General features: G+C 70.4%; 213 protein-coding genes, 15 tRNA genes, 1 other RNA gene, 7 pseudogenes and 2 riboswitches (2 of these 238 running past the window's edge). Of the genes and pseudogenes, 112 read left to right on the top strand and 124 right to left on the bottom strand.

The annotated features are described in order from the left end of the window. Nucleotides 1–1,641, bottom strand: partial view of an asparagine synthase-related protein gene (locus OG524_RS19715; protein WP_405389543.1) — the 5' portion only. 471 nt of this gene lie to the left of the window's left edge; only the first 1,641 of its 2,112 coding nucleotides appear in the window; its start codon is at nt 1,639–1,641; the stop codon falls past the left edge of the window. Nucleotides 1,642–2,722: 1,081 nt separating this feature from the next. Between OG524_RS19715 and OG524_RS19710 the strand changes: the two genes are divergently transcribed. The 4 genes from OG524_RS19710 (at nt 2,723) to OG524_RS19695 (ending at nt 8,070) form a co-directional block, all read left to right on the top strand. Beyond that, nucleotides 2,723–4,237, top strand: a complete 1,515-nt coding sequence (locus tag OG524_RS19710) for a sporulation protein (RefSeq protein WP_405389544.1) — start codon at nt 2,723–2,725, stop codon at nt 4,235–4,237. 161 nt (nt 4,238–4,398) lie between these two features. Further along, nucleotides 4,399–5,655 (top strand): L-2-hydroxyglutarate oxidase, encoded by a 1,257-nt coding sequence (lhgO, locus tag OG524_RS19705; RefSeq protein ID WP_405811336.1) that lies wholly within the window; start codon nt 4,399–4,401, stop codon nt 5,653–5,655. Next, nucleotides 5,648–6,484 carry a tRNA (guanosine(46)-N7)-methyltransferase TrmB gene (trmB, locus tag OG524_RS19700; protein ID WP_405811334.1) on the top strand — a complete coding sequence of 279 codons (837 nt, stop codon included), beginning with the start codon at nt 5,648–5,650 and terminating at the stop codon, nt 6,482–6,484. Before lhgO ends, trmB begins: the two co-directional genes overlap by 8 nt. 113 nt (nt 6,485–6,597) lie before the next feature. Further along, nucleotides 6,598–8,070 carry a PrsW family intramembrane metalloprotease gene (locus OG524_RS19695; protein ID WP_405389547.1) on the top strand — a complete coding sequence of 491 codons (1,473 nt, stop codon included), beginning with the start codon at nt 6,598–6,600 and terminating at the stop codon, nt 8,068–8,070. 274 nt (nt 8,071–8,344) lie between these two features. On the opposite strand, the gene OG524_RS19690 is transcribed toward OG524_RS19695, so the two are convergent. The 4 genes from OG524_RS19690 to OG524_RS19675 form a co-directional block, all read right to left on the bottom strand. After that, nucleotides 8,345–9,385, bottom strand: a complete 1,041-nt coding sequence (locus OG524_RS19690; RefSeq protein WP_405389548.1) for a M23 family metallopeptidase — start codon at nt 9,383–9,385, stop codon at nt 8,345–8,347. 11 nt (nt 9,386–9,396) lie between these two features. After that, nucleotides 9,397–9,549: riboswitch (cyclic di-AMP (ydaO/yuaA leader) on the bottom strand. A gap of 234 nt (nt 9,550–9,783) precedes the next feature. Beyond that, nucleotides 9,784–10,941: a PP2C family protein-serine/threonine phosphatase gene (locus tag OG524_RS19685; protein WP_405389549.1), complete on the bottom strand. Its 1,158-nt coding sequence runs from the start codon at nt 10,939–10,941 to the stop codon at nt 9,784–9,786. Between the two features lie 132 nt (nt 10,942–11,073). Then, nucleotides 11,074–11,820 carry a MerR family transcriptional regulator gene (locus OG524_RS19680; protein WP_405811331.1) on the bottom strand — a complete coding sequence of 249 codons (747 nt, stop codon included), beginning with the start codon at nt 11,818–11,820 and terminating at the stop codon, nt 11,074–11,076. A gap of 107 nt (nt 11,821–11,927) precedes the next feature. Further along, nucleotides 11,928–12,001 (bottom strand) — tRNA-Met (locus tag OG524_RS19675). A gap of 225 nt (nt 12,002–12,226) precedes the next feature. On the opposite strand from OG524_RS19675, the gene OG524_RS19670 reads away from it, so the two are divergent. The 4 genes from OG524_RS19670 (at nt 12,227) to OG524_RS19655 (ending at nt 14,884) form a co-directional block, all read left to right on the top strand. Beyond that, a complete protein-coding gene (locus OG524_RS19670) occupies nt 12,227–12,562 on the top strand; it encodes a hypothetical protein (RefSeq protein ID WP_405811329.1) in 336 nt (111 codons plus the stop codon). 266 nt (nt 12,563–12,828) lie between these two features. Further along, on the top strand, nt 12,829–14,214 hold the full coding sequence (locus tag OG524_RS19665) for an FAD-binding oxidoreductase (RefSeq protein ID WP_405389552.1): 1,386 nt from the start codon (nt 12,829–12,831) through the stop codon (nt 14,212–14,214). Nucleotides 14,215–14,419: 205 nt separating this feature from the next. Continuing rightward, complete coding sequence (locus tag OG524_RS19660) at nt 14,420–14,578, top strand: hypothetical protein (RefSeq protein ID WP_384495918.1); 159 nt, start codon at nt 14,420–14,422, stop codon at nt 14,576–14,578. 84 nt (nt 14,579–14,662) lie between these two features. Next, nucleotides 14,663–14,884: a hypothetical protein gene (locus OG524_RS19655; RefSeq protein ID WP_405389553.1), complete on the top strand. Its 222-nt coding sequence runs from the start codon at nt 14,663–14,665 to the stop codon at nt 14,882–14,884. A gap of 106 nt (nt 14,885–14,990) precedes the next feature. On the opposite strand, the pseudogene OG524_RS19650 reads toward OG524_RS19655, so the two are convergent. Continuing rightward, nucleotides 14,991–15,370, bottom strand: a pseudogene (locus tag OG524_RS19650) (hypothetical protein); the annotation flags it as partial. Nucleotides 15,371–15,376: 6 nt separating this feature from the next. Between OG524_RS19650 and OG524_RS19645 the strand changes: the two are divergent. The 3 genes and pseudogenes from OG524_RS19645 (at nt 15,377) to OG524_RS19635 (ending at nt 18,012) form a co-directional block, all read left to right on the top strand. Further along, nucleotides 15,377–16,028: pseudogene (locus tag OG524_RS19645) on the top strand (response regulator). Nucleotides 16,029–16,092: 64 nt separating this feature from the next. Beyond that, on the top strand, nt 16,093–16,920 hold the full coding sequence (locus OG524_RS19640) for a PP2C family protein-serine/threonine phosphatase (protein ID WP_405389554.1): 828 nt from the start codon (nt 16,093–16,095) through the stop codon (nt 16,918–16,920). Nucleotides 16,921–17,085: 165 nt separating this feature from the next. Beyond that, entirely contained in the window at nt 17,086–18,012 is a 927-nt protein-coding gene (locus tag OG524_RS19635; protein ID WP_405389555.1) for an MASE1 domain-containing protein, read from the top strand. A gap of 324 nt (nt 18,013–18,336) precedes the next feature. Here OG524_RS19635 and OG524_RS19630 read toward each other — a convergent pair. Then, nucleotides 18,337–18,920: pseudogene (locus OG524_RS19630) on the bottom strand (HD family hydrolase). A gap of 250 nt (nt 18,921–19,170) precedes the next feature. On the opposite strand from OG524_RS19630, the gene OG524_RS19625 reads away from it, so the two are divergent. Then, nucleotides 19,171–19,833: a class I SAM-dependent methyltransferase gene (locus OG524_RS19625; protein WP_405811328.1), complete on the top strand. Its 663-nt coding sequence runs from the start codon at nt 19,171–19,173 to the stop codon at nt 19,831–19,833. 376 nt (nt 19,834–20,209) lie between these two features. Here OG524_RS19625 and OG524_RS19620 read toward each other — a convergent pair whose 3' ends face one another. Beyond that, complete coding sequence (locus tag OG524_RS19620) at nt 20,210–22,036, bottom strand: hypothetical protein (protein ID WP_405811327.1); 1,827 nt, start codon at nt 22,034–22,036, stop codon at nt 20,210–20,212. Nucleotides 22,037–22,353: 317 nt separating this feature from the next. On the opposite strand from OG524_RS19620, the gene OG524_RS19615 reads away from it, so the two are divergent. From OG524_RS19615 to OG524_RS19605, 3 genes are all read left to right on the top strand, one after another. Then, complete coding sequence (locus OG524_RS19615) at nt 22,354–22,947, top strand: hypothetical protein (RefSeq protein WP_405811325.1); 594 nt, start codon at nt 22,354–22,356, stop codon at nt 22,945–22,947. 355 nt (nt 22,948–23,302) lie between these two features. Further along, on the top strand, nt 23,303–23,983 hold the full coding sequence (locus OG524_RS19610; RefSeq protein ID WP_405811323.1) for a hypothetical protein: 681 nt from the start codon (nt 23,303–23,305) through the stop codon (nt 23,981–23,983). Between the two features lie 402 nt (nt 23,984–24,385). Then, on the top strand, nt 24,386–25,912 hold the full coding sequence (locus OG524_RS19605) for a hypothetical protein (RefSeq protein ID WP_405811321.1): 1,527 nt from the start codon (nt 24,386–24,388) through the stop codon (nt 25,910–25,912). Nucleotides 25,913–26,087: 175 nt separating this feature from the next. Here the strand turns inward: OG524_RS19605 and OG524_RS19600 are convergent, their stop codons facing one another. The 18 genes from OG524_RS19600 to OG524_RS19515 form a co-directional block, all read right to left on the bottom strand. Continuing rightward, nucleotides 26,088–26,873 (bottom strand): hypothetical protein, encoded by a 786-nt coding sequence (locus tag OG524_RS19600; protein ID WP_386859699.1) that lies wholly within the window; start codon nt 26,871–26,873, stop codon nt 26,088–26,090. 122 nt (nt 26,874–26,995) lie between these two features. Next, entirely contained in the window at nt 26,996–27,679 is a 684-nt protein-coding gene (locus OG524_RS19595) for a DUF488 family protein (protein ID WP_405811319.1), read from the bottom strand. 234 nt (nt 27,680–27,913) lie between these two features. After that, the gene (locus tag OG524_RS19590; protein WP_405812478.1) at nt 27,914–28,708 is read right to left on the bottom strand and encodes an aminoglycoside phosphotransferase; all 795 of its coding nucleotides are present in this window, start codon (nt 28,706–28,708) and stop codon (nt 27,914–27,916) included. Between the two features lie 124 nt (nt 28,709–28,832). Further along, the gene (locus OG524_RS19585) at nt 28,833–29,045 is read right to left on the bottom strand and encodes a hypothetical protein (protein ID WP_386859697.1); all 213 of its coding nucleotides are present in this window, start codon (nt 29,043–29,045) and stop codon (nt 28,833–28,835) included. Beyond that, nucleotides 29,042–30,202 (bottom strand): radical SAM protein, encoded by a 1,161-nt coding sequence (locus tag OG524_RS19580; protein ID WP_405811317.1) that lies wholly within the window; start codon nt 30,200–30,202, stop codon nt 29,042–29,044. Before OG524_RS19580 ends, OG524_RS19585 begins: the two co-directional genes overlap by 4 nt. An 89-nt stretch (nt 30,203–30,291) precedes the next feature. Then, the gene (locus OG524_RS19575) at nt 30,292–30,423 is read right to left on the bottom strand and encodes a hypothetical protein (protein WP_386859695.1); all 132 of its coding nucleotides are present in this window, start codon (nt 30,421–30,423) and stop codon (nt 30,292–30,294) included. A 5-nt stretch (nt 30,424–30,428) separates the two neighbouring features. Beyond that, nucleotides 30,429–30,656 (bottom strand): hypothetical protein, encoded by a 228-nt coding sequence (locus OG524_RS19570; protein WP_405811315.1) that lies wholly within the window; start codon nt 30,654–30,656, stop codon nt 30,429–30,431. Further along, nucleotides 30,653–30,868 carry a hypothetical protein gene (locus tag OG524_RS19565; protein ID WP_405811313.1) on the bottom strand — a complete coding sequence of 72 codons (216 nt, stop codon included), beginning with the start codon at nt 30,866–30,868 and terminating at the stop codon, nt 30,653–30,655. Before OG524_RS19565 ends, OG524_RS19570 begins: the two co-directional genes overlap by 4 nt. A gap of 73 nt (nt 30,869–30,941) precedes the next feature. After that, nucleotides 30,942–31,151 (bottom strand): hypothetical protein, encoded by a 210-nt coding sequence (locus OG524_RS19560; protein ID WP_405811311.1) that lies wholly within the window; start codon nt 31,149–31,151, stop codon nt 30,942–30,944. Continuing rightward, nucleotides 31,151–31,396, bottom strand: coding sequence for a hypothetical protein (locus tag OG524_RS19555; RefSeq protein ID WP_405811309.1), 246 nt, complete (start codon nt 31,394–31,396; stop codon nt 31,151–31,153). Before OG524_RS19555 ends, OG524_RS19560 begins: the two co-directional genes overlap by 1 nt. Nucleotides 31,397–31,772: 376 nt before the next feature. Then, entirely contained in the window at nt 31,773–32,975 is a 1,203-nt protein-coding gene (locus OG524_RS19550) for a helix-turn-helix domain-containing protein (protein ID WP_405812477.1), read from the bottom strand. 103 nt (nt 32,976–33,078) lie between these two features. Continuing rightward, nucleotides 33,079–33,747 carry an HAD-IA family hydrolase gene (locus tag OG524_RS19545; RefSeq protein ID WP_330320461.1) on the bottom strand — a complete coding sequence of 223 codons (669 nt, stop codon included), beginning with the start codon at nt 33,745–33,747 and terminating at the stop codon, nt 33,079–33,081. A gap of 189 nt (nt 33,748–33,936) precedes the next feature. Beyond that, nucleotides 33,937–34,419 (bottom strand): DUF4265 domain-containing protein, encoded by a 483-nt coding sequence (locus OG524_RS19540; protein WP_405811307.1) that lies wholly within the window; start codon nt 34,417–34,419, stop codon nt 33,937–33,939. Between the two features lie 43 nt (nt 34,420–34,462). After that, the gene (locus tag OG524_RS19535; RefSeq protein WP_405811306.1) at nt 34,463–36,187 is read right to left on the bottom strand and encodes a relaxase/mobilization nuclease domain-containing protein; all 1,725 of its coding nucleotides are present in this window, start codon (nt 36,185–36,187) and stop codon (nt 34,463–34,465) included. Nucleotides 36,188–36,192: 5 nt separating this feature from the next. Further along, the gene (locus tag OG524_RS19530; protein ID WP_405811304.1) at nt 36,193–36,534 is read right to left on the bottom strand and encodes a MobC family plasmid mobilization relaxosome protein; all 342 of its coding nucleotides are present in this window, start codon (nt 36,532–36,534) and stop codon (nt 36,193–36,195) included. Between the two features lie 543 nt (nt 36,535–37,077). After that, a complete protein-coding gene (locus OG524_RS19525; RefSeq protein ID WP_405811302.1) occupies nt 37,078–37,950 on the bottom strand; it encodes a DUF2637 domain-containing protein in 873 nt (290 codons plus the stop codon). A gap of 422 nt (nt 37,951–38,372) precedes the next feature. After that, nucleotides 38,373–39,686, bottom strand: a complete 1,314-nt coding sequence (locus tag OG524_RS19520) for a DUF3631 domain-containing protein (protein WP_405811300.1) — start codon at nt 39,684–39,686, stop codon at nt 38,373–38,375. Between the two features lie 233 nt (nt 39,687–39,919). Further along, entirely contained in the window at nt 39,920–40,150 is a 231-nt protein-coding gene (locus tag OG524_RS19515; RefSeq protein WP_014155037.1) for a hypothetical protein, read from the bottom strand. Between the two features lie 94 nt (nt 40,151–40,244). Between OG524_RS19515 and OG524_RS19510 the strand changes: the two genes are divergently transcribed. Further along, nucleotides 40,245–40,922: a helix-turn-helix domain-containing protein gene (locus OG524_RS19510; protein WP_405811297.1), complete on the top strand. Its 678-nt coding sequence runs from the start codon at nt 40,245–40,247 to the stop codon at nt 40,920–40,922. Then, on the top strand, nt 40,919–42,445 hold the full coding sequence (gene xerC, locus OG524_RS19505) for a tyrosine recombinase XerC (protein WP_405811296.1): 1,527 nt from the start codon (nt 40,919–40,921) through the stop codon (nt 42,443–42,445). The genes OG524_RS19510 and xerC overlap by 4 nt, the downstream gene beginning before the upstream one ends. A gap of 32 nt (nt 42,446–42,477) precedes the next feature. Here xerC and OG524_RS19500 read toward each other — a convergent pair whose 3' ends face one another. The 3 genes from OG524_RS19500 to OG524_RS19490 are packed head-to-tail and all read right to left on the bottom strand — an operon-like array spanning nt 42,478 to nt 44,713. Continuing rightward, complete coding sequence (locus OG524_RS19500; protein ID WP_239579823.1) at nt 42,478–42,711, bottom strand: hypothetical protein; 234 nt, start codon at nt 42,709–42,711, stop codon at nt 42,478–42,480. Between the two features lie 56 nt (nt 42,712–42,767). Then, nucleotides 42,768–43,334 (bottom strand): hypothetical protein, encoded by a 567-nt coding sequence (locus tag OG524_RS19495; RefSeq protein ID WP_239579821.1) that lies wholly within the window; start codon nt 43,332–43,334, stop codon nt 42,768–42,770. Then, nucleotides 43,331–44,713 carry a hypothetical protein gene (locus OG524_RS19490; protein ID WP_405811294.1) on the bottom strand — a complete coding sequence of 461 codons (1,383 nt, stop codon included), beginning with the start codon at nt 44,711–44,713 and terminating at the stop codon, nt 43,331–43,333. Before OG524_RS19490 ends, OG524_RS19495 begins: the two co-directional genes overlap by 4 nt. Before the next feature lie 315 nt (nt 44,714–45,028). Here OG524_RS19490 and OG524_RS19485 point away from each other — a divergent pair, with 315 nt between their 5' ends. From OG524_RS19485 to OG524_RS19475, 3 genes are all read left to right on the top strand, one after another. Continuing rightward, nucleotides 45,029–46,333 carry an ATP-binding protein gene (locus OG524_RS19485; protein WP_405811292.1) on the top strand — a complete coding sequence of 435 codons (1,305 nt, stop codon included), beginning with the start codon at nt 45,029–45,031 and terminating at the stop codon, nt 46,331–46,333. 94 nt (nt 46,334–46,427) lie between these two features. Then, nucleotides 46,428–47,264, top strand: coding sequence for a hypothetical protein (locus OG524_RS19480; protein WP_405811290.1), 837 nt, complete (start codon nt 46,428–46,430; stop codon nt 47,262–47,264). Nucleotides 47,265–47,982: 718 nt separating this feature from the next. Further along, complete coding sequence (locus tag OG524_RS19475; RefSeq protein WP_405811289.1) at nt 47,983–48,231, top strand: hypothetical protein; 249 nt, start codon at nt 47,983–47,985, stop codon at nt 48,229–48,231. Between the two features lie 175 nt (nt 48,232–48,406). Here OG524_RS19475 and OG524_RS19470 read toward each other — a convergent pair. The 8 genes from OG524_RS19470 to OG524_RS19435 form a co-directional block, all read right to left on the bottom strand. After that, nucleotides 48,407–48,480 (bottom strand) — tRNA-Lys (locus OG524_RS19470). 92 nt (nt 48,481–48,572) lie between these two features. Beyond that, nucleotides 48,573–50,102, bottom strand: a complete 1,530-nt coding sequence (locus OG524_RS19465; protein ID WP_405389572.1) for an amino acid permease — start codon at nt 50,100–50,102, stop codon at nt 48,573–48,575. Between the two features lie 115 nt (nt 50,103–50,217). Further along, a complete protein-coding gene (locus OG524_RS19460; protein WP_405811288.1) occupies nt 50,218–51,813 on the bottom strand; it encodes an FG-GAP-like repeat-containing protein in 1,596 nt (531 codons plus the stop codon). A 260-nt stretch (nt 51,814–52,073) separates the two neighbouring features. Then, entirely contained in the window at nt 52,074–54,368 is a 2,295-nt protein-coding gene (locus OG524_RS19455; RefSeq protein WP_405811286.1) for a DEAD/DEAH box helicase, read from the bottom strand. 240 nt (nt 54,369–54,608) lie between these two features. Further along, nucleotides 54,609–55,163, bottom strand: coding sequence for a hypothetical protein (locus OG524_RS19450; RefSeq protein WP_405389575.1), 555 nt, complete (start codon nt 55,161–55,163; stop codon nt 54,609–54,611). 128 nt (nt 55,164–55,291) lie between these two features. Further along, nucleotides 55,292–55,666, bottom strand: coding sequence for a fluoride efflux transporter FluC (locus OG524_RS19445; protein WP_405389576.1), 375 nt, complete (start codon nt 55,664–55,666; stop codon nt 55,292–55,294). Beyond that, a complete protein-coding gene (locus tag OG524_RS19440) occupies nt 55,663–56,118 on the bottom strand; it encodes a fluoride efflux transporter FluC (RefSeq protein ID WP_405393145.1) in 456 nt (151 codons plus the stop codon). Before OG524_RS19440 ends, OG524_RS19445 begins: the two co-directional genes overlap by 4 nt. A gap of 44 nt (nt 56,119–56,162) precedes the next feature. Next, nucleotides 56,163–56,516, bottom strand: coding sequence for a metallopeptidase family protein (locus OG524_RS19435; protein ID WP_384495941.1), 354 nt, complete (start codon nt 56,514–56,516; stop codon nt 56,163–56,165). A gap of 124 nt (nt 56,517–56,640) precedes the next feature. Here OG524_RS19435 and OG524_RS19430 point away from each other — a divergent pair, with 124 nt between their 5' ends. The 4 genes from OG524_RS19430 to OG524_RS19415 all read left to right on the top strand — a co-directional run bounded on the left by OG524_RS19430 (nt 56,641) and on the right by OG524_RS19415 (nt 58,538). Continuing rightward, nucleotides 56,641–58,173 carry a metallophosphoesterase gene (locus OG524_RS19430; protein ID WP_405389579.1) on the top strand — a complete coding sequence of 511 codons (1,533 nt, stop codon included), beginning with the start codon at nt 56,641–56,643 and terminating at the stop codon, nt 58,171–58,173. An 80-nt stretch (nt 58,174–58,253) separates the two neighbouring features. Continuing rightward, nucleotides 58,254–58,326 (top strand) — tRNA-Glu (locus OG524_RS19425). A gap of 38 nt (nt 58,327–58,364) precedes the next feature. Further along, nucleotides 58,365–58,439, top strand: a tRNA-Asp gene (locus tag OG524_RS19420). A 22-nt stretch (nt 58,440–58,461) separates the two neighbouring features. Then, nucleotides 58,462–58,538 (top strand) — tRNA-Phe (locus OG524_RS19415). Nucleotides 58,539–58,577: 39 nt separating this feature from the next. Here the strand turns inward: OG524_RS19415 and OG524_RS19410 are convergent. Genes OG524_RS19410 through OG524_RS19400 form a run of 3 tightly spaced genes read right to left on the bottom strand, consistent with a single transcriptional unit; the run spans nt 58,578 to nt 60,576 of the window. Next, the gene (locus tag OG524_RS19410) at nt 58,578–59,423 is read right to left on the bottom strand and encodes a cytochrome c biogenesis CcdA family protein (RefSeq protein ID WP_405389580.1); all 846 of its coding nucleotides are present in this window, start codon (nt 59,421–59,423) and stop codon (nt 58,578–58,580) included. Then, the gene (locus OG524_RS19405) at nt 59,420–60,175 is read right to left on the bottom strand and encodes a DsbA family protein (RefSeq protein ID WP_405389581.1); all 756 of its coding nucleotides are present in this window, start codon (nt 60,173–60,175) and stop codon (nt 59,420–59,422) included. The genes OG524_RS19410 and OG524_RS19405 overlap by 4 nt, the downstream gene beginning before the upstream one ends. Before the next feature lie 59 nt (nt 60,176–60,234). Then, the gene (locus OG524_RS19400; RefSeq protein ID WP_405389582.1) at nt 60,235–60,576 is read right to left on the bottom strand and encodes a hypothetical protein; all 342 of its coding nucleotides are present in this window, start codon (nt 60,574–60,576) and stop codon (nt 60,235–60,237) included. A 232-nt stretch (nt 60,577–60,808) separates the two neighbouring features. On the opposite strand from OG524_RS19400, the gene hrpA reads away from it, so the two are divergent. From hrpA to OG524_RS19385, 3 genes are all read left to right on the top strand, one after another. After that, nucleotides 60,809–64,741 carry an ATP-dependent RNA helicase HrpA gene (hrpA, locus tag OG524_RS19395; protein ID WP_405811283.1) on the top strand — a complete coding sequence of 1,311 codons (3,933 nt, stop codon included), beginning with the start codon at nt 60,809–60,811 and terminating at the stop codon, nt 64,739–64,741. Nucleotides 64,742–64,856: 115 nt separating this feature from the next. Then, a tRNA-Asp gene (locus OG524_RS19390) sits at nt 64,857–64,931 on the top strand. A gap of 139 nt (nt 64,932–65,070) precedes the next feature. Beyond that, nucleotides 65,071–65,382 (top strand): DUF6274 family protein, encoded by a 312-nt coding sequence (locus OG524_RS19385; protein ID WP_405811281.1) that lies wholly within the window; start codon nt 65,071–65,073, stop codon nt 65,380–65,382. A gap of 490 nt (nt 65,383–65,872) precedes the next feature. Here the strand turns inward: OG524_RS19385 and bldC are convergent, their stop codons facing one another. Together bldC and OG524_RS19375 are read right to left on the bottom strand one after the other, a co-directional pair. Next, nucleotides 65,873–66,079 (bottom strand): developmental transcriptional regulator BldC, encoded by a 207-nt coding sequence (bldC, locus tag OG524_RS19380; protein ID WP_003949541.1) that lies wholly within the window; start codon nt 66,077–66,079, stop codon nt 65,873–65,875. A gap of 683 nt (nt 66,080–66,762) precedes the next feature. Continuing rightward, nucleotides 66,763–67,608 carry a hypothetical protein gene (locus OG524_RS19375; RefSeq protein ID WP_405389585.1) on the bottom strand — a complete coding sequence of 282 codons (846 nt, stop codon included), beginning with the start codon at nt 67,606–67,608 and terminating at the stop codon, nt 66,763–66,765. A gap of 177 nt (nt 67,609–67,785) precedes the next feature. Between OG524_RS19375 and OG524_RS19370 the strand changes: the two genes are divergently transcribed. Continuing rightward, a complete protein-coding gene (locus OG524_RS19370; RefSeq protein WP_405389586.1) occupies nt 67,786–68,886 on the top strand; it encodes a Leu/Phe/Val dehydrogenase in 1,101 nt (366 codons plus the stop codon). Between the two features lie 332 nt (nt 68,887–69,218). Next, complete coding sequence (locus tag OG524_RS19365) at nt 69,219–69,476, top strand: DUF3073 domain-containing protein (protein WP_033296941.1); 258 nt, start codon at nt 69,219–69,221, stop codon at nt 69,474–69,476. A gap of 128 nt (nt 69,477–69,604) precedes the next feature. On the opposite strand, the gene purM is transcribed toward OG524_RS19365, so the two are convergent. Together purM and purF are read right to left on the bottom strand one after the other, a co-directional pair. Then, nucleotides 69,605–70,672 (bottom strand): phosphoribosylformylglycinamidine cyclo-ligase, encoded by a 1,068-nt coding sequence (gene purM / locus OG524_RS19360; protein WP_405811278.1) that lies wholly within the window; start codon nt 70,670–70,672, stop codon nt 69,605–69,607. A 57-nt stretch (nt 70,673–70,729) separates the two neighbouring features. After that, nucleotides 70,730–72,256 (bottom strand): amidophosphoribosyltransferase, encoded by a 1,527-nt coding sequence (purF, locus tag OG524_RS19355; RefSeq protein ID WP_405389588.1) that lies wholly within the window; start codon nt 72,254–72,256, stop codon nt 70,730–70,732. Between the two features lie 440 nt (nt 72,257–72,696). On the opposite strand from purF, the gene OG524_RS19350 reads away from it, so the two are divergent. After that, nucleotides 72,697–72,789, top strand: coding sequence for a putative leader peptide (locus OG524_RS19350; protein ID WP_354006217.1), 93 nt, complete (start codon nt 72,697–72,699; stop codon nt 72,787–72,789). A 286-nt stretch (nt 72,790–73,075) separates the two neighbouring features. Further along, the gene (locus OG524_RS19345) at nt 73,076–74,545 is read left to right on the top strand and encodes a sulfatase (protein ID WP_405389589.1); all 1,470 of its coding nucleotides are present in this window, start codon (nt 73,076–73,078) and stop codon (nt 74,543–74,545) included. A gap of 22 nt (nt 74,546–74,567) precedes the next feature. Here OG524_RS19345 and OG524_RS19340 read toward each other — a convergent pair whose 3' ends face one another. The 7 genes from OG524_RS19340 to purS form a co-directional block, all read right to left on the bottom strand. Further along, nucleotides 74,568–75,401: an META domain-containing protein gene (locus OG524_RS19340; RefSeq protein ID WP_405811275.1), complete on the bottom strand. Its 834-nt coding sequence runs from the start codon at nt 75,399–75,401 to the stop codon at nt 74,568–74,570. Nucleotides 75,402–75,432: 31 nt separating this feature from the next. After that, nucleotides 75,433–76,233 carry a sterol carrier family protein gene (locus tag OG524_RS19335; RefSeq protein ID WP_405811273.1) on the bottom strand — a complete coding sequence of 267 codons (801 nt, stop codon included), beginning with the start codon at nt 76,231–76,233 and terminating at the stop codon, nt 75,433–75,435. Nucleotides 76,234–76,339: 106 nt separating this feature from the next. Beyond that, the gene (locus OG524_RS19330) at nt 76,340–77,182 is read right to left on the bottom strand and encodes a M23 family metallopeptidase (RefSeq protein ID WP_405811271.1); all 843 of its coding nucleotides are present in this window, start codon (nt 77,180–77,182) and stop codon (nt 76,340–76,342) included. Between the two features lie 29 nt (nt 77,183–77,211). Then, nucleotides 77,212–77,736: an ArsR/SmtB family transcription factor gene (locus tag OG524_RS19325; protein WP_384495970.1), complete on the bottom strand. Its 525-nt coding sequence runs from the start codon at nt 77,734–77,736 to the stop codon at nt 77,212–77,214. 107 nt (nt 77,737–77,843) lie between these two features. Continuing rightward, nucleotides 77,844–80,093 (bottom strand): phosphoribosylformylglycinamidine synthase subunit PurL, encoded by a 2,250-nt coding sequence (purL, locus tag OG524_RS19320; RefSeq protein ID WP_384495972.1) that lies wholly within the window; start codon nt 80,091–80,093, stop codon nt 77,844–77,846. Then, nucleotides 80,090–80,770, bottom strand: coding sequence for a phosphoribosylformylglycinamidine synthase subunit PurQ (gene purQ, locus OG524_RS19315; protein WP_056793024.1), 681 nt, complete (start codon nt 80,768–80,770; stop codon nt 80,090–80,092). The genes purL and purQ overlap by 4 nt, the downstream gene beginning before the upstream one ends. Next, the gene (gene purS / locus OG524_RS19310) at nt 80,767–81,036 is read right to left on the bottom strand and encodes a phosphoribosylformylglycinamidine synthase subunit PurS (RefSeq protein ID WP_384495975.1); all 270 of its coding nucleotides are present in this window, start codon (nt 81,034–81,036) and stop codon (nt 80,767–80,769) included. Before purS ends, purQ begins: the two co-directional genes overlap by 4 nt. Before the next feature lie 371 nt (nt 81,037–81,407). Between purS and OG524_RS19305 the strand changes: the two genes are divergently transcribed. The 6 genes from OG524_RS19305 to OG524_RS19280 all read left to right on the top strand — a co-directional run bounded on the left by OG524_RS19305 (nt 81,408) and on the right by OG524_RS19280 (nt 84,330). Beyond that, nucleotides 81,408–81,743, top strand: a complete 336-nt coding sequence (locus tag OG524_RS19305) for an Lsr2 family protein (RefSeq protein WP_405389592.1) — start codon at nt 81,408–81,410, stop codon at nt 81,741–81,743. A gap of 163 nt (nt 81,744–81,906) precedes the next feature. Next, a tRNA-Gly gene (locus tag OG524_RS19300) sits at nt 81,907–81,978 on the top strand. A 79-nt stretch (nt 81,979–82,057) separates the two neighbouring features. Then, nucleotides 82,058–82,130, top strand: a tRNA-Gly gene (locus OG524_RS19295). 228 nt (nt 82,131–82,358) lie between these two features. Then, the gene (locus OG524_RS19290; protein ID WP_405389593.1) at nt 82,359–83,612 is read left to right on the top strand and encodes a sensor histidine kinase; all 1,254 of its coding nucleotides are present in this window, start codon (nt 82,359–82,361) and stop codon (nt 83,610–83,612) included. Then, a complete protein-coding gene (locus tag OG524_RS19285) occupies nt 83,609–84,232 on the top strand; it encodes a DNA-binding response regulator (protein ID WP_405389594.1) in 624 nt (207 codons plus the stop codon). Before OG524_RS19290 ends, OG524_RS19285 begins: the two co-directional genes overlap by 4 nt. A 22-nt stretch (nt 84,233–84,254) precedes the next feature. After that, nucleotides 84,255–84,330, top strand: a tRNA-Gly gene (locus OG524_RS19280). Nucleotides 84,331–84,371: 41 nt separating this feature from the next. On the opposite strand, the gene OG524_RS19275 is transcribed toward OG524_RS19280, so the two are convergent. From OG524_RS19275 to ffs, 6 genes are all read right to left on the bottom strand, one after another. Further along, a complete protein-coding gene (locus tag OG524_RS19275) occupies nt 84,372–85,301 on the bottom strand; it encodes a phosphoribosylaminoimidazolesuccinocarboxamide synthase (RefSeq protein WP_405389595.1) in 930 nt (309 codons plus the stop codon). A gap of 95 nt (nt 85,302–85,396) precedes the next feature. Next, the gene (locus tag OG524_RS19270; protein WP_405811266.1) at nt 85,397–86,860 is read right to left on the bottom strand and encodes a N,N-dimethylformamidase beta subunit family domain-containing protein; all 1,464 of its coding nucleotides are present in this window, start codon (nt 86,858–86,860) and stop codon (nt 85,397–85,399) included. Between the two features lie 200 nt (nt 86,861–87,060). Then, on the bottom strand, nt 87,061–88,794 hold the full coding sequence (locus OG524_RS19265) for a hypothetical protein (RefSeq protein ID WP_405811265.1): 1,734 nt from the start codon (nt 88,792–88,794) through the stop codon (nt 87,061–87,063). A gap of 370 nt (nt 88,795–89,164) precedes the next feature. Next, complete coding sequence (gene purD / locus OG524_RS19260) at nt 89,165–90,418, bottom strand: phosphoribosylamine--glycine ligase (RefSeq protein WP_405811263.1); 1,254 nt, start codon at nt 90,416–90,418, stop codon at nt 89,165–89,167. A gap of 97 nt (nt 90,419–90,515) precedes the next feature. Further along, nucleotides 90,516–92,771, bottom strand: coding sequence for a DNA polymerase III subunit gamma and tau (locus OG524_RS19255; protein ID WP_405389599.1), 2,256 nt, complete (start codon nt 92,769–92,771; stop codon nt 90,516–90,518). Between the two features lie 80 nt (nt 92,772–92,851). Continuing rightward, nucleotides 92,852–92,948, bottom strand: an RNA gene (ffs, locus tag OG524_RS19250) — signal recognition particle sRNA small type. Between the two features lie 121 nt (nt 92,949–93,069). Here ffs and OG524_RS19245 point away from each other — a divergent pair. From OG524_RS19245 to OG524_RS19230, 4 genes and pseudogenes are all read left to right on the top strand, one after another. Then, nucleotides 93,070–93,157: transfer RNA gene (locus OG524_RS19245), tRNA-Ser, on the top strand. Nucleotides 93,158–93,396: 239 nt separating this feature from the next. After that, nucleotides 93,397–93,678, top strand: a pseudogene (locus OG524_RS19240) (HNH endonuclease); the annotation flags it as partial. 76 nt (nt 93,679–93,754) lie between these two features. Beyond that, the gene (locus OG524_RS19235) at nt 93,755–94,033 is read left to right on the top strand and encodes a CopG family transcriptional regulator (protein WP_405389601.1); all 279 of its coding nucleotides are present in this window, start codon (nt 93,755–93,757) and stop codon (nt 94,031–94,033) included. Further along, nucleotides 94,030–94,455, top strand: a complete 426-nt coding sequence (locus OG524_RS19230; protein ID WP_405389602.1) for a PIN domain-containing protein — start codon at nt 94,030–94,032, stop codon at nt 94,453–94,455. Before OG524_RS19235 ends, OG524_RS19230 begins: the two co-directional genes overlap by 4 nt. A gap of 235 nt (nt 94,456–94,690) precedes the next feature. Here the strand turns inward: OG524_RS19230 and OG524_RS19225 are convergent, their stop codons facing one another. From OG524_RS19225 to OG524_RS19190, 8 genes are all read right to left on the bottom strand, one after another. Further along, nucleotides 94,691–95,059, bottom strand: coding sequence for an ArsR/SmtB family transcription factor (locus OG524_RS19225; protein WP_405389603.1), 369 nt, complete (start codon nt 95,057–95,059; stop codon nt 94,691–94,693). Between the two features lie 250 nt (nt 95,060–95,309). Next, nucleotides 95,310–95,672 carry a zinc ribbon domain-containing protein YjdM gene (locus tag OG524_RS19220; RefSeq protein WP_405393146.1) on the bottom strand — a complete coding sequence of 121 codons (363 nt, stop codon included), beginning with the start codon at nt 95,670–95,672 and terminating at the stop codon, nt 95,310–95,312. Between the two features lie 62 nt (nt 95,673–95,734). Further along, nucleotides 95,735–96,106, bottom strand: a complete 372-nt coding sequence (locus tag OG524_RS19215; RefSeq protein ID WP_405389604.1) for an ATP-binding protein — start codon at nt 96,104–96,106, stop codon at nt 95,735–95,737. Nucleotides 96,107–96,156: 50 nt separating this feature from the next. After that, on the bottom strand, nt 96,157–96,573 hold the full coding sequence (locus OG524_RS19210) for a pyridoxamine 5'-phosphate oxidase family protein (protein ID WP_405811259.1): 417 nt from the start codon (nt 96,571–96,573) through the stop codon (nt 96,157–96,159). Next, nucleotides 96,570–98,321 (bottom strand): SulP family inorganic anion transporter, encoded by a 1,752-nt coding sequence (locus OG524_RS19205; RefSeq protein WP_405811257.1) that lies wholly within the window; start codon nt 98,319–98,321, stop codon nt 96,570–96,572. The genes OG524_RS19210 and OG524_RS19205 overlap by 4 nt, the downstream gene beginning before the upstream one ends. After that, on the bottom strand, nt 98,318–98,653 hold the full coding sequence (locus OG524_RS19200) for an ArsR/SmtB family transcription factor (RefSeq protein ID WP_405393147.1): 336 nt from the start codon (nt 98,651–98,653) through the stop codon (nt 98,318–98,320). Before OG524_RS19200 ends, OG524_RS19205 begins: the two co-directional genes overlap by 4 nt. A 647-nt stretch (nt 98,654–99,300) precedes the next feature. Further along, nucleotides 99,301–99,870 (bottom strand): hypothetical protein, encoded by a 570-nt coding sequence (locus OG524_RS19195; RefSeq protein WP_405393148.1) that lies wholly within the window; start codon nt 99,868–99,870, stop codon nt 99,301–99,303. A gap of 44 nt (nt 99,871–99,914) precedes the next feature. Next, nucleotides 99,915–100,091 (bottom strand): hypothetical protein, encoded by a 177-nt coding sequence (locus tag OG524_RS19190; RefSeq protein ID WP_405389607.1) that lies wholly within the window; start codon nt 100,089–100,091, stop codon nt 99,915–99,917. Nucleotides 100,092–100,202: 111 nt separating this feature from the next. Between OG524_RS19190 and OG524_RS19185 the strand changes: the two genes are divergently transcribed. Then, nucleotides 100,203–100,787: a TetR/AcrR family transcriptional regulator gene (locus OG524_RS19185; RefSeq protein ID WP_405389608.1), complete on the top strand. Its 585-nt coding sequence runs from the start codon at nt 100,203–100,205 to the stop codon at nt 100,785–100,787. Between the two features lie 94 nt (nt 100,788–100,881). Here OG524_RS19185 and OG524_RS19180 read toward each other — a convergent pair. Then, nucleotides 100,882–101,193, bottom strand: a pseudogene (locus OG524_RS19180) (EF-hand domain-containing protein); the annotation flags it as partial. A gap of 139 nt (nt 101,194–101,332) precedes the next feature. Between OG524_RS19180 and OG524_RS19175 the strand changes: the two are divergent. Next, nucleotides 101,333–102,361 (top strand): LLM class flavin-dependent oxidoreductase, encoded by a 1,029-nt coding sequence (locus tag OG524_RS19175; protein ID WP_405811255.1) that lies wholly within the window; start codon nt 101,333–101,335, stop codon nt 102,359–102,361. A 69-nt stretch (nt 102,362–102,430) separates the two neighbouring features. Here the strand turns inward: OG524_RS19175 and OG524_RS19170 are convergent, their stop codons facing one another. Both OG524_RS19170 and cobN read right to left on the bottom strand, forming a co-directional pair. Then, on the bottom strand, nt 102,431–103,186 hold the full coding sequence (locus OG524_RS19170; RefSeq protein WP_405389610.1) for an IclR family transcriptional regulator: 756 nt from the start codon (nt 103,184–103,186) through the stop codon (nt 102,431–102,433). A gap of 77 nt (nt 103,187–103,263) precedes the next feature. After that, entirely contained in the window at nt 103,264–106,866 is a 3,603-nt protein-coding gene (cobN, locus tag OG524_RS19165) for a cobaltochelatase subunit CobN (RefSeq protein WP_405811252.1), read from the bottom strand. A gap of 92 nt (nt 106,867–106,958) precedes the next feature. After that, a riboswitch (cobalamin riboswitch) is annotated at nt 106,959–107,032 on the bottom strand. 173 nt (nt 107,033–107,205) lie between these two features. Between cobN and OG524_RS19160 the strand changes: the two genes are divergently transcribed. Genes OG524_RS19160 through cobJ form a run of 3 tightly spaced genes read left to right on the top strand, consistent with a single transcriptional unit; the run spans nt 107,206 to nt 110,707 of the window. Next, the gene (locus OG524_RS19160; protein WP_405393149.1) at nt 107,206–108,510 is read left to right on the top strand and encodes a cobalamin biosynthesis protein CobG; all 1,305 of its coding nucleotides are present in this window, start codon (nt 107,206–107,208) and stop codon (nt 108,508–108,510) included. A gap of 47 nt (nt 108,511–108,557) precedes the next feature. Beyond that, nucleotides 108,558–109,184 carry a precorrin-8X methylmutase gene (locus tag OG524_RS19155; RefSeq protein WP_405389612.1) on the top strand — a complete coding sequence of 209 codons (627 nt, stop codon included), beginning with the start codon at nt 108,558–108,560 and terminating at the stop codon, nt 109,182–109,184. Then, complete coding sequence (cobJ, locus tag OG524_RS19150) at nt 109,181–110,707, top strand: precorrin-3B C(17)-methyltransferase (RefSeq protein WP_405389613.1); 1,527 nt, start codon at nt 109,181–109,183, stop codon at nt 110,705–110,707. Before OG524_RS19155 ends, cobJ begins: the two co-directional genes overlap by 4 nt. A 142-nt stretch (nt 110,708–110,849) precedes the next feature. Here cobJ and OG524_RS19145 read toward each other — a convergent pair whose 3' ends face one another. Further along, nucleotides 110,850–112,385 carry an alpha-1,2-mannosidase gene (locus tag OG524_RS19145; protein WP_405811250.1) on the bottom strand — a complete coding sequence of 512 codons (1,536 nt, stop codon included), beginning with the start codon at nt 112,383–112,385 and terminating at the stop codon, nt 110,850–110,852. A gap of 155 nt (nt 112,386–112,540) precedes the next feature. Between OG524_RS19145 and OG524_RS19140 the strand changes: the two genes are divergently transcribed. Further along, nucleotides 112,541–113,047 (top strand): DinB family protein, encoded by a 507-nt coding sequence (locus OG524_RS19140; RefSeq protein WP_405811248.1) that lies wholly within the window; start codon nt 112,541–112,543, stop codon nt 113,045–113,047. On the opposite strand, the gene OG524_RS19135 is transcribed toward OG524_RS19140, so the two are convergent. Then, nucleotides 113,044–113,853, bottom strand: a complete 810-nt coding sequence (locus OG524_RS19135; protein WP_405393150.1) for a cobalt-precorrin-6A reductase — start codon at nt 113,851–113,853, stop codon at nt 113,044–113,046. The genes OG524_RS19140 and OG524_RS19135 overlap by 4 nt on opposite strands. A gap of 29 nt (nt 113,854–113,882) precedes the next feature. On the opposite strand from OG524_RS19135, the gene OG524_RS19130 reads away from it, so the two are divergent. Further along, the gene (locus tag OG524_RS19130) at nt 113,883–115,001 is read left to right on the top strand and encodes a cobalt-precorrin-5B (C(1))-methyltransferase (RefSeq protein ID WP_405389616.1); all 1,119 of its coding nucleotides are present in this window, start codon (nt 113,883–113,885) and stop codon (nt 114,999–115,001) included. 48 nt (nt 115,002–115,049) lie between these two features. Here OG524_RS19130 and cobM read toward each other — a convergent pair whose 3' ends face one another. Both cobM and cbiE read right to left on the bottom strand, forming a co-directional pair. Continuing rightward, nucleotides 115,050–115,799: a precorrin-4 C(11)-methyltransferase gene (gene cobM, locus OG524_RS19125; protein ID WP_405811246.1), complete on the bottom strand. Its 750-nt coding sequence runs from the start codon at nt 115,797–115,799 to the stop codon at nt 115,050–115,052. Further along, nucleotides 115,799–117,070 (bottom strand): precorrin-6y C5,15-methyltransferase (decarboxylating) subunit CbiE, encoded by a 1,272-nt coding sequence (gene cbiE / locus OG524_RS19120; RefSeq protein ID WP_405811244.1) that lies wholly within the window; start codon nt 117,068–117,070, stop codon nt 115,799–115,801. Before cbiE ends, cobM begins: the two co-directional genes overlap by 1 nt. Nucleotides 117,071–117,253: 183 nt before the next feature. Between cbiE and OG524_RS19115 the strand changes: the two genes are divergently transcribed. The 6 genes from OG524_RS19115 (at nt 117,254) to OG524_RS19090 (ending at nt 122,503) form a co-directional block, all read left to right on the top strand. Beyond that, entirely contained in the window at nt 117,254–117,664 is a 411-nt protein-coding gene (locus tag OG524_RS19115) for a YciI family protein (protein ID WP_405389619.1), read from the top strand. Nucleotides 117,665–117,689: 25 nt separating this feature from the next. Beyond that, nucleotides 117,690–118,925: an RNA polymerase sigma factor gene (locus OG524_RS19110; RefSeq protein ID WP_405811242.1), complete on the top strand. Its 1,236-nt coding sequence runs from the start codon at nt 117,690–117,692 to the stop codon at nt 118,923–118,925. 75 nt (nt 118,926–119,000) lie between these two features. Then, complete coding sequence (locus OG524_RS19105; RefSeq protein WP_405389621.1) at nt 119,001–119,612, top strand: HhH-GPD-type base excision DNA repair protein; 612 nt, start codon at nt 119,001–119,003, stop codon at nt 119,610–119,612. A 128-nt stretch (nt 119,613–119,740) separates the two neighbouring features. Further along, nucleotides 119,741–121,264, top strand: coding sequence for a M28 family metallopeptidase (locus OG524_RS19100; protein ID WP_405389622.1), 1,524 nt, complete (start codon nt 119,741–119,743; stop codon nt 121,262–121,264). A gap of 200 nt (nt 121,265–121,464) precedes the next feature. Then, nucleotides 121,465–121,761 carry a type II toxin-antitoxin system VapB family antitoxin gene (locus OG524_RS19095; RefSeq protein ID WP_003955420.1) on the top strand — a complete coding sequence of 99 codons (297 nt, stop codon included), beginning with the start codon at nt 121,465–121,467 and terminating at the stop codon, nt 121,759–121,761. Nucleotides 121,762–121,903: 142 nt separating this feature from the next. Continuing rightward, nucleotides 121,904–122,503 (top strand): LytR C-terminal domain-containing protein, encoded by a 600-nt coding sequence (locus tag OG524_RS19090; RefSeq protein WP_405393151.1) that lies wholly within the window; start codon nt 121,904–121,906, stop codon nt 122,501–122,503. Nucleotides 122,504–122,527: 24 nt separating this feature from the next. Here the strand turns inward: OG524_RS19090 and upp are convergent, their stop codons facing one another. Then, nucleotides 122,528–123,163, bottom strand: a complete 636-nt coding sequence (upp, locus tag OG524_RS19085) for a uracil phosphoribosyltransferase (RefSeq protein ID WP_403213893.1) — start codon at nt 123,161–123,163, stop codon at nt 122,528–122,530. A 115-nt stretch (nt 123,164–123,278) separates the two neighbouring features. Here upp and OG524_RS19080 point away from each other — a divergent pair, with 115 nt between their 5' ends. The 4 genes from OG524_RS19080 to OG524_RS19065 all read left to right on the top strand — a co-directional run bounded on the left by OG524_RS19080 (nt 123,279) and on the right by OG524_RS19065 (nt 124,970). Beyond that, a complete protein-coding gene (locus OG524_RS19080) occupies nt 123,279–123,515 on the top strand; it encodes a hypothetical protein (RefSeq protein WP_056793564.1) in 237 nt (78 codons plus the stop codon). A gap of 218 nt (nt 123,516–123,733) precedes the next feature. After that, on the top strand, nt 123,734–124,297 hold the full coding sequence (locus OG524_RS19075; protein WP_405393152.1) for a hypothetical protein: 564 nt from the start codon (nt 123,734–123,736) through the stop codon (nt 124,295–124,297). Between the two features lie 81 nt (nt 124,298–124,378). Beyond that, complete coding sequence (gene tadA / locus OG524_RS19070; RefSeq protein WP_405811239.1) at nt 124,379–124,807, top strand: tRNA adenosine(34) deaminase TadA; 429 nt, start codon at nt 124,379–124,381, stop codon at nt 124,805–124,807. Nucleotides 124,808–124,885: 78 nt separating this feature from the next. Next, a tRNA-Ser gene (locus OG524_RS19065) sits at nt 124,886–124,970 on the top strand. A gap of 66 nt (nt 124,971–125,036) precedes the next feature. On the opposite strand, the gene OG524_RS19060 is transcribed toward OG524_RS19065, so the two are convergent. From OG524_RS19060 to OG524_RS18990, 15 genes are all read right to left on the bottom strand, one after another. After that, on the bottom strand, nt 125,037–126,317 hold the full coding sequence (locus tag OG524_RS19060) for a tyrosine-type recombinase/integrase (protein WP_405811237.1): 1,281 nt from the start codon (nt 126,315–126,317) through the stop codon (nt 125,037–125,039). Between the two features lie 11 nt (nt 126,318–126,328). Beyond that, nucleotides 126,329–126,559 (bottom strand): excisionase family DNA-binding protein, encoded by a 231-nt coding sequence (locus OG524_RS19055; protein ID WP_405811235.1) that lies wholly within the window; start codon nt 126,557–126,559, stop codon nt 126,329–126,331. 177 nt (nt 126,560–126,736) lie between these two features. Further along, complete coding sequence (locus OG524_RS19050; RefSeq protein WP_405811233.1) at nt 126,737–127,942, bottom strand: DUF3631 domain-containing protein; 1,206 nt, start codon at nt 127,940–127,942, stop codon at nt 126,737–126,739. After that, on the bottom strand, nt 127,939–128,289 hold the full coding sequence (locus tag OG524_RS19045; protein WP_405811231.1) for a hypothetical protein: 351 nt from the start codon (nt 128,287–128,289) through the stop codon (nt 127,939–127,941). Before OG524_RS19045 ends, OG524_RS19050 begins: the two co-directional genes overlap by 4 nt. After that, nucleotides 128,286–129,182, bottom strand: coding sequence for a bifunctional DNA primase/polymerase (locus tag OG524_RS19040; RefSeq protein ID WP_405811229.1), 897 nt, complete (start codon nt 129,180–129,182; stop codon nt 128,286–128,288). The genes OG524_RS19045 and OG524_RS19040 overlap by 4 nt, the downstream gene beginning before the upstream one ends. Then, nucleotides 129,179–129,376 carry a hypothetical protein gene (locus OG524_RS19035; protein WP_405811227.1) on the bottom strand — a complete coding sequence of 66 codons (198 nt, stop codon included), beginning with the start codon at nt 129,374–129,376 and terminating at the stop codon, nt 129,179–129,181. The genes OG524_RS19040 and OG524_RS19035 overlap by 4 nt, the downstream gene beginning before the upstream one ends. A gap of 272 nt (nt 129,377–129,648) precedes the next feature. Beyond that, the gene (locus tag OG524_RS19030) at nt 129,649–131,790 is read right to left on the bottom strand and encodes a cell division protein FtsK (protein ID WP_405811226.1); all 2,142 of its coding nucleotides are present in this window, start codon (nt 131,788–131,790) and stop codon (nt 129,649–129,651) included. An 87-nt stretch (nt 131,791–131,877) separates the two neighbouring features. Beyond that, nucleotides 131,878–132,204, bottom strand: coding sequence for a hypothetical protein (locus tag OG524_RS19025; RefSeq protein ID WP_405811224.1), 327 nt, complete (start codon nt 132,202–132,204; stop codon nt 131,878–131,880). A gap of 80 nt (nt 132,205–132,284) precedes the next feature. Continuing rightward, nucleotides 132,285–132,476: a hypothetical protein gene (locus OG524_RS19020; protein WP_405811222.1), complete on the bottom strand. Its 192-nt coding sequence runs from the start codon at nt 132,474–132,476 to the stop codon at nt 132,285–132,287. Nucleotides 132,477–132,494: 18 nt separating this feature from the next. Further along, the gene (locus OG524_RS19015) at nt 132,495–132,875 is read right to left on the bottom strand and encodes a DUF6251 family protein (protein ID WP_405811220.1); all 381 of its coding nucleotides are present in this window, start codon (nt 132,873–132,875) and stop codon (nt 132,495–132,497) included. 96 nt (nt 132,876–132,971) lie between these two features. Further along, a complete protein-coding gene (locus OG524_RS19010; protein ID WP_405811218.1) occupies nt 132,972–133,139 on the bottom strand; it encodes a hypothetical protein in 168 nt (55 codons plus the stop codon). A 16-nt stretch (nt 133,140–133,155) separates the two neighbouring features. Further along, entirely contained in the window at nt 133,156–133,485 is a 330-nt protein-coding gene (locus OG524_RS19005; RefSeq protein WP_405811217.1) for an RRQRL motif-containing zinc-binding protein, read from the bottom strand. Further along, on the bottom strand, nt 133,485–134,336 hold the full coding sequence (locus tag OG524_RS19000) for a DUF2637 domain-containing protein (protein WP_405811215.1): 852 nt from the start codon (nt 134,334–134,336) through the stop codon (nt 133,485–133,487). The genes OG524_RS19005 and OG524_RS19000 overlap by 1 nt, the downstream gene beginning before the upstream one ends. After that, on the bottom strand, nt 134,333–134,599 hold the full coding sequence (locus OG524_RS18995) for a DUF6284 family protein (RefSeq protein ID WP_405811214.1): 267 nt from the start codon (nt 134,597–134,599) through the stop codon (nt 134,333–134,335). Before OG524_RS18995 ends, OG524_RS19000 begins: the two co-directional genes overlap by 4 nt. Before the next feature lie 608 nt (nt 134,600–135,207). Next, nucleotides 135,208–135,924 carry a GntR family transcriptional regulator gene (locus OG524_RS18990; RefSeq protein ID WP_405811212.1) on the bottom strand — a complete coding sequence of 239 codons (717 nt, stop codon included), beginning with the start codon at nt 135,922–135,924 and terminating at the stop codon, nt 135,208–135,210. Nucleotides 135,925–135,984: 60 nt separating this feature from the next. Between OG524_RS18990 and OG524_RS18985 the strand changes: the two genes are divergently transcribed. The 5 genes from OG524_RS18985 (at nt 135,985) to OG524_RS18965 (ending at nt 140,057) form a co-directional block, all read left to right on the top strand. Next, nucleotides 135,985–136,794 carry a class I SAM-dependent methyltransferase gene (locus tag OG524_RS18985; RefSeq protein ID WP_405811210.1) on the top strand — a complete coding sequence of 270 codons (810 nt, stop codon included), beginning with the start codon at nt 135,985–135,987 and terminating at the stop codon, nt 136,792–136,794. A gap of 649 nt (nt 136,795–137,443) precedes the next feature. Beyond that, nucleotides 137,444–137,608: a hypothetical protein gene (locus OG524_RS18980; RefSeq protein ID WP_164494166.1), complete on the top strand. Its 165-nt coding sequence runs from the start codon at nt 137,444–137,446 to the stop codon at nt 137,606–137,608. Between the two features lie 10 nt (nt 137,609–137,618). Continuing rightward, entirely contained in the window at nt 137,619–137,912 is a 294-nt protein-coding gene (locus tag OG524_RS18975) for a Dabb family protein (RefSeq protein ID WP_405389624.1), read from the top strand. A 186-nt stretch (nt 137,913–138,098) separates the two neighbouring features. After that, nucleotides 138,099–138,956 carry an RNA polymerase sigma factor SigF gene (locus tag OG524_RS18970; RefSeq protein WP_405389625.1) on the top strand — a complete coding sequence of 286 codons (858 nt, stop codon included), beginning with the start codon at nt 138,099–138,101 and terminating at the stop codon, nt 138,954–138,956. A 234-nt stretch (nt 138,957–139,190) separates the two neighbouring features. Continuing rightward, on the top strand, nt 139,191–140,057 hold the full coding sequence (locus OG524_RS18965; RefSeq protein ID WP_405389626.1) for an RNA polymerase sigma factor SigF: 867 nt from the start codon (nt 139,191–139,193) through the stop codon (nt 140,055–140,057). 330 nt (nt 140,058–140,387) lie between these two features. Here the strand turns inward: OG524_RS18965 and OG524_RS18960 are convergent, their stop codons facing one another. Beyond that, nucleotides 140,388–140,603: a hypothetical protein gene (locus OG524_RS18960; RefSeq protein WP_361897722.1), complete on the bottom strand. Its 216-nt coding sequence runs from the start codon at nt 140,601–140,603 to the stop codon at nt 140,388–140,390. 359 nt (nt 140,604–140,962) lie between these two features. Here OG524_RS18960 and OG524_RS18955 point away from each other — a divergent pair, with 359 nt between their 5' ends. The 5 genes from OG524_RS18955 (at nt 140,963) to OG524_RS18935 (ending at nt 146,458) form a co-directional block, all read left to right on the top strand. Next, nucleotides 140,963–141,475, top strand: coding sequence for a MarR family winged helix-turn-helix transcriptional regulator (locus tag OG524_RS18955; protein WP_405389627.1), 513 nt, complete (start codon nt 140,963–140,965; stop codon nt 141,473–141,475). A 23-nt stretch (nt 141,476–141,498) separates the two neighbouring features. Beyond that, entirely contained in the window at nt 141,499–143,997 is a 2,499-nt protein-coding gene (locus tag OG524_RS18950; RefSeq protein ID WP_405811206.1) for an MFS transporter, read from the top strand. A gap of 181 nt (nt 143,998–144,178) precedes the next feature. Then, entirely contained in the window at nt 144,179–144,997 is an 819-nt protein-coding gene (locus OG524_RS18945; RefSeq protein ID WP_405389629.1) for a YceI family protein, read from the top strand. Between the two features lie 43 nt (nt 144,998–145,040). After that, nucleotides 145,041–145,508, top strand: coding sequence for a PPOX class F420-dependent oxidoreductase (locus OG524_RS18940; protein ID WP_361897734.1), 468 nt, complete (start codon nt 145,041–145,043; stop codon nt 145,506–145,508). Between the two features lie 8 nt (nt 145,509–145,516). Further along, nucleotides 145,517–146,458, top strand: coding sequence for an NAD(P)-dependent oxidoreductase (locus OG524_RS18935; RefSeq protein ID WP_405389630.1), 942 nt, complete (start codon nt 145,517–145,519; stop codon nt 146,456–146,458). A gap of 12 nt (nt 146,459–146,470) precedes the next feature. On the opposite strand, the gene OG524_RS18930 is transcribed toward OG524_RS18935, so the two are convergent. Together OG524_RS18930 and OG524_RS18925 are read right to left on the bottom strand one after the other, a co-directional pair. Next, nucleotides 146,471–147,241 carry a TetR/AcrR family transcriptional regulator gene (locus OG524_RS18930; protein WP_405811203.1) on the bottom strand — a complete coding sequence of 257 codons (771 nt, stop codon included), beginning with the start codon at nt 147,239–147,241 and terminating at the stop codon, nt 146,471–146,473. Between the two features lie 120 nt (nt 147,242–147,361). Then, a pseudogene (locus OG524_RS18925) lies at nt 147,362–147,754 on the bottom strand (MFS transporter); the annotation flags it as partial. A 97-nt stretch (nt 147,755–147,851) separates the two neighbouring features. On the opposite strand from OG524_RS18925, the gene OG524_RS18920 reads away from it, so the two are divergent. Then, nucleotides 147,852–148,715, top strand: coding sequence for an endonuclease/exonuclease/phosphatase family protein (locus OG524_RS18920; RefSeq protein ID WP_405811201.1), 864 nt, complete (start codon nt 147,852–147,854; stop codon nt 148,713–148,715). Here OG524_RS18920 and OG524_RS18915 read toward each other — a convergent pair. The 7 genes and pseudogenes from OG524_RS18915 to OG524_RS18885 all read right to left on the bottom strand — a co-directional run. Further along, nucleotides 148,694–150,910 (bottom strand): glycosyltransferase family 39 protein, encoded by a 2,217-nt coding sequence (locus OG524_RS18915; RefSeq protein WP_405811199.1) that lies wholly within the window; start codon nt 150,908–150,910, stop codon nt 148,694–148,696. The two genes, OG524_RS18920 and OG524_RS18915, sit on opposite strands and share 22 nt — an antisense overlap. After that, the gene (locus OG524_RS18910; RefSeq protein WP_405389634.1) at nt 150,907–152,211 is read right to left on the bottom strand and encodes a glycosyltransferase; all 1,305 of its coding nucleotides are present in this window, start codon (nt 152,209–152,211) and stop codon (nt 150,907–150,909) included. The genes OG524_RS18915 and OG524_RS18910 overlap by 4 nt, the downstream gene beginning before the upstream one ends. Before the next feature lie 26 nt (nt 152,212–152,237). Then, nucleotides 152,238–154,043 carry an ATP-binding protein gene (locus OG524_RS18905; protein ID WP_405811197.1) on the bottom strand — a complete coding sequence of 602 codons (1,806 nt, stop codon included), beginning with the start codon at nt 154,041–154,043 and terminating at the stop codon, nt 152,238–152,240. Between the two features lie 21 nt (nt 154,044–154,064). Next, nucleotides 154,065–154,802: a response regulator transcription factor gene (locus OG524_RS18900; protein WP_405389636.1), complete on the bottom strand. Its 738-nt coding sequence runs from the start codon at nt 154,800–154,802 to the stop codon at nt 154,065–154,067. A 121-nt stretch (nt 154,803–154,923) separates the two neighbouring features. Then, a complete protein-coding gene (locus OG524_RS18895; protein WP_405811195.1) occupies nt 154,924–155,832 on the bottom strand; it encodes an amidohydrolase family protein in 909 nt (302 codons plus the stop codon). Between the two features lie 61 nt (nt 155,833–155,893). Then, nucleotides 155,894–156,823 carry a DUF2797 domain-containing protein gene (locus OG524_RS18890; protein WP_405811194.1) on the bottom strand — a complete coding sequence of 310 codons (930 nt, stop codon included), beginning with the start codon at nt 156,821–156,823 and terminating at the stop codon, nt 155,894–155,896. A 66-nt stretch (nt 156,824–156,889) separates the two neighbouring features. Then, nucleotides 156,890–157,240, bottom strand: a pseudogene (locus OG524_RS18885) (WYL domain-containing protein); the annotation flags it as partial. Between the two features lie 100 nt (nt 157,241–157,340). On the opposite strand from OG524_RS18885, the gene sigJ reads away from it, so the two are divergent. Together sigJ and OG524_RS18875 are read left to right on the top strand one after the other, a co-directional pair. Next, nucleotides 157,341–158,285 carry an RNA polymerase sigma factor SigJ gene (sigJ, locus tag OG524_RS18880; protein WP_405389640.1) on the top strand — a complete coding sequence of 315 codons (945 nt, stop codon included), beginning with the start codon at nt 157,341–157,343 and terminating at the stop codon, nt 158,283–158,285. Nucleotides 158,286–158,389: 104 nt separating this feature from the next. Next, a complete protein-coding gene (locus OG524_RS18875; protein WP_405811192.1) occupies nt 158,390–159,589 on the top strand; it encodes an NAD(P)/FAD-dependent oxidoreductase in 1,200 nt (399 codons plus the stop codon). Between the two features lie 315 nt (nt 159,590–159,904). On the opposite strand, the gene OG524_RS18870 is transcribed toward OG524_RS18875, so the two are convergent. Continuing rightward, the gene (locus tag OG524_RS18870; RefSeq protein WP_405811190.1) at nt 159,905–160,198 is read right to left on the bottom strand and encodes a hypothetical protein; all 294 of its coding nucleotides are present in this window, start codon (nt 160,196–160,198) and stop codon (nt 159,905–159,907) included. Nucleotides 160,199–160,956: 758 nt separating this feature from the next. Between OG524_RS18870 and OG524_RS18865 the strand changes: the two genes are divergently transcribed. Beyond that, a complete protein-coding gene (locus OG524_RS18865; RefSeq protein WP_405811188.1) occupies nt 160,957–161,691 on the top strand; it encodes a hypothetical protein in 735 nt (244 codons plus the stop codon). Between the two features lie 404 nt (nt 161,692–162,095). Here the strand turns inward: OG524_RS18865 and OG524_RS18860 are convergent, their stop codons facing one another. Together OG524_RS18860 and OG524_RS18855 are read right to left on the bottom strand one after the other, a co-directional pair. Continuing rightward, on the bottom strand, nt 162,096–162,662 hold the full coding sequence (locus OG524_RS18860; RefSeq protein WP_405811187.1) for a GNAT family N-acetyltransferase: 567 nt from the start codon (nt 162,660–162,662) through the stop codon (nt 162,096–162,098). Continuing rightward, nucleotides 162,659–163,432 carry a GntR family transcriptional regulator gene (locus tag OG524_RS18855; RefSeq protein ID WP_405811185.1) on the bottom strand — a complete coding sequence of 258 codons (774 nt, stop codon included), beginning with the start codon at nt 163,430–163,432 and terminating at the stop codon, nt 162,659–162,661. The genes OG524_RS18860 and OG524_RS18855 overlap by 4 nt, the downstream gene beginning before the upstream one ends. Before the next feature lie 483 nt (nt 163,433–163,915). Here OG524_RS18855 and OG524_RS18850 point away from each other — a divergent pair, with 483 nt between their 5' ends. The 14 genes from OG524_RS18850 to OG524_RS18785 all read left to right on the top strand — a co-directional run bounded on the left by OG524_RS18850 (nt 163,916) and on the right by OG524_RS18785 (nt 173,403). Then, the gene (locus OG524_RS18850; RefSeq protein ID WP_405811183.1) at nt 163,916–164,182 is read left to right on the top strand and encodes a DUF6284 family protein; all 267 of its coding nucleotides are present in this window, start codon (nt 163,916–163,918) and stop codon (nt 164,180–164,182) included. Beyond that, on the top strand, nt 164,179–165,042 hold the full coding sequence (locus OG524_RS18845) for a protein spdB (RefSeq protein WP_405811181.1): 864 nt from the start codon (nt 164,179–164,181) through the stop codon (nt 165,040–165,042). The genes OG524_RS18850 and OG524_RS18845 overlap by 4 nt, the downstream gene beginning before the upstream one ends. Further along, on the top strand, nt 165,018–165,371 hold the full coding sequence (locus OG524_RS18840) for an RRQRL motif-containing zinc-binding protein (protein WP_405811179.1): 354 nt from the start codon (nt 165,018–165,020) through the stop codon (nt 165,369–165,371). The genes OG524_RS18845 and OG524_RS18840 overlap by 25 nt, the downstream gene beginning before the upstream one ends. A 16-nt stretch (nt 165,372–165,387) precedes the next feature. Next, nucleotides 165,388–165,555 (top strand): hypothetical protein, encoded by a 168-nt coding sequence (locus OG524_RS18835; RefSeq protein ID WP_405811177.1) that lies wholly within the window; start codon nt 165,388–165,390, stop codon nt 165,553–165,555. A gap of 94 nt (nt 165,556–165,649) precedes the next feature. After that, nucleotides 165,650–166,027, top strand: a complete 378-nt coding sequence (locus OG524_RS18830) for a DUF6251 family protein (protein WP_405811175.1) — start codon at nt 165,650–165,652, stop codon at nt 166,025–166,027. A gap of 16 nt (nt 166,028–166,043) precedes the next feature. Next, the gene (locus OG524_RS18825) at nt 166,044–166,235 is read left to right on the top strand and encodes a hypothetical protein (protein ID WP_405811173.1); all 192 of its coding nucleotides are present in this window, start codon (nt 166,044–166,046) and stop codon (nt 166,233–166,235) included. Between the two features lie 80 nt (nt 166,236–166,315). After that, the gene (locus OG524_RS18820) at nt 166,316–166,642 is read left to right on the top strand and encodes a hypothetical protein (RefSeq protein ID WP_405811172.1); all 327 of its coding nucleotides are present in this window, start codon (nt 166,316–166,318) and stop codon (nt 166,640–166,642) included. Nucleotides 166,643–166,729: 87 nt separating this feature from the next. Then, a complete protein-coding gene (locus tag OG524_RS18815) occupies nt 166,730–168,871 on the top strand; it encodes a cell division protein FtsK (RefSeq protein WP_405811170.1) in 2,142 nt (713 codons plus the stop codon). Between the two features lie 272 nt (nt 168,872–169,143). Beyond that, nucleotides 169,144–169,341, top strand: coding sequence for a hypothetical protein (locus tag OG524_RS18810; RefSeq protein WP_405811168.1), 198 nt, complete (start codon nt 169,144–169,146; stop codon nt 169,339–169,341). Next, nucleotides 169,338–170,234, top strand: coding sequence for a bifunctional DNA primase/polymerase (locus OG524_RS18805; protein WP_405811166.1), 897 nt, complete (start codon nt 169,338–169,340; stop codon nt 170,232–170,234). Before OG524_RS18810 ends, OG524_RS18805 begins: the two co-directional genes overlap by 4 nt. Further along, nucleotides 170,231–170,581, top strand: coding sequence for a hypothetical protein (locus OG524_RS18800; RefSeq protein WP_405811164.1), 351 nt, complete (start codon nt 170,231–170,233; stop codon nt 170,579–170,581). Before OG524_RS18805 ends, OG524_RS18800 begins: the two co-directional genes overlap by 4 nt. Continuing rightward, entirely contained in the window at nt 170,578–171,750 is a 1,173-nt protein-coding gene (locus OG524_RS18795) for a DUF3631 domain-containing protein (RefSeq protein ID WP_405811163.1), read from the top strand. The genes OG524_RS18800 and OG524_RS18795 overlap by 4 nt, the downstream gene beginning before the upstream one ends. Before the next feature lie 181 nt (nt 171,751–171,931). Then, the gene (locus OG524_RS18790; protein WP_405811161.1) at nt 171,932–172,129 is read left to right on the top strand and encodes a helix-turn-helix domain-containing protein; all 198 of its coding nucleotides are present in this window, start codon (nt 171,932–171,934) and stop codon (nt 172,127–172,129) included. After that, nucleotides 172,129–173,403 (top strand): tyrosine-type recombinase/integrase, encoded by a 1,275-nt coding sequence (locus tag OG524_RS18785; protein ID WP_405811159.1) that lies wholly within the window; start codon nt 172,129–172,131, stop codon nt 173,401–173,403. The genes OG524_RS18790 and OG524_RS18785 overlap by 1 nt, the downstream gene beginning before the upstream one ends. An 80-nt stretch (nt 173,404–173,483) precedes the next feature. On the opposite strand, the gene OG524_RS18780 is transcribed toward OG524_RS18785, so the two are convergent. Together OG524_RS18780 and OG524_RS18775 are read right to left on the bottom strand one after the other, a co-directional pair. Continuing rightward, nucleotides 173,484–173,556 (bottom strand) — tRNA-Arg (locus OG524_RS18780). Nucleotides 173,557–173,784: 228 nt separating this feature from the next. After that, nucleotides 173,785–173,875: transfer RNA gene (locus OG524_RS18775), tRNA-Ser, on the bottom strand. 303 nt (nt 173,876–174,178) lie between these two features. Here OG524_RS18775 and OG524_RS18770 point away from each other — a divergent pair. Together OG524_RS18770 and OG524_RS18765 are read left to right on the top strand one after the other, a co-directional pair. Then, on the top strand, nt 174,179–174,649 hold the full coding sequence (locus tag OG524_RS18770; protein ID WP_405811157.1) for an SSI family serine proteinase inhibitor: 471 nt from the start codon (nt 174,179–174,181) through the stop codon (nt 174,647–174,649). A 335-nt stretch (nt 174,650–174,984) separates the two neighbouring features. After that, nucleotides 174,985–179,148, top strand: a complete 4,164-nt coding sequence (locus OG524_RS18765; protein WP_405811156.1) for a PAS domain-containing protein — start codon at nt 174,985–174,987, stop codon at nt 179,146–179,148. A gap of 106 nt (nt 179,149–179,254) precedes the next feature. Here the strand turns inward: OG524_RS18765 and OG524_RS18760 are convergent, their stop codons facing one another. From OG524_RS18760 to OG524_RS18750, 3 genes are all read right to left on the bottom strand, one after another. Beyond that, nucleotides 179,255–180,901, bottom strand: a complete 1,647-nt coding sequence (locus OG524_RS18760; RefSeq protein ID WP_405811154.1) for a long-chain fatty acid--CoA ligase — start codon at nt 180,899–180,901, stop codon at nt 179,255–179,257. Nucleotides 180,902–181,038: 137 nt separating this feature from the next. After that, nucleotides 181,039–181,593: a SigE family RNA polymerase sigma factor gene (locus OG524_RS18755; protein ID WP_405389645.1), complete on the bottom strand. Its 555-nt coding sequence runs from the start codon at nt 181,591–181,593 to the stop codon at nt 181,039–181,041. Between the two features lie 238 nt (nt 181,594–181,831). Next, entirely contained in the window at nt 181,832–182,143 is a 312-nt protein-coding gene (locus OG524_RS18750; RefSeq protein WP_405811153.1) for a hypothetical protein, read from the bottom strand. 279 nt (nt 182,144–182,422) lie between these two features. Here OG524_RS18750 and OG524_RS18745 point away from each other — a divergent pair, with 279 nt between their 5' ends. Then, nucleotides 182,423–183,301, top strand: a complete 879-nt coding sequence (locus OG524_RS18745; RefSeq protein WP_405389647.1) for a bifunctional DNA primase/polymerase — start codon at nt 182,423–182,425, stop codon at nt 183,299–183,301. 41 nt (nt 183,302–183,342) lie between these two features. Here OG524_RS18745 and OG524_RS18740 read toward each other — a convergent pair whose 3' ends face one another. Continuing rightward, nucleotides 183,343–183,633, bottom strand: coding sequence for a hypothetical protein (locus tag OG524_RS18740; RefSeq protein WP_405389648.1), 291 nt, complete (start codon nt 183,631–183,633; stop codon nt 183,343–183,345). Between the two features lie 140 nt (nt 183,634–183,773). Here OG524_RS18740 and OG524_RS18735 point away from each other — a divergent pair, with 140 nt between their 5' ends. Further along, complete coding sequence (locus OG524_RS18735; RefSeq protein WP_405811151.1) at nt 183,774–184,505, top strand: hypothetical protein; 732 nt, start codon at nt 183,774–183,776, stop codon at nt 184,503–184,505. Between the two features lie 100 nt (nt 184,506–184,605). Here the strand turns inward: OG524_RS18735 and OG524_RS18730 are convergent, their stop codons facing one another. From OG524_RS18730 to OG524_RS18720, 3 genes are all read right to left on the bottom strand, one after another. Beyond that, nucleotides 184,606–184,980 carry a hypothetical protein gene (locus OG524_RS18730; protein ID WP_405812476.1) on the bottom strand — a complete coding sequence of 125 codons (375 nt, stop codon included), beginning with the start codon at nt 184,978–184,980 and terminating at the stop codon, nt 184,606–184,608. A 263-nt stretch (nt 184,981–185,243) separates the two neighbouring features. Beyond that, nucleotides 185,244–185,330: transfer RNA gene (locus OG524_RS18725), tRNA-Ser, on the bottom strand. 60 nt (nt 185,331–185,390) lie between these two features. Beyond that, nucleotides 185,391–186,887, bottom strand: coding sequence for a S1C family serine protease (locus OG524_RS18720; protein WP_405811150.1), 1,497 nt, complete (start codon nt 186,885–186,887; stop codon nt 185,391–185,393). 197 nt (nt 186,888–187,084) lie between these two features. Between OG524_RS18720 and OG524_RS18715 the strand changes: the two genes are divergently transcribed. The 3 genes from OG524_RS18715 (at nt 187,085) to OG524_RS18705 (ending at nt 189,741) form a co-directional block, all read left to right on the top strand. Further along, entirely contained in the window at nt 187,085–187,912 is an 828-nt protein-coding gene (locus OG524_RS18715) for a glycerophosphodiester phosphodiesterase (protein WP_405811146.1), read from the top strand. A gap of 140 nt (nt 187,913–188,052) precedes the next feature. Beyond that, nucleotides 188,053–188,646, top strand: a complete 594-nt coding sequence (locus OG524_RS18710; protein WP_405389692.1) for an ATP-binding protein — start codon at nt 188,053–188,055, stop codon at nt 188,644–188,646. A gap of 129 nt (nt 188,647–188,775) precedes the next feature. Then, nucleotides 188,776–189,741 (top strand): DUF5926 family protein, encoded by a 966-nt coding sequence (locus tag OG524_RS18705; RefSeq protein ID WP_405389693.1) that lies wholly within the window; start codon nt 188,776–188,778, stop codon nt 189,739–189,741. 630 nt (nt 189,742–190,371) lie between these two features. On the opposite strand, the gene OG524_RS18700 is transcribed toward OG524_RS18705, so the two are convergent. Continuing rightward, nucleotides 190,372–191,055 (bottom strand): bifunctional DNA primase/polymerase, encoded by a 684-nt coding sequence (locus tag OG524_RS18700; protein WP_405389694.1) that lies wholly within the window; start codon nt 191,053–191,055, stop codon nt 190,372–190,374. 690 nt (nt 191,056–191,745) lie between these two features. On the opposite strand from OG524_RS18700, the gene OG524_RS18695 reads away from it, so the two are divergent. Then, entirely contained in the window at nt 191,746–193,071 is a 1,326-nt protein-coding gene (locus OG524_RS18695; protein ID WP_405811144.1) for a PP2C family protein-serine/threonine phosphatase, read from the top strand. A gap of 99 nt (nt 193,072–193,170) precedes the next feature. Continuing rightward, entirely contained in the window at nt 193,171–194,646 is a 1,476-nt protein-coding gene (locus tag OG524_RS18690; protein ID WP_405389696.1) for an aminopeptidase P family protein, read from the top strand. Between the two features lie 57 nt (nt 194,647–194,703). On the opposite strand, the gene OG524_RS18685 is transcribed toward OG524_RS18690, so the two are convergent. Continuing rightward, nucleotides 194,704–195,306 (bottom strand): ATP-binding protein, encoded by a 603-nt coding sequence (locus tag OG524_RS18685; RefSeq protein WP_405811142.1) that lies wholly within the window; start codon nt 195,304–195,306, stop codon nt 194,704–194,706. Between the two features lie 258 nt (nt 195,307–195,564). Here OG524_RS18685 and OG524_RS18680 point away from each other — a divergent pair, with 258 nt between their 5' ends. From OG524_RS18680 to OG524_RS18635, 10 genes are all read left to right on the top strand, one after another. Then, complete coding sequence (locus OG524_RS18680; protein WP_405811141.1) at nt 195,565–196,389, top strand: hypothetical protein; 825 nt, start codon at nt 195,565–195,567, stop codon at nt 196,387–196,389. Nucleotides 196,390–196,494: 105 nt separating this feature from the next. Then, entirely contained in the window at nt 196,495–197,229 is a 735-nt protein-coding gene (locus OG524_RS18675) for a YcnI family protein (RefSeq protein WP_405389699.1), read from the top strand. Nucleotides 197,230–197,275: 46 nt separating this feature from the next. After that, complete coding sequence (locus tag OG524_RS18670; RefSeq protein WP_405389700.1) at nt 197,276–197,929, top strand: SCO family protein; 654 nt, start codon at nt 197,276–197,278, stop codon at nt 197,927–197,929. Beyond that, nucleotides 197,926–198,369 (top strand): copper chaperone PCu(A)C, encoded by a 444-nt coding sequence (locus tag OG524_RS18665; protein WP_405811138.1) that lies wholly within the window; start codon nt 197,926–197,928, stop codon nt 198,367–198,369. Before OG524_RS18670 ends, OG524_RS18665 begins: the two co-directional genes overlap by 4 nt. 14 nt (nt 198,370–198,383) lie before the next feature. Next, complete coding sequence (locus tag OG524_RS18660) at nt 198,384–200,339, top strand: copper resistance CopC/CopD family protein (RefSeq protein ID WP_405811136.1); 1,956 nt, start codon at nt 198,384–198,386, stop codon at nt 200,337–200,339. Nucleotides 200,340–200,344: 5 nt separating this feature from the next. After that, entirely contained in the window at nt 200,345–201,670 is a 1,326-nt protein-coding gene (efeB, locus tag OG524_RS18655) for an iron uptake transporter deferrochelatase/peroxidase subunit (RefSeq protein ID WP_405811134.1), read from the top strand. 40 nt (nt 201,671–201,710) lie between these two features. Beyond that, nucleotides 201,711–202,646, top strand: a complete 936-nt coding sequence (gene pheA, locus OG524_RS18650) for a prephenate dehydratase (RefSeq protein WP_405389704.1) — start codon at nt 201,711–201,713, stop codon at nt 202,644–202,646. Between the two features lie 85 nt (nt 202,647–202,731). Next, nucleotides 202,732–202,962, top strand: a complete 231-nt coding sequence (locus OG524_RS18645; protein ID WP_405811132.1) for a hypothetical protein — start codon at nt 202,732–202,734, stop codon at nt 202,960–202,962. A 394-nt stretch (nt 202,963–203,356) separates the two neighbouring features. Beyond that, complete coding sequence (gene serS / locus OG524_RS18640; protein ID WP_384496124.1) at nt 203,357–204,634, top strand: serine--tRNA ligase; 1,278 nt, start codon at nt 203,357–203,359, stop codon at nt 204,632–204,634. Further along, nucleotides 204,631–205,458 (top strand): HAD family hydrolase, encoded by an 828-nt coding sequence (locus OG524_RS18635; protein WP_405389705.1) that lies wholly within the window; start codon nt 204,631–204,633, stop codon nt 205,456–205,458. Before serS ends, OG524_RS18635 begins: the two co-directional genes overlap by 4 nt. A gap of 70 nt (nt 205,459–205,528) precedes the next feature. Here the strand turns inward: OG524_RS18635 and OG524_RS18630 are convergent. The 6 genes from OG524_RS18630 to OG524_RS18605 all read right to left on the bottom strand — a co-directional run bounded on the left by OG524_RS18630 (nt 205,529) and on the right by OG524_RS18605 (nt 210,409). Next, nucleotides 205,529–205,614, bottom strand: a tRNA-Ser gene (locus tag OG524_RS18630). Between the two features lie 271 nt (nt 205,615–205,885). Next, entirely contained in the window at nt 205,886–206,578 is a 693-nt protein-coding gene (locus OG524_RS18625; protein WP_405389706.1) for a hypothetical protein, read from the bottom strand. A gap of 300 nt (nt 206,579–206,878) precedes the next feature. Further along, nucleotides 206,879–207,598, bottom strand: a complete 720-nt coding sequence (locus tag OG524_RS18620; RefSeq protein WP_384496127.1) for an ABC transporter permease subunit — start codon at nt 207,596–207,598, stop codon at nt 206,879–206,881. A 30-nt stretch (nt 207,599–207,628) separates the two neighbouring features. Next, nucleotides 207,629–208,540, bottom strand: coding sequence for an ABC transporter ATP-binding protein (locus tag OG524_RS18615; RefSeq protein WP_405389707.1), 912 nt, complete (start codon nt 208,538–208,540; stop codon nt 207,629–207,631). Further along, complete coding sequence (locus tag OG524_RS18610) at nt 208,537–209,445, bottom strand: ABC transporter permease (RefSeq protein WP_405811128.1); 909 nt, start codon at nt 209,443–209,445, stop codon at nt 208,537–208,539. The genes OG524_RS18615 and OG524_RS18610 overlap by 4 nt, the downstream gene beginning before the upstream one ends. Next, on the bottom strand, nt 209,435–210,409 hold the full coding sequence (locus OG524_RS18605) for an ABC transporter ATP-binding protein (RefSeq protein WP_405393153.1): 975 nt from the start codon (nt 210,407–210,409) through the stop codon (nt 209,435–209,437). Before OG524_RS18605 ends, OG524_RS18610 begins: the two co-directional genes overlap by 11 nt. 371 nt (nt 210,410–210,780) lie before the next feature. Between OG524_RS18605 and OG524_RS18600 the strand changes: the two genes are divergently transcribed. Together OG524_RS18600 and OG524_RS18595 are read left to right on the top strand one after the other, a co-directional pair. After that, entirely contained in the window at nt 210,781–212,556 is a 1,776-nt protein-coding gene (locus tag OG524_RS18600; RefSeq protein ID WP_405389709.1) for an SDR family oxidoreductase, read from the top strand. Between the two features lie 412 nt (nt 212,557–212,968). Continuing rightward, the gene (locus OG524_RS18595) at nt 212,969–213,511 is read left to right on the top strand and encodes an RNA 2'-phosphotransferase (RefSeq protein WP_405811126.1); all 543 of its coding nucleotides are present in this window, start codon (nt 212,969–212,971) and stop codon (nt 213,509–213,511) included. A gap of 12 nt (nt 213,512–213,523) precedes the next feature. Here the strand turns inward: OG524_RS18595 and OG524_RS18590 are convergent, their stop codons facing one another. After that, nucleotides 213,524–213,814: a hypothetical protein gene (locus OG524_RS18590; protein ID WP_405389711.1), complete on the bottom strand. Its 291-nt coding sequence runs from the start codon at nt 213,812–213,814 to the stop codon at nt 213,524–213,526. A 190-nt stretch (nt 213,815–214,004) separates the two neighbouring features. Between OG524_RS18590 and OG524_RS18585 the strand changes: the two genes are divergently transcribed. Both OG524_RS18585 and OG524_RS18580 read left to right on the top strand, forming a co-directional pair. Next, the gene (locus OG524_RS18585; RefSeq protein ID WP_405811124.1) at nt 214,005–214,916 is read left to right on the top strand and encodes an LLM class flavin-dependent oxidoreductase; all 912 of its coding nucleotides are present in this window, start codon (nt 214,005–214,007) and stop codon (nt 214,914–214,916) included. Between the two features lie 178 nt (nt 214,917–215,094). Next, nucleotides 215,095–215,940, top strand: a complete 846-nt coding sequence (locus OG524_RS18580) for a Cof-type HAD-IIB family hydrolase (RefSeq protein ID WP_405389713.1) — start codon at nt 215,095–215,097, stop codon at nt 215,938–215,940. A gap of 245 nt (nt 215,941–216,185) precedes the next feature. On the opposite strand, the gene OG524_RS18575 is transcribed toward OG524_RS18580, so the two are convergent. The 5 genes from OG524_RS18575 to hisC all read right to left on the bottom strand — a co-directional run bounded on the left by OG524_RS18575 (nt 216,186) and on the right by hisC (nt 225,659). Next, nucleotides 216,186–217,886, bottom strand: a complete 1,701-nt coding sequence (locus OG524_RS18575) for a GAF domain-containing protein (protein ID WP_405389714.1) — start codon at nt 217,884–217,886, stop codon at nt 216,186–216,188. 98 nt (nt 217,887–217,984) lie between these two features. Next, nucleotides 217,985–221,557: a thiol reductant ABC exporter subunit CydD gene (cydD, locus tag OG524_RS18570; protein ID WP_405811122.1), complete on the bottom strand. Its 3,573-nt coding sequence runs from the start codon at nt 221,555–221,557 to the stop codon at nt 217,985–217,987. A 193-nt stretch (nt 221,558–221,750) separates the two neighbouring features. Next, nucleotides 221,751–222,752 carry a cytochrome d ubiquinol oxidase subunit II gene (gene cydB / locus OG524_RS18565; RefSeq protein WP_405389716.1) on the bottom strand — a complete coding sequence of 334 codons (1,002 nt, stop codon included), beginning with the start codon at nt 222,750–222,752 and terminating at the stop codon, nt 221,751–221,753. Nucleotides 222,753–222,770: 18 nt separating this feature from the next. Then, a complete protein-coding gene (locus OG524_RS18560; RefSeq protein ID WP_405389717.1) occupies nt 222,771–224,282 on the bottom strand; it encodes a cytochrome ubiquinol oxidase subunit I in 1,512 nt (503 codons plus the stop codon). A gap of 297 nt (nt 224,283–224,579) precedes the next feature. After that, nucleotides 224,580–225,659: a histidinol-phosphate transaminase gene (gene hisC / locus OG524_RS18555; protein WP_405389718.1), complete on the bottom strand. Its 1,080-nt coding sequence runs from the start codon at nt 225,657–225,659 to the stop codon at nt 224,580–224,582. Between the two features lie 402 nt (nt 225,660–226,061). Here hisC and OG524_RS18550 point away from each other — a divergent pair, with 402 nt between their 5' ends. The 3 genes from OG524_RS18550 to OG524_RS18540 all read left to right on the top strand — a co-directional run. Beyond that, entirely contained in the window at nt 226,062–227,174 is a 1,113-nt protein-coding gene (locus tag OG524_RS18550; RefSeq protein WP_037758261.1) for a LacI family DNA-binding transcriptional regulator, read from the top strand. Nucleotides 227,175–227,348: 174 nt separating this feature from the next. Then, nucleotides 227,349–228,404 carry a metallophosphoesterase gene (locus OG524_RS18545; protein WP_405389719.1) on the top strand — a complete coding sequence of 352 codons (1,056 nt, stop codon included), beginning with the start codon at nt 227,349–227,351 and terminating at the stop codon, nt 228,402–228,404. Nucleotides 228,405–228,585: 181 nt separating this feature from the next. Then, a protein-coding gene (locus OG524_RS18540; protein WP_405389720.1) for a hypothetical protein crosses the window boundary here: on the top strand, nt 228,586–228,784 show its beginning. Its footprint extends 626 nt past the window's final position; the window shows 199 of its 825 coding nt (coding positions 1–199); the start codon lies at nt 228,586–228,588; its stop codon lies beyond the right edge, outside the window.

The raw sequence follows: 228,784 nt of genomic DNA, 5'->3' as shown, positions 1-228,784 counted from the left end.
GCTGCGGACCTCCGCGGCCTGTTCCAGGATCCGCTGGTCGGCCGCGTGCCGGGCGAGCGCCGCCCTGGCGCGGGCCTCCCCCGGGCGCTGGACCGACGCCGGCCGGATCGCCGCCTCCTGGAGCCGGACCGCCACTTCGGCGAGTGCCTCACCGGTGAGCCAGCGCGCGGCCGGACCGGGCCGGGACCAGGTGAGGGCGGCGAGCGAGGCGTCGGCCGGGGTGTCGAGGTCGGGGGCGTAGCGGTTGGCGTCGGGCAGCAGGCCGGCAGCCGATTCCAGTCCGGTGCGGTAGGACGTGCGGGCCAGCCGGCGGGCGGCGCGGTAGACGGCCACCGGGACGAACAGGGAGTGGGCGGATGGCCCTTCGGCCCTGGCGAGCGCGGCGACGGGGCGCAGGATGTGGCGTCTGCGCCGGTCCATGAGGAGGTCGGCAAGCCGTGCGGGGTGCGCGTCGAGGACCTGCCGGGCGCCGTGGCCGACGAAGTGGTCGGCGCTTCCCGCGGCCAGTCGGCGGCGGTGGCGTTCGGCGACGACGAGCGACGGGGCGGGTTCGTCGGTGAGCGGGCCGCTCTCCAGCGACGCGTAGGGCAGGGCCTCCTCGCCGGCCGCGACGACCACGTGGTGCAGGCGGGGGTTGGCCGCGATGACGCGGGCACGCTCCAACTCGTCCTCGCGGCCCTGTGTGGACAGGTCGTTGAAGGTGACGGCGAGCAGTCGCTCGCCCGCCCCGGTGCCGTGCCCGAGGACGGTGCCGGGGAGTCCGGGCAGCCCGGCGGCCAGCAGGGCAAGGGTGGCGGAGGCGCTGCCTCCGGAGAGGTCGGAGCCGATGCCGGGCACGGGCGCCCCGCGGGCCGCGCGGCGCTCGGCGGGCCCCATGCCCGGCACCGGACCCGGATCCGGCGGCATGGCCCCCGGGGCGTGGCGCGGGGCCGTGAGCCGGGCGCGTACGGCTTCGACCAGCGCGTCCCGTACACCCTCGACGGCGCTCACGGGGTCGGTCTGGGGGGCCGCGACGGCGAGCGAGGCAACCGCCTCGTACCCGGTGATCTCGCGCGAGCCCTCCCGGAGGATCAGCGCGTGCCCCGGGGGGATCCGCTTCACGCCCGCGTACGGTGTGCCGTCGCCCAGCGCTTCCGGGGTCTCGGGGCAGGCGAGCAGCGCGGCCAGGTGGCCGATGTCCAGCTGGGCCTCGATGAGATCGGCGAGCGGGAGGGCGGCGGTGGCGTACGCGGTGCCGTTGGCCCACGGGGTGTGGAAGACGGGGCGCGCTCCGGCGAGGTCCCCGGCGACGGTGATGCGGCGGCCGATCTGCGCGACGGCCGTGTAACTGCCCGGCCAGGCGGTGAGATGGCGCAGTGCCCCGCCGCGGGCGGCCAGCAGCCCGACCCGGAGCTGTTCGTCGGTGGCCCCGCAGCAGCCGAGGACCGCGAGGCGGGTGGTGGGCGCGCCCTCGGGGGTGGCGACCGTGATGACGCGGATCTCGTCGGGTCGCCAGTCACCCACGGCCCAGAGCGGATCCGGGTCCCCCCACAGGAGTTGGGAACCCACGGGGTGGACCGTGCGCCCCTCCCCGTGGTGGCCGACGGCGCCCACGGTGCCGAAGCTCGCGGCGATACTGCTCCACCCCACCAACCAACGCATCGCCGCCTCCACAGGCTGTGGACGAACCGGCGCGCCAGGACCCGGGAACGCCGCTGCGGACATGCTGCCACGACAAAGGCACCTGGGAGGGGGTACGGGCGGCGCACGGAGGACGCGCATGCGCCCCTGGCAAAGGCCTGGCGCCACCTCCCCGGATCCCACCACAACGGAACTGCCGCTTCCGGGAGTTGCCCCGCACGGGCCCGGAGCACGGACCCCGCCTCGGTCACGCCGAGGAACAGACGTAAACCGGCCATAGGCGGACCGTTCCCGGAGGCGTCACACGACCGTCCGGATCCAGCCATTCTCAGATCGCGATCCGCTCGCGCGTTTCACTCCGGAGGAGCTTCCGAAAGGCCGCCGGAAGAGCTTCCACAGGGCTTCGACGACACCCCGCCCGCACCCCGCGGAGCACCGGACCGGACTTCGGGGAGGTTTGCCCCGGCCCCGGTGACGCGTCGGCCGGCGCATCCCCCCGGGTGCGCCGGCCCACCCGCCTCGCCCCCTGGAACCGTGCCCTTCGACGCACAGTCCGGGAGGTGTTCGTCACCTCCCGGACCGGTTCGCCGCCCGCGGGGATTGGGGCGGCGGTCTCCCCCAGCCCGCTGAGTCCAGTGCAGCGGGCCGACCCACGCAGCACCCATCGAAGCGCTCCCGTGCAGGCCAGGGCAGAGCGCACGGCCGGGCGCACGGCCACACAACGGGAGCACGATGCTCTTGCTCCGTACCGCCCGATGACCGCCGTGTGACTCCGCGCGCGGCGCCGCACCCGTATCCGTGGACGCACCCGGTGCGCGGCCGGTGAACGGGGCGGCGCACCGGCGGCCGGCGCCTTGGACTCCGACGGCGCCGCGTCGGCGCGGACAACATTCCCGCCATCCGGACGACTGCCCCTTAACGGTAGGGATGCGGCGAACTACGCTGGGTTTACCGATGTTCTCAGCAGGGCGGCATATTCCACGGGGCTCAGCCAAATGCGTGTGCGGCCGGAGTGCCCGGGACCGTACCTGGGGAGAACACGGTACGAATGCCGCGCGCCTCACGGTGTCGCGGCGGCCGTCTGTGTGTCGAGGGGTGGCGCATGTCCAGGGAGCAACGCGGGCCGAACGAGAAGCTCGGCACGGTTCTCGCCCTCGCGGGAATCAGCAACGCCGGGCTCGCCCGGCGGGTCAACGACCTCGGAGCGCAGCGCGGTCTGACACTTCGCTACGACAAGACCTCGGTGGCCCGCTGGGTCGCCAAGGGCATGGTGCCGCAGGGTGCGGCGCCCCATCTCATCGCGGCGGCGATAGGGGCCAAACTCGGCCGTCCGGTGCCGCTGCACGAGATCGGGCTCGCCGACGCCGACCCCGCGCCGGAGGTCGGTCTGGCGTTCCCGCGTGACGTGGGCGAGGCGGTGCGCTCGGCGACGGATCTCTACCGGCTGGACCTGGCGGGCCGCCGCGGCGGCGGCGGAATCTGGCAGTCGCTCGCCGGTTCCTTCGCCGTGAGCGCGTATGCGACCCCCGCGTCCCGATGGCTCATAACACCCGCTGATCCGTCGGTCGCCCGGGACTCGACGGCCGCCCAGGCCGCGATCCTCGGCACCCGGGGCGCAGCCGGCGGCCAGGGCGCACCGGGGGCGCAGATCGGGGTGCCCGTCCAGCCGGGGCCCGACACCGTGTCCGACGCCTCCCCCCTGCGGGTCGGCCACAGCGATGTCGCCAAGCTCCGCGAGGCCGCCCAGGACGCGCGCCGCTGGGACTCCAAGTACGGCGGGGGCGACTGGCGTTCCTCCATGGTCCCTGAGTGCTTACGCGTCGACGCCGCACCCCTGCTCCTGGGTTCGTACAGCGACGAGGTGGGCCGGGCACTCTTCGGCGCCTCGGCAGAGCTGACCCGGCTCGCCGGGTGGATGGCGTTCGACACCGGCCAGCAGGAGGCCGCGCAGCGCTACTACATCCAGGCGCTGCGCCTGGCCCGGGCCGCCGCAGACGTGCCGCTCGGCGGATACGTACTGGCGTCGATGTCGCTCCAGGCGACCTACCGGGGCTTCGCCGACGAGGGCGTTGACCTCGCGCAGGCGGCGGTCGAGCGCAATCGCGGCCTCGCCACCGCACGGACCATGAGCTTCTTCCGGCTCGTGGAGGCGCGCGCCCACGCGAAGGCCGGCGACGCACCGGCCGCGGGGGCCGCTCTCAGGGCGGCCGAGAGCTGGCTGGAGCGCGCCCGGGCCGGTGACATGGACCCTTCCTGGCTCGGCTTCTACTCGTACGACAGGTTCGCCGCCGACGCAGCCGAGTGCTACCGCGACCTGAAGGCGCCCCGGCAGGTGCGGCGCTTCACGGAGCAGGCCCTGTCCAGGCCCACCGAGGAGTTCGTCCGCTCGCACGGGCTGCGGCTCGTCGTGTCGGCGGTCGCCGAGCTGGAGTCCGGCAATCTGGACGCGGCCTGCGCGGCGGGGACACGCGCGGTGGAGGTGGCGGGGCGCATCTCCTCGGCCCGCACCACGGAGTACGTCCGCGATCTGCTGCACCGCCTCGAACCGTACGGTGACGAGCCGCGTGTCGCCGAGTTGCGGGAGCGGGCCCGTCCGCTTCTGGTGGCCCCGGTGTAGTGGCCCGTGCAGTGGCCCGGCGCAGTGGCCCGGCATGGCGGAACACCGGATCGTCCCGTTATGCCCGGTCCGGATCTCGGATCGGACGCCACGCCCCTGCCGCCCCTGGTTTGAGCCCGTTGTCAGTGGGTCAGTGCACTATCGGGGTGGGAGGTGGCGTGATGATGACGCACGCGGCGTACGACTGCGATGTGCTGGTGATCGGCGGCGGGATCGTCGGTCTGTCGACCGCGTACGCGCTCACGCGCACCGCGCCCGGCACCCGGGTCACGGTGCTGGAGAAGGAGTGGGGCCCCGCCAGGCACCAGACCGGACGCAACAGCGGGGTGATCCACAGCGGTATCTACTACGCCCCGGGTTCGCTCAAGGCGCGCTACGCGGTGCGGGGCGCCGCCGAGCTCGTCGACTTCTGCGCCGAGCACGGCATCGCGCACGCGGTGACGGGCAAGCTGATCGTGGCGACCGCCAGCGACGAGCTGCCGAGGCTGCACGGACTGGTCCAGCAGGGCCGTGAGCACGGCCTGCCGGTCCGGGAGCTCGGCCCCGCCCAGATCGCGGAGTACGAGCCGGAGGTGCGCGGGCTCGCGGCGATCCGGGTCGGGACGACCGGGGTGTGCGACTTCGCCGCGGTGGCGGCCCGGTTCGCCGCCGAGGTCGGCGCGTCCGGCGGACAGGTCCGGTACGGCGCGGAGGTCGTCGCCGTCGACCGGCGCCCCTGGGGCGTCGCCGTGCGGACGGCCGACGGCCAGGTGGTCCGGGCCCGGGTGCTGGTCAACTGCGCGGGGCTGCACAGCGACCGGATGGCACGGCTCGCGGGCGACGACCCGGGCGTGCGGATCGTGCCGTTCCGCGGGGAGTACTACGAGCTGGCCAGGCCGGAGCTGGTGCGCGGGCTGGTCTATCCGGTGCCGGACCCGGCGTTCCCCTTCCTCGGGGTGCATCTGACCCGCGGTGTCGACGGCACGGTCCACGTCGGGCCGAACGCGGTGCCGGCCCTGGCCCGTGAGGGGTACGGCTGGCCGGTCGTGCACCCGGGTGAGCTGGCCGCGACCCTGAGCTGGCCGGGCTCCTGGCGGATCGCCCGGCGGCATTGGCGGTACGGGGCCGGCGAGGTGCACAGGTCCCTGTCGAAGCGGGCGTTCACCCGGGCCGTCCGGCGGCTCCTGCCCGAGGTGACGGAGGACGACCTGAGGCCGTCCCCGGCCGGGGTCAGGGCCCAGGCGGTACTGCGCGACGGCACGCTGGTGGACGACTTCCTGATCCGGGAGGCCCCGCACACCGTCCACGTGCTGAACGCCCCGTCGCCCGCGGCCACCGCTTCGCTGCCCATCGGGAGGGAGGTGGCGCGACGGGCTCTGCTGCGGGCTCGCGCGACGGGATGGAAGCCGCCCGCCGTAGAATCGGGTCATTGTGTCTGAGCCTGTGAACCCCACCCCAGAGACGCCCGGCGCCACCGCGGACGCGGACGCCGAGGCACTGCGCGCCGCCTCCTTCGAGCGGCAGCGCAGGTTGCGCCAGGAGCCCCGCTTCCCCGGCGGCCCCGCCGCCGACCCGGCGGGCTCGCACCACGAGCGCCGGATCCGCAGCTTCCAGCCGCGCCGCAGCCGTGTGACCGTCGGCCAGGAGGACGCCCTCAAGCGGCTGTGGCCGAAGTGGGGCCTGGACATCGACGGCCTCCGCGTCCTCGACCTGCCGACGCTGTTCGACGGTCTCCCGGTGGTCCTGGAGATCGGTTTCGGCATGGGCGAGGCCACCGCGCAGATGGCCGCCGACGACCCGGGCACCGGAATCCTGGCCGTCGACGTGCACACCCCGGGTCAGGGCAATCTCCTCGGTCTCGCGGACCGGGCGGGCGTGACCAACATCCGGGTCGCCAACGGTGACGCGATCATCCTGCTCCGCGAGATGCTGGAGCCGGCGGCGCTGGACGGGCTCCGGGTGTACTTCCCCGACCCCTGGCCGAAGAAGCGGCACCACAAGCGGCGGCTGATCCAGCCGGAGTTCCTCGATCTGGTGGCGCGGCGGCTGAAGCCCGGCGCTGTCGTGCACTGCGCGACGGACTGGGAGCCGTACGCGGAGCAGATGCTGGAGGTGCTCACGGCGCACCCCCTGTTCGAGAACACGGCCGCCGACGGCGGCTACGCGCCCCGTCCGGCGTTCCGGCCGCTGACCCGCTTCGAGGGGCAGGGCCTGGACAAGGGCCATGTCGTGCACGACATCCTGTTCACCCGGATCGCGGACCTCTAGCCGCGTCGCAGGGCACGTCCTCCAGGGCCACGACCGTCGCTGATCAGCCACCGCCGGGCGCCCGGCACCTCGCACCGTGGTCAGGTGTCGGTCCCCCTGGTTAGGGTCATGAGGTGTCCGAGGGGTCCGTGCAGCACCAGCAGCCGGCCGTCCCGGTTCTCGAGGAGCAGCGGCTCGACGAGTTCCTGGGCGCCGTTCCCGAGCGTGGCCAGTGGCGTTACCGGCCCCGCCGTGTCGGCATGGTCTGGCGCAGCAAGGCGTTCCGCGCGGGGGCGGTGATCGCCGTGCTCGCCCTCTGCGGTCTGGTGATCCTGTCCCTGGTGCGCGACCAGACGGGCACGGAGGGCTTTCTCGTCGGGCTGGGCCTGGCCGTGCTGCCCGTGCCGATGCTGATGGCGGCGTTCCGCTGGCTCGACCGGGTCGAGCCGGGCCCCTGGCGGAATCTGCTCTTCGCCTTCGCCTGGGGTGCGTGTGCCGCGGCCCTGGTGGCGATCATCGCCAACTCCTTCGCGACCCGCTGGATAGCCACGGCCACCGCCGACCCTGCGAGTGCCGACACCCTGGGGGCCACGGTCATCGCCCCCGTCGTCGAGGAGACCGCCAAGGCCGTCGCCGTCCTGCTCATCTTCCTGTTCCGCAGACGGGAGTTCGGCGGTGTCGTCGACGGCATCGTGGTCGCCGGATTCACCGCGACGGGCTTCGCCTTCACCGAGAACATCCTCTATCTCGGCAACGCCTTCGGTGAGGACCAGCAGTTGGGGACCACGGGCCTCGCCTCGGTGACGGCCGGGACGTTCTTCGTACGGGTGGTGATGTCCCCGTTCGCACACCCGTTGTTCACGGTGCTCACCGGCATCGGTTTCGGCATCGCCGCGCTCGGCGGACAGCGCCACCGGGTGCGCCGGATCGTCCTGCCACTGCTCGGGCTCGTCCTCGCCATGGGGATGCACGCCCTGTGGAACGGCTCGTCGGCCTTCGGACCGTACGGCTTCTACGCGGTGTACGGGGCGTTCATGGTGCCGTCCCTCGGCCTGGTGACCTGGCTGGCCATCTGGTCGCGCCAGCGGGAGCTGCGTACGCTCTCCGCCGAGCTCCCCGTCTACGCGTCGGCCGGCTGGCTGACTCCGGCCGAGCCGCTCGCGCTGGCCTCCATGCGGGCGCGGGGCGTGGCCCGCGACATGGCCAGGCACTGGAACAGCCACCCGGACCGGGCCCGGGGCAGGGCCGCGGCCCGCGCGGTCGCGGAGTACGAGTCGTTCGCGACCTCACTGGCCGTGCTGCGTCACCGGGCCCGCCGCGACGGGGCGGGACCGGACTTCGCCGTACGGGAGCAGGAGCTGCTGGCCCACCTGTGGCAGCGCCGGGATATCGCGGGCCCGGCCCTGACGTACGCGGCCCACGCGACGGGCCGCCTCCGCGCGCACCGTGTGCCGCCGCCCCCGTTCCCCCGTCAGGTCGCCTACGGCGTGCCGTATCCGCAGCAGCGGATCCCGGCGCCGCACCGGCACTACGGCGGCTACAACCCGTATCTCCAACCGGGTACGCGGCAGCCGGGCACCGGCGAAGGGCCCGTACCGCCCGGCTAGCGGCCAGGCGGTGGTCGACAGCGGGGCCGGAACCGCTGACGGCCTCGGCGGCCACGCGCGCCAGATGTCAGGCGGACGCCTCGGTGAGCTCCGCCAGCTGCTGCCCGGTCAGCCGGGGCAACTGTTCCGCAGGCCCACGGCGGGCCGGGCGGGCCCCACGACGCGGACCGGCAGCCCTGACGTCGGGGGGTGTGCGTCAGGGCTGCCGGGGTTCAGGTGCGCCGAACGGAGGCGCCACGTACGCGGATCGGACCCGCCGTACGGGTGCGGGGGCTCAGACCGTCAGGCCCTTGCCGCGCAGCCAGCTCATCGGGTCGACGGCCGAACCGCCCGCGGTGTGGACCTCCAGGTGGAGGTGGGGACCGGTCGAATTCCCGGTGGAGCCCACGCGGCCGATGGTGTCGCCCGTGCTGACCTTCTGGCCGGCGGTGACGTCCATCGAGGACTGGTGGGAGTACGAGACCTCGGTACCGTCGTCGAGCACGAGGACCGTGTGGTAGCCGTAGGAGCCCGACCAGCCGGCCGACTTCACCGTGCCGCTGTGCACGGCCTTGATCGGCGTACCCGTCGGAGCCGCGAAGTCCAGCCCCGTGTGGTAGCCGGAGGACCACATCGAACCGGCCTGGCCGTAGGTCGTCGTGATCGTGTACGAGGACGTCGGGAGGGCGTAGCTGGCGGCAAGCTTGGCGAGACGCTCGGCCTCCGCCTTCTTCCTCGCCGCCTCTTCCGCCGCCTTCTTCTCGGCTGCGGCGTCGGCCTCGGCCTTGCTCTGCTGCTTCGCGGCCTCGGCCGCTGCCTGCTCGGCGGCGGCTTTCTCCTCCGCGGCCTTGGCCTCGGCGGCGGCGCCGGCCTGCTGCTGCTCGGCCTGCTGGAGGATGCGGGCGCGCAGCGCCTCACCGGCGTCGGTGGCGCCCTGCTCGGCCTCGGCGGCCGTGATCCCGGCGGTGGTGAGCGGGGAGGCGTCGGCGGCCGACCCGGTGTCCGCGTCGGAGTCGTCCGACATGAAAGCGCTCACGCCGGGAAGGGACTTGGCGTCGGGGAGATTGTCCGCGATGGAATCGGGAAGGGAGATGGAGACCGGCGGCTTGCTCTGCGCCGTGGCCATGCCACCCGCACCGACGGCCGCGATGACGCCGACGCCGAGGACGGTGGAGCTACGGGCGAGACCACGCTGCTTGGCTACGCGGTGCCTGCCGCGCACGGGACGTATGGACTCCTCGGTGGGATTCCATTCCTCCCAAGTCCTCTCCTCGCCACCGACGGTGTCGGTCCTGAAGGGTGACGGGGCCTCGGGGGCAGGCTGATTGGACGCCACGTGGGCGCACTCCTTTCCTTCCTTATCGCCTACCGGGTTAGCTGACGGGTTCGGAGCAGGAAGGTCTCCTACGGGCTCCTTCGCCTCTCACGAGACACAGGCGCCCGATTCACCCCATGTAGGTGGTTCCCCGGTTCCCTTGCGGAATTCGGCGCTCGCGCACGGTGCCGCCTCTTGCGACGACTGGGACAACCGCGCTGCGTTATCGAACGTTAATAGACACCGGGGCCCGATTCCAAGCTGTTCCGACTGATCATTCGTCACTCCGGCCTGGACTTTAGGGCAGGAAACAGCACCAAACGGGCGAGTTGAGTATTCCCGGTCCGGTCATCAGTTTCTGACGGTGTGTCAAATGTTATGCGGAGCGGCACGCATCGACTACGGACGGTCGCGACGGGTCATCCTTCGCCCCTCCCCACGATCTTCACCGTCGTCCGCCGCTCCGGCTGTCCCCGCGCGGGCCGGCCGACGGCGAGCAGCGCCAGGTCGTCGGTCGAGTGGCCCCCGGTGTGCAGGCGTACGTCGTCGGTGAGCGCGGAGAGCAGTTCCTCGGGCCCGGGGAAGATCCGGCCGTGCAGCCGCGCGGCCGGATCGTAGAAGACCCCGCCCGCGTCCCGCGCCTCGGTGAGGCCGTCCGTGAACGCCAGGAGCGTCGACCCGGCCGGCAGCTCCCACTCGTCCGAGCGGTCCGGCCACACCCCCAGGTCCATCCCGATGGGCAGCGCGGGCACGGTCGGCGCCAGTACCTGGAGCGCCCCGTCCGCGTGCAGCAGGATCGGCTCGGGATGACCACGGTTGACGATCCGTACCGTGCCGGAACCTGCCGGGATCTCGGCGAGCACAACGGTGACGAACCCCTCCATGGAGTCGAGCCCGCCCCGGCGGCTCCCTTCCCGCGCCAGCGCCCGCTCCAGCCGCTGCGCGACACCCTCCAGCGACAGCTCCTGCTCGGCCGCCTCGCGGAAGGCCCCGATCACCACGGCCACCGCCTCCACGGCGTCCAGCCCCTTGCCCCGGACGTCACCGACGACCAGCCGCACCCCGTGCGGGGTGTCCGCGACGGCGAACAGGTCGCCGCCGACGAACTCGTCCGCCTGCGCCGCCTCGTACCGCGCCGCGACCAGCAGCCCGCCGATCCGGTCGTCCGGGGTGGGCAGCACCGCGCGCATCGCGGTCTCCGCGATGACCCGGGCCGAAGCGAGCTGCTCGTTGCTGCGCCGTACGACGCCGTTGATGGCCAGGGCGAGCACGGAGACCGTGATCACGGTGAGCAGATCGGTGAGCGGCACGACCTCGGTGACCGCACCGTCCGAGAGCCGGATCACGAGAACGGCCAGGACCGCGGCCACACCGGTACGGACCGTGCTGGCCAGCGAGAAGAACGGGGCGGCGATCAGCGGAGCCGCCGCGAAGAGCGGAACGGCGCTCACGGCGGCCGGAGTCACCAGGTCGAAGACGATCCCGCCCCCGATCATCAGGGCCGGCAGCGCACGCACGAACCTCCGGGCACCGATGCCTCCACCGGCTCCGCCCCGTCGGCTGTCCCGCTTCCCCACCTGTGCACTCCTGCCCGGTCCGCCCACGGCTGCGGACGGTACCGCGATCCGCCCGGACCGGACGGAGCCGCGCGTGCGGCGGCTCGTCATCGGCCGAAGGGAGGAGCGCGCCGGAGCCCCGTCCCCCGAAGGTCAGCCGGAGAGCCGGTGCTGCGCGTAGATCGTCAGTGCATCCCGTACGAAGACGGCGGTGCCGTCTCCGTACCGATCGTAGTTCTTCCCGAAGCGCGGATCGGCGACATACATCTCGGCGAGGCCGGTCACGTACGACCGGGTGACCGTCGTGGTGCCCGAGAGCCACGCGCAGTGGCGCCGCGCGATGTCCTGCGCCTCCTCGCCGCCCGCGTCCAGACCGGCCTCCCTGGCCGCCCCGTAGTCCCGCGCGATCGCGTCGTGCACACCCTGGAATTCGGCGCGCTCCTCGGCACTCAGCCCGCGCCACCACCGGTCGCCCTTCTTGCAGGCGTCCCGGCCCCAGCGTTCGGTGACCTCCTGCTCGTACACCGTGTGGTCGAAGCCGTCGAACACTTCCCCGGCCATGAGTTCCTCTCCCTGCCCGGTCCTGTGGAGAGTGGTCCGCACCGAGGCGATCTGCCGCCCGATGCGCTCCCGCTCCTGCTCCAGCAGGCGCAGATGGGTCCGCAGCGCCGCGGACGTGTCCCGCTGCCCCTCCAGTACGTCCTTGATGGCGGGCAGCGACAGCCCCAGCTCCCGCAGCAGCAGGATGCGCTGCAGCCGGACGAGGGCGTCCTGGTCGTAGTAGCGGTAGCCGTTGGCACCCGTACGGCTCGGCACGAGGAGACCGAGATCTCCGTAGTGCCGGAGCGTTCGGCTCGTCGTGCCGGCTTCCCTGGCGATTTCCTGGATGGACCACTCCATGCCGGAAACGCTAGATGTTTACGCTGCGTCAAGGTCAAGCGGTGACGGGACGCGGGCATACGGCAGAGGCCCGGATCCTTGGAAGGATCCGGGCCTCTGTCTTTCAGTAGCGGGGACAGGATTTGAACCTGCGACCTCTGGGTTATGAGCCCAGCGAGCTACCGAGCTGCTCCACCCCGCGTCGTTGTGATTGCAACTCTACGGCATCACGGAGGTCACCTCGACCAATTACCGCCGAGGGCGCTCCGGGGGCACTCCCGCACCGGCGCGGACCGGCATCCATCCCATGGATCGAAGCCCTCAACACCGCCCGTGGAACGGACAGTTCCCATGTGTGGTGCTTTACCCAAAGATGTTGCCGCATCCCCCCGATCTTGCATGAAGCCCGTCTGGAGGGCCTCCGAAGATGACCACACCGCTCAGACCCACCCCCGCCCCGCCCGCGCAGTCGCCGGTGCGCGCATCCCTCGTCAGTGGCCTCCTCGGCGGAGTGGCGGGGGCGGTGATCAGCGGCGTCATCAACTACCTGGCCGTCGGAATGCCGGACAGCACCGCGGCCAACGCGCTGAACCACGTCCTGTCCAGCCTGTTCAGCGGTTTCATGGCCGGGTTCGTCGGGCTGATGATCCACCTGCGCAGGACACGGTCGGACGCCTCACCGGCCACGGCGGAACCCGTGACCGCCTCGTCCGCCCCGGCCCTCGCGGAGAGCACCGGGCCCGAGGCCGCGCAGAAGGCCTGATTCCGGCCCGCCCCGGGCCCACCCCGGTCGCGGCTGGTCGCCGCACGGGCGGCCCCACCCCGGGGCACCCTCCCCGCCCCGCCCACCGCATCTCTTGCGAGGCTCCCGGAGCGGCGGGACGCTTGAAGCACCCAGCCTTTCGGTGTTCGGTCCCGTCTGCGGCACCACCGGTGCCGGCTATCGGCGCAAGCAACCGTCTCATCCGATGCCATGGGGGCAGAGGGGTCCGGGCGCGCTGCGGCACGCGCTTCGGCAAGGAGACCGTCATGGACGGCACCACACTCGAAACGATGCGGACCGAACTGCGGGGCCCGGTCATCGGCCCCCAGGACCCGGAGTACACGCAGGCCCGCACGATCTACAACGCCATGATCGACAAGAGGCCGGCCGCCGTGGTCCGCTGCCACGACACCGCGGACGTCATGGCTGCCGTGCGCTTCGTACGCGAGCACGGCCTGGAGGTCGCCGTCATGGGCGGCGGACACAGCGGCCCCGGCCTCTGCCTCGCCGACGACGCCGTGACGATCGACCTCTCGCCGATGCGCGGCGTACGCGTCGATCCGGCCACCCAGACCGCCCAGGTCGACGGGGGTGCGAAGCTGGGCGACCTCGACCACGCCTCCCACGCCTTCGGCCTCGCCACCCCGGCAGGCATCATGTCCACGACCGGCGTCGGCGGTCTCACCCTCGGCGGCGGGCACGGCTACCTCACCCGTAAGTACGGCCTCACCATGGACAATCTGGTGTCCGCGGACGTGGTGCTGGCCGACGGCGGCTTCGTCACGACGAACGCGAGCGAGAACGCCGACCTGTTCTGGGCACTGCGCGGCGGCGGCGGCAACTTCGGCATCGTCACCTCCTTCGACTTCGAGCTGCACCCCGTGGACACCGTCGGTGTCGGCGTCACCGTGTGGCCGCTGGACCTCTTCCAGGACGTACTGCGCTGGTACCGCGACTTCCTGCCGCAGGCTCCGGACGACCTGTACGGCTTCTTCGCCTCGATGACCGTGCCGCCCGCCCCGCCGTTCCCCGAGGAGCTCCACGGCCGCAAGGTGTGCGGCGTCGTCTGGTCCTCGACCGCCGACCCGGAGGCCCTGGGCGGGACCCTCGCCGCGGTGGCCGAACCGGGCCCGCCCGCCTTCCACTTCACGGCGCCGATGCCCTACCCGGCGCTGCAGGCCATGTTCGACGAGCTGATCCCCACCGGCCTGCAGTGGTACTGGCGCGGCGCGTTCTTCGACCGGGTCACCGACGAGGCCGTCGACGTGCACGCCTCGTACGCGGAGAGCCTCCCCACCGATCTGTCGACCATGCACCTGTACCCGGTCGACGGGGCCGCGGGCCGCGTCGGGCCGGACGACACCGCCTGGGCGTACCGCGACGCCGTCTGGTCCGGGGTCATCGCGGGCATCGATCCCGACCCGGCGAACGCGCAGGCGCTCCGGCAGTGGGCCGTGAACTACTGGGACGCGCTGCAGCCCTACTCGATGGGCGGCGCGTACGTGAACTTCATCGGCGCCGGAGAGTCCCAGGACCGGGTCAGGGCCACCTACCGGGGCCATTACGACCGGCTCACGGAGATCAAGGGGACCTACGACCCGCACAACCTCTTCCACGCAAACCAGAACATCGAGCCCGCCCCGCCGCACTGACCGTCGCGCCGGGCTCCGCATTACCGGGGGAAAGCTGTGCTCCGAGGGTTACAGTCTGCATGCACCGCAATGATCCGGACGCCCCCGGAGCGGTGCGGCACCGGTAGCGGCATCTCGTCGCCGTACCGGTCGGGACCCGGTCCGGCTCTTCGCGCCGACGACTCGGTCACGGGCTCTCACCGCACACCTACGTACAGGACACTCCATGACCGATATGCCCGCACGCACGACGCACCGGCACTCCGACAGCTCGGCCGCTGCCGCGTCCGCGGACACGGGTGCGGCGGCACCGCTCCCGACTCCGCAGTACGCCGGGCTGTTCATCGAGCCGGACCTGCCGCCGCTGACCGACGAACCCGAGTGACGGACGGGCCGGCCGCCCGTGGCGACCGGCCCGGTCGTGATCGGCCCGTCGTGACCCGCCCGGCCGCACGGTCGTTGGTAGACCATGCGCATCCGAATCGGCGTGGTCGTCCTCGCAGTGGTCCTGCTGATCGCCGCGTTCCTCTCGAGCGTCCCGTCCGAGGCCGAGACCGAAGCGGCCTGCCGGAGGGCCCTCGACAACACGTCGACCGCCACCGTCCGGCCCGACATCTGCATGGACGTGTCCGCGGAGACCTACCGCACCTTCCTCCTGATGTACGCGCTCCGGGCGGAAGGCCTCGACTAGGCCTCACGTTCCGGGACCCCGCTCCGGAACCGGGGAGCCCCGCCGCCGCAGGGACCGCTTCGGAGGACCGCGATCCCCCCAGGGGCCATACGCCGGCGGGCAGCCGTCAGGGCTCGCCGCTGTTCAGGTCGACGACGGTGACGCCGTCCCAGGAGCCTTCCCGGGTGAAGCCTCCGCCGACGTAGGCGGTGCCGCCGTCCTCGTGGGGGGCTCCGAGGGGCACGACGCGGTCGTGTCCCCCGGGAGCTCGGATCGTCAGCGACGGGCCCTCGTCGGAACCGTCGACCGGGCCCGTGCCGACGACGAGCAGGGTGCCGTCGGAGGTGAGCGGGACGCCGTGCTGGTGGGTGTCGGCGGTCATCGGCTCCACGTCGATCCTGCCGTCGCACGGATCGAGGACGGCCGGCTCCTCGCCTCGAAGGGCAGCAGGAGCTTCCCGTCGGCGCGCACGACCGCGTAGTACGGCTTGAGCCAGGAGCCGAGGCCGTTGACGTGGTCGACGTCCGTGCCGGTTCGCCCGTACGCATCCTGCTGTGCGACGGCCACACCGTCGTACGCGCCGGACTCCTCGCCCTGCTCGGCAGCGAGCCGGACATCGAGGTCGTCGGAGAGGCGGGCAGCGGCGAGGAAGCGGTGGCCCTCACCGCCCGGCTGCGACCGGACGTCGTCCTGAGGACCTTCAGCTCGGCCCCGGCATCGACGGGGTGGAGGCGACCCGCCGGATCGCCGGCCCGGACGTGCACGTCCTGGTCCTCACCACGTACGACACGGACGCGGACATCACCCGGGCCATCGAGGCGGGCGCCACCGGCTGCCTCCTCAAGGCGGAACGCCCCGAAGGGCTCTTCGCCGCGATCCACTCCGCGGCCCAGGGCCGCACGACGCTCTCCCCACCGGTCACCAGCCGCGTCATGGACCGCATGCGCGGAGCCGCCGGCCCCACCCTCGACGACCGCGAACGCGACATCCCGGGCCAGCTCGCACGCGGCCTCGGCAACCGGGCAACCGGGAGATCGCCCGCGCGCTCTTCATCAGCGAGGCGACCGTGAAGACCCACCTGGGCCGCATCTACGCCAGGCTCGGCGTGGACACCCGTTCCGGCGCCGTGGCCGTGGCCGAGGAACGGCGGCTGCTGTCCCCGTGAAAGGCCGGGTGACGGCGACCGGGCTAGGGTTTTACCAGGGGCGCATCGGCCTACCAGGAATGACATGTACCGACACCGCAAAACGCCGGACAGCACCCAGGAGCTCCTTCTGACCCTGGGGCGTCTCGTCGACCAGGCCCTGGAGAACTTCAGGCTCCAGCAGGCCCGGGCCGAGCTCGGCATGGCGTTGCAGCAGCACATGCTCCCCTCCGAACTGCCCGAATTCCCGGGCGTCCGGCTGGCGGCCCGGTACGCGCCCTCGCAGGACGGCCTGGCCGTCGGCGGTGACTTCTACGACGCCTTCCCGATGAGGGACGGGGTGGCGGGGATGGCCATCGGGGACGTGCAGGGCCACGGGGTGGAGGCCGCCGCCTTCATGGGCGAGGCCCGTGCCAGCCTTCGCGCCCTCGCCAGTGTCACGGATGACCCCGGAAAGGTGCTGGCCCGCGCCAACGACTTGCTGATCTCGCTCGGCTGCGACCTCTTCACCACCTGTTGCCTGCTGAGCTTCGTACCGCGGACCGGTGATCTCGGTATCGCCCGGGCCGGCCACGTGCCGATGGTGTGGGGCACCGACGCGGGTGATTCGGGTGTGTCCGTGGACGCCGGCGGGGTTCCCCTGGGGATTCTGCCCGGCCAGAGCTACCCGGTGGTCCATCGACGCCTGACGCAGCCCGGATACCTCGTCCTGCTGACCGACGGCGTGGTGGAGGGACCGGCCTACCCCATCGACGAGGGTCTGGCGGAGGTGGCCGGGCTGGTCGGTGCCGCGCGCGGTGTCGGCCCGGGTGTCCTGGCATCGAGGGTGATCCGGGTCGCGGACCGCACCGGGCACAACGACGACGCAGCCGTTCTCGTCATCCGCCACGACGCCCCGCCGGACGCCCGGTAGCGAAGCCGTACCCGGCCCCGGGGGGCCGTACACCCGCCTGCGGGGCCGTAGGCCCGCCCGCAGGGCCGTGGCGTCGGCGCGTCCGTCCGACCCGGACCGCTCGATGTGGTGTCTGATGCTGATGTGGTGGACAGCTCACAACTCAGGCGGCACAGAGCCACCGCCTTGACGATTCTGGCGGTCGCCGCCCTCTACTACGCGACGGCCCGCCTGGGACTGATCCAGCAGCTGGTGCGCGGACAGGTCACACCCCTGTGGCCTCCGACCGGCATCGCGGTCGCCGCCCTGCTCCTGTTCGGGGCGCGGGTCTGGCCCGGCATCGCCGTCGGCGCCCTCGCGGTCAACATCTCCATCGGACCCACGGTCCCGTCCGTACTGGCGATCGTCATCGGCAACACCGTCGCCCCGGTCTGCTCCTACCTGCTGCTGAACCGGGCCGGCTTCCACAACGACCTCGACCGCCTGCGCGACGCACTGGCCCTGGTCTTCCTCGGCGCCCTGGGTCCCATGCTGCTCAGCGCGACCATCGGCAGCGGCACCCTCTTCCTGTCAGGAGCACTGACGGCCAGCGGCTTCTGGCCGACCTGGTCGGTGTGGTGGACGGGCGACGCCATGGGCGTGCTGGTCGTCACACCGTTCCTGCTCACGGTCCGGTGGGCACGGTGGCCACCCGCCGTCGGACCCCTCGTCCGGGCCGAGGCGGCGGCACTGACGGCGTGCACCCTGACCGTGACCGTCCTGGTGACCAACGCCCGCAACACGTCCCTGCTCTTCCTCGTCTTCCCTTTCCTGATCTGGGCGTCGTTCCGCTTCGAACGCGCGGGCGCCGCACCGTGCGCCCTGGGCATCTCCACGCTCGCGATCCTCGCCGGCAGCCGGATGGCCGGCCCCTTCGCCCACCACGACCTGCTGACCAACATGGTCACCCTTCAGGCGTTCAACGGGACCGTCTCCCTCACCGCCCTGCTCGTCACAGCGGTCGTCACCGAACGGAACCGCACCCACGAAGAGATCGAGCGCCTGTGCGCACAGCTCTCCGACGCGGTCACGCACCAGGACATGGGCCCTCGTCGCGCTCCCCCCGATGCCTGAGCCGCCGAAGCCGTCGTCGGGAGGGTGCCGCCACCGCGGTCGGACGGGGACCCGTCCCCTGAGCCGCTCGCCCTCGGCCCGTTCCGCCACCCGTACCCGATGACCCACAACACGCCCTGTTCCGGGCCCTGGAGGCGCACGGGTGGAGCACCTGCCCGAAATGAGCCCGGACAAGCAGCGACCCCGGGCCGGAGACATGCTCGCTGGGGATGCAGCATCCGCCAATCGTCGTGCACCAGCTGTCGCCCACAGGCGCTCGAAAACGGTCACGCCCCCGTCCGGCGCCTTCGTGGGGTCGTGCGGGGGCGCTTCGTGCGTTCGGGGTCAGGCCTTCGTCTCGCCGAGGGCGGTGCGCAGCCAGTCGAGCGAGTCCTGACTGAGGAGTTCGTCGGCCAGGCGCTTGCCCGTGTCCGTGACGATGCGGCCCCGGCTGTTGTCGATCCAGCGCTGCGCGTTCTCGTAGCCCTGCGCCTTGTACTCGATGCCCTGCGGCATGCACTCCAGCTTGTCGGCGTCCCGGGCACAGAGCGCCTCCGGGGACTCCTTGGCCTCGTACTCCGCGACGACGTCCCGGATCGCGGAGGCAAGCACCTCGGGCATGCCAGCCGTCTGGTCCGCGGTCACTGCCTGCGGGTCACCGGCGGGCGCGTACTTCTTCCCCAGGTAGTTCACGTCCCCGGTGCGGGTCTCCTGGGTGTCGTGCCACACGGCGAGGAACGCGGCCTGCGCCGGGGGTCGGCACCCTCCAGCTTCGCGATGATCGTGGCGATCAGCGAGGTGCGCCACGAGTGTTCGGCGACGCTCTCCGGGTCGCGGACCCCGGCCATCCACCAGCCGGTGCGCTTCGTGTTCCTGAGCGTGCCGGCCTCGTACAGGAAGCGTCCTACCGCGGACAGGTCGTCAGCCACGCTCGTCTCCTCTCATGCCTCGGCGAGGCGGATCGCGTACCGGATGCCTTCGAGCTCTCGACGCGCACGCGCCGACAGTTCCCGGCTATCCAACATCACGGGGGGCCTGGCGTTGGGCGACTGCACCCAATGCCACGCGGGCTGCACCGACAGCCCGAACGGCGGCAGGAAGTATCCCGTCCACCCCTGTAGCCAGCCGCCCGGCGCACGGCCGGGCGGCCGGGCGGCTGGCCCCATGAACGGAGCGGCAGTGACCCAGACTCAGGCATGGGACACCTACTCGAAGCAGAAGCCGGAGCGGCGCCCCACCAACGCCGCCGGCCAGTCCACCTGGTTCAACTGGACCCAGTACCCCGACCACGGCCCCGGCACCGAGATCCTCGACATCAGCCCGGGCGCCGCCGTCCTGGACCTCGGCTGCGGCAAGGGCGGCAATCTGGCCCACCTCGCGACTCTCGGCGCCCAGGCCGTGGGGGTCGACGTCTCGCTGGCCCAGATCAAGGCGGCCGGCGCCCGCTGGTCCGACATGCCAATGACGCTGCACCGCACCGAAGCAACACGCTTCCTCAAGGAAACCGGCGACAGCTACGACGCCGTGTTCTCCGTGTTCGGCGCCGTCTGGTTCACAGACCCCGCGCTCCTGCTCCACGCGATCCGACGGCGGCTGCGCCCCGGTGGAGTCCTCGCCTTCTCGCAGCGACCGCCCATCGAGGGCTGCTACGGCTGCCAGGCCTCCTACATCAACCGGTCCGAGGACGAGGACCCGCTCGTCGTGAAGCGCTGGGACTACGAGCCCGACCGCTGGGTGGAGCTCCTCACCGGGCACGGCTTCGCCGCGCCAACCGCAAGAGTCCTGCCCGCTCCGCCCGGCCCCAGGAAGGTCGGCACGCTCCTCGTCCGGGCATCCGGCTGAGGCTGACTCTCGCTACGAAGCCCCGACCGCACGCGGCCGGGGCTTCTTTGCGTGATCGTTTGCACTTCGATGGGGCATGGGTGGAGCATCTGCCCGAAATGAACTCGGACAAGCAATAGGACCCCGGGTCAGAAAACGCCCTGACCTGGGATCCAGCGGTAGGCCGTGTGGGACTCGAACCCACAACCAACGGATTAAAAGTCCCGGCAAGATCATGCCTCTTACTGCCGGCCGATCACGCCTCGTCCCGTATCACCAGTTCAGAAGCCTGCGCCCGGAGCCGCACTGCTACCCGATCCATCCCATGCCCTCACGTCCGCTCACGCATCGCTCACGCATTTCCGGTCTCTCGTGCGGTCGCATGGCGCGCTCGCCACTAGGATCCGCAGGAAGAGATGTGCGGCCAGAGGCGTCCAGCGAGCACGTGCGCTGCCGCAGTCATCTCAGCGTGCGTGGGCTCGTCGGTCTCAGGATCGAGAACGGTGGGCGGATGCGGACTGTGACCCGCCCCGCGGATGATGACCTGATTGCGTGGGAACCGTCCCAAGACAGGCGTCCCATAACGGCCAAGGTGCTCTTCGACAGCCAGGTCGAAGTCGTCGGGCGGCACGTTCTGCTTGGCCTGTCGGGCCAGGAGCAGCATCCCCGTCAGCGGGCGCTTCGGGGTCCACCGTCCAAATTGCCGCTGTCGCCACTGCACAGCCGATTCTGCTGGCGTCAGTGCGACACTGCGGGTGCCCTCTTCTGGTGCTGAGGGAAGCGAGATCTCCCTCTCATAGGACCCGGCCCAATGCACGAGGACGCTTGCATCGGCGAGTGAGTCACGGGGCTGATCTTCGTAGGGCCAGTCGTCGTTCCTTCCGATCAGGATGACGCGGTCATACGCTCGTCGGGCATGCTCCAAGGCTGCAATCACTGCCTCATCGTTTGGGGAGACCTCCAACAACCACAGCTCTCCGGGAGTCGGAGAGATGCGCAGTCGCCTCCATCCCTCGACCGTCTTCGGGACCGAGGTTGTGGCCCATACCGGTTGACCGGCGTCTCGGAAACCGAGCGGATGGTCTCGGCCCCTCGTCAGGACGACTGCTGTAGCCAGGCCCTGACACGCCCAGACAGCCGCGATCTGCTCTGCCGCCCAGGAAAGGTCGTCCCGGCGCACACCCTCGGCACCAGGCACCCCCATGAGCTGGACAACGGCACCACCACGCTCTGGAGCACAGCACTCTGGGGCGCTGCCATCGGAGTGCGGCCGACTAACGCCGAGGCGGTCGCCGATCGCCGTCAACGGTCGTGGACCGGGCACCTGGATGTGCGGGCTGGCTGGCGCGAGGTGACTGCGCACGGTGAGCACACCCCGCCAGCCCCACATCCCTGGCCGTGGCGCCAGACGCACCGTGCACTCCGTGGTGCCGCAAGCATGGTCGAGGAGACGCAAGCCACAGCCCACTACGTGATCCGTGAGCACTTCGATGAGTCGGGCCTCATCGAATTGCGACCCGTTCACCTGACGATCGACTGTCCAGTCGAGTCCGTAGTCCGTCATCTGCGTGGCGACCTGCACTCCGGCGTAGCCGACCAGGCTGTCCCATAGACGTGGTCGTCGTAGTAGCGCACTACCCAGTGCAGAGGATGCGCTGAGCTGGCGTACCAGGCTGCGCGTAGCCGGCTCCTGCCGCTTAGGCCCGGGCTCGGGACACTGCGGATCCCACTGCGCACTGTGTCCAGCCACACGCACCTGTTCTTCATGGTCTGCCAGTAGGACAGCCACGTCTTCCGCGTGGGGCCCAGCCACCCACACCACCGGTACGGGCCGCCACGACCGCTCGAACGCCCAGGAGCGAAATCCGAATCGCAGCCTGGTGCCATCCTTCTGCACGGTCAGGCCCCGCACCCCGCGCCACGGCCCCTTCTTCGTGCGGTGCGGCAATAGCCTGAGCAACGCTTGCAGTTCCTCGGCCCGCTCCACACGCAGCATCAGGCCCGCGTCCAGCGACTTGGCCTCCCGCACCCCGAACGGTCGGGTTTGTCCATCCACCGCACCCAGCGCAGACGCAAGCACGGACTCCAGCAGCGCCTGGTCCGCCGGAGCGCCAGGAATCAGAAGGTCAAAGCGCTGAAGCGCGCCGAGGCGCAGCCTCGCGCCTTCCAGAGTCTCACCGGTGAGTTGAGCGACAGCGTTGCTGATCTGGTCAAGGTCGTACATGGCGCGCTCCTTTCCAGCAGCCCCCCGACCTGGGCAGCAAAGGCGCACGACAGCACAGCATCAGCACGAAAAAAGGAATGCCAGAGCAAGCAACGTAGGTTCTCTGCCGATGCCCGATGGTCGGGTGGGGCATCCAGAACTGGCCGCGTCCGAGGCCAGGCGAAAGCAATATAACCGGTGTTCCTGCCACGTCCAACTACATCGCGTGCTCATCACTCGATCGCGGTACGGGGCAGGTGAAACCCGGATAGGTTCCGTGAGGTTGGGATGGGAACCGACGGCATCTCTGCTGTCGCGCTGACTGAGGGGAGCCAGGCATGACCGTTCGAGAGGCATCGCCCGCGCAGGTGGGTACGTGGTCAGCTGGAGCACAGCTGGTGGCTGAGCATCTACGGGTACCTGTGCTTGCGGGGCGTCTCTACCTGCTACCTGACAAGGCCGTCGACGGGACGGCCGCCTACCAAGCGGACATTGCGGGGCTGGTCAAAACCCTCAAGCGGGACGGGGTCGACATCGAGTTCGCGCTTACGAAGGATGCTCGCGGTTACATAAGCGAGTACAGCGCAGATGGCGTCGCCGCCTCGATCGCGCTCGCGGTGGCCATCGGTGTCTCCAGCGACGGAGTGAAAGCTGCGGCGAAGGCCATCGCGGCGGCAGCTCGAGCACGAGTGCGGGCTGCCCTAGGACGCAGCGATACCGAGGCGGACGCCGATACCGCACTTGTCACCGTGAAGATCGCCGAGCTTGAACTCGGTCGGCCGGGCGTCATCATGCGCGGTGTTGAAATCACCGGCAGTGTGAACCAGATCGAGCGGCTCGCGGGCGAAACGCTGTCTCGCTCGGTGCCTGCGCCGCCACCCCTCGAGGTGGCGACTGCTCCGCCTGAGCTCCCGGGCGCGGATGGGGAGTGAAATGGAGCGCATTGGCGGGCGGGTGATTCGCACCGGCGTGCCGCTCCCGCCCGCATCCGGGCCAGCCCGCCAGCGGGTAATGCGGCGGGATGGACATATGGCGTTAAGGGAGTCCACGCGCGCTTATGCCGACTCCTGCCGCCTACTCGGCGAATACGCAGACGCCAACTTGTCGGACATCCCCACCTGGGAGCAGACCACCGCCGACCTGGCATGGCGGGGCATCAACAGCACACAGGCCCAGCAACGATACCTGCGCAGAATTTGGGAACCGGTAGCTCGCCAGTTGCGCCGCAGGGCTCGGCGGCGCTCTCTGGGGCCTGCTGCCGGGGTGCTCCGCGTCCACCAGACACGGATGCCGGCACTTGACCTGTACCGGTTCGCTCAGCACGGCCTCAGGTTGCCGACCGTCGAGGCTCTCACTCCCACAACCATTGCCTACTGGGAGGGCGCCGAACGCCTTGCACGTCATGCTCTTACGCGCGCGGTGGATGCCTTCAACTTCTTGGAGGAAACCTCAGAGCACGAGGCCGCACATCGTCATGCACACGAGGTCGCTGCGTTTGTGAGCGGGCTGTGGGGCTGCGAGATGACCTTCGAGGACGGCTTGTACTGGGATGTGTGCCCGGTCTCGCTGATGCATATGCGATGGGGACTGTCCGCGGGCTTCACCGCAGTACGCCTCTGCTCTCTCTGTGGAGAGGACCTCGACGAGTGCCCCCACATGATCGACACCTTGTACGAGGTAGTGGTCTCACGCACCCCTGATGGCTCCTGTACTGCCTGCGGAGGGTCGGCGTGCGGGCACGTGATCGGTGAGATGGTGCAAGCCCGTCCGCATCCAATTATCAGGGAGGCGTCACTCCACGAGGTGTCCGTGGTCCGCACCCCGCGCGACCCTCTCGCGCGGATCACCCGGGTAGACATTTCACCTGATCTGCTGCGAGGAGGACTGGGGACAGAGTCGGACGACCAACTACTCACCTGCTACCGGTGCCTGCACCCCTGCAATGGTTTTACTTACCCGGCTGGTTGATGAGTTGTCGAACAGGGCGCTGCCGAGCAGCCGGTGGTGATCTGCCGCGCCTCCGTCGCCGACTACGGGGCCTGTGCCGCCTGATCCGCCACCGACCCGCACGCAAGGCGGAGGCGAGGATCTTGGCGACTTGGGTTGAGGTGTAGCGGGTCTCGTGGATGCGGGTGATCGCAGCGTTCAGGAGCTGGGTCCTCTACGCAAGGATGCGGGCAAAGGACTCCCCTCGACAATAACGACCTGCACGATGAAGGGGCCTGCTCGGAAACGCACACGAGCCTGTTCCCGAGTCGACCAGACAGCCGCGGAAGCCTCAGCCCAACTGGCGCCTCCGCGCCCACTCTGCCAAGGCTTCGGAAACAAATTAGGTCACCCCCTGAGGAGAAACCGTGCAGAGTTGCTCTCGTGGCGAACGAGAGCAACCTGTCCATCACGCTGATCACCCTGGATCGCGCAGCGGCCTGCACCGTCTTCACCCGCTCTGACGGGAAGGAGGCGCGGTTTCCGCTAGACACCTCCATGTTCGAGGACACGAGCGTCGTGGCACGACTGGACTTCACCCCGGCATACGGTGCCCTGCTCGCCACCACCCTGACAGGCGACCAGGTTCTCTTCGAGTTGCCGCTGGAAGAACCTGGGGACCCGCTGCGAGGGCGACTCGTCGTGTACCTCGACCAGAACCAGTGGAGCCTACTGAGCAATGCCGGCCGGGGTACCGAGAGGAGCAGTGAGGCAGACCGGGCCGCTGCCCGGAAGCTCAGGAATTGGGTGGACCAAAGGCGCATCGTCCTCCCAGCTTCTGCTGGCCACTACTACGAGACCAGCAAGCGCTTCAGTACGGAGAAGCGATACGCCCTGGGGCTGACAATCTTGCAGTACAGCCGTGGCTGGCAGATGCGCGATCCGTTGCAGGTCCGGCGGAACGAGCTTCACGATGCCTTTTGCCACCGTATGAACCGATCCGGCAGCTCGCGCTCCGCCCCGGTAATCACTCTCGACCCAAATGCACTCTTCTCTCCCACTCGGCGGGCTACTCCAGCTCGATCGCCAAAGTTCCAGGGTGGCTCCACTTTCCAGTACGAGGCTCTTCTCGCCGCCTCCGTCTCCATCGACTCGATGCTCGACACCCAGAGGGTGGAGCAGGGGCCCGACACCGGGTGGGCAGCGCTGAGCCAGCAGTTCAGCGACTGGCTGGACGGACTGGAGCAGGATGCTCAGCAGAAGCGCAGAGCTATCGATATCCATCTTCTAAAGGATCTACAACATGAGCTTGCCGAGGAGGCTGCTGCAGCAGAGGTTCCGAAGGAACTGTTCCGAGAATGGGGCTTCAAAGGGCTGGTGCGAGCTGTCGGAGGGTCACCAGCCCTTGGACTCTTCCGGGAGATGCTGCACTGGCTTTGTCGACGTCACACGACAGCAGTTGTCGACGGCCTCGGGAGGCGCTCGCTGAGCCCGGATCTCGACGTCGCCGAGAACGGGAGGCACCCACCGGCACTCGGCAACGGCGAGACGACGGCCGCCACCTGCGCCCGTAGCCAGCGCTTTTGTCCCGGGCCTCGGAGGGGCGGCAGACGGCGGCTTGCCGGTCGACACCGAGCTGCTGTCCGAAGCCATCGATATTCGACGCGGGAAACGCCTCCCGAACTGCCAGAGAAACGCTGCTCCTCGTCATCGACCGAGCCACTGCACAGCCGCCACCTCAACAAGGGCACCACGTGGCGGACGAATGATCTGACGGACATGGTCTATCTGTCCTGTGCGGCCGGATACGCGGATTTCGTCATCTGCGAGAAGCACATGCGCGATCCGCTCCAGCACGGCCTCAGGCGGACAGGGCTCCCGACACGGGTCGATCGCCGCCTCGCGGATGCCGTAGCGGCCATCGAAGCGGCACTGGCGACATCGCCAGCGCCGGACATGCCCGTCACGTAGCCCTGGAAGACGCCCCATCCCGCGCCATACGCTCACTCGCGACCCATGCGCCGCAGGTTCGCTGTCTCGTGCCCCGCCACGAGGGCCTCGTCGGCGCCCTAGACGAGCTGGTCGAGGAGCGCCGCCCAGTCGGGGTCAGCCCCGTCGCGCCGCAAGTCCCAGCAGGAATGACGAGTCACAGGTCGAAGAGGCTCTCCTGGAAGCTGTCGGCGACCTCTCGGCGCGGGTAGAACAGACCTAGCAGGAGGAATGTCTTGGGGCGCGCCGCGACGTTTCCGACGAAGCAATGAACGGCCTTCGTTGGCGTGATCATGCGGTCGAACCAGCGCTCATGCAGCTTCTCCTCCAGCTCCTTCTCCCCGTACCGCTTCAGGAACTTACGGTACGACTCGCCCGCCTCCCAGTCCCTCAGCGCCATGTCGTGTCCGGTGCACACCTTGTCCTCACAGCGGAATCGGTATCGGAACTCAAGTGGGACCCAATCCAGTTGACGTAGGTCCTGAGCGAGGAGGTCCATCTGATCGGCCAGCGCCGCCTTGGAAGCCGGCCAGGGATCAGCAGGCACGAAGCGGAGGTCGCTGAAATCCGCCGGACGGAAGACACCAAGGGAAGTACCCCGCTCCTCCTGGTCCCTCCTGATGGCGCACAGGGAGGGCGCCACGAGGGGCCGAACGTGCGAGTAGCGCCTAAGCCAGCCGTCAGCCGTGTCGAGGCGCTCGATGACCTTCAGCGTTTCGAGGTTCGGCCGCCAACTCTCGGGCCGCCGGTCCCCGGAGTGCCGTCGCACGTCGACCTCGACGATCGAGTACTTGGCGAACTGGCTTTCCTCGCTCAGCAGCCGGAAGGGAACAGGGAAGAGCCGGACGTGTTGCGGAGTTCCCTGGTCGAGCCGTATGCCGGCTACGCAGCTCGTCTCGTTGTACTTCGTGGAGAGTTCCGGATAAGTCTTGACCGTGATCATAATTCGCGCGCGCTGCCATGTTCCGACCATCAAGGGCCCCCGCCCGACTCGTGACTTCCCTGGAATAATTGGAAGCGAGCCCCAGGGCGAACACAAGAGGGCGTGCGTATGGCAGAGCGTCGTCAGGCCAGAGGCGTAACCGCCAGCGAGGTGCGCTCTCGGACTGTCTCCAGCACGACCTGCCGGTGGCACCGCTGCTCGTCCTTCTCGAAACAGAGCACCGCGACCCGCGATTGCACGGCCCGCTCCGCCAATTCGTCGAGGTCACTCAGCGCACTGTCGGACCGCATAACACTTCGGAATCTGGCTCGGCCCTCGGTGATGCGGCCCTCCCAGAAGGGAGCCCGGTTGTCTTTCGGATTCCCCAGACCACGAAGGTGGGTGTACTCGATTCCGGCCTCACCAAGCGCCTGACCCAAACGGGTCTTACTGAAGCCGGGTTTGCGACTGATCGGGGTCAGACGGACGTCCGCGACCATCTCGATTTTAGCGGCGAGCAACGACTCGACGAACGAGTCGATGTCCCGTCCTTCGTACCCAGCCGACCAAAGGCCAGGGGCCACCCTCGACTGCTTGAACAGATCATCAAGAGAAACGTTGAGAGCATTTGCAATCGCACCGACCGTGAAGAAACCTGGCTGAATCGCTCCGCCGCCTTCGAGTCGAGCGAGGGTTCGGAGCTGGATGCCCGCTTCCTTCGCGAGACGTTCGCGCGTCCAGCTGCGCTCCTCGCGGAGCCCCCGAACACGTTGGGCGAGGGTACGTGAGGAACTGTGCTCGTTGGGCTTTTCGGGGCGACTGGCCATGTGCCGGGATCCTAGTGCCCAGGGAAACATGGGCTCCAGAGCACGTGACCCATATGGGCGGCTATCCGCGATTCCGATTGCGTCACGGCGAAAATCTCCAGATGCATCGCGCGGGCTGGCCGACCACTGTCGTCACGCTCGCTCAGTTGCAGCGCAACCTTGAAATGCTCGCTTCAGTCTTCCGATGGGCTTCCCGTGACTGCAGACACGTGTATCCAAGACGCCCTGCAACCCTCAGCCAAGGACGTGCGCGAGAGTCCCTGCGTGCAGCGCCATGTCCCGCTTCCACTGTGTCTCGGCCTCTTCGGCGATCTCCTTCCACAGTGCCGCCGTGGCCGCACCGAACGCTGCCAGCGCATCCCGACCGGCTTCCCGCCAAGACGGGAACTGTCCTGCGAAGGCGAGTGCCGCCTCAGCGGGGTGGCCGGCCTCCATGAGCCGTAACGTCAGCGCCCCCGGGTCGATCCAGGCCGCACCCCTCGTCGGCCAGGCCCAGTCGACGAGGCGGGCTCGCTCGCCCGCGATCAGAACGTTGTCCGGGGCGAAGTCGGTGTGCAGCAGCGCATTGCCGTCAAAGTGGTGCAACGTCCCCGGCGGGGCGTACTCCGCCCACCGGTCCAGAGCGTCCTTGATCTCGATGTCGGCCGGGACCGTGACCTGCTGCAGTTCGGTGAGCGCGGCTTCCACCAGCGGCAGATCGGGCGAGCTGGGGGCGTAGTTGGCGTGGCGGCCGTCGACGACCTCGTATCCCAGGAGGCTCCAGCCATCGAGTTCAAGGTGCCAGTACAGGCGCGGGCAGGATGCTGGCAGGTGCGGGGCGATGGCCGCCTCGCGGCGTTGCGCGCCAGCCTGTGGGTGGTCGGCCGGGATGCCCTTCACGAAGACACTGCCGCTCTCGGTCTCCAGGACGGAGGCGATGCCGGAGTTCATGCCGCCCCGCACGGTCCGCGCCGCGTGCACGCGGCCCGTCTTGTCAACGACGGCCTGTCGGACGTCGGCGGGGAGCTGTTCGAAGGGGATGCGGGACATGGACACGCGCGGTTCCTCAGGTGCTCGGGTAAAGAGAGTGCCGCCTCAGCCAGGGTACGGCCGAGGCGGCACTCAGAGGGCGCGACGGGCGGCACTGAGGTTCGCCCGCGGTGCCGTCTACCGTCTAGTAGGGCTGGTCGTCGCCGGCCGAGCAGCTGCACTCGGCACCTTCGGCGGCCTCGTCCAGGTCAGCGATGATCTGGATTTCGTCGTCCTTGATCGGTGCAGCAGTCAGCGGCACCGGCAGGACACCAGTGGGTCCGACGGCCGGTCGCTGGCCGATAGTGAGCAGCACCGGTTCGCGCGACGGGGCGAGGGTTGCGGTGGAAGGGGTCATGTTCCGTAGCCTCCATGCTGGCAGTAGAGCTCTCGGCGGTCCCCCGCCTCCTGGTAGAGCTTGGCCAGCGGTCGGCACGTGCGACACGTGCCGACCTTCGTGCAGCCGGAGCATCCACCAGTGCGGAGCTGTAGGGACTCGGCGATCGCGCCGAGTCGGGGGAGGGCTTCGACGCCCTCGGTGATGAGGTTCACGCTCGGGTCGCGGCCGACCTTGCAGATCGACGCGATGCCGTGTGGATTGACGTGGAAGAACGTGTGGCCCGCGTTGCAGCCAGTGAAGACACTGCGGGCTGTGAGGTGGCTCTCCGCCTGCGTGGCCAGCGGGTTCGCCTCGCCGTCGATCGTCGGCGACATGTTCGTGAAGACCTGATGCGGGAAGCCGTACGACTCCGCAAGGCGCACCATCGCGTCGGTCTCGTGCGCGTTGTCGTCCGAGACGATCACGTTCAGCCGGACCGGCAGTCGGTCCTCGCGGGCGGCGTCCAGGCCCTGGATGAACCGTCCGAACGCTCCGCGGTTCCGGGTGACCTTGTCGTACGTCTCGGCGGTCGCGCCGTAGACGCTCAGGGTCAGCCGGTAGGGCCGGTGGCGGGCGAAGAGGTCCCGGATCGGGGGCTTGCGCAGCGAGGAGCCGTTCGAGGAGACCTGCACCATCATTCCGAGCTGGTGGGCGTACTCGTAGGCCGCACCGAATTCCCTGTCGATCAGGGCCTCGCCGCCGGTGATCTGTAACCACAGGACCCCGGCGTCCCTCAGCGTCCGGAGCAGGGTCTGCTTGCCCGCCCAGTCCAGACCCTCGAACCGCTTCTCGCCGAGGTAGCAGAACTCGCAGTCGTAGTCACAGCCGAGGTTGATCTCCCACGACGCCTTGCCGTACCCGTACCGGGACCGCTCGCGCACCAGGACGACGTCACCGAGCGGCGCCTCGGGCAGCTCGGTGCCCCATGCCTTCTTCGCCGCGTCGGTCAGCCAGGCCGGGGCGCGCATGCCTTCCGTGCTGGCGGTCCGCAACTCCTCGTAACGGACTTCCGGAATGCGTACACCAGCCGCCCGGCCGGGTAGGACGAGCAGGTACTGGGCGAGGAACGGGCTGGCCACGAGCCGTGGAATCGATCCGCTCCTCGGTTCCTGGGTATGGGTGCTCACTGCGGTCATGGGATCTCCACGGGTTAGGAGTGCGGGGTGTGGCGCGGTGGACACGGCCAGCGCTCCCCCGGCTGGTCGGTCTCTTCGTCCAGAGCAGGTCAGGGCTTGATCCGTACGGTCGAAGCGATCACGCCGATCACGAAGCCGCAGGAGGCGGACACGAGCACGATGAGCAGCGGTCCGGTGTAGCGGGCGATTCTGGCGACCTGGGCGGTGACGCGGCCGGTCATGGCTTTCACCACGCCTTCCACGGGCGTGTGATGACCTCCCGGTACGTGTGGTGCGTCGGATTGCGCCCGCCGTGCGCGAACACCCAGTTCTGGGAGGCCGTGAATTCGGTGTCCGTGGGCGAGATCTCTCCGCACACCGCGCACTGCATTGCGTAACTGGTCGGCTCGGCGTCCGGTTCCCGGTCGGGCTGCAGCGTCCACTGCTGGTGCCGGACGACCGCGCGCGGGCTCATCGGCTTGCCTTCTCTGTCATGCGCGACGCGCGGAGCGGTGTACAGCGCGCGACGCCGATGGACCCGAAGCCGGTCGGCTTGGCGAAGTGGGCCGGCAGCAAGGTGTGGGCGGGGGAGAGATCAGTCGTGAGGCTGCGCAGCGCCAGGGCGGCGATCGTCACCAGGCCGGGCGGGAGGTGGTTCTGGTCAATGCACGGGCCAAACGCGTACACAGGGGTCCTCCTTCCGTTCAGAGGGTGGGCATGCCTACTGATCACTCGGTTCGACGAGCAGGGGCGCTCTCGGTCACCAGAGGCCGTGTTCTTCGCCGAGGCGGGATGCGCGGCTCTCCACGACGCGGAGGGAGTCAGGTTCAGCTGTGTCCCACTGGGCCGTCGCCGGTCCCTGCCTCGGGCGCAGGACCCAGGTCGCGTTCTGCCTGATGTCGGTCACGATCGCCTGCCGGCCTTCGGCGTCCTCGACGATGTCGCCGACCTCGGCCCGCCTCGTGCTCACTACGACCCCTCTGTCGCGAGGTGTCCGTACGAGAACCGTCGGGCGGCTCCCTCGAAGAGAGTGCGACGGTGTTCGAGCTGGCCCGGGGTGCGGGGCGGCGGCCCGGTCGTCGCTTCCACGAGAAAGCCGCCCCGATCCCTGACCAGCACGCCGAGGGCGGCGAACTGCGCAGCGTCGAGCGCCACGTGGGAGATGGCCGCCACGACAACGCCGCGCACGAGACCGGACGACAGAGCGCCCGCCATGGCCTGCCAGCCCAGGCGAGACCTCAGGGGCGCACTCGGGTCGTGGTCTGTCCACGCGCCGGCCACGTGCCAATGGCGGGCATCGGCGTAGTGGCGGGCACGGCGCTCGGCCTCGCGTACGGCATGAGTGGAGCTGGCGCAGGAGTAGACGGCTACCGGCACATGTCCAACGCCGCCAAGCGGAGTGTTCGGCATGCTCCAAGCGTGCTGCTGGGGCTCCGTACGGAACAGGCACGCCCCGTGGCTGTGGATCGGACCGTATGGACGGGTGCCGCCACGTCGCGTAACGGCCGTGACTCCCGGTGGGGCGGTCCAGTGCCACGAAACGTGGCGGTAGTTACGCCTCCTGTCGCCCCGCTGCTACGGGTCGTGGCAGTCAGCGGACGCCCAGGGGTACTCCCGCTGCATGGGCCAGTCCACGCAGGCGGCCGACGGACACGCCGGCCAGGCGGGAGATGATCACGCCGGGCAGCATCTGGTGCTGCACCCAGCCGGGCGCCATGCCGCACACGGCTTCGAGGGTGTCGGCGGCCTGTCCCCAGCGTCGGCATTCCACGTGGGTCAGGGCCACATCAAGGCCGTACCGGGCCCGGGTGGCGAGAGGGACGGTGTCGTCGAGCTTGACGGTGTCCATGAGGCGCAGCGCTCCAGGGATGTCGCCGAGAGCAACGGCGATGCTCATGGCCTGGGTGGCGGCGTAGAGGGGGCCGTAGGGCTGCGCGTGCCCTCCACGGGCGTGTTCGGAACCGAGCCGTGCACCGACGGCGTGAGCCTGAGAAAGGTACTCGCGGGCGGTCTCGGCGGAGGAACCGCCTCGGGAAGCCGCCACGGCTGCGTTGGTGACGAGCTGGCCGTAGACCGCCAGTCGATCCGGGTCGTGTTCCGACATCTTCGGCTCGATCCGGTCCGCCTGGGTGGCGGCGAGCGAGAACCCCTGCGCGGTCCGACCGTCGCGGAGGTTGACCCATGCGGTGGTGGCGGCGAGGTGCGCGTCACGAAGGTCGTCGCCCGCCTGTACGGCGATCTGTCGGCCGTAGGTGAGCGCCGCGTAGGCGAGGTCACGTGAGCCCCAGACGTTCGCGGCCATCGCGGCGGTCTGGAAGACGTCGGCCAGAACGCCGGCGGCTGCCGTCTTCTCTTCGGTGTTCGATGCGTCGTACCGTGCGCGGGCCTCGGGCAGCAGCGCGCCGAGCAGAACCCCCAGTTCGGTGTACCGACCCGCCCAGTAGGCGGCGTCGGCGTCCTGTACAACGGCCCGGAGCTCGTCGACCGTCCCCGGTTCGACCTCGGCCGGGATGCCGAGGGCGGCGTCGTGGGTGGCTCCGGACAGGGACCGCAGGGCCGCTCGCTCGTCGCGATCCATGGAGCGACGAGGCGCCTGCTGTCCGAAGAGCACAGCGATGTCGGTGCCGAGGGCGGAAGCGATGGAGAGCAGTGAAGGAAGAGAGGCGGTGCCGCCGCGTTCCAGCTTCCTTACGACGCCGACCGACACCTCGGCGGCCTCGGCCAACTGCTCCTGCGTCATGCCGTTGCGGAGCGCCTTGAGTCTCTCGGCGGTGGTGTACTCCGACCATTGCATGAGAGCCACTTCCCCTTGTGGTCCGCCAGGAGTTGACCGTACCCATGGCGAAGGGAGGGCCAACACCCCTTCGCCGAAAGGGGGCCCATTGGTGTGACTGGAATCAGCTCTGCACGGCGAGGGTCGCCGTCACACCGAGCAAGTGCTCCAGCTCGGCGACTGCGGAGTCCTCGTCAGTCGCAAGGACGGTGGTGATCCCGAGGGCTTCGGCGGGCGGAAGGTTCACCGGATGGTCGTCGACGAACACGCACGCCGTTCCGGGGAGACTGAGGCGGTCCAAGGTGAGTTGGTAGATCGCAGGGTCCGGCTTGGCCATGCCGACCACTTCGGAGATGACGTGTACGTCGAAGAGGTCCCAGATGCCGACGTGCTCGTACGGGTTGAAGGGGTCCAGGCCGAAGCTGTTGGACAGGAGGGCGAGCCGGTAGCCCGCTTCCTTGGCCGCGCGGGCAAGGGCTGCCATCCGAGGTGCCGCCGGCACTTTGGACCAGGCACGGCCCATCAGGTTCACCGGGTCGACGTTCGTACCGAGCAGAGCAGCAGTCTGCGCGTTCCACTCGACCTGGCCGAGCTGTCCGATCTCCAGCGCCGCATACAGGCGTCGTCCTTCGGCGGTGTCGTTGAGGGTGGCGCGCCACGCCTCCGCATGCAGGCCCTCCTCCTCGGCCCAGAGGCGGTGGGTCGGCCGGGGATCGGCGGTCAGCACTCCGGCGAAGTCCAGGATGAGCCCGCGCGGGGCTGTGGGCTCGGGGGTACCGGCGGGCATCGGCATGGTTGCGAGCGTCCTCTCCGTCGACCTCATGGAAACGCTACCCCGCGCTGAGGCCGGAAAGGATTCTCCCGACGATCGCAGATCATGAAGGACATCGGCGAACCGATCGACATGAGCCACGAGGGGCCGTCAGAACCTGCCAGAGGACACGATCGGCTTGCCCATACCGAGGGCCCAACTCTTGCTGATTCAGACGGCATTCTCCCAAGCGGAGGTGACACACCCTTCCTCCCAGTGCCACCACTCCTTTGCCGCACCGTGCTCCAGAAGCTTTCGGATCTTCGGCAGGTCCGCCTCCGGGGGAACATCCAGGGCCACCATGCGGAAGCGTTCGATGCCCTCGCCGGTCGTGCCAAGGCGATGGAAGGTCTCCAGCACCGTCTGCCGGGCAGCAGCTGAGCCCTCGTCCTTCAGCACGATCAACCGAATCGTGCAGTTCTGCGACGGCTGGATCGTCTCCCGGGCATAGAGGACACCATCGTCTTCAAGTTCCACTCTGATGATGTCCCCGCTGGCGACTCCTCGGACGAACCACGGTGTGTTGTCGAGCTGTACTGTGCCGTTCCCGAGCTTCACCGCCCAGAGACTCTCGATGCTCGCCGGAGGCCAGCCGTCCTCGTCCACCTCCATTCTGAAGTGGACCTTCACATGGTCGTCACTGATGTTCGTCACGGCACCATCCTCCACACCGTACGCAGCGACCCCGATCCAGGTGTCACCGTCGTGACCGGTTGGGCAAACGCGCGGGTGTGACCGGCGGTTGCGCGACGAAGGGCTGCTGGCCTCCTCCCCGTGCAGCGGTGCTACGAAGCCGGGCCGCTTCGGCGCGGCGGTTGGGTGCGGGGTTGCGGCTGGTGTGCTGAATGCGGGTGATCAGGACGAGGGCGGGCCTGTGGGCGGTGCCGAGCTCACGGCGGGCAGCGGCTTCCTTGAGGAGTTGGTGGGGTTTGTGGCCGCCGGCTTCGGCATCGGCGAGGACCGTGGCGAGCGCGGGCCAGCCGGGGTCGGAAAGGATCCGCTCGGCGTGTTCGGGGACAGCTGCCCGTACGTCGTTGGCCAGGATGCGACGGGTCTCCTCCTTGGAGGGCCGTGCTGCCAGTTCGGTGAGCGTCGGACTGAGCGCGTCGTCGGCGGCCGCCTGGAGGTGTTGGACGGCTTGTCGGGCGGCGTCGGCCTGGTGGGCGTGCCCCTTGGCCTCGTGCCAGCGTGCAGCGAGGATGGCGGCCCAGAGGAGTGCGGCGGTCAGGGTGGCGAGGGCGCTGCCGTCGGGCCCGGTGGCAGTGTTGACGATGTCGCGGGCCGCAGACCGCAGGGCGTGGGCGGCGCGGTCTTCGGCACGGATCTGAGAGCGCTGGGCACGGGCGAAGGTCCGGCTTGCCGCATGTAGTTGCGCACGGATATCTGCGGGGGCTTTCTGGGCGGTGGCTTCGATGAGTTCGCCCAGGGCAGTGATGTGCGCCTGCGCTCGTGCGTCCCCACCATCATCGGCGCTCGTGCCGGTCATCTCTGTGTGGAGGGTGTTGAGGGCTTCGGTGGCCTGGTGCCAGGCGGTGGCGGGTCGGTTGCGCCGGGCGGTGGGGTGTTCCTCGGGGGTGCTGGTCTCCAGGCGGGCCTTCAGCTTGGGCAGGGACAGGTCGGGGGCGATTTTCCCGCCGGGGTGGTAGATCTGCTCGCCGTCCTTGTTCAGGTCGCCGGGGCGGCCGACGGCGTAGCCGAGGAGGTCTCCGGAGGGGCCGCGGCGGGGCTTGACCAGGATGTCTCCGGCTTCGAGGTAGGCGAGGAGTTGTTCGGTGCTGGTGGCGTGCGGGATGGCGGCGCGGATGCGGTCCTGGAGCCACTCGCGGCTGGTCTGCTCCCAGCCGAGGCGGTCGGCTTTGTGTATCTCGGCCTGGGTGGGGCGTCGGGTACCGGTGCGGTCGCCCTTCTTGAGGCGGCGTAGCCCGTAGTCCTTCTCGATCTCCCGGCAGGCGTCGCCGACGCGGGTGCCGCTGTCGTGGAGCTTGGGGCGTCGGCCGTCTTCGCGGACGGTGGTCGCGAGGATGTGGATGTGGTCATCCGCGTGGCGTACGGCGATCCAGCGGCAGGCCAGATCGTCGCCTTCGGGGGCAATGCTCGCTGCCTGGACGATGCGCTGGGCAATCTCGCCCCACTCGGCGTCGGAGAGGTAGCGGTCTTCGGGCGCTGCGCGGACGGGGCAGTGCCAGACGTGGTCGGTGACGGGCTTGCCGAACTCGCTGTTGCGCAGGCGTACGGGCTCGTCGAGGTGGTGGCCGAGTTCGGTCAGGGTGGCGTGTTCGTCGCGGCCGGGGTCGGGCATGCCGAGCATGGCGAAGGCGGCGACGAGGTGCGGGTCGAGGTGTTCGTCGTGCCGGCCGGGACCGTAGAGGTAGGCGAGCAGACCACGGGTATTGGACCCAGCCGGTTTGATAGCGGCGATCACGCGGATCAGCCCTGCCGCGGGTCGGAGGATACGCGCAGGGCCTCGGCGATCAGGGTGAGCAGGTGGTGGAGTTCGTCGAGGCGCTGGCGAATGTCAGGCGGGGTGAGGTCGCTGTTGAGCGCGCGGGCGATCTGATTGACGTTGACTCCGATGCGGTTGAGGGCGCGCAGGACCTGAGCACGGAACATGTGGGTGCGGCGGCGGTCCTCGGACAGGGGGAGGTTCGCGGTGAAGCGGCCGTCGACGAATGCGAGAGCAACGTCGGCGGCGAAGCCGGATCCGCCCTTGTAGCCGTGCTCGACTGCGGCCTCCTGCAGGCGGGTGCGCTCGTCGTCGGTGAAGCGCAAGGGGCCGACTCGCGCAAGGCGCGCGTCGCCGGTGAACCGGCGAATCGTTGGCTGGACACCCTGCACAGAGGACTCGCCGACGGCGGGAACGTCAGTAGGCGTCGGGCGGAGGATCGCTTGCTGAGCGGCGTGAAGCGTGTCCGGGTCGGGGCCGCCCCCGGCCCCAGCTCCCTGGTCCGGCGCCCCCTGGCGCTGCGCCGTCTCCGCCACCCCCGGGGCGGAGACCCCCGAAGACCGGCCAGGAGTCGGACTCGGGGTACTACTGGCTCCGCCAGGAGCCGTCCGTCCGAACGCCTGCCGCAGACGTTCCGTCAACGTAGGCGGCTTCGTTGGCGGTATCGGCTCCTTAGCGTGGTGCGGGTCATGCGTCACGTGCAGGTCTCCAGGTAGAGGCGGGAGGACAGACGGGCTTTCGGGACGGACTGTGAGCTGTGGGCGGTCGCACGAATCTGTCCGCAGTTATGGATGAGTGAGCGGCGCGCGGGTCGGTGCACCGCTTGGCCGGGTGACCGGAACGAGTTCCGGTCACCCGGCATGTGCTGGTCAGCCGCTGGCCGGACCGCTTTCGGCGGAGGCTTTGAGTTCCTTCCGGAGGACGCCCATCACCTCAGTCAGCCGCTCACTGGAAATCGGAAGGCCCTTGTCCTCAACTGCTTTCCGAACGGTGGCCCGGGTGAGTTTTCCCTGCTCGGTACCGGCAGTCCTGCCGATCTCCACGAGTTCCCTAAGCGGGGCACCAGGCGGGCGGCCGCCTCTGGGCTTGCTCGCCGGAACCTCCGCAGGAAGTTCCGGAGATCCATCGGACGCGGCAACCGGTGGCTCCGTGACGGGGGCGGGTTGTGCTGGCTCCACTGGCTTTCCGGCGGACCGGAGAGGTGCAGTGACCGACGCCCTCACCACCTGCCCGGAACCAGCGGGCGAGGGCCGCTCTACGTGCTGGTGGACCTGTCGCATCAGTACGGCGAAGGCCACCATCGCGGCTGCCGGGGGAACCGCGGCCACCACGTAGTCAAGGAACGGGGTATCGCCGGTGCCACGCGTGCCACTGACCCCAGCAACGTTCAGCGCTATGGAGCCGACCGATCCGATTACGGTCACAGCGATAGCCCATCGGTCGGTGACCCGGCGCAGGCCCGCCCGGAGCATGAGCAGCTCGCCCGCGACGATGAACGCGTCCAGGGTGGCGGGCCACGCCCAGCGGCGGACCGGTGAACCTCCCAGCCCGTGCTGCCCGGCGACGTCGGCCAGGTGCGCGTAGGAAAGACAGAACGCTCCAGCGGTCAGGGCGACGATGACGATGCCGGCTGCGAGAAGCGCGTATCGCTCGGCATCGCCCCGGAGCGATTCCGGCCGTCCTTCGCCCGTCCGGCCGTCCGACGGCTGATGATGCGGGGGTGAAATGGGAGGGGTGGGCAAGCGGGTGCTCCTGGGGTGGTGGTGTGGTGCGTCTTTGGCGTCTTGGCCGTTGCAAGTGCAGGTCAGGGCGGTACGGCAGCAGCTCCGGCTATCCGTCTCGGCGGGTGCAGCCAGGGTCAGCTATGCCGCAACAGGGCTCAGGCCGTTCGCCGCGCCTGAGCCCGGCCGCCCGGAGTGGCCGTCTCCCGAGTAGGGGACGGCGGCCTTGCGTCTTCCGTCTCACCGACCATGGCCGTGACCTGCACTAATACGGCATGGACGCGAGAGACGGGGCAAGACGGATCCGGACAGCGTCTTGGGCGGCTACGCCGGTGGTCGTGATCGCGTTGCCGTCTTGGCCCCGGTCGCCGTCTCGGCCGCAGGCCGTTTGACCTGCGAGATCACGGCAAGGACGGCAGGGACGGCAACCAGGGCGGCGGGCCTCAGCCCTTGTCGGGGGCGGGGCGGGGGTCGACGGGGTGGACGGTGGGGCAGTACCGCCGCCAGCTATCGAGGAACTTGTTGCGCGTGTAGCCCTTGCGCTGTGTTCCGTCGGCCATCCGGACGTTGCCCGGCCTGACGTCGAAGTCCCGTAGCAGCCTGCCTAGATCACGGGCGTTCAACCCGCCGCGACCCCACTCCGCCCATGGGCCTTCGGGGTCCTGGCGCAAGTGGTGGAGGAGGTCTTCGGTGGACAGGCTGTCCACCTCGCGCTGGGCGGCGAAGATCCGACGGATGTCGGCGAGGATCCGTGCGCCGCCGGGATGGTCGTCCTCGGCTGCCACTTCGGCGGCGACCATCCGCGCGCATGCCACTCGGACCCGGCGCGGCCAGGGACCCCCGGCCAGCTCGGCGACGATCACCAGGGGCTCCCAGGTGTCGGCGGCGCGGTCCTCGACCGGCATATCCGGTTCCAGGATTGCTGCCGCCTCCAGAAGCGGCCTGACCCACGCGTTGATCCGGTCGCGCAGGTCGTGCAGGGCAGGGATGTCACGGCGGGAGCGAAAGGGCTTCACCTTCTCTCCCTCCGCCCGCCGACGCATCCGGATCACAACCGACCGGTCCATGACCGTGTCGGGCAGGTCGCCGATCCCTGCGATGGCCGCCATGGCGAAGGTGGCGAACTTGTGTGGGGTGTGGTCGTTACCGACGACCCGCGTCACGTAACGCCCCCGCTGATGACCGGCGTTGAGCAGGCCACGCGTCTCTTCATTCCGCTCCGCCTGCTTCGGCGTACCGAAGATGGTGTCCGCCTCGTCCACCAGAAGCGTCGGCGGCTCCTCCTCGGTGATCGAGCGGAAGATCGCCGCAGGCGTGGTGTTGATCGTCAGCATCGGCTCGTGGACCGTCTCGGTCAGCACGTCCAGGAGCCGCGACTTACCGCACCGTTTAGCCGGCCCCACCACCGCCAGGCGCGGCGCGTGCTGCCACGCGGGCTGGAGGTGCGTGGCTACCACCCACAGCGTGATTGCATCCAGCGCCTCCGCTGACGGCGGGATCACGAACTGGGCTATCTGGGCATGCAGTGCATCCAGCAGCGCGGCGCCCTGCGTCGATTCCGCATCAGGCATGTTCTCCAGCCCGCTCGACGCTTGCGCCCCAGCGGCGCCAGGCGCGGGCGCATCGCCGGTCAAGCTCGGAGCGGCGTCATCAGGCTGTGCGGCGGACAGATAGGTACCAGGCCGACCAGGAATTGCGGTGGGGGGCCAGCTCGCCTTGGCGGGCTCGGAATAGCCTTTGGGGTTCTCGGGTTCCACTGGGCAGCTCCTCGTCTGGCGGTGGCGGGCTCGCCCGCCCATTCCGCCGGGTCGGTTCTCATCGGATCGCTGGGGAGTTATGGGGCCTCCGGCGTTGCACCGCCGGGGGCTCTCCCCCTTCCCGCAGGCACTGGGGTACCGCGAGGGAACACGGACAGTACGGTCATGCCCGTCCACAGTCCAGCATTTCTGTGTCAGCTCAGCGCAGAACCCTTTGCTACGCTTCCGGCCTCTCATGCGGCCAGACCCAACAGGATCAGCAGATCCGCGGTCACGACCCGATAGGCATTGCCCAGCCTCAGGACCTTGCACGGGTACGCGCCGCGCTTCGCCAGCTCGTATCCCTTACTCCGCCCGAGCCCCAGGGCACGGTTGCTGGTTTCCAGGTCAACGGCCACGGGCAGGGCAAGCAGGTCCTCACGACTCATCCCCTTCGGCGACCCCTCTGTGCTGTTTTCGCGCATGCGCCATCCCTTTCGGTACAGCCGTCGGCGAACGTGGCCAACACGTCCGGCTCCAGGCGTCTACCAATCAGGATCCACAAGCTAATGTGTCCGTATGACACAACGCCGTGTGGATGATGATGCGGACGTCCCGGAGTGGGTGGACCGGGTCCAGGCGAACGTGGCCGGAGAAGTCCGACGCAGACGAAAGGAGATGGGGTGGAGCGCGCAGGAGCTGGCCGACCGGTGCGAGCAGCTCGGGCACCCGATCCCGCGCAACGTGATCGCCAACATGGAGTCCGGCCGTCGGGCCGGCCTGCCGCTGGTGGACGTGCTGGTGCTGGCCGCTGCCCTGGAGACGTACCCGGCCTGCCTCATCTTCCCGGTCGGCTACGTCGACCAGACCCAGGAACTCCCCTTCGAGCGGCTCGTGCCGACTTGGGACGCCCTGCGACGCTTCACCGGCGAGCAGGAGGTGCTGGGGCACGATGCCGGCCTAGTGCCCGACTTCGAGGCGCACGCCAGCCTCGTAGGGACGGCCCTGGCTGCACTCGACGAAGAAGAGCAGGCACGCTTCGCGGCCAGGACGGCAACGAGCCGCGCCCAGCAGGAAGAGGCCGAACGCAGGCGGACCGCGTACGCCGACCAAGCCGTCTCGGCCAAGTACAAGCTCCGGTACCTCCGTCGCGAGCTCCGCGAAGACGGAGCCATTCCACCCGATCTCCCACCCGCACTCCACGACGTCGACCCACCCGAATGGGTCCCCGATACCACCACGGAGGAACGCCCTTGAAGGGATCCACCCACCGCCGCTGCTACTGCCGAGACGCCGAGACCGGCAAGCCGCTCGGCAAGAAGTGCCCCAAGCTCGCCAGCCGCAAGCATGGCTCCTACTCCATACGCCAGGAGCTCCCGCCCCGAGCCGACGGAACCCGCCGCTCCTTCAACCGCGCCGGCTACGAGACGTTGAAGGCTGCGCAAAGCGATCTGGACCACGTGCGGGCCCTCATCGCCATCGCGGACTCGGACGATGATCACGACCTCGACCGGATCGCGGAGTTGCTCGAACAGGTCGCCGATGAGAAAGCTCCCCTGCCCGACATCGAGGACACCCGCAGGCGGTTCAGGGCGGGCTTGGACCTGATCGGACGGCGCACGGTGGGTGAGTGGCTCGATCAGTGGCTTGCTGTGAAGAAGTCACGGAAGACGACACTCAACGGGTACGCCTCTCATATCCGCGTCCACCTGAAGCCCCGCATCGGCCATGTCCGCCTCGACCGTCTCAACGTCGGCCACCTGGTGGAGATGTACGACGGCATAGCCGACGCCAACGAGGTGATCCAGGCGGAGAACCTCGAACGGCGCGAGCAGATCGCCAGGTGCAAGCCCAGCAGGCCGGGCCGTCCCGTCGCAGCCGAGCGGGCACTGCTCGCCGTCGACCGGGCGAAGCTTGCCGAGATGAAGCCGTTCCGGAAGATCACCGGCCCAGCCACGCAACAGAGCATCCGGCGCACACTGCGAGCTGCCCTGAACGCGGCAATAGCCCAGCAGTACATCACCTTCAACCCGGCTTCCCACGTCGAGCTGGAGTCCGGCAAGCGCCCGAAGCCGCTCCTCTGGACTGAGCAGCGGGTGGAGCGCTGGCGCGCCACCGGTGAGCTGCCTTCGCCGGTGATGGTCTGGACACCGTCGCAGTTCGGAACGTTCCTGGACGCAGCCGAATCCGACCGGCTCTATGTGCTCTTCCACCTCGTGGGTACCCGCGGTCTTCGTAGGGGCGAGGCTGTTGGCCAGAACTGGACCGATGTCGACCTGGACGCCGGCCTCATCACGCCGGCCAAGGAGATCGTGGTCGACGGCTGGGATCCGTACGAATCCGCCCCCAAGACGGACGGTAGCGCCGGGACGATCGCCCTGGACAGCGTCAACGTCGCTCTCCTGCGAGAGCACCACAAGGCCATGCTGGAAGCACGGGAGAAGTGGGACACCGCGTGGAAGGAGACCGGCAAGGTCTTCACTCGCGAGGACGGCTCCTGGCTGCACCCGGAGACGGTCTCCGAGACGTTCAGGCACATCCTCGCCACCACGGATCTGCCGCCCATCACCCTGCGCGATCTACGCCACGTCGCGGCCACCCTCACCCATGGCGGGGGCGGCGACCTGCACACGATCAAGGAGACGCTGCGCCACTCCACGATCACGCTGACCTCGGACACGTACACGAGCCTGCTGCCCGAAGTCGATCGCGCCGCCGCTGAAGCCGCTTCAGCGTTGATTCCTCGGGCACGTATGCCCGTTCGCGAAGAGACCCGATGATCGGGGGCATCAAGGCCGCTGAAGTGCCGGATTCACCTGCGGAAGCGGGCGGCGGGGTAGCGCTCGACGACATGCCGGGCGACCGCGTCGACACTGGGACAGGCGTACCGCTCCAGGGACCGTACGGACGCGTGGCGGGAGCGGGCCAGCAACATCGGCGTCGAGGTGCCGTCCTCGGTGTTGTGCGTGAGCGCACTGTGACGAAGTCGGTGAAGCGTCCACACCTGCAGGGATGCGAGCGGCCCGGGATCCTGCCCTGAGGGCACGACGCCAATGACGCGGGGCCGCAACGCTTCCACGGTGCGGCCCCTGGCCTTGGTGCTCAGCGGGAGATCAGAACGGTGAGCCCCATCCCGAGGTGGAGAGCAGCGAACACGACTGGAACCCACTGCTCGATCCGCGTGAGCGGCGTATAGCCGCGGCTCGGCAGCGCGGTGCCCCACTCGGCCGACGAGTAAGCCAAGGCAGGCAGCCGGAGTTCCAGTTCGGCGACGACCGCCCACTTGGCGGAACCGAGCCTGCGGTACGAGCGAGCCTGTGCCCACCACACGACACACTGGCAGAGTGCGGCCACCACGACACATACAACACCGACCGCCGGGGCCTCGCGCACCCCCGAGGCGGCAGCCGCACCGAACAGGGTGAGCAAGAGCCCGTTCACGGTGAGGAAGAACGTGTTCGCCACGTTCCTGCGGGCACTCGCCCGGTCCGCCGACTCCACGTATACCTTGTACTGCTCCAGCACGGCTGTGCGGTAGCGGGACGCCGAATCGTCGGCGAACTCTTCCGCGAGCACCGCGGAGTTCCACAGGGCGGTCCTGAGATCCGTCCGCCGGGAGCGGGGAGCGGGGAGGGCGCCCCCCGCCATGGTGCCGTGCACGGTGGTCATGCCGCCTGCCCCTCGGACATGCCGGTCTCGGACGCAGGCGTCCCTGGCTCCGGGGCCGCAGCGGCGGCTGTCCAGGCGTGTGTGGAAACCTCCCGCAGGCGGACCTCGACCCGCTCCGGGTCACGCGGGGACGGCCCGGCCGAGACCACCTCGACCCGCAGCCGGTCGCCCTTGGCGACCGCGCCTGCGTTGAACCGCTCGCGAAGTTCGGACGTCATCCGAGAGATGTGCAGAAAGGCCGGCTGCCCGATATCGCTCCAGCCGTCCAGGTCAACCAGCACGAAGCCCCGCTCGTTGACCGGTTTGGTCACCGTTCCCTCGCACTGGTCCCCCGGTCGCGGGAGCAGGAGTGGCAGGTGCCGTCCGGCGTTCGCGGGGGCAAGCGCCGTCCGGGGCAGTCCGCCGGCAGTCGGCACCCGGTCAGCGAGAGTCACCTCGATGCGCTGCCCTGCCGGGTCCACACGGTGTACCCGTACGCGTACCTCCGACCCGTGGTCGAGTCCGGCTGCCTCCGCAGCGGCTGTGGAGAGCCTGGACTTCCCGCCATCCTCCAGCTCCACGAAACAGCCACCCCGGTTGATCTGAGTGACCTTGGCCCGTACCAGCGCTCCGCGCTGGTACGCCATTTCGAACGACGGCCAGGGATTGGTCTTTCCGTGACGCTGCGAGAAACGCGTGCCGTTCTCGTCCGTGACGAAAATTCCACGGACCCTGCTGTGCTCCCGGAACCGCTTCGCCATGTCATCCGGAAGGGTTTCCAGGTAATCCATGTCAGTCCGCCGCATGACTCCTGTGCGCAGTTCGTTCTGCACATCCCGGACATAGATGTGGTCGGCCGCTGTCCACACCACCTCGGCGATGGCCTCCACGTTGCGGACGCCCGTACGGGGGCGCAGGTCCATTTCCGGCGTTCCCTGCTTGCGGGCCTCCTCGATCGCGAGCCGCAGCGCCTCCTGCATGTCCGGCAGCCCGTTCATGTCACAGCGGTATTTGATGGCCCGCACCTGACCGATGATGTTGGTCGGCACTACGGCGCCCTCGTGGTGGATCACCACTGCCTGCTTGTGCAGGCACATTGCCCAGCCCAGCTCCATGGCGACCGATGTGGACGGGAAGGAGAGGTCGATGACCACCACGCCGGCCCGGTCGACGCCGTTCCATGCTGCGGACAGCGGACTCTCCGTCGTTCCCGGGATACGGTCCGCGCGCTCGGGCGTCAGCCCCATCGACCGCACCGTTTCGGCGAAGTACCGTTCGTAGAGCACATCAAAGTCCGCCACCTCATCGTTCGGCAGGGTGCGCTCCCCGTACGGCATGGCGAAGAAGACCAACTCGTCGTCCACGGCCGGCCCGCGAGTCAACATTTCCGTCAGTTCCATTTCGTTCCTTCCTTGAAGTGATCTATTTGTGATGCCCGCACATCGGCCCCAGCATCGGGGAGTTGATCCGAAGTCGGCTGTACACCACCTTCCAGGAAGGCGAAGGGAATCAGCGAGGCACTGAATTGCCGTACGCGTTACAAAGTTTTGCAATCCGGTATACGAAGGTTTTCCTCCCTCCGGTGATGCCCGTCGGCGACAATCGTGCGCATGCCTTCAGAGGAAGCGACACTCTCGATACGCGACCGGGTGTTCGGCAAGGGCGCTCTCGTCCCCGGCCACCGACCCGAACTCCACACCACCCAGCACGCGGTCATGATCAGGCGCGCCCTTCACGGCTTCTACCGGCGGATGGCGCTCAGCAGGCTCATCGTCGTCCCACTGTGGGCAGGCGCCCTGATCACCGAAGTGCTCACCGGCCCCACCAGCCGGCCGCAGGACAGTACGCGTCTTCTCGGCACCCTGGTTCTCGTGACCGGGGTCCTGTCCACCCTGGGTGCGGTTGCAGCGTGGAGTCACCACCACGAAGGCGTACTGGACTGGATGGACGACCGGCGTGCCCTGCATCGCTTCTCCGGCTATCTGCGACGCACGGCCAGGGACAGGCAGGTGAGCGTGGACGTGCCCGGCTTGACCGAGGGCGCGGGAGTCCTCGCCATGTCCTCACTCACCGCCTGGACGGCGCCGCAGGCCCATCAGACAGTGCCGGTCCTGTGGTCCGTCGCATTCACGCTTCTGCTCCTGTACTTCCCGTTCTCCCAGTACGTCATCGACCCGTCCTGGTATCAGCCCGCGCTTGCCCGACGGGCCGACCACGCCTGGATCCGCTTCCTGCTCCCCCTCGCCCTGGCCGGAACGGGGTTCGTGCTGTACCGGGTGTGTGCACCGGTGTCGGCGCCGGGACCCGACAGTGCGATCGTGATCGCGGGGCTAATGCTCCGTCTCTACGTGGACGTGAGCCTGGTGAACGCGCTGCTGAGTGCGCTTCCAGATGCACTTCGCGATCAACGCAAAGACCTGTCCGACGCGGTGTCAAGCGTGGTGCACAGCAAGATTAAGAACGAGTTGCGCATCCTCGGTACATACCTGGAACTGGACTCCCAATCCCCGGCGGCACAGGCAAGCTGGCACAGCCTGGTACATCAGGTCGAGACCTTGCGCTGCCACCCGTTCCGCGAGGGCGACTCTCTCGACCTCGATGAGATCATCGAAGGCGTCCGGTCGACATCCCGTGCCCTTGCAGCCGACAGCTCGGCAATCGAGCTGTCGGCGCAGAGCGAGGGCACGGAGGGGGCGCCGCTACGCCCCACCGACCTGAATCTGCTAGAGATCATCCTCAGCGACCTGTGCGCCAACAGCGTCCGCGAGGCCAATCGACTCGGCCGATCCGCCTACGGCATCCGGATCTCCATCAGCACGACCCTGGAGGGCCGACGCCGCAGGGTGACCGCGACGGTGGAGGACGACGGAAGCGGCTTCGACGGCACCTCGTCGATGAGCCGGCAGGGGGCCAGCCTCGCCGTGCTGGACCGGAGGCTGAAGCGGCGTGGCGGTGGGATCGAGGTGAGCCGAGTACCCGACGGCGGGGCCCGGGTACGCGCGACCTGGCTCGCTCTATGAGCATCAACTCATCGATGGTTACAGCCTTGCTGACGTCTCATCGGACCTCTGAAACACTGGCGTCCCACACATCGCCAGTCGGAGGTAGCTCTCCTTGATCAATACACTTCATCAGCTCGAAGAGAGTAAGCCCGTTCGACACATCTTAATCGCCGATGACCTGGGCACGATCGAGTACAGCATTGAGGGGATGCTTAACAAGCATCCCGCCGTCACGTCAGGACGTCTGACGTTCGAGACCGCTCAGGTGACCAACCCTAACGACATTCCCGCCACCGTCGAGCTGGCGTGGGATATGGGGGTCACATACGACCTGGCGCTCGTCGACCTCGATTTCGGATCCCGCCGGGCCGGCGGTTCCCAGAGCCACGGGCTGACAGCACTGCGGCTACTGGCCGAGGCCACGCCTCACACAACGACGGCGCTCTACACGGCGGACGTCGAAGGAAACCGAGAGCTGATGCTTCGCGCCGCCTTCGAACTCTCCCCCCACAAACCAAGCACCTGGATCAGCAAGTCTTTGGAGCCCCCGAGGCAAGCGGAAGCTATCTGCGACCTCCTGGACGGACGCGATCCGCCTCTCGGTGCGCATCTGCGCCCGTACTACAACCGTCCAGAGCATCTGAAGCTGCATACGGTGTGCGGGACACGGACACAGCTGCGACTCTGGCAGGCCCTTGCCCTGGGACTGGAGAACCGTGTCCAGATTGCCGCACAGGCGGGTGCGAGCCCCAGCACGCTCGATAAGTTCGTGGCCCACGCACGGGCATTCATACTCGACTGCATGCCACCACACGCGTCTCCGGAGGGCGCGCGGGCGGCGGCCATTCCGGCTGCCCGTTCCGCGAATCTGGCACTGGCCGTGCGCTTCGCCTACACCAACCGCGCATTCTTCGACGATCCGGAGCTGGAGCAGTTCGTCGTTCGCTGACCATCTCTGTTCGTCACGGCGTCGCGTTCAAGCCCTCCAGCCCAGTCACGCCGAGACCGCAGGCCACCAGACAGGTGCACTTGGAAGGGGCTCTGGCTGACGCGCTAGTGGCGGCCGTCGGTCAAAGCGGCGACAGCGGTGGGCGATGCGGCGGCGGTCGCCTCGCTCAAGTCCCCCCAACCTCTGACCGCTCTCGCCTGTCAGCGGGGCGGGTTGCGCCGGGCTGCGGGATCGCGTTCGGCGACGTGCCGGGCGACCGTGTCCACACCGGGACGGGTGTACCGCTCCGGGAGCGGCCGGAAGCGTGGCGGGAGCGGGCCAGCAGCATCGGGGTGGGGGTACCATCCTCGGCGTCGTGGCTGAACGCGGAGTGCCGCAGCCGGTGCAGCGTCCAGCCGTCCAGGGGCGAGGCCGAATCAACGTGTCTGCTGATCTGCTCGGACGGGTCGCAGCAAAGTCTGCGGAGAGTGGGCGCCTCCAGACACCCATCACTGCTGTCGGACTGATTGCCCCAGAGAAGCGGCTCGGATTCCGGCTGCACCCCCTCCTCGCCGCACTGTGTCAGCGGGTGGGCGACGGGGGCTTCGGCCCTGCGGAGTCCCTGCTGTCGCTCACACCCGCACCTCAGTCCGACGACGAGTCGACGGTGGCGGACCGCTATCTCGATTGCATTCCGCCTGCCGACGCGGACACCTGGTGATCCTGGACCAAGGGCGTCGTGCCGATCCTGGACTGGGGCTACGCCATGGTCGCCGGGGTCGACTGCCCGAGCCAGGGCGGGACCGTCTTGCTCTTCGAACCGAACGCGATCCACGATCAGGAACTGTCTGGCACCTGGTTCGTAGACGCGGGCTGTCTCGCCGAGTGGCTGGAAGCCTGGCTGGCCGGCACCAGCTGGCACGAAGAGGAGGCCGTCGGCGAAGGCTTGTACATGCCTCTCTGGGCGGACGCCGCCTCGCGCTTGTAGCCGGGCGGGACCCTGCCTAGTGCTCCCAGATACGCCTTCGTCCGGCCCTGCTTCGGGCCGTCCGCTCACGCATCGCTCACGCAAGAGCCCCGGGACGACGAAGCGCCCCGACCGGAAGAAGCCGGTCGAGGCGCTAAGTAGCAGGTCGGACGGGGTTTCCCCTCCCTGCACCAGGTAGGCCGTGTGGGACTCGAACCCACAACCAACGGATTAAAAGTCCGCTGCTCTGACCAATTGAGCTAACGGCCCCTGCTGGATCACCCAACGAAGCATAGCCCTCCCCGACCCGGCAGCCGATCGGGTATCGGGTGCCGGGCCCTGTCGTGCCGGGGGTCGCCGGGTCAGTCCGGGGTTTCGGCCGGGCTCGTGCGCTTGTGATCCGGGGTGGCCGGCTTCAGGAACCAGTGGCGGGCGGATGCCAGCCACCAGGTGGCCGCGAAGCCGAGCACCACCAGGACGGCCAGGGGGGCGTAGTTGAAGGTTTCCCAGGTGACGGGCGACACCTGGGGCAGCATGAACAGCACCGTGATCACCATGACCCAGGCCACCGCCACGATGCCGATCGGGCGGGACCAGCGGCCCAGGTGCCAGGGGCCCGGGGTGAAGTCGTCGCCGCGCCGCAGGCGGAGCAGGGTGGGGATGACGTAGGCGATGTAGAGGCCGATGACCGCGATGGACGTCACGGCGGCGTACGCGGTGACGTTGACGAGGTAGGGGAGGCCGAGGGCCAGGGCGCCGAGCGCCGCCAGCCAGACCGCCGCGACGGGGGTCCGGGTGCGCGGGCTGACTGTGTGCCAGACGCGGGAGAAGGGCAGGGCCCCGTCGCGCGAGAAGGCGTAGATCATACGGCTGTTGGCGGTGACCGAGGCCATGCCGCAGAACAGCTGGGCCCCGATGACGACGAGCAGCAGGAGCTTGCCCGTGGTGGCTCCGAGCGCGTCCAGCAGGATCTGGGCGGGCGGCGCGCCGGTCGGGGAGCCCAGGGCGCCGTCGTAGGACTGGATGGCGAAGGTGAAGCCGAGCAGCAGCACGAAGCCGGCTATCCAGGAGGTCCAGATGGACTGCACGATGCCGCGCGGGCCCGCCACGGCCGCGTCGTGGGTCTCCTCCGTCATGTGGGCCGAGGCGTCGTACCCGGTGAAGGTGTACTGGGCCATCAGCAGGCCGATCATCACGACGTAGAAACTGCTGTCCCAGCCGGTGTTGTTGACGAACTCGGTGAAGACGAACGACGCCGACTGGTGCGAGTCCGGTACGAAGGTGAGCGCGCCGACGATGACGGCGACACCCACGACGTGCCACCAGACGCTCACGTTGTTGAGGACCGCGACGATGCCGACACCGAAGGTGTTCAGCAGCCCGTGCAGGATCAGGATCGCGGCGAAGAGCAGGATCGTACGGCCGGGGGTGACCTCGAAGCCGAACTGGAGGTTCAGGTACGCCCCGAGGAAGGACGCCGCCCCGAAGTCGATCCCGGCGGTGACGGCGACCTGCCCGAGCACGTTGAACCAGCCGGCGAACCACGCCCACGCAGCCGCCGAGCGCGGCGGGGCGAGGCGGTGGGCCCAGAAGTACAGGCCGGCGGACGTCGGGTACGCCGAACAGATCTCCGCCATCGCCAGGCCGACGAACAGCGTCATCAGTCCGACGCCGACCCAGCCCCAGGTGATCAGGACGGGGCCGCCGGTGTTCATGCCGAACAGGTACAGCGTCAGACAGCCGGAGAGCACCGAGATGATCGTGAACGAGACCGCGTAGTTGGAGAAGGCGGACATGCGGCGGGCGAGCACCTGGGTGTATCCGAGTTCGGCCAGTCGCTCCTCGTCGGAGGTGGGTGAACCCATGCGTGGCGCGGGCGATTCTTTTGTCATGCCCCCAGCGATTCCCTCACCGGGGGCATGACATGCGCCATCGTGCCGGCCGGTACGGCGGCTGCCGGTGACCGATGAACTCCCGCACGGGGGCAGGGCGTTCGTGATTCCCGGGTCAGCTGATCCGGACGTAGCTCTTCCAGCTCGTCGACGCGAGCTTCCTCGGCGCCTTGAATCCGCCGTCGTGGTCGGCGTTGTAGAGGTACACGGCCCCGGCGGGCGTGCGGGCCAGGATGTCCTGGCGCCCGTCGTGGTCCATGTCACCGCTCGCCACGATGGCGTTGAACCGGTTCCAGCCCTCGCTGATCCTCGTACGGACCGGGTACGCCCGCCTCGGGTCGCCGCGGTACATCCACAGCACGCCCGCCTTGTCCCGGGCGACCAGGTCCGTACGGCCGTCGCCGGTGAGGTCGCCTCGGCCCGTCAGCGCCGTGTACCGGTTCCAGCCGCTGCTGATCCGGGTGCGCGCGGCGAGCTTGCCGTCGCTCGTGCCCCGGAAGAGCCACAGCACGCCCGCCTTGTCCCGGCCGACGACGTCGTTGCGCCCGTCGCCGGAGAAGTCACGCACGGCGGCCAGCAGGTTGTAACCGTTCCAGCCGGTGCCCAGCTTCACCCGGCGCTTGAAGTCGGCGGGCTCCATCTCGGTGCTGGGGATCCGGTAGAGGGTGCCGCCCGACGTACGCGCCAGCAGATCGCCGAAGCCGTCGCCGTTCATGTCCCCGGCCTGGAGGAACGACTCGTACCCGTAGCCGTCGAACGAGCCGACGCTGTCGGGGGTGCAGTAAGCGAGCTTGCGGTTGATCAGCGTCGTACAGAAGTCGATCAGGCCGTTCTTCTGGCCGGCCAGCACGCTGCCGCCGGAGCGGTAGTCGCTGTCGGTGTCCCTGGTCCACTCGTCGATGAGCTGCCGGTAGAAGGCGATACGGGTGTAGAGCCGCACCCCGCCCCGGACGCAGCCGGTCGAACCGGTCGCCGATACCGCGATGAGCTTGCCGCCCGCCACCAGCGCACCACCCGCGTCACCGAAGCACTGGTCAGCCTCCGCCACCGCGGGGGCGCCGGGGGCGGGCACCGTGCACAGCGTCCCGGTCGGCAGGAAGCGGCCGAGCAGCGAGGCGCACTGCGCCGTGGGCCTCACCGTGACCTGCTCGCTGTGGCGTACGCGCGGCGCGTCGTCGAGGTCGAGCCCGGCCCAGGAGTGGAAGACGGCCGTCGCCCCGGGCGCCCAGAGCTTGGCGTCGGACGCCGAGGCCAGAGCGGGCTTCCCGCTCCCGGACGGGGTCCGGCGGGTGGTGACCGTGAGAGCCGCGCGGCGGGTCGACGCGTCGTACTGCGGATGGCTGCGGTACAGCGTGGAGTTGCCGCCGCCGCTGAGCCCGCCCGTCTTCAGGTCGTACTCCCAGGTGAAGTCCGGCTCGTCCATGCCCGTGACGCAGTCCGGGGTGGCGAGCGTCTTCGTCGGGGACAGCACGATGCCGGTGCAGGCGCGGTGGACTCCGCTCGCGGTGTCGTCGAAGTACAGCGGGATGACCCAGGACGGTACGGACGGCGTCGCCGCACCGACGGCCGGCGCCCCGCCCGTCGGTGCGGGGACGGGGGCGGCGGTCACCGCCGGTGTCGGCACCGCCTGCGCGCCGGGGATCACACCCACGGTGGCGGCGAGAACGGCCAAAGACGTCAGAGCGGTACGGCCGCGCGTGAAGCGAGCCATGAGAGTCCCTCCCCAGGATCCGAGAAGCCAGGGGAGACCGCGGCGCACCGCGCCGCCGACTCGAGAAAGAGTGAACCAGCCCCCCGGCCGTACCCCCTGTGCCCGCAGCGGATCCTACCGTCGGCCCCATCCGCCCCGGTAGGCACTTTCGAACCCGTTCAAGCCAGGTCCGGGAGCGGGAAGGCGGAAGGGCCCGCACGCCACCGATTCGGTGTCGTACGGGCCCTTCCGGTCGTTCGACGAAGCCTGTTCAGCCTCGGTCAGCCGTTGCGCTTCCAGCGCGGCTTGTCGTCACGGCGGCCGAAGGTGCCGGTGCCGGTACCCGTGCCGGTGCCACCGCGGTGGTCGTCGCGGCGGCCGGTCGGACGGTCGCCGCCACCGGAGCGGAAGCCGCCCGAGGGACGCTCGTCACGACGGCCGGTCGGACGGTCGCTGCCACCGGAGCGGAAGCCACCGGAGGGGCGCTCGTCACGACGGTCACGGTTGAACGCCGGGCGGTCGTTGTCACGACGCTCGAAGGGACGGCCGCCACGGTCGCCGCCGCGGTCGTCACGACGGTCGCCACCACCGGAGCGGAAGCCACCCGAGGGGCGCTCGTCACGACGGTCACGGTTGAACGCCGGGCGGTCGTTGTCACGACGCTCGAAGGGACGGCCGCCACGGTCGCCGCCGCGGTCGTCACGACGGTCGCCACCACCGGAGCGGAAGCCACCACCGACCGGACGGTCCTCACGACGGTCGTTGCTGCCGCGGAACGACGGACGGTCGCTGCTGCCGCGGTAGCCGTTCCCACCCGTGGGACGGCCACTGCGCTCGCCGACACGGTCGTTGCCACCGCGGTACCCACCGCGGTCGCCGCCACGGTCGTCACGGCGGCCGTAGTTGCCCCGCTCGTCACGACGGTCCTCGCGGGGTGCGGGCTGCTCCGGCACGGACGCCGCGAGGAGCGCGGCCTCGGCCTCGGCGGCCACCTCGGCCACCGCCGCCTCCGGATCGTCGCCCCGCTCGCGGGCGGCACGGGCGACCAGACGGTCGGCCTCCTCGCGCAGCTCGACGGCACGGCGCTGGATGCGCTCCAGCTGCTTGGTGAGGTCGGCGGCCTCGCGCTCGGCCTGCTTGGCCGCGTTGTTCGCGGAGTCGGCCTGGACCTCGGTCAGCGAACGGGCGCCGGTGATCTCGGCGACCTCCGGCTCGAAGACGCCCGCGCCCTGGACGATGTGACGCGAGGCGTCGACGCCCGCGTCCTCCATGAGGCGGAAGATCTGACGGCGCTGGTGCGGCAGCGCCAGCGACACGACGACACCGGACTTGCCGGCACGGGCGGTACGGCCCGAGCGGTGCAGGTAGTCCTTGTGGTCACCGGCCGGGTCCACGTTCAGGACCAGGTCGATGCCGTCGACGTGGATACCGCGGGCGGCGACGTCGGTGGCGACGAGCGCGTTGACGAAGCCCTTCTTGAAGTCCTCCAGCACGCGGGTACGGGCACCCTGCGTCATGCCGCCGTGCAGCGCGTCCGCCTTCACGCCGGACTCGATGAGCTGCTCGGCGATGCGGTCGGCGCCCAGCTGGGTGCGGACGAAGATGATCGTGCGGCCCTTGCGGGCGGCGATCGCGGCCGTGACCGGCGCCTTGTCCTTCGGCTTCACGACGAGGACGTGGTGCGACATGGTCGAGACGTTGCCCTGGGCGCTGTCGACCTCGTGGGTGACCGGGTTGCTCAGGTAACGCTTGACGAGCGTGCCGATCTCGTTCTCCATCGTGGCGGAGAAGAGCATGCGCTGGCCGCCACCGGGGATCTGGTCGAGCAGCTCGGTGACCTCGGGCAGGAAGCCCAGGTCCGACATCTGGTCGGCCTCGTCGAGAACGGCCACCTGGACGTTCGCCAGGGAGCAGGCGCCACGGTTGATGATGTCGCGCAGCCGGCCCGGGGTGGCGACGAGGACGTCGACACCGCGCTCCAGCGCGAAGATCTGGTTGCTCATCGACGTACCGCCGCAGACGACCTTCATCTTCAGGCCGAGTACGTCGCCGTACGGCTGAAGCGCGTCCGCGACCTGCATCGCGAGCTCACGCGTCGGCGTCAGGATGATCGCGCGGGGCTTCTTGCGCTCGGTGTGGCCACCGGCCAGCGAGGCCAGGGTCGGCAGACCGAAGGAGAGCGTCTTGCCGGAGCCGGTACGGCCACGGCCCAGGATGTCCTTGCCGGCCAGGGCGTCCGGGATGGTCGCGGCCTGGATCGGGAAGGGGGCGGTCACACCGTTCTGCGCGAGCTTGCGGACGATGCCGTCGGGCAGTCCGAGCGACGCGAACGTGATGGTCGGCTCGGCGTCGGCGGCGTCCTCGACGTCGTCGGCGGTCTCGCCGGAGACCTCGGCGGTCGCGTCGGAGACCTCGGCGGTCGCGTCGGAGACCTCGGCGGTCGCGTCGGAGACCTCAACGACCTCGTCAGGGGTGGAGACGGGGGGCTCGACGGTGTCGACGGGAGCCTCGGGAGCGGCGGCCACGACGGCCTCGGCGATCTCCACGATCTCGTTGTTCTCGACGTTCTCGGACATGACGGTGTTGTCAGAACTGGAAATTGACATGCGAAATGCGAAACCTTCCGGAGTCTCGGCACGCGCCCGTAACTCCGTGTTTTCGCAATTTCGACCGCCTCAATGCGGTCCAGCCACGGCAAGGGAGAGTACGCGCCACACGGCGCTCTTCTGTGTCGGCGCCGGGCAATGGGATCAAACGATCTACTACCATACGCACTCACCCCCACTTTCGGCAAACCGGCTCCTCCGTAACCCCCCTCACACCGGCGCGACCTGCGGTGATGCCTTCGGGGTGGGCCACACCTCCACCCGCTCCGGCGGCCCCATCGCATCGGTCCGGAACTGTGCCGCGGGCGAGGCCGAGGGCTGCTCCGGAGGCTCCGACGGCTCCGGATCGGGAGAGGGCGGGGGCGGCTCGGGAGTGACCGGCGGGGGCGGCGGCTCCCCCGGCCCCGGAGCGCTCGGCCCGGGAGTGGGCAGGTGGCCGCCCAGGCTCGGCTCGGGGGTGCCGGGACCGGGTACCGGTCCGGGGTCGCCCGGGACCGCCGACGGGGCCTTCCCGGACGTGCTCGGGTCCGGCTCGCGGGGGCGGTCCCGGTCGGACTGCGCCTCGGCACGGCCGCTCCCGAAACCGGCCCGTCCGGTGCCGGGCACCGTGCCGCCGTCCGGTTCCGCCTGGACCCCCTTCCGGCCGGCCGGGCGTGACGGGGCCGGCTCCCCGGCGTCGCCACCGACGCTCATGCAGCCGGTGGACGCGGCGATCGTCAGCGCGGTGACGGCTGCCCGGCGGACGCGGGCGGACAACTGGCGCACGGGGTGGCACCTCCGGGGGCGGGGGGTCGGCGGAGCAGAGGAAGTGTGGTGTTCAACTCCCCCGCCCCCGCCGGGGACACGCCCGGACACAACACCCGCACACGGCGACCGGTCCCGGGCCCCGGCCGTCAGCCCCCGAAGCCCCCGGCCAGCTCCACCCCCAGGAACACCGCCCCGAGCCCCACCAGCAGGGACGTCAGCACATTGGCCGCGGCGAGGAAGCCGCGGCCCGTCTCGGCGAGGCGCAACGTCTCGTAGGAGAACGTCGAGTACGTCGTCAGCGCCCCGCACAGCCCCGAACCCAGCAGGGCGTACGTGTGTGCGGACACCGCGGCCCCGGTCAGCACCCCGAGCAGCAGGCTGCCCGCCGCGTTGACGGTGACGGTCCCCCACGGGAACACGTACGGCAGCCCCGCCCCGTGCCGCGCCTGCACCGCACGGTCCGTCAGATAGCGCAGCGGCGCACCGGCCGCGCCCCCGAGGGCGACCAGCAGCCAGTTCACGACGCCCGCCCGCGCCGGTCCCCGCCCACGAGCGCCCGCGTGAACACGGCCGCCCCCCACACCGCCCCGAGCGCCGCCACGGCCGTCCCCGACGCGTACGCCATCGCCACCAGCAGCTCCTGACGGTCCAGCAGCTCCGACACATCGGCCGCGTACGTCGAGAACGTGGTGAACCCGCCGAGCACGCCGACCCCCAGGAAGGGCCGCGCCAGCGGATGCCTCACCACGCCACGCTCGGCGACCAGCACCATCAGCACCCCGATCAGCGCGCAGCCCGTCACGTTGACCACGAAGACCGCCCAGGGGAACGCCCCCTCGGCGGCCGGCCAGGCCAGGGTGGCCGCGTAGCGGGCCGAGGCCCCCAGGGCGCCGCCCGCCGCGATCACGGCCAGGACCCGCCACCGGCCGGACCCCTCGGTCTCGGCACGCTGCGCCGGTACGGAGAGGTCCACGTCCGGGTCCACGGCCGGACGGCCGGGCGGCAGCTCCCGGGAGCTCACCCGTACCCCAGCTCGTGCAGCCGCTCGTCGTCGATGCCGAAGTGGTGGGCGATCTCGTGGACCACGGTGATCTCGGTCTCGGCGACGACGTCCTCCCGCGTCTCGCACATCCGCAGCGTCGGCCCCCGGTAGATGGTGATCCGGTCCGGCAGCACCCCCGCGTACCACTCGCCGCGCTCCGTCAGCGGTGTGCCCTCGTAGAGCCCCAGCAGTTCCCGGTCCTCCGGGTCCTCGGGCTCGTCCTCGACGAACACCGCGACGTTGTCCATCAGCCGCATCAGCTCGGACGGGACCCGGTCCAGGGCCACGCTCACCAGCTCTTCGAACTCCTCGCGCGTCATCTCCAGCACCCGGCCATTGTCACGTACACCGGGCCGGAACGGGCGGGGCCGTACCGGCCCGACGGCCACCCGCCCGGCCCACACCTGCCGCGCCGTCCGCATGCCCGCCGCCCGATCGGGGCATACGCGCCCAATGGCCCGCGATCCGTTCCGCGCCGCAGTCCGCCGCATCCGCCGCCACTACCGCTCCCGCACCACCACACCCGTCAGCACGCTCGCCACGGCCCCGCACCCGTACACGCGGGTGCTCGGTCTGCTCGCGGTCGTCGTGCTGGGGGCCTGGCTGGGGCTGCTGATCGTCGGCAGTGTGCGTACGCCGGTGGGGCCCATGGACACGACCATGACCCTGCGGCCCTCGCTGAGCGGCGGCACGAAGATCAACGTGTCGCCGCTGGGCGCGCTGGAACTGGACTCGCACGTCGCCCCGGTCCGCCTCGACGTCGACGTCGACCAGCTGGATCCCGAACGTTCCCAGGCCCTGGTCAAGCACCCCGAGCGGCTGTCCGGCCTTCAGGACGAGGTCGCCACCGACGTCGCCGCCGGCACCCGGGAGCTGGCCGCCCGCTCCTGCGTGGCCGTGGTCTCCGGCGCCACCGCGCTCGGCCTCGCCGTCTACCGCCGCCCCCGCCGCGCGCTGGCCGCCGGAGGGCTCGCCCTGGCGCTGCTGGCCACGTCCGGCATCAGCGCGTACGCCACCTGGAACCCGAAGTCCGTCCTGGAGCCGAAATTCTCCGGGCTGCTCTCCAGCGCCCCCTCGGTCGTCGGTGACGCCCGCTCGATCGTCACCGATTTCGACGTCTACCAGCAGGAGCTGGCCCGGCTCGTCACCAACGTCACCAAGCTGTACGACGCCACGTCCACGCTCCCCGTGTACCGGCCCGACCCGGCGACCATCCGGGTGCTGCACGTCTCGGACATCCACCTCAACCCGGCCGCCTGGCACATCATCGGCTCGCTCGTCGAGCAGTACGAGATCGACGTGATCATCGACTCGGGCGACACCATGGACCACGGCACGGCCGCCGAGAACGGGTTCCTCGATCCGGCCCGCGAGCTCGGGGCGCCCTACGTGTGGGTGCGGGGCAACCACGACTCCAAGATCACCCAGGCCTACCTGAAGGACCTGAGGAACGTGCACGTCCTCGACGAGGGCAGCGCCGTGGACGTCGCCGGGCTGCGGATCGCGGGCACCGGCGACCCGCAGTTCACCCCGGACCGCTCGCGGCCCACCGGCGGCCGGGCGGCCGAGGAGCTGGCCGGCATGCGGCTCGCCTCCGCGCTCCGCGACCAGAAGCGGGCCGGCACCCCCGTGGACATCGCGGTGGCCCACGACCCGAACGCCGCACGGCAGACCGACGGAACGGTTCCTCTCGTGCTGGCCGGCCATGTGCACCACCGGGTGAACGAACTGCTGCCGCTGGGCACGCGGCTGAAGGTCGAGGGCTCCACCGGCGGCGGCGGACTGCGCGCCGTGCAGAACGAGAAGCCCGAGAAGGTGCGCACCTCGGTGCTCTACCTGGACCGCGCCACGCGGCATCTGCAGGCCTGGGACGAGATCACCCTGGGCGGTCTGGGCCTGACGACGGCCGAGGTCAGCCGCCATCTGCCGGAGGAGAACCTGGCCACCCCGTCGCCCTCCCCGGCCGTCTCCGCGACCTCCCCGTAAACCGTTTTGGCGATACCTCCCCGCATCCCATATGCTTCTCACGTCCCCGACGCGCTGGAAAGCGCGCAGGTGGGCCCTTAGCCCTCATCGTCTAGTGGCCCAGGACGCCGCCCTTTCAAGGCGGTAGCACGGGTTCGAATCCCGTTGGGGGCACGCTTTAACGTGTGCGAGACCCGTCTCGCACATTGCTTGGTCCTGTGGAGCAGTTTGGAGTGCTCGCCACCCTGTCAAGGTGGAGGCCGCGGGTTCAAATCCCGTCAGGACCGCTGCAGCCCGTATGAGCTGCGTGGCTGGGTAGCTCAGTTGGTACGAGCGATCGCCTGAAAAGCGATAGGTCGCCGGTTCGATCCCGGCCCCAGCCACCACCCGAAGGCCCCGTCCGGTGGACGGGGCCTTCGCCGTTGTCAGACCGCTTCCTCTTCCTTCCGTCCGGTGCGCCGCCGCCACGCCCGCACCCCGAGGATCGACAGCACCGCCGACACCACGGCCCCCAGCGCCACGGCGTCGGGCACACTCCGGCCGACGCCCTGCGCCCACTGCTCGACGGCGAACGCGGCGTCGGCGTCCAGCAGTCCGGGCAGTGCGGTCGTCCCGTCGTACCTGAGGAAGAGCACTCCGAGTCCGATGAAGAAGAGACCGGAGAGCAGGGACGTGGTGTGAAGCTCGAAGCGGCCGGCGCGCAGGGTCCGGCCGCGCAGCCAGGCCCGCCGTCCGAGGTCGAAGCGTTCCCAGAGCAGCGCGAGCACGAACAGCGGCACGGCCATGCCCAGCGCGTAGACGGCGAGCAGCAGCCCGCCGTAGACCGGACTTCCGCTGACGGCCGCCACCGTGAGGACGCTGCCCAGGATCGGTCCCGCGCAGAAGCCGGCCAGCCCGTAGACCGCGCCCAGGGCGTAGACGGAGAGGGCGGTCGTGGGCCGGATCCGGCCGCTGAGGGCGGCGATCCGGCGGGAGGCGAAGCCCAGGCCCACGATCTGGGCGATGCCGAGCCCGATGATCAGCCAGCCCGCGCCGAGGACGAGTGCGTCGCGGTGCCCGTAGAAGAGCCGTCCGGCGTACGAGCCCGCGGCGCCGAGCGGGACGAGGGTGGTGGCGAGTCCGGCGTAGAAGATGCCGGTACGGGCCAGGAGCCGTGAGACGGAGTCGATGGAGTACGCGAAGAAGGCCGGGAGCAGCAGAGCGCTGCAGGGGCTGACCAGGGCGAGCAGCCCGCCGAGCAGGGCCGCGAAGTAGCCGATGTCCTGGGTCACTTGGCGGGGTCCCCGGCGCTGCCCACGTTCGCGGCGTCCGCCGCCGCCGCTTCGACGGCCTGGGTGAAGACAGCCGTCGGCTGCGCTCCGGCGACGGGGCGGCCGTTGATGAGGAACGACGGGGTGGACGTGGCGCCGATGCCGTACGCCTGCTCCTGGTCCTTGCCGACCGCTTCCGTGGCGGCCTCGCTGCCGGTGTCGCGTACAAAGCGGTCGAGGTCCTTGACCCCGGCCTGCCGGGCGAGCTCCTTGAGCCGGTCCTCGCCGAAGCCCTTCTCCTTGGCCCCCTCGGCGTAGGCGGCCCGGTGGAAGGCCCAGAAGCGGTCCTGCTGCCCGGCCGCCCAGGAGGCGCGGGCGGCGGCCTCGGACTCCTTGCCGAAGATCGGGAAGTTGCGCCATTCGATGCGCAGGGTGCCGTCCTTCACGTACTTCTCGACCAGTTCGGGTTCGGTCTCCCGGGCGAACGTGCCGCAGTAGCCGCACTTGAAGTCGGCGTACTCGATGAGGACGACGGGGGCGTCGGCGCGGCCCTGGGCCAGCTTGTCGCCGGCGTCCCGCCGGGCGAGCTTCGCCAGCTCGGCGTACATGTCGGTGTCCGGTTCCGCGGTCGTGCCGACGACGGCGGAACCGGAGTCAGGGCTGTCCGGGGCGGTGGCCCGGTACGAGACGAAGCCGAGCAGGCCTGCGGCGAGGACGACGACGGCGCCGAAGACGAGCGGCTTCCTGGACGACGGGCGGGTGGGCGTGGGCATGCGGCACTCCGTGCTGGTGCGTGCGGTCTGTGGAAAGGAAGGAGGGGAGGCGGGTCCGCCTACACCCTCAGCACGGAGAGCTCGACGGGTGTGGGTGTGGCGGGCCGGGGACCGCGTACGGCAAGCCGTACGGCCGGCGGGCAGGCCCGTCCGGCGGCGGCGGGCAGGCCGGCCGCGACGGGGCCCGGCGCCAGGTCGTGCGCGGCGCGGGTCCGGGCCGGGAGGACGGGGTCGGAGCCGTCCTGGTCCCTGTTCCGGTCGCAGCCCGGTATGCCGGTGTCCGCGGCGGCGGCCACTACGGGGCCGGACGCCGGGACGGCCGCGGTCGCCGCGGGTGCGCAGAACAGCCCCAGTACGACGGCGAGCACTGCCGCCAGGCAGCACCACTGCGCACGGGACACGGGACCGCCTCGATGGGGTACGGATGATCAGCTGCCCGAAATGGTACGTGCTGTGATCCTCCACGCCCGCTCGGTCGCCGAGGCCGTACCCGGGGTGGCGGCGGAGGGGTGCGGGCCGGCCCGTGCGGGGCACGGCGAAGGGGGCGTGGACCGGACCCGTGCGGGGCACGTGACGGAGTCCGCGCGAAATGGTTCGCCACTCCTCCCGCCCGGGTGAGATCCTGGGATCCGTATGTCTACTTCCTTCGCCGATCTCCAGTCCCAGCTCGGGCAGCTCTCGCTCCGCGACGCGAACCGGCTCGGCCGTCGTCTCGAGGGCGCCCGACGCATCCGCAAGCCCGAGGCCCGGCAGTCCGTGCTGGACGAGATCGCCGCCGAGGCCGGCAAGGCAGCCGAACGGCTCGCAGGACGCGCCGCGCGGATGCCCGCCCTGTCGTACCCGGAACAGCTTCCGGTCAGCCAGAAGAAGGACGAGATCCTGGAGGCGATACGCGACCACCAGGTCGTGATCGTCGCGGGTGAGACGGGCTCCGGCAAGACCACGCAGATCCCCAAGATCTGCATGGAACTGGGGCGCGGCGTCCGGGGCATGATCGGGCACACCCAGCCCCGCCGGATCGCGGCCCGCACGGTCGCCGAGCGGGTCGCCGACGAGCTGAAGACCCCGCTCGGCGAGGCCGTCGGCTGGAAGGTGCGCTTCACCGACCAGGTGAACCCGGACGCGACGTTCGTGAAGCTGATGACGGACGGCATCCTGCTGGCCGAGATCCAGACGGACCGCGAGCTCCTCGCGTACGACACGATCATCATCGACGAGGCCCACGAGCGGTCGCTGAACATCGACTTCCTGCTGGGCTATCTGGCGCGGCTGCTGCCCAGGCGCCCCGATCTGAAGGTCGTCATCACCTCGGCGACCATCGACCCGGAGCGCTTCGCCAAGCACTTCGGCGAGGCGCCGATCGTGGAGGTCAGCGGGCGTACGTACCCGGTCGAGGTGCGTTACCGCCCGCTGCTGGAAGAGGTCGGCGAGGACTCCGACCGCGACCAGATCACCGCGATCTGCGACGCCGTCGACGAGCTCCAGTCGGAGGGCCCCGGCGACGTCCTCGTCTTCCTCTCGGGCGAGCGGGAGATCCGCGACACCGCGGACGCGCTGAACAAGCGGAGTCTCCGGCACACCGAGGTGCTCCCCCTCTACGCGCGCCTCTCGCACGCCGAGCAGCACCGGGTGTTCCAACGCCACACGGGCCGCAGGATCGTTCTGGCGACGAACGTCGCCGAGACGTCGCTGACCGTCCCCGGCATCAAGTACGTGATCGACCCGGGCAACGCCCGCATCTCCCGCTACAGCCACCGCACCAAGGTCCAGCGGCTGCCGATCGAGCGGATCTCGCAGGCCAGCGCCAACCAGCGCAAGGGCCGCTGCGGCCGTACGTCGGACGGCATCTGCATCCGGCTGTACTCCGAGGACGACTTCGTCACCCGTCCGGAGTTCACCGACCCCGAGATCCTGCGGACCAACCTCGCCTCCGTCATCCTCCAGATGACCGCGGCAGGCCTCGGCGAGATCGAGAAGTTCCCCTTCATCGACCCGCCGGACCACCGCAACATCCGCGACGGCGTCCAGCTGCTCCAGGAGCTGGGGGCGTTGGATCCCGAGGAGAAGGATCCGAGGAAGCGGCTCACCCCGCTGGGCCGCAAGCTCTCGCAGTTGCCCGTGGACCCACGCCTGGCCCGCATGGTCATCGAGGCCGACAGGAACGGCTGTGCCCGCGAGGTCATGGTCATCGCCGCGGCGCTCTCCATCCAGGACCCGCGCGAGCGGCCCTCGGAGAAGCAGACGCAGGCCGACCAGCAGCACGCCCGCTTCAAGGACGAGACGTCCGACTTCCTGGCGTACCTGAATCTGTGGCGCTACGTCCGGGAGCAGCAGAAGGAGCGGGGCTCCTCCAGCTTCCGCCGGATGTGCAAGCAGGAGTACCTGAACTTCCTGCGCATCCGCGAATGGCAGGACATCTACGCCCAGCTGCGCACGGTGGCCAAGCAGATGGGCATCGCCGTCGAGGAGCCCAAGGACGACGAGGGCGTGCCCGAGCAGGCGGTGCACACCTCGCTGCTGGCGGGGCTGCTGTCGCACATCGGGCTGAAGGACACCGAGAAGAACGAGTACCTGGGTGCCCGCAGCGCCAAGTTCGCGGTCTTCCCCGGGTCCGCGCTGTTCAAGAAGCAGCCGCGCTTCGTGATGTCGGCCGAGCTGGTCGAGACGTCCCGGCTCTGGGCACGGGTCAACGCCAAGGTGGAGCCGGAGTGGATCGAGCCGCTCGCCGGGCATCTGCTGAAGCGCACCTACAGCGAGCCGCACTGGGAGAAGGACCAGGCGGCGGTGATGGCCTACGAGCGGGTCACGCTGTACGGGGTGCCGATCGTCGCCCAGCGCAAGATCAATTTCGGCCGTATCGACCAGGAGGCGTCCCGCGATCTGTTCATCCGGAACGCCCTGGTCGAGGGCGACTGGCGTACGCACCACCAGTTCTTCCATGACAATCGCAAACTGCTCGGCGAGGTCGAGGAGTTGGAGCACCGCGCCCGGCGCCGCGACATCCTCGTGGACGACGAGACGCTCTTCGACTTCTACGACCGGCGGATCCCGGAGCACATCGTCTCCGGGGCGCACTTCGACTCCTGGTGGAAGCACAAGCGCCGTGACGAGCCGGACGCGCTCGACTTCGAGCGTTCGATGCTCATCAACGAGAAGGCGTCCGCGGTCACCAAGGACGACTATCCGGACTCCTGGCGCCAGGGGAAGCTCAAATTCCGGGTGACCTACCAGTTCGAGCCCGGCGCGGACGCGGACGGCGTGACGGTCCACGTCCCGCTCCAGGTGCTCAACCAGGTCACCTCCGAGGGCTTCGACTGGCAGATCCCGGGCCTGCGCGAGGAAGTGGTCACCGAGCTGATCCGCTCGCTGCCCAAGCCGATCCGCCGGCACTACGTCCCTGCGCCGGACTACGCGGCGAAGTTCCTGGACCGGGCCGTCCCGCTCCAGGAGCCCCTGCCGCTGACGCTCGCCCGTGAGCTGCAGCGGATGGTCGGCGTCCCGGTCACGGCCGAGGACTTCGGCCTCTCCCGCGTCCCGGACCACCTGAAGATCACCTTCCGGATCGTCGACGAACGGCGCCGGAAGGTCGCCGAGGACAAGGACCTGGAGGCGCTGAAGATCCAGCTGCGCCCGAAGGCCCGTCAGGCCCTCTCCCAGGCCGCGGCGGCCACCGCGGGCCCCTCGGGCGAGTCCGTCGAGCGTTCGGGCCTCACGGACTGGACGATCGGCACGCTGGACAGGATCTTCGAGACCCGGCGGGCCGGGCAGCCGGTCAAGGCGTACCCGGCACTCGTCGACCAGGGCGGGACCGTCGCCGTAAGGCTCTTCGACACGGAGGCCGAGCAGCAGCAGGCGATGTGGCGCGGCACCCGGAAGCTGATCCTGCTGAACATCCCGGTGAACCCCGCGAAGTTCGCCTCGGACACGCTCACCAACCAGCAGAAGCTCGCCCTGTCCCGGAATCCGCACGGCTCGATCCAGGCGCTCTTCGACGACTGCGCGACGGCTGCGGCCGACCGGCTGATCGCCGCGCACGGCGGCCCGGCCTGGGACGAGGCGTCCTTCCGGAAGCTGTACGACAAGGTGCGCGCGGACCTCGTGGACCTGACCGTACGCACGATCAAGCAGGTGCAGCAGATCCTGGCGGCCTGGCAGGCGTGCGAGCGCCGGCTGAAGACCACGAACAGCCTGGTCCTGATCAACAACGTCACGGACGTACGGGACCACCTCGCCCGCCTCGTACCGCCGGGGTTCGTCACCATGACCGGGCTGCGCAGGCTGCCCGACCTGATGCGCTACCTGGTCGCCGAGGACCGTCGGCTGCAGCAGATGCCGACCAACGTCCAGCGCGACACCACGCGCATGGAGAAGGTCCACGAGATGCAGGACGAGTACGCCTGGCTGCTGGAGCAGTTGCCGCAGGGGCGTCCCGTTCCACAGGAGGTCCTGGACATCCGCTGGATGATCGAGGAGCTGCGGGTGAGCTACTTCGCGCACGCGCTGGGCACCGCGCAGCCCGTTTCGGACAAGCGGATCGTGAAGGCGATCGACGCGGCGGCGCCGTGATCCGGACCGCCCCGGGGCTGTAACGGCTCCGCCACCATGGGTGAGTTCGACCTGGCCCGCGCACCTCCTGTACAGTCTGTCTTCGCAGCCGGACGAAAGAACGGCAGCGAATTCTGGTCCTGTGGAGCAGTTTGGAGTGCTCGCCACCCTGTCAAGGTGGAGGCCGCGGGTTCAAATCCCGTCAGGACCGCAGTAGACGAAAGCCCGGATCCTCTGGATCCGGGCTTTCGTGCGTCTTGACGGCGGCATCCGTCGCGGGTAACCCGTAGGACAGAGACCGCCCTTGTTCCTCGACACGGGGCGGCCGGGTCCACCTGGAGGTCGCACGTATGTCTGCGTCCACGGCAAGGCACGAGACCCGCGCGCTGCTGCGCGCCCATCTGGCGGCTGCGTCCGGCTACCGCCACCTCACCCGCCACTGCCCGATCTGCCACCGCCTGCTGCGGCTCGCGATGGAGCCCCTGACGGCCCCACAGCCGCCGTACGCCGGCCCGCGCCCCTGCGACACCCCCGAATCGCCGCACGCCCCGGAGGAATCCACCGGCGCCCGCGACGGGGCCACCGGGACGCGGTCCGGACCTCCCTGCGCCACGACGGCGGACGGGGGGCGGCACGAGGACGAAAGTCCCACCGCGACATGACATCTGCCGCAGCCATCCGCCTCCTTGCAGTGGCAGGCTCGTAGTTGGCAAGACCGTGCCGGTGTGACGGGAGTCACCGAATCAGTTTTGCGCAAGGGGGACTTTACGCACTTCCTACAACTGGCGAATTTAATATGTGCAATTGCACTCCCCCGGAAGCACATCCCGGACCGTTCCACCCGAGCTGTCCCACGACGTCCGGGACCCATACGAACAGTCCCTAACAACCCCGCCCACAGTCGCGCGCCCGCCTCCGGGAAACCGACCCGTCGGCCTGTTCGGGCACCCGGCGGACAGGCCGGCGGGGCACTTCGGGCACAAAAAGATCGCGCTGGACTCGGCGGAGCCCAGCGCGATCGAACGACGAGCCCTGCATTGCACAGGTATGACGCCCGTTGGGGCAGGCGTCCGTCGTGTGGAGCTATGAGTGGGCACCTGGGGTTGGGGGACCCATGGGTAGCCCTGTTATGGCTGCGGCGACAGGGGTGTGTCAGGCCTCGCTGCGCTGCTGCGGAATACCCGCAAGCAGTGCGCGGACCTCTGCCTCGCGGTACCGGCGATGTCCACCGAGCGTGCGGATGGACGTGAGCTTGCCAGCCTTCGCCCACCGGGTGACCGTCTTCGGGTCCACGCGGAACATCGTGGCAACCTCAGCCGGGGTCAGCAGCGGCTCGGCATCAGGGGTGCGAGCGGTCATGAGCGGCCTCCTCGGGAGAACCGAACCATCTCGGTTCTTTCCTCTAAATTCTGCACCTTGACCCGCGTTGCCCGAAATGGCGGACGCGGGCCGAGTCGGTTATAGGACGAACGGCTTGTCCTCGGCACTACAACTACACCATCCGTCCAGCCACGTCGGCCAAACCGATGGAATTGCCCTCCCAGGTGTTCATCAGCGACGGAAGCCGATGGACCATGCCATAGCGGACAGTCACGCCCCAGTAACGATCAGTCACAGGAGTGCTCAAGGGTCGTCAGAAGTCCTCAGACCCCTCATAGCGTGCAATGCTGAGCATTCCGCCCATAGTTGGACGGACGGAGTCCTCCCCGGACTCCTTGTCCTATTTTGGCATGAGGAGTAGGGAAGGGCGCAAGGGCCCCGTAAGTGCTATCCATCACGCTTGAGGCAAAGGCCCGGTTCGGGACGTAGGTCCTAGGGCTTGAGGTGGAGACTCCCGCCTCGCCTGTCACACGCATCACACAGGACACAGGTTCACGGCACGTCAGTTCCCCTCGACGCCCGCCTGTTCCCCTCGGCACATCCCCGATCACCTCCGTCCGGCGTCCTCGGTGCCCACCGATGCCGGACACCTCACGGGATGTCTCTTCCCTGCCGATCGCGGGTCTATGCGACGGTACGTGTCATTTCACACAGCTTTCGGGCTAGTTGGCAGACTGCCTGTCCCGTACCGCGCGCCACCGCTCGGCGAGACGCGCGTACGCGACCCCCGCCGCGTCGCTGTCCCCGGCCCGCAGCGCGGCGATTCCCTCGGCCACGTCCGCAGCCGACCGGTCCTCGGCGAGCTGCTTCCCCGGCAGCGCGTGCACCAGCCCGCCGTAGTCCAGCTCCACCAGGGAGCGTGGATGGAATTCCTCCAGCCAGCGCCCCACGTCCACCAGCCCCTCGGTCAGCGGCCCTTCGTCGACCGTCTCCCGCAGCGTCCTGAGCGCCCTCGCCAGCCGGCGGCGTGCCTGCACCATCGGCGTCCGGTAGCGCAGCAGGGGCCGGCGTCCCTCGGTGCCCACCGCGACGTACTCACGCTCCCCGTCGTCGAACAGGACGAACCAGCGCACCGGTACATGCCACACCGTGGTCCGGATCCAAGGACGGGCGTCCGGGTTCCGCTCCGCCCACCGCTCGTGGTCCGCGACCGCCTGGAGCCGCACCACCGGAGGAAGGACCGCGTCCAGCACGGTGGCCGGAAACAGCCCATCGAGTTCCTCCAGCGCCAGCCAGCCGCGCATCCGGGTCCGCCACGGGCAGACGCACACCACGCCGTCGACCTCCGCGACGAAGGCGTCCGCGCTCTCGTGGACGGGCACGGGCACCGGTGGGGTGGGCACCAGGTCGGCCAGCGAGCGGCGCAGTTCGTCCTGTGCCGTGGGGAGCTCGGAACGCTGGGCGTAGCGCGCCCAGTGACTGCGTTCGGGCTCCCGGAAGGCGGCGAGCGGCTCGTACACCCGCAGATAGGACGTGTAAGGGACGAGCACTGAAGACACCACCGACATGCGGCAGATCGTGTCACGCCCGTACTCCGCCAGGGGGTGATCCTCGGCACCGGAACAGATCTGCGTGTCCCGAGGACTTACGCTCTTGCCCGTCGGACCGGCCGTGCCGGTCGGTCCGGGACCCTCCCCACCTTCAGGAGGGTCTACCCCGCCGCTTCGTACTTGGGAGTCACCACAGTGACCGATGTGACCGGCGTGCCTGTCGATGTACTGCACACCCTGTTCCACTCCGACCAGGGTGGCCACGAGCAGGTCGTGATCTGCCAGGACCGTGCCAGCGGCCTCAAGGCCGTCATCGCCCTCCACTCCACCGCCCTGGGCCCTGCCCTCGGCGGCACCCGCTTCTATCCGTACGCCTCCGAGGCCGAGGCCGTCGCGGACGCGCTGAACCTGTCGCGCGGCATGTCGTACAAGAACGCCATGGCCGGCCTCGACCACGGTGGCGGCAAGGCCGTCATCATCGGCGACCCGGACACGATCGAGGCCAGTCAGAAAACAGAACTGCTCCTGGCCTACGGCCGGTTCGTGGCCTCGCTGGGCGGGCGCTACGTGACCGCGTGCGATGTCGGCACCTATGTCGCCGACATGGACGTCGTCGCCCGGGAGTGCCGCTGGACCACCGGCCGCTCCCCGGAGAACGGCGGCGCCGGCGACTCCTCCGTCCTCACCGCCTTCGGCGTCTTCCAGGGCATGCGGGCCTCCGCACAGCACCTGTGGGGCGACCCGACGCTGCGGGGCCGCAAGGTCGGTGTGGCGGGCGTCGGCAAGGTGGGCCGCCACCTGGTCGAGCACCTGCTCAGCGACGGCGCGGAGGTCGTCGTGACGGACGTGCGCGAGGAGTCCGTACGCCGGATCACCGATCTGCACCCCGAGGTCGCCGTGGCCGTGGACACGGACGCGCTGATCCGCACCGAGGGCCTCGACATCTACGCCCCGTGCGCACTCGGCGGGGCCCTGAACGACGCGACCGTCCAGGTGCTCACCGCGAAGGTGGTGTGCGGCGCGGCCAACAACCAGCTCGCGCACCCGGGCGTCGAGAAGGACCTTGCCGACCGCTCGGTCCTGTACGCACCGGACTACGTGGTGAACGCCGGTGGCGTGATCCAGGTCGCCGACGAGCTCCACGGTTTCGACTTCGACCGGTGCAGGGCGAAGGCGGCAAAGATCTTCGACACCACGCTGGCCATATTCGCACGTGCGAAGAACGACGGGATTCCGCCGGCTGCGGCGGCCGACCGGATCGCCGAGCAGCGGATGGCCGAAGCCCGGCGTCACTGACACGTCACCACGAGGTCGGCGGTGTGTCACCGGACTGTGCAGCAGCCCGGTGACACACCGCCCCGCGGCGTGCGTGGGAGCGGGGAGACAAGACTCACTCCGGTCGGCGGGTCGGCCGTCCGGAAGAGGTTAAAATCGCGGTTGACCAGCGAGGACGGGCTCCTCTGCGGTCCTGCGCGGAGGCACGTGATGCGGGCGGCGTACCGTATGGCCGAGGAAGCAGGTACCGTTAAAGCCACGGGCGCGGTCTCTCAGCCGAGAGTCCGTCCTGAAACATGAACGCGTGTCAAGACTCTGGGGCCGTCGAGCCCCGTCACCGAGGGGGTCGAGCCATGGGGCGCGGCCGGGCAAAGGCCAAGCAGACAAAGGTCGCCCGTCAGCTGAAGTACAGCAGCGGCGGGACTGACCTGTCGCGTCTGGCCAATGAGCTGGGCGCATCACCTTCGAGTCAACCACCGAACGCAGAGCCGTTCGAGGATGACGACGAGGAGGATGACCCGTACGCACAGTACGCGGATCAGTACAACGACGACGAGGACGCGGACGAGGACGACCAGTCCGGTCCGTCGTCACAGCGCCGCGGCGCTTGACCTCGCGCTGACACATCAACCCGGTCCGGGCCTGCCCGGACCGGGTTCTGTGCTGTCCAGGTCCGGACGGGTGAGCGATCCCGTCCGCCGTCGGTCCGGTGGGCGCCGGACCGACGGTCGTGACGGTCCTACCGTGCGTAGCTGCCGGTCAGCGCGGCACCCGTGGTGTGTGCGCCGCGGTCGGTGATCTCGCCGGCGACCCAGGAGTCCACGCCCCGGTCGGACAGCGTCGTCAGGGCCGCGTCCACCGAGTCGGCCGGCACGATCGCGATCATTCCGACACCCATGTTGAGCGTCTTCTCCAGCTCCAGCTGTTCGACCTGTCCGGCCTTGCCGACCAGGTCGAACACAGCACCGGGCGTCCAGGTGGAGCGGTCGACCGTGGCGTGCAGCGCGTCCGGGACGACCCGGGCCAGGTTGTTGGCCAGGCCACCGCCGGTGACGTGGCTGAAGCCGTGCACCTCGGTCGTACGGGTCAGCGCCAGGCAGTCCAGGGAGTAGATCCTGGTGGGCTCCAGGAGCTCCTCGCCGAGCGTCCTGCCGAACTCCTCGACCTCGCGGTCCAGGGCCCAGCCGGCCCGGTCGAAGACCACGTGGCGCACGAGCGAGTACCCGTTGGAGTGAAGACCGGACGACGCCATCGCGATGACGGCGTCACCCTTACGGATGAGCTCCGGGCCGAGCAGCCGGTCGGCCTCGACCACGCCCGTACCCGCACCCGCGACGTCGAAGTCGTCGGGGCCGAGCAGTCCCGGGTGTTCGGCGGTCTCCCCGCCGATCAGGGCGCAGCCGGCGAGGACACAGCCTTCGGCGATGCCCTTCACAATGGCCGCGACACGCTCGGGATGCACCTTGCCGACACAGATGTAGTCGGTCATGAAGAGCGGCTCGGCACCGCAGACGACCAGGTCGTCGACGACCATGCCGACGAGGTCGTGGCCGATGGTGTCGTACACGCCCATCTGCCGGGCCAGATCGACCTTCGTGCCGACGCCGTCGGTGGCGGAGGCGAGCAGCGGGCGCTCGTAACGCTTGAGCGCCGAGGCGTCGAAGAGGCCGGCGAATCCGCCCAGGCCGCCAAGGACCTCGGGGCGCTTCGTCTTCTTCACCCACTCCTTCATCAGCTGGACGGCGCGGTCACCGGCTTCGATGTCGACGCCGGCCGCCGCGTAGGAAGCACCTGTTGTCTCAGACATTGCCCGGGATCTTTCGTGTGGGAATACGGGGCTGGTGGGGACGCCGGTCGGTCCGGGTCACGGACGACGCAGCGCGTCGGCCGCCGCGGTCGCGGCAGGGCCGGCCGCCAGCTCGGTCTCCAGCAGCTGCTTGCCGAGCAGCTCAGGGTCCGGGAGCTCCATCGGGTACACACCGTCGAAGCAGGCGCGGCACAGGTTCTGCTTGGGGATCGTCGTCGCCTCGATCATCGCGTCGAGCGAGATGTACGAGAGCGAGTCGGCACCCATCGAGGTGGCGATCTCGTCGACGGTCATGCCGTTGGCGATCAGCTCGGCGCGGGTCGCGAAGTCGATGCCGAAGAAGCAGGGCCACTTCACCGGCGGGGACGAGATCCGGATGTGGATCTCGGCGGCACCGGCCTCACGGAGCATCCGGACGAGTGCGCGCTGGGTGTTGCCGCGGACGATCGAGTCGTCGACGACCACCAGGCGCTTGCCCTTGATGACTTCCTTGAGCGGATTCAGCTTGAGGCGGATGCCCAGCTGCCGAATGGTCTGGGACGGCTGGATGAAGGTCCGGCCGACGTACGCGTTCTTGACCAGTCCGGCACCGAACGGGATCCCGCTCGCCTCGGCGTAGCCGATGGCCGCGGGGGTGCCCGATTCCGGCGTCGCTATGACCAGATCGGCCTCGACGGGAGCCTCGGCAGCCAGTTTCCGGCCCATCTCCACGCGGGAGAGGTAGACGTTCCGGCCGGCGATGTCGGTGTCGGGGCGGGCCAGGTAGACGTACTCGAAGACGCAGCCCTTGGGCTTCGCTTCTGCGAAGCGAGAGGTGCGCAGGCCGTTCTCGTCGATGGCGACGAGCTCGCCCGGCTCGATCTCGCGGACGTAGCTGGCACCGCAGATGTCGAGGGCGGCGGACTCGGAGGCCACCACCCAGCCGCGCTCCAGCCGGCCGAGGACCAGAGGGCGGATGCCCTGCGGGTCACGGGCGGCGTAGAGGGTGTGCTCATCCATGAAGACGAGCGAGAAGGCGCCCTTGACCTCGGGGAGCACCTTTGCGGCGGCCTCCTCGATGGTGAGCGGCTTGTCGTTCTCGTCCCGCTGGCCGGCGAGCAGCGCGGTCACCAGATCGGTGTCGTTGGTCGCCGCGACCTGGGTCGCGCGGCCGTCCCTGCGGGGGAGGTCGGCGACCATCTCGGCGAGCTGGGCCGTGTTGACCAGGTTGCCGTTGTGGCCCAGGGCGATCGAGCCGTGCGCGGTGGCACGGAATGTCGGCTGCGCGTTCTCCCACACCGAGGCACCGGTGGTGGAGTAGCGGGCATGACCGACCGCGATGTGGCCCTGGAGCGATCCCAGAGACGTTTCGTCGAAGACTTGCGAGACCAGGCCCATGTCCTTGAAGACAAGGATCTGGGACCCGTTGCTCACTGCGATGCCCGCGGACTCCTGTCCACGGTGCTGCAGGGCATACAGTCCGAAATAGGTGAGCTTGGCGACCTCTTCGCCCGGAGCCCAGACACCGAAGACGCCGCAAGCGTCCTGGGGGCCTTTCTCTCCGGGGAGCAGGTCGTGGTTGAGTCGTCCATCACCACGAGGCACGGCACCGAGTGTAGGCGAGATCGACCACCGGTCCGAATTGGGGAGCCGCCGGGAAGGGGTCGCCGGAGCGCTGCGGACGTGCGCGGGAGCGGTCCCGCGGGGGCGGTCAGCACCGATTCGAACGGTCACGGGGAGTGATCGCGGCCGGGTGGGCGGACGGTGCCGGCAGGGCCGCGAAGCGGCTCCCGCCCGGATCCGCGCCTGGTTACCGCCCGGTTCCGGCCGACGGCCGCAACCGGTACCGGCACACTCGGTCATGGCGTCCGGTGAACCGGCGGGGGTGCGGGGGCAACGCGTGACCGAACGCTCGTTTCGTGGCGAGCCTCACACCGTGGGGCCGCGGTGGAGTCGTCGCGGAACGGACCGGGGCGCTCGGGGAGACGTCCGCAGTGCGAGACCAGCGTTGACAGGAGCATGGCCCGTTGGCAGGCTCCTGGCCCATGCAGCCCCTCGGTGATCATTCGGTCACGCTCGTGGAGCGCCGCCACGTCGATCTGGGTCGCGTCGCGAGCGCCATCTGTCGCCGCGCCTGACACCACCACGAGCGCCGCGCACCGTGGTTCCTGGCACCGCGCGCACCATGGTTCCCGGTGGCGCGAACGCCGCACGCCGTAGCCCCTGACCCGCCGCGCGCTCCGGTCACCGCCGCGTCCCCTCGGCCGGTCCCGGAATCCGGGCATCAGCTCCGGCCCCCCTCACCGCCCTCTCCCGTCCATGGCCGGGCGCACGGTCCCGTGCGCCCCCTGACGGGATTCCGCCGCTTCCCCCTGCCCGTGCCCGTCGCTCCGGCCCGTGCGCGAGGCCTGTCGAGGAGACCTCATGCCCTCCCGCCAACCTGAATCGAACACAAGTTCACATCGGCCTTCGTCCTCGTCGCTTTCCCGGCGCGCCTTCGGCAGCGCCGTGGGCGCCACCGCGGCGACCGTCGCCGCGGGAATCCCGGCAGCCGCCGCTCCCGCCCCGGCCGGAGCGACCGTCTCCGGGGCCACGCGCGAGCAGCCCTTCCGCGCCGCCCGCGGCAAGCACGGGCGCCGCCCCAACATCCTGTTCATCCTCGGCGACGACCTCGGCTGGGCGGACCTCTCCTCGTACGGCGCTCCGCACATCCGGACCCCGAACCTGGACAGGCTGGCCCGCCAGGGGGTGCGGTTCACGGACGCGTACTCCGGATCCGCCACCTGCTCGCCCACCCGGTTCAGCCTCTACACCGGGCGCTACCCGGGCCGCACGAAGGGCGGGCTCGCGGAGCCCATCGCGGACCGGTCGGTGGGCCTCGAACCGACGCACCCCACGCTGGCGTCCCTGCTGCGCGGGGCCGGCTACTCGACCGCGCTGATCGGCAAGTGGCACTGCGGCTACCTGCCCGACTACAGCCCGACCCGGTCGGGCTGGGACGAGTTCTTCGGAAACTTCGGCGGGGCTCTGGAGTACTACTCGAAGCTCGGCCTCGGCGGTGAGTACGACCTGTACGAGGGCGACGCCGAGTACAAGGACCTCCGCTACTACACCCGGATCCTGACGGAGCGCGCGAGCGAGTACGTACAGCGTGACCACGACCGGCCGTGGCTCCTCAACCTGAACTTCACGACCCCGCACTGGCCGTGGATCGCGGACGGGGACACCGAGGAGAGCGCCGAGATCGTCCGGCGGATCAAGGCCGGTGACAGGGGCGCCCTGTGGAACGCCGACGGCGGCTCGGTCGAGAAGTACACCGAGATGGTGGAGGACCTGGACCGCTCGGTAGGCGAGGTGCTGAAGGCCCTGAAGCGCTCCGGCCAGGAGGAGGACACCCTGGTCTTCTTCGCCAGCGACAACGGCGGGGAGCGGTTCTCGTACAACTGGCCGCTGTCCGGCAACAAGAGCTCGCTCCAGGAGGGTGGCATCCGGGTCCCCTCGGTGCTGCGCTGGCCGGCCCGCATCGACGGCAACCAGGTCAGCGACCTGCCGGTGTTCTCGCCCGACTGGACGGCGACCCTGCTGGAGCTCGGCGGGGCCCGCCCGGATCCCGCCTATCCGCTGGACGGGACCAGCCTCGCCGGATACCTGCTGCGGGACGAGGCGCCGAAGGAGCGCGACCTGTTCTGGCGGGTGCGCGGGGAGCGGGCGCTGCGGCGCGGCGACTGGAAGTACTACCGGGGCCGGAGCGGCGCCGACCAGCTGTTCCAGCTGGCAGACGACCAGCGGGAACAGGCCGACAGGGCTGCGGCCGAGCCGGAGCTGCTGGCCGGGCTGCGGGCGTCGTGGGAGCGGACGAATGCCGGTCTGCTGCCGTATCCGACGGCTTCCTGACGCTCCGCACCCGCACGGGCGGTCACTTCCCGGCCGCCGGGGCCGACGCTCCGAGTCCCTTGCCGTCCGCCGCGGTGAGGGACAGCGTGCGGTGCTGGATCCCGTACGTCGTCTTCCCCTGGAGGACGGCGAGCACCGCGCGCTCCAGCTCCATCTCGGGACCCGGGCACATCTTCCGCGTCGAGGCGAGCGGGCCGAAGGTGATCGTGGAGCCGGAGACGGTCGCCTCGCCGTGGAAGGAGTTACAGCCGAGGCTGCCCTCCACGGACCCGTCCTTGCCGAGGGTCAGGTGCGCCTTGTCCTCCGCGCCCGCGGGCAGGGAGGAGGCGGTGCTGCCGGAGACCAGCCCGGTGACCTTCCAGGTGGTGCCGGTGAGCGGGGCAGGCGGCTGCGAGGTGAGGACGATGGTGTCGCCCCCGGCCGCGGTCAGGGTCAGGGTCCTGTCGTCCCCCTTGCCGGCGACGGCTGCCACGAGCTCGCCGCTGAACGTGCGGCCCATCGCCTGCTCGAACCGCTGGACATCCTCCTCGCAGGCCATGCCCGTGGTGGTGTCCGGTCCGACGGTGACCTTCTCGCCTTCGACGCGGGCGTCGGCGGTGAAGCGGTTGCAGCCCAGATTGCCGCTCGCACCGCCCTCGGAGTCGATCTCGACATGGGCGCCGGCCGGTGCGGCGGTCTTCTTCCCGTCGACGGTCAGGGAGGACACGTTCCAGTGGACACCGCTGAGGGCCAGGTCCGTCCGCACGGTGCCGCTGCCGTCTCCGGAGCCTGATCCGGAGACCGATTCCGTACCGCAGGCGGTGAGGGTGAGGAGGGCCAGGGCGCTGACGGCCATACGTTGTTTGTACATGGCCATGGGACGGATCGACCGGTCGATCCGGTTCCCCTCAGCCCGTCAGCGGGAGCAGCGGGGCAAGGTCGGCCCGCTCGCCACTGGCGCTGACCTTGGCGTCCTGGAGCTCGCGCGTCCACTCCGCACGGCCCGTCGCCAGCCGGATCCAGGTCAGCGGATCCGTCTCCACGACGTTGGGCGGGGTGCCCCGGGTGTGCTTGGGGCCGCCGATGCACTGCACGACGGCGAAGGGCGGGACGCGCACCTCGACGGATCCGCCGGGCGCCCGGTCGGCGAGCGCGTCGGCAAGCAACCGGGTGCACGCGGCGAGCGCCTGACGGTCGTACGGGATGTCGAGGCCGGTCGCCCGGTGGAGATCGTCCGTGTGCACGACGAGCTCGACGGCCCGGGTCACCAGGAAGTCGCCCAGCCGCATGGTCCCCGCCCGGGTCGCCACCAGCCGGTCCCCCGCGTCGGCGGGCACCAGCTGTGCGAACCGGGTGGCGGTCTCCTCGTACAGCGCGTCGAGGCCGGGCCGCTGTCCGGCGAGGGCCGGGTCGTCGGTGACACGGCCGGTGGCCTCGGCTGCGGAGAACGGCCACTCCAGCAGCGTGAGCTGCGGCTTCGGACCGCCCGTCGGCTCCGGGAGCTCCAGACCGCGGTTGACGCGCTCGACCGCCGTGGCGAGGTGCGCCGCCAGGTCCCGGACCGTCCGGTCGCCCGGCCCGGCCGGGCGGGTGAGCTGTTCGGGCGTCAGGCCCCGGACCGCTTCCCGCACATGGCCGAACTGGGCGAGGACCGCGGTCCGGGTCCGGGAGAGGTCGTACGCGCGGGGGCGCTTCTTGGCCGGTGGCATAAGGGGGAGACTAATCGGCGGGTCCGACAGCGCCCTCATGTGCCGTCGGACCCGGCTGCGCACGATCGCCTCCCGTACGGCACCGCGCGTGACGGTCGCCGCGCTGTCAGCCGGTGCTGACGGCCTCGTCGGTCACGACGGCCTCGTCGGTCACGAACGCCTCGCCGTTCGCCGGGATCCCGAGGCCCCGCCAGGTGAAGGGAATTCCGCGGGCCGTGTCGAAGTCCGGGTGGTTCATCAGCTGGAAGTGGAGGTGCGGCTCGGTGGAGTTGCCCGAGTTCCCGCACCGGGCAAGCTGCTGCCCGGCCCGGACGGTGTCCCCCGCCCTCACCTGGAGCGAACCCTGCCGCAGGTGCGCGTACGCGGCGTACGTGCCGTCGCCGAGGTCGAGCACGAGATGGTTGCCGACGATCCGGTGCGCACCGGCCATGTCACGGACGAAGGCCTCGATCACCAGCAGGTACGCCAGCGCCGGTCCGGAGTTCCGGCTGAGGTGGTCGCGCTGCCGGTCGCGCGCGCGCACGACGGTGCCGTCCGCCACCGCGAGGATCGGGGCGTCGAAGGCCGGGAAGTCGCGGCCGGGACGGGCGACGGGCCACAGCCACCGGAACGGCGGGCGGCTTCCCACCTCCGGTTCGGCGACGATGTCGATCGCGTACGCCTGTCCGTAGGCGTGCGTTCCGTGGCTCGGCACCTTGTCGGCCGGGCTGATGAGCGCGGTCCAGCGTCCCGCCACCGGCGGCCCGACCTCCACCGGAGGCCGGGCCCTCGTCAGGTCCGTACGGCCGGCGCGGCTCAGCGCGAGACCGATGACGACGGCCGCCGCCGCGGGCACGAACACCAGCACGAACGGGTCCAACGGCCCCGTGAAGGCGGTGACCAGCACCAACGCGACGAAGACGATCCAGCAGCAGCGGTACAGGATCATGGCGGCTTTGCGTACGGACATGGCGTTCCCCTCGTAGCGAGCGTGTGCGGTCAGGGCCGGGCTGCGGTGAGCACCACCAGCAGCGGCACGACCCGGGGGCCGGGCACCTCGTAGCGCCCGCGGCCCGTCGTGTGCAGCCAGCCCGCGCCGGTCAGCAGGCGCAGGTGGTGGTAGATCTGACCGGTTGTCCCCGTCTCGTCCAGCCCGGCCAGCTCGGCAGCCGTACGACGGCCCGCGAGGATCTCGCGGAGCAGCCGCAGCCGTACGGGATGACCGAGCGCGGCCAGGGGTTCGGCGGCTTCCGCCCAGTCCGGGCGGTCCTCGTCGGATCCCAGGAGCCCTGCGGTGAGCGCGCCGTACTGCCACTCGTAGCGCTCCCCGGCGGGCATCCGCACCGCGCCCGTGAACAGCACCCCGCCGTCGGCCGCCGCGTCCCCGACCTGTTCGAGCTGGTCCTTCAGCCCGTCCAGCGCCCAGAAGTCCCCGACACCCAGGCTCGGCGGCCCGCCGTCCGCCGCCCGCTCCAGCACCGCCAGTCGGCGTTCAAGCTCGGCGACGCGTTCCTCAAGCTCCACAGAACACAACCTTACGTAATTACGTAACATCAATCAACAAGTTTCCGGTGAGAACGCCGAAGCCCCCGTCCGGTCGACCCGGACGGGGGCTTCGGTACAGGCAGAACTTAGGCGAACAGACCCCTCAGGGTCCCCTCGTGAGCCGTGCTCAGCTCGCTCAGCGGGATGCTGAACTCGCCCTGGATCTCGATCTCGTCGCCGTCCACGACACCGATCCGGGCCACGGGCAGACCCCGCGCACCGCACATGTCGTTGAAACGGAGCTCCTCGCTGCGCGGAATCGAGACGACCGCGCGGCCGGCCGACTCCGAGAACAGGAAGGTGAACGCGTCCAGACCGTCCGGGACGACCAGCCGGGCACCCTTCCCACCCCGCAGGCAGGACTCGGTGACCGCCTGGATCAGACCGCCGTCGGAGAGGTCGTGCGCCGCGTCGATCATGCCGTCGCGGGAGGCCGAGATCAGGATCTCGCCGAGCAGCTTCTCGCGGCCCAGGTCGACCTTGGGCGGCATCCCGCCGAGGTGCTGGTGGACGACCTCGGACCAGGCCGAGCCGCCGAACTCCTCGTGCGTGTCACCCAGCAGGTAGAGCAGCTGGCCCTCTTCGGCGAAGGCTACCGGGGTGCGCCGGGTGACGTCGTCGATCACACCGAGGACGGCCACGACCGGCGTCGGGTGGATCGCCGTCTCACCGGTCTGGTTGTACAGCGACACGTTGCCGCCGGTGACCGGGGTGCCGAGCTCCAGGCAGCCGTCCGCGAGACCACGGGTGGCCTCCGCGAACTGCCACATGACGTCCGGGTCCTCGGGGGAGCCGAAGTTCAGGCAGTCCGAGATGGCGAGCGGCTTGGCGCCGGACGCGGCGACGTTGCGGTACGACTCCGCGAGCGCGAGCTGTGCGCCCGTGTAGGGGTCGAGCTTCGCGAACCGGCCGTTGCCGTCGGTCGCCATGGCCACGCCCAGATTCGACTCCTCGTCGATCCTGACCATGCCGGCGTCCTCGGGCATCGCGAGCACGGTGTTGCCCTGCACGAAGCGGTCGTACTGGTCGGTGATCCAGGACTTGGAGGCCTGGTTCGGTGAGGAGACCAGCCGCAGGACCTGCTCGCGCAGCTCCGCGCCGTTCGCCGGACGGGCCAGCTTGCCGGCGTCGTCCGCCTGCAGCGCGTCCTGCCAGGAGGGGCGGGCGAACGGCCGGTGGTACGTCGGGCCCTCGTGGGCCACCGACCGCGGCGGTACGTCCACGATCTGCTCGCCGTGCCAGAAGATCTCCAGCTGCGAGCCCTCGGTCACCTCACCGATGACGGTGGCGATGACGTCCCACTTCTCGCAGATCTCCATGAAGCGGTCCACGTGCTGCGGCTCCACGATCGCGCACATGCGCTCCTGCGACTCGCTCATGAGGATTTCCTCGGGCGAGAGGGAGGAGTCGCGCAGCGGCACGGTGTCCAGCTCGACGCGCATGCCGCCGGAGCCAGCGGAGGCCAGCTCGCTCGTGGCGCAGGAGAGCCCGGCGCCGCCGAGGTCCTGGATGCCCGCGACGAGCTTCTCCTTGAAGATCTCCAGGGTGCACTCGATGAGGAGCTTCTCCTGGAAGGGGTCGCCGACCTGGACGGCGGGCCGCTTGGTGGGCTTGGTGTCGTCGAAGGTCTCCGAGGCCAGCACGGAGACGCCGCCGATGCCGTCGCCGCCGGTACGGGCGCCGTACAGGATCACCTTGTTGCCGGGGCCGGAGGCCTGGGCGAGGTGGATGTCCTCGTGCTTCATCACGCCGATGCAGCCGGCGTTGACGAGCGGGTTGCCCTGGTAGCAGGCGTCGAAGACGACCTCGCCACCGATGTTCGGCAGGCCGAGACAGTTCCCGTACCCGCCGATGCCCGCGACGATGCCCGGCAGGACCCGCCGGGTGTCGGGGTGGTCGGCCGCACCGAAACGCAGCGGGTCGACGACCGCGATCGGGCGGGCACCCATGGCCAGGATGTCGCGGACGATGCCGCCGACGCCGGTGGCCGCGCCCTGGTAGGGCTCGATGTACGAGGGGTGGTTGTGCGACTCGACCTTGAAGGTGACCGCGTAACCCTGCCCGACGTCGACCACACCCGCGTTCTCGCCGATGCCGACGAGCATCGCGTCGTTCTCGGGGACCTTCTCGCCGAACTGCTTGAGGTGGACCTTGCTGCTCTTGTAGGAGCAGTGCTCGGACCACATCACGGAGTACATGGCGAGCTCGGCGCCGGTGGGACGACGGCCCAGGATCTCGCGGATCCGGGCGTACTCGTCCTCCTTGAGGCCGAGGTCCTTCCAGGGCTGCTCGGCGTCCGGGGTTTCGGCCGCGTGCTCGACCGTGTCCAGGCTCATGCGTTGACCAGCTTCTTGATGATCGAGGTGAAGAAACCGAGACCGTCGGTGCGACCGGTGCCGATCAGCGGCTCGACGGCGTGCTCCGGGTGCGGCATCAGACCGACGACGTTGCCCGCGGCGTTGGTGATGCCGGCGATGTCGCGGAGGGAGCCGTTCGGATTCACGTCGGAGTAGCGGAACGCGACGCGGCCCTCGGCCTCCAGCTCGTCGAGCGTGCGCTCGTCGGCGGTGTACCGGCCGTCCACGTTCTTCAGCGGTACGGAGATCTCCTGGCCCGCGGTGTAGTCCGAGGTCCAGGCCGTCTCCGCGTTCTCCACCCGCAGCTTCTGGTCGCGGCAGATGAAGTGGAGGTGGTTGTTGCGCAGCATCGCGCCGGGCAGCAGGTGCGCCTCGGTCAGGATCTGGAAGCCGTTGCAGATTCCGAGGACCGGCATACCGGCCTTCGCCTGCTCGATGACGGTCTCCATCACCGGCGAGAAACGTGAGATGGCGCCGGCCCGCAGGTAGTCGCCGTAACTGAAACCGCCCGCCAGGACCACCGCGTCGACCTGGTGCAGGTCGGTGTCGCGGTGCCACAGCGATACGGGTTCGGCACCCGCGATCCGGACGGCCCGCAGGCTGTCGCGGTCATCGAGCGTGCCGGGGAAAGTGACGACTCCGATACGAGCGGTCACTTCGGCTCCTCGGCCTTCTCGTCCGCCTCGATCTTGACGGTGAAGTCCTCGATGACGGTGTTGGCGAGGAAGGTCTCGGCCATCTCGTTAATACGGGCGAGGGCTGCGGCGTCGACCGGCCCCTCGACCTCGAGTTCGAAACGCTTTCCCTGACGTACGTCCGCGATTCCTTCGAAGCCGAGACGGGGCAGTGCGCGCTGCACAGCCTGTCCCTGCGGGTCGAGGATCTCCGGCTTGAGCATGACGTCGACTACGACGCGTGCCACTGGCACTCCCGGTGGTGTGGTGCGGCTGTGTCTCCGAGGGGTTCCCCAGATCCCCGCGGGTCCACTCAGCGTACCTGGCCAGAAATTCTACGCGGGTAGATATCGGGCGGAAGGGATCACGGTGAGATATCGACCACGACAACAGGCAGGGAAAATCCTGGAAAAAATCTTCACCCGGATTGCATGCGGACACGCGGATGCAATTGCCCGGGCTTCACAATGCGGCTCCCGCCGCTGTACAAATGATTACCGGGGAAAGCACGATTGCCCCGGAACAGTCGACACCAGTCGATCCGTATCCGCCTAGCAGCCGGAAGGCCGTCATCGGCGCATGTCAGACGCGACGATGCCGTAGGAAAGGACCGATATCCGTGGCTCAGCGCGTAGTGGTTTCGCTCTCCGACGACATCGACGGGGGAGAAGCGGCGGAAACGGTCTCCTTCGCCCTGGACGGGAAGTCGTACGAGATCGACCTCAATCCCGCCAACGCAAAGAAACTGCGCAAGACCCTGGCCCCCTACATGGCGGCCGGTCGAAAGCAGACAAATACCGGCAAGCACGGCAGGGCTCCGGTGTCGTACCACCACACGTCGCTCGCCCCCGACCCGGCGGCCGTGCGCGCCTGGGCCCGTTCGCACCGGATGGAGGTGCCGGCCCGGGGCCGGATCCCCAAGAAGGTCTACGAGGCGTTCCAGGCCGCCAGTTGAGCGCCGGCCGGGAGCCGTGCCCGGAATGATCCATTCCGCTACGGCCTCTGGCACCCGCCGGAACGACACCCCGGGGAGCCGACTTGCACAACACCCCCGCAGGTCGGCTAGAGTCTGGAGCACGCCGAAGGGCAAGGCCGAAAGGCCCGGTCCGAAGCAGCGTGCGGGTGTAGTTCAGTAGTAGAACATCCCCCTTCCAGGGGGAAGGCGCAGTGTGCAATTCCTGTCACCCGCTCTGCACTGCCATACCGGACCACTTCGTGGATCAGGTAGAGTAGTGAACGCTCCACCGGTGAAAGCCGAGTGGCAGCAATGCGGACGTAGCTCAGTTGGTAGAGCGCAACCTTGCCAAGGTTGAGGTCGCCAGTTCGAACCTGGTCGTCCGCTCGTGTTCAAAGGCCCCGATCGATATCGATCGGGGCCTTTGTCGTATCCGTTGTCGACCCATGACGTTTGTCATGGGCAGTGGTGACAGTGCGCACTGTCCCCGGCCGTGATCCGACGGAAGTCTTGAGTCATGACCACCGAGGAGTTTCTCCCCGCCGCCGTCGGGCCGAGCGGAGTCCGGAAGAGGCAGAGGGGAGCGGGGGCACTGTGGTGTGGGTGAGGACACGGATGCGGAAATGGCAGAACCGCAGCGGCTACGACAAGATCGATCTCTATACGCGCGGCACCCTGCACTCCCTCGTGTGGATGTCGGTCCTGTCCCAGGTACTGCTGTCGGTGACCCGGCCCGTGCGGGAGTCGGACGCACCGTTCGTGCTGATCGCCGGGACGATCCTGGCCGCGGTCGGACAGGTGGTCGTCGGAACGCCCCTGGTCACCCGGACCCTCGACCGTTATCTGGGCCGGCGGGACGTCGACCGGCGGCTGGTCACGCTCGGCGCCGTCCTGCTGGCCGCGAACACGACAGGTCTGCTGGCGCTCGGCGCGTACACCGGTGTCGAGAAGTTCCCCGAGCTGCAACTGGCCCTCGGCGCCTCGGTGGTGCCGTTCATGACGTCGTTCGTCCTCGTCGTGCCCCTGTGGGCGTCCGGAGCGTTCCAGATGCTGCTCGCGGCAGCCGTGTGCGGCGGGGTCGCGCTGGCCGGCGGGACGCGCGGCTCCGTGCTCGCCACGCTCCTCGGTGTGGCCTTCAGCAGCGCGCTGATCGCCTTCACCGTGCGGCTGTCCGCGTGGTCGCTGGGGGTGATGTCGAAACTCCGCGAGGCCCAGGACGTGGAGACCCGGCTGGCGGTCGCCGAGGAACGCCTGCGGTTCGGCCGGGACATGCACGACGTGCTGGGACGGAATCTGGCGGTGATCGCGCTGAAGAGCGAGCTGGCCGTGGAGCTGGCACAGCGCGGGAAGCCCGCCGCCATGGACCAGATGGTCGAGGTGCAGCGGATCGCCCGCGTCTCCCAGCAGGAGGTGCGCGACGTCGTACGCGGCTACCGCGAGGCCGATCTGCGCACGGAACTGGCGGGTGCTCAGGGCGTGTTGCGGGCCGCGGGGATAGGTTGCTCCGTCGAGGAGGGCGACCCCCGGGACGTCGGGCGGCTGCCCGCCCCGGTGCAGTCGGCGCTCGGCTGGGTCGTGCGGGAGGCGGCCACCAATGTGCTGCGGCACGGCGATCCCCGGCTGTGCGTGATCCGCCTCCGCACAGCACCGGGCGAGATCCGCCTGGTGGTCGAGAACGACGGGGTGCCGCCGGACACGGCCGTCACCCCCGGCGGCTCGGGGCTGAACGGCCTGCGGGAACGGCTGACCGCACTGGACGGTTCACTGGAGGCGGGCCCCACGGGTGACGGCCTCTTCCGGCTGGCGGCGACGGTGCCGCTGCCCGTGCCGTCCCGCGAACCCGTACCGGCCTCGCTGGAGGAAAGATGACATCCGCGCAACCGCCCGTCCGGGTCCTGCTCGCCGACGACGAGCATCTGATCCGGGGCGCCCTGGCCGCCCTCCTCGCACTGGAGGACGACATCGTCCTGGTCGCCGAGGCGGCGACCGGCCCCGAGGCGCTCGCGATGGCGCTGGCGCACCGTCCCGATGTCGCCGTCCTGGACCTGGAGATGCCGGGAGCGGACGGTGTGAAGGTCGCCACATCGCTGCGCACCGGACTGCCCGGCTGCCGGACCATGATCGTGACGAGCCACGGCAGGCCGGGCCATCTGAAGCGGGCTCTCGCGGCGGGCGTGCGGGCGTTCGTACCGAAGACGGTCAGTGCCCGGCGGCTGGCCGAGATCATCCGTACGGTGCACGCGGGAAACCGCTATGTGGACCCGGAGTTGGCGGCCGACGCCATCTCCGCGGGGAACTCCCCGCTGACCGTGCGGGAGACCGAGGTGCTGGCTCTGGCCGTGGACGGGGCGCCGGTCGCGGAGATCGCGGCGCGGGCGTCGCTGTCACAGGGGACCGTGCGCAACTACCTGTCGGCGGCGGTCTCCAAACTCGGGGCGGAGAACCGTCATGCGGCAGTGCGTCTCGCCCGCGAGCGAGGTTGGGTATAGTGGGCAGCGCGCTGCGGCGCATGCGAACGTAGCTCAGCTGGTAGAGCGCAACCTTGCCAAGGTTGAGGTCGCGAGTTCGAACCTCGTCGTTCGCTCCACGCAAGAAGGCCCCGGTCCTCGTGACCGGGGCCTTCTGCCGTTAGACCTGCGGTGCGGCCGGCCAGTCGGTACCGGTCAGAAGCTCGTACGCGTCCAGGTACTTGGCCCGGGTCGCGTCGACGATCTCCTGCGGCAGGGCCGGGGGCGGCTGCTCGCTGTGGCGGTCCCAGCCGGAGGCCGGCGAGGTCAGCCAGTCGCGGACGAACTGCTTGTCGTACGAGGGCTGCGCCTTGCCCGGCTCCCACGTCGCGGCGGGCCAGAAGCGCGAGGAGTCCGGGGTCAGCACCTCGTCCGCGATGATCAGTTCCTCGCCGCCGTCCGCGGTGGGCGCGAAGCCGAACTCGAACTTCGTGTCGGCGAGGATGATCCCGCGCTCACGGGCGATGTCACGGGCCCTGCCGTAGACGGCGAGCGTCGTCTGCCGCAGCACGGCCGCCGTCTCGGCGCCGACCTCGCGGGCGACCTCCTCGTACGACACGTTCTCGTCGTGGTCCCCGACCGCGGCCTTGGTCGCGGGGGTGAAGATCGGAGCCGGGAGCTCGGAGCCGTCGACGAGACCCTCGGGAAGACCGAGGCCGCAGACCGTACGCGTCGCGTCGTACTCCGTCAGGCCGGAGCCCGTGAGGTAGCCGCGCGCCACGCACTCGACGGAAACCATCCGCAGCGACCGGCAGATCAGCGTGCGGCCCGCCCAGTCGGCAGGTGCCCCCGCCGGGAGCTCCGTCGACAGGACGTGGTTCGGGACGAGATCGGCGAGCTGGTCGAACCACCACAGCGACAGCTGGGTGAGGACCCGCCCCTTGTCGGGGATCCCGGTGGGCAGGACCCAGTCGTACGCGGACATACGGTCGCTGGCGACCATCACGAGGTCACCCGCCTCGTTCCGGTACAGGTCACGCACCTTGCCGGTGTGCAGGTGGGTGAGCCCCGGCACCTGCACGGGCTCGGGCTTTTCTACGAAACCGGACACGCTGCCTCCGCGTAGGTTGATCCAGGAGTCGGTCCGATTGTCCCGCATGCGCACGGGCCTCGCCGCCAGGGGTCACCACCGGCGGCCCGGCCCGCTCAGTCGCGCTTGCAGATCCGGTCGAGGAGATTGGCCGTGGCCCGCTGGATCCGGGAGTCGACATGGCCGGGGCGGTCCAGGGCCGGGGACCACGCGAAGGTGCCCGAGGCGAAGACGAGCGCACCGGACGGGGCCCGGTAGAGCGACGTCTCCTGGTGCCGGGTGGCACCGTCGCCGTCCCGGTAGGGCGAGTGCGCGAGGAGCATGCGGTTCTCGTGCTCGGGCAGCGCCGTACGCGGGAAGTAGCGGTCGGCCTCACCGGCGACCAGCCCGTCGAGCTCGTCGCCCTCCCCCGCCCCGGTGGCCTCCCACAGCCAGTGCCCGGCGTTCCGCACGACCAGGGGATGCGGCTCGGGTACCCGGCCCGCGTACTGGATGCCGAGCAGCTGCTGTTCGGCGCGGTCGACCTCGCGCCACAGAGCGGACTTGCCCGGACCGCTGCGCTTGCGGCAGGTGAGGAGACGGTCGGGGACACCGGAAGGCGACGGGGAGAGGCCGACCTGCCAGTACATGGTGTTGGCGGAGAGGAAGACGAGCGAGGTGCCGGTGTCGCGCGCGAGCTCCGTGGTGCGGCGCATGGGCACCGACCAGTACTCGTCGTGACCGGGGAAGACCAGGCCGCGGTAGCGGCCGGGATCCACCCGGCCCGCGTGCAGATCGCGGGCGTCGGCGTACGCGAGGTCGTAGCCGTAGCGCTCCGCCCAGCGGATGAAGTCGTAGGCGTGGCCCACGTGGAGGGGCAGACCCGCGCCCGCGTAGGGACGGTCGAAGGAGAGGGTGGTGGCGGCGTCCTCCTCACCCAGCAGCCGGCCCTGCTCGTCCCAGGCGTGGTAGAGGCTGGCGCCGGTACGGCCGTCCTCCGGATAGAGGTTGTACGCCTGCCACGTGATGTCGGGGAGCAGGAGCAGCAGGTCCGCCGGGTGGTCGTCGCGGACCGTGAAGGGGATGTGCGAGCGGTACCCGTCGGCGGTGGTCAGGACAGCGACGTACGCGCCGACCGACCAGTAGCCGGGGATCTGCAGACGCCAGGAGAGCCACCAGTGATGGCAGGAGACGGTCCGCTCCGCGGTGAGCGGCGCCGGCTGGACGATGCCGGAGAGGCGCGGGCTCGTGGTGATCTTGGCGGCGCCGTCGCCCGCGTAGTGCCCGATGCGGTAGACGTCGACGGAGAACTGCTGGGGCGGGTCCACGGTGATGTGGAAGTCGATCGCCTCGCCGGGAGCCGCGGCACCGGGTGACACGAAGCCCTTGATCTGCCGGCGCACGTCGTCGGCGGTACGGGTGCCGCCGCCCACCCCGCCGCGGCCCAGATCGGGGTCGGCGTACCAGGGCACCACCTGGCCGGTGTCGTCGAAGTAGTTCTCGCTGCCCCGCAGCCAGGGCAGCGGGCCCTGTCCGAAGGGGTCGCTCACGGCATGCGCGAGGGCACCCGATTCCCATCGCCGGATCTGGTCCGCCCCCATACCGCTCCCCTCCCTCGTCCCCCCGGACAGCTCTGCCGCGCCCACTCTGCCGCGCAGGATGCCGACCCCGGCGCCCAGCACATCACATCCCGCATGCGCTCCGTCACCGTTCGTCGCGAATTGACGGGAACGGAGGGCATTCTTCCGGCTATTGGGGGCGTACGAGGGACATCTCAGGGTCCGGATGGACGCACGGCCGTTCAGACCAGACGTACGGGTTTGTCCGCGCGGACGCCGACGGTGGAGAGCCAGGACCGCAACGGCTCCGCGTCGCCGTCCTCGACGAGACTCAGAACGGGTCCGCCGAGATCCGTCCTGCGCCCGCCGTCGACCAGCAGCGCGGGGCCGTCGAGCCAGTCGAGACCGGGCGCCGCTCCCGCCGTGTCCACGGCCGCGCAGCAGACCATCGCCACGACGTGGTCGGCGAGCAGCTCCGTGCCCGTACGCGGCGGCTGGAGCGGGAAGAGCGGAAGCGGGACGGGCCCCCAGGCGTCGAGGGGATCGGCGGCGGGCGTCGCGCCTGCCTCGGCCTTCCCGCCGTCCGTGCCGGGCCCGGTGGCCGCCCCCGCCTCGTCACGCGCCACGGCGGCGCCGATGCCGGCGGCGAGCTCCTCGCTGTTGCCGCCCGGAGCGGTGAGGTGGCCGATGACGCGGGCCAGCGTGGGCACCGCGGGGCCGTCGGCCGCCGGTGTGCCCGGCCCCGTCGCCCCGACGGACACGCTCGTGGCCACGCCCATGGCGTCGAGCACACGATGGAGACGGGCGGCCTCGGTGCGCCACTTCCGGTCGACGACCTCCTCCGGATACTGCTGCCAGTCGACCGGGGACCAGCCCGGGCCCGTCTCCGCCGGGCCGCCGTGGAAGAGCCGCGCGGCCAGCAGCGAGGCCGCCTCGTCGGCAGCGCCCGGCTCCTCCAGGAGATCGCAGGCGGGGCGCTCCCCCAGCCGGGAGGCGAAGCCTTCGGCCAGCCGGTCGCGCCGGGAGAGCTCGGTGAGGGCCGAGACGACGCCCGCGTCCAGGCGGGAGGGCCAACGGCCCATCCGCCAGGCGGGCAGCGCGACCCGGGTCAGCAGCCGGTCCCAGCCCGCGTAGGCGAGACCGACCTGTTCCTGGGCGACGATCCGCAGCCCGTAGTCCACCCCCTGGGCGCGCACCGATGCCGCGGCGGCGACGCAGCGCTCCATCTCCGCCGCGTGACCACGGCAGCCGCGCAGCAGGATCCTGGCGACCGACCCCGCGAAGACGGACGGAACGCGGCGCAGGAAGCCCTGGCCGGGCGCGGAGGCGTCGGCGACCACGGCGTCCAGGCCGCGTACGAAACGGCGGGCGGCGGCTATGTCGGGGTGCGCGGACGGCCCCGTGCCCGCGACGACGGGGGCGAGCACGGCCCGCAGCTCGGCGACCCGCATCCACCACAGGAAGGGCGAGCCGATGACCAGCACGGGCGCGGCCGGCACCCGCCGTCCGCGCCTGCCGCCCGTCAGCCCTCTGGCCAGGTCCGTCGCCCCCGTCCGGGCAGCGGGATGCGTACGGTCCTCCAGCCAGCTGTCGCAGTCCGGGGTCAGCGCTATGGCCGACGGCGCCGGGACGTCGAGCCGGTCGGCCAGGTCCCGGACCAGCCGGTAGAGATCGGGGGCCGCCTCCTCGGTGAGGGCGACCGTCGGGCTGACCGCGGGCCTGGCCCGCGCCACCGCGACGGTGACCGTCGCGGCGAGCAGCAGCACCACGACCGCGCAGGCCGTCACCGCCCGGAGCACCGTGTCCCACACGCCGCCGCCGAGCCGTCCCTGCGCCTGGGCGACCAGCAGCACGACGGCTGCGGCGGCGGGCAGGATGGCCACAGCCGTGGCCCTGCTGCGGACGCGCAGCAGCGCCAGGGCACGGGCACGCGCCGACAGCGCACCCAACTCCTCAACCGAACCGGTAGCGGACACGGCCGGACGTCACCCCCTCTGCCCCCGCGACGGTGTTGGTCACTCCCCCACTGTGGCACCAGCCACCGACATCGCAATGCCGGTGGGCCAAGTGCCGGAACGCTTGCGCCGCACCCTAGTTGGGGCCTCGGCGGACGTCATCCGGATGGCCGAGTCGTCACCCGATGGAATGGCTTTGGGTAAAGCTGCTGACGCGCCGGTCCTGAGGGGTTCCGTCGTACGGGCGAGCGTCGGTTCATGTGTACGAACCGATGTCCTTCCGGGCTCCTGGGAGCCGCCGGACACAACTGTGCCCGGCACCTCGGAGGGAGGTGCCGGGCACGGAAGCGGCGGTGTACGACCGCCCTTCTGGCCTTCTGTTCTGGCCTTCTCAGGCCTCCTCGGCGGCCTTGCGGGCGATGTCCGTACGGTGCTGGGAGCCGTCGAGCCGGATCCGGCCGACGGCCGTGTAGGCGCGCTCACGGGCCTGGCTCAGGTCCTTGCCGGTCGCGGTGACGGAGAGCACGCGGCCCCCGGCACTGACGACCGCGTCGCCGTCCCGTCTGGTCCCGGCGTGCAGGACGAACGCATGCGGCGCATCCTTCGCCACCACGTCCGCGAGGCCCTCGATCGGGTCGCCCGTCCGGGGGGTCGCGGGGTAGTTGTGCGAGGCGATGACCACGGTGACCGCGGCGTCGTCACGCCAGTTCAGCGGGGGTACGAGGTCCAGGGTGCCGTTGGCCGAACCGAGCAGGATCCCGGCCAGCGGGGTCTTCAGCCGGGCCAGGACCACCTGGGTCTCCGGGTCGCCGAAACGGGCGTTGAACTCGATGACCCGTACACCGCGCGAGGTGATCGCGAGGCCCGCGTACAGCAGCCCGGAGAAGGGCGTGCCGCGGCGGCGGAGCTCGTCGACGGTCGGCTGGAGGACGGACTGCATGACCTCGTCGACCAGCTTCGGGTCGGCCCACGGGAGCGGGGAGTACGCGCCCATGCCTCCGGTGTTCGGACCCTCGTCGCCGTCCAGGGCCCGCTTGAAGTCCTGGGCGGGCTGCAGCGGCAGCACCGTGGTGCCGTCGGTGATCGCGAAGAGGCTGACCTCGGGGCCGTCGAGGAACTCCTCGATGACCACCCGGTCGCAGGCCAGTGCGTGGGCGCGGGCTGCCTCGACGTCGTCGGTGACGACGACGCCCTTGCCGGCCGCGAGACCGTCGTCCTTGACGACGTACGGGGCGCCGAACGCGTCGAGGGCCTCGTCGATCTCGGCGGGCGTCGCGCAGACGTAGCTGCGGGCGGTCGGGACGTTGGCCCCGGCCATGACGTCCTTGGCGAACGCCTTGGAGCCCTCCAGCTGGGCCGCCTCGCCCGAGGGGCCGAAGCAGGGGATGCCGGCCGCGCGCACGGCGTCGGCGACACCGGCGACAAGCGGTGCCTCCGGGCCGACGACCACCAGCTCGGCACCCAGCTCGGTCGCGAGGCGCGCGACGGCGTCGCCGTCGAGCGCGTCGACCGGGTGCAGTTCGGCCACCTCTGCGATTCCGGCGTTGCCGGGGGCGCAGTACAGAGCGGTGACATCGGGGTCGAGGGAAAGAGAGCGGCACAGGGCGTGTTCGCGGGCGCCGCCGCCGATGACGAGGACCTTCACGGGGTGCAGCCTAACCGCCGGGGCGGGGCGGCCTCGACGGGCGCCGCTCCGTGGACGGCGGGGCGGCGCATGGCGCCCCACTCGCTTCCACTCGTCCTTACTCGTTGGTGAACTCCTCGACCACCGTGGCTCCCAGCTCACGGACGATCAGGTCGTGCCCGGAGAGCGCGGAGTCGATCAGGTCCGGATCGTCCGCCTCCGCGGTGTCGTCCTCCGGTGCGACCGGGTGCGGCGGCTCGGGGGCGGCCCGGTCGTAACCCGTCGGCTCGGGCCTGTGGGACTGCTGGGCCGGGGGCTGCTGGGCGGCCGGCGGGGGCTGCTGGGCAGCCGGCCGGGGCTCGTACGAGGGCGCCTGGGGGGCGGGCGCGGGCTGGTACGGGGCGGGGGAGGGCGGGCGGCCGCCGCCGCCACCGGGCTGCGCGGGCTGACCTCCACCGCCCGACGCGTCGACGACCGCGTCGACCCGCCACTTGGCGTTGAACTGCTCGGCGAGGGCCTGCTTCAGCACCTCCTCGCTGCCGCTGCTCGCAAAGGTGTCGCGGGCGCCCGCGTTGAGGAAGCCGATCTGCAGGGTGGCCCCGTCGAAGCCGGTGACCTGGGCATTCTGGCTGAGCAGGATCCAGGTGAACCGGCGGCGGTTCTTCACAGCTTCCAGGATGTCCGGCCACATGTTCCGCACCTGGGCAGCACCCTGCGCCATGTCCTGCCCGCCGACGGCGGCGGGCGCGACGGGTGCGGGGGCGGCCTGAGCGGGGGCCGCTGCCGGGGCGGGTGCCTGCGGGGGCGGCGTACTGCCGGGCGTGGAAGCGGTCGGCCAGCCACCGGGCCGGCGCGCCGCCTCACCTCCGCCTCCGGCGCCGCTGCCGGCCCCGCTCGCGGCAGGCCAGGCGCCGGGGCGCTGGGCGGCTGCGGGGGCTTCGGGCGGGGCCTGGGGTTGCTGGGCCGGGGGCTGCTGAACCTGAGGCGCGGCGGCCGGTGCTTCCGGGGCGGGGGCGGCCATGGGTGCGGCCTGCGGTGCGCCTGCCGGTGCGGCCTGCGGTGCGCCTTGCGGTGCGCCTGCCGGTGCGCCGTAGGCCTCGCTCCGTACCGCGGCGCGGGCGGCGGTCTGCCCGGAGACGGCCCCGGGACCGGCCGCGTGGGCCTCGGGCCCCGGCACGTAACCCATGGCGGGGCCCGGCCCGGCCATGGCGAAGGACGCACCACGCTCCAGCCGGTCCAGCCGGGCCTGGAGCGAACGCTCGTCGTCGAAGGCGGCGGGCAGCAGCACCCGGGCGCAGATCAGCTCCACCTGAAGACGCGGCGAGGTCGCCCCGCGCATCTCCGTGAGCCCCTCGTTGACCAGATCGGCCGCGCGGCTCAGCTCCGCGGCACCGAAGACGGCCGCCTGTGCCTGCATCCGCTCGACCACATCGGCGGGAGCGTCGATGAGCCCCTTGTCCCCGGCATCCGGCACGGCGGCCAGGATCACCAGGTCACGCAGCCGCTCCAACAGGTCGGCGACGAAGCGCCGGGGGTCGTTGCCGCCCTCGATGATCTGGTCCACGACCTCGAAGGCCGCAGCCCCGTCGCCCGCCGCGAACGCGTCCACGATGGAGTCCAGCAGGGACCCGTCCGTGTACCCGAGGAGCGAGGTCGCCATGGCGTATGTCACACCGTCGTCGCCCGCACCGGCCAGCAGCTGATCCATGACGGACATCGAGTCACGCACGGATCCGGCACCGGCCCGCACGACGAGCGGCAGCACACCGTCCTCGACGAAACTGTTCTCCTTGCCGCACACCTCGGCGAGATAACCGCGCAGCGTCCCCGGCGGCACCAGCCGGAACGGGTAGTGGTGCGTACGCGAACGGATCGTGCCGATGACCTTCTCGGGCTCCGTGGTCGCGAAGATGAACTTGAGATGCTCCGGCGGCTCCTCGACCACCTTCAGCAGGGCGTTGAACCCGGCCGGGGTGACCATGTGCGCCTCGTCGATGATGTAGATCTTGTACCGGCTCGACGCGGGCCCGAAGAACGCCTTCTCCCGCAGGTCACGGGCATCGTCCACACCACCGTGCGAAGCGGCGTCGATCTCGATCACATCGATCGAACCCGGCCCGTTGCGCGCCAGGTCCTGGCAGGACTGGCACTCCCCGCACGGCGTCGGCGTGGGCCCCTGCTCACAGTTCAGACAGCGGGCGAGGATGCGCGCGCTGGTCGTCTTTCCGCAGCCGCGCGGCCCGCTGAACAGGTACGCGTGATTGACCCGGTTGTTCCGCAGGGCCTGCTGCAGCGGGTCAGTGACATGCTCCTGACCGATGACCTCGGCGAAGGACTCGGGGCGATAGCGGCGGTACAGCGCAAGGGACGACACATCTACGAGGTTATCGGGGTGGACCGACAACCGGTCCCGCTCCGGGCCCCGCATCCGGCGGGACGCACACACCCCGGACACGCAAGGGCCCCCCACGCACCCGCCAGAGCCAACCTACCCTTGCTGCCTTCCGGCCCTGGGGGAGTTCAGTCAGATAGCGCCACGTGAGGGGCTGACGCCCACCTTAGCCGATCCCCGCCCCCTCAAGTCCACCCACCCGGCCTCCCGGGAGCCCCCCGGAACGATCTCCCGGGAACGTGTTCGCGAGCACCCTCCAACGTCTTGTATTGTTTGCGGCGGAGGATTCGCCTAGTGGCCTAGGGCGCACGCTTGGAAAGCGTGTTGGGGGCAACCCCTCACGAGTTCGAATCTCGTATCCTCCGCCATTGCTCTCACCGGGCAATACGTCGAAGGGCCCTGCAGCTTGCTGCGGGGCCCTTCGGCGTGGGTGGTTGCAGTTTTGGCCGCAGTTGTCGCCAGCAAGCCGCGGCGGCCGGCCGCCGCCTGCCGAGCGTTCAGGAGCTCCAGTCGGCCGCCGAGACCCAATGTGCCGCCCTGCCCGGCCGCTCCCCCGATTGCGCACGTAGACCGGCACGCTCTCCCCCGTCGCGCTCGACAGCACAAGGCGTTCGACGGACCGGACGACGTCGAGAACGGGCTGTGCCTCTGCTCGCTGCACCACAAGCTGTTCGACAAAGGCGTACTCGGTCTCGGCGAGGGCCACCGCATCCTGGTCTCCCAGAGCTTCGCCGGCCGCAGCACCGCCGCCCGCGAGCACGTCATCACGCTCGCCGGCCGTCCGGTGATCGGCCCCCGGCCGGGCGTCCGCCCCATCGCCGCCGACCACCGTTCCTGGCACACCGGCCAGGTCTTCCACGGCAGCTCACGTCCCGCAACGACCGCATGACCCCGCATGACCGCCGCCCCGACGATCACGAGAATGCGCTGGTAAGGAGCGCGATACCAAGAGTATGGTCTCTTGTATGGCGACGAAGAAGGTAACGGTGACGATTCCCGAGGATCTCTTGGACGAGATCCGTGCGGAGGCGGCAGAACGGGGCATGTCGGCGTACGTAGCCGAGGCGCTGCGCTTCAAGCGCGACCGGGACCGACTGCGAGAACTGTCGGACTGGCTGCAGGAGGAACACGGTCCCCTCACCGAAGAAGAGCGCAGCACTGCGTTCGAGGAGTTGGAGGACCTCGATGCCGAGCACGAGCGCCGGCGCGCCACCGGAACGCACGGCGCCGGAAAAGCCGCGTGAAGAAGCGGTCCGGTGAGCCCGGGCAGCGACCGCTGCGCATCTTCGTGCTCGACTGCGAAGCCCTGTCCCTGGCCGTGCGCGGCGACCGGAAGATGATCGCGTGGCTCGACCTTGCAGCCCGGGGTGAAGCCGAGGTGGTCACGTCTCCGATGACGCTGGTCGAGGCGTACGACGGCAGAACCACCGAGAAGCGCTGGGACTGGGTGCTTTCCCGGCTCGAAGTCGCCGACATCGGGAAGGACGAGGCCCGCCAGGCCCGCCGCCTGCTGGCGGACGCCGAGCTGCACGGCCACAAGTACGCGATCGACGCAGTACTCGCCGTCGTCGCCCGCCAGCAGAAAGGGCAGGTCACCGTCTTCACCTCGGACGTGGACGACCTGGAGAAGCTGGTCCCGGAGTCGATCGTCGTCAAGAAGGTATGACCCGGCACTCCGGTCTCAGTTCTGGTCTCATTCACGCCTGTCCAGTGCCGTTCGCCATCCGTCCGATGCCCGGCTCCGTCCCAGGTCAGAACAGCCCCGCCCCACTCCGAACCGTCGGACGAACATGTGGAAAGCGTGTTGGGGGCAACCCGAACGGTTCGTCCACAGGTCTGGGCGCCGCATCCTGGGACGGGTCATGTGGCCGCCGACGCGCTGCGGGCGGCCCGCAGGCGCTCTACCGAGGTGCTGACCTGCGCCGCTCGGGTGCGGGGTCAGGTTCGGTGGCCTGGAGGTCGGCCAGTAGTTCGGCCTGGCCCGTCAGCACGCCGGACAGGATCGTTCGCGCCACCCGCAACAGCTCCGCCACCTGCGGATTGGTCAGCGAGTAGTGGACGGCGGAGCCCTCACGGCGGGGGACGACCAGGTTGGCCCGGCGCAGGACGGCCAGTTGCTGGGAGAGGTGGGCCGCCTCCACCCCGATCTCGGACAGCATCTCGGAGACCGCGTGCTCGCGCCGGCTGAGGAGTTCCAGCACACGGATGCGCACCGGGTGTCCGAGGGTTTTGAAGAACTCCGCCTTCAGCTGGTACAGCGGCGCGCTCACCGGCCGGACCCCGCCCGGCGGTGGGCCGTCGGACGACACGGCGGCCGGACGGTCGCTGTCGTGCGAGTGCCGTGCATCGCATCCACCTCAGAACTCTTCACCATGGGGGCATCGTCGCGCACTCACGCGCGGTCATGACCTCGGGAATTGCCAAGGTTAGCAATGCCGAAAGACGCGAAAGGGCTGCCCGGAGCCCCCGGGGCGGTGCGGCGGCGCACCGTGTGTGTGCCGCCGCGTGCCGAGGCGGTGGTCAGGCCTTCTTCACCACGGCCGACTTGAGCTGCATGGGGCCGAACCCGTCGATCCTGCAGTCGATGTCGTGGCCGTCCACCCCGTCCACCAGACGGATGTTGCGCACCTTGGTGCCGGCCTTGATTCCGCTCGGGCTGCCCTTGACCTTCAAGGTCTTGGTCACCGTCACGGTGTCGCCGTCGGCGAGTACGTTGCCGACCGCGTCCCTGATCACCCCGTCGTCCCCGGTGCCACCCGCGGACTCGGCGGAGGCGGACGCGGGTGCCCACTCATGGCCGCATTCGGGGCAGACCAGGAGCGCGCCCATCTCGTAGGTGTACACGCCGGAGCACCGGGGGCACGGCGGCAGTGTCTCGGTCACATCGTTCATGGTGATTCCTTGCTTGGTCGTTCCTGTACATCTCTTTACAGCACAGGGGTCTTTCACAGCGGGAGGGTGATCCAGATGCTTTTGCCCTTGCCGTCCGCGTCGCCCCTGATGACGGCGGTGCCGCCCAGGCCGAGGGTGAGTTCCATGACGGTGCTCAGCCCGCCGCCGCCCGCCTTGGTGGTCGCCGAGAAAAGCATGGGCCGGTGGGGGTGCCGGTCGTGCACGGCGAACGCGAACGTGTCCGGGCCGGCCGCGTAGATGACGGTCACGTTCGGGGACAGCACGGCGGCGTGCTGGACGCTGTTGGTGACCAGCTCGGACAGGATCAGCAGCGCCGGATCGACCGCGGGGTGACGTCTGCTGACCCCCCACTCGGCCAGGACCTGTTCGGTGGTCTCCCGCGCGATCCGCACCGCGGAGCCCATCGCGGGCAGAGTGAGTACATGCCTCAGGGGGAGGGCTTCGAGTCGACTGCTCACCGGGCGGCCTCGGCGTGGACCAGGCGGAACCCCGCGACAACCTGCGGGCGGATGCGTACCAGGGTGTCGTGCGGCCCGTGCGCCCAGCCGTGCAGGGTACGGCGGTAGTGGCCCGCCTCGTCCGGATCGGTGACCACCTCGGCCGGGCCGGTCACGGTCACCGTCCAGCCGACGCCTCCCGCCACCTTGATCTCCTGTGCGTGATACGTGAGTGACGAACGGGAGGCCAGGGCCGCTTCCTGGGCGGGTGTGCGGACGATCAGACACCCGTACTCGAGTACGTGGACGGCCGGGCGGAGCACGGGGACCTCGTCCCGGACGTACACCAGCTGTCCCTGGGCCGCGCTTTCGAGCAGCCACAGCGCCTCGGTACCGGGCAGCTCGATCATGCGGCGGGAGACGGGCGTGGTCATCGGGGAGCCTCTTCGGTGACGGGAGCGGTGACGGGAGCGGCGGCAGATGCGGTGGCAGATGCGGCGGGCAGCAGCCCGGCCCGGTGCAGGTGGGCGCGGGCCCCGGCGATCGCCTCCGGTGTGGTGGCGTACTCGCGGCCCTCCAGGCGCAGCAGGTCCAGCGCACCGACCGATGCGAGGGCACGTCGCTGGCCGGGACGGATCCCGGAGGCCAGTACGGCGATGCCGCGCCGGTTCAGCTTCTCCACGGCGTCCTTGAGGACCAGGGCCCCGGTGGCGTCCATCGTCGTGATCCGTGACATCCGCAGAATCACCACGCGGACGTCGGCGACCTCGGAGAGCTCCAGGAGGAAGCGGTGGGCACCGGCGAAGAACACCGGCCCGTCGATGCGGTAGGCGACGATGTGCTCGGCCAGCAGCGCGTGTTCTTCCTCGCTGTGCTCGCCCGGCAGATCGGCCGTGAAGTCGACCTGGTCCATCCGGGCATGATTGGCGACCGCCCTCAGCGCCAGGGCGCCCGCGACGACCAGGCCGATGACGACCGCGTAGACGAGGTCGAGGGCAAGTGTGGCCACGGCGGTCAGCACCAGAACGATCGCGTCCGAGCGGGTCGCCCGGACCATCGCCCGCAGTGCGCCGACCTCGACCATGCGGATCGCGGTGGCCAGTAGTACCCCGGCGAGCGCGGCCAGCGGGATCTTGGAGACGAGCGGGGCGGCGGCGAACACGATCACCGCGAGGACGGCGGCATGGGTCAGTGCGGCAAGGCGGGAGCCGGCACCGCTACGGACGTTGACGGCGGTACGGGCGATCGCCGCGGTGGCGGGCACGCCGCCGAACAACGGGGCGGCCAGGTTCGCGATGCCCTGCCCGAAGAGTTCCTTGTCCGGGTCGTGCTTCTGGCCCACCGTCATGCCGTCGGCGACCGTGGCGGACAGCAGTGACTCCAGCGCTGCGAGCGCGGCGACCGCCACGGCCGGGGCGAGCAGCGAGCCCAGTGCGGACAGGTCGAGGAAGGAGAGCGACGGCGCGGGGAGCCCGGACGGCAGGTCGCCGATCGGGGCCGCCGCGTCCAGGTGGAAGAGCTGGGCGGCCGACGTCGCGGCGACGACGCCCACGATCGAGAACGGGATCGTGGGCCGCCAACGGGCGCCGAGCAGCATCACGGCCGCCACAGCGAGGGCCAGGCCGGCCGCGGTCCAGTTCGGGGTGCGTACGAACTCCTCCACGGCCCGCCAGGTCACCACCAGGACCGTGTCGCCGTCGGGAGCGGCGGCCCCGAGGGCGTTCGGGACCTGCTGCAGGCCGATCACGCACGCGATACCGAGGGTGAAACCCTCCACCACCGGCGCCGGGATGTACCGCATGTACCGGCCGGCCTTCAGCAGGGCCAGTGCGATCAGCAGCACGCCGGCCATCAGGCCGACCGTCAGCACCCCGCCCGGCCCGTACCGGGCAACGATCGGCACCAGCACCACTGTCATGGCACCGGTGGGCCCGGATACCTGGAGGTTGGAGCCGCCGAACAGGGCCGCGAGCGCACCCGCGACGACGGCGGTGGCCAGTCCGGCCTCGGCGCCCAGGCCGGAGGAGACCCCGAACCCGAGCGCGAGCGGCAACGCCACGATCGCCACAGTGAGGCCGGCGAGCAGGTCGCGGCGCGGATTGCGGGCCATGACGGCGAAGTCCGCGCGGGCGGGCAGCAGGGACCGGACCCGGTCCCACGACCGGGTGAACGACCCGCTCATCGCGCCTCGGCTTCCCGTAGCTCCACGAGAAGTTCGTTCTGCCCGGCCAGCATCTCGGTCAGGATCCGCCGCGCCGCCCGCATCAGCTCCGCCACGTCCCCGCCCGCCAGCTCGTACACCACCGTCGAGCCCACCCGCGCGGAGGAGACGATGCCGGAGCGGCGCAGCACCGCCAGTTGCTGGGACAGCGCCGACGGCTCCACCTCGATCGCCGCCAGCAGGTCACGGACCGGCATGGGACCTTCCTGCAACAGCTCCAGAACCCGTATGCGGACAGGGTGCCCGAGCATCCGGAAGAACTCGGCCTTGGCCTGATACAGCGGAATCGCCACGGTCATGGCCCCCTTCACCACCCCGACGGCCCGGGGCTTCGCTCGGCGCTGTGCCCACGGATACCTGCCGACACAGCCACCACAGCATGTAGTGAATTGCCAAATTTCGCAATTCACAGATTCATGTATTCACTGTGCGAGCTCGGCCATGCGGGAGGGAACCACCGGTGCGGCGCCACGCAGCGTGCCGTACCTGAGGAGACCGGGCATACCGAAACTCCGGCCTCCGACCGGGGCGGCGGACCGAGAGCCCAGGCGATCCTTCATGCACGGCAAGCGGCAGGTTGACCACGAATGGCCACCTGTCGGCCACAGCTTCCGGTTCCCCCCTTCCGTGGTGGCGCGGAGCGTGCTTCCGCACCTCTCTCGTGCGCCTCCCCGGGGAGAGCGCTACGTGGAAGCCGGCGGAGGTCCGGAGGTGGCATCTCAGCCCAGGTGTGGTGCACGGACCAAGGGCGGAACGGCATGCCGGAACCTCGCCGTCGTCGGCACCTCTCGCCGCGCGAAGCACCAAGGCCGGAAGCTGGTCACCTCCGGTCCCGACTCCCACGGCCAGGCCGTCCAGCAGCGCCTGTGGACCGCATCCGAGGAGCTCACCGGGGTGACCTTCTCAGCGGTGACTCCACAGCGGAGGGTTTCCTGAGGCGTCACGCCTTGCGGGCGCGTCCCAGGCGGAGGGCGGAGACGAGGAAGAAGACGCCGCCGAGGAAGGCGTAGCCGGCCAGGTTCTTCAGGGATGCGCCGTCCTTGCCCGCCTCCGCGAAGAACGAGGCGCCGGCGAGGGTGGAGATGGCGCCGCTGGCGATCATCGCCCACTGGCCGCCGAGTTGACGTCGTCCGACGCCGACGACGAGCTGGACGACGCCCGCGGTGACCGCCCAGACGCCCCAGACCCGCAGGACGGCCGGGATGCCGGAGGTGGCGGCGACGGCGAGGCCGATGCCGGTGAGGGCGCTGAGAGCGATGTTCACGTACAGGCCGCGCACCGGCTGGCCGCCCTTCCGGGCGGACCTGATGTCGACGACCGCGCAGGCCACGTCGAACAGCGGGTAGACCACCAGCAGCGTGGCAGTGAGCGCGCCCAGCGAATCGGCGGTCGCAAACAGCGAGGCGGCCCACACGACGGCGAACGCGAAGCGCAGGAAGTACAGCTTGCGCAGGGCTGCGGGAACGCCGGTGGGCGTGGGAGCGGGAGTGGTTCCGACGCGTGTGTCCACGGAAGTGCCTTTCGGTTCGTACGTGTTGGTGGCAGTCGGCTCGTTCATCGGGTGCCCCTGTCCGCTTCTTCGGTCAGAGACGTGACCGTGCCCGGGCGGCCGGTCATCACGGCATGGGGGGCGTCGGCCTGCTTCGCGTGTGCGCCGGCCCGGGCGGCCACGAAACCGGCGCCGGCCGTCGGGGCCGCGCCTGCGGCGAGAAGGTTGCGGCGGAGAGCCATGAAGACACCATCACCCTGAGGGAGAACGTTCGGTCTCGTCGTATTCAAGGGGGCGGCTACCCACTTGTCAAGACCGAACGTTCTCCCTCATGCGTGGAGTACTCTGACCGCATGAGTGAGGGCACAGGAGGCGGCAGCACGTCGGCGGCGCGAGCGCGGTTGCTCGGCACGGCCACCAGAATCTTCTACGCGGAGGGCATCCACTCCGTCGGCGTCGACCGGATCGTCGCGGAGGCGCAGGTCACCCGCGCCACGCTGTACCGGCACTTCACCGGCAAGGAAGATCTCGTCCTCGCCTACCTCGACCAGGCCGACCGGGGAATCCGGGCGGGGGCCGAGGCAGCTCCGACAGGCGAGCGGTCGGCGGCCGACGCGGTCCGGGCGCTCGGCCGGTTCATCACCGAAGGCATCCAGAGCCCCGGGTTCCGTGGCTGCGCCTTCCTCAACGCGGTAGCCGAATATCCCGACCCCGCCCACCCCGTCCACCAGGCCGTCCTGGCTCACCGCCGGTGGTTCCTGGAGACCGTCACCGGGTTGCTGGCGCAGGTCGGAGACGATCCCGCCGACGAAGCCGGCCGGCACCTCGTCATGCTCCGCGACGGCGCCATGGCAGCCGGCTGTCTCTTCGACCCGGAAATGATCTCCGAGACGTTCCTCCTGGGCGTCGAAGGAATCCTGCGGGCACGCGGCGCCTGAGCGGCTGCCACCGTGTCACTGGTCGAGGCGGCCAGCCGGGAACGCCGGGCCGGCCCGGTTGCCGCCGCGTCGGGTGGTCCGGTGTCCTACACGTCGGAGAGCAGAGGGTCGAGCGCCGACGGCCTGACATGAAGGAAAGGAAGTCCCGCACGAACGTGCTCCGGGAGTAGCGCCCTTCGGCGTCCACGACGGATCGTCCGAAGCCTCTCCGGGACAGGACCCGGTATTCCTCGGCGTCGATGAACCGGTCCCCGTCCGCGTCGGTGACCCCGAAGAGGACCTCGGCGACGCGGATCAGCGCCGGTCCTGCCAGGGACGGGGCCGCGGCCGCGTACTCCTCCTCGCTCACCCGGCCGTCGGCGTCGCTGCCCAGAGCCGCCTGGAGTTCCCTCCACCACGCGGGGAAGCGGGGTGAGAAGTTCCGGTGCGGCGGCGGCTCCTCCCCCTTCGCCGGGACCCGTTCGGCACCACGGCAGTTGCGGCCGGCCCCTGCGAGAATCGGAACAGGCGTGCGGGAGGCATGCCCCGGACGACGGAGGAGCCCTGTGCCACCGACCCCGAGGCCGTTGCGGAAGCTGGGCTTCCTGACCATTGGGCTGTTCGAGGAGGCCGACCCGCGCCGGGGGCACGAGTCGACGCTCTCGATCATCGAGCTGGGTGAGCGGCTGGGCTTCGACAGCGCGTGGGTGCGGCACCGGCATCTGCAGTACGGCATCTCCTCGCCGCTCGTCCTGCTGGCCGCGGCGTCCCAGCGCACCAGCCGCATTCAGCTGGGCACCGCGGTGATCCCGCTGGGCTGGGAGAACCCGCTGCGGCTGGCCGAGGATCTGGCGACCCTCGACATCCTGTCCGGTGGCCGGCTCAACCCGGGGGTCAGCGTCGGGCCGCCGATGCACTACGACCGGGTGAAGGAGGCGCTCCATCCCGACACGGCCGACGTGGAGGACTTCAGCTACGAGCGGGTACGGCGGCTCATGAGGTTCGTGCGCGGGGAACGGGCCACGGACTTCAGCACGGAGGGCTTCGAGGCCTTCTCCGACCGTGTCCAGCCGCACGCCGCCGGCCTGGCCGACCGCATGTGGTACGGCGGCGCGAGCCTGCGGTCGGCACGCTGGGCGGGTGAGCAGGGCATGAACCTCCTGACCAGCAGCGTGGTGAAGGCGGAGGAGTCGGAGGACTTCGCCGAGATCCAGCTCTCGCACATCCGGACCTTCCGTGAGCACCACCCCGAAGGTGAGCGGGCCCGGGTCTCGCACGGGCTGGTCGTCATCCCGACCGACTCCGCGACGGCCGCGCAGCGTGCGAAGTACGAGGAGTACGCCCGCGCACGGCTGCCGCGTACCGCCTCGCCGCAGGGGCCTGCCCGCATGATGTTCGCGCCCGATCTCGTCGGCAGTTCCGCCGAGATCGCCGAACGGCTGTCCGCCCATGTCGCGTTCCGGGAGGTGGACGAGGTCGCGTTCGCGCTGCCGTTCAGCTTCGACCACGAGGACTACGTCCAGATCCTCACCGACATCGCCACGGTGCTCGCCCCGGCCCTCGGTCGGCCCTCGACCGCCGAACAGGCCACGTGAGCCCTTCGGGGCAGCTCCCTTGTCCACCACGGTGGACCGCTCCCCGCGAGAGGGGCGGGCCACCGGCTTTCAGTCCGTGAGCGAGAGTCCCCTGGTCACGCGGTCCGCCGCGGCCTGCACCCGTCGGTGGAGGTCGCCGGTCCGGTACATCCGGTCCGACCGGAAGGAGACCCCGAGCGAGCCCACCCCCGAGCCGCTGTACACGGGCACCGCCACACAGACCGTGCCCAGCGAGTACTCCCCCCGGTCCATGACGACCGGCGCGTGCGGCGCCGATTCGAGCTGCCGGATCAGGTCCTCGCGGTGCGTGATGGTGCGGGGGGTCAGATCGGGGAGCGTGTGCCGGGAGAGGTAGTCGGCACGCGCCTCCCCGTCCAGTTCGCGCAGCACGCACTTGCCCAGCGCCGTGGCGTGTCCGGCGTCCTCGAATCCCGCCCAGAAACCGACCCGCGGCGCCTCCGGGCTGTCGACGATCTCCGCGATGCGGATCTCGCCCTCCTCGTAGAAGGTCAGGTACGCGGCGGACGCCACCTCGTCCCGCAGGGAGGCCAGGACGGGGCGCACCCGGTCGAGCAGCCCGTGCCCCGGGCTGCGGTTGTGCAAAGCGTGGAGCTTGTCGCCCAGGACGTACCCGCCGTCCTCGAGTCTTCGCAGGTAGCCGTCCTCGGTGAGCGTGCCCAGGAGGTGCTGGGCGGTTTCCGACGCGAGTCCTGCCTCCCGCGCCAGCTGCTGCGCGGGCGCACCGCCCTCGTGCGCCCCCGCCGCCTCCATCAGGCGGAAGGCCTGCTGGACGGACGAGAGCGTGGGACCGGTCTGATCACCCATCCTCCCAGCTTGCACCCGACACCGCAGGGCGGCAAACCTCCCGGTTCCGCCCTTTACCGGAAGTCCCGGCGCCGGGCTCAGTCCTCGCCCTCCAGATCGCCTTCCGTCTCCAGGAAGACCTGGCGCAGCGCCTCGATCACCGCAGGGTCGGGCTTCGCCCACATCCCGCGGGACTCGGCCTCCAGGAGGCGTTCCGCGATGCCGTGGAGCGCCCAGGGGTTGGCCTGCTGGAGGAACTCGCGGTTCGTCGGGTCCAGGACGTACGTCTCGGTGAGTTTGTCGTACATCCAGTCCGCGACCACGCCCGTCGTCGCGTCGTACCCGAACAGGTAGTCGACGGTCGCGGCGAGCTCGAAGGCGCCCTTGTAGCCGTGGCGGCGCATCGCCTCGATCCACTTCGGGTTGACCACCCGGGCGCGGAACACCCGGGACGTCTCCTCGACCAGGGTGCGGGTGCGGACCGTCTCGGGGCGTGTCGAGTCGCCGATGTACGCCTCGGGGGCGGTGCCCTTCAGCGCGCGTACGGTCGCGACCATGCCGCCGTGGTACTGGAAGTAGTCGTCCGAGTCCGCGATGTCGTGCTCACGGGTGTCGGTGTTCTTCGCCGCGACCGCGATGCGCTTGTACGCGGTCTCCATCTCGTCCCGGGCCGGGCGCCCGTCGAGCTCACGGCCGTAGGCGTAGCCGCCCCACACCGTGTAGACCTCGGCGAGGTCGGCGTCGGTGCGCCAGTCGCGGGAGTCGATGAGCTGGAGCAGCCCGGCACCGTACGTCCCCGGCCGGGAGCCGAAGATGCGGGTGGTGGCACGCCGCTCGTCACCGTGTTCGGCCAGGTCGGCCTGGGTGTGGGCGCGTACGAAGTTCCGCTCGGCGGGCTCGTCGAGGGAGGCGGCCAGGCGTACGGCGTCGTCGAGGAGGCCGATGGTGTGCGGGAAGGCGTCCCGGAAGAAGCCGGAGATCCGCAGCGTGACGTCGATACGGGGGCGTCCCAGCTCCTCGTACGGGATCGCCTCCAGGCCCGTGACACGGCGCGAGGCGTCGTCCCAGACGGGGCGGACGCCGAGCAGGGCGAACGCCTCGGCGATGTCGTCGCCCGCCGTGCGCATCGCGCTGGTGCCCCACAGGGACAGGCCGACGGAAGTGGGCCAGTCGCCGTTGTCGGCGCGGTAGCGCTCCAGGAGCGAGTCCGCGAGGGCCTGGCCGGTCTCCCAGGCGAGGCGGGACGGGACGGCCTTCGGGTCGACGGAGTAGAAGTTCCGGCCGGTCGGCAGGACGTTCACCAGGCCGCGCAACGGGGAACCGGACGGGCCGGCGGGGACGAAGCCGCCGTTCAGGGCGTGGACGGTGTGGTCGAGCTCGTCGGTCGTCGCGGCGAGGCGGGGCACGACCTCGCGGGCGGCGAAGTCGAGGATGTCGGCGACGGCCTGCGGGTGCCCGGCGGCCACCCCGGCGACGGCGGCCGGATCCCAGTCCGCGTCCTCCATCGCCTGGACGAGCGCGCGGGCCCGCTCCTCGGTCTCGTCGGCGGCGGTGCGGGTGGCCGCGGACTCGTCGAGGCCGAGCGCCTCGCGCAGACCGGGCAGCGAGGTCGTACCGCCCCAGATCTGGCGGGCGCGCAGGATGGCGAGGACCAGGTTGACGCGGTCCTTGCCGGCCGGGGCGCCGCCCAGGACGTGCAGTCCGTCGCGGATCTGGACGTCCTTGATCTCACAGAGCCAGCCGTCGAGATGCATGATGAACTCGTCGAAGCCCTCGTCCTCGGGCCGGTCCTGAAGCCCCAGGTCGTGGTCGAGCTTGGCGGCCTGGATCAGCGTCCAGATCTGGGCGCGGACGGCCGGAAGCTTCGCCGGGTCCATCGCGGCGATCTGGGCGTGCTCGTCCAGGAGCTGTTCGAGGCGGGCGATGTCGCCGTAGCTGTCGGCGCGTGCCATCGGCGGTACGAGGTGGTCGACCAGGGTGGCGTGCACCCGGCGCTTGGCCTGGGTGCCCTCGCCCGGGTCGTTCACCAGGAACGGGTAGACGAGCGGCAGATCGCCGAGTGCGGCGTCGGGGCCGCAGGCGGCGGACAGGCCGGCGTTCTTTCCGGGCAGCCACTCCAGGTTGCCGTGCTTGCCGAGGTGGATCATCGCGTCGGCGCCGAAACCGTTGTCGTCCGCGGACGCGGCGATCCAGCGGTAGGCGGCCAGGTAGTGGTGCGAGGGCGGCAGGTCCGGGTCGTGGTAGATCGCGATCGGGTTCTCACCGAAGCCGCGCGGCGGCTGGATGAGGATCAGCAGATTGCCGCGCCGCAGGGCCGCGAGCACGATGTCGCCCTCGGGGTTGCGGGACCGGTCGAGGAACATCTCGCCGGGGGCCGGGCCCCAGTGCCGCTCGACGGCCTCGCGGAGTTCGGCGGGCAGCGTGGCGAACCAGCGGCGGTAGTCGGCGGCGGGGATCCGGACCGGGTTGCGGGCCAGCTGCTCCTCGGTGAGCCACTCCTGGTCGTGGCCGCCGGCCTCGATCAGCGCGTAGATCAGCTCGTCGCCGTCGCCGGAGACCAGGCCCGGGATCTCCTCCTCGGGCCCGAAGTCGTAGCCCTCGGCCCGGAGCCTGCGCAGCAGGGCGACGGCGCTGGCGGGGGTGTCGAGGCCGACCGCGTTGCCGATGCGGGAGTGCTTGGTCGGGTACGCGGACAGGACGAGCGCGATCCGCTTCTCGGCGGCCGGGATGTGCCGGAGCCGGGCGTGGCGTACGGCGATTCCGGCGACCCGGGCCGCGCGTTCGGCGTCGGCGACGTAGGCGGGCAGGCCGTCCGCGTCGATCTCCTTGAAGGAGAACGGCACCGTGATCAGGCGCCCGTCGAACTCCGGCACCGCGATCTGGGTGGCGGCGTCCAGCGGGGAGACGCCCTCGTCGTTCTCCTCCCAGGCCGCGCGGGGGCTGGTGAGGCAGAGCGCCTGGAGCACCGGTACGTCGAGGCCGGTGAGGGCGCCCGCGTCCCAGGACTCGTCGTCGCCGCCGGCGGACGCGGTGGCCGGCCTGGTGCCGCCCGCGGCGAGGACGGTCGTCACGATGGCGTCGGCGGCCCGGAGTTCGTCGATGAGTTCGGGCTCGGGCGTACGGAGCGAGGCGACGTACAGCGGGAGGGGGCGGGCACCCGCGTCCTCCACGGCCGTGCAGAGCGCTTCGATGAACGCGGTGTTCCCGCTCATGTGGTGGGCGCGGTAGTAGAGCACCGCGATGGTGGGCCCGGTGACACCTTCACGGGCCGTCCGCTCCAACGGGCCCCACGCGGGGGCCGGGGCGGGCGGGTCGAAGCCGTGGCCGGTGAGCAGCACCGTGTCGGAGAGGAAGCGGGCCAGCTGTTCCAGGTTGGCGGGGCCGCCGTGCGCGAGGTAGGCGTGCGCCTCGGCGGCGATGCCGATGGGGACGGTGGACGCGGCCATCAGCTGGGCGTCGGGGGCCTGTTCACCGGTGAGGACGACGACCGGGCGGCCGGTCGCCAGCACCTGGTCCAGCCCTTCCTGCCAGGCACGGACACCACCGAGGAGGCGTACGACGACGAGGTCGGTGCCGTCCAGGAGCTGCGGCAGGTCCTCGACGGAGAGCCGGGACGGGTTCGCGTAGCGGAAGCCGACCGGGCCGCCGGAGGCGCGGGCGCTGAGCAGGTCGGTGTCGGACGTCGACAGGAGCAGGATCATGCGGCGTCAGGCCTTCCTCGGGGTGTCCACGCCCCGGGCAGTGTCGGAATGGGGTACCCCCTGCTCGAGCGGAGCCGAGAGCCTGGGGAAAGGAGTTCCTGACTCGCCCGGTCGTGGACCGGGCTCACAGTGGCGGGACCGCGCCGGAATCTCACCGGGCTTCCTCCCATGTCGCCGTCTGGCGATGGCGGGCCGAACGGACCGCCGCTAGGCATAGTAGGCCGCAGGTGGGTGGGGGTGACCAGACGGCCCCGGCGAAACCCGGCCCTCCTCCTGCGGAGTTACCGGATGTCCTGCAGCTCACAGTGACCGCAGGGCTGCGCGATGGTCACGGTGGGTATGCTCGCCGCCATGTCCGCATCCCCCATTTCGCCCCGGTCTCCGGGCGATACGTGTGCACGGAGCAGTGGTGACGCCTGCCCCGGGACACTGCGCCTGCACCGGGCGGACGACGGTGCGCTGGCACGGGTCCGCATACCCGGCGGGGTGCTGACTGCGGCTCGGGCGGACGCCCTCCTGGAGGCCGCCCTGCGGCTGGGCGACGGTGAGTTGCATCTCACCTCGCGCGGCAACGTGCAGCTGCGCGGCCTCGCCCCGGACTGCGGTACGGAGCTGGCCCGGCTGCTGAGCGGGGCGGGCCTGCTGCCCTCCGAACGTCATGAGCGGGTGCGCAACGTCGTCGCCTCCCCCCTCTCGGGTCTCGACTCCCTCGGGTCCGCGGACATCGGACCCTGGCTGACCGAACTGGACCGTCTCGTCTGCGGCAGCGACCGCGCCACCGCGCTCTCCGGCCGCTTCCTGTTCGCGCTCGACGACGGACGCGGCGATGTGGACGCCCTCGGCGCGGACCTCACCCTGCTGGCCCGCGCCGACGGAGACGCGATGCTGCGCGTCGGAAACACCGACGCCGTCCTCCTCGTCCCGGCCGCCGACGGGCCGCGCGCCGCTCTCCTCGCCGCCGAGGCCTTCCTGGACGCGGTCCGCGAATCCGGCGCCTGGCGGGTGAAGGACCTGACCGCCGACGCGGCGGCCACCCTGCCCGGCGACGTCGCCCGGCGCCTGCGGAACGCCGGAATCCCCGTCGCCCCCGGCTCGCACCCCCGCCCGTCCGAAGCCCGTCCCCCGGCCCCCGGCCCCGTACGGGGCGGCCGCCGTGACGTCGCGCTCTGTGCCGGCGTACCGCTGGGACGGCTGGACCGGGAGCAGTGGCGGCTCCTGTCGGGCTCCGGCGAACTGCGCCTCACCCCGTGGCGCGGCGCCGTCGTCACCCGCGTCGCACCCGACCGTGTGGACGGCCTGCTTCACAGCCTCTCCGAGGCCGGCCTGATCGTCGGTCACGGCTCCCCGTGGGCCGGCGTCGGCGCGTGCATCGGGCAGCCCGGCTGTGCGAAGTCGCTGGCCGACGTGCGGGCCCAGGCAGGGGCCGCCGTCGGACCGGCCGGACGGCTCCCTGTGTACTGGTCAGGGTGCGAACGCCGGTGCGGCCATCCGCACGGCGAGTGGATCGACGTGGTCGCCACCCCCGAAGGACACCGGATCTCCCACGTACGGGGGGACCGGACCACCGCCGCGGCGGTGGTCCGGGACGACCCGCTCGCGCTGGCCGCCGCGGTGGCGGCGGCACGGGACGCCCGTACCCCCTGAACACCCCTTACCCGCAGCACCCCTTGAAGAAAGAAAGCGACAGCACTGTGCATCAGTACGAGAAGGACGGACCGGCGATCTACCGCCAGTCCTTCGCCACCATCCGCGCGGAGGCGGATCTGGCCGGGCTGCCCGCCGACGTGAGCCAGGTCGCCGTCCGCATGATCCACGCCTGCGGCATGGTCGATCTCGTCACCGATCTCGCCTTCTCGCCGAACGCCGTGGCCGACGCCCGCGCCGCGCTGCGCTCCGGTGCGCCGATCCTGTGCGACGTGGCCATGGTCGCCAGCGGTGTCACCCGCAAGCGCCTGCCCGCGGACAACGAGGTGATCTGCACCCTGTCCGACCCGGCCGTCCCCGGGCTGGCCGCGAAGCTCGGCACCACCCGCAGCGCCGCCGCCCTGGAGCTGTGGCGCGACCGGATGGAGGGGGCCGTCGTCGCCGTCGGCAACGCGCCCACCGCGCTCTTCCGGCTGCTGGAGATGATCGAGGAGGGCGCTCCCCGCCCGGCCGCCGTCATCGGTGTGCCGGTCGGCTTCATCGGGGCCGCCGAGTCCAAGGAGGCCCTGGCCGTCCACCCGTCCGGCCTGGAGCACCTGATCGTGCGCGGCCGGCGCGGCGGCAGCGCCCTGGCGGCCGCCGCCCTCAACGCCATCGCCAGCGAGGAGGAGTGAGCGTGAGCCAGCAGACCACCACAGGCGCCGGGCGGCTGTACGGCGTCGGGCTCGGCCCCGGCGACCCGGCCCTGATGACCGTGCGGGCCGTACAGGTCATCGCCGAGGCCGATGTCGTCGCATACCACTCCGCCCGCCACGGCCGCTCCATCGCCCGCTCGATCGCGGCGCAGCACATCCGCGCCGACCACATCGAGGAGGCGCTGGTCTACCCCCTCACGACGGAGACCACGGACCACCCCGGCGGCTACCGGGGCGCACTGGACGAGTTCTACGCCGAGGCCGCGGCCCGGCTCGCCGTGCACCTCGACGCCGGACGCACCGTCGCCGTGCTCGCCGAAGGCGACCCGCTCTTCTACGGCTCGTACCAGCACATGCACAAGCGGCTCGCGCACCGCTACGAGACCGAGGTCATCCCCGGTGTCACATCGGTCAGCGCCGCCGCCGCCCGGCTCGGCACCCCGCTCGTCGAGGGCGAGGAGGTGCTGACGATCCTGCCCGGCACGCTGCCGGAGGAGGAGCTGACGGCACGTCTGGCGGCCACGGACTCCGCGGTGGTGATGAAGCTCGGCCGTACGTTCCCCGCGGTGCGCCGGGCGTTCGAGGCGTCCGGGCGGCTGCCCGAGGCGCGGTACGTCGAGCGGGCCACGATGGCCGGGGAGCGCACCGGGGACCTGGCGGACACGGACGCCGACTCGGTGCCGTACTTCGCCGTGGCGGTGCTGCCCAGCCGGATCGACGCACCCCGCCCCTCCCCGTCCGCGGCCCCGGGAACCGGTGAGGTCGTCGTCGTCGGCACCGGCCCCGCCGGACCGCTGTGGCTGACGCCCGAGACGCGCGGGGCGCTGGCCGCCGCCGACGACCTCGTCGGCTACACCACGTATCTGGACCGGGTGCCGGTCCGCCCGGGGCAGCAGCGCCACGGTTCCGACAACAAGGTCGAGTCGGAGCGCGCCGAATTCGCCCTGGACCTTGCCCGCCGGGGACGCCGCGTGGCCGTCGTGTCCGGGGGCGACCCCGGTGTCTTCGCCATGGCGACGGCCGTGCTGGAAGTGGCCTCGCAGGACGCGTACACGGACATAGCGGTACGGGTGCTGCCCGGGGTGACCGCGGCGAACGCCGCGGCCGCGGCCGCGGGGGCTCCGCTGGGCCACGACTACGCCACCCTCTCGCTGTCGGACCGGCTCAAGCCCTGGGAGGTCATCGCCGGGCGGCTGCGCGCCGCGGCGACGGCCGACCTGGTGCTGGCGCTGTACAACCCCGGTTCCCGCAGCCGGACCTGGCAGGTCGGCAAGGCCCGCGACCTGCTGCTGGAGCACCGCTCCCCGGACACGCCCGTGGTGCTCGGACGCGATGTGGGCGGTCCGGCGGAGAGTGTGCGAACGGTGCGGCTCGCCGATCTCGACCCGGCCGAGGTCGACATGCGGACGATCCTGATCGTGGGTTCCTCACAGACCCGTTGGGTGCGGCGGGGCGACGGCCGGCAGATCGTGTGGACACCGCGCCGCTACCCGGAGGCCTGACGGACCGCTCCGCCCGCGTACGGCGTGGGCCGAGCGGTATCAGGACCGATGGGCAGGAGGGTCTGCCGGCCTCCCTGCGGGGGAGGCCGGGCGACGACAGGACCGCCTGCGGCCCGTCCGCGCCCGGACGGGCCGCCCCCGGTCAGCGGTCCCGGACCCATTCCGCCAGCCGGCCGACGGACCGGGCCGCTTCGGCCAGGCTGCGGGCCGCCTGCTCCAGCTCGGCGGTGAGGCGGGCCGTCCGCTCGCGCTCCGCGGAGTCGTCCGGGGTGGCGACGGCCGTGCCCCGGTATCCGATGGGGCCCTCGTTGTACCGCTGGTAGTAGCCGCTGAAGTGGTCCGCGGCGATTCCGGCGAACCGCACACCGGAGAGCTGTATCTCGTCCGCGCCCCCGTTGCCGGTGATGTCGAGGCGGTAGCGGGAGTAGGCCACCCGGGCGCCGCCGATCCGGAACCTCCTGCTCTCGAAGCGCTCGGTGAAGCCCTGCCCGCTCCGGGAGTCCAGCTCCGTCCAGCGGCTGCCGTCCTGCGAGCCCGACAGGGTCCAGTCCCGGGGGTCGCGGTCCGGGAAGTCGTTGGCGGACGTCAGCGTGTAGCCGCTGAGGGCGGTGGGCCGGTCGAACTCGAACTCCACCGTGGCTTCGCAGTCGCCGGCCAGCCACTTCGCCCGGGAGTCCCGGAGCAGGTTGTCCGCGACCTCCCCGGCCTCCTCGAACTCGTCACTCACCTCGACGACCGTCACCTGCCCGGTCACGTCCGGCGCGTCCTCCGCGCCCGTACGGCCGGCCGCGACGCGCAGCGCGGCCACACCGGAATTGCCCCGCTGGTCGCGCCAGGTCACCCGCTCCACAGGCCCGGAGCCGTCCTCCACCAGAATCCGCAGCTCGCCGGAGTCGTGCCAGCCGCCGCCCCACCCCTCCTCGGTGCGGAAACGGTGCGTGTGGACGCCCTCGGTCCCCTCCGGGAACGCCCCGCGCCCGATGACGCGGCCGCGGAACTCGGCGAGCGTGCCGTCGGCGGCACGGTGGTGCCCGTGGAAGTCGGACATGTTCGACTGGAAGCTGATCGCCGACTCCGCGCCGTCCTCGCCGCGCCACCCCAGCTGCGCGGGCAGCGACTGCTCGCCCCGGTCGACGTGGAACAGCAGCCGGGGGCCCGGCCGCCAGGCCGAGGTGAACGGCGCGCGGCGCTGCGTGCTGTACGAGAAGACCGTGTCGCGGGCCGCCTCCGCCGCCATCGCACGCTCGGAGCGGCCACGCTCGTACACGGAGTCGAGCGTGACGCGGTACAGCCAGAACATGCTGCGCGCCCCGGCGGCCGTACGTATCTCCAGCGTGTTGGTGCCCGGCCGCAGCAGCTCGCCGGGGACGGCGAACACGTTGTCCTGCGGCAGGTCGCCGCCACCGGGCACGGTGAGCCCCTGGACAAGCACCTCCCCGTTCAACAGCACGTCGACCGGGGCGTGTCCGGGGGACCCGCCCACCTTGGAGACCAGCGCGGTCATCTTGAGCGTCACCTCGACGATCTTCTCGTCGCCGTCGACCTCGAAGTCCAGCGCGGTGCTCGCGTCTGCGCCCATGGCCAGGTGCGACGACGTCTCATGACAGTTGCGGTATCTGATCCCGGCGTTGGACATGCTGACCGGCATGGCGGAGAAATCGGCGAACGTCGGTTGCATGTGTGGCTCCTGAGACTGCGTCACGCCCGGCACGAGGCGCCGGCGAGTGGGTGTGCCGCCACGCTAGCGGCGGCCACCGACAGTCCCGGGGTACGGACCGTCGCCCGGCCCCTGCTCCCGGCCCGCTGTCGGACCCTCGTGCCACGATGGCGGACATGAGCTCTCCCGAACGCCCCATGCCCCCTTTGGACGCCGATGAGCGGACGTCCCTGGAGAGCTGGCTCGACTTCTACCGCACCACGCTCGCCCAGAAGTGCGAAGGCCTGACGGAGGACCAGCTCGCCGCGCCCGCCGCCGCGCCGTCGCAGGTCACCCTGCTCGGCCTCGTCCGGCACGCCGCGGACGTCGAGCGGACCTGGTTCCGCCGGGTCCTGGCCCAGGAGGACGTGAAGCCGATCCACGCCCCCGGCCCCGGGGGCCACGACGGCGGATTCGAGCCGGCCGAAGGAGACACGTACGAGAAGGCACTGCTCATATGGCGGGCCGAGATCGACCGGGCCCGGAAGAACTGCGCGTCCCGCGCACTCGACGACACCAGCCCCTTCATGGGCGGTCAGGTCACCCTGCGCTGGATCTACACGCACATGATCGGCGAATACGCCCGCCACTGCGGCCACGCCGACCTCGTACGGGAACGCGTGGACGGCCGCACGGGCGTCTAGACCCCGGCCCCCGGTCCTTCGAGGCCCCGCCCCTCGACGCCCCGCCCTCGGAGACCCTGCCCTTCGAGACCTCGCAGCCAGGCGACGGCCTCCTCCGGGGTCCCGGCCACCGGAACGTCGTCCGGGACCGGCGGGCGCCGGACCACGACCACCGGGATGCCCGCCTCCCGGGCGGCGGTGAGCTTGGGGGCGGTCGCGTCGCCGCCGCTGTCCTTCGTCACGAGGACATCGATGCCGTACCGCCGGATCAGCTCCCGCTCGCCGTCCAGGGTGAACGGTCCCCGGTCCAGCAGGACCTCCGTCCGCGCCGGGTACGGGGCCTCGGGGGCGTCGACCGAACGCATCAGGAACCACAGCGCGTCCAGCCCGGCGAACGCGGCTAGGCCCATGCGCCCCGTCGTGAGGAAGACGCGCCGCCCCAGCCCCGGAAGGAGCTCCGCCGCCCCCACCAGGGAGTCGGCCGTGTGCCATCGGTCGCCGTCCGAGGGCACCCAGCCGGGACGGCGCAGCGCCAGCAGGGGAAGATGGACTGCGGCAGCGGCGGAGGCCGCGTTGAAACTGATCGTCCCGGCGAAAGGATGGGTGGCGTCGATGACCACATCCACTCGGTGTACGCGGAGCCATTCCGCCAGGCCGTCGGCTCCGCCGAAACCGCCGACGCGCGTCTCGCCCGGCGGGAGCTTCGGGCGGGCCACCCGGCCGGCGAGCGAGCTGGTCACCCGTGCCCCGGGCATTCCGTCCACCGCCACCAGGCACTCCGCGAGGCGGCGGGCCTCCGTCGTGCCGCCGAGGACGAGTACGTGCAAGGGCATGGGCAAGTGGGATCGGTCCATCCTTGAGCAGTGAGGCGCAGGGCGGGCGCAGCGCCCAACTCAAGCACACCGGTCTGCGGCCGGGATGGACGACCGGTGCCTGTGCGACGGCCGCGACCACGGCCGCGTACACCGCCCTGCTGACCGGCGAGTTCCCCGACCCGGTGACCATCACGCTGCCCAGGGGCCAGACCCCCGCCTTCGCACTCGCGGTGGAGGAGCTGGCCGAGGGTTCGGCCATGGCGGGCGTGGTCAAGGACGCGGGCGACGACCCGGACGTCACGCACGGCGCGCTCGTGCGGTCCACCGTACGGCTGCTCCCGCCGGGGTCCGGGGTGGTGTTCCGGGCCGGGCCCGGCGTGGGCACGGTGACGCTGCCGGGACTGCCGCTCGGCGTCGGGGAGCCGGCGGTCAATCCCGTGCCCCGCCAGATGATGCGGGACCACGTGGCGCGGGTGGCGGCGGAGCACGGGGGCACCGGGGACGTCGAGATCACGATCTCGGTGGACGACGGTGAGGAGATCGCACGTTTCACGTGGAACATCCGCCTCGGCATTCTGGGCGGGCTCTCGATCCTCGGCACGACCGGCGTCGTCGTGCCGTACTCCTGCTCGGCCTGGATCGACTCGATCCGCCGGGGTGTGGACGTGGCGCGGGCGGCCGGGCACACGCATGTGGCGGGGTGCACGGGCTCGACGTCCGAGAAGACGGTGGTGGCCGAGTACGGGCTGCCTGAGATCGCCCTGCTGGACATGGGGGACTTCGCGGGTGCGGTGCTGAAGTACGTACGCCGTCATCCGGTGGACCGGCTGACGGTCTGCGGCGGGTTCGCCAAGCTGTCCAAGCTCGCCGCCGGTCACCTCGACCTGCACTCGGGCCGGTCCCAGGTCGACAAGCCCTTCCTGGCGCGGCTGGCACGGCAGGGCGGGGCGAGCGAGGCGCTGGCCGCCGAGATCGAGGTGGCCAACACGGGCCTCGCGGCGCTGCAGCTGTGCATGGCGGCCGGGGTGCCGCTGGGCGACCTGGTGGCCGTGGCGGCCCGGGACCAGGCGCTGTCGGTGCTGCGCGGGGCGCCGGTCGCGGTGGACGTGATCTGCATCGACCGGGCGGGGACCGTGGTGGGACGGAGCGAGGTGCGCTGACGGGGCCGCGAGGCAGGGCCCTCCCGTCCGTCCGCCTCGCCCCGGAGGTCAGCAGGTGGGGCGGTCCCTGGCCGGGGAGTACAGGTGGCTGTCGTGGAACTGTTCCGCGCCGAGCGTCCGGCCCACCATGATCACCGCGGTCCGGACCACCCCGGCTGCCTTCACCTGCTCCGCGATGGAGTCCAGCGTTCCGCGCAGGACGATCTCGTCGGGGCGCGAGGCCATGGCCACCACCGCGGCCGGGCAGTCCGCCCCGTAGTGCGGCAGCAGTTCCTCGACGACCCGGTCCACGTACTGCGCGGCCAGGTGCAGCACGATCAGCGCGCCGCTGCGGCCCAGCGTGGCCAGGTCCTCGCCCTCGGGCATCGCGGTCGCGCGCTGGGCGATGCGCGTGAGGATCACCGTCTGCCCGACCGTCGGCACCGTCAGCTCACGCTTCAGCGCCGCCGCAGCAGCCGCGAAGGCGGGCACCCCCGGCACGACCTCGTACGGCACGCCCGCCTCGTCCAGGCGCCGCATCTGCTCGTTGACCGCGCTGAAGACCGAGGGGTCACCCGAGTGCAGCCGGGCGACGTCGTGACCGGCCTCGTGCGCACGGACCAGCTCGGTGGTGATCCGGTCGATGTCCAGCCGCGCGGTGTCCACGAGCCGGGCGTCCGGCGGGCACTCCGCGAGCAGTTCGCGCGGCACCAGACTGCCCGCGTACAGGCATACGGGACTGGCGGCGAGGATACGGGCGCCGCGCACGGTGATCAGGTCGGCGGCGCCGGGGCCCGCGCCGATGAAGTACACGGTCATCAGTTGTCTCCTGAGGGGGTCGAAAGGGCCTTGCGTACGGACCACTGCGTGACGGGCATGGCCTGCCGCCACCCCGTGAAGCCGCCGACCGGCACCGCGTGGGCCACCGAGAGCCGCACCAGGTCGCCCCCGAGGGAGCGGTAGCGGTCCGCGAGCAGCGCCTCGGACTCCATCGTCACGGTGTTGGCGACCAGCCGGCCGCCGGCGGGCAGGGCGTCCCAGCAGGCGTCGAGCAGGCCGGGGACGGTGAGCCCGCCGCCGATGAACACGGCGTCGGGCACGGGCAGCCCGGCCAGGGCCTCGGGCGCCCGGCCGGTGACCACGCGCAGCGCGGGAACGCCGAGCCGGTCCGCGTTGCGGGCGATGCGTCGCGCACGCTCCGGGTCGCGCTCCACCGTGACGGCACGGCAGGAGGAATGGGTCCTCAGCCACTCCACCGCGATCGAGCCGGACCCGCCGCCGATGTCCCACAGGAGCTCACCGGGCGCGGGCGCGAGCACGCCCAGGGTGGCCGCCCGCACATGCCGCTTGGTGAGCTGCCCGTCGTGCTCGTACGCCTCGTCCGGCAGCCCCGGTACGGCGCCGACGCGCAGGGTGTCCGGGGTGGCCAGGCAGTCCACCGCGATGACGTTGAGCGGGTCACCGGACGGGTGCGCCCAGGTGTCCGCGGTGCCGTCCAGACAGTCCTCGGCCGTGCCGCCCAGCTGTTCCAGGACCCGCATCCGGCTCGGTCCGAAGCCGTGTTCCCGCAGCAGGGCGGCGACCGCGGCGGGCGTGTCTGCGTCCGCGCTCAGGACCAGCAGCCGGCGTCCGTCGTGCAGCGCGGCGGCCAGCCGGGCCGTGGGACGCCCGACGAGCGTGACGGTCTCGGTGTCCTCCACGGGCCAGCCCAGCCGGGCGCAGGCGTACGACACCGAGGACGGGTGCGGCAGCACACGCGGTACCCCGGCCCCCAGCTCCTCGGTGAGGGCCCGCCCGATGCCGTAGAACATGGGGTCCCCGCTGGCCAGGACGGCGATCCTGCTCCCCGCGTGCGCGGCGAGCAGGCCGCGTACGGCGGGCCGCAGGGGGGAGGGCCAGGCCACTCGACGGCCTGTGCACACGGGCGGGAGCAGGTCCAGCTGGCGCTCACCACCGATCAGGACCTCGGCGTCCAGGAGCGCGGAGCGCGCCGTGTCCGGCAGGCCCGCCCATCCGTCGGCGCCGATTCCCACGACGCTCACGGCGGACGCGGGCAGCAGGGCGGGGGGTACGGATGATGCGGAGGACACGGCCGGTACCTCGGTGTCTGGGTGGATGGACGCAGCCGAACTCTACTGGGGCGTGGTTCCGGGCCCGCGCGGCGGAGTGATCTCAGGAGTTCCTCCGCGTGGTGTCGAGAACCCGCCCCGGGCTCCGACGTCCCCTGTGAGAGTTGCCCATGAGGGGCGGCACAGCCGACGAAGGAGCGGATCATGAAGTACCTCGTGATGGTGCAGGGATCGCAGGCCGACTACGAGGCCATGAGCGGCAAGGCGTCCGCGGGCAGCCCGGCCTGGAACGAGAAGGACGTGAAGGCGATGTTCGCCTTCATGCAGGGGATCAACAACGACCTCGCGGAGTCCGGCGAGATGGTCGAGGGCAACGGGCTGGCCGAGCCCGCGCGGGCCCGCTTCGTGAACGCGGGCGCCGACGGCCAGCCGGTGATCTCCGACGGCCCGTACGGCGAGACCAAGGAGGTGCTCGCCGGGTACTGGGTGCTCGACTGCGCGAGCCTGGAGCGGGTGACCGAGATCGCGGCGCGCATCGCGCTCTGTCCGCAGCCCGAGGGCGCCCCCGAGTACCCCGTGGTGATCCGCCCGATGGACTCGTGCCCCGACGCCTGAGGAACCACCTGGCCGGAGGTGACGGTTGAGGCGCACGACGACGGACATCGAGGACCTGCTGCGCCGGCACGCGCCGCAGGTCCTCGGCGCGCTCGTGCGCCGGTACGGACACTTCGACGCGGCCGAGGACTCCGTACAGGAAGCACTCCTGGCGGCGGCACAGCAGTGGCCCGGGCAGGGGGTGCCGGACAATCCGCGCGGCTGGCTCATCAGAGTCGCGTCCCGGCGGCTGACCGACCAGCTGCGCAGCGACTCCGCACGGCACCGGCGCGAGCAGACCGCGGCGGCGCTCACCCCGCGCGACGCGTTCACCGCCCCGCCGCCCGGGGAGAGCCGGGCGCCGTCCGAGGACGACACCCTCACCCTGCTCTTCCTCTGCTGCCATCCGGAACTGACCCCCACCGCCCAGATCGCGCTCACCCTGCGCGCCGTCGGCGGTCTCACCACGGCCGAGATCGCCCGGGCCCACCTGGTGCCCGAGGCGACGATGGCGCAGCGGATCAGCCGGGCCAAGCAGAAGGTGCGGGGCGTGCCGTTCCGGCAGCCGGGGCAGGCCGACCGCGACCTGCGGCTCAGCGCCGTGCTCCAGGTGCTCTACCTGATCTTCAACGAGGGGTACACGGCCTCGTCCGGCAGCACGCTGCACCGTGCGGACCTCGCCCGCGAGGCCATCCGCCTGACCCGTTCCGTACGCGGGCTGCTGCCCAGGGAGGGCCGGGTCACCGGCCTGCTGGCCCTGATGCTGCTCACCGAGGCCCGCAGCGCCGCCCGCACCGGACCGCACGGCGAACTGATCCCTCTCGACGAGCAGGACCGCACCCGCTGGGACAGGGCCGCCATCGACGAGGGCACGGCCCTCGTCGAGGAGGCACTGTCCGAGGGCCCCGCCGGTGCCTACCAGCTGCAGGCGGCGATCGCGGCGCTGCACGACGAGGCGGACCGCCCCGAGGACACCGACTGGCGCCAGATCCTGGCCCTGTACGACGTCCTCGTGAGCCGCGCCCCCGAACCGATGGCCGAGCTGAGCCGGGCGGTGGCGCTCGCCATGGTGCGGGGCCCCAGGGCGGGGCTCGCGGCACTGGAGGACCTGGAGGACCGGCTGGCGGGGCACCACCGGCTGGATGCCGTACGGGCCCATCTGCTGGAGCGGGCCGGGGACCGCGAGGCGGCGCGCGCCGCCTATCTGCAGGCGGCGGCCGGCACGCTCAGCGCACCCGAGGCCCGCTATCTGCGGACGCGCGCGGCCCGGATGCTCCCCTGACGGCGCGGCTTCACCCACCGCCGGGAAGGCGGCATCGAGTCGCCGAACCCCGCCGCCCTCGCGATCATCGAAGACATGACCAAGAGCGACAACGGCAAGGACCGCACCGTGCGGATCGCCCAGCAGCCGGAGGCGGACGAGCTCCTGGGACGCAGTCCGCTGGCCGCCCTCGTAGGCATGCTGCTGGACCAGCAGGTACCGATGGAATGGGCCTTCACCGGACCCTTCACCCTGGCCGGGCGCATGGGGTCGGACGATCTGGACGCCCAGGAGATCGCCGCGTACGACCCGGAGGCGTTCACCGGACTCTTCACCACGAAACCCGCGCTGCACCGCTATCCCGGTTCCATGGCCAGACGGGTGCAGCAACTCTGCCAGTACCTGGTGGCAGAGTACGACGGGGAGGCGAGCGCGGTCTGGGCGGACGCCCCGACCGGCGCCGAGCTGTTGAAACGGCTCAACGCGCTGCCCGGCTTCGGCACCCAGAAGGCGCAGATCTTCCTGGCACTGCTCGGCAAGCAGTTCGGCGTGCGCCCCACGGGGTGGCGGGAGGCCGCCGGGCCGTACGGCGAGGCGGGCTCGCACCGCTCGGTGGCCGACATCACCGGGCCCGACTCGCTCGCCGAGGTACGGGCGTACAAGCAGCAGGCGAAGGCGGCGGCCAAGGCTGCGGGCCGGACCAAATGATCACGAACGGGCCACACAACCGGCCGCGGCCGGTCCCAGGGTTCACAGGGACCGGCCCCGCTCGCTAGCTTTCCCGCACATCAGTTCACACCGGAAGGACCCCTGTGCACGCAACTCGTCGCAGAGCCATGGCTGTTGTGGCTGCCACCGCCCTGGCCACACCTCTCCTCATCGCCGCGTCCCCGCACCACGGACACGCCCCGCACGACCCGGCCAAGGACGCCGCGAAGCTGTCGCGGCAGCTCGTACGCGACTCCTCCGCCAAGGACGCGTACCGGCATCTGCAGCGCTTCCAGGCGATAGCCGACTCGGCGGAGGGCCACCGCGCGGCCGGTTCGCTCGGCCACGACGCCTCCGCCGCCTACGTCTACCGGCTGCTCCAGAAGGCCGGCTACAAGGTCGACTACCAGTCGTTCGACTTCGTCTACACCGAGACCCTCGCCGAGAAGCTCTCCGTGGTCTCACCCACGCCCCGTGACGTCGACATCAAGGCGATGACGTACACGAAGTCCACCGAGGCGGGCGGTATCCGGGCGGCACTCGTCGCCGTCCCCGTCGACGACACCACCGGCTGCGAGGCCGCCGACTACGCCTCCGCGGCCTTCACCGGCAAGATCGCGCTGATCAAGCGCGGCGGCTGCTCCTTCGCCGAGAAGCAGGCGGCGGCCGGAACCGCGGGCGCGGCCGGTGCGGTGATCTACAACAACACCGAGGGCGTGCTCTCCGGCACCCTCGGGGACGTCGCGTCGGGGAAGATACCCACCGGCGGGCTCACCCGGGCGGAGGGCGAGAAGCTCGTCGCCGACCTGGCCGCGGGCGAGGTGACGGTCTCCTTCGAGATCCGCGAGCTCCAGGAGGAGCGCACCACCCGCAACGTCGTCGCGGAGACCCGCCGCGGCAACGCGGCGAAGACGGTCATGCTCGGCGCGCACCTGGACTCGGTCACCGACGGCCCCGGCATCAACGACAACGGCTCCGGCTCGGCCGGTCTCCTCGAAGTCGCCCTGGAACTCGCCGAGTCCCACAAGCAGCCCGCCAACAAGGTGCGGTTCGCCTGGTGGTCCGCGGAGGAGAACGGGCTGCTCGGCTCGGAGGCGTACGTCGCGAAGCTCTCCGAGGCACAGCGCAAGCAGGTCGCGCTGTACCTCAACTTCGACATGATCGCCTCGCCGAACGGCGCGCAGTTCGTCTTCGACGGCGACAACTCCGACAACGTGGGCGAGGGCCCCGGCCCCGAGGGATCGGCCCAACTCGAGCGCGACATCACCGACTTCCTGGACCGGAAGGACAAGCCGCACACCGGCACGGACTTCACCGGACGCTCCGACTACGGGCCGTTCATCGAGGTCGGCATCCCGTCCGGCGGTACGGACACGGGCGCCGAGGGCATCAAGACGGCCGACCAGGCCAAGACGTTCGGCGGAACGGCCGGCGTCGCGTACGACCCGTGCTACCACGCGGCCTGCGACGACCTGGACAACGTCGACATGGCGCACTTCGACACCAACATCGACGTGATCGCGAACGCCGTCGGCACCTATGCCTTCGACCTGCGCTCCCTGACCCGCCCGGTCCCGGCCGCCCCCACCACCGGTGAGCCCGGCAGCGGCGGCGGACTGCGTGAGGGCCACGCGCACGGCGTCACCGAGTAACGGAACCGGTACGTCCCTCACGCCGCGGGCGGAGTGCTCCGCTCACCGCCCGCGGCGTGAGGGACGACCGAGGCAGCGGGTCCCGGGCACCACCCATGACAGCCCCTGTCCTGTTTTCTGGTGATTGACGGTAATTTGCCCGGCATTGCAGTCCCGTCCCATGGCTGCGCCCGGAGGCCCTTGCCCGGTAGGCTTTCCGTGTGATCTTCAAGCGCATCGGAAATGGGCGGCCATATCCTGACCACGGCCGGGAAAGCACCCGGCAGTGGGCGGATGTCGCGCCGCGCCCGGTCCGCCTCGACCAGCTGGTGACCACCAAGGGCCAGCTGGACCTCGAAACCCTGCTCGCCGAGGACTCCACGTTCTACGGCGACCTGTTCGCCCACGTCGTGAAGTGGCAGGGCGACCTCTACCTCGAGGACGGGCTGCACCGCGCCGTACGCGCCGCCCTGCAGCAGCGCCAGGTGCTGCACGCGCGCGTTCTCGAACTCGGCTGACCCGCGCCACTCCCACCCGTGGACCATTTCGGGCCTTTCGGGTGCTTTTATGCGCGTACGGGTGCCATCTGTTGATCGTTTAGTAGGCATCATCACCAGGTCGCACTACGCTGCGCCCATGAGCATGCTGACCCCACCCGGCATGGGCGGAAAGTACCGCATCACGGGAAACACCTACCCGCGTATGCGCCGCCCGCGTCACCGCCGCAAGCTGGTCCTTTCGGCGATCGCCGCCGTGACGGCCCTCGGCCTCGCCGGATGGGGCACGCTCCAGCTCATCGACGTCTTCACCGGGGGCGACAAGCAGGCCAACGCCGCCGACCGCGCGAAGGCCTGCCCCTCCCCGAAGGCGACGACCCCCGTCAAGGCACTCCCCCGACCGGCGACGATCAAGGTCAACATCTACAACGCGACGCCCCGCAGCGGGCTCGCCAAGGCCGCGGCGGACGAGCTGAAGAAGCGCGGCTTCGTCATCGGCAAGGTGGACAACGCCCCGGCCGCGTACGACAAGAAGGTGCCCGGCACCGGACTGCTGCTCGGCGCGCCGACGGCCGCGAACGGCTCGTTCCCGGTGCTGGCCACACAGCTTCCCGGGGCCGTGCAGAAGACCGACGCCCGCAGGACCACGGACGTCGATCTGATCATCGGCACGAAGTTCAAGACGTTCAGCACGCCCGCGGCGGCGGCCTCGGCGCTCACGGCGCTGACGAAGCCGGCCCCGGCGCCGTCGTCCTCCTGCTGACCCCCGCCGACCCGTACGGCGCCGTCAGTCGGCGGTGCCGTACATCCGGTCACCGGCGTCGCCGAGCCCCGGCACGATGTAGCCGTTCTCGTTGAGCCGCTCGTCGACCGAGGCGGTGACCACCGTGACCGGCGCACCGGCCAGCTCGCGCTCCATCACCTCGACGCCCTCGGGCGCCGCGAGCAGCACGACCGCGGTGACGTCGTCCGCCCCGCGCTTGATCAGTTCCCGGATGGCCGCGACGAGCGTGCCGCCGGTGGCCAGCATCGGGTCCAGGACGTAGACCTGACGGCCGGAGAGGTCCTCGGGCATCCGCGTCGCGTACGTCTCCGCCTGGAGGGTCTCCTCGTTGCGGATCATGCCCAGGAAGCCGACCTCGGCGGTCGGGAGCAGCCGCACCATGCCGTCCAGCATGCCGAGACCGGCGCGCAGGATCGGGACGACGAGCGGCCGGGGGTACGACAGCTTCACACCGGTCGTGGGCGTCACCGGGGTCTCGATGTCGACCTGCTCGGTCCGCACATCCCTGGTGGCCTCGTACGCGAGGAGGGTGACCAGCTCGTCGGCGAGCCGCCGGAAGGTCGGGGAGTCGGTGCGCTTGTCGCGCAGCGTGGTGAGTTTGTGCGCCACCAGCGGGTGGTCGACGACGTGGATCCGCATGACGTCCACAGTAGCCGGGCCCCGGAAGGGGTTCCCGCCAGTCTGCGCTGGCATCAACCATCTGTTCGGGGGGAAGGTGGGGGCATACGGACCCAGGCTTGGGGTGGTGTGTCGATTGCCCGACGGGGAACAGCGGAATCAGCGGCAGGCCGCACGCGACGCGCGCGACCTGCCCGACGCGCGGGAGAACGTGCCGGACGCGCAGGAGAGTGACGCGGCGCGCCGGAGGCGCCGGGCGCAGTTCCTCCGTGAGCTCCACGAGGCGAAGCAGCTCCGCGACCGGGTCCAGCCGCGCCGCGCCCGCGCGGCCCGTATGCGCCAACAGATGCGGATGCGCACATTCCGCTGGTGACCCCCGTCCGCCGGCACCGCCGGACCGGCCTCCCGAGAAGCTCGGGAGGAGCCCCCGCGAGAAGGCGCTCAGGGAACTGATGGCCGACGCAACGGTCGAAGAGGTCTCGCATCGCGCTCGTTTCTGCCACGATGCCGATTGGGCGGGGCCCAGGGCAGTCGGATGACCGGCTTCCCTCCCGTCGGACCGATTCACCTATGACCAGTGGGAGAGTCACGGTGTACTTCGCCGCACTGCTCGCGCGCACCGAAGACGGGTGGGAAGCGAGCGATACAGAGCTCGACGATGTGGAAACCCTGTCCGACCTGACGGATCTGGCCCGTGAGGCCTCGATGGACGAGGACACGGTCCTGGTCTACATCGAGCAGGAGGACGCCTGGTTCGGCGTCATCCGGGTGGACGGTGAGGAGGACCCCCGTATCTACATCTCGGACGCGTCCGCCGCCGCCCGCTCCTCGTACGGGGAGATCCTGCTCACCGATGAACTGCTCGGCCGCGAACCGGGGGCCGAGGACGAGATCGCCGCACTGGAGGAGCTCGTCGACCTCGACGGAACGGAGGACGACGCCGATGACGGCGCCGACGGCCGGGCCGCCCCCGCCGTGACCGACCTCGACCTGGACCACGACCCCGACGCCGTACCGGCGGGGCCGATCGGCGAACTCGGGATCCTCGCCGACCTCGGGCTGTCCGGGAAGGAGTTGCTGACCCTGCGCACCGACGCGCTGGTGGAGATCGCGGACGCGCTGGGCGCGGCCGAGGTCCTGGAGTCCGTCCGTTAGGGTCCGCGGGTGAACGCGCCACCACCCCCACCCTCCTCACCGCCTTCCCCCGATCCCGTACGGGACCCGTGGCAGGCACCCATGCGCCGAGCCCTCGACGAGGCAGCGCAGGCGGCGTCGGCCGGCGATGTGCCGGTCGGCGCCGTTGTCCTCGGCCCGGACGGCACACTGCTCGCCACCGGCCACAACGAGCGCGAGGCGACCAGTGACCCGACGGCGCACGCGGAGGTGCTCGCGCTGCGCCGCGCCGCCGCCGCACTCGGCGCCTGGCGGCTGACCGACTGCACGCTGGTGGTCACCCTGGAGCCCTGCACGATGTGCGCGGGCGCTCTCGTGCAATCCCGGATCGGCCGGGTGGTCTACGGGGCACGGGACGAGAAGGCCGGCGCCGCAGGCTCGCTCTGGGACGTCGTACGGGACCGCAGGCTCAACCACCGCCCCGAAGTGATCCACGGCGTCCTGGAGGACGCCTGCGCGGCCTTGCTGACGGCGTTCTTCCGCGAGCGCTGACACCTCCCGGGCACACACCGGCCGACCACCGGGAAACCGATTTCGAACCTGGGCCGGGAATGGTCTAAGCTCTCTCTCGGTAGCGTGTCCGAGCGGCCGAAGGAGCTCGCCTCGAAAGCGAGTGTGGGGAAACTCACCGAGGGTTCAAATCCCTCCGCTACCGCAGGTAGATGAAGGGACCGACCCGTTTGGGTCGGTCCCTTCACTGCGTTCCGTCTCAGTTTCCGTCTCAGTTGGCCGGTACGAGAGCTCCGGCCGCGCCGTCGTCATCGTCGCGGCGGGCCGTCTCGCTCTGCCAGAGGAACCCGTCGACCTGTTCCGCGACGTTGGTCCGAACGGTGTCGACCATGTGCTGATAGCGGGCAGCCATTGCGGTGGTCGACCAGCCCATCAGTCCCATGACCGCCCGCTCCGATACCCCGAGAATCAGCAGCACCGTCGCGGCGGTGTGGCGGGCGTCGTGCAGGCGGCCGTCCCGTACCTTCGCGGCTTGGAGAAGTTCCTTCCAGTCGTCGTAGTCCGTACGGGGTGATGTGCCGCGGCCGGTCTCCGTGGCGAAGAGCCAGCCCTCTTCCGTCCAGCGATCCCCGACGGCGACCCGCTCGGCATCCTGCCGTTTCCGGTGGGTCCGCAGGAGGTCCACGAGCTGCTGCGGAAGGCCGACCGCCCGACGGCCGGCGCGTGACTTGGTGTCTGCCGTTTCCGGGTTGGTGCGCTGTCGCTGCGGGCAGTACCCGGCCTTACGGTCGCAGGCCTTTTCGTCGGCACAGCCATGGGCGTACTGCGGTCGGCGTCGACTACGCCGGACCATCAGGACGCCGCGCCCGAGGTCCACGTCCGTCCACTTCAGCCCGAGCGCTTCCCCCTGCCGCAAGCCGAGTGCGAGAGCGACGGCCCAGCGGGCGGAGTTTCGCCGGTCGTCGGCGGCCCGAAGCAACCGCTGTACCTCTTCGAGAGTGAACGGCTCAACCTCTTCCTCCCGCACCCGTGGCGCCTTGGCCAGCCGCACAGGGTTTTGACCGAGGTGCCCGCGCCGCACCGCCTCATTGAGGGCGGTGCGGAAGGTGCGGTGGACCTGGTGGGCGGTGCCGGGCTTGCTCCCGGCCGCCATCATCCGGCCGTAGAGGCTTTCGATGTGCTCGGGCCTGAGCTTGTCGAGCTTGTGCGCTCCGAGGCCGGGGACCAGGTGCTTCCTGACCGCGACCCCGTAGCCGACCATCGTGTTCTCGTTGACCCCGAGCGGGGCGATTTCCTCCACCCAGTGCGTCAGCCACGTGGCCACGGTCCAGCCGCGGCCGGGCTTCCGCAGGGTCTTGGCCTCGCGCTGCTGTTCCAGTTCCTTGACGGCCTTGGTCGCCTCAGCGCGCGTCTTGCGCTCGACGTGCCGCCGGTCAGGCTTGCCGTCATCACGAACGCCGACGGTGACGCGGCCGTGCCACTTTCCGTCCTTACCGAGGTAGATCGATGACCGGCCGTTGGCCTGACGGGTGCGCTTCGCGTTCTCTTCCATGCTTTGGCCTCTCAGGCGACAGTGCTAGCGGCCCTATTGGCCTGACGGAGCTTGGTGACGTAGTCGTGCACGGCATCGGCCGGAACCCTCCGCAGCCGTCCGACCGGTACGGATTCGAGCTGACCGGAACCGATGAGGTGAAAGCAGAGCGTTCGGCCGATACCGAGACGGCGCGCGGCCTCCTCGACGGTGAGGAGCGCCAGCGTCGGATCAACGAGGTGTGTGGCGGTGCTCATTGGCATGCCTTCCTGGGGCAGCGAGGGGCCCGGGGCCCCTTCCTGTCAGGTCCGCTACCTCCGCTACCTCCGCTACCGCCCTGGTCAGGGGCATGATCGAGGTAGCGGATGAGGTAGCGGTAGCGGATGGATCCGCTACCGGCCCCGCCCGATGGTGGGCGCGGGGCCGGTAGCGGGTAGCGCTCAGGTAGCGGACGGGAAGAGCTCTGCCGCTACCGTTTCCGGGCCGCTGACCTGCGCGGTAGCGGAGGTAGCGGAGGTAGCGGCTCCTGAGGGGGGTGGGGGGCAGTACCGCTGCCACGCGTCGTGGAGGTCGGCTGAGTAGTAGCCCTTGAGGACGGCCCCGGCGGACTTGATGTTGCGTGCCTTGACCGGGGTGTTCTCGGTGGTCATGTACTCCCCGAGCATCTTGGCCAGGCCCCGGGAGTCGAGCGGCCGGCCGCTCATGTCCGCCCACGGGGCTTCGTCCAGCGCGCACAGCCGGTCCAGGATGGCGACGGTCGGCATGCGGTCGATGCCCGCCATGACGTGGTCCCGCAGGTCGGTCAGCAGCCGGATGCCGACACTGCCCTTGTCGTCGGCCCGCGCCGCGTTGACCAGCTCCATGCACGCGGTGCGGGCGCGCTCGGGCCAGTCGCCTCCGGCCGCGTCCGCGACGGCGAGCAGGGGTTCCCACACGTCCGCGGGCCGGTCGGTGACGCCTTCGGGCATCTCGGGCCACCTGCCCGCGACGTCTTCACGGACCTGCTCGGCCCACTGGGCGAGCCGGTCCCGCAGCTCGTTGCCCTGCGCCTCGTGCAGCCGTGCCCGGAACGGCTCGACCTTTTCGTTCCTCGCGCGGCGCCGCATGCGGATGATGACGGATCGGGTGGTGATCGTGTCCGGCAGGTAGCCGAGCCCCGCGACGGAAACGGCGGTGTAGGAGGGGAACTCCACGACCGTCTGATTCCCTCCGTCGCCGACGCACCGGTAGGTGACTCCGGAGCGTCGGTGTCCGGCGTTCAGAAAGCCGCGGAGTTCTTCGTTGTCCCCGGCTTTGGGGCCGAAGACGGTATCGATCTCGTCGAAGAGGATCGTGGGCCGTCCGGCCGGGTCGGAGACGGACCGGAAGAGGGCGGCGGCCCGCGCGTTCACCGCCAGCATCGGGCGCGGCACGAGGGTCTCCACGACTTCCAGGGCCCGGGACTTTCCGGAGCCCGGTTCCGGGGAGAGGAACGCGAGTCGCGGGGTGGAGTCGAACGCGTCGAGCAGGTGGGCGTGCGCGTCCCAGAGGGCGACGGCGACGTAGGCGGCCTCGCGGGGGAACACGTTGAACCGGCGGTGGAAGGTCTCCACTTCGGCGAGGAGGGCGGCGCCGTCGATGGGCGGGGCGGTCGGTGTCGCGTTCATGCGGCGATGCCTTCCTGGTCGGTGCGCAGCGGGCAGTGGGTGCGGTGGTAGGTGTGGTCTTCGATGAGGGCGAGTGCCTTGTGGTGTCCGGCGGCGAACCGGTTACGGCCGCACTCGCAGACGCTGGTCACGGTCGGCACCGCGCCACGCGGAGCGGTGATGGTCAGCCAGGCGATGGGGTAGCGGCCGTCTCCGGTGTGCTGGTCAGAACGAACAGCAGTGGGGACGCCTTCGGCGACGACCTTCGGCGCACCACTGCCGGATCCGGCGGGGGCCGGTTCGGCGATGCCGGGGTTGGTGGTGGTCGCCGGAAGGCTCTTCAAGGCGGAGCGGGGAGGGGTGCTCATGCCGTCCTCCGCTGCGGGTTGCGTGCGATGGACCAGTTCAGACCGCTGCGCACGGTCGAGCGGCACTGGCGAGATGACAGGCCAGCCGCCTCCCCCGCCTCCTGAAGAGCCTCCTCGACCACCGATCGGGGAAGGTCGCCCCACGAGATGAACCGCCCCAGGGCTCGCGCAGCCGACAACAACGTCCAGTCGCGCTCTCCCTCCTGAGCGGCTCGCACGGTCGCGGTTTCAGCCCTGAGCGCGGCTGCCGCGTACCGGGACGCCTTGGGCGACGACGCCACAGCCATCAGCCCCCGCGAGGGCTGACGGGGCGCCAAGAGGGCGTACAGCCATTCCGGGAGCAGGGCGGGCGGTGTGGGGTCGGTGACGGTGTACGGGCCGGTGGCGGTGAAGCTTCCGGCGGCGACGACGTATCCGCCGTGGGCGCGGGTGTCGATGAGCTTGCCGAGCCTGCCCGCACTGTTCGCCAGCCGGGCCCCGGGCGGGGTGGTGAAGTAGAGGTGGTGGCCACCGCTCGCGGTCCGGGTCCGGTAGGTGGCGGGCACGGCCTGTCCGGCGCGCTCGCAGAGCGCTTGGAAGGTCGTCACGCCGCAAGGCGTGTCCGTGCTGCTGTTCGTCTTGCGCTTGGGCATGTCGAGGTCGACGACGACCAGCCCCGACGGACCGGTCGCCAGGCCGATGTTGAACGGGCGATCGGCCCAGGCCCGGCGGATACGGTCCGGGTCGGTGGTGGCCCGGTCCTCCCACTTGCGGTGACCCCCCGCGCAGTCCCCGATCAGGGGGCAGACGGACTCACCGTGGAGGGCGGGCCGCTTGTCGGCCGGACGGAGCGGGAAGACGTGCCACCCGCGCTCGGCAGCGACCAGGGCGGCGGTCAGGAGATGAGTGCTCATGCTGCGGCCGTCCCGTCCGTGGGCTCCTCGAACGCCGCGACGACCTTCATCAGGAGCGTTTCGGCGGCCATGAGGTGACCGGCGAGCGTGCCCGCGTTGGTCATGTCGATGACGCCGATGCCCGCGACGTACGCGCGGGCGGCCTCGATGACGACGGCCTGTTCGGCTGCCTTGATGGGGGCGAGCTGGGTCATGATGGGTGTCTCCAGTTCGATGAGTGCTGGCAGACGAGAGCGGCCCCAGACTTTGGCGAGACGGGGGCCGCTCTCGGCGTTGAAACAGGGCTACGGCGGGGTGTAAGCAGGTGGCCTGCACCCCCCTCTACCCGCCTTACCTCGCAGGTCAGGGGCCCTTACCTGCCCCTCTACCGGGGTAAAGGGCCCCCTCTACTTCCGGGCCCCTGCCGAACAGTGCCGACGGGGACGGAACGGGGTGTCCGGTGGGGGTTGGGTAGTGGGGTCCCCCTCTACCCGTGGGCGAGGAGGATTTCGGCGGGGACGGCCGCTTCGATGTCGCGGCGCTGGTATCCGGCCCCGTTGGCGCCGGAGATCTTGACCTGCTTGCTGGTGCGCTTCACGCCGGCCGCTTCGAGTTCGGCGGCGAGCTTCTCCGCGTTGAAGTCGCCGTAGACGTCCTCGTCGAGGTTGACGAGACCGGCGAGCAGGTCCGTGGTGAACATGCGCGGGGAGTGCCGCATCACTTCCAGCGCGTCCGACAGGATCGGGGCGAGCTTGACCCCCGACGCGTCGGCGGCGGCCGTTACGTCTCCGGCCGCGTCCCCGGTGAGCTGTCCAGCCGCCTGCCGCAGCGCGCGGCCCTTCTGGCAGAGCAGGGCGAACCCGGTGCCGTCGAGGTAGTCCGCGCGGACGGTGACGTAGGACGCGGGCCCAGTGACGAGAACACCGGTGCCGACGTGGTCCTCGGACAGGACGGAAGCGTCGGCTCCCTGGGCGGCCTTGCCCTTGCCCAGCACCATGTCACTGCTGGCTCGGTCCACCACCTGTGTCGAGTACCGCAGGGTGATGATCTCCCGCAGCTTGGTAGGCACACTGTCCGCGTCGGGGCGCTGGGAGGCGAAGTTGGACACGAACCCGGCGGCCGGGCCGCGCCGTGCGATGCGGCACAGGTCGTTGATGACCTGCTCGCGGTCCTCGCGTTCCATCGCGGTGAAGTACTCCTGCAGTTCGTCGACGGTCACGAAGATGACCGGCAGGTTGTACCGCTGGACGATCTCAGGGGTGAGCTTGCCCTCGGGGCAGATAGACGTGGGCAGCTCCCGCAGGATCGCGAAGCGGCGCTCCATCTCCACCAGCAGCTCAGCCAGCATGGCCTTGAGTGCTTCGATCGCGTCGTCCTCGGCGCCCATGACCAGACGGTGGGCGACGGCCCGCATCGGCATCCAGTCCGCACCGCCCTTGCCATCGGCGACGTAGTGCCGCACGTAGGCGTCTAGCAGACCGGCCGCCGTCATCAGACGCTGCGTGAACGTCTTGCCCCGGCGGGGCAGGCCGCCGAAGAACATCGACTGCCACATGACGGGGACTTCGATGCGGTTGCCCCGGGCGTCCTGCCCGAACGGGATCGGGTCCCAGATGGAGAACCTTTCCGCCGTGGCGAACGGGGACGGGTTCGGCTTGCCGAGGTAGGGGTCGTCGTCGGCGACCCACATGCTGACGCGGCCGGCGTTGCCGCCCTTGGCCGCGCGGACGCGGGACATGATGACCTGGATCTCGTCGACACCGAGTTCCTGGGCGATGACTTCCCGCTTCGCGAGCACGTCGGAGGCGGTCTTGCCGCCGCCCCGGGGGAGGTCGAAGATCACGGCCCAGCCACGGCCGTCACGGACCGGACCCATCGAGCAAGACACCCGGGGAGCGTCCTTCTCGTCGTCCCCGGCACGGCCGCTTTTCAGGAGGCCGGCCGCCCGCAGCGCGTCGTTGAGCTGCTGCGCGGACATGTCCACCCGCAGCGGCGGAGCACCCTGGTCCAGCAGGTGGGTCTCCTTGCCCCGGCCCAGGTAGGCGAGCGGGGTGACGACGGCCCCGGCGATCCCTGCTTGCAGTATCGGATCGGCCAGCATGACCCCGACAGCGGCGGCGGCCACACCTGCGGCGGCGGCGCCGAAGCGCCACCGGCGGGTCCGGGTCCGCTCGAAGTGCGCCATCTGCAACCGGGCCGCCAGGTCGACGTCCTCGGGCTTGACCTTCACCTGTGCCCGCAGGGCCTTCACCGTGGCGGTGTGGTCCTGCGCGGACAGGGTCGGCCACAGTCCCATGGTTGCCCGGAAGAACCCGCGGGCGGCCAGCAGCACCGTCTTGACCAGATACTTCGGCACCCGGAACCCGTGGTACTGCGTGTGCCACCACGTCAGGCGCACGAAAGCGGCCACGTTGGCCTTGATCGAGGCGGCGGAGCGGGCCCAGGCGGGCAGGACCGGGGCGTCGGGGACGGACAGCCAGTCGGCCAGCGGGTTGTCGGCCCGGTCGACCGCCTCAACAACCGGCAGCAACGGGTCGACGACGGCCGGTTCCGGGTCGGTGGGGTCCTTGACAAGGGTGAGAGTAGGAGCGGGGTGGGTGCCGAGCGGGTCGGCGAGAATCTCGGTCATGCTGGTTACTCCTGCTGCTCGGTTGAGTGGTCAGGGGCACGGGGCGGCCGGTCTGCCTGGCCGGGTGACGGCCGCCCCGTGGGAGCGCTAGGACTGGGCGGCGCGGTGGTAGGCGCGCTCGGCACGGCGGAGGTTCTTCTCCGCCTCCCGCAGCGCATCCCGGGCGGCGGAGCGGTCCGGGCCCCAGCCGCATGCCTTGACGGCGGCTTTGGCGGTGGCGACGGTGTCGCGGGCCGTGTCGGCCTGCCGCTCCAGGGCGGCCAGTTCACGGGCCCCGCGCTCGGCCGCGGTCGCGTCGATGGCGTGGATCCGGGCGGTGACCCTGGGGTCGAGGTTGTCGCCGATCGACTGGTGAGCGCCCTTCAGGAACAGGCGGCGGCGCTCACGGGACTCGGCTCGGGTGTAGCTGTGCACAGCGGTGCCTCCTCGGCGGTGCGGGCCGGACTGTCCGGTCCTCCGCCCGCCCGGTACGAGACCGGACGGACAGGGGACCGTCAGGCGGGCCGTAGCTCGTGGGTGTGGCACAGGACGGGGCCGATCAGGAAACTGATCCGGTGCACCGTCCACCGGCCCTCGGTCAGTGGACCGGGCGGTACTTCGTCGACGATCCGGCCGGTCCTGCCGGCCGCACGCGGGTCGTCCTCACACGAGACGATCTGCACCTTGTCACCTGCCTTGAACGACATGAGGGTTCCTCCTTCGGGTCAGCGACGGCGCCGGGAACGGCTCACGGACTTCGCAGCGGCTTTGCCTTCCGAGCCGCCGATCGACTTCACGACGGTGACGACGCCCCAGGCCATGACCGCGGCGAGGAACGCGAGCAGGGCCAGGTTCGCGGCGATCGCGGTGAGAACACCGACCAGCAGCGGCCCGAAGTACACGCCTGCGGCGACCGCTCCGGCGCCGACGCCGGAGCCGAGCGCGATGCGCTGGACCGTGCGGTCCGGCGGGGCCTGGTGGATGTGCTGCACGATCTGCTGCGGCGCCTGCTGGGCAGGCAGGTAGGCGGCATCGGCGTAGGAGTAGGTGCCGTCCGGGAGCTGGACGACGGTGACCGCCCGCGGTGCGGGCAGGTGCTGGTCCATGCGATTCCTTCCATGGGCAAGGCGGTGGTGCGGGAGTGCCCCGGGCCGGATCCGATCCGGCCCGGCATCACGCCGGGTCCGGGGCGGGGATTGGGTTCAGCGGCGGCCGGTCTCACGGAGCAGCTGTGCCTGTACGGCGAGGAGTTCGGCGGTGGACAGCTGGTCGGCGGCGGCCTCGGCCTGCTTCTTGGCGACCTTCTTGTTCTTGTCGCTGGCCGCGGTGACGATGGCGGCGGTCTGCGAGGCGGTGTTGCGTCCGAACATGGGGTTGTCTCCTGAGTCAGGCGGTCGGGGTGTCGGAGCAGGGCACGCACATGCCGAGGGAGCGCGGGATGCAGTACCCGGCGTCACGTCGGCAGCTAGGGCAGGTGCGGCGCGCGGTCATCGCTTTGGCGAGAGCGGCGCGGCGGCCCGGGGTCATCGGGCGGACCGGTTTGGCCCGGTCGATGCGGTAGAGGTAGGCGACCAGCGGGCCGCGACGTCGGCGGGGCCGCTGGAGTTCGGCGGCTACGTCCTGACCGCCCGGCCGCAGCCCGAGGGCACGGAGTTGGCGGCGGGTGGCGTAGCCGTCCGGTGCCAGGCGCCACCGGTAGGTAGGCAGCCCGCCCATCAGGCCGCCGCCTCATCCGCTCCGGCAGTCCGCTCGGCGCGCAGGGTCTCGCGCAGTACGCGGGCCTTGGCGGCTGATGTGCGGACCGCCTTGCGGATGGCTTCGGCGGTCAGTTCGCCGACCGGCCAGTCGGCGGTGGCCGACCGTGCCTCGTCGAGCAGTTCGTCCGCCGTGCGGACCGGGCGGGCCGACCGGGCAATGTCCGGGACGCGGCCGGTCGCCGCACGCGGTCGGACCGACTCAGCGGCAACCGCCCGAACCTGCACCGGTTCGACCGGCTTCACGAGGTCGACCAACACCGGGGCGGGCAGAGCGGGCGGAGTGTCGACCGGGGCCACCTCGGTGGGGGTCGACTCTCGCAGGTCAGAGGTAGACCGATTTACAGTTATCTCTGACGTTTTCTCCGCATTCACGGGTTCGGTCGGTCGGTGGTGCAGGACCTTCGCGACGAGGTCGGACCCGAAGTAGATCGACCCGACCGGCAGCGATGTGGCGAGCAGGACCAGGGCGTAGTTGGCGGGGCCCCACTCGGCGAGTCGGGTCCAGTCGACTTCCTTTGCGTGGAGCTGGGGGACCAGGCCGTGGACGAAGTTCAGGACGAGTGAGGCGAGCGTGTACGCGGCCAGCACCCGCAGCGCGAACCGGCGGTCCGCCTTATCGGTCAGGACCAGAGTGGCAACCAGGGCGAGCGCCATGAGGCCGTCGACCACGAACGGGTACAGGGTCGCCCCCGTTGCGTCGGCACCGACCGCCTTGGCGATGTCGCGCAGAGCGTTCCACGAGACGCGGAACGCACCGCCGATCACACCGACGAGCGCGAGAACCAGGAGGAACTTCCCCTTGCGGTTCATGCGACACCGCCCGACCGCACCGCACCAACACGGTTGGTCAGGTCGCGGCGGGCGGCCAGCACCCGGTTGCGGGCCCGGCGGATACGCCGCTCGTCCAGCTCGCTGGCCGGCCGGTCGATGGCGATGATTTCCGCGTCCAGCAGGCTGATCTCCGCTTCGATCAGCGGGGTCTCCAGCTCGATCGCGTCCAGCTCAACGGCCGACGGCTCGAAGTCGAGTGACGCGGTCGTAACGAGGGCCTGAAGTGCAGCGATGGTCTTCATGGGTCGTTGTCTCCTTCATGGGTCGGACGGCCCGAAAGAGGCCCCGGTGTGTCCGCACCGGGGCCTCGTGCCGCCTGGGTCGTTCGCGGGCTACGAGCGACCGCGGCGACCCGGCACCGACGCCCGCCGAAGAGAGGCGGGCCCGAATGCCGGGCACCGTGAGCGCTGGTGCTTCGGTTCTCCTGATGTCGCGCGGCGCTGCTCGTTCCGGGGAGGTCCGAGATCCCGGAAGTCGTCGCAGTTTCGAAGGTGTGCCGTGCGGTTCTTAGAGCCGATGGCGTTCCCCGGTCAGGGGGCGTGGGCCCCGGGGTGAAGGGGGCCGGTTCTCGGTCGGCTGGTCTCCACTCGCCTCAACCGGAACGGTCACGGCCGTACTGATGCGGTGGATCACGCTGTGCAGTTGTTGGAGGGGCATGGCGCAGCAGCTCCACCAAGTTCGGCGGTTGCCTTGCGGCCCTGAGCAATAGACTGGACCGGTGGACCGGTCCAGTCAAGCTCTGCCGCACCCCTCCTGACGCGCCGTCAAGCATCCAAGCAGGTAAGAGGCCTGTTGCCGCAAAGAAAAAAGCTGGACCGGCGGACCGGTCCAGCTCTACTTTTCTGCTCCACTACATGGCGTACGTGTCCACTTGCTCGAAGAGGGCGCCCGGCGTGACGCCTTCCTCGCAGACCAGCGGCCGGCGCTTCTGGTCGTAGGCCGTATGCCGGACCACAGCCACTGCCTGCACGCCTTCCAGGGCAAGGTGTTGGCGTTCCTCGTCCGTCGCCAACCGCACCGTGGTCACGTCTTCGCCCTCCACCGGGTACCGGCCGGTCTGCCTGCGTACATACCTCGTCGTGCCCTCCGCAATGGGCGCGGTCTGGGCCAGCCGCGGGGACACGTCGGTCACGTCGGGCGGGAACCATGCCGTCACGTAGCTGTGGGGCGCACCGTCGGGGAGTTGCAGCACGCGCACGCGGCGCAGGACTTCCACCCCGGATTCCAGTTCCAGGGCAGCCGCTACCCGCTCAGGTGGGGCAGCCCAGTCGGGCACCCCGACCCGCAGGAACGGCATCCCGCCGGCGACACGAGCCGTGCCAGCCCGGCGGCTACCCGCCGGCCGGGCAACGGGGGTCTCAGCGACGATGAACCCAGTCCCCTGCCGAGCCTCTACGACGCCATCGTTCCGCAGCACATCCATGGCCTTGACCACGCTCGCCCGGGACACCGACCATTGCTCCGCCAGGTCGCGCCCGGACGGCAGAGTCGCGCCGGGCTCAAACTCACCCGCAGCAATGCGGGAGCGCAGAGATTCCGCGATCTCCTCGTACTTCAGCAGCGCCATGGCTCCCCTTTTCGCTGGCTGTGGCTGGACTGGTCCACCGGTACACAGGATACTGCCGATATGGCGAACCCAGAGCTTGCGCCCGAGGTCGAGCACTTCTACTCCCAGGTGGTTGATGAGGACACCCGGCTGCGAACGTCAGCAGACGGGCGCCTCGAACTGATCCGCACGCAAGAAATCCTGCGTCGGTTCCTTCCTCCAGCACCGGCGCATGTGCTGGACGTCGGCGGTGGCTCCGGAGTTCACGCGCAGTGGTTGGTGGAGGACGGATACCGGGTGAACTTGATCGACCCGATCACCCGGCATGTCGAACAGGCCGCGAAGATTTGCACAGCGGAGGTCGGGGACGCGCGCCACCTCGAAGCAGCGGATGCGACCTATGACGCTGTGCAGATGCTCGGCCCCCTCTACCACCTGCCAGCTCCGGAGGACCGTCATTCGGCGCTCTCCGAGGCCCGCCGCGTGGTGAAGCCGGGCGGCATCGTGGCCGCTGCTGCGATCAACCGGTACGCATCACTGTTTGAACATGTGGCCTACGCTCACCTGCACACCGAGCGCATGCAGGCTTCGATCTCGACGATCCTCCGTACGGCAGTCCATGACGGAAAGCGTGGCTTCACGCTCGCCTACTTCCACCGCGCTGAAGACCTCGTCATGGAGATGCGTGCGGCCGGACTGACCGATGTCGAGGTGTTCGGCATCGAGGGTCCGGCATGGTCACTCCTCAAAGCCGTGGAACAGCAGCCGGGATCCGGGCCGACAGACGACCTGTTCGCCTCTGCGCTTACAGCAGCCAGGTTGGCTGAGCCGTACCCGGAGCTTCTGGCAGCCAGCTCACACCTCCTGGCTGTAGGTCGCGCACCCGTATGACGGCCTGGCAGACAGGGCGCTCCGTCTCAGTTCCCGTCTCATTCATCTCCGTTCGCCGACGTTCACGAGCGTCCGGAGCAGGCTTCCCGGCCGGGCGCCGAACGGTCGCGAACGGAGATGAATGACGCGCTGACCAGTGGGAACAGACCTCGAAAGCGAGTGTGGGGAAACTCACCGAGGGTTCAAATCCCTCCGCTACCGCTCTTACGAAGGGCCCGACGCATCGCGTCGGGCCCTTCGAGCGTTCCCCGCGCACATGACCGCGGCCCCGGCTCGGGATCAGGGATCCGTGAGCCGGGGCCGCGGTCGTGCACCGTGCGTTCGAGGTCGGGGGAAGCGGCATCGGGGGGACAAGCCGCTTCCCCCGGTGAGAACGGGACCAGGGGCCCTCGCCGCGGTCAGGGGGAAGTCTCGCGGCGTGGACCTCGGAGAGGTCCTGTCCCTCGGCCCGCGCATTTCTGCCACATACGCGGGCTCGCTCTCCATCCTCCTCCTCGGCAGAAGCCGCACACGGGGGCAAAGGGCCCGGATCAACGGGTCCTTGGTCCCTAAAAGCCACATCAGCGATCGGAAACGGCCACCGGATACGGCCATCCGTGCGGCTAGAATCACCCGACTGCACAGGTGATCGAAGGGGAGAGGCGGGGCTGTGGTGCAAGCGAAGAAGATCGCGCTCTACTTGATTGTGGTCTTCGTGCTGTACACGATCATCACGTCCCCCGCCCGGGCCGCCGATCTCGTCCAGGTCGGATTCGAAGGCGTTTCGAGCGCCGCACAGGGTGTCGGGGACTTCATGTCCGAGCTCGTGAAGTAGGAGAACCCCCATGATCCGCCACCTGGTCCTGTTCAAGCTGAACGACGGCGTCGAACGGGACGATCCGCGGGTCGTGGCGGGGGCGGAGGCCTTCCGGGAGCTCGGCGGGAAGATTCCCGAGCTGGAGTTCTGGGAGTGCGCCTGGAACATCACCGACCGGCCGGTCGCGTACGACTTCGCCATCAACTCCGCGGTCGCGGACGAGGACTCCCTGAAGCGCTACATCGAGCACCCGGCCCACCAGGCCGCGGCCGGCCAGTGGCGCGCGTTCGCCACTTGGGTGATTGCCGACTACCCCTTCTGACGCGTCCGGCACTCCGGTCCCGTGGGCCCCTCCCGCTCAGGAGAGGGGCTTTTCGGCATGTTTAAACCGAATTGCCCTCAACACGACCCTATACGGTGCTTGCACACAGTGGACATGTCTTGTGATGCTATGACCGCTTTTGACGGATGAGTTGACCGTAGTTGACCGCAAAGGGGTGGCGACACCGTGCCGGCCAGTACAGCGCCTCAAGTCCCGCCCCAGAACGTCCAGACCGACGACATCCAGACCGAGACGCCCGACCCCACCGTGCCCGCCAGGACCCGGGGCGCGGACACCAGGGCGCTCACCCAGGTGCTGTTCGGCCGGCTCAAGGGCCTCGAACCCGGCACCCCGGAACACCGCAGGGTGCGCACCGCCCTCATCGAGGCGAACCTGCCGCTCGTGCGGTACGCCGCGGCCCGGTTCCGCAGCCGCAACGAGCCGATGGAGGACGTCGTCCAGGTCGGCACCATCGGCCTGATCAACGCCATCGACCGCTTCGACCCGGAACGCGGCGTCCAGTTCCCGACGTTCGCGATGCCCACCGTGGTCGGCGAGATCAAGCGCTACTTCCGGGACAACGTACGGACCGTGCACGTGCCGCGCAGGCTGCACGAGCTCTGGGTCCAGGTCACCGGCGCCACCGAGGACCTGACGACCGCTCACGGCCGCTCACCGACCACCGGTGAGATCGCCGAGCGGCTGAAGATCTCCGAGCACGAGGTCCTCGCCTGCATCGAGGCGGGCCGCTCGTACCACGCCACCTCCCTGGAAGCGGCCCAGGAGGGCGACGGGCTGCCCGGGCTCCTGGACCGGCTCGGCTACGAGGACCCGGCACTGGCCGGGGTCGAACACCGCGACCTCGTACGGCATCTGCTCGTCCAACTGCCCGAGCGCGAACAGCGGATCCTGCTGCTGCGCTACTACAACAACCTGACACAGAGCCAGATCAGCGCCGAACTGGGTGTCTCCCAGATGCATGTGTCAAGGCTGCTGGCCAGAAGTTTCGCCCGCCTGCGATCCGCAAACAGGATCGAGGCGTAACCGGAACGGGTAGATCCCACGCAGACAGGTTCCGGAGGCGTAAAAGCCGCACACCCCCTGTTTCCTGCACGGTTTCAGCGCTTGGTTGTCGACATGTCACTACAGCGTGTTGCCGACATGTGACATTCTGCTGGAACCGCGTTTGCCGCAGCCCTACCTCCGGTATTCAGGTGGAGGCTGCGTTCCTCCGATGGTCGTGGCCACCGCGATCGTCCGCGACCTCAAGGGGGTGGCATGTCCGCAGAACAGGGCAGCTCGAAGGTGCTCACGCTCACGAAGAGCGCACCAGCACCTGCCGTGCTCACCAGCTCGTCGGAAGCCATCGACACCCGAACCCTGTCCCGCTCCCTGTTCCTGCGGCTCGCCGCGCTGGGTCCCGCTTCGGGCCCCGACGGAACGGACAGCCCCGAGCGGGCCTATGTGCGGGACACACTCATCGAGCTCAACCTCCCGCTCGTGCGGTACGCGGCGGCGCGGTTCCGGAGCCGTAACGAACCGATGGAGGACATCGTCCAGGTCGGGACGATCGGCCTGATCAAGGCGATCGACCGCTTCGACTGCGAACGGGGCGTGGAGTTCCCCACGTTCGCGATGCCGACCGTCGTGGGGGAGATCAAGCGCTTCTTCCGCGACACCTCGTGGTCGGTGCGGGTTCCTCGCCGGCTGCAGGAGCTGCGGCTGGCCCTCACCAAGACCAGCGACGAGCTCGCCCAGAAGCTCGACCGCTCGCCGACCGTGCCGGAGCTGGCCAAGGCGCTCGGGGTCTCCGAGGAGGACGTGGTCGACGGCCTGGCCGTCGGCAACGCCTACACGGCCTCGTCGCTGGACTCCCCGTCCCCCGAGGACGACGGCGGCGAGGGCTCGCTGGCGGACCGTCTGGGGTACGAGGACGCGGCGCTGGAAGGCGTCGAGTACCGCGAGTCCCTGAAGCCGCTGCTGGCCAGACTCGCCCCTCGCGAGCGGCAGATCATCATGCTGCGCTTCTTCGCCAACATGACCCAGTCGCAGATCGGCGAGGAGGTCGGCATCTCCCAGATGCACGTCTCACGGCTGCTGACGCGGACACTCACCCAGCTCAGGGAAGGTCTCATCGCCGACTGACCCGGCCACGGGTCACCGATGACGTCCCGTCACATCCGGCCGGGTGTGACGGAACGCCGGACACACAGCTCCACCGGCCGCCGGGGCACCTCGATCACCGCACCGGCGGCCTTGGCGTGCGCGGGCGGACCGGCGGCACGCCCGCGGGCCCGGACGTGGCAGGCAGCCCCTGGAGCCGACGCAGCCGCTCCGCACCGGGTCCCGGTGCGGAGCGGCTGCGGAGGACGGCGTGCGCCGCGTGGGCGGACACCTGGCGGGTCCGGGGCCGCCGACGTGCGGGCCCGGGGCTTCACCGCCGTAGGAGTGGGCGTGACGGGGACGTGAGCTCGGTCAGCCGAGTGCGAGCCAGGCGACCGCGCCGAGGACGACGATGACCGCGACGACGGCCACGATCACCCCGGTCTTCGGTCCGGACGAGGTCGCGGCCGGCTGCTGCCTGCGCTGCGGCTCGCCGTCGTCGACGAACGCGCGGAACATCTGCGTGCTGCCCGCCGGGTCGTGAGTGCCCTCGGGGCCCGGCTGAGGGGCGTGGGGGTTATGTGCCATGGCCCGGACACTAGCGAACTCGGCGGAACGGCCCAACCCCCGGGTCCACGGCGGGCGATGCCCGTCCGAGCCGTCCACGGGCTCTTCACCTGTCGGCGGAAGCGCTCCGCAGCGTCTCCACGGACCTGCCCCGCACGCCGTCGCCCCCTTCGCGGACCCGCGCCCGCGCGCCCCCGCCCTGTGCTCGGGAACACATCCGGCGCAGGTCACCCCCTGTGCGCTGCGCGCTTGACCGGAAGCCAACGGAGGCTTTTGGTTTCCTTTACTTCTGCAAGCCCCGTTTCGTTTGCCTGTAGCAACCAACGGCTTCTATCGTTGCCCTAAGCAACAAGATGACGGAGAACGATCCTGGAGGGCCGGTGGCCGCACGGAGCCAGTACGAGGAACTGGCCCGGCAGCTCAGCGCCGTCGGAGCCGTCCGAAGGGGCCTCGCCCGCCTCCTGCCCGCCGCGTGCCCCGGGGGTTCGGCCACGGTGCTGACGCTGCTCGCCAAGTACGGCGAGATGCGGATCACCCGGCTCACCGAGCTCCTGGCCGTGGACATGTCGGTGACCAGCCGCCATGTGGCACACACGGTGGAGAACGGCTGGACAGAGCGGTCCCCCGACCCGGCGGACAAGCGGTCCCGCATCCTGCGGCTGACTCCCGCGGGCGAGGAACTGCTCGACGGACTGACCCGGCGGACCACGGAGATGTTCGCCCACAACCTCATCGACTGGTCCGACGAAGAAGTCGGACAGCTCAACACGTTGTTGTCCCGGCTGCGCGACAGCTTCTCCTGCCGCGGCTCCGGTGGATGCGCCCCCGGGAAGCACAGCGGCGACTGCCGCACCGGGCACTCCGATCACTCGTACACCCGTACACCCGAGTAACAGAAGCAAAGACAAGGAACTCCATGGCTACGACCACACCGACCGGTGTGCGGGGCGGCCACGCCAAGCACGGGGCGTCCGACGTCCCCGACGGCACGCCGATGACACACCGGCAGATCATGGAAGCGCTGACCGGGCTGCTGCTCGGCATGTTCGTCGCGATCCTCTCGTCGACGGTCGTCTCCAACGCCCTGCCGGAGATCATTTCCGACCTCGGCGGCGGACAGAGCGCCTACACCTGGGTCGTCACGGCCTCGCTGCTGGCCATGACCGCCACCACGCCCCTGTGGGGCAAGCTCTCGGACCTGTTCAGCAAGAAGCTGCTGGTCCAGATAGCCCTGATCATCTACGTGCTCGGCTCGGTCGTGGCCGGTCTGTCGACCAGCAGCGGCATGCTCATCGCCTGCCGTGTCGTGCAGGGCATCGGCGTCGGCGGGCTCTCCGCCCTCGCCCAGATCGTGATGGCCGCGATGATCTCCCCGCGCGAGCGCGGGCGTTACAGCGGCTACCTCGGCGCGGTCTTCGCCGTCGCCACCGTGGGCGGCCCGCTCCTCGGCGGTGTCATCACCGACACCAGCTGGATGGGCTGGCGCTGGTGCTTCTACGTGGGCGTGCCGTTCGCGGTCATCGCCCTGGTCGTGCTCCAGAAGACCCTGAAGCTCCCGGTCGTCAAGCGCCAGGTCAAGGTCGACTGGTCGGGCGCGTTCTTCATCAGCGCCGCCGTCTCGCTGCTGCTGCTCTGGGTGACCTTCGCGGGTGACAAGTACGACTGGATCTCGTGGCAGACGTACACGATGCTCGGCGGCACCGTCGCCCTCATCGCGCTCTTCCTGTTCATCGAGTCCAAGGCCAGCGAACCGATCATCCCGCTGCGCCTGTTCCGCAACCGCACCATCACGCTGGCCTCGGTCGCCTCGCTGTTCGTCGGTATCGCAATGTTCGCGGGCACCGTCTTCTTCAGCCAGTACTTCCAGCTTGCACGGGACAAGTCGCCGACGATGTCGGGCGTCATGACGATCCCGATGATCGCCGGGCTGTTCCTGTCCTCGACCGTGTCGGGCCAGATCATCACCAGGACGGGTCGCTGGAAGGCCTGGCTGGTCGCCGGTGGCTTCCTGCTCACCGCGGGTCTGGGGATGCTGGGCACCATCCGGTACGACACCGAGTACTGGCACATCGCGATCTTCATGTTCGTGATGGGTCTCGGCATCGGCATGATGATGCAGAACCTGGTCCTCGCCACGCAGAACCAGGTCGCTCCCGCCGACCTCGGCGCGGCCAGCTCCGTCGTGACGTTCTTCCGTTCGCTCGGTGGCGCCATCGGTGTCTCGGCGCTGGGCGCGGTCATGGCCAACCGCGTCACCCACTACGTCAAGGACGGCCTGGCCGACCTCGGCCCCGAGGGCGCCGCGTTCGGCCACGGCGGTACCGGTGGCGGGGGCATCCCCGACCTGGACAAGCTGCCGGCCCCGTTCCGCACGGTCATGGAGGTCGCCTACGGTCACGGTGTCGCGGACGTCTTCCTCTACGCCGCACCGGCCGCGCTCCTCGCCTTCATCGTGACGCTCTTCATCAAGGAGGTCGCCCTGAAGACGAACGCGGCCAACGACAAGGTCACCGCCGAGGCACCCGCCACGGAGAACGCCGAGGCAGCCGCGGGCACCGCCACGCTCGTCGCCGAGGGAACGGCCGGGGTCACCGCGGTCGACGCCCCGGAGCCGGCCGGCACCCTCGACACCGCGGTCGCGACCGTGCAGGGGACACCCGTACGCGGTGTGGTGCGCGGTGCCGAGGGCGCACCCGTCGCCCGGGCCGCCGTCACCCTGATCTCGCTGGGCGGCCGGCAGCTCGGACGCTCCGTCGCCCGGGCCGACGGCGGCTACGTCCTGGACGCGCCGGGCTCCGGCTCGTACGTCCTGATCGCCTCCGCGGACGGTTTCCAGCCGCAGGCGTCCACCGTGGTCGTCGGCGAGGAGCCGCTGGCGTACGACCTCCTGCTCGCCGGTACGAGCGGTCTCGCGGGGACCGTGCGGACCGCCGGGGAGGGCGGCCCGGTCGAGGGCGCGATGGTCGTGGTGACCGATGTGCGCGGCGACGTGCTCGCCACCGGCGCCACCGGGGCCGCGGGCGAGTTCACCTTCGGTGAGCTCATCCCGGGCACGGTGACCGTCGCCGTGACGGCCGCCGGCCACCGTCCGCTGGCCCTGCCCGTGGAGATCGGCGGCCAGGGCGTCACCCGGGTCGACGCGGCGCTGGAGTCCGGCGCGCTGGTCAAGGGCGTCGTCCGGGCCGGCTCCGGCAGGCTCCCGCTGTCCGACGCCCGCGTCACGCTGATCGACGCGGCCGGCAACGTGGTCGCCACCTCGACGACCGGGGAGGACGGCGTGTACGCCTTCGCCGACCTGGACGCCGGCGAGTACTCGGTCGTCGCGACCGGCTATCCGCCGGTGGCCGGCTCGCTGACGGTGACGGGCGCCGGGATCGACGGCCACGACATCGAGCTCGCCCACCCGGGCGGGTAGCCACACGGAAGATCCACAAAGACCCCTGGCGGAACAGCACTTCGAGCGGAGAGGCTGTGCCCGTCGGCGGAAATGGGCCCCGTGGTGGGAACGGCAGGCAGGGACGGCCTGCCGTTCCCGCCAGGGGCCCGACTCATCGAGTCACTGCGCCACCAAGTGATGGAGCAAGGAGAAACACGGGATGGGACTTCGCGCACACGTACGCACGCGGGACGGCTGGGCGGTCCAGCACGCGATCGTGACCGTGACCGACATGACGGGCACCCAGGTGCTCCGCGCCGCCGCCGACGAGAACGGGGCGGTCCTCCGTACCGACGGTCTCCTTCCGGCCGGCGCGTACACGGTGATCGTCACTGCGGTCGGGTACGCACCCTCCGCCTCCACCGCGCTCGTCACGGCGAGCGGCCGGGTCGAGGCCGGCACCGTGGTGCTGGCCCGGCAGGGCGGCGTGGAACTGCCGCCTCCGGGCACCTGGTCGCTGGACCCGGTGCACTCCTCGGTGGCCGCGGTCGCGCAGCATCTGGGGATCTCCAGCGTGCACGGCCGGTTCACCGAGTTCGGCGGCCGGATCGAGATCGCGCAGGACGTCCAGCGATCCCGGGTGGAGGCCTTCATCACCCCCGCCAGCATCGACACCGGCAACGGCATGCGGGACAAGCACCTGCGCTCGGCCGACTTCCTGGACGTCGACCGCTTCCCGGAGATCACCTACCGCTCCCGTGCGATGACCCCCGCCGGGCCCGACCGCTGGACCGTGCACGGCGTGCTGATGATGCACGGCGTCTCCCGCGACGTCGACCTGGACCTCAGCTACCTGGGCACCGGCCCCGACCCGTGGGGCGGGGTGCGGGCCGCCTTCCACGCCACCACGGAGCTGCACCGCGACGACTTCGCCATGCACTACAACCAGGTGGTGCAGGCGGGCATCGCGGCGATCGGCACGACGCTGCGCGTGGATCTCGACATCCAGGCCGTGCAGGGGGACTACGTCGAGGCGTAGTCCCACCACCCCCCAGGTGCCGGCCGGCCTTAGGGTTGGCCGCATGGCACACATCGCGACCAACACCACGGTGGAGCTCGGGGAACTGCTGGACTTCGTGCGGCCCCGGCACCGGGCGATCCTGCTGACCACCCGGTCCGACGGCCGCCCCCAGGGTTCCCCGCTCACCTGCGGCGTCGACGACGCGGGACGGATCGTCGTCTCGACCTACCCCGAACGGGCGAAGACCCGCAACGCCAAGCGGGACGAGCGGGTGAGCGTGATCGTCCTGTCGGACGACTGGAACGGCCCGTGGGTCCAGATCGACGGTTCGGCCGAGGTCATCGACGCACCGGACTCGGTCGAGCCGCTCGTCGAGTACTTCCGGAACATCTCCGGCGAGCACCCGGACTGGGACGAGTACCGGGAGGCAATGGTCAAGCAGGGCAAGTCCATCATCCGGATCACCCCGGAGCGCTGGGGCCCGGTCGCCACCGGCGGCTTCCCCGCCCGTACGGCCGCCGACGGCTGACCGTCCGCATGGTGTCCCACGAGGAACTCGCGCGCGCCCGGCTGCTGGTCGGCCCCGGTGTCGACGGGCCCGTGGCCCGCGCCCTGGAGCGGATCACCGGGCGCCCGGTGGAACACCCGTACGACGGCGAGCCGGACGGCCCCTTCCTGTACGTCGGGGACACGCTGCCCGGCGCGCTGCGGAGCCCCCGGCTTCTGTGGTTCCACAGCGTCAACGCCGGTACGGACACACTGCTCGCCGCCGGACCGTGGCCGCGGGGAACCTTGCTGACCCGGACCGTGGGCCGGATGGGTGAGCGGATCGCCCAGTACGTGCTGGCCTGGGTCCTCGCCGAGTGCCAGTCCGTCCCGGAGCACACCGCACAGCACGCCCGGGCGAACTGGCACCGCGTCCCGTCCACGCTCGCCGCCGGGCAGACCGTCGTCGTCCACGGCACCGGCCGCGTCGGCTCCGCCGTCGCCGCCCTCCTGCGGGCCTGCTCCCTGCACACGGTGGGTGTCTGCCGCACCCCGCGTGACGTACCCGCGGGGTTCGACCGGGTGGTCACGGCCGGCGGTGACGAGGAGCGGGCCGCACTGGCCGGCGCCCGGTGGGTGGTGTCCACGCTTCCGCTGACCGGCGCGACCGAAGGGTTCTTCGACGACGCCCGGTTCACCGCGATGCGGGGCGCCTCCTTCCTCAACGTCGGCCGGGGCGCCTGCGTGGACATGGCGGCGCTGGAGGCGGCCCTGCGCTCCGGGACCGTACGGCGGGCCGTCCTCGACGTGCTGCCGGAGGAGCCCCCGGCGGCGGACGACCGTGCCTGGCTGCTGCCGCACACGGTGATCACGTCCCACTCCGCCGGCATCACCGCCGACGAGGACGTCGTGACGGACTTCGAGGCCTGCTGGCAGGCGGTCGCCGAAGGGCGGGTGCCCGCGCTGGCCGTTGACACCGGGCGCGGCTACTGACGGGGCCGCGCACTACGGCCGGTCGGCCGCCCGTGCGCGCATCGCTTCGATTCCGGCGATCAGGAGGTCCAGCGCGAACGTGAAGTCCCGCTCGCGCATCTCCTCGACGGTCCCCCCGCCGCGCGCCTCCATGAGGGCGTCGGAGGTGCGCACGATCTCCTGGTGGTCCGGATGGGAGCGGATCGCGCCCATCGCCTGCTGGTAGTACGCGTCCTGGCTCAGTCCGGACTCGGCCGAGCGCTGCACGAAGTGCCCTTCGATGGTGCCGAATCCGTAGACGAACTGGAATACGGCCGAGATCGCGCCCGTCCGGTGCTCAAGGGGCAGCCCGGTGGCCCGTACGACATCCTGGACGGCGTACGAGAACAGCATGGAGTGCGGGCCGATGTTCAGGAAGCGGCCGGCGAGGGCGGAGGCCCAGGGGTGCCGGACCAGCATCTGCCGGTAGCTGGTGGACAGTTCACGGAGCCGGTCGCGCCAGTCGGCGTCCTCCCGCGAGGGCGGGATCTCCGCGAAGGCGTTGTCCAGGGCCAGTTCCAGCAGGTCGTCCTTGGTGTCGACGTACCAGTAGAGGGACATCGCCGTGACGTCGAGCTCGGCCGCGAGACGGCGCATGGAGAACTTCGCCGGCCCCTCGGCGTCCAGCAGCCGCACGGTGGCCGCGGTGATCCTGTCCCGGTCGAGCGCCGGCTGGTCCGCCTTGCGGGTACGCGAGGGGGTACGCCGGTCCAGCCACACGCTGACCCGCGCAGGGGTTCTCACACGGTCGGCCGCGGACCCCATGGCGCACTCTCCTCGTCGTGCCGACGGTACGGACGCGTCCGGCGGTCCGTTCCCACGAGGGCCGTACACAGTGGATGACACCACCGCGTACGGCACCCCGTCCGATGCTATGCCCGCCGCTCAGACCGGGTCTGCCCGAGCGGACTTCCGCGCGGCCGCGGCCGCGTCGGTGCGTTCCGCCCTCCGCAGCAGTACGGCGGCGAGCAGACCGCCCGCCAGGACGGCCACCGCGCCCACCAGTTGGCTGGCCTCCAGCCCGGAGGCGAAGGCGTCCGTGATGCGCTGCCGTTGCCCCTCGCCATCGGCCGCGGCGAGCGCGGCGGGCAGCGAGGAGGCCCCGACTGCGGCCGGCACGAGCGCGGCGAACCGCGAGTTGAGCACGGCGCCCGGCACAACGACCCCGAGCCCGTTGCCGAATTCGGCGAGCGTGCCGTTGACCCCGGCAGCGACGCCCGCCTTCTCCGGCGGGATGGCGCCCGTGATCGCGTTGGCCATGGCGGGCATGGCGAGCGCGGTACAACTCGTTTGCGCGGGGTGTCGGTGGGGCAGCCCTGTGGACGCCGCCCGCCGGGCGCGTGCCGGTCCTCGGGCAGCGGATGAGTGGAGTGTCATGTCACTGCGTCGTCGTACGGTGGGTGTTCTGATCGCCGCGGGTCTGGCCTTGACGGCCCTCGCGCCGCCCGCGTCGGCCGACGGCCGGGGGCCGGTGCCGCTCCGCGTCGTGACGTACAACATCCATGCCGGGGTGGGCACGGACGGTGTCTTCGACCTGGACCGCCAGGTGGCGGATCTGCGCGCGCTGGACGCCGATGTGATCGGCCTTCAGGAGGTGGACGTCCACTGGGGTGCGCGCAGCGAGTGGCGCGACCTCGCGGGTGAGCTGGCCGAACGGCTGGCGATGCGGGTGTCGTTCGCGCCGGTGTACAGCCTGGACCCGGTGGTGGCGGGCGAGCCCCGGCGCGAGTTCGGGGTGGCGGTCCTGTCCCGTTTCCCGGTCGTGAGCGCGGAGAACCACGAGATCACCCGGCTCTCGACCCAGGATCCCGACCCGGTGCCCGCGCCCGCGCCTGGCTTCGCCGAGGTGGTGCTGAGGGTGCGGGGGCTGCCCGTGCACGTGTACGTGACGCATCTGGACTTCCGGCCCGATCCGGCCGTGCGGGTCGCCCAGGTCGCCGACACCCTGCGGATCATGGGCGAGGACCGGGGCCGGAAGATCCTGCTGGGCGACCTCAACGCGGAACCGGGAGCTCCGGAGCTGGCCCCGCTGTGGGAGGAACTGACGGACGCCGATCCGGGGGCGCCGACCTTCCCCGCCCTGGATCCGGTGAAACGGATCGACTTCGTGGCGGTGTCGAAGGCCGGCGCGGGAGCCGTGCGGGTACGCGACGTGGCGGTGGCCGAGACACTCGCCTCGGACCACCGCCCTGTGGTCGCCGATCTCGAACTACGGCGTCAGCTCCCGCTCGTCGGCTGAGTGAGGTCGTAGAAGGTCGCGCTTCCCGCCGTGACCTCCTTGAAGTTCTCCTCCACCCACGTCGAGATCTGGGACGAGGTGCCCTCGCCGCCCATACCGCCACCGCCGCCCGAGCCGCTCGACACGAAGTAGTGGATCTTCCCGTCCGTCACGTACCCCTTGAACTGGGCGAGCGTCGGGGACGGGTCGCTGCCGTTGAAGCCGCCGATCGCCATCACCGGGTCACCGGTGGCGAGCTGGTAGCTCGCGGCGTTCTGCGCGCCGATGGCCGCCGCGGTCCAGGTGTAGTCGTCGGCGTCCTGAGCCAGGAGCTTCTCGGCCTCGGCATCGACGGTCGCGCCGTTGAGCAGGCCGCCCATGCCGCCGCCACCGCCACGCATGCCGCCTTCGCCCGCGGTGCCGCCGGGCATACCGCCCTGCTGACCCCCGGGGGCCTGGCCCGCCTGGCCCTGACCCTGGCCCTGACCGGGCCTGCCACCGCCCTGCGCGTTGCCCGGGGCCTGGCCGCCCTGCTGCGTGCCCTGACCGGGAGGTGTGCCCCCGCCGGGGCCGCCACCCGGGCCGCCGGTACCGCCACCCGGGCCGCCGCCGCCACCGGGGCCGCCGCCCATGCTCGCGCCGGACGGTCCGGCGGTGACGATCGAGCCCTGGTGCCCGGTGTTCAGCGTGCTGATCGTGTACGCCGTCGGCCCGGCCAGCGACGCGGCGAGCCCCACGGACACCGTGGCGAGGGCGAGTACGCGCCCCAGCCGTGCGGCGAGCAGCAGCCCCACCGCGCCGAGGATCCCGCCGATCAGGACGGCCCAGCGCAGCCACGGGAGGTAGTCCGGGGTGCGCCCCAGCAGGACGTACGCCCAGACGGCCGTCACCGCGACGGTCACGCCGAGCGCGGCGCCCGCCCACCACCTGGACCGCTCCTCCCACAGGACCGTGGCCCCCATGCCGATCAGCGCCGCGATGTAGGGCGCCAGGGCAACGGTGTAGTACTGGTGGAAGATTCCGGCCATGAAGCTGAAGACGAAGGCCGTCATCAGCAGCGAGCCGCCCCAGGCGAGGAACGCCGCGCGTGCCGTGTCGGTGCGCTTCGCGCGCCAGGTCAGCCAGACACCGGCGGCCAGCAGGAGCAGCGCGGCGGGCAGCAGCCAGGAGATCTGGCCGCCGATCTCGGAGTTGACCATCCGGCCGATGCCGGTCTCGCCCCAGCCGCCGCCCTGGCCGCCACCGCCTCCGCCGCCGACGCTGCCGGTCTCCTCGCCGTTGATCCGGCCGAGTCCGTTGTAGCCGAAGGTGAGCTCCAGGAAGGAGTTGTTCTGCGAGCCGCCGACGTAGGGGCGGGAGGATGCGGGCCACAGCTCGACGACCGCCACCCACCAGCCACCGGCGACGGTCATCGCGAGGGCGGACAGGCCGAGCTGGCCGAACCGCTTGCGTACGGACACGGGTGCGAACACCGTGTAGAGCACGGCCAGCGGCGGCAGGATCAGGAACGCCTGGAGGGTCTTCGACAGGAACGCGAGTCCCACCGCGACGCCCGCCCACACCAGCCACTTCGTCCGGCCGGCCTCCATGGCACGCAGCACGCAGTAGACGGTGACGGTCATCAGCAGGGCGAGCAGCGCGTCCGGGTTGTTGAACCGGAACATCAGCGCGGCCACGGGCGTCAGCGCGAACACCGCCATGGTGATCAGCCCTGCCGCGGCGCTGAAGCGACGGCGTACGGCGGCGTACAGGACCCCGGCCGTGGCGACGCCCATCAGCACCTGCGGGGCGAGGATCGCCCAGGAGTTCAGGCCGAGGATCCGGACCGACAGGGCCATCGGCCAGAGGCTGGCCGGGGGCTTGTCGACGGTGATGGCGTTCGCGGAGTCCAGCGAGCCGAAGAAGAAGGCCTTCCAGCTCTGGCTGCCGGCCTGCACGGCCGCGGAGTAGAAGGAGTTGGCGTAACCGGACGCGCCGAGGTTCCAGAAGTACGCGAGCGCGATCACCAGGAGCATGCCGAGGAAGGCGGGCCGTGCCCAGCGCGGGTCCTCGGGCCTGCCCTGACGGATACGGCGGAGCAGCGGCGTCCCGGGGCGACCGTGTCCCGGTCCTTCGGGTCCCGGTCCTTCGGCGGCACCTGCCGGGGGCACCGACTGCGCCGGCGGGCCGGGGATGCCCGGCGGGGCCGGGAGGTGGTCGGGGTGGGTGGCGGTCATCGGACGTTCCCCAGTTCGTGTGCGGAACCCTTGCGGGCGTCCTGGTGGTCCGCGCGCCGGTCCGGGAAGACCCAGGCGCGGAAGAGCAGAAACCGCAGCACCGTTGCCGCGAGGTTGGCCGCGACCAGCACGGCGAGCTCCGTGCCGTGCGAGGGCGACCCGGAGGCCGCGCCGAGCGCGGCGAGCGAGCCGCTGGTGAGCGCGAGCCCGATGGCGAACACGACGAGCCCCTGCGCCTGGTGGCGTACGGCGCCGCCCCTGCCGCGCACGCCGAAGGTGAGCCTCCGGTTCGCGGCCGTGTTGGCGACGGCGGACACCAGGAGGGCGGCGCCGTTGGCGATCTGCGGTCCGGCACCCAGCCGGAAGAGGGAGTAGAGGGCGAGGTAGACGAGCGTGGAGAGCACGCCCACCACGCAGAACCCGACGAGCTGCCGGGCGAGTCCGCGCGGCACCCCGGGCACGGCGCGGTCCCGGGGGTCGTCCCCGAAGGGCCGGGCCAGCCGGTCCAGCGACAGGGTCCCGGTGGCCAGCGCCCTGCCCACCCGCCACACACCCTTCAGGTCCTCGGTCGCCGTCTTCACGATGTGCACGGTGGAGTCCGGGTCGTCGACCCAGTCGACCGGCACCTCGTGGATGCGCAGCCCCGCCCGCTCGGCGAGCACCAGCATCTCGGTGTCGAAGAACCAGCCGGTGTCCTCGACCATCGGCAGCAGCCGCTGCGCGACCTCGCGCCGTATCGCCTTGAACCCGCACTGTGCGTCGCTGAAGCGGGCGGCCAGCGAGGAGCGCAGGATGAGGTTGTAGGCCCGCGAGATGAACTCCCGCTTCGAGCCGCGCACGACCCGCGAACTGCGGGCGAGCCGCGAGCCGATGGCCAGGTCGGAGTGACCGGAGATCAGCGGGGCGACCAGCGGCAGGAGGGCGTTGAGGTCGGTGGACAGGTCCACGTCCATGTAGGCGAGGACCGGGGAGTCGGAGTGGGACCAGACGGTGCGCAGCGCACGCCCCCGGCCCTTCTCCTCCAGCCGGTACGACCGCACTTCCGGGATCAGGGCCGCGAGCCGCGCCGCCACCTGGGGTGTGCGGTCGGTGCTCGCGTTGTCCGCGACCGTGATGCGGAAGCGGTACGGGAAGGTGCGCGCCAGATGGTCGTGCAGGCGCAGCACACAGGGTTCGAGGTCCTTCTCCTCGTTGTGGACGGGGACCACCACGTCGAGTACGGGAGCACCGGCCGCGTCGACCGCTGCGGCCAGGAGGTGTTCCCGGGCCGGCAAGGTGCTCCAAGGGGTGTCGGTTCGCATGACAACGACACTCGCCAACCGCGCTGTCACACCCGTGTGCTGAGCCTGTGGTCCGACTGTGAGTGCCTGGGGAGCGCGGACACGGGCGCCCTGGAGGGGTGGCCCGTAGGGGTGCCTGAGGTGTTCGTGGGGCCGGTGAGGCCGTACGCGGGGGTGCCGTCGGGGCCGTACGCGGGGGTGCCGTTCGGGCCGTACGCAGGTGCGCCCGGCAGACCGTACGGGGTGCCCGCGGGGGTCCCCGGCAGCCCGTGCGCGGGGGTGGCCGCGGTGTCGCCGGGCCGGCCGCCCTCGTACACCGAGTCCGCCGGGAGATGGACGGCGAACACCGTGTTCCCCGGCACCGAGCGCACCTCCGCCAGTCCGCCGTGCGCGGCGACGACGGCCTGCACGATGGCGAGGCCCAGCCCTGTCGAACCGGCGTGCCGGGAGCGCGAGGCGTCCCCGCGCGCGAACCGTTCGAAGACGTGCGGCAGCAGCTCGGCCGGGATCCCGGGCCCGTTGTCCTGGACCTCCAGGGTCACCCAGGGCAGGTCCCGGCGCGCCTCCCGCACCCGGACCGTGACAGTGGTCCCCGGCGGGGTGTGCGTGCGTGCGTTGGCCAGCAGATTGACCAGCACCTGCTGGATCCTCGTCGGGTCCGCCCGCACGGTCGCGGGCACCTCGGGCAGCTCCAGCCGCCAGTGGTGCGTGGGCCCGGTCGCCGCCTCGGACGACGCACGCCCCGCGACCCGTGCGTCGCTCACCGCGTCGATCACGAGGGGTGAGAGATCGGTGCTCTCGTACGAGAGCGGCCGTCCGGCGTCGAGCCGGGCCAGGAGCAGGAGGTCCTCGACCATGCCCGTCATCCGCTCCGCCTCGGACTCGATCCGTCCCAGGGCGTGCCGGGTGTCGGGGCCGGTTTCCTCCCGGCCGCGCCGGGTCAGTTCGGCGTACCCGCGGATCGAGGCGAGCGGGGTGCGCAGCTCATGGCTCGCGTCCGCGACGAACTGCCGTACGCGCATCTCGCTCTTCTGGCGCGCGTCCAGGGCCGAACCGACGTGCCCCAGCATCCGGTTGAGCGCGGCGCCGACCTGGCCGACCTCGGTACGCGGATCGGCCTCGGCGTCCGGAACCCGTTCGAACAGGGAGACCTCACCACTGTGCAGCGGGAGTTCGGAGACCCGGGTCGCGGCGGCGGCCACCCGGCGCAGGGGGCGCAGGGCGACACCGACCATCGTCGCGCCCGCGATTCCGGCGGCGATGAGACCGGCCCCGGTGACACAGACCTCGACGAGGATCAGGGCGGTGAGGGCGCCGCTCACCTCACCGGTGGGCATGCCGACGATGACGGTCGAACCGTCGTCCTTGGCAACGGCCTTCACGTGGTAGCCGCCGAGCCCGGGCAGCTCGACGTCGTGCACTGCGCCGTCCGCGGGCACGGCGGCCGCCTCAAGAGCCTTCCCCTGCGCGGCGGTCAGCGGTCCCACGTTCTGCTGCTCGTCGAGCGAATCGTCCTTCGTCACGACCTGCGACGCGGTGACGGAGCCGTCCACGGAGACGGCGCCGAAGGTCTTGAAGGGCTGGCCGCCCATACCGACGAAGTCGAGCGGATCCTTGTTCTGCTGCCCGCCCGGAGCGGGCGCCCCGCCGGCGGGCGGACGGCCGTCGGCCCGGATCGCGATCTCGGTCAGCTGGGCGTCCAGCTTTCCGTACATGTAGCTCTGGAAGGCGATGGCGGTGACCGAACCGATCACGGCGGCGACGACGGCGATCAGCGTCACCGCGTACACGACGAGCCGGGTCCGCAGCGTCCACGGCCGCCGGGTCCTCTTCCGCTTCCTGCTCACAGACATACTCCCGGGTCGGTCGCCGGGCTACTCACCGGGCTTGATCAGGTATCCCGCCCCGCGCCGGGTGTGGATCATCGGGGTACGCCCCGCGTCGATCTTCTTGCGCAGGTAGGAGATGTACAGCTCGACGACGTTCGCCTGGCCGCCGAAGTCGTAGTTCCACACCCGGTCCAGGATCTGGGCCTTGCTGAGCACCCGGCGCGGGTTGCGCATCAGGAAGCGCAGCAGCTCGAACTCCGTCGCCGTGAGGTGGATCGAGTCGTCGCCCCGGTTCACCTCGTGGCTGTCCTCGTCCAGCACCAGGTCACCGACGACGAGCGTCGACTCGCTGCGCACCGAGGCCGTGCCCGAGCGGCGGATCAGTCCGCGCAGCCGCGCCACGACCTCCTCAAGGCTGAACGGCTTGGTGACGTAGTCGTCGCCGCCCGCCGTGAGCCCGGCGATCCGGTCCTCCACCGAGTCCCGCGCCGTCAGGAACAGCACCGGTACGTCGGAGAGCTCACGCCGGAGCCGGCCGAGCACGGCGAGCCCGTCCATGTCGGGCAGCATCACGTCGAGGACCACCGCGTCGGGGCGGAAATCACGGGCCGTGCGGACCGCACCGGCACCGTCGCCGGCGCTGCGCACGTCCCATCCCTCGTACCGCAGGGCCATGGACAGCAGCTCGGCAAGCGGAGCCTCGTCGTCCACGACCAGCACGCGGACGGGGCTGCGGTCCGGTCTGAGAAGTTCGGTACGCCCCTGGGGCGAGGTCGTCGTCATGGCACCCAGCCTGTGAGACCGCCGTGAGAGAGGCCTTTCCCCTACCTGTGAATTTCCTGAGAAACGCGCGAAAGCGCCGCGACCGACAGGACCGGCAGCGGGCGGCCCGCGTGCCGCAGGCTCACCGGAACAGCGTGCTCGCGTTGTCGTGGCAGACGGCCCGCAGCCAGGCGTCCCCCAGCCCCAGCCGCTCCAGCGCGTGCAGTTGGTGGGCGTACGGGTACGGGATGTTCGGGAAGTCCGTGCCGAGCACGATCCGGTCCCCCAGATCCGCGAGCCGGTCGCGCTCCGCCGCCGGGAACGGCGAGAACTCCTCGGTGAAGTCCGTGAACGCCATCGTCGTGTCGAGCCGCACCTCGGGGTACCGCGCGGCCAGCGTCAGGAATTCCGCGTACTCCGGCATTCCCATGTGTGCCACCACCAGCCGCAGCCGCGGATGACGGGAGAGCAGCCCCTCCACCGGCTCCGGCCCGGTGTGCGCCCCCGGGGCGGGCCCGGACCCGCAGTGCGTCACGACCGGGACGCCGGCCTCCGCCAGCAGCCCCCAGACCGGCTCCAGCAGGGGATCGTTCGGGTCGTAGGCACCGACCTGGAGGTGCGACTTGAAGACCCGGGCCCCCGCTTCGACCGCCTCGCGCACATAGTCCTCCACGCCCTCCTCCGGGAAGAAGGTCGCCGTGTGCAGGCAGTCCGGGACGCGGGCCGCGAAGTCGGCCGCCCAGCCGTTCAGCCAGGCCGCCATCCCGGCCTTGTGCGGGTAGAGCATCGAGGTGAACCGGAGCACGCCGAAGGAGCGCATCAGGGCGAGGCGCTCGTCCTCGTCGTGCCGGTAGGTGATCGGCCACTCCAGGCCGGTCAGCGGGCCGACGGCGTCGAAGTAGGCCCAAACCTTGCGGAGCACCTGCTCCGGCATGAAGTGCGTATGGACGTCGATGATCCCGGGCAGTCCGAGCCGCTGCCAGAACCGCACGACCTCGTCACGGTCACCACGGTCACCGTCGCCGTCACTCACACGCCCCACCCGCCTCATCCGTCTCGTCCGTCTCGTCCGTTCCCCAGGCCACCACCGTCCCGGGGCTCCCGCGACGATCTCAGAAGAGCCCGTCCTGCACCCCGGCGCCCTCCGCGGCGGCGGCCACCGGCACGCTCGGTGCGGCCCGCGCGTCGGCGGCCACCAGGTCCCAGCCCGTGATCAGCCGCGTGTCCAGCACGACCACGCCGTCCGCCGCGGTCTCCAGGTGCAGGTCGGGCCCGGCCGCCGCCACCAGCCGCCCGCCCACCGCACCGCCGTCCGCCAGCCCCGTCACCGCACGCCCCGCGATCCCACCCGGCGTCGCTCCCGCCCCGTCGAGCCCGGACGTCGCCGCATGCCCGTCGAGCCCGAACGCCCCCGCATGGTCGACGGCCTCGAACGGCAGCCGCTCCAGCGTCTCCGGCCACCCGGCCCCCTCCAGCGCCACGGCCCGCCGGTACAGCGCCTCGACCTCCGCGGCCCTCTCGGCAGCCCCCGGCAGCTCACCCCGCAGGGTGCGCTTGCGTGCGTACGGGATCCGGTCGGGCACCCCGAGCGCCGACCGCAGCACCTCCTCCGTACGCCGCGCCGCCATCAGCGGACCGCGCCCCAGCCAGGTGAACACCACGGCCCCCTGCTCCCGCAGCCGCGCCGCGTCCCGGGACTCCCTGGTGATCCCGACCTTGACCGTCCCCGGCCCGAACCAGGCCAGATACACCCGGTACGGCCGGGGGTCGTCGGCGATCGTGTCGGCGGCCACCGAGTGCGCCCGGTCCAGCCGCGCACACTCCGGGCAGCGTGCCCCCGTACTCCGTACCGGCACCACGGCCGCGACGGGACACGGATTGCCCCGCGCCCCCGTGCAGTGCCGCTCGCCCACCGCCCGGAACCCGAGCTCCTTCCCGTACGCCAGGACACTCACCCGTCCCGGCCCTGTCCCGTCACTCCGCCGCCACCCCAGTACGGGCCCGTCGTGGGGCCAGCTCAGCCCGGTGCACCGCCAGCCCATACGTACGCCCCACTCCCGCTCTTCGTGGCTTCATTGTCGTCGACCGGCCGGGGCCGGCGTGGCGGGTCAGCGGGCCGGGGGCTGCGCGGGTGCGCCGGCCGCGGCGGCGAAGCGGCGGGCCAGATGCGCGAAGGCGTCCTTGAGCCCGGCCGGCCCGACGACCTCGATGTCCGCGTCGAACCTGCCGATGGCGGCGGCCAGACCGGGCCAGGACCACGAGCTCAGGATCAGGCGGCAGCGGTCCGGGCCGATCTCCTCGACGACCGCGTCGCCGGAGTAGCGGGACACCTCGGCGGCGGGCAGGCCGAGAATCACCTCGCCGCGGCAGGGCCGGTCACCCGAGCCGTCGGAGCCCCTGAACCTGCCGACGACGAAGGCGGCCACATCGCCCCCGGGCAGCTCGCGCGGGGTGAAGCGCGACATCAACCCTTCGCTGCGTCATCAGCCGATCATAGGAGAGGGCCCGACCGGCCACCACGATCCGCCCCCGGACGGTTCGAGGGCTAGGATCCGGGCCATGGCTCTGACCATGAACGACATGGACCGGTTCCAGGCCTTCATGCCACGGCTGGAGGCCATCGCCTACCGCCTCCTCGGCTCCGCGAGCGACGCCGAGGACGCCGTACAGGACACCTTCCTGCGCTGGCAGGCCGCCGACGTCGACCGCATCGAGGTCCCCGAGGCCTGGCTGACGAAGGTCCTCACCAACCTGTGTCTCAACCAGCTCACCTCGGCCCGCGCCCGGCGCGAGACCTATGTGGGCCAGTGGCTGCCGGAGCCGCTGCTCGCCGGGGACCCGATGCTCGGCCCGGCCGACACCGTCGAGCAGCGCGAATCCGTGTCGTACGCGGTCCTCACCCTCATGGAGCGCCTCTCTCCCAACGAGCGGGTGGTGTACGTGCTGCGGGAGGCCTTCGACTACCCGCACCGGAAGATCGCCGAGATCCTCGACATCACCGAGACCGCGAGCCAACAGCTCTTCCACCGCGCCAGGAAGCACGTCACGGACGGCAAGGTCCGCACCGAGATCGACGAGGCCGCAGCCCGGCGGATCGTCGAGGAGTTCCTCACGGCCGCCACGAGCGGCCGGACCGAGCCGCTCGTCCGGCTGCTCACCGACGACGCCCTCGCGATCGGCGACGGCGGCGGAAGGGTCCCGGCCCGCACCAAGGCGTTCGAGGGAGCCGTCGCGGTCGCGAAGTTCATGCGGGGTCTGTTCAGACCCGGCAAGGCCAAGCGCGCCATCGCCGGCGGCTCCGTCGAGATGTACGCCACGACCGCCAACGGCGTCCCCGCCGCCGTGGCGGTCGTCGACGGCCGGGTCATCGGCGTCATGTGCCTGGAGGTCACCACCGAGGGCATCGCCGCACTCCGCAGCCAGGCCAACCCCGACAAACTCGAACGCGCGACCCGGCAATGGGCCGCCACCGACCACGGAGAGCCCCTGCTCCACGCCTTCTGAGAACGATGTGACCTGCTTCACATCACCTTCCTGTCAGGAAACGGCGGGCTGTCCGGTTCAAGTGGCGAACCGTGCAGCGCCCACCGCGAGACAGGAGCAGGGAAATGCCGCACCGCATCATCGTTCTCGGAGCCGGATACACCGGAGCCATCGTCGCCGGCCGCCTCGCCAGGCGACTGCGCCGCGAGGACGTCGCCATCACCCTCGTCAACCCCGAGCCCGACTTCGTCGAGCGCGTCCGGATGCACCAACTGGCGGTCGGCCAGGACCTCAGGCCCCGGCCCTTCAGCGAGATGTTCGCGGGCACCGGCGTCGAACTGAAGCTCGCGAAGGTCACCGGCGTCGACGTCGACCGCGGAACCGTCGCCGTCGTCGCCGCGAACGGTGCCGAGGAACTGGAGTACGACAGCCTCGTCTACGCCCTCGGCAGCGGCTGGGACACCCAGGGTGTCCCCGGCGCCGCCGAGCACGCCCACGAGATCGGCGGCCGCCCCGGAGCGCTCCGGCTGCGGGAACGCCTGGCAGGCCTGACCGCCGGTGAGTCCGTGTTCGTCGTCGGCGGCGGCCTCACCGGCCTGGAGGCCGCGACCGAGATCGCCGAGGCCCGCCCGGACCTCGACGTGGCCCTCGCCGCCCGCGGAGAGCTCGGCGACTGGCTCTCGCCCAAGGGCCGCGGGCACGTGCGGAAGGTCTTCGCCAAGCTCGGCATCACCGTGCACCAGCACACCTCCGTCACCGGCGTGGAGGCCGACCGCGTCACCACTGCCGACGGCACGTCCGCCCCCGCCGCGGTCACCGTCTGGACCACGGGCTTCGCGGTCCACCCGATCGCGAAGGCCACCACCCTGGAAGTCACGGACACGGGCCGGATCGTGGTCGACGGGACCATGCGCTCGGTCTCGCACCCGGACGTGTACGCCATCGGCGACGCGGCCCTGGCGATGGGCCCGGGCGACAAGCCTCTGCGGATGTCGTGCGCCTCGGGCGTGCCCGCCGCATGGCAGGCCGCCGACACCATCGCGGCACGCCTGACCGGCGGGAAGGCCCCGAGCGCATCGATCCGCTACTTCAACCAGTGCATCTCGCTCGGCCGCAAGGAAGGCCTCATCCAGTACGTCACCGCCGACGACCGCGCCGTCCCGACGGCCCTGACCGGCCGGCTCGCCGCCGTCTACAAGGAGTTGGTCTGCAAAGGCGCGGCCTGGGGCGTCGCCAACCCGACCCTCGGCCTCCCGACCCGCCGCACCCGCGTCGCACAGCAACCGGCCCGGCCGAGCCCGGCGATCCAGGAACCGGCGGCCTGACCTCGGCCCGCACGTGCTCCGCGGCCCGTGGCCACGCGGGCCGGGGGCCCTCAGACTCCCCTGAGGGCCCCCGGCCCGCTGCGGTTGCCGTACTCCGCTGTCGCACAGCAGGCTCCGGCGAGGAGCAGCCATGGAACGGTAGCGGCCGACACGGCTGTTGACCGGTGACGACACGGTGGGCACCCCCAGCGCAAGGGGTGCGAGCCATCGGAGAACGGACCCCGGCTTCGTCGACTCCCCTGGCCGGAACGCCGATCCCTCAGGTGGTACTTCTGGACCGCGGCGTTCTGAGGCCTCCACCTGATCTTCGGCGGGCTACTTCGAGGCGTCCTCGACCCTGAGGGCGTAGTCCACCCCGACAGAAAAGGCACCGGACCCGCCACGGATGGTCAGCGTGTGCTGCCCGGACTCCAGGGGCTCCAACTGGACCCACAGACCGCATCCGGTAGCCATGAAGGCGGCCTCCGATCCCGTGACGGGGTTGTCGGCGACCCTCCGCACGAAGATCGCCGTCCCTTGGTGTTCCTCCGGAGCGATCCTCTTGCCGTCCAGCACCGCCGTCCCCTCGGCGGCGCCCATGAAGTCTGCGCAGTCGGAGGGCTCCCCCATGCGGTTGACGAGAGGAAGGACGAGGGGCAGCCCACCGGGGACGCTGCACGTCCGCTCGACCTGACCACCGAAAGAACCAGGAACCACACGTCGCGCGGCTGGTTGCGCCCGCACGAACTCCCGTCCAGATCAGCAACGGGATTCGTCCGCTCCGGCTCCGCCGCCACCCAGGTCCACCACCGCCGCTGCAGCTCTTCGGAGGAGAAACGCCCTTCCGCCGAAGACGTCACCGAAGAAGAAGCCTGCCCGCGCTCCCTCGGTGAATCCGCGCGCTCTGCCCCGCACCCGAGGCCAGAGCCGCCCCGGCAAGTGCCGCGCTTCCGGCCTTGATACTCATGAACGCCCCTCCCCGATATCGCACCGATCTCTCGCCCCGGTCGACGTGCGACATGCGTGGACACCCTAGCCACGGGCTCGGGCACCCGGTTCCCAGCCCACTGCCGGGGGTTCTGCCGCTGTTCACCCCGGAAACGCGAGAGGCCCTCAGGATTTCTCCTGAGGGCCTCTGGCCTGCTGTGCACTCGGCAGGATTCGAACCTGCAACCTTCTGATCCGTAGGCGGGTGCGCACCCGTGGCCAGCGCCTCCCCCTATCGACTCAGCCCCTCATCTACCGTGGCTCGGTGCGCCCATGTAGCTGCTTGTGCACCCACGTTGATGTCAGGTGTTGATGTCAACGGGCACCCCGTTCCGTGCTAGCCCGATGTAAGGGCCAGACGGCACAGCAGATCATCTCGACTGCGAACCATAAGGGATGAAATGAACAGGAATGATCCGGAGAGCGTTGCAGAGGCCCGAAGAAGAGGTGAGCAGCAGACGATAGCCCGATGGCGAACGAAATTGATCGGAGAATTGCGCGATCTCGTTGACCGAAAAACTTCCCGGACCTATCAACTCAGCCAGGGCCTACTAAACCTTGAACGCGAACGCGAGATCGAACTTCGCTCGCTTCACGAGTTGATAAGTCGCGGATTGCACCCCAGCAAAACTCGCACCTTTCAAGGCCGCATCCTTCTGACCGTCCGATGCAAGGAGAAGGGGCACATCCTCGCCAGGGTGTATCCCACCCCGTACAGACACGTATTCATCCCTCAAAGTGCCAGCCTGCCGGCGGGGCAGACAAAAGATAAAAGATTCGCACACGCCGAGGCAATGAAGGCACTTCGTCGATTTTTTCCAGAAATCAATCAGCGCGACGCGTGGATCTCAGAGTATTCCGACGAAGAAAGAAGAGAAATCCTCGTTCAACGCGAACAACGCACAACGGGGCCAGCATCGAAGGACCGCCTGATCCAAATAAACACCGAAACAACCGATTTCGACATCCGAGGCATGACGGTCCTAGCGCCTCACCACGGCGAGAGGGAAGTCACCTGGGAGGGGGTGCGAGTTGAGCCGTCCTGGTACCTGCTGTGTCGATGCGGCACGCGCATCCTTGCGTCCTACCTGGTCGTTGACGCACTTATGGCCGGCACCGAGAAGATCTTCGTGTGAAGCGACTGCAAGCCTGGTAGTCTCAGCACACAACCGCATGATCCGCCCGAGTCGTTGCGACCAAACAACTGCTAGCCGGTTGGGCACGGTGCAGATTCCCCAAGGGGTTTATCTGCCATGCCATCATTTATGGGCCTCATCGCGATCGCTTCAGTATTGGTAGTCCCGCGACTACTGCTCTTTATCGCAGCCATGTTCTTCCATCGGCGATGGTCTATCACCATTCCCGACCTTGAACGCGTACTTCGCGCTATCCACGGAAATTCACAGGATGCACTGCCTGCCAACCCGACAGCGGAACCACAAAGCATGCCATCGGGAGAAGCCTCACAGGGCTAACTAGGAAGAATCTCGTGGTGTTTCCTCGGCGGGTCCGCCGAGGAAACACCACGGTGTGCGTATTTCTACACGATTCGAGATCGTGAAACACGCCGTGAAGCGTCCTCAAACCCGTGGTCAGCCGGCGCCGTGGGGCGCTGCGCAAGCCAACCGGAGACGCGCGGGCCCCCGTTCACCGCACCGCCCTCCCGGACAGTACGCATGTACGCGAACCCTTGCCCGAGGTAGTAGCGCTGTAGCGCCTCATTCGTCGTCCAGGCGTCCAGGCGTAGCCACTTGGCACCGGCGCGGTACGCCCTATCTCCCGCCCAGTCGAGAAGCCGACCACCAAGGTTCTGTCCGGCATGAGTGCGCGCCACAGTCAGCTTGGTGACGAAGGTGGACGGCTCCCTCAATTCCTGCTCCGTCCACAGGCCCTCTTCTACGTCCGGCGTGAGCGTGATGGTGGCAGCCGTTACGTCACCATCCATGACCATGAAGACAGAGCCCGTCTCAATCGCAGCAAGCAGCCGGTCGGCCGGGTAGGGGCGCTGCCACTGGTCGCTGCCGAGGCGCGTGAGCCAAGCCGCGGCCTCCTCCCGGAACGCCAACAGCTTGACTACGTCATCCGGGCGGGCAGGAGTGATCTTCACTGAGGTCCAATCTCGCTTCGGGCGGACTGGTCGCCGATCTCGTAGTTCATCCGGTTCAGGTCGCCCCGGAACGTCGTGATGGTGCAGCGAATGGGCCGCTCTGTCGAGTAGCCCGTGCGCATCCAAAGGAGCACCGGCACCCCCGCACCGATCTCCAGCAACCGCGCCTCGTCCGGTGTCGGCATGCGAGTCGAGATCTCGTCGAAGTACCCGATCTGCTCGATCCCGTGAGCGGCCAGATATCGAGTAGTGCCCTCTGCGATGTCGCCAGGCTCTGCGAGGCGGCGAGCTTCATCGACTAGCCACGCCGGGTAGTACGTGGCCTGCGTCGACCAGGGCACGTCATCCACGTACCGATGACAGAACCGTAGGACGGCACGGGATTCGAGGTCCACCTTGAGCCTCTCCGCCACATCGGCCGGCGCGGGCAGAACTTCGACCCTGAACGCCTGGTGCGGACGACGACCTGCGGCAGTGACGTCCGTGCTGTAGGCGTCCCCGTTCTGCGGGAAGCTCAGGTTTTCGAACCGGGAGGCATTCAGCACGAACACCTCATGCTTGGCCACCTCATAGCCGAGGCCCTGGCTGGACGTGACAAGCCCCTGAGTAACCAGCAGGCCAAGCCCAGACCGCACGGTGTTCCGCGACGCGTCGAAGCGCGCGGACAGCTCACTCTCCGAGGGGAGCCGCGACCCGGGCGGATACGTCCCGTTGTCGATTTCGCGGCGCAGAGCATCCGCGACTTGCCGGTACTTCGGCTGCTTGCTCATGACCCCATCATGACGCACCCGCTCAACTTGTTGGTACATGTAGGCCCCGATCGCTTGACGCTTCACAGTCCGTTGGTGCACCATCACTACATCAACTTGTACCAACAAGTTGAGCAAGCGGTGCAGCTCCTTCAAGTCTGCCCTCTTGCTGCTTATTCCCGCTGCCTACGGGCGGTGGATTGCACGACACAGGAGCCCCGCATCGGACGGGGGGAGGGCACCGGACCCCTTGTCAACCGGATGGCATCGAGACCGAGAGGTCACGTCTCTGCCTACAACGGGCTAGCGGCTCTTCCTTAAAACGGGAGTCGCCCCCGAAGGAGACACGCACGTCGGCCCCGGCATTCACGCCGCGAGGGCGCCCGATCGGATCGGGCCCGGGGTACTGCCACCCACCTGGGTGGCCCCACATGAAGCGAGAGGCCCCGGGATGCACCCCGGGGCCTCTCTGTTGGGCCGTTCCGCTGGAAGGAACACAGACCCGTGAAGTCCATCGTTGCACTTCAGACTCTTGTTACGGCCGCATCGCTCGACATGGAGCCGTCGGCCGCCGAGCTGGACGCGATCGAGCACGAGATGCCGCTCATCCGGGCGGAAGTCGAGCTGCTGGACGTGCAGATCATGACCATCGACCGCACTGTCACCGAGCTGGACGAACGGCGCCTCCGCCGGGCCCGCCGCAAGGTGCTCGCTGCCCGCCGCGACCTGACCAATCGCGGCCACATCGTGCACTCAGGCGGTGCGGCATGAACGCCAAGACCGTGCTGCCCGCCGTGGGGATGACGGCGGTGTCGATGGTCCTCACCTTGGCCGTGGTCGTGATGTGGCTGGGCACGGCAATGCCGTGGCCGGTCGCAGTGGTCGTGGGTCTCGGGATCGACGGCGGATGGCTCGCCACCCTTGCCTACGAACGGCGCCTGGCCGCGCAGGGTGACCACAGCAACGCGGTCACCGTGGTCGGCTGGTCCTTCGGCCTGATCGCGACCGGCGTCCTTATCGCCCACGCGCTCACCGAGGAATCCGCCGGCGCGTGGCTGGCCGTGGCCTGGCTGCCGATCGCGGCCAAGGCGCTGTGGCTGGTCCACGGGCTGTGGGAGCGGACCGCGCTCACCGGTGAGGCTCTGGACGCGATCCAGGGCATTCAGCAGGAAGCCCGCGACGAAGCCGCCGTGGCCCGCGCCCGACTCCGGGCCGAAGCGGCGACGGAGGAGACGCGGCTGACGGCCGTGACGCAGGCCGGTGCCCGCGTCGCACACGTCCAGGCCAAGACCGCCGACACCCTCTCCCGCGCCTGGTCCACCCTCGAAACAGCGCGGGAGGGCGAGGACACGGGCAGGGCGCTGACCAGCGTGACGACCCGCGTCACACCCGGCGTCACACCCCGCTGGGAACTCCCCGTCTGGGGCCCCACCGAACCCGTCCCCGCGTTCGCCCTGGAGTCGGCTGGCGCCCTCACGGATGAGGCGCTGGACGCGCTTGTCGACCAGATCCGGCACAGCGAGACTCCCGCCCTGTCGTACCGGGAGATGGCCGCCCGCTTCCGGTCCGCCGGGCACTCTGCCTCCGAGGTCCGGTTGAGGACCGCATGGAAGCGCGTGGTGGCCGCGTAGTGGGCGCGCTGCCCGTCTACCGATGGCGCCTCGCCCCGGACGGCTACGCAACCCGCCGCCAGCTCCGCGCCCTCGGACTGCGGCCCGGCGGACAGGACGTCGCCGCCGAACTCCAGCGGCCCCGCCGACGTCGCGGCCCGCTGGTCGCCTACCTCTACCGCATCGACCGGGCCAAACCGGTCCGCCCGATGACCCCGGGCCGCCGGGCCGCTCTCGCCAAGGCGATGACGGCCCGCCGGACCTGCCCCAGCTGCCGACGTGACGCCGGGTACTGCATCCCGCGCTCCCTCGGCATGTGCGTGCCCTGCTCAGACACCCCGACCGCCTGACTCAGGAGACAACCTCATGTTCGGACGCAACACCGCCTCGCAGAGCGCCGCCATCGTCACCGCGGCCAGTGACAAGAACAAGAAGGTCGCCAAGAAGCAGGCCGAGGCCGCCGCCGACCAGCTGTCCACCGCCGAACTCCTCGCCGTACAGGCACAGCTGCTCCGCGAGACCGGCCGCCGCTGAACCCAATCACCGCCCCGGACCCGGCGTGAGGCTGCCGGATCAGATCCGGCCCGGGGCACTCCCGTACCACCGCCTTGCCCATGGAAGGAATCGCATGGACCAGCACCTGCCCGCACCGCGGGCGGTCACCGTCGTCCAGCTCCCGGACGGCACCTACACCTACACCGACGCATCCCGCCTGCCTGCCCAGCAGGCGCCGCAGCAGATCGTGCAGCACATCCACCAGGCGCCGCCGGACCGGACAGTGCAGCGCCTCGCGCTCGGCTCCGGTGTCGGGGCGGGTGCGGTCGCGGCCGGCGTGTACTTCGGGCCGCTCCTGGTCGGTGTCCTGACCGCGATCGCCGCGAACCTCGCCCTGCTCGCGTTCCTCGTAGTCGCCCTGTCCTGGGGTGTCGTCACCGTCGTCAAGTCGGTCGGCGGCACGGACGGCAAGGCCGCCGCGTCGTCGCTCAACAAGGCTCGCCGCCGCTGACCCGAAAGGACTCTCCATGGTGTTCAAAGCAGGTTCCAGGGTGCGGATCGTCTCGTGCCAGGACGACCCGCGCGCTGCGGGAAGGACCGGCCGGATCGTGGACGAAGTACCGCCCGGGCCGCTGACCGAGGGCCGGTGGACGGTGGTCCGGATCAGCCCGCTGATCGGCCCTGTTCTGTGTCACACCCACGAGCTGCGGCCCGCCTGACGGGCCCCTGTCCGTCCGGTCTCGTACCGGGCGGGCGGAGGTCCGGACAGTCCGGCCCGCACCGCTGAGGAGGCACCGCTGTGCACAGCTACACCCGAGCCGAGTCCCGTGAGCGCCGCCGTCTGTTCCTGAAGGGCGCTCACCAGTCGATCGGCGACAACCTCGACCCCAGGGTCACCGCCCGGATCCACGCGATCGACGCCGTCGCAGCTGAGCGCGGCGCCCGTGAACTGGCCGCGCTGGGGCGGCAGGCCGACACGGCCCGCGACACCGTCGCCACCGCCAAAGCCGCGGTCAAGGCGTGCGGCTGGGGCCCGGACCGTTCCGCCGCCCGGGACGCGCTGCGGGAGGCGGAGAGGAACCTCCGCCGTGCCGAGCGCGCCTACCACCGCGCCGAGCAGTCCTGACGCCGCCACGGGGCGGCCGTCACCCGGCCAGGCAGACCGGCCGCCCCGTGCCCCTGACCACTCAACCGAGCAGCAGGAGTAACCAGCATGACCGAGATTCTCGCCGACCCGGTCGGCACCCAACCCGCCCCTACCCTCACCCTCGTCAAGGACCCCACCGACCCGGAACCGGCCGTCGTTGACCCGTCGCAGCCGGTTGTTGAGGCGGTCGACCGGGCCGACAACCCGCTGGCCGACTGGCTGTCCGTCCCCGACGCGCCGGTCCTGCCCGCCTGGGCCCGCTCCGCCGCCTCGATCAAGGCCAACGTGACCGCTTTCGTTCGCCTGACGTGGTGGCAGGCCCGCTACCACGGCATCCGCACACCCAAGTACCTGGTCAAGACGCTGCTGCTGGCCGCCCGTGGGTTCTTCCGCGCCACCGTCGGACTGTGGCCGACCCTGTCCGCCCAGGACCACACCGCGGCCGTGAAGGCGCTCCGGGCACAGTCCAAGGCAAAGCCCGAAGACATCGAGCTGGCGACCCGGTTGCAGATGGCACACGCCGCCCGTACCCACACCCGCCGCTGGCGGTTCGGGGCCGCTGCCGTCGGGGTCGCCGCCGCGACGATCGGGATCGCGCTGGCCGATCCACTGTTGCAGACCGGTATGGCCGGAGCGATCGTCACCCCGCTCGCCTACCTGGGCCGGGGCAAGGAAACCCACCTGCTGGACCAGGGTGCTCCGCCGCTGCGGGTGGACATGTCCGCGCAGCAGCTCAACGACGCGTTGCGGGCGGCCGGCCTCCTGAAAAGCGGCCGTGCCGGGGACGACGAGAAGGACGCTCCGCGGGTGTCTTGCTCGATGGGTCCGGTCCGTGACGGCCGCGGCTGGGCCGTGATCTTCGACCTCCCCCGGGGCGGCGGCAAGACCGCCAGTGACGTGCTGGCCAAGCGGGAAGTCATCGCCCAGGAACTCGGTGTCGACGAGATCCAGGTCATCATGTCCCGCGTCCGCGCGGCCAAGGGCGGCAACGCCGGCCGCGTCAGCATGTGGGTCGCCGATGATGACCCCTACCTGGGCAAGCCGAACCCGTCCCCGTTCGCGACGGCGGAAAGGTTCTCGATCTGGGACCCGATCCCGTTCGGGCAGGACGCCCGCGGTAACCGCATCGAAGTCCCCGTCATGTGGCAGTCGATGTTCTTCGGCGGCCTGCCCCGCCGGGGCAAGACGTTCACGCAGCGTCTGATGACGGCGGCCGGTCTGCTGGACGCCTACGTGCGGCACTACGTCGCCGACGGCAAGGGCGGGGCGGACTGGATGCCCATGCGGGCCGTCGCCCACCGCCTGGTCATGGGCGCCGAGGACGACGCGATCGAAGCACTCAAGGCCATGCTGGCCGAACTCCTGGTGGAGATGGAGCGCCGCTTCGCGATCCTGCGGGAGCTGCCCACGTCTATCTGCCCCGAGGGCAAGCTCACCCCTGAGATCGTCCAGCGGTACAACCTGCCGGTCATCTTCGTGACCATTGACGAACTGCAGGAGTACTTCACCGCGATGGAGCGCGAGGACCGCGAGCAGGTCATCAACGACCTGTGCCGCATCGCGAGGCGCGGCCCGGCCGCCGGGTTCGTGTCCAACTTCGCCTCCCAGCGCCCCGACGCCGACAGTGTGCCTACCAAGCTGCGGGAGATCATCACCCTGCGGTACTCGACACAGGTCGTAGACCGGGCCAGCAGTGACATGGTGCTGGGCAAGGGCAAGGCCGCCCAGGGAGCCGACGCTTCCGTCCTGTCCGAGGACCATGTCGGCACCGGTGTTCTCGTCACCGGCCCCGCGTCCTACGTCACCGTCCGCGCCGACTACCTCGACGGCACCGGGTTCGCCCTGCTCTGCCAGAAGGGCCGCGCGCTGCGGCAGGCCGCCGGACAGCTCACCGGGGACGCGGCCGGAGACGTAACGGCCGCCGCCGACGCCTCCGGGGTCAAGCTCGCCCCGATCCTCTCCGACGCGCTGGAAGTCATGCGGCACTCCCCGCGCATGTTCACCACCGACCTGCTCGCCGGTCTCGTCAACCTCGACGAGGACGTCTACGGCGACTTCAACGCCGAACGCCTCGCCTCCGAACTGGAAACAGCCGGCGTCAAGCGCACCAGCAAGCAGGTCAAGATCAGCGGCGCCAACGGAGCCGGATACCAGCGCCGCGACATCGAAGCGGCCGTCCCCGCCGAAATCCTCCTCGCCCACGGGTAGAGGGGGACCCCGCTACCAACCCCCTCCGGATCACCCTCTCCGGGTCCCGTCGGCACTGTTCGGCGGGGGCCCGGAAGTAGAGGGGGCCCTTTACCCCGGTAGAGGGGCAGGTAACGGGCTCTGACCTGCAAGGTAAGGCGGGTAGAGGGGGGTGGGGGCCATCTGCCCGCACCCCTCCGCAGCCCCGTTTCAACGCCGAGAGCGGCCCCCGTCTCGCCAAAGCCTGGGGCCGCTCTCGTCTGCCAGCACTCATCGAACTGGAGACACCCATCATGACCCAGCTCGCCCCCATCCAGGCAGCCGAACAGGCCGTCGTCATCGAAGCGGCCCGCGCGTACGTCGCGGGCATCGGCGTCATCGACATGACCAACGCCAGCACCCTCGCCGGTCACCTCATGGCCGCCGAGACGCTCCTCATGAAGATCGTCGCAGCGTTCGAGGAGCCCACGGACGAGACGGCCGCAGCATGAGCACTCATCTCCTGACCGCCGCCCTGGACGCCGCCGAACGCGGCTGGCACGTCTTCCCTCTCCGGCCCGCCGACAAGCGGCCCGCGCTCCACAGTGAGTCCGTCTGCCCCCTGACTGGGGACTGTGCGGGTGGTCACCGCAAGTGGGAGGACCGGGCCACCGTCGACCCGGACCGTATCCGCCGAGCGTGGGCCGACCGCCCGTTCAACATCGGGATCGCGACCGGCCCGTCCGGGCTGGTCGTCGTCGACCTCGACATGCCCAAGCGCAAGACGAACAGCAGCATGGACACGCCTGGCGGCGTGACGACCTTCAAGGCGCTCTGCGAGCGCGCCGGGCAGGCCGTCCCGACCACCTACCGGACCCGGACCGCGAGCGGTGGCCGCCACCTCTACTTCACCGCCCCGGACGGCATTCGGCTCGGCAACACCGCTGGCACCCTGGCCCCTCTTGTGGACACACGAGCATGGGGCGGCTACGTCGTCGCTGCGGGCAGCAGCACCGCCGCTGGCCCCTACGAAGCCACTGCCCTGGCCCCGATTGCGCCCCTGCCGGGATGGCTGTCCCTGCTGCTTCAGCCGACCCGCCTCGCACCGGTCGGGCCGCTGGTTGCGCCTGTCGTGAGTGGGAGCCGGGCCGGGCGGGCCGCGCTGGAGCGAGAGTGCCGGCGGGTAGTCGCGGCGCCGGAGAAACAGGGAAACAACACGCTCAACCGCTGCGCCTTCAAGGTGGGCCGCTTCATCGCGTGGGGCGACCTCGCCCGGCACGAGGTAGAAGCAGCCTTCCAAGGGGCGGGAGAGGCCCGGGGGCTCACCGCTGCCGAGTGCCGCGCCACGATCCGCAGCGCGCTGGACAGCTCAATCCGCACCGCCCGGCCCCGGGAGACGGCATGAGCACCCCACCCCGTCCCCGCTTGGAAGGCCATCCCACGCCGCTTACCGGCCCCCGCATCGCCGAACTGGCCCCCGCCGGACCCGGCAGTGGTGCGCCGAAGGTCGCCGCCGAAGGCGTCCCCACTGCTGTTCGTTCTGACCAGCACACCGGAGACGGCCGGTACCCCATCGCGTGGCTCACGATCACCGCTCCGCGTGGCGCGGTGCCGACCGCGACCAGCGTCTGTGAGTGCGGCCGCAACCGGTTCGCCGCCGGACACCACAAGGCACTCGCCCTGATCGAAGACCACACCGACCACCGCACCCGCTGCCCGCTGCGCACCGACCAGGAAGGCATCGCCGCATGAACGCGACACCGACCACCCCGCCCATCGACGGCGCCGTCCTGCTCAACGAGGTGGAGGCGTTCCACCGCCGGTTCAACATCTTCCCGAGCGAAGCGGCCTACGTGGCCGTAGCGCTGTGGGACGCGCACGCCCACCTGCTCGACTGCTTCGACTCCACCCCCCGGCTCGCCTTCCTCTCCCCTGAACCGGGCAGCGGAAAGAGCCGCGCACTGGAGATCGTAGAGACGCTGGTGCCGCGCCCCATGGTCGCGGTCAACGCTTCCGCTGCCGCTCTCTTCCGGGCCGTGTCCGGTCCCGATGGGCGACCCACGATCCTCTTCGACGAGATCGACACGGTGTTCGGCCCCAAGGCCGGGGACAACGAGGAACTCCGCGGCTTCCTCAACGCAGGTCACCGACGGACCGGGGTCACCTACCGGTGCGTCGGCGACACACAGACCGTCACCCCGTTCCCCTCCTACACCGCCGTCGCGGTCGCAGGGCTCGGCTCCCTGCCCGACACGATCCTGACCCGTGCGGTCATCATCCGCATGCGCCGCAGGGCCCGCAACGAGACCATCGAGCCCTTCCGAGCCCGCATCCACGAAAAGGAGGGGCACGCGCTGCGGGACCGCCTCGCGGACTGGGCCGAGCAGGTACGCGACGCGGTCACGGGTGCCTGGCCGGAGATGCCGGACGGTGTCAGTGACCGGCCCGCCGACGTGTGGGAAGGGCTGCTGTCCATCGCGGATGCCGCCGGGGGTGAATGGCCCCGCCGGGCCCGTGAGGCATGCGTGACCCTGGTCGAAGCCTCCCGAGCCAACGACAAAGGGAGCCTCGGTATCCGGCTGCTCACCGATTTGCGCGACCACGTGCTGATCGGCGTGGACCGACTGCCCACCATCGCCATCCTGGACCGGCTCAACTCCCTGGACGATGCCCCGTGGGCCGACCTGAGCGGCAAGCCGCTCGACAACCGGCGACTGTCCAAGATGCTCGGCGAGTACATGACCGCCGACAACGACCCCATCGGCTCCCGCAACATCCGTACCGCTGGCGGGGTCCTCAAAGGCTTCTTCACCAAGGACCTCGAAGACGCCTGGGCACGCTACTGCCCCCCGCCGCCCTCCACCACGGGCGCTACATCCGCTACGCCGCTACAGGCCAGCTCAGAGGCCCTGAACCTGTAGCGGCAACCCCAGGTGTAGCGGCTACACCCAACGCACCCGCGAACGGGTGTAGCCGCTACATCGAACCTTCCCGCTACAAAAATCATGCCGCTGACCTGCAATGTAGCGGCGTAGCGGATGTAGCGGACCCCTCAGGTGGAAGCCAAGCCCCGTCATGCCTTGAGAAGGAGGCAGCGACTCCATGAGCGCCCCCGTGTCCGTCTCCCCCGAAGCCCTCACGGTCCCCGAGGTCATGCACGCCCTGCGCCTCAGTCGCAGCAAGGTCTACGACCTTTTCCGGTCCAAGCAGCTCGCCAGTTTCACCATCGGCCGCGCCCGCCGTGTCCCGGTACACGCGCTGCACCACTACATCCAGCACCAAATTGAGGAGGCCGCCTGATGGCCAAGCGTCGCGCCAACGGCGAGGGAACGATCACGAAGCGCAAGGACGGCCGCTATCACGCGGCTGCGTACGTCTACCGCCCGGACGGGACCCGGACGCGGAAGTTCGTCTACGGAAAGACCCGGGAGGAGGTAGCCGGGAAGCTCACCGAGTTGCAGGAGAAGACGCGGCAGGGCATCCCGGCCGCGTCGTCCACGATGGCGTTCGGGGACTACCTCACCTACTGGTTGGCCGCCGTCGCGCCGGAACGGCTCAAGCCCGCGACATTGAACAGCTATGAGGGGCTGTCACGCCTCTACATCCGTCCCGCGCTCGGTAAGAAGAAGCTCAACCGGCTGTCTCCGGCGGATGTCCGACGGTTCCTTGCGGAGTTCAAGGGCTCCTGTCTTTGCTGTCTCCGGGGAGCGGACAAGGACCGCCCGGAGGGTAAGCGCAACTGCTGTGCGGTGGGCCACTGCTGCAAACGTCTGCCGTCGGCCCGCACTGTCCAGTACATCCACGCAGTTCTTCGGTCCGCGCTTCAGCAGGCGATGCGCGAAGAGCTGATCGCTCGGAACGTGGCGCGGATCGTGGAGACGCCCACAGTCGCCCCCAAGGAGGTGCGTCCGCTGGACGCCGGGGAAGTGCGCCTACTGCTCAGGACCGCCAAGGCTCACCGGCTGCGCGCATTGTGGCTGCTTCTCATCTCCACCGGGCTGCGACGCGGCGAGGCGCTCGGACTCACCTGGTCGGACATCGACCTGGTCGGCGGTCAGCTACGCGTTCGCAGGAACGTGCAGCGCATCAGGCGCGAGCTGATCTTCGGGACCCCGAAGACCGCGAGGTCGGTGCGCACGGTGGCACTGCCCAAAGGTTGCGTGCGGGCGCTTACAGAGCACCGCGAACGGCAGGAGCTGGAACGCAAGGTGGCCGGCCGCAAGTGGCAGCCAGTGCCCGAACACCCGGCTGACCTGATCTTCACGACAGTGACAGGCCGCGTCACGGACCCGCGCAGCCTGAACCGGATGCTGACCATCCTGTGCCGGGACGCCAAAGTACGGCGGGTGCGCGTGCACGACCTGCGGCACACCTGCGCTTCGCTGCTGCTGGCCCACGGAGTCGACGCGCGCACGATTATGGAGACGCTCGGCCACAGCACCATCACTATGACGCTGGATACCTACGCGCACGTGATGGCCACGACGCTCCGGGCAGCCGCGGAGCGCATGGACGACGCGCTGAAGCTCGACAGCGAAGAAGAGGAGGCGTCCGGACCGGGCTGCGACGCCTGAGCATGGAATCCGGACGCGTTGATGTCACTCGCTGATGTCAGAGGCCCCCTGGACGATGTCCAGGGGGCCTCTGAGCTGCGTGCACTCGGCAGGATTCGAACCTGCAACCTTCTGATCCGTAGTCAGATGCTCTATCCGTTAAGCTACGAGTGCGTGTCCTCGGCCTGAGCCTTGGTCCCGCCCCCCGGACTTTTCTGCCCGGTCGGCGTTGCGAGAACAACATTACATGACCTGCGCCGTCACGCGAAATCCATTAGCCATACCGCCCCTGACCTGCGGAAACACCGTTCCCGGGCCTTCTCGGGACGTCCTCTGCGCAAGCGCCCCCGGCCGGAACACGACCGAAGCCCCGTGCCAGCGGCACGGGGCTTCGGGATCTTGCGGAGGCGGAGGGATTTGAACCCTCGATGGGCTTTAAGACCCAAACCGCATTAGCAGTGCGGCGCCATAGACCGGACTAGGCGACGCCTCCAGCACACCCCGCGCGAGCGCGAGTGGTGCGTGCAGATGATGACACAGACGAGCGCGCTGTCACCAATCGCCGCCCACGGTACTAGGCAGGTGGGCAGCTAGGCAAAGCGCCCTGCGGCCTCGTGTGGCCTGTTCCGGTCGGCCCCCCATGAGTTGCGCAACGTGCGGACGTGCGGAGCGTTAGAGAAGGCGAGGGCTCCGCCCTCTGTCCGCCACCGACCACCTGCCCGGCGCGCACGCACCCACCGGCGCGCGCGGGAGCAGTCCGGCGCGCCCGTCGCGCCAGAACACAACAGGAGCCCGCATGCTGCGCCGTCTCACTCTCACCGCCGTCGCCTCCCTGGCCGCGCTGTCCGCCGCCGCGCCCGCCGCCACGGCCGCGGCTCCTCTCCTTCCGCTGCCTCCTCTCCCGCTGCTCCAGGGGGACTGGCTGGACCGGCAGGACGAGCAGACCCGGCTCACGGTGACGGTCTCGGAGTCCGGCAATCCGAAGGCCGACGGAACGTTCGAGCTGGAGTGCGATCCGGCGGGCGGCAGCCACCCCGTCGCACAGCGGGCCTGCGATCTGCTGGACGAGGCCGCGGAGTCGGGCAGGAACCCCTTCGTACCGACGGACCGGAACGCCATGTGCACCCAGCAGGCGGGCGGGCCGGCCGCGGCCCGGGTCAGCGGGACCTGGCAGGGGCAGGGGGTCGACGCCCGCTTCAGCCGTGCCAACGGCTGCGAGATCTCGCGCTGGAACAACCTCGTGCCGGTACTGCCGTCCGCGAGGTAGCCGCCGATCGGCCGCGGAAACCGCCCGGGAGGCCCGCCCGAATGTTCTCCGGACGACTCACCGGCGGCACCTGAGGCAGGCTTCCGTGGGGCGTGCGCCGGGGCTTTCGACCTGGGGGGCCGGCGAACATCGGCGCACGTCATAGGGGGCGCTCGCGGTCACGACATAGGCCGCCGGCGTACACCGTGTGCACAGAACCTTGGTGAGAGCTCCCCCTCATCCGCCGCCGCGCAGCCCGTCCCTGCCTTTAGACTCGTCGCGTGACAGCCTGAGGCCCGAGGGGCAGGATGGGGCCCGCTGTCGGCAAGGTGCGGTATTCAGGGAGGAAGCGTCTCGTGAGCAGCAGGCCATCCCGAGGCACTGCTCGCCTCGCAGCCATACTCGACGCCCTCCCGGACGGGCTCCTGCTCGTCAACTGCAACGGCACGGTCGTCAACGCCAACACCATCGCCCTCGAGATGTTCGAGACCCCGGGCACCGCGCTCGTGGGCCGCGGACTGCTGGATCTGCTTCCGGAGTTCGACTCCCGGCTGATCCCGGGGTCGATGCGCAGGCCGGATGCTGCGGACGAGCAGGGCAGGACCAAGCCGACGCGGATGACCGCGCGCCGGACCGACGGCACCGAGTATCCCGTCGAGGTCACCAGCGCCGGCCTGGACAGCGGCCAGGCCGGGTACAACGACATCAACTCCAACTTCACCGGCGACGAGCTGCTCATGCTCGTCGTACGGGATCTCTCCGGCACCGTCGACACCGAGGCCGAGCTGGCCCGTTCGCAGCGCCAGACCGAGATGATCCTGCGGGCCGCCTCCGAGGGCGTCGTGGGCACGGACATGGACGGCCGGGTCGTCCTGGTCAACCCCGCCGCCGCACAGATCCTCGGCTTCCGCGCCAGCGACCTCGGCGGCAAGGAGCTGCACACCCTGATCCTGCACTCGCGGGCCGACGGCGAGCCGTTCCCGTACGACGGGTCTCCGCTCGCGGACACGCTCAAGTCCGGCCGGAAGCACCGGGTGCGCGGCCAGGTGCTCTGGTCCAAGAGCGGCGACCCGGTGCCGGTCGACCTGACCACGGCGCCGGTGCGCGACGGGGACCAGTTGGTCGGCGCCGTGATGACGTTCACCGACCGCAGGCCCTTCGAGGAGCTGACCCACCAGCACACCGACGAGGTCACCGGGCTGACGGAACGGCACGCCGCCGAGGTCGCCGAGCTCACCGGGAGCCACCGGGCCGAGGTCGCCGCACTGGCCGAACAGCACGCCGCCGAGCTGGCCGACCGGACCGAGCGGTACGCCTCCGAGCTGGAGGAGCAGGCCGACCGCCTCACCGGCCTCGACGCACGGCACACCCAGCTGACCGCGGTCCTGGGCGAGTCGCTGCGTGGTCCGCTGGAGGAACTGCGCGGCGAACTGTCGGCCCTCGCCGCCGACCCGGCCGGCCAGCTCTGGCCCGAGGCCAACCAGATCCTGCACCACCTCGCAGCGGGCTACGCCCGGATGACGACGCTCGTCGACAACGTACTGAGTTACCAGCGCCTGGACGGCGGCACGGAGGAGCTCGTCAAGCAGCCGGTGCTGCTGGACTCGGTGGTGACCGCCGGCATCGACGGCGCGGTCGAACTGATCGGGCCCGGCCGCGCACAGTTCGCGGTGCACGCGCCGCCGATCGAGGCCGAGGTCGACCCGGGCCGGCTGATCACCGCGCTGGCCCATCTCGTCGCCGACGTGGCCGGTGTCGACTCGACCGGCAAGGCGCGGCTCATGCCGAGCGGCGGTTACGTCGACTCGACGGTCGTCGTGGCGGCGGCACAGCGCGGTGACGTCGTACGGATCGAGGTGCGCGGGCCGTTCGCCGGGGGTGACCCGGTGCATGTGCCGATCGTGCGCGGGATCGTACGGGCGCACGGCGGTGTGCTGCAGACACACGAGATGCCGGGGATGAGCGGCAGCGCGTACGTCCTGGAGGTGCCGATCGGTGCGGGCGCCGGGACGATCGCGCCCGCACCGGTACCGGTGCCCGAGGAGCCCGCCGTAGCGGAGCCGGTTCCCCAGCCCACGCAGGGCGGTCGGCGGCGGGCACGTCGGGCATCGACGGACGCGTTCCTGGAGAGCCCCGTGGACGGGGCCGGGGACACCGCGGCGGCCGAGCCGACCGGGCGTCGCAGGGCACGCCGTGAAGCCGACTCCACGCAGGAGCAGCAGGCGCAGGACGTGATCCCGCCCCAGCAGGGTGAGGGCTCCGGGCGCAGGCGTGGTCGGCCCAGCCCGGCGGAGACGGGTACCGAGGTCCGGGCGGAACAGCCCCGGCAGGCCCTGGCCCTCCCGGCCGCCGCGTCCACCACTCCGTCCGAGGGGTCCGTGGTGACCGCGGCCGAGGGCGCGCAGGGCGGTGGTGGCCGACCGCAGCGCGGACAGACCGTACCGCCCCGAGGGGTGCCGCAGGAGGCCGCCCAGGGGATGCGTACGCGTCCGGGCGGGGGAAACCAGGCCGCGCTTCCCGCCCTCGCCTCCGCCGAGTCGTCGCCACAGCAGCAACAGCAACAGGGCAATCAGGCACAGCAGTCCGGGGCGCGGCGGGCCCGGCGGGCCCTCGCGGCCACCCAGGAGCACTCCGCCCCGGCCGAGGCCGCGACGCCGCGCAGCGCCTTCGCACTGCCGCCCGCAGACGCGGACCGCGTCCAGCCGGGCGCGCCCGGGGCCATGGTTCCGCCGCCGGTGACACCCGGCGTGCCCGGTGCAATGGTTCCGCCTGGCGCGACAATCGCACCGGAAGCACCCGTCGTACCGGAGGCCCCGGCCACACCCGTAGCACCCGCCCCGCCCGTCGCTACGGCTCCGCCCGCCGTACCGCAAGCGGCACCCGCCGCGCCGGAAGCTCCCGCCGCCGGTGGTCAGCCCGTTCCCGTCGCACCCGGTGCGACGGACGGTCCGCCGCCGGAGCGCCACGACGTCGTACGGACCGCGCCGGACGCGGACCACACCCCGCCGCGGGCGCACCCCGTGGCGTCCGGCCGTCGCAGGGCGCGCCCCGCGGACGCGCCGGAGCAGCCCGGTCAGCCGGTCCGTCCCGGCCATCCCGTTCCCGGGCAGCCCCTGCCCGCCGTTCCTCCGCAGCCCGACTGGTCCCGTACCGGCACCTCGGGGCAGGGCCTGGCCGCGCTCACCCTGCACGACGACGCGCCCGACGAAGCCGACGCACCGGATTCGGCGGCCGACGAGTCCTGGGTGGGCCCCGGCAGCACCACGCACACCACCGGCACCGTCGCCGCCCCGGCCGGGCCGTCTCCGGCGCCCCATCCGGCCGACGACGCCCCCGCGCCGGACGCCCGGCGCCAGCCGCTGCCCGCCGAGGAGCCGACGTCCGCGTCCGCCTCGTCGGATTCGACGCAGGGCCGCGCTTTCAGCGTGCGGACACTGGGGCAGGGCGTGCCGTTCGCGCAGCACCTCGCGCATCAGCAGAACCAGACGCTCGGCGGTGCCGGGCGCCGTCGCAAGCTCGCCGCCCCGCCCGAGGCGGAGCGCCCGGCCGCGCCCGCCCCGGCGCAGCCCGCCGCGCCGGGGCCCGTACCGCCGCAGCCGGGCGCCGTGGGCGCTCCGGGCGGCACCACTCAGGGCTCCGGCTCGGGTCAGCTGCTGTCCGCCCCTGCGGCCGAGGGACGCGCGTACGCGATAGGGGCGCCCGACGAGGGCGCCGAGGGGCCCGAGCCGCTGGACGGCCCGGGCGGTGCTGTCGAGGTGGCCAACCGTCCGCAGCCCCGGCCCGTCGACGACGAGCTCCCCCCGGAGCCGCTGGACAACCCCCGGCGGCTGCTCGTCTGGCCCGCCCCCGACGTATCCACCCAGCAGGCGCTCAGCGACCGCGGCTACCGCCCGGTGATCGTGCACTCCCGCGAGGAGGTCGACGCCCAGATCGCGGCGTTCCCCGCCGCCCTGTTCGTCGACCCGCTGACCGGGCCGATCACGCGTACGGCGTTGCAGTCGCTGCGCCAGGCGGCTGTGGCGGCGGAGGTTCCGGTGCTGGTGACGGCCGGTCTGGGGCAGGCCACCCGGGAGGCCGCGTACGGTGCCGACCCGGCCGTACTCCTCAAGGCGCTCGCCCCGCGCGACAGCGACCAGCATCCGCCGCGGGTGCTGGTGATCGAGGAGCACGAGGAGATCGCGCTGGCCCTGACCGAGACGCTGGAGCGTCGCGGCATGCAGGTCTCGCGGGCGTCGGGCGACAGCGAGGCGGTAGACCTCGCCGGCCGGATGCGGCCGAACCTGGTGGTGATGGACCTGATGCAGGTACGTCGCCGGCGCGCCGGAATCATCGACTGGCTGCGGGCGAACGGCCGCCTGAACCGCACGCCGCTCGTCGTCTACACCTCGACCGGCATGGACGAGGCCGACCTTCCGCTGCTCACCTCGGGCGAGACCGTGCTCTTCCTGGCCGAGCGCTCGACGAGCGACGAGGTGCAGTCCCGCATCGTCGATCTGCTGGCGAAGATAGGGACGAACTGACGGTCGGTGCCGTCACCGGACGACGTACGGGGCGAGGGCGGTACGGGACCTCCCGTACCGCCCTCGCCCCGTCCCGCAACGGCCGGGATCCTTCGGGTCGTTCGGATCAGAGCTGCGTGATGTCGAGCTCGCCGTCCGCGTACTGCTTGCGGATCACCTTCTTGTCGAACTTGCCCACGCTCGTCTTCGGCACCGCCGCGATGATCGTCCAGCGCTCCGGCAGCTGCCATTTGGCGATGGACAGGGCGAGGAAGGCCTTGAGCGCCGCGTGGTCGGCCGTGGCGCCCTCCTTGAGGACGACGGTCGCGAGGGGACGCTCCCCCCACTTCTCGTCGGGCACGGCGACGACCGCGGCCTCGGCGACATCCGGGTGCGCCATGATGGCGTTCTCCAGTTCGACGCTGGAGATCCACTCGCCGCCGGACTTGATGACGTCCTTGGCCCGGTCGGTGAGCGTGAGGAATCCGTCGTCGCTGATGACTCCGACGTCACCGGTCTTGAGCCAGCCGTCCTCGCTGAACTTGTCCTCCGGGCGCAGGTCACCACCGTCGGCGCCGCCGTAGTACGCACCGGCGATCCAGGGTCCGCGGACCTCCAGCTCGCCCGCGGACTCGCCGTCCCACGGCAGGTGCTCGCCGCCCGGGCCGACCAGCCGCGCCTCGACACCGGCCGGGAACCGGCCCTGGGTGATGCGGTAGGGCCATTCCTCCTCGTCGGTCAGTCCGGCGGGCGGATTGGCCATGGTGCCGAGCGGCGACGTCTCCGTCATGCCCCAGGCGTGGCAGAGGCGCACGCCCAGCTTGTCGTAGGCCTCCATCAGGGAGGGCGGACAGGCGGCGCCGCCGATGGTGACGCGGGCCATGGACGTCAGGTCGCGCGGCTTCGCCATGACCTCGGCGAGCAGACCCTGCCAGATCGTGGGAACGGCCGCGGCGTGCGACGGCTTCTCCTGCTCGATCATGTCGGCGAGCGGGGCCGGCTGCAGGAAACGGTCGGGCATGAGCATGTTGACGCCGGTCATGAACGTGGAGTGCGGCAGGCCCCAGGCGTTCACATGGAACTGCGGGACGACCACGAGGGTCGTGTCCTTGTCCGTCAGACCCATCGACTCGGACATGTTGACCTGCATGGAGTGCAGGTAGATGGAGCGGTGGGAGTAGACGACGCCCTTGGGGTCGCCGGTGGTGCCGGAGGTGTAGCACATGGCGGCGGCCTGGCGCTCGTCCAGCTCGGGCCAGTCGTAGGTGGTGGGACGGCCGGCGAGGAGCTCCTCGTAGTCGTGCACCCGCGGCGTGACGCCCGCGAGCGCGGAGCGGTCCCCCGGACCGGAGACGACCACGTGCTCGATGGACGGCAGGTGGGGGAGCAGCGGCACGAGCAGCGGCAGCAGCGAGCCGTTGACGAGGACGACCTTGTCGTCGGCGTGGCCGACGATCCACACCAGCTGCTCGGCGGGCAGCCGGAGGTTGAGTGTGTGCAGCACGGCCCCCATGGAGGGGATCGCCAGATACGCCTCGACGTGCTCGGCGTTGTTCCACATCAGAGTCGCGACCCGCTGGTCGCCGTCGACGCCCAGTTCGTCGCGCAGGGCGTTGGCCAGCTGCGTGGCACGCCTGCCGATCTCGGCGAAACTGCGACGATGCGGCTCGGGCTCGCCGGTCCAGGTCGTCACCTGTGACTTCCCGTGGATGGTCATCCCATGTGTGAGGATGCGGGTCACAGTCAGCGGTACGTCCTGCATGGTGCTCAGCACGGCGTCCTCCCGGTGGGCGCTACGTGGCAGTAAGGTTCCGCTGATTCTGCGCACATACCAAGCGGTATGTCACTACTCCCGGGAGTACGAATCGGTGTCGGTCGGCAGATTCGGGCTATGACGCTCCCTCGCGCGGCTCAGCGGACCGGGTGCAGCTCCGGGTCGTCCCGCAGCTTTCCGAGCGCCCGCGACACCGCGCTCTTGACCGTACCGACGGACACTCCGAGGACTTCGGCGGTCTGGGCCTCGCTCAGATCCTCGTAGTACCGCAGGACGACCATGGCCCGCTGCCGGTCGGGCAGCTTCAGCACGGCCCGCCACATCGCGTCGTGCAGCGACTGCTGCTCGGCGGGGTCGGAAGCGGGTGCGGTCTCCCTCTCGGGCAGTTCCTCGCAGGCGAACTCGTCGACCTTGCGCTTGCGCCACTGTGAGGTACGCGTGTTCACCAGGGCGCGGCGGACGTATCCGTCGAGCGCGCGGTGGTCCTCGATCCGCTCCCAGGCGACGTACGTCTTGGTGAGAGCGGTCTGCAGCAGATCCTCCGCGTCGCTCGGATTCGCGGTGAGGGAGCGTGCGGTGCGCAGCAGCACGGGGCCCCGTGCCCGTACGTACGACGAGAACGATGCGTAGCGACGGTGTCCGGCGGAGGCAGCGACCGCCCTGGAGGCGCCGGTGCAGACTGGCGTGGTCATGACTCCACGCTAGGAGCGGGCGCCGCCCGGGGGATCGGCCCCAGGTCCCGAAGCGTCGTCCGCCTCAGGTTGTAGGGGTGGGGCCTGCCCCACCTCCTGAAGGTGGAGGGGCCACGGTCCGCCCTCAGGGTCCTCACCCGGGGACGGACCCGCCCCCCGCCTACGGACAGCGACCCCGCGACAGCCACCGGACGTGCCGCCACATGGGCCGATACGGTCCGACCGCCGGCCCGGCGACTCACCAGAGCGGCGAGAAGTTCACCGCGACGATGTCCGTGGACTGGTCGATCAGCGTGAACGCCGATCCGCTCACCTGGGCCGCGTTGCTGTGGTTCGACGCACCGGCGCCGACGGCCTGCTGCTGCGACGTGGACGAATTGCCGACGTTGTCGCCCCCGACGCCACCGGACCCGATCGTCGCGACCGCCGCGTTCGATCCGTCGTTCGCGAACGAGCCGTTGTCGGCCACCGCCACGCCACCGAACAGAGCTGCGACAAGCGGCAGGGCGGCAACGGCGGCGAGGGTACGAGCGGTACGGGTGCTTGCCATGTCAATTTCCTCCAGGAAGCGAAAGTACGGCTTGGTACGGCTGGTCCGGAGCGAGTTGGCCGACTGCCCCGATGCTGGTCACGACGTCGCGAGACCAAAGTTGCCCACCGAATCCCTGGTGAACCGCCCATGATTCCCGATTCCCCCGCAAGCATGAGGACCACCCGATAAACCTCTCGGCCGCCCTCAACCGGCCGGCCCTCACGCCGCACCGGGAAAAGCGTTCCGCCACCCTCACACCCCCTTCCCTTCTTCGAACGCCTGTACGAAAATGGACCCATGGCCACCATCGACCGGCAGACCGCCACACTGGCCCTGGCCCACGCGCTCTCCGCCGCCGAGCGCGGGCTCCCCGTCTTCCCGCTGTCCGCCACCAAGCTCCCCGCGCTTCGCTCCCCGCACCACGACGACGTACGCCCCGCCCACTGCCGGGGCGCCTGCGGGCTGCCCGGTCACGGCGTCCACGACGCCACCACCCACCCCGCCGCGGTCCGGGCCCTCTTCGCCGCCGCCCCCCGCGCCACCGGGTACGGCATCGCCTGCGGACGGCCGCCCCACCGCCTCATCGGCATCGACCTGGACATCGACGCCACCCACGGCAACGACTCCGTGGCCGCGCTCCAACAGCTCGCCCTGCAACACCTCTTCACCATCCCGGCAACCGTCACCGTGATCACGCCGAGCGGCGGCCGGCACCTCTGGCTGACGGGACCGTCCGGCATCGACGTGCCCAACTCCGCGAGCCGGCTCGCCCCCGGCATCGACGTCCGCGGCGCCGGCGGCTACCTGGTCGGCCCCGGATCCGTCACCACCCGCGGCAGCTACCGGCTCGCCCCCGGCACGGCCCACCTGCCGCCCGCCCCCTGCCCCCGCGCCCTCCTGCGCCTGCTCACACCCCCCAAGCGCCCGCACCACCCCACGGGCAGCAGCCATTCCCCCGCCGGTCAGGGCCGTGGCCTGGTGCAGTTCGTCCTGGCGGCCCACGAGGGCCAGCGCAACACCCGCCTCTTCTGGGCAGCCTGCCGCGCCTACGAACACGGCTTCGGCGACGCCCTGGCGGACGCCCTGACCGACGCGGCGGTCCGTACGGGCCTCTCCGAACAGGAAGCCCGCGCAGCCATAGCCTCAGCCGCCCGACTGACCTCGGAACGCCCCTGACGGCCCCCGATCAGGCCCGGACCCGCCGGTTCCAGGGCTTCTCATCGCAGGCGGGCAGCCTCGCGCGCCTCGACGACGAGGGCCTGCGCGTCCAGCACCACATCGCGCAGGCGCCCCGGCTTCACGCCCTCGGCGTCCATCCACGCGTCGAGGCGCAGCCTCACGTACCTGACGTTCCGGACCCCGTACCGCCGCAGCATCGAGCGGTGGACCGAGATCTCCTCCTGGATCTCCCGCCGCAACTCGTCGGTCCAGCCCTGCTCACGATCGACCGGCCCCAGAGGAACTTTCAGAGCGACCACGGCCTCCTTGAGGGACTCCGTCAGATCCATGACACTCCCCACCGCACCGCCGACCACACCGCCCGAACTGACGGGGGCCCATGATGCACGGCGCGCAACGGACATGGGAACCGCGTGCTTCACAGACGTGCGTGACGACTTCACCGGCAGCCTGAGAGACGATCTCCGGCGTGACGAGCGGAGCGGTGACAGGTGCGGGATCGGGCGGCGACGAGGTCGATGCCTGGCGCGAACGGCTGGGCTGGGCGTTCGGCCTCATAGCCGACGATCCCGCCGAGCGGGCGGCGGCGCTCGCACATCTGGCCGGGGCCAGGGCGAACACCTGGGCGGCCCTTGACCGGTTCAACGAGCTGTGGCAGCTGACGAGGCCACTGGGGACGGAGGAGCAGTATCAGGAGCAGTCCTTCCTACGGGCGCACGAGGTGTACATCGACATCCGCGGTCGTTCCCTTCCCGACGGGCTGTGGGAGGGGGCCGACGGGCCGGGCCTGCCCTATGCGCTTCTCTTTCTGGAATGGGAAGCGCGCTTTCCCGGTGAATGGACGGAACACGCAAAGGCATGGGGCACGAAACAGTGGCTCATCCGCAGCATGGCTGCCGCCGACCACGATCAGCCGACCAGGGCAAAGCTCACCGACCTCGTAGAGATCGTCGTCCGGCGGGCGTACCGCTGCAAGGACCGCGAGTACGTTCGCGTCGCACGAGCGGTCGACGGCGAGCATCTCCGCCACAGGCTCGGTGAGGCCGCCGCGTCGGACAACCCATGGGCACGGCTTCACGCCGGCTATGTCCTCTGGCTGCTCGAACGCCCCGAGGTACCGAACACACGTCACGTTTGGCGGACATGGGTCTCGGAAGCATCCGGAAAGCAGCCTGGCTCGGCCGATCCCCGCAACCACTGACGCATGGCATCACCCATCCAGGATCTTGACGCAGACGGTGTGAACCCTGCCGACCGATCCGGCGAGAGCTACGGATCAGAATTCCCCGCAGGCCAGACCTTCAACTCGCCCCACCTCGTTCCTGAAGTGGTGATCGCTCGACCCGGCGTTGCAGACGGGCGCAGGCCACCAGAGTGCTGCCGCCTTCGGCGAAGTAGCAGAGGAAGGCCCATTTCTGATCGGCAGAACCGATCAGTCCTCCGCACACCGGCCGGCCGTGCTCGCGGAGGAGCCGCACCATTCGTTCCAGCCCAAGAGGTTCGACTCCGTGCAGCCGCATGCGCCGAAGCCGGTGGGCAAAGACCCCGGCATGCTGCTCTGCGGGATGCGTCGTATCCCACACGTTGTAGGCGGCGCCGCTGCGGAGGGCGGCCAGAGCAGCGGCGGATACCTCGTCGTCACCGGCCAACAGCTGCTCCAGCACATGCCGTTCCATGGTCACCCCCGCCAGGTTCCTGCGATACGGCAGCCAGGTACCGCAACCCGGCGCCGCCCGCGCCCGGTAGCGCCCCTCCGGGGCCTCGCAGCGGCCGGAAACGGCCGTCACCGACCGATCCGGCCAGAGCTACGGCTCAGAAGGTGCTCGTGCCCCTGCCGTGCCCGGCCCTCCGGGAAACCGCGGGGAACCACGGACACCGAGGGACAGGACGCACGAGAACGACCCCCGACCGATACACCTGGTCAGGGGCCGTTCAACTGCGGTGGGTGTGGGATTTGAACCCACGGTGACATCGCTGCCACGACGGTTTTCAAGACCGTTCCCTTAGGCCGCTCGGGCAACCCACCCCGCGCCGTGGCCCGACCCGGCAGCCGGGTCCGCCTCGACGCGAGGGACAGCCTAACCGGTCAGCTGTCGCCCTTGCGCTCGCCCAGGACAACCTCGGCCGTGGCCGTCCTGCCGTCGCGCTCGTAGGTGAGCGTGACCTTGTCGCCCGGCTTGTGGGTCCAGATCTCGCCGATGAGGGTCGGTCCGCTCTCGACCACGGTGTCGTTGAACTTCGTGATCACGTCGCCGGCCTTCAAACCCGCCTTGGCCGCGGGACCGTTCGGCGTGACGGCCGGAGTGCCTGCCGCGCCCTGGTCGGAGATCGCGGCGCCGCCGGTCTTCTCCTCCATCGTCACCGTCGCGCCGATGACCGGGTAGACCGGCTCACCGGTCTTGATCAGCTGCTCGGCGACGTTCTTCGCCTGGTTGACCGGGATGGCGAAGCCGAGGCCGATGGAGCCCGCCTGGGACTGGCCCGCACCGCCTCCACTGGTGGACTGGATCGCCGAGTTGATGCCGATGACCGCGCCGCCCGCGTCCAGCAGCGGACCGCCGGAGTTGCCCGGGTTGATCGAGGCGTCGGTCTGCAGGGCGCTCATGTACGAGTTGCTGCTGCTCGATCCGTCACCGGAGGCGACCGGGCGGTTCTTGGCGCTGATGATGCCCGTGGTCACCGTGTTGGACAGACCGAACGGCGCACCGATCGCGATGGTGGAATCGCCCACCGCGACCTTCTCGGAATCGCCGAGGGGCAGCGGAGTCAGTCCGTCCGGAGCCTTCTTGAGCTTCAGCACGGCCACGTCGTAGCCCTCCGCGCGGCCGACCACCTCGGCGTCGTACTTCCTGCCGTCGGAGAACGTCGCGGTCAGCTGACCGCTGTCCGCCGCGGAGGCCACCACGTGGTTGTTGGTGAGGATGTGGCCCTCCTGGTCGTACACGAAGCCGGTACCCGTACCGCCCTCGCCGTCGCCGGACTGCGCGTCGATCGTGACGACGCTGGGCAGCGCCTTCGCCGCGACACCCGCGACCGTGCCCGCGTCCCGCTTGAAGTCCTTCGGGCTGTTGGAGGCCGCGACCGTGGTCGAACCCGCGGAGGAGCCGTCGTCGTTGCGGTCGGCGGCCCAGAACCCGAGGGCACCGCCGACCCCACCCGCGACCAGGGCCGCCACCACGACCGCGGCGACCAGACCGCCCGCACGGGGCTTGCGCGCAGGCTCGGCCGCCTCCGGTGCCGGGGCGCCCCACACCGCGGTGCCGCCGCCGTCCGCGTACGACGGGACGGCGGGCGGGGGCGGCGGCCAGGCCTCCGAGGCGGCGGGGGGCTGCTGCGGCGGCGACGGGGGCTGGTGGGCCTGCTGGTCGTACTGGGTGAAGGACGGCCCGGGGCCGCCCTGGTGCGTCGCGGCCGGAACCTGGGCCGTCGGTGCGTCCACGGGGGCGGGCGGGGTGGCCTCAGGCGCGGACGGACCTCCCTGCGGGGTGCCCTCGGGAGCGGCAGCCGGCACGGGAGGTGCGGACGGAACAGACGGTACGGACGGAACCGCGGTGTCCTCGTTGCCCTCGTTCTCGGTGCTCACAGCTCTTTACTCCTCGGTTCCACTCGGCGTTCGGCAAGAGATCCGCTGTGCACGTGTCTATGGTCAGCTTTTCCCACAGCACGTCAGGTCACTGTAAGCAGGACCTGTGCATCCGCACACCAATCTTTACATCAGGCAAAACGGTCTTACACGACAAGGGGTCCGCACCCGCCCCGTCACGGTGACACCATGGCGCCGTGACCCACGCACGCCGACCCTCCGCACACCCTCCCATCCAGGTCATCGCCCATCGCGGGGCCTCGGACGACGCCCCCGAGCACACCCTGGCCGCATACCGGAAGGCGATCGAGGACGGCGCCGACGCCCTGGAATGCGATGTCCGCCTCACCGCCGACGGCCAGCTCGTCTGTGTGCACGACCGCAGGGTGAACCGCACGTCCAACGGCCGGGGCGCCGTCTCCGCCCTGGAACTGGCCGATCTCGCCGCACTCGACTTCGGCTCCTGGAAGGACCGCGAGGAGTCCCCGGACTGGGATCCGCTCCCGGGCGAGCTCACGTCCGTACTCACGCTGGAACGACTCCTGGAGCTGGTCACCGAGGTACGGGCGACCGGGCGGCCGCTCCAGCTGGCCATCGAGACCAAGCACCCCACGCGCTGGGCCGGCCAGGTCGAGGAGCGGCTGCTCCACCTGCTGAAGCGGTTCGAGCTGGACTGCCCGCCGGCCGACGGACCGTCCCCGGTACGCATCATGAGCTTCTCCGCACGGTCGCTGTACCGCGTCAGGGCCGCCGCGCCCACACTGCCCACGGTCTTCCTCATGCAGTTCGTCTCCCCGCGCCTGCGCGACGGACGGCTCCCCGCCGGGGCCCGGATCGCCGGCCCGGGGATGAGGATCGTACGCAATCACCCCGGGCACATCGAGCGACTGCACCGCGCGGGCCACCGCGTGCACGTCTGGACCGTGAACGAGCCGGAGGACGTCGATCTCTGCGTGCGCCTCGGCGTGGAAGCAATCATCACAAACCGCCCCAAACAGGTGCTGGCGCAACTAGGCCGCTCTTAACATCAGTTACAGGGGGTGCACCGGCGCATTCACTCCGCATCCGATCGTTACGAGTGCATCACTGACAGGGCATTGGCCGGTTTCCGGTGAAGCCCAGGGGGGCATCCAATCCGTGGCGTGGGGCAAAGGAGGTCTCGGGGGTGGCGTTTGTGGTGGCACAGGAAGTGCCCACGTCGTCGAGCATGGCCGTACCCCATGGTCCTGCCGGCGTAGGGCAGGCACGGCATTGCATGCGTGAGCAGCTGCGCAGCAACGGGGTGTCGGACACGGTCGTCGACGATGCTGTATTGATCCTTTCCGAACTCCTCAGCAACGCCTGCCGGCACGGCAGGCCGCTGGGACAGCACGCAGAAGTCGGTGACGGCGACATCCGCGCCGCCTGGCGTGTGGACAGAGCGGGTGACCTCACGGTCGAGGTCACGGACGGCGGCGGCCCGACCAGGCCGGTTCCGGCCACACCGTCGGTGACCGCGCGCGGCGGACGCGGGCTCAACATCATCAGTGCCCTCGCGGAGAAGTGGGGGGTACGGGACGACACCTCGGGTGAGGTGACCGTCTGGGCCCTGGTCTCCTCCGACCACGGGCGCACGGCGTTCCCCGCACGCTCCACGCCCCTGGGGCGCACGGCGCCCGGCCGTCGCGACCGGGAAGGGTCGCACGGACTGAACGGGCGCGGCCCGCTGGACGAGTTGGACTTCGCCGACGTTCTCGACGCCTTCGACGACGTGGGCTGAGAGCCGGGCCGACGGACGGCACGACGGAGCGGACCGAGGTGGGCGCGCCGGCAGGTGTGCCCCGGCGGTGACAGGGACGGCTAGGCTCGCGGCCGAGACCTCACTGTCGCAATCGGGAGAACGCCCACCATGGCCAAGAAGCGCCCTCAGTCCAAGGCCGGGAAGCAGCAGCTCAAGGATGGTGAGATCCCGGTCGTCGGGGCCCGTGAGCCCTGCCCGTGCGGTTCGGGCCGCCGGTACAAGGCGTGTCACGGACGCGCCGCGGCCCAGGCCGTGACCGAGCTGGTCCAGCGCCCCTTCGAGGGACTGGCCGGCGAGTGCGACTGGATCGCCCTGCGCGAGCTGGTCCCGGCCGCGACGGTCGAGCTGACCCTGAAGGACGGCCTGCCCGAGGGTGTGCCCTCGGTGAAGCTCGCGACCGTACTGCCGATGGCCTGGCCGGCGCTGCGCCGCGACGACGGTTCCGTCCTGCTCGCCCTGCAGAACGACACCTCGTCGGGCGACCTCAGCCGCGACCTGGCGGACACCCTGGTGCGCGCGCTCGATGCGGAGCCGGGCTCGCCGGTCGCTGCCCGCCGGGTGCCCGCCGACGGCCCCCGTCTTCAGGACCTCCTCGACCCCGGGGCCTCGTTCGAGCCGGTCGTGCACCCCGGTTTCGAATTCTGGGTCCCGGACGCGGAGAACGCCTCGGCCGAGGTGTCCGCCTCCCTGGAGCGCGCCAACGCCGCGGCGATCCCGACCACACTGCTCACCGGTGTGGACGCCGCCTACTGGTGCGAGACACCGGAGAAGAACCACCTCCGCTGGGTCATGCCGCATCCCGAGGAGCAGCTCCTCGACGCCCTCGCCCGACTCCACGCGGCGGGCAACTCCTCGCTCGGCGAGGACACCCGTCTGGTCGGTTCGTTCCGGGCACACGGGCTCATGGTCCCGGTCTGGGACCTGCCGAGCACGATGGGCGCAGAGGAGTGCGAGAAGCCCGCGGCACAGTTCGCCGAGCGGCTCGCCGAGGCGCTCGCCTCGGACGCCCCGCTCACCGGCGAGGAGCGTCGGGCGCGCGGCGGGCTCACCAACCGTCAGGTGACGCTCAGCTGACGGTGACGAGAGCGCGGGCATGTTCGGTGACTCGCGTCACAACCCCCTGTACCGGCCGGTAAATCGCTGTCCGAATAGGCGAGATCGAATTTGCTAACGGCAGATCTCTTGTTACCGTTCTGGAAGCCCGGTCGCTGGTGCATCCCCCGTCGCCAGCGACCGGGCGTCTGCCTTTTCCGGGCACGGACAGCCGGGGCGCACGCCGGAGCACATACGGATCGGCGCACCTGCGGCGCTTCCCTCCACCCCACATTGGCGTTTCGCCCCCGTTCGCAGGCTCCGCACAGGTCCAGGACTCAGACATCGCGTGTGCAGGGTGAGTTGTGGTCCACGCCGTGGCGTCCGCCGTACGGCCGCACGCCCCCTGGACCGCGATGCCGGGCCGTTCGCTTTCGGACAGAAGTGCGAGTGCCTGGCCGGAGGCCGGGAACGCCGCGCCAGCACCTCGGGGTCGTTCGCATCAGCATCCACGCACGCGTGCCCTGTTCCTGACGCAGGAACGCGGAACACGGAAAGCAGAACGCGGGCGGCCCCACACCCTGACGAGTGAGCCGCCCGCTGTTCCCACGTCTGCCGTTCCGGCGCCGGGCACTCCCGTGCCCGCCGTCACGGCGCTCCGCCGCCGCTTCGTCAGTACGCGAGCCGGCTGCCGCCGTCCGGAGCGCTGTTGCTCGCCTCGACCAGTGCGTCGAGGACCGATTCCACATCCGGGAGCCAGGGCGCGGCAGACCCCGCCGCGGGTGCCCGCTCCCAGCGCACCTGCCCCGTACCCACCTCGGACGGGGGCAGGATGAGATAGCCGCCCTCGCCATGGAACCTCAGCGAGCTGGGCACCCAGTCCTTGGCGTGCAGCAGCTCTCCGAGCCGTTCCAGGGTGTACGGGGCGACCAGCAGCGACCATCGGGTCGGCGTCGCCACCACGGGACCGAGCCGCAGCCCCATGCCGTCGAGCGCGGTCAGCGCCCGGGCGCCCGCCACGGCCGGCAGGCTGAGCGCACAGGGCGCCTGGTCGCCGGTGGCCAGCACCACGGGGGCGGCCGGCCGGTTGGTCCACCACCAGCGCACCATGCGCGTGTCGGTGGTCGCCGCCAGGAGTCCGGGATCGAAGGGGTGTGCGCCGGGCACGGCGCACTCGGGATCGGGGCAGGCGCAGCCACGGCCGCGTTCGCCGCGCACACCTGCCGCGGCCAGTCCCACTCCGGGGAGTACGGGCCACTTCCAGGCGGTGGCGCAGGTCAGGGCCGCGTCGAGCTGGGCGGAACTTCCCTTGCGCCGGGGCCGGTGCCTGCGTCGCCTTCCGAGGATCTCGCGCATGAGCGCTCGTTCCTTTCCGTTGAACGCCGAGGTCCACATCACAGACGTGTTCGTTACACCACGTGTGTGTCTCTTCGCTGTGCGTGCGTGCTCATCGGGTCTGCGGTACGGACGAGTAGTCGGTGCCGAGCGTGAGCCGAGCAGTGTGGAACCGAACAGAATGGAGCTGAGCCGAGTCGAACCGAGTTGAGCCGAACCGAGTCCAGTCAAAACATCGCGCGGGTGGCATGCGCGGCGCGCTTGCCGTCCCTGGTGCAAACCCCGTCACTCGGGGTGGAGGTGCGGCCGTCACGAGCGAGGACGCCCGGGCTCACTGTCGGGTTCCGGGGCGATCGCAACTACCCCTGGCCATCCACGATTACGTACCCAGCATGCCCGGAATGACGCTCCCTCCGGCACTTCACCCCGAGGGCGCTCCCTGTCGAGCACAGCCAGTCGACCGCAAATAGCCGCACGGGGGTGCATTTTTTGGCCAAGTTAACAGACTCGCGGACACTATAAATACCGCAAGGACAATGCTGGACATCAGCTTACTTGTACGTGTAGATGTGGGTGCATGTACACGTGGATGCACTGATAGCGACGCAGAACGAGATGGGGGTTTGCGATGCTATTCAATGAAATGCACCGGCTGGAAAGCCCACAGCCATGAGCGCCCCACACCTTCCGAAAGTGGCTGGAATCGATCCCATGGTTCCTGTTTCAACGCACACTGCCGCACCTCTGAAGGCCGTGCCCCCCGCGCCGGGAGCGTTCCTCCAGGACCGGCTGGCGGGCTGGGTCTCCGACCTCACCACGTTGCACGAACTCACCGAGCGACTGGCCGGAACCAGCACCCTCGACAGCGCTCTGCACGAGCTCCTGGGCGCCGGAGCCGCCCTGGTCGGTGCCCGCCGCGGACTTCTCGTACTCGAACCCGCCGACGGGGGCGGCCCGTCCCTGACCACCGGCCTCGGGCTGGCCCACGCGGAACTCGGGCACATCGAGACCGTGCCGCGCAGCGCCACCTCCTACGGCCGGTTCCTCGACGGCCTCCCGGACACCGACGACCCGCTGGCCAGCCCCGACATCCTCGGCGACACCGCTCTCGACCCGCGCTGCCGTGAGGTCGCCGCCGGGCTCGGATACGCCGCCAGTTACGCGCTGCCCCTCGCCACCGAGGCCGCCGGCCGGCTCGGCGTGGCGGTCTGGCTCTACGACGAGCCCGCCGAACCACTGGAACGGCAGTGCCATCTGGTCGGCCTGTACGCCCGCTACGCCGTCGGGCACCTGTCCCGGCTGCTGGAACTGGAACGCGCCAGGGCCGACGCCGCCGTCATCGCCGAGGAACTCCTCCCCAGCCGGCTGCCCCGGGTCCCCGGAGTGCGGCTGGCCGTCCGCCACCGGACCACGCCCGCGGGCGGCGGCGACTGGTACGACGCGCTGCCCCTCCCGGACGACGCCCTCGGCCTGTCCGTCGGCTCGGTCGGCGGTTCGGGCCCGCGCGCCCTCGCCGCCATGGGCCGGCTGCGCGCCGGCCTGCGGGCCTACGCGGTGATGGAGGGCGAAGACCCCGTCGCCGTACTCTCCGACCTCGAACTGCTGCTGCGGCTGACCGAACCGGCGGGCGCGGCCACCGCGCTCTACGCCTACTGCGAACCCGACCGCCGCACGATCGTGCTCGCCGGGGCCGGGCACACCCCTCCGCTGGTGACCGGCGACCGGCGCACCGAGTTCGTGGAGACGACACTCTCCGCCCCGCTGGGCATGCTCTCCTGCTGGGAGGCGCCGAGCGTGGAGTTCTCCCCTGCTCCCGGCGAGACCGTGCTGCTCTACACCGACGGGCTGCTGCGCCGCACCGGTGACTCCATGGACCGGGCGTTCGCGCGGCTGCACGCGGCGGCGGCCGGTGTGCCGAGGGCCCTGCGCGACGACCCCGGAGCCGTGGCGGACCACGTCCTGCGGACGGTCCTGCCCGACGGGCCCGGCAGCGACAGCACCGAGGACGTCGTCGTTCTGGCCGCGCGTTTCGACTGACGGCCGCACCGGACCTGTAAGAGGTCTTCCGGCCCTGGGCCCCCTTCCGTACGCCCGTACGATGGATGGGGTCCAGTGTCGTATAAGGAGAGACAAATCGTGTCTGAGGAGCTCACCCCGGAGACCCCGGAAGCCACCGAAGCAGAGCCGATCAAGCAGCGGAAGAACGGCCTGTACCCGGGCATTTCCGATGAGCTCGCCGAGAACATGAAGTCCGGCTGGGCCGACACCGAACTGCACGGTCTGGAGCCGATCGCCCAGGCCGGGTACACCGCTGCCCGCCGTGCCGCGCTCTCCGCGCGCTTCCCCGGCGAGCGGCTCGTCGTCCCGGCGGGCAACCTGAAGACCCGTTCCAACGACACCGAGTACGCCTTCCGCGCCTCCACCGAGTACGCGTACCTCACCGGCGACCGCACCCATGACGGCGTCCTGGTCCTCGAACCGACCGGTTCCGGCGACGAGGCCGGGCACGACGCGACGGTCTACCTGCTGCCCCGCTCCGACCGCGAGAACGGCGAGTTCTGGCTCGACGGCCAGGGCGAGCTCTGGGTCGGCCGCCGCAACTCCCTCACCGAGGCCGAGCAGCTGCTGGGCATCCCGGCGAAGGACGTCCGTGAGCTCCCGGCCGCCCTCACCGAGGCCACCGGCCCGGTGCGCAACGTCCGGGGTCACGACGCGGGCATCGAGGCGGCCCTGACCGACAAGGTCACCGCGGAGCGCGACGAGGAGCTTCGTGTCTTCCTCTCCGAGGCCCGCGTGGTCAAGGACGCCTTCGAGGTCGCCGAGCTGCAGAAGGCCTGCGACGCCACGGCCCGCGGCTTCGAGGACGTCGTGAAGGTCCTCGACAAGGCCGAGGCCACGAGCGAGCGCTACATCGAGGGCACCTTCTTCCTGCGCGCCCGGGTCGACGGCAACGACATCGGCTACGGGTCGATCTGCGCCGCCGGAGCGCACGCCACCACGCTGCACTGGGTCCGCAACGACGGCGCGGTCCGCGCCGGCGAGCTCCTGCTGCTCGACGCGGGTGTCGAGACCGACGAGCTGTACACCGCCGACGTGACCCGGACGCTGCCGATCAACGGCTCGTTCACCCCGCTGCAGCGGAAGATCTACGACGCGGTGTACGAGGCCCAGGAGGCGGGCATCGCCGCCGTGAAGCCCGGCGCCGCCTTCCGCGACTTCCACGACGCGGCGCAGCGCGTCCTCGCCGAGAAGCTCGTCGAGTGGGGCCTGCTGGGCGACCTGTCCGTGGAGAAGGTCCTGGAGCGGGGACTGCAGCGCCGCTGGACCCTGCACGGCACCGGCCACATGCTCGGCATGGACGTCCACGACTGCGCCGCGGCCCGCACCGAGTCGTACGTCAACGGCGTCCTGGAGCCGGGGGTGTGCCTCACCGTGGAGCCCGGACTGTACTTCCAGGCCGACGACCTGACCGTGCCCGAGGAGTACCGGGGCATCGGCGTGCGGATCGAGGACGACATCCTGGTCACCGAGGACGGCAACCGGAACCTGTCCGACACGCTGCCGCGCCGGGCCGACGACGTCGAGGCGTGGATGGCCGGGCTCAAGGGCTGAGGACGCTGACGCGGCCGATGTGAACGGCCGCGCTCCGTGCGCCGGAGGGCGCGCTGCTCAGGACACCATGAGCAGCGCGCCCTCCCGCCATTTCAGGACCTTGTCGAAGCTGACCACCGCGCCGCGACCCGGGCGGTTGCCGAAGTGCACGTGGTCGGCGAGCTCCTCGATCAGGCCGAGTCCCCGGCCGCTCTCCGCCAGGGCCACCGGATGTCCCGACGGGCCGCCCGCCGTCTGCGCGGACGACGGGCGAACCGCGTGACGCCCGGTGGGCTGCTGCGGTTCCGACGGATGTGCGACAGAGGGGTGTGCGGCGGTGCGAAGCGTGCGCCGGGTGGGGAAACCGGGCCCCGAATCGGCGACTTCGATACGGCATTTCTCGCCGTCCAGATAGGCGGTGACCCGGTACTGACCACAGTCCCGTGCGGACTGCGCGTACTCGGCACGACCGGGGCCGGCGACCTCACCGGCAGCCTCCGCGTCCCCCGGGACCCCGCCGTGCTCGACGGCGTTCGCACAGGCTTCGCTGAGCGCGACCGAGAGGTCGTAGGAGATGTCGGGATCGACTCCCGCGGTCTCCATGGTGCCGAGCAGAAAACGACGGGCGAGCGGGACGCTCGCAGCTTCGCGCCGCAAATGGAGTGACCACCACATGCTCATGCTCCAGCCTCCTGGCTGCGGCTCGACATACGGTTACGTATTGCCGCCCTACGCGGTTCGTAAGCACGGATCCGCTGTGACAGCGCTCATTCGGCGGATGCGAATGTTCCGTATACCGGTGTATGTCCGGTCGGTACAGAGGCGCGGAGCAGCCCTGAACAGGTGCAACACCCCCCGATCGTCTTCGATGGGGACGGATGCCGACCTTCCGGACCTGCCGTACGGGAGCCGGGGGCACAGTGCGATGATGACCCGGCCATGTCTATGCCTGTCGCACGCGCCGGAGCCGGTCTGCGGCTCCTGAGGACCGCGGTGTTCACCGCGGTCTGTGTCGTGCTGGCCGCGGCAGGACATGCGTTCGCCGCCGGTGCGGCCGTGCCCGGATGGACCGTCCTCGCCGGTTTCCTCGGAGTCTTCGCCGTGGCCGTGGTGCTCGCCGGGCGTGAACGGACCCTCCTCTCCATCGCCGCCGCCCTGGCCGCCGGACAGATCGTCCTGCACGCGCTGTTCGGGCTGGGGCGTCACACACCGGGGCCCGCGATCTCGTCCGGGGACGACTCACTGATCCGGTTCGCCGCCGGACTGGTGTGCGGCGCGGGTCCGGCGCAGCTGAGCGCCGGTGAGGCCCACCGCATCGTCACCACCGCGGGCATCGACCCCGCGACCGTGGCAGGCGGGCACAGCCACCTCGGGTCCGGGGCGGCAGCCGTCCAGGACGCCGCCGGCCCTGCCGATCCCGTCGCCCTGGCCGCCCTCCTGCCGAGCCTGCCCATGTTCCTCGGGCACCTCCTCGCCGCACTCGCCACCGGCTGGCTGCTGCGCCGCGGCGAGATCGCGCTCTTCCGGCTGGCCGGGCTGTCGGCGTACGGCGGCCGCCGGCTGGTGGCGGTCGCGCGGCTGCGGGCCCTGCGGGCCGCCATGGCCCTCGTACGCGCGCTGCGCGCGGGCCTTCCCGGGCGGCCCACGACCGGGCCCCGGCCCCTCCGTGTCGCCGTGGACGCTCCGGTGCCCACCGGCGGGGATCCTCTGCAGCACATGGTGATCAGGCGCGGGCCGCCGCCCGTATACGTACCCGCAGCCTGACGCGACCCCTCCGCCGGATCCGGTGACGAGAGGTGGTCGCGATGCCGTCGCGCACCCGTGCGCCGGACCACCTTTCCTCTCGTTCCCTGTGGAGTGATCCCTGCCATGAAGGTTTCTCGTATCGCCATCGCGGGTGGCGTCGCCGCGTCCACCGTCCTGCTGCTCGCCGGTCCCGCCGCCGCACATGTCAGCGTGCAGCCACAGGGCGAGGCCGCCAAGGGCGGCTACGCCACCATCAACTTCAAGGTTCCCAACGAGCGCGACGACGCCTCGACCACCAAGCTCGAGGTCAGCTTCCCGACCGACCACCCGCTGGCCTCCGTCAGCCCGCAGGCGGTCCCCGGCTGGAAGATCGAGGTCACCCGGAGCAAGCTCGCCAAGCCGCTCGACGTACACGGGAAGAAGATCAACGAGGCCGTTTCCAAGGTCACCTGGACCGCCGCCGGCAGCGGTATCGGGCCCGGCTACTTCCAGCAGTTCCCGCTCTCGGTCGGACAGCTCCCCGAGGATGCCGACCAGCTGGTCTTCAAGGCCCTCCAGACGTACAGCAACAAGGAAGTCGTCCGCTGGATCGAGGAGCCCGTCGAGGGCGGCGAAGAGCCCGAGAGCCCTGCTCCGGTGCTCAAGCTGACCGCGGCGACGGCCGACGCCCACGGCGCGGCCGCGGACGACAAGAGCGGCGAGGCGGACCACGCCGAGGACACCAAGGCGTCCTCGGAGACCGTGGCCTCGTCGAGCAACAGTGACAGCACCGCCCGTGTCCTGGGCGTCGTCGGCATCGTCATCGGCATCGCGGGCGTCGCCTTCGGCGTCCTCGCCGGCCGTCGCCGCAACGCCTGACCCCACGGCTCCACCACCCGCACCACAGACCAGGAATCAACTCTCCATGCGCAACAAGAAGACGGTGCCGGCCGCGGCGTTCGCCGCCGTGGCCGCACTGACCCTGTCGGCCTGCGGCAGCGGCACCTCCACGGACACGTCGGTCGCCGACGTGTCCGTGGAGACCGGGTCGAAGCCCGCGACCGTGCTCGACCAGCCGTTCACGAAGCCCGACCTCGTGCTCACCGACACGCACGGCAAGTCGTACGACCTCCGTGAGAAGACCAAGGGCAAGCCGACGCTCATCTACTTCGGCTACACCAACTGCCCCGATGTGTGCCCGCTGACCATGAGCAACATCGCGCTCGCCAAGCGGGCCCTGCCCAAGGCCGACCAGGACAAGCTCCAGGTCGTCTTCGTCACGACCGATCCCGAACGGGACACCCCGGCGTCCCTGGGCAGCTGGCTCAAGGCCCAGGACCCCGAATTCACCGGTCTCACCGGCGACTTCCCGACCATCCAGGCGGGTGCCCGGCAGATCGGCATCGGCATCGACGCGCCGAAGAAGGAGAAGGACGGCACGGTCGTCTCGATGCACGGCGCCCAGGTCATCGCGTTCTCCCCGAAGACCGACAAGGGATACGTGCTGTACAGCGAGGACACCACGGCCGAGGACTACACCAAGGACCTCCCCGAGATCATCGAAGGGGAGAACCCGTGAACCGCCGCACGGTCCTCGTCGGCGCGCTGGCCCTCACCACCGGGCTGGCGCTGACGGGGTGTTCCTCGGACAGCCGTCCGGAGCTGGAGGTGACCGGCGCGTTCATGCCGCAGCCCGTGGGCGACATGGCGGCCGGCTTCCTCGTCGTGAAGAACAGCGGCGGCACCGACCGGCTCACCTCTGTGAGCAGCGCCCTCTCGGACCACGTCACCATCCACGAGACGAAGAACCAGGCCATGCGGATGGTCTCGTCGTTCGAGGTGCCCGCCGGGGGTGAGCTGGACCTCGGACGCGGGGGCAACCACATCATGTTCATGGACCTCAAGAAGCAGCCCAAGCAGGGGGAGACGGTCTCCGTGGAACTGCATTTCGAGAAGGCGGACCCCATCACGGTCGACGTGCCCGTCAAGGAGACCACCTACAACCCGAAGAAGCAGTGAGGTACTGACATCCCATGACAGCCACCGTCCCGCACTCCGGGCCCTCCCCCATACGTCGGCCGCTCGCCGCGGTCGCGCTCCTCGCCACGCTGATCAGCCTGCTGTTCGGCCTGGTGCTGGCCGGCGCGAGCCCCGCGTCCGCGCACGCCGCCCTCACCGGGAGCGACCCGCAGGACGGGGCGGTGGTCGCCACCGCACCCAAGGAGGTCACCCTCACCTTCTCCGAGCAGATCGCCATGGGCGACGGCTCGATCCGGGTACTCGACCCGGGCGGGAAACGGGCCGACACCGGAGCACCCCGTGACCTGACGAGCGGCGGCGCCGTGCGGTACGGCATCACGCTCCACGGCGGCCTGCCCGACGGCACGTACACCGTTGCCTGGCAGGCCGTCTCCGTGGACAGCCACCCGGTCGCCGGGGCCTTCACCTTCTCCGTCGGCGCCCCCTCGGAGACCACGGTCACGCTGCCCTCCACCGAGGTGGGCGGAGGGCTCGTCGGAACGCTCTACGGCATCGCACGCTACGCCGCGTACGCCGGATTCATCCTGCTCGCGGGCGGATCGGCCTTCGTGCTCGCCTGCTGGCGGGACGGGGCGGGTGCCCGGCCGCTGCAGCGTCTCGTCGTGCGCGGCTGGGTCACGCTCACCGTGGCGACCCTGGCCATGCTGCTCCTGCGGAACCCGTACACCGGCTCCGGCAAGATCGCCGACGCCTTCGACCTCGGCGGCCTGCAGGCCGTCCTCGACACCAAGCCGGGGGCGGCGCTCGTCTCCCGGCTCCTCCTCCTCGGCGCCTCCGCCCTCTTCATCGCCGTCCTCTTCGGGGCGTACGCCAAGCGGGAGGACGAGAAGGAGAAGCAGGACCTCACCTTCGGCCTCGCCATCGGTGGAACGGTCATCGCCGCGGGCATCGCCGGCACCTGGGCCTTGGCCGAGCACGCCTCGACCGGCATCCAGCCGGGAATCGCCATGCCGGTCGACGTCCTGCACCTGCTCGCCGTCGCCGCCTGGCTGGGAGGGCTCGCCGCGCTGCTGGTCGCCCTGTACCGCACGCCCGACATCACGAGCGGCGCGGTACGACGGTTCTCACGCCTGGCGTTCGGCAGTGTGCTCGTACTCGCCGCGACCGGGCTCTACCAGTCGTGGCGCCAGGTCGGTTCGTGGTCCGCGCTGACCGGCACGCGGTACGGGGTGCTGCTCCTCATCAAGGTGGCCCTGGTCGCCGTGCTGATCGGGGTCGCGTGGATCTCGCGGCGGTGGACGGGGCGGCTGGCCGACGGGGTGCGGGATGCCGGGGGTGAGGCCGGTGAGGAAGCCGGCGGGGAGTCGGCCGCTGTCGATGGCGATCCCGGTGACGGGGCGGCAGAGAAGGCCGACAGCGATGCCGGGGACGTGGCGCCTGAGCGGGCCGCCCAGCTCGCCCGGCAGAACGCGGCCCTGACGGCGACGAGGAAGAAGCGCGCCCGCGACGCCGATCCGGACCGCTCCGGACTGCGCCGCTCCGTGCTGGTCGAGACGGGCATCGCCGTGGTGCTGCTCGCTGTGACGACGATCCTGACGTCCACCGAGCCGGGCCGTACCGAGGAGGAGGCCGCCCGCAGCACCACTGCAGCGACCGTGCCGGACACCGCGGGGCCGGTGAATCTGAGCCTGCCGTTCGACACCGGCGGCCAGAACGGCAAGGGGACCGTGCGGCTGGACATCTCGCCCGGCGGCACCGGCTCCAACGAACTGCATGTCTGGACCGACGGGCCGGCCGGCCCCCTGGACGTTCCCGAGGTGAAGGTCTCCTTCACCCTGGAGTCCAAGGACATCGGCCCGCTGCCCGTCGTCCCCGACCGCCTCACCGCGGGGCACTGGACCGCGAGTGGCGTACAGATCCCTATGGCGGGCGACTGGAAGGTCGAGGTGACCGTGCGTACGTCGGACATCGACCAGACGACCGTCGACAAGAACGTGAAGATCGGCTGAGCAGGTTGAGCAAGAAGACGACGACAGATGCCCGGAGAGCTGCCGGGACGGCCGAGGCCGGGGCCACCGGCGTCACCGAGGCCGGCCCGGGGGGCAGCCGTGAGTCCGGCGTCTCCCGGCGGCGGCTGATCGGTGGCGTGGGAGCGGCCGGGGCGGCCGGCCTGGTGCTGGGCGCGGCAGGTGGCGCGGGCGGCTATGCCGCGACCCGTGGCGACGAGCCGGCCGGGCTCACCACGATCGGCTCGACCGAGGCAATGTTTCACGGGAAACATCAACCGGGGATCACCACTCCGCTTCAGGCCCGCGGTCACCTGATCGCGTTCGACCTGGCAGCCGGCGCGGGGCGCAGGGAAGCCGCCGCCCTGATGCGCCGCTGGTCGGCCGTCGCGGAACGGCTGATGGCCGGCGAGCCCGCCGGGGACGACACCGGAGTGGCGTTGGACGCCGGGCCGTCCTCCCTGACCGTCACCTTCGGATTCGGACGCACCTTCTTCGCGCGCACCGGCCTGAGCGCCCATCGGCCGGCCGGGCTTGATCCACTGCCCGCGTTCTCCTCCGACCACCTCGACGCCCAGCGGTCCGACGGCGATCTCTGGGTGCAGATCGGGGCCGACGACGCGCTCGTCGCCTTCCATGCGCTGCGCGCCGTCCAGAAGGAGGCCGGAGCCACGGCCCGGGTGCGCTGGCAGATGAACGGCTTCAACCGCACCCCGGGCGCCACGGCACGGCCCATGACGGCACGCAATCTGATGGGCCAGATCGACGGCACCGGCAACCCGAAGCCGGGCGAGAGCGACTTCGGCGAGCGGATCTTCGTCCCGGCCGGAGGATCGTCGGCGCACGAGTGGCTGGCCGGCGGCTCGTACGCCGTCGTACGCCGGATCAGGATGCTCCTCGACGACTGGGAGAAGCTCCCGGTGGACCGGCAGGAGCGGGTCATCGGGCGGCGCAAGGCTGACGGGGCGCCGCTGAGCGGCGGCTCCGAGACCACCGAGATGGATCTGGACAAGGCGGGTACGGACGGCAAGCTGCTGATCCCCGACAACGCCCACGCCCGGATCTCCTCCCCCGAGAAGAACGGGGGCGCCGCGATGCTGCGGCGCCCGTACTCGTACCACGACGGCTTCTCGGACGACGGCACACCGGACGCGGGACTGCTCTTCGTCTGCTGGCAGGCCGACCCGTTCAAGGGCTTCATTCCGGTTCAGCGCAAGCTGGACCGCGGGGACGCGCTCTCCCCCTTCATCCGGCACGAGGCGAGCGGCCTTTTCGCCGTTCCGGGAGGTGCCGCACCCGGGGAGTACGTGGGGCAGCGGCTCCTGGAGGCGTGAGTCCGCACGGTCCCCTCCGTCGGCCTACTAGGGTGACCGTATGTCAGCCACGCGCTACGCCTATCTCGGCCCCGAAGGCACCTTCACCGAGGTAGCCCTCCGTACCCTTCCGGAAGCCGCCACCCGCGAGCTCGCGCCGATGCTCTCGGTGCCGGCCGCACTGGACGCGGTACGCAACCGGGAGGCGGCGGCGGCGCTCGTCCCCATCGAGAACTCCGTCGAGGGCGGGATCACCGCGACGCTCGACGAGCTGGCCTCCGGCGCACCGCTGATGATCTACCGCGAGGTGTTGCTCTCCATCACGTTCGCACTGCTGGTACGCCCGGGGACGAAGCTGTCGGACATCAAGACCGTCACCGCGCACCCGGCCGCCCAGCCGCAGGTGCGCAACTGGATGGCGGCCCATCTGCCGAACGCGGTGTGGGAGTCCGCCGCCTCGAACGCGGACGGTGCCCGTCTGGTCCAGGAGGGACGCTACGACGCCGCCTTCGCCGGTGAGTTCGCCGCGGCGACCTACGGGCTGGAACCCCTGGTGACGGAGATCCACGACGCGGAGAACGCGCAGACGCGCTTCGTGCTGGTGGGCCGCCCCGCCCGGCCCTCGGCACCGACCGGTGCGGACAAGACGTCCGTCGTCATCTGGCTCGGCGACGACCACCCGGGCGCGCTGCTCGAACTGCTCCAGGAATTCGCCGTACGCGGGGTGAACCTGATGCTGATCCAGTCGCGGCCCACCGGGGAGGGCATCGGCAACTACTGCTTCGCCGTGGACGCGGAGGGCCACATCGCGGACCGCAGGGTCGGGGAGGCGCTGATGGGGCTGAAGCGGATCTGCCCGAAGGTGCGGTTCCTGGGCTCGTACCCGCGGGCCGGGGTGACTCCGGAAGAGGTGCGCGCCCTGCGTACCGGTACGTCGGACAAGGACTTCACCGAAGCGTCGGACTGGCTGGCACGCAGCCAGGACGGCCGGGTCTGACCTCCTGGGTCTGACCTCCTGCGGAAAAGCCCGGCGAGTGCCCAGGGTGGGGTGCACACGGTGCCGCGGCCGGCGATTCCTGCCGGTGCTGGTCCTGACGGTCCTGCTGGTCCTGCTGGTCCTGCTGGTGCTGACGGTCCTGCTGGTGCTGACGGTCCTGCCTGCCGAGGTCCCTTACTCCCAGAGTTATCCACAGGCCACGCCTCAACCTGGGGACAAGTCGACACCGCAATGCCGCATGGTCGACAAATCACTCCAGTACTCACGCATCCCCCGAAGCCCTCCCGTCACACCCGCGTCACCTCAATTCCATTGATCCACTCACCAATGAGGGAAATTCCCACTCGAATGCGTGCACGGATCGGGTTTGAGTGGTGAATCCACGATCCGTCATGCGGCTTTCGGAACGATCCCCTCCGGCATCCACAGATCTTCTTCACAGCCTGTGGATAACTAAATCGCGGCACGACCCCTGTGGACAAGGCGTCCGCCCACACCTCCAACTGCCGCCCGGAGTACCGGCGATGCGCCAAGCACGCGCGGGCCGCTTGCGCCCTTTTCAGGGCGATTGAGCCCTCTTTATCGGCACCCCCACCCCTCACCGGCCCGCGATCCCCCGCCAGGATTACCGATTCCGGCAATTCGGGCAAAGTGTCCCGCTCGTCGATATCGGTTCGAGTGGCGGATCCCCGCACCGGTAGCCTTGAGGGGTGATTGACCTTCGCCTGCTCCGTGAGGACCCCGACCGTGTTCGCGCCTCCCAGCGCGCCCGTGGAGAGGACGTCGCGCTCGTCGACGCCCTGCTCTCCGCCGACGAGCTGCGCAGGTCGTCCGGCGTCCGCTTCGACGAACTCCGCTCCGAGCAGAAGTCGCTCGGAAAGCTGATCCCCAAGGCCACCCCCGAGGAGCGCGCCGAGCTCCTCAAGAAGGCCGACCGGCTGAAGGCCGAGGTCAAGGCGGCCGACTCCGCACAGGACGAGGCCGACGCCGAGGCCAAGCGGCTGCTGCTCCAGCTCGGCAACATCGTTCACGAGGACGTGCCGGTCGGCGGCGAGGAGGACTTCGTCGTCCTCGAGACGCACGGCACGATCCGTGACTTCGGTGCGGAGGGCTTCGAGCCCAAGGACCACCTGGAGCTCGGCGAGGCCCTCGGCGCCATCGACATGGAGCGCGGCGCGAAGGTTTCCGGATCGCGCTTCTACTACCTGACGGGTGTCGGCGCGCTCCTGGAGCTCGCCCTGGTCAACGCGGCGATCGCGCAGGCCACCGAGGCCGGCTTCGTCCCGATGCTGACCCCGGCGCTGGTCCGGCCGCGCGCCATGGAGGGTACGGGCTTCCTCGGCCAGGCCGCGGAGAACGTGTACCACCTGGAGAAGGACGACTACTACCTGGTCGGCACCTCCGAGGTCCCGCTCGCCGCGTACCACATGGACGAGATCCTCGACGCCGACAAGCTGCCGCTGCGGTACGCGGGCTTCTCGCCGTGTTTCCGACGTGAGGCCGGTACGTACGGCAAGGACACCCGGGGCATCTTCCGCGTCCACCAGTTCGACAAGGTCGAGATGTTCTCGTACGTCGACCCGGCCGACGCCGAGGCCGAGCACCGCAGGCTCCTGGACTGGGAGAAGCAGTGGCTCACCGGTCTTGAGCTGCCGTTCCAGGTGATCGATGTCGCGACCGGTGACCTGGGGGCCTCGGCCTCCCGGAAGTTCGACTGCGAGGCGTGGATCCCGACCCAGGGCAAGTACCGCGAGCTGACGTCCGCGTCGAACTGCGACGGCTTCCAGGCGCGCCGGCTGTCCGTGCGTATGCGCGACGGGAAGAAGGTCCAGCCGCTCGCCACGCTCAACGGCACGCTCTGCGCCGTACCGCGCACGATCGTGGCCATTCTGGAGAACCACCAGCTGGCCGACGGTTCCGTGCGGGTTCCCGAGGTGCTCCGTCCGTACCTGGGCGGGCGCGAGGTCCTGGAGCCGGTCTCCAAGTGAGTCTCTCCGGGACCTTCCCCTACAAGCTCGTCGCGACCGACCTCGACGGCACGCTGCTGCGTGACGACGACACGGTCTCCGAGCGCACGCGTGAGGCGCTGGCCGCGGTCACCGCGGCCGGCGCGGCGCACATCATCGTCACCGGGCGGGCGGTGCCCTGGACCCGGCACATCCTGGACGACCTGGGCTACGACGGCCTCGCCGTGTGCGGTCAGGGTGCGCAGGTCTACCACGCGGGCGAGCACAAACTGCTGACCTCTCTGACCTTGGACCGACAGCTCGCGGGGCTGGCACTGTCCAAGGTCGAGGCGGAGGTCGGCCCGCTCGCACTGGCCGCGAGCCGTGACGGCCTCGAGGGCGAGGTACTCGTCGGGCCCGGTTACCGGGTGCAGGAGGGGCCGCTGCCCGCCGTCTTCGTGGACGACCCCGCCGAGATGTGGACCGCTCCGCTGAACAAGGTCTACATCCAGCACCCGGAGCTCGGTGACGACGCCCTGGCGAAGGCCGCGCGGCAGGCCGTCGGCAGTCTGGTGGACATCGTCATGGCGGGCCCCGGTGTCGTCGAGATCCTGCCGCTGGGACTGAGCAAGGCGACCGGTCTCTCGCTGGCCGCCCGCCGTCTGGGGCTGAAGGCCGCGGACACCCTGGCCTTCGGCGACATGCCCAACGACATCCCGATGTTCGGCTGGGCACAACACGGTGTGGCCATGGCCAATGCGCACGACGACCTGAAGGCCGTGGCGCACGAGATCACCGCGTCGAACGAACACGACGGCATCGCGGTGGTTCTGGAGGAACTGCTCCGGACGGCCACGCGCTCGTAGGGAGTGGCCGCCCCGGGGCTGGTGCCTGGGCCTGGTACCTGAGTGGCCGCCCCGGGCCTGGTACCTGATGCGGAGGATGCGCGGATCGAACGCGCGCGGGGCTGCGCCCCGACGACGGCTCAGCAAGCCGCTGCCTTACCACTCGGCCAATCCTCCGGGAGGTGGCCCGCGCGAGGCGCAGGGACCACCCGGGGTTCCTGCTGCTCACGGCTCCGCGGTGGCTGATGAGGCTACTGCGGTACCGGCTGCGGACTCCCCTGACGGGAACTCGACGGACTCGGACTCTCGGTCATCGCCGCGCTCCTCTCCGGACTTCGTGGGCGCAGTGGTCGTGTGTGCCTTCTCCCTCACTGTGCCCGAGGGCGCCGTCAGGGGGCCACTCCTTTTCCGTGGCCCCCTGACGGTCGTCCCTCCTCCGGTCCTGATGTCAGCCGGACCTGCGGCGGCTCAGGTCCTTGAGCTGCCGGGCGACGTCGTCCATGCGCGCGTCGAGCCGGACGATGTCCTGCGAGACATCGGTGAGCCGGAGACTGATGGCCCCGACGACCTGATGGGTGACGTCCAGCTTCCGGTCGAGGACGTCGAGCCGGTGCGACATCCTGCTCAGCACGGGACCGAGCTCCTGGAGCGCGTTGCCGACGCCGACGAGGCAGCCCTCGACGCGGGTGACCCTCCGGTCGAGCGAGGCGACGGACTCCCGGAGGTCCTCCTCGGCGTCCAGCAGATAGGTCCGGACACAGCGAGCGATGTCGCTGTCGCGAAGAAGCATGGCGATGTTGAGCACGGTCCTGCGGGTGTAGAGCCGTAGCTGAGTGGCCGCCTGTGGATAACTTCCCGCCCCGCCCTCTCCCCATAGCGACACCATGTCGCTATGGAAGGATTGCAGCTCAGAGCCGCGCAAGACTCTCATGCCGTTACTGATGAGCTCCTGCTGATGCCGATCGGTGAGCCTTCTTACCGAGGCTGTGGATACTTCGAAGTAGCGAGCCACGTCCTCTGTGCGAACGTGAACTCCGTCAGGGAGCATGACAAGGCTCTTGACCTTGTCGAGGACGTCGACGCGCCCCATCTGCTCCACACGCAGGGCATGCGATTCGAGCAGGGCGACTTCCGTGGGCATGGGCATGCCTTTCACACGTGGATACGGCGATGGACGGCCCTGTCCCCGGGCTGCGAGGGCGGAGGACGCTCATGGTTGCCACGTGCTCTATGACCGACACGGCGGGCGCTGCCTCACCGGTGCCGGCTGTCCCCGATTTCACGAAAGCTCGACGCCACGGATTCCAGTTGCCTCCACGCACCCTGCACAACGAGCCGATAAACGTACAGTTACGCGTTTCACTGCCGCATACAGAACAACCCCCGTCCACCGGACGGGGGTTGTACGGACTCGGAGGCCCTCAGACGACCGGAGCGGGTGTCACTCCTCGCCCGCGAGCTTCAGCGCCCGCAGCTTCTGACCCGCGTACCAGGTCGCGACGACCGTGACTCCGGCCAGCAGGATGGTGGCGAGTGGCAGACCGACGTCCGAGGTGACCAGACCGTCCCCGGCGACCTTCTCCGCCACCGACAGGGACCACTGCTGCACACTGAGAGTCCGGGCACCCGGCACCAGGCTGCCGAAGAGCGCCTCCCACACCAGGGCGTAGACCAGGCCGAACACCACCGCGTGCCGGCTGACCGTGCCGAGCAGCAGGAACAGCGCGCTGTACGCGATCGAGGCGACCAGCGCCGCGATGGTGTAGGCCACGGCGATCTGCCCGCCGTTGCCGTTGAGGATCAGGCCCGCGACGAACGTCGGCAGCGCGGAGAAGAGCATCGTCACGCCGATGGCGACGATCAGCTTGGTGAAGATGATCGTCGGCCGCTTCACCGGCTTGGCCAGCAGATAGACGATCGAACCGTCGTCGATCTCCGGACCGATGGCACCCGTCCCCGCGATGACGCCGATCAGCGGCACCATCGTGGCGATGGCAAAACCGCCGAGCACCCCGGAGGCGACCTGGTCGTCGGCCCCGGCGAACGCCCGTACCGCCACGGCGATGACCACCAGCAGGACAGGCAGGACGAACAGGATGGCGGCCCGGCGCCGGCCGAGCAGGGCCCGGTAGGTGAGCCGGGCGACTGTGGGGTCGTACATGACGCTTCACAGCTCCTTTCAGGCCACTACTCAGGCCGCTACGAGATAGGAAAAGACCGATTCGAGGGACTCGTCGGACGGTGAGACGGTCAGCAGCCGGATGCCGTGTTCGCGTGCCACCTTCGGCAGCAGCGTGGTGAAGCGCCCGAAGTCGACGGCCTGGACGCGCAGGGCGCGTTCGGTCAGATCGACCTCGATCCCCGCCGTCGACGGGTCGGCGATGAGGGCGGCGGCGAGGGCCCGGTCGTCGCTGGACCGTACGAGATAGCGGTGCGGCCGGTCCGTCATGAGACGGCGGATCTTCCGGAAGTCGCCGGAAGCGGCGTGCCGTCCCGCCACGATCACCTCGATGTGCGAGGCGAGCTGCTCGACCTCCTCCAGGATGTGGGAGGAGAACAGGACCGTGCGGCCCTCCGCGCCCATCCGGCGCAGCAGCTCCATCAGCTGCATCCGCTGACGGGGGTCCATGCCGTTGAACGGCTCGTCCAGAAGCAGCACGGAGGGTTCGTGGACCAGCGCGGAGGCCATCTTCACGCGCTGGCGCATGCCCTTGCTGTACGTGGAGATCTTGCGGTCCTGCGCGTACTCCATCTCGACCGTGGCCAGTGCCTTGTGAGCGGCGGCGTCTCCCAGCCCGTGCAGCTCCGCGTTGGCGACGACGAACTCACGGCCGGTCAGGAAGTCGTACATCCCTTCCCGTTCCGGAACGATCCCGATCGACTTGTAGACCGCCTCGTTGCGCCAGATCTGCGTCCCGTCGAGGGTGACCTTCCCCGTCGACGGGGCGAGGAAGCCGGCCATCATGTTGATCAGCGTGGACTTGCCGGCGCCGTTGGGGCCCAGCAGCCCCGTGACACCCGGTCCCACGGTCATGCTCACGTCGTTGACGGCGACCACGTTGCCGAACCAGCGCGAGGTGTGGTCGATCTCGATGGTGGTCACAGCCCGACCCTCCGGTAGCGGCGCATCAGAACGGCGTACGAGCCGGCGACGAGCGCGAGTACAACGATCAGATAGGCGACGCCCGCGGCGGCTCCCGGGCCCTCGCCGCCGGGGAAGGCGGAAGAGGCGCCGAGGAACGCCGTCTGCACCCCGTCGATCAGGGTGATGGGCGAGAACAGTCCCAGCCAGGTGATGGCACCGGTGGAGCCCGTCTCCCAGGCGATCGCCTGGACCGTGGAGACCGCGCCGTAGGTGATGGTCAGCACGGCGATCACCGCGGCGACACCGAAGCCGCGGCGCGGGGTCAGTGCGGCGACCACCAGGCCGAGGCCGGCGAACAGCACGGACAGCAGCGCCACCGAGACCATCCCCTGTGCGAAGCCCTTGGTCTGGTCGCCGAGGTCGAACTTCGCGAGCAGCGCGCCCACGTAGAGGATGACGAGCGGCAGCCCGGTGAGGATGAGAAGGGCCGATGCCATGGCCGCGAACTTCGCGACCACGTAGTCGAGGCGCTCGATCGGCCGTGAGAAGTACAGCGGCACGCTCTTGAAGCGCAGATCCCTGGACACGGACTGCGGTGCCTGCGAGGCGATGAAGAGTCCGATCACCGCCTGCAGGTAGATCGCGAACGCCGTGTACTTGATGGGCAGTTTCGTCATGCTCGGCGTAGCCATGGCCACCGCCACGAGGATCAGTGCCACCATGCACATCACCCCGCACAGCAGCATCGGCAGCACCTTGGACTTGGCGGAACGGCCGAGGCCGAACGAGCCGCGCAGCGACTGCGAGAAGAGCGAGCGGCGGGCGTAGGCCCGGCCCAGACGGGCGCCGTCGTAGGAGCGGTACCCGATGTTGTGGATCCGGGAGGTGTCGCTCCCGGTGACGGTCCCGGTCTCAGTGCTCATCGCGACCGCTCCCCTTCTGCTCTCCGGCGCCGACGGCCGAGGCCACCGCTGCCTGTGGTGCCTCTTCGGTGCGGAAGACCTCGGCGATGTGGTGGCGCCGCTGTTCCATCCGGATGAGGCCGAGTCCGAGCCCGGCGACACTGTCGCGGACCAGGTCGTACGTTTCCTCGCCCGTCGCCTCCACCAGCAGGATGTGGCCGGCGCCGGGCAGACCCCCGGCGTCCAGGCCGTCGAGTCCGACGAGTTTGACCCCGGCCCCGGTGAGGGACCGGCGCAGGGCGTCCGTGCCGTCGGGGTGTTCGTCGCTGTCGGTGACCTCGACCGCCAGGGTCGTGGTGATCTGGGTGAAGTCGCTGGTGGAGCTGGACCGCAGCAGCGAACCGCCGTCGATGACGACGACGTGGTCACAGGTGCGCTCCAGCTCGCCCAGAAGGTGCGAGGTGACGAGCACCGAGATGCCGAAGTCGGTGTGGACGCGGCGGATCAGGCCCAGCATCTCGTCGCGGCCGACCGGGTCCAGGCCGTTGGTCGGCTCGTCGAGAAGGACCAGCTGCGGGTCGTGGACGAGTGCCTGGGCCAGCTTCACCCGTTGTTTCATACCGGTCGAGTAGCCCCCGATGGGGCGGTAGCGCTCCTCGTACAGACCGACGTGGCGCAGCGTGTCGGCGGTGCGCTCACGAGCGGCCGTCGGCGGCAGTCCGGACATCCGCGCCATGTGGACGACGAATTCGGTCGCCGAGACATCGGGCGGAAGGCAGTCGTGCTCGGGCATGTACCCGACGCGCTCCCGGATCGCGGCGCCCTCGGTGGCGACGTCCAGTCCGAGCACCGCGGCCCGGCCTTCGGTGGCGGGGGACAGACCCAGCAGGATCTTGATCAATGTGGACTTGCCGGCCCCGTTGGAACCCACCAGGCCGGTTACGCCCGGTCCGATGTCCAAGGAGAGCCGGTCAAGCGCGGTCACCCGGGGGAACCGCTTGCTCAGGCTTTCGGTCGCGATCACAGTCACGTCCTAGACGGTAGTGGCGCACGCCACGGGAGTCGTCAGACCAGGCGGCTGTATACACGTCCGACTCCAGGCGTACGGACCCGTAGGGGGACCCCACGGGGGATGACCCGAAACCGGCGAAGCCGGTCACATGCCGTTGTCCACACAGGTGCCCACGTGCGGCCTGGCCTGTGCCCACATGGTGCCCGCGTGCGCCCGGGCCGTGTCCACGTGGCGTTATCCACAGGTTCGGGGCATCCCTTGACGCGGACCACCGGGATTGCCACATTCGACGGTGTCACGTGACGGACACGTACTGCCATGCCGACACCGGACAAGGGGGAACCGTGAGTCTGCGAGGCGCGCGTGAGCGCTGGGTGCGTACGGGCGGGATCGAGCTGTGCGTCGCCGAGTTGGGCGACCGTACGCAGCCGACGGTCGTGCTGGTACACGGGTATCCGGACAGCAAGGAGGTCTGGTCGGCGGTCGCCCACCGGCTGGCGGAGCGGTGGCATGTCGTGCTGTACGACGTGCGGGGACACGGCCGGTCGGCGGCCCCCATACCGCTGCGCGGCGGCTTCACGCTGGAGAAGCTGACCGATGACTTCCTGGCCGTCGCAGACGCGGTGAGCCCCGACCGGCCGGTCCATGTGGTGGGACACGACTGGGGTTCCGTCCAGTCCTGGGAGTTCGCCACGGTCGAGCGGACCAAGGGCCGGATCGCCTCGTTCACGTCGATGTCCGGCCCGTCCCTGGACCACCTCGGTCACTGGATCAAGCAGCGGATGTCCCACCCGAGTCCGCGCCGGGTGGGACAGTTGCTCGGCCAGGGCGCCAAGTCCTGGTACGTGTACGCCCTGCACACACCGGTGCTGCCCGAGCTGGCCTGGCGCGGGCCGCTCGGCAGGCAGTGGCCCCGGATGCTCCAGCGGATGGAGAAGGTGCCCTCGGACGGGTATCCGACGTCCTCGCTTCCACGGGACGCGGCCCACGGGGCCTGGCTCTACCGGGACAACGTCCGGGCCCGCCTGCGCAGGCCGCGCGCCGACGCGTCCGCCCATGTACCGGTCCAGCTCATCACGCCGACCGGCGACGTCTTCCTCTCGGAGACGCTCTACGAGGATCTGGACACCTGGGTTCCGCAACTGGTACGCCGCAGCCTGCCGGCCAGGCATTGGGTGCCGCGTACCAGGCCGGACCAGTTGTCCGCCTGGATCGGTGAGTTCGTCTCCGCGTGCGAGGCGGAGACCGGTCAGGGCGGCCCGCCCGTGCAGGACACCGCTGCCACGGGTGACCACGCGGACAGTTTCGGGGGCCTGCTGGTGCTGGTGACGGGCGCGGCCTCCGGCATCGGCCGGGCCACCACACTCGCCTTCGCCCGTGCCGGGGCTCGGGTCGTGGCGGTGGACCGGGACGGCGAGGGCGCGGCCCGTACTGCGGACTCGGCCCGACTGATCGGTGCGGCCGCCGCATGGAGCGAGGCAGCCGATGTCGGCGACGAGCAGGCGATGGAGAAGCTCGCGGACAGGGTCGCCTCGGAGTACGGCGTGGTCGACGTCCTGGTGAACAACGCCGGTGTCGGGTTGGCCGGTTCCTTCCTGGAGACGACGAGCGAGGACTGGCGGAACGTACTCGACGTCAACCTCTGGGGGGTCATCCACGGCTGCCGGGTCTTCGGCAGACAGATGGCCGACCGGAATCAGGGCGGCCACATCGTCAACGTCGCCTCGGCGGCCGCTTATCAGCCGTCACGCGCGCTCCCCGCGTACAGCACGTCGAAGGCAGCCGTTCTGATGCTCAGCGAGTGTCTGCGGGCGGAGCTGGCCGAGAAGTCGATCGGTGTCACCGCGATATGCCCGGGCGTCGTCACCACCGGGATCACGTCGACGGCACGCTTCGCCGGGACGGACGAGACGGAGCAGACGCGCCTCCGGCAGCGCACGGGCCGCCTGTACGCGCTCCGCAACTACCCACCGGAGAAGGTGGCTGACGCGATCCTGCGTGCTGTCGTACACAACCGCGCGGTGGTCCCCGTGAACGCGGAGGCCCGTGGCTCCCGGTTGCTGTCACGGATCAGCCCCGGGTTGCTGCGTGGGATCGCGCGGCTTGAGCCACCGCTCTGATGTGGCGGCGCAGTTCCCCGCACCGGGCCCGCAAGGCCCGGTGCGGGGAACCGACTTCACCATGACCGGGGGACGGCCGTCGCATCATGGTCCGTACCGAAGCGATTTGGCTCCTCGGCACGCCGTCTGATGCTCTGCCGCGAGGAGTTCACTGTGCGCCCCCAGGTGAAGCGGGCTGGTCAGTAAGTATGCATACAGAACACGGACGTTACGAATCAAACGCCCATACCGCCCTCAATCATGACCTGTTACCCAAAAGGCGCCATTCGCCCGGCACTTGTCCACAGAAACGCCAAATCACCTGTGGATAACATGAGTTGGCTGTGGATCAAACCTGTGCGGTGTGATGAGCGCGGAGAACTTCTGACAAAAACCAGGTGCGCCGCGAATCGTCCACGGGCACTCTGACGTGATGGACGCACAACGCACCGTGAAGGTGTCCAAGTACCTCTCGAAACACCTGCGGCACCAGCCGGACCGCATCGGAATCAGCCTCGACGCCCACGGCTGGGTGCCCATCGACGAACTGCTGCGGGCCTGCGCCCGGCACGGCTTCGCCGTCTCCCGGACGGAACTCGACCACGTCGTCGCGGCCAACGACAAACAGCGCTTCGCGGTGGCCGGCGACCGCATCCGTGCGAACCAGGGCCACTCCGTCACGGTCGACCTGGGCCTGCCGCCGGCCGAGCCGCCCGCGTACCTCTACCACGGGACTGTGGCCAGGGCACTCGCGACGATCCGCACCGAGGGGCTGCGGTCCATGGCACGGCACCACGTACACCTGTCGCCCGATCGCGAGACGGCGACCCGCGTCGGCGCCCGCCGCGGTGTCCCCCTCGTCCTGTCCGTCGACGCGGGCGCCATGTACCGCGCGGGACACCTCTTCCATGTCACGGCCAACGGCGTGTGGCTCACCGATACCGTGCCGCCGGGCTTCCTCCGACTGCCGCGGTAGAGACCTGCCGGGTCAGCGTTCCAGGCCGCCCAGACCCGTACGCAGGTCCTCCAGGTTCATCACGGGCTGCACGGCTACCTTGCAACCGGCCTGGAAGAGCGGTTCGAGCAGCGGCGGCATCTGTGCGGACTCCTGCATGTCGAAAACGATCATGCAGGTACGTCGTCCCTCCGTGGGGGCGAAGTACGCCGCTTCAGGCCTCAGACTCTCGACGATCTCTTCGATGAGCTTCGCCATGGTGCCTTCGGACACGGCCCGGTTCGCGGCTTCGGTGTCCATCCGCGCGGTCAGCAGCATCCTCATGGGGACCATTCCTTCCGGCGAACTGCGCCCGGCGCCGTGCACACACGCCGACAGACGAACCGGCCGCGTTCCTCACCAGCTTCGCCCCGGCCGCGCACCCCGGCAACCACTCGGCACCCGCCCCGGGGCTGTATCCCCCGTGCGCCCACCCCCGCCGGTGTGGCGCAGCCGTCGCCGTAGAGTCTTGGCCATGACGTCCTCCCGCCGCCTGAGCACCGTGATCCTGCCCATCCGCCGCTGGCACGACGGTGGCCGGGCCCTGTGGGTCCGCGCCGAGGAGCTGGGTTTCCACGCGGCGTACACCTACGACCACCTGGCCTGGCGGACCTTCCGTGACGGGCCCTGGTTCGGCGCGGTCCCGACACTGACGGCCGCCGCTGCCGCCACCGAACGGCTGCGCCTTGGCACCCTCGTCACCTCGCCGAACTTCAGGCACCCCGTGACACTCGCCAAGGACCTCATCACCCTCGACGACGTCTCCGACGGACGGATCACGCTCGGCATCGGCGCGGGAGGGAACGGCTTCGACGCCACGACGCTGCGCAGGAGCGACGAGAAGCCGTGGACCCCACGGGAACGCGCCGACCACTTCGACGAGTTCGTCCCGCTGCTCGACCGGCTGCTCAGCGAACCGTCCGTGACGCACGAAGGACGGTTCTACGCCGCCGACGAGGCCCGGAACATCCCCGGCTGCGTGCAGCGCCCCCGGCTCCCGTTCGCGATCGCCGCCACCGGTCCGCGCGGGCTGAGGCTCGCCGCGCGGTACGGCCAGGCGTGGGTGACCACGGGCGACCCGAAGCTGTACGAGACCGGGACGCCGGAACAGTCGGTGGCAGCCGTCCGCGGGCAGATCTCCCGGCTCGGCGCAGCCGGTGAGGCGGTCGGCAGGGACGTCTCGGAGCTGGACAAGATCCTTCTCACCGGCTTCACCCCGGGCCGTCCGCTGCGCTCGTTCGACGCGTTCGTGGACTTCGCGGGGACGCACTTCGAGCTCGGATTCACCGAGATCGTCGTCCACTGGCCGGTGCCGGACTCGGACTTCGCCATGGACGACAAGGTCTTCGAGCGCATCGCCACCGAGGGCCTCGCGCAGCTCGGCTGACCGGTCGGGCCCACGCCACGTCGCGGTGGCTCACCGGCCGCCGCGACGCCATGGGGCCGGATCCCCCACCCGAGGCCTTTGTCATATGCCAGGGTCACGTACCGCAGTTCGGGGGCTCGCGGTCTCAGATGTGCGCCCCTGCGCACGACCGTGCAACCCCGTACGGGAGAATGGCCGGGTGACCTCAGCTACCGACGCGCCTCTTCCTGCCGTAACCCGGCTGATCGCCACCGACCTGGACGGCACTCTGCTGCGTGACGACAAGACTTTGTCGGACCGTACGATCGCCGCCCTCGCGGCGGCCGAGGCGGCGGGGATCGAGGTCTTCTTCGTCACCGGCCGGCCCGCCCGCTGGATGGACGTCGTCAGCGACCATGTCCACGGCCATGGCATGGCGATCTGTGCGAACGGTGCCGCGGTCGCCGATCTGCGTGCGGACGGACGGCTGATCGAGGTCCACCCGCTGGAACGCGCCGCCGCCCTGGACGTCGTGCGTGTCCTGCGCGAGGCCGCCCCGGGTACGTCGTTCGCCGTCGAACTGACCACGGGCATCCACTACGAGCCGGCCTACCCGCCGTTCCACATGGACCCGGGCGCCACCGTGGCCGTCGCGGAGAAGCTCCTCCAGGAGGAGACACCCGGCACCGGCACCCCCGTCCTGAAGGTGCTCGCCCACCACCCCGAGCTGGCGCCGGACGCCTTCCTCGCGCTGGCACGCGAGGCTGCGGCGGGCAGGGCCTCCTTCACCCGCTCCAGCCCCACGGCCCTGCTGGAGATCAGCGGCCTGGGCGTCTCCAAGGCGGGCACGCTCGCCGCGTGCTGCGCGGAGCGGGGCATCACGCGGGCCGAGGTGGTCGCCTTCGGGGACATGCCCAACGATGTGGAGATGCTGGAGTGGGCCGGGGCCTCGTTCGCGATGGGCAACGCCCATCCGGCCGCGCGCGCTGCCGCGTCCGGTGTGACCCTCACCAACAACGAGGACGGTGTGGCGGTCGTCATCGAGCAGATCCTCGCCACCCGCTGAGACCTGTCCGGCCGACCGCGCGGCGGACCTGCGCGCTGGACCCGGCAGGCGTGCCCTGACGGCGCGACAGGCCGGACGAGCAGGCCAGGCGACGGGAACGGGCCCGCCCGCGCGGCGCACCGCCGGAGGCCGCACTGCCCAGCGCACCGCCCCGGCGGACGGCCCTTGTGGACGGCCCTTGCGGACGGCCCGACGCGCCGCCCGGCAGACGCCCCCGCAGACGCCCCGGCGGACGCCCCCGCCCGTCAGAGCGGGACCTCCCAGACGACCGTCGTACCGGTACCGTCCTTCCCCGGCCCGAACCAGCTCGCCCCACCCAGCGACTCCGCACGGCGGGCGAGATTGCGCAGTCCGCTCCGCCTCCCGCTGTCCGGGATGCCGACTCCGTCGTCGACGACGGACAGCCGCACGGCGTCCCTCCCGTCCGGCAGGACGGCGGTCGCGTCCACGCTCACCTCGACGCGTGAGGCCCGGGCATGCCGGAAGGTGTTGGACAGCGCCTCCCGCAGGGCGGCGATGAGGTTCTTGCCAGCGAGTTCCCCGACGAGCGAGTCGACGGGGCCCAGGAAGCGGTGCGTCGGCTTGAAGCCCAGGGGCACGGCCGCCATGTTGATCTCCCGCAGCACCCGGGTCCGCAGCGCGGAAGGGGCCTCGGCCGGCTCCTGCTGCAGCGCGAAGATGGCCGTACGGATCTCCTGGATGGTCACGTCCAACTCGTCGACGGCCCGTCCGACCCCGGCCCGTACCCCGGGGACCGCCGAGCGGCGCTGGGCACGCTCCAGCATCATGCCCGTGGCGAACAGGCGCTGGATGACCAGGTCATGGAGGTCCCGGGCGATCCGGTCCCGGTCCTCGTAGACGGCGAGCCGCTCCCGGTCGCGCTGGGCCTCGGCCATCTTGAGGGCCAGCGCGGCCTGCGCGGCGAACTGTGTGGCCAGCGTCCGCTCCGCCTCCGTGAACGGCCGCTCGCCCCGCCGCCGGGGGATGGCGAGCGCGCCCAGCACCAGTCCGCCGCTGCGCAGGGGCAGCAGCATGTGGGGTCCGAACTGATCGGCCAGCCTGGTGATCATGCAGGGGTCGGTGGCCGCGTCGTCCATGAAGACCGCCTCGCCCCTGAGAAGAGCGGCGACCACGGGGCTGTGGCGCGGGATGATCACGCCGAGGGACGCGGACGGCTTGTCACCGGCGACGGCGACGATCTCCAGGCCCCCGTCCGCGACCGGCAGCATGACGATCCCTGCGGCGGAGTCGGCGAGCCGACGGGTCTGCTCGGCGACGACGGCCAGGGCGTCATCTGCGTCCCCACCCGACAGAAGAGCGGTGGTGACCGCCACCGAACCGTCGATCCACCGTTCGCGCTGCCGCGCGGCCTCGTACATCCGCGCGTGGCCGATGGCGATCCCGGCCTCCGTGGCAAGCACGCTCAGCATGTGCAGGTCGTCCTCGCCGAACGGGTCCCCGCCCCGCTTCTCCGCCACATACAGGTTCCCGAAGACCTCACCCTGGACCCGGATCGGAACTCCGAGGAACCCCCGCATCGTCGGGTGCCCGGGCGGAAATCCGGCGGAACGCGGATCGGCCGACAGGTCGGCCAGCCGGATGGGGACCGGATCCCGGATCAGGGCGCCCAGAAGGCCGGTCCGGCCGTCCGGCGGACGTCTGATGGCGTGAGCGGCCTCTTCCGGAACCCCGTGGGTGACGAAGTCGGAGAGGCTGTCGCCCGGTTCGTCGACCACACCGATGGCCGCATAGCAGGCGTGGGTCAGTTCGGCCGCGGTCTCGCAGATGCGGTCGAGGGTGGAGCTGAGCTCCAGGCCGGTACCGACGGACCGCGTCGCTTCCAGCAGTTGCGGGACACGTGCGGTCAGTTCCGCGGCAAGCCCTTGAAGGCCTCCGTTGTCCTGCGTCGCCGCTTCGGGCGAGTCCTTCGGGGCCTGCTCGGGCATGAACCGATCTTAATGAGGGCATATCGGTCTGGAAAGTCGGGCGCTCAGCCGGCCCACCACGTCAGAGCCGCACCTGGTGCCGCCACCCGCCCACCGGTTCAGGGCCCCGTCGGCACCGCCACCCGGTCCGCTTCGACCGGCCCGTCCGCCTCGACCGTTCGTGCCGTCCCCGCCTTCATCAGGACCGGTTCCCGCTCGCGTTCGAGCATCCGTCGCAGCGGCCCGTCCTGCGCAGCCAGAGCGGCGTACGGCCCCTGCTGCACCACCCGGCCGCCGTCCAGCACCAGGACCTCGTCCACGGCGTCGAGTCCGGCCAGCCGGTGCGTGATCAGCAGCGTCGTCCGCCCCCGCGTGGCGGCCAGCAGGTCCACGGTGAGAGCGTCCGCCGTCGCCAGGTCGAGGTGCTCCGCCGGCTCGTCCAGGACGAGAACGGGGAAGTCCGCGAGAAGTGCCCTGGCCAGTGCGAGCCGCTGCCGCTGTCCGCCCGAGAGCCGGGCACCGTGTTCGCCCACCAGGGTGTCCAGGCCGTCCGGCAGCGACTGCGCCCAGCTGAGCAGCCGGGCCCCGGCCAGTGCGTCCCGCAGCTCGTCGTCGGTCGCACCGGTACGGGCGAGCCGCAGATTTTCCCGGATGGAACTGTCGAAGACGTGCGCGTCCTGGGCGCACAGTCCGACGAACGTGCGGACCGTGTCCCCGTCCAGGGCGGACGCCTCGACCCCGCCGAGACGGTACGTCCCCTCCCTGGCGTCCAGGAAGCGGAGCAGGACCTGCGCGAGCGTCGTCTTCCCCGAGCCGGACGGACCCACGACGGCCACCCGCTTCCCGGCGGTCAACGTCAGGTCGACGGAGTCCAGGGCATCACGCTCCGCCCCCTCGTACCGGGCCGACAGACCCCGTACGGCGAGCGGGAAGGGCGAGGCGGGGGCCTCGGCCGGTACGGCGGGTTCCTGGACCGGCACAGGGGCGTCCAGGACTTCGTGGACCCGCTCCGCGCTGCGCTTGATCCGCTGGCGGTACTGCACGGCGAGCGGCAGGCCCGTCACAGCCTCGAAGGCCGCGAGCGGGGTGAGGACGACGACGGCGAGCTCCAGGCCCGCCAGCCGGCCGTCGTACACCGCGGGAAGCGCGACGGCCGCCGCGCCCACCACGGTGAGTCCGCAGATCAGGGCGGAGAGCCCCCCGCCGAGTGCGCTCGCGGTCGCCCCGCGGGAGACGATCCGGGTGAGCGCGGCGTCGGCCCCGCGCACGAGCTCCTTGCGCGCGGGCAGCGCCCCCGCGACGGTCAGTTCGGCCGTCCCCGCGAGCAGATCGGTGATCCGGACGGCCAGCGCGGACCGTGCGGGCGACAGCCGGCGCTCGGCATGCCGGGCGCACGCGCCGCTCACCAGCGGCACGCCCACACCGGCGAGGAGCAGGCCGACGGCGAGCACGGCTCCCGCCTCCGGGAGCAGCCGGCCGGTGAATCCGACGGCCGCCGTCCCGACCGCGACCGCGGTTCCCGCGGGCAGCAGCCAGCGCAGCCAGTAGTCCTGCAGCGCGTCCACGTCGGAGACGAGCCGGGACAGCAGGTCACCGCGCCGTGCCGTCCGCAGACCGGCGGGCGCGATGCGTTCGAGCCCCCGGTACACGGCGACCCTGAGCTCCGCGAGCATCCTGAGCACCGCGTCGTGGGACACCAGACGCTCGGCGTAGCGGAATACCGCCCGGCCGATTCCGAAGGCGCGGGTCGCGGTGACGGCGACCATCAGATAGAGCACCGGGGGCTGCTCGGACGCGCGGGAGATCAGCCATCCGGAGACGGCCATGAGGCCGACGGACGAACCCACGGCGAGGCTGCCCAGCAGCAGGGCCAGGCCCAGCTTGCCGTGCTGGGCACCCGCGGCCTCCCGGACCCGGGCGAGCACCCGGCCGCCGGTCCGGGGAGCGGTGTCCTTCAGCACCTCGGGCCCGACCGGCTCACCGGCGGCCGGCGCCACCGATCCGTCACGGCCGGCCGGTACCCGCGCCGTCACCGCACCGGCGACGGACGCCCCGGCCTCCCGCGGCTCCAGCGTCACCACCCGGTCCGCGACCGGGAGCAGTGCCGGACGGTGCACGACCAGCAGCACCGTGCGTCCCGCCGCCAGCCTCCGTACGGCGTCGACGATGCCCGCTTCCGTCTCCCCGTCCAGGCTCGCCGTCGGCTCGTCGAGCAGCAGCAGCGGCCGGTCGGCGAGGAACGCCCTGGCCAGCGCGATCCGTTGCCGTTGTCCCGCGGACAGTCCGGCGCCGTCCTCCCCCAGCGGGGTCCGCAGACCGTCCGGCAGACCCGCCACGAACTCGTACGCCCCCGCCTCCGTCAGCGCCGCCATGAGCGCGTCGTCGTCCGCGTCCGGGCGCGCCAGGCGTACGTTCTCCGCGATCGTTCCGGCGAACAGGTGCGGACGCTGGGGGACCCACGCGATCTGCTCGCGCCAGCGTTCGGCGGAGAGGTCGGACAGGTCGGTCCCACCGACCCGCACCCGGCCCTCGTCGGGCACCGTGAATCCCAGCAGCACGTTCAGGAGCGTGGACTTGCCGACCCCGCTGGGGCCGACCAGTGCGACGGTCTCCCCGGGCTCCACCACCAGCGACACCGCGTCCAGGGAGGGTTCGGTACGGCCGTCGTGCCGGACCGTGACGCCCTCCAGCTCCAGCCGCGGCGACTGCGGAACATCCTGGGTGCCACGGGCCGGAGGCTCGGTCTCCAGCACCGAGAAGATCTCCTCCGCCGCTGCGAGCCCTTCCGCCGCCGCGTGGTACTGGGCCCCGACCTGGCGGATCGGCAGATACGCCTCGGGCGCCAGGATGAGGATGACCAGCCCGGTGTAGAGGTCGAGTTCGCCGTGGACGAGCCGCATCCCGATCGTCACGGCGACCAGCGCCACGGACAGGGTCGCCAGCAGCTCCAGGGCGAAGGAGGACAGGAACGCGATCCGGAGCGTCTTCAGGGTGGCCTGGCGGTACTGCGACGTGATAGTGCGGATCGACTCGGCCTGCGCCTTGGCCCGCCCGAAGACCTTGAGCGTAGGCAGCCCGGCGACCACGTCGAGGAAGTGGCCGGAAAGCCGGGAAAGCAGCTGCCACTGACGGTCCATCCGGGACTGGGTGGCCCAGCCGATCAGGATCATGAAGAGCGGGATGAGCGGCAGGGTCACCACGATGATCGCGGCCGAGACCCAGTCCTCGGTGACGATCCTGGCCAGGACCGCCACCGGCACCACGATCGCGAGCCCGAGCTGCGGGAGGTAGCGCGAGAAGTAGTCGTCGAGTGCGTCGACACCCCGGGTGGCCAGAGCGACCAGTGAACCGGTACGCCGACCGCTCAGCCATTCCGGGCCGAGCTCCGCGGCCCGCTCCATCAGCCGGCCGCGCAGCTCGGACTTGACCGCGGCACTCGCCCGGTACGCGGCCAGTTCGGTGAGCCAGGCCACGAGGGCCCGGCCCAGCGCGACGGCAACGAGCAGGAGCAGAGGGGTGCGGAGCCCGTCGACGGTCAGGCCGTCCTCGAACCCGCCCACCACCACCTCGGCGATGAGCATGGCCTGAGCGATGACCAGGGCCGCTCCGACCAGCCCGAGTCCCACCACAGCCGCCAGGAAGAAGCGGGTGGCGCGGGCGTAGCGCAGAAGGCGCGGGTCGATCGGTTTCACGTGAAACAGCTCCCCGGTGAGCTCGTGTCGTTGGGTTGCCCGGTGAGCGCCTGGACGAGTCCGGCGCTCGTGCGAGTTCGGTGCGGTGCGCGTGCGGCTGAAGCAGGCGTGCGCCTGTGGCAAGCACGCGGCTTCGGCAATCGTGGGAGCTGGGTGCACGCACGGGTTCGGCGCGCGCACCCCGGCTCGTATCTCAGTGCGCGTCGGCGATGTGCTGGGTGCCGATGCGCTTGCGGAACACCCAGTACGTCCAGCCCTGGTACAGCAGCACCACCGGAGTGGCGATGCCGGCACACCAGGTCATGATCTTGAGGGTGTACGGGGTGGACGAGGCGTTGGTGACCGTGAGGTTCCAGGCGTCGTTCAGCGAGGACGGCATGACGTTCGGGAAGAGCGTCAGGAAGAGCATCGCCACGGCCGCCGTGATGGTCAGGCCGGAGAGCGCGAACGACCAGCCCTCACGTCCCGCCGCGATGGCTCCGATCGCCCCCACCAGCGACACCACGGCGATGATCATCGCCAGCAGGCTCCAGCTGTCGCCGTTCTCCGCCTGGGTCCAGATCAGGAAGCCCAGCGCGAGCACGGCGGTGACCGGACCGAGCTTGAGCGCCAGCTTGCGCGCCCGCCCCCGGATGTCACCGACGGTCTTGAGCCCGGCGAACACCGCGCCGTGGAAGGTGAAGAGGGACAGCGTGACCAGCCCGCCCAGGAGGGCGTACGGGTTGAGCAGGTCCCAGAGGTTGCCGACGTACTCCATGTCGGCGTCGATCTTCACACCGCGGACGATGTTCCCGAAGGCCACGCCCCAGAGCAGGGCCGGGATCAGCGAGGTCCAGAAGATCGCGTGCTCCCAGTTGGTCTGCCAGCGCTCCTCGGGTCGCTTGGCCCGGTATTCGAAGGCCACCCCACGCACGATCAGGCAGAGCAGGATGACCAGCAGCGGCAGGTAGAACCCGGAGAACAGCGTCGCGTACCACTCGGGGAACGCGGCGAAGGTCGCGCCGCCGGCACTGAGCAGCCACACCTCGTTCCCGTCCCAGACCGGCCCGATCGTATTGATCAGGACACGCCGTTCCTTGCGGTTGCGGGCGAGCAGCTTGGTCAGGACCCCGATACCGAAGTCGAATCCCTCCAGGAAGAAGTAGCCGGTCCAGAGGACGGCGATGAGCACGAACCAGACGTCGTGGAGTTCCATCTCTCAGCTCCGCTGTTCTCAGTAGGAGAAGGCCATGGGCCGGTCGGCGTCGTCCTCGTCGTGGCCGCCGGTCCTGGTGGGCGGATTGAGGTCGGCCTCCGTGAGTTCGGGTGGCCCGGCCTTGACGTACTTCAGGAGCAGCTTGACCTCGACCACGGCGAGCACCGCGTACAGGGCGGTGAAGATGATCATCGAAGTGAGGACCTCGCCCTGCGAGACGCCGGGGGAGACCGCGTCACGGGTCTGGAACACGCCGTAGACCACCCACGGCTGGCGCCCCATCTCCGTGAAGATCCATCCCCAGGAGTTGGCGATCAGTGGGAAGAGCATGGTCCACAGGGCGGTGAGCCAGTAGAGCTTGGTCAGTTTCGGACTCAGCGCCCTGTTCCTGAAGAGCACCAGGTGCGGCACCTCGTCCTCACCGGTGCGCATCGCCGGCGGCAGCAGGAACTTCCGCCGGGTCAGCCACAGTCCCAGCAGGCCGAGGCCGAAGGACGCCATGCCGAAGCCGATCATCCAGCGGAAGCTCCAGAAGGCGACCGGGATGTTGGGCCGGTAGTCACCCGGGCCGTACGTCTCCACCAGTTGTTCGTTGATGTCGTTGATGCCGGGGACGTACGAGTCGAAGCTGTAGTCCGAGAGGAAGGACAGTATTCCGGGGATGGAGACCTCGACGGTGTTGTGGCCCTTGGCGACGTCACCGACCGCGAAGAGCGAGAAGGGCGCGCCTTCCTCGCCCTCCCACAGCGCCTCGGCAGCGGCCATCTTCATCGGCTGCTGCTCGAACATCACCTTGCCGAGGGTGTCGCCGCTGATGGCCGTGAGCGCGCCCGCGGCCACCACCGTGACCAGTCCCAGGCGCAAGGAGGTCCGCATCACCCGGATGTGCTTCTTGCGCGCCAGGTGGAAGGCGGAGATGCCGACCATGAAGGCGCCGCCGACCAGGAACGCCGCCGTGACGGTGTGGAAGAACTGGGCGAGCGCGGTGTTCTGGGTGAGCACCTGCCAGAAGTCCGTGAGCTCGGCACGGCCGCGTTCCTCGTTGATGCGGTAGCCGACCGGGTGCTGCATCCAGGAGTTGGCGGCCAGGATGAAGAACGCGGAGAGGATGGTTCCGATGGAGACCATCCAGATACAGGCGAGATGGATCTTCTTCGGCAGCTTGTCCCAGCCGAAGATCCACAGCCCGATGAACGTGGACTCGAAGAAGAACGCGATCAGTGCCTCGAAGGCGAGCGGGGCGCCGAAGACGTCACCGACGAACCGCGAGTAGTCGGACCAGTTCATGCCGAACTGGAACTCCTGGACGATGCCGGTGACCACGCCCATGGCGATGTTGATCAGGAAGAGCTTGCCCCAGAACTTCGTGGCCCTGAGGTACTTCTCGTTGTCCGTGCGCACCCAGGCGGTCTGCAGGCCGGCTGTGAGCGCGGCGAGAGAGATCGTCAGTGGGACGAACAGGAAGTGGTAGACGGTGGTGATGCCGAACTGCCATCGAGCCAGAGTCTCTGGTGCCAGCGCTAGATTCACGCCCATTTCTCCTTGCGTCGCCGTGATCACAGCCGCAGCTCGCCCCATCCATTCCCGTTGATCACGGGAGGAAACGGCCCCGCTTGTGAACGCGTTCACATTCACAAGCAATTATGGCGCACACAGATCCGAGGCGTTCGAGCGGGGGGTGGTTTCCGGCCGACCCCGACCGAGCCACCCGAAACCGGACGGCACCGCGCGGCGACGGAAGCGGGCGGCACGACGGCCCCGCACCTCGTCGTCCGAGGTACGGGGCCGTCCATGGCACGGGCGGGCCGGAGGCCGCGCGCATGCGTCCTACAGCTCCTCGCGGTACGCCTCCGCCACCTTCAGGAACAGGTCGTTGGCCTCGGCCTCCCCGACCGTGACCCGCACACCCTCACCGGCGAACGGCCGGACCACCACACCCGCCCGCTCGCACACCCCGGCGAAATCGAGCGTACGGTCGCCGAGCCGCAGCCAGACGAAGTTGGCCTGGGACTCGGGAACGGTCCAGCCCTGCCGCACCAGCCCCTCGTACACCCGGGTGCGCTCGCCCACCAGCGCGCCGACCCGCCCCAGCAGTTCGTCCTCGGCCCGCAGCGAGGCGACTGCGGCGTCCTGCGCGACCTGGCTGACCCCGAAGGGGACGGCAGTCTTGCGCAGCGCCGCGGCCACCGGCTCGTGCGCCACAGCGAAGCCGACCCGGAGGCCCGCCAGGCCGTACGCCTTGGAGAAGGTCCGGAGCACCGCCACATTGGGCCGGTCCCGGTAGATCTCGATGCCGTCCGGCACATCCGCGTCCCGGACGAACTCCTTGTACGCCTCGTCGAGCACCACCAGCACGTCCTTGGGCACCCGGTCCAGGAAGCGCTCCAGCTCCGCCCGGCGCACCACGGTGCCCGTCGGGTTGTTCGGGTTGCAGACGAAGATCAGGCGCGTGCGGTCGGTGATCGCGTCCGCCATCGCGTCGAGGTCGTGCACATCACCGTCGGTCAGCGGCACCTTGACCGACGTGGCTCCGCTGACCTGCGTGATGATCGGGTACGCCTCGAAGGAGCGCCAGGCGTAGATGACCTCGTCACCCGGCCCCGAGGTGGCCTGCAGCAGCTGCTGCGCGACGCCGACCGAACCGGTGCCGGTGGCGAGATGCGCGAGGGGCACCCCGAATCGGTCGGCCAGCTCGTTCATCAGGCCGGTGCACGCCATGTCCGGGTACCGGTTGAAGTGGGCGGCCGCGGCGAGTGCCGACTCCATCACCCCCGGCAGCGGGGGGTACGGGTTCTCGTTGGAGGACAGCTTGAAGGCAACCGGCCCTTCGGCCGACGCCGGCTTCCCCGGCACATAGGCAGGGACGCCGTCCAGCTCGGCGCGCAGCTTGGGGCTCGTCTCGCTCACCGCAGGTCCTCCTCGACCATCCGCACATCAATACTGCTCACCTTATGAGGATTGGGCGCCCCTGCGAATGGCCCGGTGCCGAAATCGTCCTCCATGCGGCGAAGCGCCGGTCGCACGGTGGGCCCGGCCCGGCCTCCGGAGGGGGAGCGCTGCCCGTCCTGTCGCGCGCCGGTGGCTCACTCCGTGGCGCGCATCCCCCGAAAAGGTGAGTTGAGACCTCTTCGAGACATGAACCATTTAGCAGGTTCATGCGCGCCGATGCATGACACATCGGCGTCCAGGCCACCAACGCCCTTGATTTGCAAGGCATTTAGCCTTTAGTGATCATGCAGAAACGTGCCTCTCAATGGGTGCATATGCGCCCGTCCCCACCCCCCACCGGAGCCCTACTATCGGCTCGCCATGACAGCAGCAGGGAAGCACCAGGTGAGCCGGACAGAGACACCCCGGCGCAGCGGCCGGCCGGGACGGGCCGGCATTCGGGATGTTGCCGCAGCGGCCGGAGTCTCCATCACGACTGTCTCCGACGCGCTCAACGGCAAGGGCAGGCTCCCGGATGCCACCCGCCGCCATGTCCGCGAGGTCGCCGAGCGGCTGGGCTATCGCCCGTCCGCCGCGGCCCGAACCCTCCGTACCGGCAAATCGGGGCTCATCGGCCTGACCGTGACCACGTACGGGGACGAACCTTTCACCTTCACCGAATTCGCGTACTTCGCGGAGATGGCGAGAGCCGCCACCTCGGCGGCGCTCGCCCGCGGCTACGCCCTCGTCATCCTGCCCGCCACCTCACGCCACGACGTCTGGTCGAACGTCGCACTCGACGGCACGGTCGTCATCGACCCCTCCGACCAGGACCCCGTGGTCACCGAACTCGTCCGGCAGGGCCTGCCGGTGGTGTCCGACGGCCGCCCGGCCGGGACCCTGCCCGTCACCGCCTGGGTCGACAACGACCACCGGGCGGCCGTACTCGACCTCCTCGACCATCTCGCCGCCGCGGGAGCCCGCCGTATCGGGCTGCTGACCGGCACCACCACCGACACGTACACCCGTCTCTCCACCACCGCCTACCTCCACTGGTGCGAGCGGGTCGGCCAGGATCCGGTCTACGAGTCCTACCCGGCCCACGACCCCTGCGCGGGCGCGGTCGCCGCCGACCGCCTCCTCGCCCGCCCGGACCGCCCTGACGCCGTCTACGGGCTCTTCGACCCCAACGGGACCGACCTCCTGGCCGCGGCCCGCCGCTACGGCCTGCGGGTCCCCGAGGACCTGCTGCTGGTCTGCTGCAGCGAGTCCACCGTGTACGCGTCGACCGAGCCGCCCATCACGACGCTCTCGCTCAAACCGCGCAGGATCGGCACGGCGGTCGTCCAGCTTCTCATCGACGCCATCGAAGGGGTCGAGCACGACGGTCCGGTGGAGCAGGTGATACCGACGGAACTCATCGTCCGGACCTCCTCGCAACGGCGTCCGCCCCGCACCACGGTCAGCGCACCACGCTCACCCGCAGGGGACTGATCGGATTAATCCGGATCAAACGGTTGGTGAACCATGTGTGCGCCCGGATTCACCACCCCTGGTGCGTCACACAGCACGATCCGCATTCCTATGATGGGCGCACGACACCGCGGACCACCTCTACCAGGCACGGCCCGTCAGGTGTACGGCTGCGCGACGGTGGTGGAGGGGTCGATGACTCAGGGGGCCGGTCAGGGACCCGTAGTGCGGACAGCGACGTTGCGCGACTTCCGCGTACCGCCGTATGCGCAGGCGCCGTTGTCGCCCCTGCCGCATCCCGGCAGCGCCTCCGTGGGCGACGAGCCCCCGGAGGGGTACACGCCGACCGCGCGCGATCTTCCGGTGATCAACCGCGGGGACACCGTTCAGGTGCGGACCGTGCCGGAGCCGCGGCCGGTCGCCGACGGTGAGCGCGGGCCGCTGTACGTCGTCGGAGACGTGCACGGCTATCTGGACGAGCTCCTGGCGGCGCTCGGCGAGCAGGGTCTCGTGGACGCCGACGGCCGCTGGGCCGCCGGCAACACCAGGCTGTGGTTCCTCGGCGACTTCACCGATCGCGGTCCGGACGGCATCGGTGTCATCGACCTCGTCATGCGGCTCTCCGCGGAGGCGGCCGCGGCCGGCGGGTACTGCAAGGCCCTGATGGGCAACCACGAGCTGCTGCTCATCGGCGCGAAGAGGTTCGGCGACACCCCGGTGAACTCCGGCGCGGGAACCGCCACCTTCCAGGCCGCCTGGCTGCTCAACGGCGGCCAGAAGACCGACATGGAGCGGCTCCAGGACGTCCACCTCCAGTGGATGGCCCGGCTGGACGCGGTGGTGGAGGAGGACGGGCATCTGCTGATGCACTCCGACACCACGGCGTACCTTGACTACGGGTCCACCATCGAGGACGTCAACGACACGGTGCACGCCATTCTCACGCGGAACGACGCCGACGAGTGCTGGGACCTCTTCCGTAAGCTCACCAAGCGGTTCGCCTTCCGTGACGAGGGCGGTGCCGACGCCGTGCGCGAACTCATGTCGACGTACGGTGGCCGGCGCGTCGTCCATGGTCACAGCCCCATTCCGTATCTTCTCGGCGAGGTCGGATCGGAGGAGGGCGAGGACAGCGCCCGCCCCGCGGTGGACGGTCCGCACGTGTACGCGGACGGGCTGGCCATCGCGATGGACGGCGGAGTGACCATGGCCGGAAAGCTGTTGGTCGTCGAACTTCCCCTGCATGACTGACGAATGCCGGGGAAGACGCATCGCGACCTGACAACGCCGTTTGCTGGGCCTATTTCCGGAAACCCCCTGTCACCCCGTGCGGTAGGCGCTCTACCATCGGCGTATCAGTAGCAGGCTCTCCTCCGTTTCCGCCCGATCGCCCGGCCCACGCGGTCGATCAGGCCCTACGGAGCATCGGGGGATGCAGATGAAAAGCGCTCCGCACCTGCTGGCCGAGGACCGCCCCGAATACGAGCGGATCCTCGCCGACGCGCTGCGTCACGCTCACGAACGCCCGGATCTGGACGGGGTCGGGGACCGGCTCAACACGGAACAGCTGCGGACCATGGCGCTGAACGCCACGGCCCTGATCACCGCGGCCGCCGCCACCGAGTACGAGT

Origin of the sequence: Streptomyces sp. NBC_01520, assembly GCF_045040375.1 — a bacterium.
Classification (GTDB): domain Bacteria; phylum Actinomycetota; class Actinomycetes; order Streptomycetales; family Streptomycetaceae; genus Streptomyces.
The sequence above is the reverse complement of the archived record's forward strand: the minus strand, read 5'-3'. Positions and strand labels throughout refer to the sequence as shown.

Coding starts and splice junctions, on each gene's coding strand:
- OG524_RS19710 (WP_405389544.1), top strand. CDS start 2,723: ATGTCCAGGGAGCAACGCGGGCCGAACGAGAAGCTCGGCACGGTTCTC.
- lhgO (WP_405811336.1), top strand. CDS start 4,399: ATGATGACGCACGCGGCGTACGACTGCGATGTGCTGGTGATCGGCGGC.
- OG524_RS19680 (WP_405811331.1), bottom strand. CDS start 11,820: ATGGAGTGGTCCATCCAGGAAATCGCCAGGGAAGCCGGCACGACGAGC.
- OG524_RS19670 (WP_405811329.1), top strand. CDS start 12,227: ATGACCACACCGCTCAGACCCACCCCCGCCCCGCCCGCGCAGTCGCCG.
- OG524_RS19665 (WP_405389552.1), top strand. CDS start 12,829: ATGGACGGCACCACACTCGAAACGATGCGGACCGAACTGCGGGGCCCG.
- OG524_RS19660 (WP_384495918.1), top strand. CDS start 14,420: ATGACCGATATGCCCGCACGCACGACGCACCGGCACTCCGACAGCTCG.
- OG524_RS19655 (WP_405389553.1), top strand. CDS start 14,663: ATGCGCATCCGAATCGGCGTGGTCGTCCTCGCAGTGGTCCTGCTGATC.
- OG524_RS19640 (WP_405389554.1), top strand. CDS start 16,093: ATGTACCGACACCGCAAAACGCCGGACAGCACCCAGGAGCTCCTTCTG.
- OG524_RS19620 (WP_405811327.1), bottom strand. CDS start 22,036: ATGTACGACCTTGACCAGATCAGCAACGCTGTCGCTCAACTCACCGGT.
- OG524_RS19615 (WP_405811325.1), top strand. CDS start 22,354: ATGACCGTTCGAGAGGCATCGCCCGCGCAGGTGGGTACGTGGTCAGCT.
- OG524_RS19610 (WP_405811323.1), top strand. CDS start 23,303: ATGCCGGCACTTGACCTGTACCGGTTCGCTCAGCACGGCCTCAGGTTG.
- OG524_RS19600 (WP_386859699.1), bottom strand. CDS start 26,873: ATGATCACGGTCAAGACTTATCCGGAACTCTCCACGAAGTACAACGAG.
- OG524_RS19595 (WP_405811319.1), bottom strand. CDS start 27,679: ATGGCCAGTCGCCCCGAAAAGCCCAACGAGCACAGTTCCTCACGTACC.
- OG524_RS19590 (WP_405812478.1), bottom strand. CDS start 28,708: ATGTCCCGCATCCCCTTCGAACAGCTCCCCGCCGACGTCCGACAGGCC.
- OG524_RS19585 (WP_386859697.1), bottom strand. CDS start 29,045: ATGACCCCTTCCACCGCAACCCTCGCCCCGTCGCGCGAACCGGTGCTG.
- OG524_RS19580 (WP_405811317.1), bottom strand. CDS start 30,202: ATGACCGCAGTGAGCACCCATACCCAGGAACCGAGGAGCGGATCGATT.
- OG524_RS19575 (WP_386859695.1), bottom strand. CDS start 30,423: ATGACCGGCCGCGTCACCGCCCAGGTCGCCAGAATCGCCCGCTACACC.
- OG524_RS19570 (WP_405811315.1), bottom strand. CDS start 30,656: ATGAGCCCGCGCGCGGTCGTCCGGCACCAGCAGTGGACGCTGCAGCCC.
- OG524_RS19555 (WP_405811309.1), bottom strand. CDS start 31,396: ATGGCGGGCGCTCTGTCGTCCGGTCTCGTGCGCGGCGTTGTCGTGGCG.
- OG524_RS19550 (WP_405812477.1), bottom strand. CDS start 32,975: ATGCAATGGTCGGAGTACACCACCGCCGAGAGACTCAAGGCGCTCCGC.
- OG524_RS19545 (WP_330320461.1), bottom strand. CDS start 33,747: ATGCCGATGCCCGCCGGTACCCCCGAGCCCACAGCCCCGCGCGGGCTC.
- OG524_RS19515 (WP_014155037.1), bottom strand. CDS start 40,150: ATGCGCGAAAACAGCACAGAGGGGTCGCCGAAGGGGATGAGTCGTGAG.
- OG524_RS19510 (WP_405811297.1), top strand. CDS start 40,245: ATGACACAACGCCGTGTGGATGATGATGCGGACGTCCCGGAGTGGGTG.
- OG524_RS19495 (WP_239579821.1), bottom strand. CDS start 43,334: ATGACCACCGTGCACGGCACCATGGCGGGGGGCGCCCTCCCCGCTCCC.
- OG524_RS19490 (WP_405811294.1), bottom strand. CDS start 44,713: ATGGAACTGACGGAAATGTTGACTCGCGGGCCGGCCGTGGACGACGAG.
- OG524_RS19485 (WP_405811292.1), top strand. CDS start 45,029: ATGATCAGGCGCGCCCTTCACGGCTTCTACCGGCGGATGGCGCTCAGC.
- OG524_RS19465 (WP_405389572.1), bottom strand. CDS start 50,102: ATGACAAAAGAATCGCCCGCGCCACGCATGGGTTCACCCACCTCCGAC.
- OG524_RS19460 (WP_405811288.1), bottom strand. CDS start 51,813: ATGGCTCGCTTCACGCGCGGCCGTACCGCTCTGACGTCTTTGGCCGTT.
- OG524_RS19455 (WP_405811286.1), bottom strand. CDS start 54,368: ATGTCCGAGAACGTCGAGAACAACGAGATCGTGGAGATCGCCGAGGCC.
- OG524_RS19430 (WP_405389579.1), top strand. CDS start 56,641: ATGGCCCGCGATCCGTTCCGCGCCGCAGTCCGCCGCATCCGCCGCCAC.
- OG524_RS19405 (WP_405389581.1), bottom strand. CDS start 60,175: ATGCCCACGCCCACCCGCCCGTCGTCCAGGAAGCCGCTCGTCTTCGGC.
- hrpA (WP_405811283.1), top strand. CDS start 60,809: ATGTCTACTTCCTTCGCCGATCTCCAGTCCCAGCTCGGGCAGCTCTCG.
- OG524_RS19385 (WP_405811281.1), top strand. CDS start 65,071: ATGTCTGCGTCCACGGCAAGGCACGAGACCCGCGCGCTGCTGCGCGCC.
- bldC (WP_003949541.1), bottom strand. CDS start 66,079: ATGACCGCTCGCACCCCTGATGCCGAGCCGCTGCTGACCCCGGCTGAG.
- OG524_RS19375 (WP_405389585.1), bottom strand. CDS start 67,608: ATGTCGGTGGTGTCTTCAGTGCTCGTCCCTTACACGTCCTATCTGCGG.
- OG524_RS19365 (WP_033296941.1), top strand. CDS start 69,219: ATGGGGCGCGGCCGGGCAAAGGCCAAGCAGACAAAGGTCGCCCGTCAG.
- purM (WP_405811278.1), bottom strand. CDS start 70,672: ATGTCTGAGACAACAGGTGCTTCCTACGCGGCGGCCGGCGTCGACATC.
- OG524_RS19350 (WP_354006217.1), top strand. CDS start 72,697: ATGCAGCCCCTCGGTGATCATTCGGTCACGCTCGTGGAGCGCCGCCAC.
- OG524_RS19345 (WP_405389589.1), top strand. CDS start 73,076: ATGCCCTCCCGCCAACCTGAATCGAACACAAGTTCACATCGGCCTTCG.
- OG524_RS19340 (WP_405811275.1), bottom strand. CDS start 75,401: ATGGCCATGTACAAACAACGTATGGCCGTCAGCGCCCTGGCCCTCCTC.
- OG524_RS19335 (WP_405811273.1), bottom strand. CDS start 76,233: ATGCCACCGGCCAAGAAGCGCCCCCGCGCGTACGACCTCTCCCGGACC.
- OG524_RS19330 (WP_405811271.1), bottom strand. CDS start 77,182: ATGTCCGTACGCAAAGCCGCCATGATCCTGTACCGCTGCTGCTGGATC.
- purL (WP_384495972.1), bottom strand. CDS start 80,093: ATGAGCCTGGACACGGTCGAGCACGCGGCCGAAACCCCGGACGCCGAG.
- OG524_RS19290 (WP_405389593.1), top strand. CDS start 82,359: ATGCGGAAATGGCAGAACCGCAGCGGCTACGACAAGATCGATCTCTAT.
- OG524_RS19285 (WP_405389594.1), top strand. CDS start 83,609: ATGACATCCGCGCAACCGCCCGTCCGGGTCCTGCTCGCCGACGACGAG.
- OG524_RS19270 (WP_405811266.1), bottom strand. CDS start 86,860: ATGGGGGCGGACCAGATCCGGCGATGGGAATCGGGTGCCCTCGCGCAT.
- OG524_RS19235 (WP_405389601.1), top strand. CDS start 93,755: ATGGCGACGAAGAAGGTAACGGTGACGATTCCCGAGGATCTCTTGGAC.
- OG524_RS19215 (WP_405389604.1), bottom strand. CDS start 96,106: ATGGGCTCCGCGGTGCGGATCGCGCGGGAGACCACCGAACAGGTCCTG.
- OG524_RS19210 (WP_405811259.1), bottom strand. CDS start 96,573: ATGACCACGCCCGTCTCCCGCCGCATGATCGAGCTGCCCGGTACCGAG.
- OG524_RS19205 (WP_405811257.1), bottom strand. CDS start 98,321: ATGAGCGGGTCGTTCACCCGGTCGTGGGACCGGGTCCGGTCCCTGCTG.
- OG524_RS19190 (WP_405389607.1), bottom strand. CDS start 100,091: ATGGCTCTCCGCCGCAACCTTCTCGCCGCAGGCGCGGCCCCGACGGCC.
- OG524_RS19185 (WP_405389608.1), top strand. CDS start 100,203: ATGAGTGAGGGCACAGGAGGCGGCAGCACGTCGGCGGCGCGAGCGCGG.
- OG524_RS19170 (WP_405389610.1), bottom strand. CDS start 103,186: ATGGGTGATCAGACCGGTCCCACGCTCTCGTCCGTCCAGCAGGCCTTC.
- cobN (WP_405811252.1), bottom strand. CDS start 106,866: ATGATCCTGCTCCTGTCGACGTCCGACACCGACCTGCTCAGCGCCCGC.
- OG524_RS19160 (WP_405393149.1), top strand. CDS start 107,206: ATGCTCGCCGCCATGTCCGCATCCCCCATTTCGCCCCGGTCTCCGGGC.
- OG524_RS19145 (WP_405811250.1), bottom strand. CDS start 112,385: ATGCAACCGACGTTCGCCGATTTCTCCGCCATGCCGGTCAGCATGTCC.
- OG524_RS19140 (WP_405811248.1), top strand. CDS start 112,541: ATGAGCTCTCCCGAACGCCCCATGCCCCCTTTGGACGCCGATGAGCGG.
- cobM (WP_405811246.1), bottom strand. CDS start 115,799: ATGACCGTGTACTTCATCGGCGCGGGCCCCGGCGCCGCCGACCTGATC.
- OG524_RS19115 (WP_405389619.1), top strand. CDS start 117,254: ATGAAGTACCTCGTGATGGTGCAGGGATCGCAGGCCGACTACGAGGCC.
- OG524_RS19105 (WP_405389621.1), top strand. CDS start 119,001: ATGACCAAGAGCGACAACGGCAAGGACCGCACCGTGCGGATCGCCCAG.
- OG524_RS19100 (WP_405389622.1), top strand. CDS start 119,741: ATGGCTGTTGTGGCTGCCACCGCCCTGGCCACACCTCTCCTCATCGCC.
- OG524_RS19090 (WP_405393151.1), top strand. CDS start 121,904: ATGGGCGGAAAGTACCGCATCACGGGAAACACCTACCCGCGTATGCGC.
- upp (WP_403213893.1), bottom strand. CDS start 123,163: ATGCGGATCCACGTCGTCGACCACCCGCTGGTGGCGCACAAACTCACC.
- tadA (WP_405811239.1), top strand. CDS start 124,379: ATGCGCCGAGCCCTCGACGAGGCAGCGCAGGCGGCGTCGGCCGGCGAT.
- OG524_RS19060 (WP_405811237.1), bottom strand. CDS start 126,317: ATGGAAGAGAACGCGAAGCGCACCCGTCAGGCCAACGGCCGGTCATCG.
- OG524_RS19055 (WP_405811235.1), bottom strand. CDS start 126,559: ATGCCAATGAGCACCGCCACACACCTCGTTGATCCGACGCTGGCGCTC.
- OG524_RS19050 (WP_405811233.1), bottom strand. CDS start 127,942: ATGAACGCGACACCGACCGCCCCGCCCATCGACGGCGCCGCCCTCCTC.
- OG524_RS19045 (WP_405811231.1), bottom strand. CDS start 128,289: ATGAGCACCCCTCCCCGCTCCGCCTTGAAGAGCCTTCCGGCGACCACC.
- OG524_RS19040 (WP_405811229.1), bottom strand. CDS start 129,182: ATGAGCACTCATCTCCTGACCGCCGCCCTGGTCGCTGCCGAGCGCGGG.
- OG524_RS19035 (WP_405811227.1), bottom strand. CDS start 129,376: ATGACCCAGCTCGCCCCCATCAAGGCAGCCGAACAGGCCGTCGTCATC.
- OG524_RS19030 (WP_405811226.1), bottom strand. CDS start 131,790: ATGACCGAGATTCTCGCCGACCCGCTCGGCACCCACCCCGCTCCTACT.
- OG524_RS19020 (WP_405811222.1), bottom strand. CDS start 132,476: ATGTCGTTCAAGGCAGGTGACAAGGTGCAGATCGTCTCGTGTGAGGAC.
- OG524_RS19015 (WP_405811220.1), bottom strand. CDS start 132,875: ATGGACCAGCACCTGCCCGCACCGCGGGCGGTCACCGTCGTCCAGCTC.
- OG524_RS19010 (WP_405811218.1), bottom strand. CDS start 133,139: ATGTTCGGACGCAACACCGCCTCGCAGACCGCCGCCATCGTCACCGCG.
- OG524_RS19005 (WP_405811217.1), bottom strand. CDS start 133,485: ATGGGCGGGCTGCCTACCTACCGGTGGCGCCTGGCACCGGACGGCTAC.
- OG524_RS19000 (WP_405811215.1), bottom strand. CDS start 134,336: ATGAACCGCAAGGGGAAGTTCCTCCTGGTTCTCGCGCTCGTCGGTGTG.
- OG524_RS18995 (WP_405811214.1), bottom strand. CDS start 134,599: ATGAAGACCATCGCTGCACTTCAGGCCCTCGTTACGACCGCGTCACTC.
- OG524_RS18990 (WP_405811212.1), bottom strand. CDS start 135,924: ATGGCGCTGCTGAAGTACGAGGAGATCGCGGAATCTCTGCGCTCCCGC.
- OG524_RS18985 (WP_405811210.1), top strand. CDS start 135,985: ATGGCGAACCCAGAGCTTGCGCCCGAGGTCGAGCACTTCTACTCCCAG.
- OG524_RS18975 (WP_405389624.1), top strand. CDS start 137,619: ATGATCCGCCACCTGGTCCTGTTCAAGCTGAACGACGGCGTCGAACGG.
- OG524_RS18965 (WP_405389626.1), top strand. CDS start 139,191: ATGTCCGCAGAACAGGGCAGCTCGAAGGTGCTCACGCTCACGAAGAGC.
- OG524_RS18960 (WP_361897722.1), bottom strand. CDS start 140,603: ATGGCACATAACCCCCACGCCCCTCAGCCGGGCCCCGAGGGCACTCAC.
- OG524_RS18950 (WP_405811206.1), top strand. CDS start 141,499: ATGGCTACGACCACACCGACCGGTGTGCGGGGCGGCCACGCCAAGCAC.
- OG524_RS18945 (WP_405389629.1), top strand. CDS start 144,179: ATGGGACTTCGCGCACACGTACGCACGCGGGACGGCTGGGCGGTCCAG.
- OG524_RS18940 (WP_361897734.1), top strand. CDS start 145,041: ATGGCACACATCGCGACCAACACCACGGTGGAGCTCGGGGAACTGCTG.
- OG524_RS18935 (WP_405389630.1), top strand. CDS start 145,517: ATGGTGTCCCACGAGGAACTCGCGCGCGCCCGGCTGCTGGTCGGCCCC.
- OG524_RS18930 (WP_405811203.1), bottom strand. CDS start 147,241: ATGGGGTCCGCGGCCGACCGTGTGAGAACCCCTGCGCGGGTCAGCGTG.
- OG524_RS18920 (WP_405811201.1), top strand. CDS start 147,852: ATGTCACTGCGTCGTCGTACGGTGGGTGTTCTGATCGCCGCGGGTCTG.
- OG524_RS18915 (WP_405811199.1), bottom strand. CDS start 150,910: ATGACCGCCACCCACCCCGACCACCTCCCGGCCCCGCCGGGCATCCCC.
- OG524_RS18910 (WP_405389634.1), bottom strand. CDS start 152,211: ATGCGAACCGACACCCCTTGGAGCACCTTGCCGGCCCGGGAACACCTC.
- OG524_RS18905 (WP_405811197.1), bottom strand. CDS start 154,043: ATGTCTGTGAGCAGGAAGCGGAAGAGGACCCGGCGGCCGTGGACGCTG.
- OG524_RS18900 (WP_405389636.1), bottom strand. CDS start 154,802: ATGACGACGACCTCGCCCCAGGGGCGTACCGAACTTCTCAGACCGGAC.
- OG524_RS18895 (WP_405811195.1), bottom strand. CDS start 155,832: ATGAGGCGGGTGGGGCGTGTGAGTGACGGCGACGGTGACCGTGGTGAC.
- OG524_RS18890 (WP_405811194.1), bottom strand. CDS start 156,823: ATGGGCTGGCGGTGCACCGGGCTGAGCTGGCCCCACGACGGGCCCGTA.
- sigJ (WP_405389640.1), top strand. CDS start 157,341: ATGGCTCTGACCATGAACGACATGGACCGGTTCCAGGCCTTCATGCCA.
- OG524_RS18875 (WP_405811192.1), top strand. CDS start 158,390: ATGCCGCACCGCATCATCGTTCTCGGAGCCGGATACACCGGAGCCATC.
- OG524_RS18870 (WP_405811190.1), bottom strand. CDS start 160,198: ATGGGGGAGCCCTCCGACTGCGCAGACTTCATGGGCGCCGCCGAGGGG.
- OG524_RS18865 (WP_405811188.1), top strand. CDS start 160,957: ATGAACAGGAATGATCCGGAGAGCGTTGCAGAGGCCCGAAGAAGAGGT.
- OG524_RS18855 (WP_405811185.1), bottom strand. CDS start 163,432: ATGAGCAAGCAGCCGAAGTACCGGCAAGTCGCGGATGCTCTGCGCCGC.
- OG524_RS18845 (WP_405811181.1), top strand. CDS start 164,179: ATGAACGCCAAGACCGTGCTGCCCGCCGTGGGGATGACGGCGGTGTCG.
- OG524_RS18840 (WP_405811179.1), top strand. CDS start 165,018: ATGGAAGCGCGTGGTGGCCGCGTAGTGGGCGCGCTGCCCGTCTACCGA.
- OG524_RS18835 (WP_405811177.1), top strand. CDS start 165,388: ATGTTCGGACGCAACACCGCCTCGCAGAGCGCCGCCATCGTCACCGCG.
- OG524_RS18830 (WP_405811175.1), top strand. CDS start 165,650: ATGGACCAGCACCTGCCCGCACCGCGGGCGGTCACCGTCGTCCAGCTC.
- OG524_RS18825 (WP_405811173.1), top strand. CDS start 166,044: ATGGTGTTCAAAGCAGGTTCCAGGGTGCGGATCGTCTCGTGCCAGGAC.
- OG524_RS18815 (WP_405811170.1), top strand. CDS start 166,730: ATGACCGAGATTCTCGCCGACCCGGTCGGCACCCAACCCGCCCCTACC.
- OG524_RS18810 (WP_405811168.1), top strand. CDS start 169,144: ATGACCCAGCTCGCCCCCATCCAGGCAGCCGAACAGGCCGTCGTCATC.
- OG524_RS18805 (WP_405811166.1), top strand. CDS start 169,338: ATGAGCACTCATCTCCTGACCGCCGCCCTGGACGCCGCCGAACGCGGC.
- OG524_RS18800 (WP_405811164.1), top strand. CDS start 170,231: ATGAGCACCCCACCCCGTCCCCGCTTGGAAGGCCATCCCACGCCGCTT.
- OG524_RS18795 (WP_405811163.1), top strand. CDS start 170,578: ATGAACGCGACACCGACCACCCCGCCCATCGACGGCGCCGTCCTGCTC.
- OG524_RS18790 (WP_405811161.1), top strand. CDS start 171,932: ATGAGCGCCCCCGTGTCCGTCTCCCCCGAAGCCCTCACGGTCCCCGAG.
- OG524_RS18785 (WP_405811159.1), top strand. CDS start 172,129: ATGGCCAAGCGTCGCGCCAACGGCGAGGGAACGATCACGAAGCGCAAG.
- OG524_RS18770 (WP_405811157.1), top strand. CDS start 174,179: ATGCTGCGCCGTCTCACTCTCACCGCCGTCGCCTCCCTGGCCGCGCTG.
- OG524_RS18755 (WP_405389645.1), bottom strand. CDS start 181,593: ATGACCACGCCAGTCTGCACCGGCGCCTCCAGGGCGGTCGCTGCCTCC.
- OG524_RS18750 (WP_405811153.1), bottom strand. CDS start 182,143: ATGGCAAGCACCCGTACCGCTCGTACCCTCGCCGCCGTTGCCGCCCTG.
- OG524_RS18745 (WP_405389647.1), top strand. CDS start 182,423: ATGGCCACCATCGACCGGCAGACCGCCACACTGGCCCTGGCCCACGCG.
- OG524_RS18740 (WP_405389648.1), bottom strand. CDS start 183,633: ATGGATCTGACGGAGTCCCTCAAGGAGGCCGTGGTCGCTCTGAAAGTT.
- OG524_RS18730 (WP_405812476.1), bottom strand. CDS start 184,980: ATGGAACGGCATGTGCTGGAGCAGCTGTTGGCCGGTGACGACGAGGTA.
- OG524_RS18705 (WP_405389693.1), top strand. CDS start 188,776: ATGGCCAAGAAGCGCCCTCAGTCCAAGGCCGGGAAGCAGCAGCTCAAG.
- OG524_RS18700 (WP_405389694.1), bottom strand. CDS start 191,055: ATGCGCGAGATCCTCGGAAGGCGACGCAGGCACCGGCCCCGGCGCAAG.
- OG524_RS18695 (WP_405811144.1), top strand. CDS start 191,746: ATGGTTCCTGTTTCAACGCACACTGCCGCACCTCTGAAGGCCGTGCCC.
- OG524_RS18685 (WP_405811142.1), bottom strand. CDS start 195,306: ATGAGCATGTGGTGGTCACTCCATTTGCGGCGCGAAGCTGCGAGCGTC.
- OG524_RS18680 (WP_405811141.1), top strand. CDS start 195,565: ATGTCTATGCCTGTCGCACGCGCCGGAGCCGGTCTGCGGCTCCTGAGG.
- OG524_RS18675 (WP_405389699.1), top strand. CDS start 196,495: ATGAAGGTTTCTCGTATCGCCATCGCGGGTGGCGTCGCCGCGTCCACC.
- OG524_RS18670 (WP_405389700.1), top strand. CDS start 197,276: ATGCGCAACAAGAAGACGGTGCCGGCCGCGGCGTTCGCCGCCGTGGCC.
- OG524_RS18660 (WP_405811136.1), top strand. CDS start 198,384: ATGACAGCCACCGTCCCGCACTCCGGGCCCTCCCCCATACGTCGGCCG.
- pheA (WP_405389704.1), top strand. CDS start 201,711: ATGTCAGCCACGCGCTACGCCTATCTCGGCCCCGAAGGCACCTTCACC.
- OG524_RS18625 (WP_405389706.1), bottom strand. CDS start 206,578: ATGCCCACGGAAGTCGCCCTGCTCGAATCGCATGCCCTGCGTGTGGAG.
- OG524_RS18620 (WP_384496127.1), bottom strand. CDS start 207,598: ATGTACGACCCCACAGTCGCCCGGCTCACCTACCGGGCCCTGCTCGGC.
- OG524_RS18610 (WP_405811128.1), bottom strand. CDS start 209,445: ATGAGCACTGAGACCGGGACCGTCACCGGGAGCGACACCTCCCGGATC.
- OG524_RS18595 (WP_405811126.1), top strand. CDS start 212,969: ATGGACGCACAACGCACCGTGAAGGTGTCCAAGTACCTCTCGAAACAC.
- OG524_RS18590 (WP_405389711.1), bottom strand. CDS start 213,814: ATGAGGATGCTGCTGACCGCGCGGATGGACACCGAAGCCGCGAACCGG.
- OG524_RS18585 (WP_405811124.1), top strand. CDS start 214,005: ATGACGTCCTCCCGCCGCCTGAGCACCGTGATCCTGCCCATCCGCCGC.
- OG524_RS18575 (WP_405389714.1), bottom strand. CDS start 217,886: ATGCCCGAGCAGGCCCCGAAGGACTCGCCCGAAGCGGCGACGCAGGAC.
- cydB (WP_405389716.1), bottom strand. CDS start 222,752: ATGGAACTCCACGACGTCTGGTTCGTGCTCATCGCCGTCCTCTGGACC.
- OG524_RS18550 (WP_037758261.1), top strand. CDS start 226,062: ATGACAGCAGCAGGGAAGCACCAGGTGAGCCGGACAGAGACACCCCGG.
- OG524_RS18545 (WP_405389719.1), top strand. CDS start 227,349: ATGACTCAGGGGGCCGGTCAGGGACCCGTAGTGCGGACAGCGACGTTG.